The following is a 196,402-nucleotide window of genomic DNA, read 5'->3' on the forward strand; positions in this document are numbered from 1 at the left end:
CGCCACACCCACTCGCCGTGCAGGCTCACGCAGGTGACCTCGACAGGGGTCGCGCCGATACGGCCGGTCATGGTGTGGGACAGCTCGCCAGGACGGCTGGTGGGCCGAGGAGTGCCGAAGTCGGTGACATCGATCGCACGGGCCCACTGCTCGTACACGTCGCCGCCGGGGTGGTACAGGAACACGCGCAGGCCGAGCGGGGCGTCGCCGGTGGCGATGCCGAGGTGGTCAACCTCGATGCCGTCGGCGGCCAAGCCCGGGTAGGTACTGGCCAGGATGGCGCCAGCGATCATCGGCTGCAGGGCCTGGCGCAACGGGCGAGCGGTGGTGGGATGGGGCATGGTCTCTCCAAGACGAGGCGGGGCCCCTGGGCGGGGGCGGGCGGGGCGGTCAGGTGGTGGTGAAATCCAGCTGGAGCTGCTTGGGCTCCTTGGCCTTCTCCGTGTTGCGGCGCGCAGCCATCTCGCGCACGGCCTGGCGACAGGAGGGGCAGGGGCGTTCGCAGTGACGGGTGTGGTCCTTGGCTCCGGCCTCGGTGCCGCAGGAGGCGCGCAACTTCGGCTCGGCCAACTCCTCCTCGACCACGTCGTCGAGGGCACCGATGACCTCGCCGTTGCACCACAGGCGCCCGCCGGCGATGCCGTCGAACTTGGCCTGGGCAGGCTTGACGGTGGCGATGCACACGGCGCGGAACGGGCACGGCCCGCACGTTGGAAGCTGCGGCCCACACAGGCGCTTGAGGTCGTCTCCGTTGGTCCAGTCGTCCTCGTTGGGCGTGAAACCGTCCTGGCCACGGCAGGGCGCGCGAAGGGCCCAGCCGTCTGTCACAGGACCGCCTTGATGCATTCACCGATGTGCCGGGCGACGTTGACCGATACCGCGTTTCCGCCCTGCATCGTCTGCTCGGCCTGGGTGCCCAAGACCACGTACCGACGGAGGAACCGCTGGGCTTCCAACTGCTCGCGGGGCTTGAGCATCCGGAAGAAGCAGTCCTCCACCGCGGGCGCGGAGCGAAGGAGCGCCGCCGAGTCGCGGGTGGACAAGGTGTGAACGGGCTCGGCGACTGTCTTGACTGTGGCCTTGCGGTAGGGGATGACCAGCGTGTTGCGCAGCTCGGCCGGGACCGGCCCGCCAGGGACAACCAGGCCGTGATGGTTGCCCTGAGCGGTGACGGCGGTGACCGGCTCGGTGGCTAGCGCCGGATTGGCGTTCTGCCGGTAGGTGATCACGAACGGCGCCGGGTCGACGGTGACCAGGGCCTCGCTCTCGCGGGTCATCCGGGTGCGCATCGGGTCGGCGACGTCGCTGCAGGCGGTGTTCCAGCTACCGCCGGTCGGCACGAGCAGCGCGTCGCCCTGCTTGATGGTGCGGGTGGAAAACGGTCGCTCCTCCACCGCATAGGCCCGGTCGGTGCCGTCCTTGCCGTGGTTGAGAGTGACCGAGGACGGGGTGTGGGGGAACTTGATCAGGCCCGCGCGGATGCGCTCCATGGTGGTGTCCGCCAGCGGCTTCTTACGGTCCCCGATGCGCTGGCCCAGGTCGTCCCAGTTGATGACGGAGGCGGCCGGACGCACGTACGGCTCGACGATGGCGTGACGGCAGCGCCTGTTGGGACAGCGGTAGTTGTAGTCACGCAAGTACTTGCCGATCCGGCCCCTCGGGTCGAACCACGCCTTCTTCGCGCGAACGTCCTTGCCGCACTCGACGCAGAACGCTTGCGGGCGGGGCTCCAAGTCCGGCTTGGGCATGCCCTTGAGGCGGAAGCAGATGTAGATGCGGTCCCGCCACTGCGGGGCGCGCAGGTTGTCGTCGTCGCCGACATGCGCGGAGGTGACGCACAGGATCTGCGGCGGTTCGTAGCCGAGCTCCGTCATCGCCTTCACCCAGGTCTTGAAGAGGACCCAGGACAGAGCGAATTCGACGACGTTCTCGATGACCACGTACGGGAATCGCTTGGCCTCGCAGGCCCGCACCACGCACCAGGCGGTCGCCCGGGTCCGTTCGAATGCCTCCGGAGTCAGGGCCTTCCACGACTCGGCGTCGTCGTCGTCGCCGAGCTGGTCGAGGACCTCGAACAGATCGAGCTGATCGGTCGGGTGAACGAGGCCGCCGGCCGGGCTGACCTCGGTGCAGATGATCGACGCCCACAGCAGCAGTGCTCGCGGCAGGAACCGCATCGGGTAGCCGGTGACGTCAGCGGTCAGATGCTCGATGGTGGGGTGGTTAGCAGCGTGGGAGTCCATCGCGACCTGCCAGTGGTTCATGGCGAGCTTGCCGCGCCAACCGGCTTCCACCAGGCCGGAGGAGGATCCGCCGGCCCCGGCGAGCAGGTCGTTGAACGTCAGCTCAAGGCTGCGGGGAAGAGTGGTCAACAAGGTGTTCTCCAAGAGGTCGAGCGCCCGGCCCCGCGCGGTGCGGGGCCGGGCCTGATCGGGTGGGGGTCAGAGGAGTGGCTGGCGGCTGACGAAGACGACCTGCAGCACGTCGCGGCGCCGCCAGACCGCCAGGGGCCAGTCGGTGTCGCCCTGTTCGTGGACCATTTGCCAGCCGCCCTCCTCGAGGAGGTGGGTCTGCCAGCCGTACTCCTTGACCGCTTCCGCATGGCTGTCGAAGGGGCCAGCGATGACCCGGCCGCGGCTGGCGTGCTGGGAGTCGACGCCGACGAAGCTGACGGCGAACCTCTGCACGGTCGCCAGCAGCAGCTGGCCGAGCTTGGCCCCGGCTGACTGGGTGTCCGCGTCGATCAGGGACTTCAGGTGCAAGGCGATGGCGGCGTGCATCGTGACGATGTCGGCGCCGTGCTTTTCGTACTCGCCGCCCTCGGTGGAGTCGAAGACCGGACCGTCGTAGGTCGGGTTGTCGTGGTGGCTGCGTCTCACGTGCCAGCCAGTGACCTGCTCCAGGCGGTCGGGCAGCGCGTCGTGGTCGGCGATGACCAGGTGCGTGCCGTCGGGCAGGTCGGCGTAGATGACGGTCTGGCCGCCGCAGGTCTCGATGTCGCAGACGAGTCCGGCCGCGCGCAGCGGCGTGGTGACCGGCTCGTACTGCATCCACAGGGCCTGCCACTCGGGGCGGCCGACACGGCCGTGGTCGGGAAGGGGTGCGAGGTTCAACGCGTTCTCCAAGAGGCGATTCGTACGGTACAGAGTTGTGGCACATTTCGGAATGGGCGGCAGAGTTTCCCCGCCGCCCACACCGGAGGGTCAGACCGCGTGAGCAGGCTTGACCGCCAGCGGGAAGCCGAGCTCGGCGGCGATTCGCTCGGCGCTGTCGATACTGGCCGCGCAACTGCCGTCCTTGTACTCGTGGGCGGGGGTCTTCAGGCCGTGGAACTCACCGTGCGCCTCGGTGACGGCGACCGGCCAGGCCGCATCGAGGAAGCCGACGACACCCTCGGCCTCCACGACCAGGACGTCACCGTCGCGAATGTCGTCGCAGCACTGGGTGGCGTCGTACGCCTCGGCAGTCGTGCCGTCGAAGCGGTGGACCTTGGGCAGGCGCGCGAGCTCCAGCAGCTTCGACACGGCGTGGTCGCGGACAGCCATCGCCCCCGCCTGCTCGGGGTAGTCCCGCACTGCCCGGTCGGCGTTCCCCAGCTCCAGCAGACCTTCCCCCACTTGCAGAGGACTGTCCGCGTAGACGCGGGCCAGGCCGGCGAGGACTGCGGCGACCGCCTCCGTGACGTCCTGCGCGATGATCATCGGTTCCGTCATGCTGCTTACCTTTCAGCCGGTGGGCGGGGAGGGACGTTCCCCCTGCGCCGAGATGTTCGTTCGAGTGGTGTGGCATATCCGATGGCGAGCGGCGGAGCCTTGACCCGCCGCCGGAAGTCAGGCCAGCGCAGCCCTTCTCGCGGTGTCGTGCGATCGGGGAGCGATCCCCCTTCCCCACTCCTCTTATTCTACCCTCCCTCGAAGGGGGGTCAAGATTTTTTCCCGGAGGTACCGGCGTCGCGTCCCTTCTCACGCCCCTGGCGGGCCATCTGACGCGCCAGCAGCCGAGCCGCCTCCACATCCTCGGGCCGCTCCTGCGCGACGCGCCTTGCCCGGTCGAGGTCCGCCTGATAGCCGCGCAGCCAGTCTTGCTGCGCCTGGCGCTCCACTTCCCCTCTGTCCCGTTCACTGGCCGCGCGAGCAGCGCGCGGGTTGGTGCCGCAGGCACGGCAACTCGCAGCCGGGACGGGGTGTCTGGCGCAGCCACCGGGCTCCCCCGTGGCTACGCCAGCCGCGGGGGTAGGGGGGGGAAGGAAGGAAAGAGGAAGAAGAAGGAAAAGAAGGGGTTCCCCGGGGGGAACCCAGTGGGTTCCCCGGGGGCAACCCTGTGGGTTCCCCGGGGGGAACCCTGCCGTCGCTCTCCTCAGGGTTCCCCCGGGGGAACCCTGCCCGCTTCACGCCCGCACCGGCGGCCAGCGCGCGGGCGTCGATGTCTTCGTGCGTCCTCGCGGGCTTGGAGGGGGCTGCCCGAGCGACGCCCGGGCGGGCCAGCCGCGGGTTCTTCGGCGCGGCGTCAGCCTCCTTGAAGCGGGCCTCCAGATCGTCGTTGGATGGGATGGGAGGCACCCCCAGGGGGAACACCCGGTAGACCGCCCGGCGGCCCGCCTTGCCGGTCTCCACGCGCTCTATGAGGCCCTTGGCGACCAACTCGGTGACGATGGTCATGCACCGTTTCTCGCCTACGCCGATCCACGCGCGCAGCCTGCGCAGGCCCGGCTTGGACAGGCGTGTCTCGTCGTCGGCCGAGTCGCAGATCTTCATCATGGCCAGCTTCTGAGACTGAGTCACCACGTCTTCGGGCAGGTACGCGGCGACGACCATCAAGTGAATGGACAACGGAAGTTCCCTCCACGGACGGTCGCTGGCCTCCCCGGCCGGGGAGGCCAGCGACCGTCCGATCAGGCCTTGAAGGGCCGCACGATGATGGTCTTGGGCGTGGTCCGGGCGCTCCGCTTCTCAGGGACGGCCAAGCCCGCATCCTTCAAGGTGTCGACCATCCGCTTCTCGTCGGGCAGCATCGGCACCGGGATGCCGGCGTCTTCGAGCAGGTCGACCATGGCCTCCACATCGATGTCCCAGGTCGGATTCCCGCCGCCCCAGGCCAGCTCGTTGGCGCCGTACACGCCCGCCGGGGAGGTGTCGATCTTCTTGCGGGCGAGGGCCTTGATCCGATTACCCTCGGTCTGCAGCTCATGTCCGCGCACGTAGTCGGCAAGGGTCTGGGTGCGGTCGGCGTCGTTGTGGATGAGGGCGGTCTGCACGGGGGTGCCGGGCTGCTCGGGCAGGCCCCAGCAGGCCGACATGAACGGGCAGTGGTCGCAGATGGCATCCAGGCCGGGCCCGTCGAAGTCGCGGCGCCCCTCCTCGGGGCTGGTCAGTTCCCGCACGCGCTGCACCCACCAGCGGGCGCGGGTGGCCTCCATCGGGTCGAACGCGAACTCCTCGACGTGCTCTTCGCCGTTGTCGCGGTTGACGAAGCGGAAGCGGATCCGGGCCACCTCCAGTGCGCCGAGCCTGGTCAGGTACCGCTGGCCGCGCACATCCTCGAAGCCGGTCGTGCGCAGCAGGTCGGCGTACAGGTACACCTGCCGCAGCTCGGCCTCGGAGGGCCCGTAGCGGCGCACCTTGTCCCACAGGAACGTTGACTTCGTCTTGACGTCCTCCACCGTCACTCCATGCTGGGCCGCCACCTTGGGGCGGTGGCGGGCGGGGACGCGGGCGGCGGTCGCCTCATCGAGCTGCACGACGTCGATGTGACCCTTGATCATGTCGTCGGCGACCGCACGCTCCACCAGCCAGCCGTACTCGCTGCGCGCGGCGCTCAACAGGCCCTCGTGTATGTAGGTGCCAAGGATCGCGGCACGCTTTTCGCTCTCGTTGGTCGGGGCGGTCCCGGCCACGATGTAGGCGGCGCGGCGCTCGCACACCGTGTCCGAGGCGCCGAGCTGTCGCTGCAGGGAGCGCGGCCGTCTGGCGTCGACATCGTGCGCGGCTGTCCACAACGATGGCGTGGATTCCACAGGCTGAGCTGTCATCAGGTACTCCAAAGGTCGTGAGGCAGGCCGGTCCGTAGGAGCCCGGCCCGCGAGGCAGGTCAGCTCTGGGCGGCGGCCGGCTTGGCAGCCGTGCGCTTGGCAGCGGGCGTGCGTTTGGCGGCGGTGGCGCGCTTGGCGGCTGTGCGCTTGGCGGGGGCCTTGCGCACTGGGCGCCGGTCCGGCTCGTCGTCGGGCTCGCCGTCGCCCTCCTCGGCCCTGCGTTCGACGGCAGCCCGCAGCCGGTCGGCGTCGCTGAGCGGGCCCTGCCCCATCTCCGTGGGCGGGTTCTCCAGCTCGGTGACTTTTCGTTCGATCGCGTCGCGGATCGAGACGATCTCGGCGCGGATCAAGCCCGTGTCGTCTTCGGCCGCTTCCCACCACAGCTCGCGCAGCCGCTCGACGTCGCGCAGCTCCGTCACGTCGTGGTCGTCCAGCCACGCCTGCACGCGGTCTCCGACCAGAGCGGGCATCTGGCGAGGCTGGGACTCCACCGAGCAGCCGAGTCTGTTGAAGACCAGGTCCTCGATGGTGAAGTCCGGCAGGTCCAGCGGCTGGCCGTCCTCGATGCGCAGCTGCAGCGAGCGGGCCTTGATGACCTGGGGGGCGCGACCCCGGCGCATCCGCACCCACACGGAGGCGTCGAACGCGAGGTCCTTCTGCGCCTGGACCTTCCACTCCTTCAGGACGCGGCCGCGGTTGTCGGTGATGGGCTTGCCGTTGTCGTCGATGGCGGTGATCTGCTTGCCGCGGGCGGTGATGATGGCGATGCCGGGGAACGTCTGCAGGAGGTGGATGACGTCCTGCCACCGCTCGGTGGCGTCGTTCCACAGGTTCATGCCGACGTCGATCGCGGCGTCCGGGTCGTCCTGCAGCCGCTGCGCGTTGCTCCTGCCGCGCCGGGCCCGCTCGTTGGTCCAGGACTTCAGCATCCGCCACAGCGAGGACCCGGAGTCGACTGACAGCACCATCGGCGCCTCGCCGGCGATGGCGGCCCGGCGGGCCTCGGTGTGTACGGCCCGGATCTGCTCCAGGATGTCCCGGTAGGAGCCGTCGTGGTCGATGATCAGGTAGTCGGCGCCGGGGATCGCTGCATACTCGTCGGCGCTGCCCTCTGCGAGGTCGATCCAGTACATCTGGCCGATCCGCTTCGAGGCGGAGAACTCGGCGGCCGAGTAGGTCTTTCCGGCTCCCTCGTCTCCTTCGATGAGGATGAGTGGCCACGGCACGATGCCGGTTGGCTTGCGGGTTTTCAGCTTGATGCCCATCTGGGCTGCTCCAAGAGGTCGTTGGTCTCATGCGGCGCGCAGGGCCCTCGTCTCGAACAGGTGCGCCCACTCGGGGTGGCGTTCGATCAGGAGCCGCGCGTACCGGCTGCGGAAGTCGTTGTTGAGCCGGAAGGCGTCACCTCGGGTGGCCTGTCCGTAGCGCCAGCGCAGGAGCTCGAAGAGCATCCCGATGCCGATGCGGCGAAAGCCCTTGGCGACGCAGTCGGCGGCCAGGTCCTCTAGATGCCGCAGCACCCACGGGTTGAGGGCGTGGAACGCCTCGAACCGCTGCTGAAGTTGAACGGGCTGGCCGGAGTGAATGGCGGGTTGCTGGACCGGCTGGATGCCGTCGTCCAGGTCGAGCTCTTGCTGCTGATAGATGGGCACGAGACCCCCGAAAGAGTTCACTCCATACGAATGGTGTGGCACATCTTTCACGAAGGGTCCGACGTGATCAACCAGCACGCTGCACCGAAACCCGCATCCGGCGGTCGGCGACCGGGCCCTAACTGCGACGGCGCGCATCATTCCCCCCAAAGACAAGAGCAGCGGCGTCATCCGGCGCCGCTGCTCTTATTCTATCGCAATTGAGGTTTGCGTCGAATTGATTTCCGCAGGTCAAACGGCCTTCGCGGCAAGCCCACGGGGGACTATCACAGAGCCGGGTCCGGTGTAGCGGCCCTGTCGCAGCGCCGCCTCGACCTGCGGCACGATCGCCCACATCACCTTGCGGGACTTCGCCCGAATGTCGGGGGCGGCCTCGATGAGAGTGTCCAGCAGCCACAGCGGGGACCCCGACAGCTGGTAGTCCGCCGGCGCGAACCGGCCCTGCCGCACCACCGCCGACAAGTTCTGCGGGCTGGACAGGCCGAACAGCTGCGTCGCCTCCTGCAGACCGCACAGCGGCGGCACCTCGTCCACCCCGCGCGACCACACACCGGGCTCCTGCGCGTCCACCAACTGCTGCAGTACCAGCTGGTCCAGGTCCTTGGGCCGCGGCTGCGTCTGCCCGTACCCCCGCACGAACGACAGCAGCCAGTACGGCGACCCCGACACGATCACGGCATGCTCGTAGTCCAGCGCACCTCGCCCCAGCCACCCCGTGACCTGGGGCCCCCGCACCCCGTACAGGGCGGCGAACTCCTGCCGGCCCGCCAGGAAAGGCTTCTTCCTCACCACCACCGGCCCCCTCTCTCCTCCTGGACTGCACTTAGATTCTATCTAGGGAAGGTCAGAGAGGCCGTTCCCGCGACTGTTGTCAGCGATCAAGCAATTCCCCAGTTTCAGCCGCTTGAGCGTCACGTAATTCCCCACCCGCACTGTCACGATTCCCCATGGGGACGGCGGTCGGGAGCGTTGCCCCGGGCACTTGGGGATCAGGTGGAACTGGTTTCCCATGGGCATGCCGGAGCCGGGGTGAGGATCCTGACCATCTTGGAGTCGCAGTCGTCTCCCTCGACCTGCGAGCCGAGAGGTCGACGGACGCCCCGCATGGCAAGGAGAACGTGACTTCCTCGGACTGGACGGCCAACGCGTCCGCCGTCTCGGCATACCCGGCGGTTCCGCCTGCCGGGCTGATGCCGCCCCCGGTAAGGGTCGATCGGTCGCTCATGGCCACAGGCGGCTGGCCCGCGACGAATGACCAGACCGACCCGCAGTCTCTCTTACGGACCGTCATGGACGAAGGGAACCCAGAGTGTCGGGTCCGTAGGGTGCCGGGCACGGAGTTCGCCGACGGCGTGGTGCAGTGCCCTGGCCGCATCGGCGGAGTTCGGGCCGTCCGAACCGTCGAGACGGCGGTAGAAGGCGGCGGCCACTTGGAGCGCGGCCTGGTCGCTGATGGACCACAGGGTCGCCACGACGTGCCGGAATCCCGCGATGCGCAGTGCGGCGGCGGTGTGCACGGCTTCGTCCGGGAGCTGCCCGGCGTCCAGACGGGTCTGGCAGGCGGACAGAAACGCGAGGTCGGCCGTGTCGAGTCGCAGGTCCGCGATGTCGAGGAGGTTGAGGTCACCGTCCCGCAGGCACAGGCCCGAGCTGGCCGGTGCCGTCATGTCGAGCCAGCCGTGGCAGGCGAAGTGGGCCCAGGGATGCGCGGGCAGTTGCCTCCGCACCGCTGCCGACGTCGCCTCGTCCTCGGCGAGAACCGTCAGCCTGCGGCGGCCGAGGATCTCGTCGAGTGCCCGGAGTTCCTCCGCCACCCCGGGCAGCACGGCGTGCCCTCGCTCGGTGTCGGTCAGCGCGACGGCCAGCAGCGTGGGATCGACGGCAGCGGCCCGCTGTCGGGCGTCGACGAGGGCGGACAGTGTGGTGGTGTACGAGGACACGGCGGCGTACGGCAGGCCGACCGGTTCGGTGGGGTCGTCGGCGGCGCGCGGGTAGCGGCCGGCGGCGTGCAGCGGCAGAACGGTGAGGGACGCCGTGGGGCACCACCACAGCCGGGGCGGGTCCGTCGACTCGGTCGGCCAGGCCAGCCGGTCGAGGACCGGCCGGGCGATGTGGTCCCACAGCCACTCCAGGGTGTCGTGCACGGTGTGCCGGGCGTCTTCACGTACCAGGAAGGTCGCGCCCGGCTCCGCCGCAGCGGCCAGGGCGTGCAGGTAGGTGTTGGCGACCGTGTCGATGCCCGGTACGTCTACGCCGGGCAGCTTCACGACGTCGGTCTTTCCGCCCGGCAGCACGAGGATCGCGTCGCAGCGAATGGTGCTGATGTTGACGATGACGACGGGTCCCTCCGCCGCGGCCGGAGCGAGTTCATCGAATGCCGGCGGACCGAGGAATCCAGCGAACTCTTCCGACTCCCTTACCTCACGCACGAGTTGCTGCCACCGTCGAGCCAGCCGCAGACGTTCTTCCTCGCCCAGCCGGTCCTTCTCGTTGAGCGTTGCGCGGACCTGTTCCAGTTCGGCGGCGCGAGCGGGGTCGTGAGCGGCGAGGGCGGCGAGGTCCCCGCGCAGGTGCAGGGTCGACGTCCACAGCACCGACCGTCCCTGTTCGAGCAGTTCCACCGCCAGCTCGGGCTGTCCGGTGTCGATCGCCAGGGCCGCTGCCTCGCGCGGCATCGCCTTGCCGTCCTGGATGCTCTGTACCTGGTCGTCCCGGTCCAGGCCCGCCCAGCCGAACTCGCGCAGCAGCGTAACCGCCGCGCGGGCCGCCACCAGGGCGTCGGCACGGTCCCCGGCCTCCATCGCGATCCCGGCCCAGCAGCGCGCGGCGAACAGCCGGTCCTGGACGGAGGAGCCGTCCGCTTCCGCCGCCGCCCGGAGAGCGGCCACCGCCTCCTGCCGGTCCGATGCGTCCTCGCCATGATGGAAACGGTCGAGCAGCGCCACGGCCTGGCCGGTCTTCACCTCGGCGTAGACGTAGTCCGTCTTGGCGCACGCTTCGGCGGCCGTCGTGAAGGCGTCCAGCATCTCGCCCTCGTGGACGACGACGCCGTGCTCGTCGGCCCCCATCAGCAGCTTGCCCAGCACCCGGTTGGCGTCGACGGCCGCTCTGCCGCCGGTCACCAGGGCAGCCGCCTTCCGTACCACCTCAACAGCCTCGCTCCGCTGCCCGGCGTCCGCGAGCGCCTGGGCCAGCCGTGCCGCGACGAACGGCCGCTCCACATGGGCCGGCGGCAGGGCGTCCAGCGCGCGACGGGCCGCCTCCACGCCGGCCTCGCCGTGCGCGACGGCGGCCTCCTGCACTCGCCTGTTCGGGTGACCCGTCGGCGCGCGCCGCAACGTCTCCTTCAGGTACTCCTCGGCTGCCTTGGCGTCCCGTTCGTCTGCGGCCCGTCCGGTCAGCTCGGCCCGCGCGCGCAACGCCGCCATGAGCGTGGTCGCCACCTCGGAGGCGCGCTGGGCGTCGTCCGCCGCCGGCGCCGCGCGCAGCACCTCGATCGCGGAGTTCAGGTCGTCCAGCGAGCCGCGCCGCGTGCCGCGGGCGATCAGTGCGGTTGCCAGGTTATTCCGTGACACCACGTCGGGACCGGCGGCGGTGGTACGTCCGACCGCGTCCCGGCCCAGGTCGACGGCCTCGTCCAGGAGCGGGACCTCGTCCGTGTGCCGGGCGAGGGACGACAGCGCCCCGCAGAGGCTGGACTCCAGCGCCGCCCGATCCCCCGGAGCACCGCCAGACTGTGCCAGGGCCGGTCTGCCGATCCCTTCCACGGCGGTGCGGAGCGAGTCCGCGTCCCCGATGGCCTCGTACCGCGCGCGTTCCAGGGCGATCAGGAGCTGCGTGGCCTTGAGGCGTGCGCAGTGACCGCCCGGCAGGACGTCCAGTGCTTCGTGGGCGACGCCGAGCGCCTCGGTGAGGTCCGTGAGCCGCCCTCGCTGGTCGTACCGGTCTCGCAGCACGTCACGCAGTGAGGCCAGCATGAGGGTACGGGCGGGGAGGCCGGGCGGCGCCGACCGCACGCTCTCCCAGTTGAGGGCGACTGACCGGTCCAGCAGGTCGAGGTCTCCGGTGGCCGTGAACTCCCGGTACGCGCGGGCCGCCGCCGCGTAGAGCGCCACCGGCTCGGTGGTCGGCTGCCAGACGACAAAGGGATCGCCCGGCTCGCCTGCAGTGTGGAGCAGCTGGTAGATCAGGTCGGCCGCCTCCGGATGCCCGGCGGCATGCGCACGGGAGAACCAGTAGAACGCCTCCGCGTACTGCTCCCTCCCCACCGCGCGCACGCCCCTCCGGTAGAAGTCGTCGTACGTGTCCTCGTCGACCGGCATGGCCCCCCTTGCCAGGATAAATAGTTCGATACGACCCCAGCGTAGGACGCCGCTCACTACAGTGACGCCATGTCCGAAGAACCCGCACTCGACTACCTGTTGACCACCGATTTCAAGTGGACCCGACGTGCTTTCGAGCTTCTCCAGGCGAGCCGGCTCACCGTCGACCCGTACGAAGCGGGCGGCGCGCCCTGCTTCGTGGTCTCCGGCCCATGCCCCCGCTGCGAGCACCACATGACGGACCGTCAGGTGACCACCGCGCTCGCCGGCCTGGCCGGGCCCGATCGCGGCGCGGAAGGCAGGCCGTCGACCGAAGTGCTGCTGGACGTGACCTGCGGCTGCGTCGATGGGCACGGCAACTCCCCGGAGGGGAAGGTCGGTTGCGGGGCCAGCTTCCGGATCGCAGTGGTCACCGGATGAGCCTGAGGTTCCGGCTGCCGGACGAGCCTCCCACCGCGGCCGACCTGGCGGAGCGCGACCGGTTCCGGCTGCCGAACGAGCCTCCCACCGCGGCCGACCTGGCGGAGCGCGACCGGTTCCAGGCGATGGTGCGTGAGTCCCTGCCGAGTGTGCGGGCCAGCGCGGAGGCATGGCGCAACGGCCTGGCGGCCTTTGTCACCCTGGCCGGCTCCGCGGTCGTGATCAAGGGCCGGACCACCACGGCTGACCTCTCCGTACCGTGGCGGCTGGCCGTCACCGTTCTGATCGGCGGCGGTCTCGCCCTCGCCGTGGCGGGCCTGTGGCACGCCCTGGCCGCTCAGTCCGGCGCCAGGCCACTAGTGGTCACGCTCGCCGACATCCACGACGAGTACGGCTCGATGGACGCCTTCGAACTCGCCCTCGCGATCGGGGCCGCGCGCCGGCTGACGCTCGCCCGCCGCACCGTCGCGCTGGCGCTGGCCTGCCTGTTCATTGGGACGGCCCTCACCTGGTGGGCACCCGGAACGTAACCGGTGAACCCTCGGGGGACGCATGGCCCAAACACTCCTGCGGCAGCCTGCCGAGGATCTCTGTGGACGGACAGGGCAAGCCGCTGGAGATCCCGCTCGCCGCCGTCACCGGCATCACGATCACCGCCGACCGCAATTCACCCGGCCACCAGGTCGCGGGCGACGAGGTTCGGGCGCGCGGGCTGCTGGACGGCGAGGTCCATGTCATGCGTGAACCGGCGATCTCCGGCAAGGCGAGCTCGCCGAAGCCGAACTTCACACCGCCCGGGCTGCCTCCGTCGCGCACCCGTGTCCCCAGGCGCTGCGGGCCAGCCGTTGGTCGATCTCGACGTCGGCGAACGGCATCTCCTCGTCCACCGGATCCAGCCAGGCGGCGCACGTCGTGTTGCGCTACGGAGCGGCAGCCGATCCTTCGGCGGCCGGACATCGCATGGGCCTCTGGGGAAGGAGCAGAGCAGCGAAACCCGGACACGAGCTCGCTCAACAGGACGGGAACCTGGGGAATTGCGTGACCGCGGGCCCGGAATTGCGTGACCGTCCACAACTGTTACCGTTGATGCTCCAAGAGGTCGAGGCCCCCACCGCACGCGGTGGGGGCCTTGGTCTTTACCGCGCCGGCCAACCGAACTACGCGACGAGGTCGTACTGGTACTGCGGCGGCCGGGCGTAGCCCAGCAGCCACCCGAACTTCGGCGACACGTAGTGCTCGGCCAGGCGGAACACCGCGTAGTAGCAGAACGCGGCCAGCGGGATCAGCACGCCGGACAGAGCCTGGGCGTCCAGGCCCAGGCCGTGGCGGGCAGCCAGCGCCACCAGCCAACCCACCAGCGCCGGGACGCCGGTACGGATCAAGGACAGGTACAGGTTCACGAGGACTCCTTGGGTTGGCGGGCGGTCGCGGCGGTCGCCCAGAACATGACCTCTTCGAGACGGAACATCGCAACCTGCTTCTCCGCGCCGGTGGGCAGCTCCGCGTGCAGCATCAACGCCAACTCCAGGCACCCGGACCGGATGTCCTCGTGGGCCTGGCGGCGCTCGTCGGTGTCGGCCGGGTGGAACGTGAACCGGCGAATGACGTCAGCAGCGTCCACGTGCTCACTTCCGGCCGTAGGCGAGGGTGAACAGGAACGCCCAGCCGTGCGGTCCAATCGCCGCATCGTGCGGTTTGCCCTTGGCGCGGAACTGCGGGTAGGCGTCGAAGAAGCGGCGCACACCGGCCTGTGTGCGTGGCCCGTAAGTGGCGGACAGGTCCGCTTCCTCGATGTTCAGGAACCGGGCGGCGCGCAGTGCTTTCTGCAGCGGCTTCGCCGACGGAGTGCTCTTACCGGGCGCGAGCCTGGCCGGGAACGCCGGCGGAACGTACGCGGGCTTGGAAGGTCTCGGCTTGGGCGTCGGTCCGGTCCCGCTGGACGAGGTCTCGGCCCAGGTGCGGAGCGCGGCCTTGTCCGCGAAGTTGCCGATGTTCGTGTCGATCGGGGTGCTGGTGTACTGGTGGAAACGCCACGACGCCTTGATGCCGGGGTTGCCGGGCTTGCCGTTGTAGTGGGCGATCCACAGGCCGTCACCTGCGAACGAGGTCGTCTCGCGGTTGGTCCAGAAGTCGTAGTTGCAGTAGAGGATCACCCGGTGGCTGGGCGCCTTCTTCTGGACGTACCGGATCCAGGCGTCCTTCTGGGCGCAGCTCACCGCTGGGTCTTCCCAGTCGAGGGCGAGAATGTCCCCGGTTCGAAGTGTGATCTTCGACAGGAAGTAGTCGGCTTGCTTGGTCACATTGCCAGGCCGGATGAAGTGGTAGAAGCCGGTGACCAGGCCGGCATCGCGTGCGGTCTTGCGCTCTGCGACCCACTTCGGATTCGTATAGGTGGTGCCCTCGGTGATCTTGATGAACGCGAAGTCGAGTCCGCGAGTGCTGTAGTCGGTCGCCTGGTACGAGGCGACGTCGACTCCTCTTACTGTCATCGGCGCGTACTGCCTTCTCCCCCGCGCCTGAATCGATGATGCCGTTCTTCGTGCTGCCCGCCTCCTACGGGCTGGCACCGCGCGATGCCTGCCACAGCTGGAGTGCGTAGACCACCAGCGGGGCAACGAACGCGGAGATGATCAGGCGGCGGTTAGTGGTCTGCTGCGCCTGGTCGTCCTCGCGCTGCCGCTGCGCGGCGGTCAGATCGCGCTCCAGGGTCTCCAGACGCTGGAGCACGGTGCGCTGGTCGGCCCGATAGACCTCTTCGGTGACGACCTGGTCCAAGCGTGCTGCCAGCGAGGCGAGGTCGGCACGCAGGTCAACACGGAGCTGGGCAATCCCGCCGCGCTGATCCTCGCGCAACTGCGCGATAGCGCGGTGCAGCTCCCACAGGGTGGGCTCGGCGCTCGGCGGCTGCGTCACCGCGCACTCCTCAAGTCGGCGTGCCCCGCGCCACACCCGATCTTACGGGTAGGAGACGACACCGCGTAGGCAACGCGGCGCCTATCGAGCATCGTCCGTGCACTGGCCTCCGATCAGGGAACGTACGGCGCCAGGTCGGCGATCAGCTGCTTGCACTGACCGCAGATGGCGCGGTACGTCGGCGGCTCAGCGTTGGGGTACATGTCCACGGTGTACGTCACTTCCGCCACCGGGCACCTGGCGGTGTGGCACGTCACCCTCATGATGGCGGGTTCCTCTTCCATCAGGTCTTATCTCCGATGACGAGCCAATAGACCGTGGTGGGAGTGTTGTTGGTGCGTGTGATCCATACCGTCGCCGAGATGCTTGAGACGGACGTGATACCGACGCCGGTCACCTGTGTGCCTGGTGCCGTCGTGCTCGGCGTCGCATGGCCGATGAACGTGTTCCCCCGGACGTGGAGTCCGGTGATCGTGACGGAGGTTGGCGTGTTGGCCACGGGGGTGATGGTGACCTTGCCCCACGCGAAGCTGCGGGGAGAGAGCACGCCTCCGATGTCCACCACCATGTCGGCCGTACCCGTACCCGCGCCGTCCCACTCCAGGGAGATGAACGGCGAGCCGTCTCCGGGCGCAAGCGGGCTGTCTCCGCTCGCGAGGATGATGTGGGCCTGCGAGCCGGACGCGATCATCCCTGACTGAATGTCCAGGGTGCCGCCGGACGCCTTGCCGGAGATGCCGGTGGGGATCACCTGCGCCACGTTCGGAGAACCGAACGTCAGCTCTCCGGACTCCAGTCGTGAGTACGTGGTGCCGTCAGCCGATGCCGTCTGGAAACCCGCTTGCCCGTCGCCGAGATTCGGCGCCATGAGCGCGGCCACCGAGCCGTCGCCACGGACCGCCCGGACGACCGCGCCCGTGATCGTCTGCCCGTCGATGGCCCCGGCCGTGACGTTGCTCGCGGTGATGCCGCCCGCCTCCACAACCTCGATGGCGAACATGTCCACCTCGGCCGTGCCCGAACCGCCCTGGTAGTTCAGGTACAGGACTGGCGTGATGTAGCGGACGCTGGAGTGCAGTTGGGCGGGTGCATTGGCGTTCGGCGTCTCCGCTCTGACGGGGCTGGCTGCGGTGCCCTTGATATAGCCGGTGTACGTCACCCAGCCCGCCCCGACGGTCAGCTCCCTGGAGTCGGCTGCCACATAGAACTGGCTGGAGAGCGAGTTCGCCCCGGAGTTGTTGACGAAGGTGACGCCGTCGGCGGCCAGCCCCGCCACCCCCGCGTACAGCTTCTGATTCGTGCCGGGCGTCGAGTTGGCGACGATCTGCCGCACCCGAACACTGACGCGGTAGGTCACCGACGGGTCGAAGGGGATCTTCGCATCGGGCCGGTAGGCACCCTGTACGAACCCTGCGGCCCGCATCACGTTGCCGCCGGACTGAGCGTCCGCGACCGCGACCGTCGTCATCGTGCCCGACGCCGAGTTCAGCCACTTCGATGCCGAGTCGCCAAAGTCGTACCACTTCTGCCCGACCTGCCCAGCCAGTCCTGCCGTCAGGCGGTCGACGGCGATCGTTCCGGCTTTGATGCTGGCCGCGTCCAGGGTGCCGGTCAGCACCGACGCGCCGTTGATGGTGGTTGTCTGCGGTATCTGACCTGCGCCCATCTGGGTCGGCGGCAGGGGCACCCCGGCACCAATCGAGCCGGTCACCGTACCCGCGCTGCCCGCCGTGGTCGCAGAGGCTACCGTGCCATTGACGTTGGCGGCCGAGATCACCAGGTTCGTCGCATCGATCTGCGTCGCTTTGATCTTCCCGACGGTGATCACGGTGGCGTCGATCGAGGAGATCACACCCGACGCTGCGGTGATCGTCCCGGCTGCCAACTGGTCAGCGGTGACCGTGTTGGCGACGAGCCGGTCACCGGTGACGCTCAGTGCCTTGATCTGGGCGGCGGTGATGCTTGCGGCAACGAGCCGGTCTGCGTTGACCGTCCCGGCGGTGAGCACGAGGCCGTCGATCTCACCCGCGACCAGTTTCGGTGTGGTTACCGCGCCGTCGGCCAGAGCAGTACCGTCCACCGCCCCTGCCTCGATCTTGGCTCGCGTGACTGCCCCGTCGGCCAGGGACAGTTCGGTAACGACGCCGGCCAGCACCTCCTGCGCGACGACCGGGGCCGGACCGGCCGGGCCTGCCGCAGCGGACGGATCGGAGGCCTTACCGGACGTCGACACGCACACGAGGCGCACCCACACCGGCCCGTCGGCGGGCACGGTCATCGTCTGGCCCTGTGCCGAGTAGAACGCGGCGAACAGGGAGCTACTGGGGAAGTCGGCACCGGTGGAGAAGTGGACCTCCACACTGGTGAAGTCGGCCGGGGCCTGGCTGCCGTCGGTGAACTTCCCGTCCCAGGAGACGGCGACACCTCCACGGACGGAGGCGGTGGTGGGGGTGGTGGGGACGGGCGGGGTGGGGCCGTTGACAGCGGCCAACGCCACGGTGCCGTCCGGCTGCATGCCGATGCTGCCTCGCAGCAGGCCGCCGTCGTCGTAGACCACGATGGAGCCGTTCTCGATCGAGGAGTTCGCCAGGCGACTGGTACGCGACAGATCACGCACCAGGCGCTCAAGGTTGGCGATCCTCGCTGCGAGGACGGCGAGCGTGTCAGCCAAAGGGGTTCAGCCTCCGTAGATGAAGGAGTCGACGGGCGCGAGGCTCACCGTCATCCGCTCCTGCTGGTCCCCCTGCGCCGGCGTGAGTGTCCATCCGGTCACCCGCGCCCAGCCGTCGTAGTCGGTCCACTGATCGTGGACCTGCACCCACACGTCGTCGCCCACCTGGAACGAGCCGAAATGGGCGGCGGGGTGGTCAATGATGTCGACCTGCTCGATCGAGCCGCGGTTCTGCCGGGCGATCCGCCCCGCGCGGGCCTTCGCTGCGAGCTGGTCCTGTCCTTTGATGGTGGGCAGGTCCAGCACCTCCTCCAGGCGCAGCCGCCCATCCCGGACGGCATCGGTGGCGCGCCTCCGGGCCCGCCCCTCCCCCGACCCGAGAGCGAGGACGACTTGCGCGTAGGCGTCACCGTCGTAGGTGACCGGCATCAGGTCGGCGATGTTCACGCCGCTGGTGAACGACACGTCCGTGCGGCGCGTGCCCAGGCGGGGCCAGCCCAGACGGATGCGCCGCTCGGGCTGTCCGCCCACCCAGGCCACCTGTTCGGTCCACTCCGGGCCACCGAACACGGCAACCGCGTCGGCGACGATGTCAGCCAGTGCGCGGGACTCCCACCAGGTGGACGCATACGGCTCCTCCGGGGTGCCGATCGTCGCCTTCGAGGCGCTGGAGTCGACGACCACACCCAGGTTGCCGTCCGGCTGCGCCTGGCAGTAGGCCCACACGTCCCTGATCACCTTGCACGGGTCGCCGTACGTGTAGGGGCCGCGGCCGTCGAGGTTGCCGTGCAGGTCGTGGCGCTTGTTCAGGTAGGAGCCGAACCCGGCAGCCTCGATCGGGTACTTGCCGCCCTCCGGTTCAGCCCGCCAGATCAGGCCGCCCCACATCAGCTTGGAATCCCGTTCGGCGAAGATCAGCGTGGTGCCGGGGTCGACCATGCTGCCCAGGACATGCGCCAGATGCGGCTCCAGCGTGGCCTGCAGCCCCCCGGGCCCGTTCAGCTCCGGGCCGTAGGTGACGTCGCTCAGCGGCAGATCCCATGCCAGGACTCTCCCGGTGACCGCATCACACGTCAGGTAGCGGTAGGAGTGCACCGTCAGATCACGCCCTCTTCGAACTCCACGTCCGTGATGAGGGAGGTGCCGCCGTCCACGCCGAGGTTCCCGGTCTCGGCCTTGGACATATAGGTCTGCAGAGACAAGACCTGGGTGGTGCCGCGCATCGCGGCAGAGATAGTCAGGCTGTCGGCGAGCACGACGGTGTTGCGGCGGGTGTTGGCGCCCTGGTCGTCGTCGATGATCGTGTCCTGGCCCTGCGTGGTCCCGAACACCTGCTGCATGTGGGCGAAGACGTCGGCGCTGTCCAGACGCAGTCCGGCGATGGTGGTCACGATCTTCGCGGTGACCGCCCACGGCGGTACGTCTATGGTCCAGCGGGCCGCCGCCGGCCAGGTGTGCCAACGGTTGTCTTGGTACACGAGCCGGTTCAGCGTCGCGCCGGGGAAGGAGGTCTGCAGTTTCCGGGTGCGGCGGGGGTTGGCGATCGTCCGCAGGTCGGTGACCATCGCGTTGGTGACGGTGGCGCAGTTCGGGGGGAGCACGATCCGCGCGAGCGGGATCGCGGTCATCCCCGCCGGTGGCTGCGTCGCCGTCGGCGACACGTTGGAGACGACATAGAAGAAGCCGATGTCGTCTTTGGTCGGGTCCAGGTTGCCCTCGTACTCAGGGTCCAGGACCCGCAGCACCACCAAGTCGGTGCGGCCCTGTGCCCCGGTCGGGGCGATGTTCACCGGCGCCGTGCCCACGTTGTACTGGGTGTAGGAGCCCTGCCCCCACGAGGCGCCGCGCACCACCCCGGAGCCGTCGCCGATCTGTACCCCGGCACCCGGGGTCGTCTGCTGGGTGACCTTCATGTCGTTGTACTCGGTCACGCCCTGCGACCCGCGCGACAGGTCGCGGATCATCATGCGCATGGTGCGGGCGGGGTGCTTGCCGCCGGTGACCATCATCGGGGGCTGAATCAGTGTCATCTCGGTGTCCTCACAGGGCGGTGTAGGCGTCGCGCCACGACAGGGTCAGGCGGCAGGTGTTCGTGTAATCGGTGGCGGTCCACCGGATCTCGCTCGTCTTCGGTGGGATCTGGAACAGGTCCAGACGGGACCCCGAGGTCAGCGCCGGCGCCGCGTTGCCGGACCCGTTGCGCAGCACCCAGCGCGTTCCCGGCCGGGTGTCGATGTCGATCCACTCCCCTGCGGCGAGACTCGTCTGCAGCTGCAGGTAGCGGCCGGTCTCCACCACCCACACCTTCGGATTGGTGACCGGCCCGTCGATACGCAGCTGCGGCCAGGCGGCCACGTCGCCCCCGTTGGTCACCCAGCCGGGCCGCTCCGACGGATCGGAAACCCCGGTGGTGATCGGGGACTCCACAGGGGCCGTGAACCCCTGTGAGTCGTTGGAGATGTCCAGCGGCAGCACGAGGCCCTGCGCAGTGTCGGCATGCCAGCGCGGATCCGTCGCCGCGAGCTCCAGCGTGAGCGGGATCCACCCGTACAGGGCCTGCGACATCGACACGGCCTCCACACGCCGCCACCTGCCGTACAGGCGCTTCACGTTCCGGCCAGGCCACTTGGCTCGCAGCACGGCCAGCGCCCCCGCGGTCTTGCGGATGTTGTCGGCTCCGGTGACCTGCTGCAGCTGGGCGAGGAGATCGAGGGCCGCGCCCGGATCGTCGGGAGTGCGGATACCGGCCTCGATCGACACGGTGCGCGTCCCGAACAAATCCAGGCCCGGGAACCCGCCGTCATCGCTGGGGTTGTCGACGTCTGCGGTGCGCCGGTCGGGAGCGCCGAGGCCAGTGACCTCCCCGACCGGCAGCAGCGTGCCCGTTCCGATCACCAGGCCCCCGACATCGAGCTGGTAATCGCCAAGCGCCGTCACAGCTTTCCTCCTCGCTGCGCGGCCCGAAGACGGCGCATCACCTCTGCGCCCATCTCCTGCGCCACTGCGTGGCCGTCCCCGCCGGTGGTGACCGACACCGGCATGTGCCCAATCAGTGGCCTGTCCGTCTCCTTCACCACCACCACCACCTGCACCCCGCCCGAGGGGTGAGCATCCATGCGGGCAGGACCCGTCACGCCCTGCGCGGTGAGCATGTATCCGAAGCGGTGGGCGACGTCCTCGAGAACCTGCTTCGCCGCCGACCGCTTGGCCTGCCCGAGCGGGATGTACGCCTCCCCGCCAGTGGACGGCTCCGCGAACCTGACCAGTCCGTTGCTCGTCGCGTACAGGCCGGGCGTCAGCACGCCACCTGCCGCGTACGAGAGGCCCTTGTTGGCCCGTCCCAGGTCGGCAAGAAGCTGGCCGGCCCGAGAGCCGAGGGCCTTCTGCAACTGGGACTTGCCCGCGTTGGCGACCTCGATGATGCGGTCCTCGCCGAGCTTGGTGGCGTCAGCGACCTGGTGGATGCCTGTCTTGTTCGTCTTGACCGCGGCAATGATCGTCAGCAGGTCGGCCAGGTCCTCGTCGGACAGCGTCGCCGACGCCTTCTTCGACGCGTCGTTGGCCTTCTTGGCGTTCTTCTTACTCTTGACGGCCTGCGCCGCAAGGTCCTGCGCGGCCTGGTCACCCTGTGCGGCCAGCCTGGACGCCAAGTCTCCGTAGCCCTCGGCCGCCAGCGTCGCGAGGTTCTTCTGGAACTCGGCAGTCTGCTTCGTCGCCCCACCGAGCTGGCTGGTGTAGTCCGACAGGGACGCTTTCGCGGCGTCTGCCAGCTTCTTCAGGTCACCCGCCATGGAATTCAGGTACTTCGAGCTGCCCGTGGCCATCTTGTGGGTCAGATTGATGCCGTCGGCGCCCATCGCCTCCAAAGCGTCCGCGACGTCCTGACCGGCACGGCGGGCCACCGTCGCCAGGTCCTTACGCCACCGCTGCGCCTCCCCCACCGACTTGTGCAGGTTCTTCGCGAACTTACCCAGGTCCAGGGCGGTGCCGTTCTTGTTCATCGAGTTCGACGCGATCGACGACAGCGAGAACAGTCCGTCCATGCCGCCCGCTGGCGTGTACGACCAGTTCGAGAGGCCGCCCTCGGCGTGGTACTGGACGCTCGCCCCGAACCGGTGCGCCACCTCGTCGAGGATCTGCTTGGAGCGGGCCCGCTTGGACGGAGCCAGCGGAATGTATGCCTCGCCCGGGTACGTCTCCGGCTCGGCCCACACCCGCCACGAACCGGCAGGCGCTATCTCGGCGATGTGGTTCTCCCGGCGCCCGCGGCCGCCGGCATGAAGGCCGCCGTCCGCGTAGAACGACAGGATGCCGCCGTCTGCCCACTGCGGTTTGTTCGCAACCAGCCCGGTGCCCCCGATCCGGGGGATCACCTGCACTGACACCGGCGCGGGCGGGTTCACACTGACGCTGATGGTCTTCGTACCGGGGATCTCCCGCACGCTCACGCCGATCGCGTCCAGCTGCGCCTGGACGGCCGCCATGTCCCCTGACAGCAGGGCAGAGGTCAGGGACGAAGCCGCCTCGGTGCCCTTCGACTTGGACACCTGCGTGATCAGGTCCAGCATCCCCGACCACTCGCCCTTGGCCTTCCCACCCGCTGTATGGAACGCAGCAACCACGCTCTGCAGGTCCTCGGAGCTGATCGGCGGATCCGCACCCCAGATCGCCCGGATCTGGTCCATCGCGGTGGTCACATCACCCGACAGCAGGGCCCGCTGCAGAGCCGTCGCTGCATCCGAGCCCTTCTCCGCGGCGACCCGCGCCAACAGGCCCATGCCGCGCGACAGCTGCGTACGGGCGGCCGAGCTGCCAGCACGAACGGCGCGGCTCATGTCGCTGACCGCCATCGCCTGCATGACACGGCCGAACTTGCCGGCGTCGTTGGTCTCGGCGGCCTCCGCGAACTGCTTGGCGATCCTCTTGCCGTAGCGGGCAGCGATCGCGGGCAGCTGCGCCAGACCCGCCCGGAACGCAGGCTGGGCACGGGCCGTCGACTCGGTGATGACCGACCCCAGCTCGTCGGCAACCTTCGTCTTGCCCTTTCTGAGCTGCTTCACCAGCTCGTCCAGGATCGGCGCCGAGGTCACACCGAGTTTGGCAAAGTGGTCGGTGAGGTCGCCGTAGCCAGCCATGGCCAGCTGCGACAGGTTGCCCTGGAAGCTGCGCTGCGCCTTCAACTGACTGCGCAGCTCCCGCAGATAGTCCTCCAAGGTGGCCTTGGCGTTCTTGTTGGACTTGGCCACCTTGTCCTGCGCTGCCTGCCAGGCTTTGGCCGGATCGACGATGGCACCCAGTGCCTGCGCCATGGCCTTCATTTCGTCGGTGTACTGCGGCAGGCCGTCCTTGCCGGTCGGCACCAGCAGGTCCAGGTTCCACGCCTTGGCCGCGCCGACCTTCGCCTGCTGCACCTTGGCGTTGACGATCTCCATCGCGGCAGCGAGTTCGGACTCCTTCTTCACCGCCGATGACCAGATGTGGTGCTGCTTGTCGAGGACGTCCATCGCGGACTGCCCCTCGGCGGTGAGGGTTGAACTGACCTGCCCGGACTGGTCCACCGTGGCGAAGGAGGCGTTGCGCCAGACGTCCTTCTTGAGGTTGGCGAGCTTCGCTCCGCCAGAGGTGATGGCGTCCAGGGCGGACGCCATGTCGATGCCGACCTTCTTCAGCTTGGCCGCGTCATCGGAGTTGGTCAGCGACTCCGTCAGTGCACGTAGTCCCGCGCCCTGGTCTCCTTCCTCTCGTTCGGCGCGCAGAGCCTGCACCAGGTCGTCGGTGGCCGCCTTGGCTTGCTCCTTCGAAGCCGAGTACGCCGCGTAGGCGAGCACACCCACCGTCAGCAGCGCCGTTAGACCAGAGACCGCTAGGCCCGCACCCTTCAGTACCGCCGGCATGACCGAGCCGCCTGCCTGGGCTTCCGCCTGAGCGATCCGGAACGCTTGCCACTGCGCCGTGATCCGCGTGATCGCGGCGAGAGCAAGCGCCCCTGAGGCGGATATCACCAGCAGCCCTGCACCGATGGACTTCAGCGGGCCCGGAGCGTCCGCGATCGACCCCGCGAACACCGACAGGGCGTTGCCGACGCTCTGCAAGACCGGCAACAGGGCCCGCCCCAGGTCGATCCCTAATGCCTTGCTGCGGTTGACGAACATCTCCCACTGGCCGGCGGTGGTGTTCATCTGCATCTGGAACGCCTTGTGGGCAGCCCCGGCCCGCTCCACCTCGCTGGCGATGCCCTGGTAGGTGTCGGCGTAGTTCTTGCCGTCGTTGGCGGCCAGCGCGAGCATCGCGCGGGAAGCCCGCACGTCGTGGAACAGGGTGGTGATCTCCTCGGCGGAGCCGTGCGTGGCCTTGGCCAGCTTGTTCACTACGACGTACAGCCCGTCTTGCTGCACCGCTGATGCAGCCGACTCGTAGCCGAGCTTGCGCATCGTGGCGCTCAGCTCTTGCGTGGGCTGCATCAGCCTGGTCATCAGCATGTTCAGGCCCGTCGCGGACTCCGCAGCGGGAACACCCGCCAGGGTCACCGCGGCGTATGCGGAGGCCAGGTCGTCGAAGCTGATCCCCGCGGCTGCGGCCATCGGCACGATGTCGCCTAGGTGCAGGGCCAGCTCCTCGAAGCTGATGACGCCCTTGTTCACCGTCTGGAACATCACGTCCATCACGTCGGACGCCTTGGAAGCGGGCAGGCCGTACGCCTTGAGCACACCCAGCAGGGCCCGCGAGGCGATCTCCGTCGTCGTCAGGCCCGCGCTGGCACCCTTCGCGGCCACCGCGAGGATCGTCATCGCGTCCGAGCCGTCGAAGCCGGTCGACACGACCTGGTAGAGGCCCTCGGCGAGCTGGTTCGCGGATTGCGTCACCTCCGTCGACAGGGCAACGATCTTGTCGGTGAACCCGCCGACCGTGGCCTGGTTGATCTGCCGGGAGATCGTCATGACGTTCGCCATGCGCTTCTCCAGCGCGACCGCACCCACGACGCCGGCGGCGAGGACCGCCGACAGCACCGCCCCGGTGCGCAGGTAGCCGTCGATACGGGCCTGCGTCGCCACGCGGGTCTCCGCGAGCGCAGCCGCCTGCGCCTGCCGTACGGCGGCGGCGTTGGCTCCGGCACGCGCCGCCGCGGCGGCCTCCGCCTCATTGCGGGCGGTCAGCGTCTGCGTGGCTCGCGCATCAGCTGTCTGCCGGGCCTGCGTCGCCCGAGCCGAGACGCCGGCCGCGCGGGCAGCCGCAGCCTGCGCGGCAGCGGCTCGCTCCTCCTGCACCGTCTGCGCCTGCGCGGCGCGTGTCGCCGCCGCCGCGGCGGCGTTCGAGGTGGCCTGCGCGGCAGCCGCACCCCGGCCCGTCGCCGCCTGCGCGCGGGCCGCCATGGTCTGTGCGAGAGCCTGGGCGCGCAGGGTGCGCTCCCCAGCCGCGGCCGCCACAGCCCGCTCCCTCTCCGCTTTCGCGGCGAGACTCGCCGACAACGCCTGCGCCCGCCCCGAACGTTCGGCTGCTGCTGCGGCAGTCCGCTGCGCGGCCGCAGTGCGTTCCAGGGCTGCGGTGACACGGGCCTGACCAAGGACCGCGTCAGCCGACGCAGATGCCTGCAGGCGGGCCAGCCGCTGCGTGGCTGACCCCGTCTCCAGCAGCGTCCGGTTGACCTGCTGCAGCTGCCCGTCGAACTGGCGCAGCTGCGTCGCGGACTGGCGCAGACCGCCCGTCAGCCCGCCAGTCTGCGCCTGCAGATTGACGTACAGGTTGTAGCCGGTGCTCACCTACCGCTCCCGCCTGGGCTTGAGCCCGATCTTGACCCCGCGCCCGTCCGGACCGTCCGGTACCTGCTCCCGCTCCATGGCCAGCAGCTCGCATCCCGGACAGGTACGGCTGTCAGTGACGTACGCGAACCGGTGACCGCCCAGCTCCGGCTGCCACTCATCCGCCCTGGTGCCGCACCCGGTGCACGTCGCCCGCGTGTACGCCAGCCACGCCAGCGCCTTCGCCCGGTCCAGCGCCGTCCACCGCCCGTCACCGGCCCCCATGAACTGGCTGTGCGGCATTCCATAGGTGTGGCATAGCTCTAGCTCTGCCCGGAACGACGGATCGGAGATCAGCCTTTTCCCAGGTCCGCGCGGAGCGTCTGGTTGATAAGGAGGGCTGCGGTGAACAGAGCTTTGGCCTCGGCATCCGCCCATGTGTCCAGCAACTCCTGGGCGTCGGCGATGCTCATGCCATCCACCACTTCGCCGGCGTCGTCGCGTTCGACGTGGCAGGCGGAGATGAGGGCTGCCGGGAACGTCTCGACGTTGTACTCCATACCCTGGTCGGCCTGCGCCTCGCTCGGCGCGTGCTCGCGCAGCAGCTGCTCCCACACCGGCCGGGGCAGCGCCCGGAATGTCAGAGCCAGCGTCACTGCTGCAAGCGCCTCCTGAGACCCGTTCAGGGCCGCATCAGCGGCCAGGACATGCGGGTTGGACGCAACCCAGGCGTCTCGCTGGTCCTCACGGATGCCCTGGTCGGCGCACTCTGCCAGCGCCGTGGCCCGGGCCTTCGCCAGTGCCAGCGCCGCATCGGTGACAGCCGTCTTGGCGTCTTCGTCATCACAGATCGACAGGGTCCGCTCGGGCAGCTTCCGGGCCCGCAGCCGGTTCATCTTCGCGGCCCAGTGCGCGTCCCTCGCAACAGCAGCGGCCGGCAGTTCGACAGTGGTCATGCGACATCCCCCAGTCAGTTGGCAGCCGGCACGGCGGCGTCGAGCTTCGGCGTACCAGAGATGGCGAAGGTGACGGTGAACTTCGCCGGGTCCGAGCCCGCCGAGTAGGCGGGAGCGCGACCCGCGACGCGCACCGGGAAGACGTCCATGGACTTACTCGACGGAATATCGCCCTTGCGCAGGAGGACGACGAAACCCACGGCGCCCTTCGACAGAAGGGTCTCGATGGTCTCCGCCGTCTGGTCCTCGTAGAAGGTCAGGCTGGAGGCGTCGGCCTTGTCCTCACCCGGGATCGACGTCGTCAGAGTCGACCCCATGTCGGGAGTGTCGACCGGGGAGTTGGCCAGCGACCAGCCCGCAATGTCGGAGACCGCGCCGGACAGGTCAGTGGCGTTGCTTGCCGTCAACTCGGGACGAATCGGCACGTTGCCCGCGTCGGCGATCATCTTCAGGAAGTAGATCTTCGTGACGCCACGGCGCATGAACCGCTGCTGGGTGGTACCCAAGGGGGTTTCTCACTCTCCGGGGACCCCGGCCCCAGATACGCGGAGGCCCGTCCCCAACAGGTCGCAAATGCGAGCCAGGGGGTCAGCCCGTGCCATGTGGCCGGACGTCCGCGAGTGGGCCTCCGCGGTGAGGTGCGCTGCGATCAGCTGTTCGGCGTCGAGACCGTCAGCACGAATCGCTGCACGTAAGTGTAGGTGGAGCTAACGACACTGGTCCCGTCCTCACGGTCCAGCTCCCGGCCGATCACCGTCGCACCCACGACGCTGATCGAGTTGGCGTACTGTCCGCTGCCCGGCACCCGCGCCAAGAACGCCTGACGCACCTTGTCAGCGTGCAGTGACGCCTGCTCGGCGGTGGTGCCCACCGAGGACACCTGCAGCAACACGCGGGCATCCGCATCAGTGTCACCGAACGCCGGCCCGATACCAGAGGTCTGTCCCAGCTCGTACAGCACGCTGTACGGGATGGTGTTCCCCGTCGGCAGCGACGTCGACGTGGGCGCGGTCCCATACCCACAGGAACGGGCGGTGGCCGTCTGCAGCATCGCCTGTACAGCAAGCGTCACTTGGCGCCCCGACACACTCATCTACTCGTCCTCCTCCCCGCCTGCCACCCTGGAAGCGGTGACGAGCAACGCCTCATGCGCGTCCGCTGCAAGCTCACGTCCATCTCCCGTCGGCGACCTGCCCCAGCGCATCAATGAAGAGGGGACGCACCGTTTCCACAGCCGGGCCGACGTGAGGATAGGGAGGCTGGTCATAGATGCGACCCAGACTGTCCGGGCCGATATACCCGTACTCCAAGCGCCGCGCCTGCGGCTTGTTCGTGCCCACGACCCCTGTCACCACGTCGCCGCCCACGAACACCTCGTGCGCCCAAGACCGCCGATAGTCACCCGTGATCACGTTCGGGCCGGGCCTGCCGCTCGCGTTCGCTTTGATCCGGGTCTCCAGCAGCATCGCGTAATGACGCACCACCGACACCGTCTGTGGCAGCACCAGTTCGGCACGACCCTGCAGAGCGGCGGCGACCTGAGCGGCGTTGCTGTAGGCGCCCGCACGGGAAGGCCGGTTACCGGGGGACGACATCGGTCACCTCCTGCGACTGCCACCCGCCAAGCGCCCACTCCGAAAGAAGCCGCAGCATGGACCGGGTCAGCTCGTTGGGGCCGCCGTCCATCAGGTCGTGCCGGGCCAGCGCATGCCGCTCCAGCTCGCCCGCATCGATCGCGGAGAGGAACGCCGCGGCGGCCGGGCCCGGGTCCGGGGGCACCCCGACGACGACGTGGGCCAGGCCCTCGAAGTCGTCCTTGGTCTTTGGGGAAAGGAACAGCACCAGTTCCGCCGGCTGCCCGGCGTGCTGGCGAAGCGAGTAGCCGGAAATGTGCTTGGAGATGTCGCGTCCGTCGAGAGCCAACGAACTGGCGGCCTGGTTGGCTGTGATCCGCACCTCACGCAGCTGATCATCCATGTCGATCAGCCTACGGACCGGCGCGGACAGCCCCAGTCGCCGCAGATCGGCGGCCAACAGCGCCCCATCCCACTACGATGCGGGCACACCGAACCGCAGGGGGCAATGGTGGGGTTCATGGCTGAACGTCGCAGAAGCAGATCTCACGACCGCTTGGCGGCCACGTGGGTCACGTGCGCGGAGGGGGTGGCCAAGCCCGTGCCCAAACGACTCAGTACAGCCTGCGGATTCTTCGAGCAAACCCAGGTGATCATCACCCACGAACTGCTCACCGAGATGTACGTGCCTGACACGGCCGCTCAGGCCGACCGGCTGCGCACGCTCCTTACCGCAGCCGCTGAAGCGACCCAGTTCGCACCGCGGGACTGGACTCCCTTCCTCGCTCCCGAAGAGGCCGGATCCTCGGCATACCTGAAGATTGTCGGCCGCGAGATCCGGGGAGCGAGCTACATCTTCGTTGCCCACATGGATCACTAGGGTGTTTCTTTGGATCTTCGTTCCGAGAGTTCGGGGCGCGCGATACAGTGCGCGCCGTGAACATACCCGGCTGGTCCGTCTGGATCGTTCTCGGTCTGGCAGCCTTGCTGCAGGCCCTCGGCCTCGTTCCCGTCATTCGCCGACTGCGCGGATCCGACTCCGCGATGCGTTTCAAGGCGCGCCTTGACCTGCTGGACGTCATCGGCTCCCTGCTGCTCTTCGGCGGCCTGCTGCTGGGTCTCGTAGTGGCGGAATCCTGGTTCTGGCTCACCTTCGCTGGCTTCGCGCTCATGACCGCCGTCTACGTCGTCAAGGGTGCCTACTGGCTCCGCGCCCGCCGCCCCACGGCCTGATCCAAACGACAGGCCCAAGTCCTGCCAGCCCCACCTCCTGGACGCAGAGCCGCGAGGTCGACGCGGTCAGATCGCAGACGAGGCGAAGGTGATCCGCTCGGTGAGCCGGGTGGTGCGGCAGATTTCCACCGTGGACGCTTCGGTAGCGTCCTCGGCCAGCCAGATGCGGCCCGTCCGGCCGTCCGCACCCTCGGTGATTACCTCTACTAAGTCACCAGGCATGGCGACCGGCGCCGCTGTCGGCGTCACCAGCCGGTACCAGGCCGCGCCCTCCGACAGCCAGTCGAAGCCGAGGATTTGAGCGACCACGATCTGCCCGTGCGAGGACAGCACCGCGCCCGCACCCTCGTACACGACGCTCGTCGGGGTCTCCCCAGGCTCCCCCGTCGCGGGATCCAAGACGGGCTGACCGGCTGTACGGGAGATCCGCACCGTGTCGGTCAGCAGCGCCTCAAGGTCGTTGCGGGCCTGCGCAATATCCACCACTGCTCATGCTCCCGTCGTCTGCGTGGACTCGTCCAGCCACGTCGTACGGACGACCGCGAGGGAGTTCGCGTCGGAGATGTCCAGGACCCGCCATGTCCGGTTGAGCAAGCCAGGGTCCTGCGTGGCGACGGTGACCCGTACATGGTCGTCCCGTGAGCCGAGCGGCGCGCCCAGCGGGGTCAGCAGCCGGTAGCGGTTGCGGGTGTCGTCGGCGTAAGCCTGCCCTTCCAGGGACAGGACCAGGCCGGGCCCGCCTTGGGAGAAGACCGCCCCGGTGCCCTGGTAAAGGACTAGGTCCGGGCCGGGCTCGTAAACGCCAGTGTCCGGGTTCAGGATTTGCGGTCCCGGGCGGAAGATCTCGACAGTGTCCACAAGGATGCGCGTCTCGACGATGGTGGCGACGGCCGCAAGCGTAAGCCCCTCGGAGGGCGGCGGAGTGCTCATACCTCGAGCCTAGAGAGGGTCGCGGACAGCCCCCGTTATGACAGGTTCGGTGCTGGAATCCAGACGCGGGCAGGCAAGCCGGGGCCGTTTCCTGTTGGGACCGTAATCGAGATCATTCGCTCACGTTCTGCCGGATCGTGTGGTCACTGATGCGCAGTGCCTTTGCGAGTTGGCCGTGCAACTCGCTGGGGAGCGAGCCAGCTTCGAGTGCACAGGCGTGGAGGAGACCACGGCAATCCTGCGCTTCTCGGTCTGTGGCGAGGGCGATGAACACGGGGTGCGCCAGGGCCTCTCGGGCGGCGTAGCCATCGGTTGCCTTGACCGCCCGGCGATGCAGCTCCGCGACCAACAGGCGCCCGGTCGGGTCCTCGGGCGAGGCAACCACGTCCAGCATTGTCAGTCCTAGCCGCATATTAAAGACGGTCATGTCGTCCCCATCCGGACGTTCAAGGTAGGTGGTCACCAGGTTCTGCAGGGGGCGCCGCCACTCCAGACCAGCAGTCCGGCGGCACAGGACAGTCAGGCAGTCCGTGACGGCGCATTCCCACGGTTCCCCGGACTCCGTGGTGGTCAACAGGTTGTTGGCGCCGAGGGTGTTCCCCGTGGCGAGGGCGGCAAGGACGGCGACCTGCCGGCCGTCGAACATGCGCTGCCCGACACCGCGGTGTGCCTCGACATGAGCAAGGGCGTCGGCCCAGCGGCCTGCGGTCGTAAGGGCTCGCGTCCCGTCCGCGAGGAGGACCCGCCACAGCCAAGCGCGAACCTTTCGACGGTCCTCGGCAATCGCAGTGATGTCGACAGGTACGGCAATGTCCTCGACCTGGGTTGGGGTGCCGGTGCTGACAGCGTCGAACAGTGCGAGGAGGCTTTGGTGGCCGGCTGCGTGCTGCCCGGCACGGATTTGGAGGCGCGCGAGGTTGACGACGGGTTCGAGAGCCCGGATAGCGGTCCTGCCGGGCAACGGGACGGCGTGCAGGTAAGCGGCAGCGTGCTGGTGGCACATCGTGCGGGCAGTGTTCGGGGCACCGATGTCGGAGGCGATCAGTGCGGCCTGGTTGTAGACCGTGGAGGCCACGCTCGCATCGTCCAGTTTCGCCGCGGTGCTGGCGAGTTCGGCCAGTGCATGCACGCGTTGGACCAGAGGGAGGCAGGCAGGGCGGGGACGGGCGACGAGGGGGAAGCGTTGGGCTACGGCGTCAGGGAGTTTCCACACGGTCCGCGGTACTCCTCTCCGTGGCGGGGTCAGGACCGAAGATGACGGTCTTGGCGGCAACCACGAGGGCGGCCTGTGTGGGGTAGGGCAGGCCGATCCGGTTCCAGGCGAAAAGCACATGGTGGGCCAGGACGTCACGCAGGCCGCGGTGAAGCTGTCCGGAATCGGTGAGACGGGCCAGTTCCTGTCCAGCATCGGTGTAGGCGCGGGCCCATCCGGCGACGTGGGCCAGTGGTCCGCCCGTGCACATCAGGTCTTCCCCGTTGACGGAGATCAGTCGATGCACGGCGGCGGGGAGTCGATCTCGGCTGTCCCGCTCGGTGCCGGGGGGTAGCGGACGATGGGCGCCGACGCGTGCCCAGACGTCGCCCTGCTCGTACCAGTCCAGTCCGGCGGACCGCATCAGGAGGCTGCACAGCATGAGGGACGTCTCGCGCCGGTGTTTGCCGGCGTTGCCTGGGAGGTGATCAATCAGGCTGCGACTGTCACGGTGGAAAAGGCGGTGCGCGGATGCCATGGCTTCGACGCCGCCGAAGGCGTGCACCTCGGGTTCGTAGATGATCTCCGTCCACCCTTTGATGTACCCGTCGGCGATCAGCGCGTCCAGACCCTGGCCGATGCGGTCGTGCGCGCCGGCGGCAGGCAGGTAGCGCACGCGCCAGCACGGGCGTTTGCGGACCAGGAACCAGGCGGTGAGCGCGCCTTCGTCCTCTGCGGTGCGCAGAAGGGGGGCGAGTTGAGCCAGAGCGACTGACTCGGCGCGTTCCCAGTCCGGGAACACGACATTGGTCTGGCACCAGGTGGGCGAGTTCATGAGGCGGTCTCCGTGATGTTCACGCCAGGGCGAGGAAGGTGTCCCAGTGCGGTGCGGGCGCGCCGCCCGTGCTGAGGGTGTGCAGGGCGAGGGCGGCTCCGGCTGCTCCATCGAGGAGTTCCGGGTCGTAGTTGTCTTGGTGGAGCGCGGCGATCAGGCGGCTGGTCAGGCGCGGAAGCTCCGCGGCGATTTCGGCGTTGCCCGTCTCGGTGGCCATCCGCCATGCGGCGTGCAGCAGTCCAGCCATGCCGTGGCACAGCCCGATCTCGGGGAGCTTGCCCAGTTGGAGCGGGTCGCGCAGGGTCGCGAGGATGGCGTTCTCGGCTGCCCGTACCCGTGCCGGGTCGCGGAGGGCGAGTCCAGCCAGCTGCTGGGCGCGGGCGGTGCCACTGACTCCGTAACACCAGGAGGGCCGGGGGCGGAGGTCGGGATGGACGTGCCCGTCGGCCGCCTGCTGTAGCGAGATCAGGCCCGGCCACCAGGGGGCGCTCACGTCGCCTTGGCGCCATCGGTCGGTCCAGGCACAGATCCGTTCAATCGCGTCGACCATGCCAGGCACGGCCAGGTCGCGCAGCAGAGCCAGGGACAGCACGGACAGGGCGGATCCGATGCCGTGGGCGAGCCCGAAGTTCCCGTGGCCATGGGGATAGTCGGCGTGAGGTGCGCCGGTGGGTGCGACGTTCATCCACCACGGCGGCAGCCCGGCCCGATCGGGCATGAGCTCTGTCAGGCGCGCCAGGTAGGACAGGACGTCACGGGTGATCTCGCGGTCGGGATCACGGCTCAGGTGATAGGCGCCCAGCCCGGACAGGCCCTGGATCAAGTCGAACTCTTGCATGGGAGGCCGCTCGGCGCGGTCGATGCGCAGGTGGGCCTCGGCCAGGCGGGCCCGGGTGACGGTGAGGGTCGCCTTGTCCAAGCGTTCCAGGACACGCCGGTAGCGGCTCGACGCGCTCGCCGCGCGGTGTGTGATGTACGCGAGGGCTGGAGCGCCGAAGTACAGGTTCGCGTTGGCCGCTGCGCTCACTTCGCCGTGTACGGCCGTGGCCAGCCAGGTGTGCGCGGTGTCCCAGTCGCCGCGGCCGGTACGGGCGCGCTCTATGTGCAGCAGGGCAATGCCCGAGGCTCCTCCGGCGAGAGACTGCGGCCACGAGCGACCGCCATCCGGCCGGCCACCGGGCCACACCGTGCGCGGTGTGGCCAGCGCGTCGGCCAGTTGGTCGGCGGTCGACAGGGCAGCTGGGGCGGGGGCTGTCGTGGTCACCGTGACCTCCTTGCTCGTGCCGTCCAGCTCAGGGCGGCGGCCCTGGCCAGGTGCAGGTGCGCACGTTCTTGGGGTAGCCCCGGCCCGCACATCCGGACGTGATGGAGGTGCAGCAGGTCCGGCAGCACGTCGTGGGGCTGTGTGGTCGCGTCCTTGAGCGCGCGGCGGTAGGCGGCCAGTGCCACGCGGCGTACGGACCAGGCCGTGGTGACGCGCACGTCCAGGCCCGCAGGGTCGGCGTTCACCAGGTCGGCGTTCACCAAGTCGACGGACTGGCGGTAGACGGCGCGGGGCGGAGCGGCCTGGCCGGTGCGGGTGTGCTCGATGAGCCAGTGCATCGCCGCGGTGGCGTCGCCGAGCAGGCCAGTCACGATGTCCACCATGCTCGCGGCGGTCATCGCGCGGGCATCCGGTGCGTTCTTCCCGGCCTGGGCGGCGAGTTGGGCTACGGCGGCCTCGGAGTCTGCGGCGAAGTACTGCTCGACCGCGTCGATCGCAGCGGGGCCGCCGAACCGCGCGGTCTCTGGGTGGTAGGTCTCCACGCTGGCATGCGTGATCAGGCCGCTGCGCCGGAGATGCCGGGTCCACTCGCCGATCTGCTCGACGGCGGAACCGAGCGTGCCGGGCGCGCAGGACAGACGGAGGCGGAGGTGGTCGCCGGGGTCTTGGTAGCGGACGAACCACCATTGGGGGTCGCCCAGTTCCTCCAGCAGGGTCGGCAGATGCCGGGTCAGGAGCGGGTTCTGCCGGTCTCGGTGTCCGTGGAGCTGGAGGTAGATGCGGTTGCTGCAGCCTGGCAGGTGGCCGTGCTCGCGGCTGACGACGTGGCCCGACGCCCGGACTGGAGCGATGGCCTGGTCTGCGGCAGCCAAGGGGATGACGACTTCGTGGGCGCGTCCGCTGGTCCAGCCCAGGTCCTGCGATTGCGGTGCGGGGTGCAGCGTCACCTTGCCGTCGCGGTCCAGGTGGGTGCGCAGCAGGGCCCGGTGTGAGGGCTCCGCCAGGTCCAAGGCCATGCACTGATCGGCCTCGCTCAGGTATACCCGCTCGGGCAAATGCACGTCGCGCCGCCATTGGGTCAGGGCCTCGTCCCATTGTGGCCACGGTGTCGAGGCACCGGGGATGTCGTCGCTGGTGAGGAGCCAGCGGGCCGGGGACAGGAGCGTGCGTCCGTAGCGCAGCGCGGGCAGGAACGGCAGGCTGGAGGCGGCGGTACCCCACATGAATCCGGTGCACGGGATGGCCAGCGCGACGGGTGCCTCGGCCAGAAACCGGGCCAGCGGATGGGTGTGATACCCCAGGTCTACGGCGTTCAGCAGCAGCGTGTGCACCGGCCGCCGGCGGGAGAGCGAGACGAGGTGCAGCCGTTCGGCGTCGGCGGTCACGGCCAGATCCGTCAGGGGAATGAGGCTGGTGTCCGAGCCCTGGTAGTCGCCGAGCGAGATCAACAGCTCGGTCACCTGCGGGGCACGCGCGACATTCTCAGCGGGTGCGGACAGTGGGGTCGAGCTGATCTGCGCGAGGAGGGCGCCTTGGTGCACCGCCGGCAGCCCGGCGTACACGTTGGCCATACGGCGGCGGACCTCGTCCTCCAGAATGGTCAGGAAGCGGCCGGTGGTCGCTCCGGCCGAGCGGGCCACGCCGACGACGTGCAAGGTGAACTCGCCCTGCTGCAGGGCCGCAAGGCTCGCGGCATCGATGCGGACGGTCATCTCGGTGCTCGGCTGGACACAGTGGCCAGGATCTGTGGTGGCCAGCTCCTCCAGCGCGGCATCGTCGAGCTCGACTTCAATGCGGCGCTGCATACCGGCTCGGTGGGCGAGCTTGATGAGTCGGCTGTCCCGGTCGGGCAGCGGGGAGGGCGGCGACGTGGTGGTGGACCCGAGGTAGCTGGATGGGTACCCGAGCGCGTCAACGGCGTCCACAACGGGGACGACCGCCGTTGGCCCGTACCGCTCAAGGAACCGGCTGTGCCACTCGGGCCATCCGGCCAACGCAGACCTGGGCGCGAGACGCGTGAGTGCCTTGGCTGCCGCTGCCGCCTCCTGGGCCACGCTCTCCGGGACGACCAGGTCCCAGTCCACCCGCAGATCGAACGAGGGTTGGGGCGCCTCGCGTAACTCCGCCGTCTCAGCGGGCGCGAGATACCGCGTGTGCTTGAGGAGCGGGGCAAGCGGGTCGGCGACCGTCATCGCCTGGCGAAGGCTGGTGATCAGGAGTCGTTGCCTGACCAGACCTGCGAGCAGCTTCTCAATCGCACTGATCGGAGCGGTCGGGAAGCCGGCGGAGAGTTTTGCTGCGAGGTCGCTCCACAGGATCGGAGTCCGCGCGCCGTCCAGGGCTTCGCGGACCGGCCCTGTCACACGTATCTGCACGTGCTCCGAAGCGCCGTCGCGCGTGCCACGAGGGCGGTGCTCGATCACCATGTAGCCGTCGCGCTCGGCGACGAGGCTGGACGCGAGCAGCATCAAGCAGGGCTGCAGTCCGCGGTTTTCCTCGAACCGATCGATGAGTGCCGTGGTCCATGCAGCGTCGGGTCTGGCGAATGCCCGGTGCCCGGTGCCCATGCGCAGCGCGGGGGCAGCGCCTATTCGTGCGGCCGCGACCCCAGCGAACAGACCGAACGGGGTGGCGCGCGTGCGGGCCCTCAGCAGGTAGCGCAGCACGGAGAGCACCGTACGGCGTACTGCGGTGTCCGGCAGCGGCTGACCGGCACAGACCCGGTCCACCCGACTGGCGAGGTCCGGGCTCGCGGCTTTGACGGCGGTCGCGAAGTCGGCTGCCTGCCACGCCTGTTGCAGCCAGGCCCGCCACGACGCGGCGTTCGCGGACGGGCCGGTCAAATCCGGCCAAGCCACCGGACGGTCGGAGCTCAACGCAGCCGCTCGGATCACTGCTGCATCAACGTAGCGATACACACACCCTCCTGTGGCCTGCGCGGTGCCCGGCCGCGCCCATGGATCAGGCGCGGCCGGGCACCGCGATAAACGCGGTCTGGTGCTGCTACGGGCAGCTCGTGCACGCAGTCGCGCACGTCGAGTTGCAGCCGTCGTTCGTCAGACGGATGAGGTGGTCCGCGGCGGGGCCGCCTTCGACGATCGTGATGTCCAGCTCGAAGTCGTCCGGTCCGGACGTCTCCTGTCCGGCGACCGGCTGAAGAATCGGACGGTCCATCTGAACGGTCATACATGCCTCCTTGGCAGTGAGTGATGGTGCAAGGCCGGGGCCCGGGAGCGGGCCCCGGAGTCTTAGTGCCAGGACGCCGCGACGGTGCCGTGCCGCTTCAGCACGGTGTCCTGGGGCAGAGGGGACGGGGCAGGACCCGGCACGTACCGGATCGTCGCCGCTCCCCGGCGGCGGTAGTCCTGGGCCCATCGCCGCAGCAGGGCCAGGTACTGGTCCGCGAGAACTTCGGCCTGCGGACCGTGAGCGACCACACCGCTCTCGAAGCCGCCGGTTTCCCCGTTCTCGCGGCGGGTGCGGTACGCGATGCTGTCCTCGCTGACCAGCGCCGGCACACCGAGCACGGCTGCTGCTTCCACGAGCCCGCTCTCGACGACGGCCTTGGACGCGTGCAAGCGGGCCGGGCTCGGCAGACGGAGCGTGAGATACAGCTCCAGCTCGTCAGGCAGGTCATAGGCCGCCCCCGACCAGGACTCCAGCCGGGGAGTGTCCAGGGCGTGATTCAACGCCTCTGCGTTCAGGTGCACCCGCGCGTCGTCCGTCTGCAAGGCGACGCCATCGCGCAGCAGCGCCTTGCGCTCCTTGGCAGCTCCCTCGCCCTGCATGGGCACGAAACGCGCCATCCGGTAGGAGCGGCTGACCAGGCCATCGCCGTCACGGTCGAAGGCGATCGAACGGGTCGTACCGCGCACGGTCAGCGGGACGACGAGCCTGCCCTTCTCAGCAAGCTCACTGATCCACGACGGAGGGATGTCCCACGCGGCCGCGGTAACGATGATCCGGTCGTACGGCGCCTCATCGGGAACACCGGCCTCGCCGTCGGCGAGCACCGTCTTCACCTGGCCGTACCCGGCATCGTCCAGGCACAGACGGGCGCGGTCGACGACGTCACGGTCGATGTCGACCGTGGTGACCGTCCCGTCGCTGCCCACGAGTTCCTGGATGAGCGCGGCGTTGTAGCCGTTCGAGCCGATCTCCAGGACCTTCATGCCCGGCTCGATGTCGGCCTGCTCCAGCATCACCGCCTGGAGGTGGGCGGCGGACATGACGCTGGTGTCCAGGCCGTGCTCGTCCTTCTTGACCGGCACGGTGCTGTGCAGGTCGTACGCGAGTTCCAGGGGCGCGTCCGGCGCGAACCGGTGCCGGGGCACCGCGGCAAAAGCAGCGGCGACAGACTCGGACAGAATCGCGTCCTGGTCACAGAGCGCGCGGACCATGGCCGCGCGCAGCACGCCGGGATCACGAACAGTCGAGCCCTCAATAGCAGTCATCCGATTACCTGTTTCTGTGGGGAGGGTGCTTGCTCTAGCCAGGCCGGGCTGCTGGCAAGCGAGGACGCTAGCCAGCGCACCGTCTCTGGGTTGTGGTCACGCGCCGAAGGAAGGGTGCCTTCGGAGTTCGGCCGAAAAGCACTCAAAACCGAAAGCCGGGGCCTGCCGATCCTCCAGCCGCGAAGGGGGCGAAGTCGTCGACGTCGTAAGCAGCGAGCTGCGCCCACGGGCTCGTGCCCGCGCCAAAGCGGGCGGCTTGCTGCGTCAGATCGAACAGCAGGGCCAGCACGGCCGCCTCGATACGGTCCATGCGGCTGGAGCCCCTGAGACTGACGGGCTCGCTCTGGACCGGGGCGATGGGCGAGCGGACATCAGTCACGCAGGAACCCCCGCTCCAGTTCAACGTCACCGACCTGTCCGCGGTGTGCGTAGACCTCTGCTCTTGCGGCGTGTGCGTAGTGCCGCACCACGGCGCCACCGAACGCTTCCTGCGCGAGCGAGCTCGCGTCAAAGTCCGCCAGGGCTTCGGCGAGGGTGCCCGGCACGGGAAGCGCATCGGAATCCTCGTAGGGCTCGCCCTCGGACGGTGGCGGGGGCTTGAGATGGTTGGTGAGCCCGTGGTGGATGGCCGCCAGCGAGGCCGAGAGCGCGAGATACGGGTTGGCGTTGGCCGGCGGAAGACGGATCTCCAGGTGGGTGCCCTCACCGTGGCCGGTGACGCGGACGGCGCATCCGCGGTTGTCGTGGCCCCAGGAGAATCGGGTGGGGGCGAAGGAATGCGGAAGGTAGCGGTTGTAGGAGTTGACCGTGGGCGCGTACAGCGGGCCCAGGTGCGGCATTGCGGTGACGAGTCCGGCGATGGCCTGCTTCATCGTCTCCGGCAGGTCCTGGCCGGACTGGCAGGCGAAGGCGTTGCGGTCGTCGAACCAGAGGGACAGATGGATATGCAGTCCGCTGCCCACGCCGGTCTCGGGGACTGCCATGAAGGTGGGTGTCATGCGGTGCTGCTCGGCGAGGTGCTTCACGATGTGCTTGTAGGCGGTGTACGCGTCGCAGGCCCGCAGGGCTTCCCCGTACGGGAACGTGACCTCGATCTGGCCTCGGGCACCCTCCGTCTTGACGGCCTCGACCGGGGTACCGGCGGTGCTCAGCGCGTCTTCGAGGTCGAGGAAGAACTGCATCAGCTCCGGCGGGTGGTCCAGGGAGTAGTCCCCGTTGTGCAGCCCTACGGGCGTCAGCCCCCGGTAGCCCGCCGCCTGCGCGCGCCGCTGGCCGCCCCGGTAGAGCACGAACTCGCTCTCAAGGCCCACCCGTACGTTCATTCCCAGCTTCGCGATGCGGGCGAGCTGGGTGCGCAGCATGCGGCGGGGCGCGACGTCGACGAACGTGCCGTCGGCGTGGGCGGCGTCGGCGTGGATGAGGACGGTGCCGGGGTAGGGCAGGCGCCGGATGGTGTCCATGTTGGGCAGGACCCGGATGTCGCCGTATCCGTCTTCCCAGTCGGTCAGTTCGAAGCCCGTCAGGGGGTTCATGTCGACGTCGGTGGCCAGGACGTACGCGCACATCTCCTGGGATTCCATCGTCTCCAGGAATCGGGCCGCCCTCAGGCGCTTGCCCTTCAGTCTGCCCATCATGTCCGGGACGGCGAGCAGCACCGTGGTGATGTCCTCGCGGCTCACAGCGTCCCGGAGGTCGGCGGGAGAGAGGATCCCGGAGCGTGCGGTCTGCGGGACAGGGTGCTGGACGGTCGGGTCGGGCATCACACCACGTCCTGAGACAGGACGGTCTGCTGGCCGGTGCTTCGGGAGGCGGGGAGGCGGTAGTTATGACGGCCACGGGTGAGCCACATCAGCCAGGCCAGGCCCAGGACGACCAGCAGCGTGATTCCGGCGTAGTTCATCGACTGAACGGTGAGCGGCGAGGTCTGGGGAAGGCAGAAGACGACGGTGATGAACGCCGCGTACGTCACGGCGATCCAGCCGATCGGCCGTCGCCACCTGCCCAGGGTCCACGGGCCGGGCTGGTAGCGGTTTCCGGCGCGCAGCGCGAGGAAGACGGGGACGGCGTAGGCGGGCGTCATCCCGACCGCGTTGATCGCGGTGACCGCGCCGTATGCGGCGGGCGAGTACAGGGCCGGAAGGGCCAGGAGGAATGCCACGCCGACGGCCAGCCACACACCGTTGACCGGGGTCTGCGTCCGGCTGCTGACCTGCCGCCAGGTCGCGGAGAACGGCAGTGCCCCGTCGCGGGAGAACGCGTAGACCATGCGGGCGGTCGCGGCGACCTCCGCGTTGCCGCAGAAGAGCATCGCGACGATGACGACGAGCAGCAGGAGTTTGGCTCCCGGAATGCCGAGGACGTCGATGAAGATCTGCGCGGGCGGCACCCCGGTCGCGCTGTTCTGGGTTCCCTTGTAGTCCTGGATGGAGAACAGGAGTCCGGCCAGCAGGACGAATCCGGCGATCCAGGAGACGTAGATGGAGCGGATGATGCCCCGGGGCGCGGCGTACTGCGCCTGCCGGGTCTCCTCGGACAGGTGCGAGGAGGCGTCGTAGCCGCAGAAGGTGTACCCGGCCAGCAGGGAGCCGACGAGGCACACCAGTAGCGGGCTGGAGATCCCGGTGTCGTTGTTGAAGTGGGTGAAGACCCACTCGGGCGACTGATGCGCGGCCGGGGCCAGGAACAACGCGCCGACGATCAGCGTGACGCCGCCCATCTGCCACCACACCGAGATGGAGTTGAGCACGTTGACCACGCGGACCCCGAGCGCGTTCAGGCCGCCGTGGAGCAGCAGGATCACCGCGAAGATGATCATCTTGGTGCTGTCGGTCGGCTCCACGCCCCATTGCAGGCTGGCGAACGCCGCGGTGAACGTGGCGGCTCCGTAGTCGATCCCGGCTATCGCTCCGAGCAGGCCCATCAGGTTGAGCCAGCCCGTGAACCAGCCCGCGAGGGGCCCGCCCAGCCGGTCGGCCATGAAGTACAGGCCGCCGGAGGTGGGATAGGCGGAGGTGACGTCGGCCAGGGACAGACCTAAGAGCAGCACCATCGCGCCGACCGCGACCCAGCTCCACAGCATGACCGCGGGGCCGCCGGCTCCCAGGCCGAAGCCGAACAGGCTCATGCATCCGGCCAGCACGCAGATGACAGAGAAGGAAATGGCGAAGTTGCCGAACGTGCTCATTCTGCGGGCGAGTTCTTGCGGGTAGCCGTGCTGGGCCAGGACTGCATCGTCGTCGAGCACGCGGTGGCGGTGGGACGCTGTTCTCGGGGACATCGAAGGAATCCTCGTGATCGTTGGGGGAAGGTTCGGGGCGGCGCCGAAGCGGTCACCGTGTGGCGGGGGTGCCCGGCTGTTCATCTGCGGTAGGCCTGTTTCAGGGCGTAGTCGCGGGCGTTGGTGAACTCGTGCTCCCACCAGCGCCGCCCCTCGCTCAGCTGGGCCCACGGCGCCGAGGTGGCGTAGGGGCCGATCGCGTTGAACACGGGGCCAGCCCCTGGCTTCCCGCTGGCGGTCAGCACGTAGGCCAGGTAGTTGAGGTCGAGTGCGGAGCAGGACTCGGGGACGGCATCAGTGTCGGGGACGGCGTGCTCGAACCAGCCCTCCAGCGCGCGGTCCGCGTAGTAGCGGACCTGGTCACTGGTCCAGAACCCGAGCGGCCGGACCATCCCACCCTGGCCAAGCTGCTGCCGGTAGGACTCGACGAACGCGTACAACGGCAGGACCAGCAGAGCGGAACCCTCGTGCGACTTCAGCGCCGTCCACCGCGCGAAGTCCAAAGCACCCTGCCCGCGGGCCTGGAAGCACTGGAGCATGCGGTGGTAGCCCTCGCGATTGTCGGGATCGCGGTGGACGACCTCCCACAGCAGCGGCCACGGTCCCGGCGGCAGCAGGGCATCCGGCGAGTCGCCCCAGTGCTCGGGGCGATGCATGTATCTGCGGTCGACGTCCAGTTGAGCCAGAGCCAGACGGCACACCCACGGCACGGGGTCGTTCGGCAGAGTCTGAGCGGCGTTTCGGCATGCCCGGCGGGCGTCGCCGATGCTCTGCAGCAAGACCCTCGCCGTCACCTCGGCGCGGCTTGCGTTGAGGGCGCGCTGCGTCTGCACCCGGGCCCACATCATCAGTGCATCCGAGTTGTCCGGCTCTTCCTTCCACCAGGCTGTGACCGCGTCGCTGTTCGCGGCGCCGACGGCCAGGATCTGGCTGCGGGAAGTACGCAGGGCCCGGTCGGCGCCCGTGGCCCAGAGCAGGTCCCGCATCGAGCGCCACCGGCCGAGCTGCAGGTCCTCCAGGGCGGTGCGCAGCCCGTAGTCGCGACCCGCAGGCTGGACGATCAGAGACATGTCACTGGACATCGGTGTGCCCCTGCATCAGATGGGGGGCTTCAGGCAGGAGAGATGCCCGGCTTGGCATACATAACGGGGCCATGGGACGGAGTCCTCGAAGTGGGGAAGGAGCCGCCGGGCGACAGTTGCTTTCCGGTCCTGGGGGAGCCAGGGTGACTGACTGTTGCCCGACGGCCGATCAGGGGGTCTGGCGTACAACAGGGAAGTTGAAACCAGTCGCGTTCAGGGGCTTGATCAGCGCCTGAACGATCTTTCCGGCCTCTGTTGGGGCGAAGGCGAGCTCGGCGCCGAGTTCACGCGCGATCCACAGGCCCCGTGGCTTCTCGCCCTCGACCGGCTTCCACGTCACGACGTCGCTGAAGTCAGGAAAGTCGCGACGGAAGTCCTGCACTTGAATGACGAGTTCACCCGTAGGCAGGAGCATCCACTGCATGGAGATCTGGGCGTACTCGGGGACACGCGAGTGTGCCACCGCATTGGCCATCAGCACGCCCCCGATACGTGCCGCATCTTCGATATCCACGCAGGTGTTCGCCAGCGTGAGGTACATGCGGGTGTAACTGCGCGCGTTCGCGACCACGTGACGGTTAGCTCGGATTTGTGCGTGACGCGTCCACGTCGGCTCGTCACGTATGAGACCTGGGATGCCAACGGCGCCTTGCCGGTGGCTGCCCAGCACAGAGTGCGGTTTCGGGAAGAGCCTGAAGAGTGGCTCGTCGGACGAAGTCATCGTTCCTTCTCAACAGGGGATGGAGCACCAGGTGGTGGCGCCGGCATCACTGACACCCCACGTTCCGTGGCGCGCATCCACGAGAGATGCGACAAGGGAGAGGCCGCGTCCCGTTTCGGCGTCGCCGTCGACGGAGTGGATCTCCGCGCTCCCCGGCATCCCGTCACGAACGGAGATGCGGAGAGAGCCGTCTCGGACAGTCATCGCAAAGGTGATCTGTGTTCCGCCACTGTGCAGGAGCGCGTTGGTGAACAGCTCTGAGACGATGACCGCCACGTCGTCCGACATCCTCTGAAGGCCGCAGTACTTCAAGCGCGCCCTGGCCAATCGCCGCATTGTGCCGACCCGACTGGCGTCCTCGCGACACAAGCTCTCACTGCCGCTGCGTCGCGCGATCGCGACACAGGTGGTCATCGAATCCTCCTCGCGGACGGAGGTCGCGAGAGGCGGCTGTACCGCTGCCGTCATCATCACGCACCCCTGAGGGCAGGACCCTCTGAGACGAGGGCGTTACCTGTCGTGGTCATGGACACACCGTTTCGCGAGTCCGAGGCCGCTGCCAGGGGAATTCAGAGGGGGAAAAAGTCTGTCAAGGGGGAAACAGACGGGGGAGTTGAAGCCATGATTGGCATCCACTCAAAGACGAGGTCACACTCATGGCAACAGACGAGTTCGCCTTCGCCGAGCTGCTTCTTCAGCTTCGCAAGAAGGCCGGGCGAACACAGGAAGAGCAGGCAGCCGCGATCAACACGGTCTCGGGTCGGGACACGATGACCCGACGTGAGATCAATCGCTACGAGCAGGCCAAGAACATCCCAACGAACCACACGGTTGCGCACATCGCGGTGGCCTGCGGCTTATCCCCTGAACATCTGCAGCGGGAGGCGGCTGCCGCCCGCGCCTGGCGCAGGAAGAGCGCCCGCCGCGCAGGGGAGGACCAGGACGACGTGAAACGCCGGACGCTGCTCGAAGGTGCCGTCGTCGGCGCAGCAGCCGCTGCCGAGCCGTGGGAACGCCTCACCCATGCCCTCAAGAAGGGGATGAGGGTCGACTCCGCCGCGGCCGCCACCCTCGTTGATCGCGCGAGTGCTCTTCACGTGAGCGAGGGGCACCAAACCGCGCTCGAACTGCAGGGTGAGGTCGAGGGCCACCTCGATGCGATCACTGCCGCGCTACCAAGGGCGGGTGAATACGAACGGACCATGACGATCGCCGGCGGAGAGACGGCCGCTTTGGCGGGATGGGTTGCGTGGGACTTGGGGGACCATCGGCGGGCTCACGCCTACTACAAGGTCACCATGGAATGCGCAGAAGCCGCCGGGCACCCGCCATTGCGCGCCCTGGCCTTGGCTTACGCCAGCTACGGAGCAGCAACCCCGGGAAGGGCTGCTGAACTGTTGGCACAAGCCGCGAAGGATGTACGCGGACCCGGCAACGCCGCCGCCTCTGCCTGGGTCTACGGCAGGCTCGCGGAAGAAGCTGCGAGTGTCGGCGATGACACGAATGCCCTCCGGGCCCTGGAGCGCGCTCGCTTCGCTTACGACTTCGCCGATCACACCGCCGAGCAGGCATGGGTGCGTTTCGTGACGCCCTACCGAATGGACTCCCTGGCGCTGTCGGTATACGGGCAACTCGGGAGACATGAACTGGCCGAGACCGCAGACCATGCGGTGGATCGGCTGGGCAGGGACCTACCGGAATCGGGGGTTGTAGTACTGGGCGACCTGGCTTCGGCGCTGTTGCGCGGCGGAGACCTCGACCAAGGCGTTTATGTGTCACGCCAGTTCGCTGCGGCTGTTGAGGCCCGTCCCAACACCATGGGAAGAGCGCGCGCCGCAGCCATTGCCTCTCAGCTTCCGACCACGGAGCGCGAACTCACCCACCACCTTCAACTGTTCGCTGCTTGATGCGTCACCCAGCAGTCTCTGGCGCGGACTCTTCGGCAACCCACGCCAGGTACGCCTCGGACCCTCCAGTCACCAGCAGCGTGATCCACTCAGGAACCTCGTAGCTGTGCTCCTTGGACACCCAAGCTTGAAGCTCCGGAAGCCGCGCCGTGGTCGTCTTGTACGAGATCCGCCACTCTTGGGCGGTCTCGATGGCATTCTTCCATCGGTACACCGCGGTGAACGCGGGGTCGATGTGGGCACAGGCGGCCAACCGATTCTCGACCGCGCCACGAGCGAGGTTCTTCGCCTTCTCCTCGTCGTCGATGGTCGTCTGCGCAATCACGATTTCGCTGGCCATGCAACTACCCTCCCAGGTCGATGTATCCGACGGTACCTAGCAGTCTTCGAGTTCTCGAAACGCGCTGCTCGCACTCCTTGTTCCTGATTGCCGACGGGCCGTCGCCAAGACTGATCAGAGTTGGGTGGTGATGTCGGGGCGCGGCCCGAATGCCCGCAGGCAGCGAGGGTGAGAGATCGGCCAGGCCGCCGCCTCCTCCACTGTGCGCAGAGTGCCGGTGGCCTTGTCGGGATCCTTGTGGCTGGTCCAGCCGCACCCGGCACCGTCGAACACCTCCATCCACTGCACGCCCGCCTCACGGGCTCGGTTCAGGGTGCCGGCGTTGTAAGCCACCGCGCTCTTGGTGAGCGTCGCTGACTCCGCCCACGCCTGCACCGGGTATCGGGCACCGTTGCGGTAGATGACGTACTGGAGTTGGTGCTCGGTGGCGAGTCGATCGGCGAGCGCCTTCGCGGCCTGCATCGCCGTGGTGTTCCCCGCCGCGAGCAGCGGCACCTCTCGCCGCGCGGCGTCCCGTACGGCGCGGTAGAACGCACCCGCCATCCGCTGCTCCTCCTGGGAGCGGCGTAGGACGTCGGCGTAGGAGTCGGCGGCCAGCGACTGCAAGGCATCGGTGTGGATCAGCGTCCATGTGAACCGTCCGCCAAGCGATTCGGCGGCATGCTGCGCGCCCTGCTCATACAGGTGCGGCAGCTGCCGGGCGACGAATGCTCGGGCCTCCGCGTCCACGCGCTGCCGGAAGTCGACGATCGCGGCCTGGAACTGGGCGAGCCGGTCGGCGACCATCCAGGAGCGGTCACCGTCACCGATCGCTGCCAGCACTGCGGTCTGCTGGGCGGCCAGGCGCTGCCAGGCATCGTCCAGCACTGCGGCGACCCGCGCCGCTACCGTGGCCGCGTCGCCGGGCGTCAGCGGCGGGAACTCGTACGCCACTACCGCCGCCAGTGATGGGCGCGCTGCAACGGGGCGATGACGAGAGCGTCCCCGCCCGCTGCCTCATCCGGCGCGGCCGCGGCCTCGACGAAGGCGATCTGCCGCTCCAGGCCGGTGAGGTTGTTGCTCTGGTCCATCGTGACGACACCGTTGACGGTCAGCTGGAGGGGGTCTGCCAACAGCTTCGCCCGCCGCTCCGACAGCACTTCCAGGGCAACGGCGCGGGCCGTGCCGAGCCGTGCGTAGCGGGTCTGCAGGTCGGCGGTGTTGGTGGCCGGGCCGAGCTGCGCCAAGAGCCAGGCGAGGACTGCGGGGTCCACGGGGGGTGTCCCTTCCGGGTGTGCGGCGCGGCCCGGCGCCCCCCGTGTGCTGTGGGGTGCCGGACCGGGCCTGGCTGGGTTACTCGCCGGCTTGCTTGCGGGTCCGGGCTCGGGCTGGCTTCGCTTGCTCCGCCTCCGGCTCGGGCTCCGGGTCGGGGTTGGGCTCGGGATGTGGGTTGGGGCCGGAGTCGGGATCGGGGTTGCTGGCGGGCGTGTCACCGTCCCCGCCGTCCTCTTCGTCCGGCTCCCACGCCCCTGGGTTGGTGATGGCCTCGGCCAGGTCCTCGTCCGGCTCGTCACCGGGCTGCAGGATCAGCCACTCGTTCGTCTTCGGGTGCCGTACGTGCACCGCTGCTGCCAGTCGACGCGCCATGTCACAGCACCTTCGCAGTGATGTGGCAGTCCGGCGAGTACAGCACTGGCATCGCTACCGCGGCGCCCTTGGTCCAGATCTGCACCGGGTCGTCCTTGCCGCCACGGGTGACGATCAGACCGGGCGCGTCCTCGCGAGTGATCTGCGGGTTGGAGCCCCGCGACAGCACCAGCGACTCAGCCGTGGTGCCGTACAGGGTCTGCCCCCACTTCGACCGGTCCGGCGGAAGCATCACCCACCGGTCGTCGGGCAGGCACTTCGTGGAGACGCCGTCCACGCGGACCTGCGCCCGGTAGAGGGTGATCGGCGGCAGCCCGTAGTTGTCACGGACCACGTTGATCTGCTGCGGCGTCAGCGACGCGGTCGGCGTCGTCGACGGGTTCACGCTCCCGTAGTAGGCGGCCCTGTAAGCGTTGTTGCCCGCCAGGTAGGAGAAGACGCGCCGCGAGGTGATGACCATCTCGGGCTGGGGCGCGCTGATGCCGTCGAGGTAGGAGATCCAGCCCAGCTCGTCCGCGATCGCATCCGCGGTCGGGTCGGACCAGAGCTTCGGCGCCGTCGGCATGTTCGCGGCCGGGACAGCGAAGTCGACGTCGAGGGTGAGCCCGTTCTCCGCCGACAGGCTGAACTTGCCGTCGGTGAGGACATCGCCGGCGGCCAGCTCCAGACGTGAGTTGACGGCCTCGACGTGCCGCTCCACATCGTCGTACAGCAGCTGCTCCAGGCGGGACGCGTCCTGGCCACGGGATGCCTCCTGCAGCAGCAGCTCGACCTCGCCGACCATGAGTTTCTGGCCCAGGGCAGGCAGCATGCCCTGGGTGGATGTCTGCCACGCCTGCCGGTCCGCGAACGGCACGCTGGCGTCGAACGACCGGTACTTCGCGGCGTTGACGTAGCGGCCAGTGTTCTTGATCCGCCACATGACGTCCTGGATGGACACCTTCGCGAACACGGTCTGCGTGAGCAGGAAGTCGGCGGGGGTCGGGATGTAGCGGGCGAACGTGGTCAGGTCCGCCGTGTTGATGTCTCTGATGAGGTCCTGAACTGTCATCGACAGGGCTCCCTTACACGAATCGGATCTGGCAGGTGGCGGACGGAGCCACGGCGGCGACAGCGATCGGCAGCTTCGCGGTCTTCACCGAGCCGTGCCACAGCAGCGCCGCCGGGACCTTCGTCTGCGCCGGCGCGAACAGCACCTCGGCGAAGACGAACCCGGCGAGGATCTGGCGGCCGTCGGTGGCGCCCGTGTTGTAGAGCCCGTACAGGCCAGAAGCGGTGATCTTGCCGACGGGGACGCCGGACAGGAACCGGCTGTAGGGGATGGTCGTGTCTGTGGATGGCACGTAGTGGGTGCCGGACACGAACGTGGACATGTCGAGGGTCATCGAGTCGACTTCGCCGGTGCCGTGGAGGCTGGCAAGCCAGGAACGGTCGGCTGTCAGGTTCTGGGTGAAAGTGACCGGCTGAACGGTCATGGGTCCTCCCGTGGACGCGACGAACGGGTCATCGTCCGCTCACCGGCTGGTGGCGTCGTCCACGAGAGGAAGGGGGCGTGGTCCCCGCAGGTCCGGCCTTAACTCGCCGGTGGGAAGTCAGCTGCCCGTCGCGAAGCCGCGCTGGCGGGCCATGTCGGCCCCGTGCTGGCCAGGCTTGGGCATAGTGCCACCGCGCGGCGGCGGGCCGCCCGCAGGGGAGCCTCCAGGTGCGGCAGGCGCCGCCGGGGTGGTGGTGGCGAACAGCTCGGGCCTGCGCGCCTTCAGGGCTTCAGCAGCTTCGGCGATGGTGTCCTCGCTGGCGTCGTCCTCGACGACCAGGAGCCGTTCGGCGTCCTTCAGGTCGTCGCCGGTCGCACCGAACGCCACCAGGGCGGAGCGGCGTACCGCGGCGCGTTCGCGGACAACGGCCTGTGCCTCGCGTGCGGCAGCTGCGGCGGAGGCTTCAGCGGCGGCCTGCTCACGGCGCTCAATCTCGGAGAGCTGCGCAGCTTGCGCGTCGCGCTGCTGCTGCACGAACGCGGTCAGATCATCGGTCTTGGCAAACCCCAACTGCTCGACAAGCCTGCGGATCGCGGTGCGTTCGCCTTGCTGCTTCTCGCGGGCCAGGAGCCGGTTCAGCGCGTCCTGGTCGACCGGCGGCCCGGCCGTCGGCGGCGCGGCCGGATCGGTGCTCGGAGCGGGCGGCAGCAGCTGGTTGGACGGGTCAGTGGGGTCCGCGCCCGCGATCGGGTAGATGGGGCGGCCGTCACGCCGGTAGCCGACGGGCGTACGGGGGTCGGGCAGCAGCCTGTCCATGCGGGATCCAGTCCTCCAGCAGCAGCGCCCCCGCGCCGTCGATCAGTGTAGCCACAGCCCTAGACACGGCAACGGACACGCAGCAGGCCCCGCGGCGCCACAACTCCCCTCCCTCGCCGGCCTAACGCTACGCGCGGCATGCCCCCTGGAGGCTCCCGTGCACACCACCGTTTTCCTGCTGCGGAGCGCGCGGGGCCTTGGGACCGGTCTGGTGATCATGTGGGAACTGAACCGCCAGGCTTCGGGACCGGGCTGGAGGAAGCCACGGGTCTTCACTGCTGCGGCGGCTGGGCTACTTGCTGCGCTGCTGACCGCCTACGCCTAGAGATCGCCAGTCGACGTGCCCCTCCCGTGCCCGTTCGGTCGGGAAACAGTGGGGAGTTACGAGCGCCGGCGGATACCGGGCATGAGAACGGACCCTGACCGATTTACCTGGTCAGGGTCCGTTTCTGCTGGCGGTGGGTGTGGGATTTGAACCCACGGTGACTCGCGCCACGACGGTTTCCAAGACTCTGTGCCGCTTGACCAACCCATTGAGACTCCACCGACCGCGTGGGCCTCAACCGCTGGCGGCCATCGCACCGAGGATGAAGCCGAGCACCATGCCTGCAACTGAGAGGCTCATAGCCAGGGTGGCGTGCGACTCCTTCCGCTTCATCGCGAGGGCTGACAGCACGATCGCGAGAGGCCCAAGAACGATGGGGAAGAAAAGCAGAGATACCGCCGCGCAAGCAAAGGCGCCCCAGACGAAGCTCGCCAACCTACCTCCACCTGGCTCACCGTAGGTGGTGCCGCACTCCGGGCAAAAGCTCTTGACCGTCTGCGTGACGGTTCCACAAGCGGAGCAGAGCTTGGTCGGGGACTGTGCAAACGGTGCCGTGCTCATTCGAAGTTGGCCTTCGCGGTCGCGAGGATCTTCTTGTTCGGGCTGGCAAACAAGGCATAGATGTTGTCGACTGCCGCAGTCGAGCGGAGTGTCAGCTGACTGTGACCTGAGTGCGCACTCGGCACCACGGTGACCGTAAGCTCACCATGAGTCGGGAATTTCCTGTATTTGCCAGTCACTTGACCCAGGACGGTGCTCGTCTGCACGTTCTTGAAGCCAGCGGTTATGAGGCCCTTGGCGCAGCGGGTGAGCCAGTCGTCACGCTCTCCAGCGACGACCAGGGTTTCCTCCACGCTCTTGCGGATTGCCACTTGACTCCTCGATACCCAATCACCCATGGAAAGTATGGAGAGTGTGACGATTGTGGAGCTTCCATGGAAGTGGCGTTGCTCTATCGTGATCTTGAGTAGTGCGACGCGAGACCGCTCTGTGCGAGCTCTGGGTTCGTGGCAGTACAGCACGGAAGTACAGCAACGACGGCGACCGATCACGGCCGACATGGCCCATCAGTGCTCTTGAGACAACCCGTATGACCTTTAATGTCTGATCTTGTTTGAGCTATGGATCAGAAGGCGTCGTGCCCGTCGTTCGTATAGTGGCGCGCTCCACCTTGACGCCCTGAACCACGCCCGCTCCACGGTGTGTGGGTCGACGGCAGACGGGATGGGAGCGGGGGTGGGTGGTGGCCGACCTCACGTCTGCCCTCCTCCAACTCGCCTGCACATCATCTGCTTGAAACGACTGCGATCCTCATTCTGAAATGATCAGCTATGCCCGGTGGGGCATTCTTGTTCGGTCCAGATGGTTTTGCCGCTGTCGCTGAAGCGGACGCCCCAGTTCTGTGCGAGCTCGGCGCAGATGAAAAGGCCGCGGCCACCCTCGTCGCTGGTCTGGGCATGGCGAAGGTGTGGTGAGACGGGGCTGGAGTCGCTGACCTCGAAAGTGAGCGTACGGCCGCCGTTGATCAGGCGGAGGATGATGGGCGGGGTGCCGTAGCGGACGGCGTTGGTGGCCAGTTCACTGACGATGAGCTCCGTGGTGAGCAAGAGTTCGTCGAGGTTCCATTCGGTCAGCTGACGCCGCGTGCGGGCTCGGGCGGTTGCGACGGCCGAGGGATCTACCGGCAGGTCCCAAGTAGCCACGAGGCTGGGTCGGAGTGTCTGGGTCCGCACGAGGAGCAGCACCGCGTCGGCGCCGAGGGAGGAGGCTGGGACGGTGCGCACGACCTCGTCGCGCAGGTCGATGAGGGGGCGTGTGCTTGGGGAGAGGGTCTGCCGCAGACGGTCCCGGGCAGCCTTCTTTCCTACCTCGCTCGTCGGAAGAAGCGTGTTGGTGTAGAGAGCGATGATGCCCCCCTCGGGGAGGCCCAGACGGGTACTGGCGAACGTGCCTTCGCCGCCACCCAGTGGGGGAGCGAGGGGAACGTCGGCCGTCTCCACGGTCCCGTCGGGGTAGGCGAGTACCGGTTGCGGACCACCGGCGAGGGCGATCGTGCAGCTCAGGGTCAGAGGATCGTAGATCCCGTAGAGGCAGTCGGCGGTCAATGCCTGGCTCCGCAGCGGGTCGCTGGTCGGCAGGCCGACGCGTTCGGCGGCAAGTCGGGTCACGGTCCCGTTGAGGCGGGCCAGCAGTTCGTCAGGTTCCAGGTCGAGTGATGCCAGCGTGTGGATGGCGGTGCGCAGCTGACCCATCGCCATGGCGGCGTGGATGCCGGTGCCGGAGACACGGCCGACGGTGAGGGCGATGCGCGCGCCGGACAGCGGAAAGACGTCGAACCAGCCGCCGCCGGCATCGGCGGAGTGGTGGAAATGTGCGCTCTCCACGGCTGCCTGCGGCACCGGGAGCTGGGCCAGGAGGCGGCGCTGGAGCGTGAGAGCGATGGTGTGTTCTCGGGCGTAGCGGCGCGCGTTGTCGATGTGCAGCGAGGTTCGCGCGGCGACGTCCAGCGCGAGGTCGAGGTCCTCGTCCACGAACGGGTCGCGGTCAGGACAACGGTAGAGGCTCAGTATTCCCAGTACGCCGTTCCTCAGCGTCATCGGGGTGACGATGGCAGAGTGCGGGCCCGACGGGCGTGGAGCGCGAGATTCCGGTGGTCGGTGGTCGGTGGTTTCGTCCGACTGGTACGTGATCAGGTGGGGTTGTGCGTCGGTCAGGGCCTGGAGCCACGCTGCAGGAAATCTGAACGGGCCCGTGCCGATGCCCAGTGAGTCCCCTTGACGGTCCGTCGAGGCGAAGGACATCCGCCGCAGGGGTATGTCGGGTTCGACGGGCGCCGACGGCGGGTCTTCCCCTCGGAGTACGGGATCGAACAGGTCTACCTCTGCGGCGTCGGCGAAGGCGGGCACGAGGACGTCGACGAGTTCGCCGCAGGTGGTGTCCAGTTCGAGCGTTTGCCCCATCCGTTCCCGCACCTCGTTGAGGACGCGGGCCCGGGCGAGGGCCCGCTCGCGGACGGTGACGTCCACCGCCGCCGTGGATACGCCCAGCACCCGGCCGTCGGCGTCCTGCAGCCGGAACACGGACGCGGAGTACACATGCTCGTGAGCCGGGTCGTTGGGCGGGCGACCGCGTACGAGCCTGTCCAGCGCGGGTCGGCCGGTGGCGAGCACGTCGTGCATCATCGCCACAACCTCTTCGAGGTCGGACGGCTGGATCACGTCGAAAAGGTGGCGGCCGAGCAGGTCTGCGGGCTCGAATGTGCTCATCCCAGTGGCAGCCGTTGTGTTCACCCGCAGAATGCGCAGATCGGGATCCAGTACCTGTATCCCGATGGGCGACTGGGTGAACAGCGCCTTAAGCAGTGCCTGATCCCGCGAGGTCTCGCCCTCGTCCTCCGGGGGGAGCAGGTAGACGCCCCAGCCCGAGCGGCCATCGCGCAACGCCACGGGCCTCACCACGAGCCCGGGGACCGCCGCCGGCGTGTTCGAACGGTCGTCCGACCCGGCATCGACCCGAGCCCATGCCGCGGACAACAGCTCCACGACGGGAACGCCTACGGCAAGGCCCGTGTCACGCTCGAACACGGACCTGGCCTCCTGGCTCCACCCGACGATGAACCCCGCTGCGTCGATGACGAGCAGTGCGCCATCCCGTGCCATGGCCACCTTCCATGCGTCGCCTGCGTCGCGGGCAGATCGGCTCTGCGGCCGGGCGTCCCCGTTCGGTCGGGTCCCTTCCAGAGTGCCCCCCGTTGAAGGGCGCTGCACGTTGACTGGGTCCGAGCAGAATCGCAGTTCGCGCCAGTCCCACGCGCTGAATGCGGCTTCACCGAGTTCTGCAAGACCTTCGGGCAAGCGATGGAAATCAGTGCAGAGCTACCGCCAGCCGCGGGGACGCCCTCTGGTGACGCGGCAGGCTAGGCAGACAAAAACTGGACGAGGCTTCAGGAACTCCCCCAGGGGGTGCCAGCGCATGCCGCAGTCGTGCCGCATTGTGCGGTCAGCCGCGGCTCGCCGCAGTCGAGATGCGCCGATGAGCTGGGCTGGCGTCACAGCGGAAGTGACCTGCTTGTCCACGCTCCCGATCACGACCGCCCTTACAAGGCGGCGATCTCTGAACGCCTCCACCGGGTCCGCGACTGACGCGACGAACCGACGGGCGCACGTCCAAGGCTGCTTTTCACCTGCACCTGCGCTCGAATCACGGTCGAAATGCGAAAAACCGTTCGTTAATATTGGTGCACCCTACCGCTGCACCACCGACCGATACGTGTTGATATGGAGCGGTAGGCGCCCGCCCCTAAGCAGGCATGGACATGCCCGGTAGTCAGGTCTTGATTCGGTCACTCATCCGCGGAGGATACGCACATGACCTCCGACCCCGACCCGGTCGCGGAATCCGGGCAGGAAGCGGTGGTCATCGCCAGCTTCGATGGACACCGTGACGCCGAACGCATGCTGGCATCGCTCGGCCGGGATTTCCGCAGGAAGGCCCGAAAGGGCGGAACGACTGCTGTCGTCATCAGAGGCAACACCGACGGGTCGCTGAAGCTGACACAGTCCCGCGTGATGACAGCCAACGACCTTACCTACACCCTGATGTCTGTCTCACTCGCATGGACCGTCGGACTCATGGGACTCCGGTCGATGTTCAAAGGGGCCAAGGACGAGGCCCACGCCGCGCACGTGCGTCAAGGACACCTGCGGGCTGATGCACACCAAGCACACGAGATCCTCGCCGAGGCGGGCCAAGACGCGGCAATCACGCTGGTCCGTTGCAAGGACCGAGACACGCGGCAAATGGTCGTCGCGGCCACCGCGGACCGTGCAAGACGAAGCTGGGACGGCTCGCTCACAGATCTCCTCGCCGCACTCGATCCCGGAAGCACCCATGACTGGGTACGCGCCGCCCTCGGAGAGCCCAACAGCACGAACCGCTAAGCCATCCCGCAACGATCTTCAGGGCTGATTAGGATGTGCTCGGTTGCCGAGCGAGCCCGTCACGTCGGCGCACCCCATGATCTGCGGCCCCGAAAACTGCGGCTGTACAGCAGTGAAGTACAGCAACCGGCACGATCCCAGTCGCCCGTCACGGACTCACAGTGACTGACCGATCAGCCCAGCAGATCTCAGCAACCGTCCCGCCCATAGTTCACATCGAGAGGGTCCCGGACTTCGCAGCTTGTCAACCGCGGCCCACTGGCTTGGCTGAGCCATTGAAGCTCCGCCGGCCTCTCGACGACGGGTCCAGGCGTTGAATTGGCTACTTTCTGACTGTGTCAGTGGATGTCCACGCCACAGGGAGCATTCCTTGACGAATGTACAGCGCCCGACTGACCTCCTTGCCGTGCGGCACAGCGAAAATGATGTTTCCGGTGCGGCACGCCCCCGCTGGGAGATCCTCATCATCCGTTGGGTAAAGAGGGTGCGGGAAGCCAGGTAGGTCGTCTTCGAGCGGGCTGACAAGAGTCTCGTCAGAGAGTTCCAGTACCCAAGGCCATACTGAAATGCTGGTGGAGTCCTCTTCACCAGCATCCACTGTTCCACCGTCGTAGCAGATCTTGACCTTGAGCGCCGACCACGAGTAGCGACCCTTGAGGTAGTCGTGCACGGCTTCTGGGGCGCCATCGTCCGAGGTGACGTCGCTCTCGTAACTGAGCACCGTCATGCTGCCGCTTTCGAGCGCGTACGTGGAGTCAATCTTTGAGTCGTGCTCAAAAGCGTAAGGCTTCATGAATTTGAGGGACGCCGCCAGTCGGAGGGTGCCTGCTGCGGCGCTGGGGGGCGCGCTCAGTTCCTTCGTAGTGCGCGCGTCCTCCGTGGTATGCGCGTTGGCGCTCGTCGAGGGGACGGTTTCTGCTCCTGTGGAGTCGACTGTGCCGCCACAGCCCACCGTCACCAGGACTCCTGCTGTCGCCACTATGCGCGCAACCCTAGACATGCCCACCCCTGATTTCATTTGCACTGCCCAATAATAATCAAAGAGGCGGCACCGCATAGGGGAGTCGCATCTTTCTGGTGACGCGGCCAATAAGCCCATCGATCGGCACTCCTGAGGCACCGTTCATTAGCAATGTCTGCATACCCGCAGGTGTCGGATTATTGCAGGCTCACAAACGGAGTGAGTCGTAAGACCGTCGCGCGGGCATCAGTATCTAACGCTAAATGAGATGACAAGCAGGCAGACTCCCGACTGAAAGAAGCCTGCCCGCCGCACCTTCATAGCTGCAGTCCTAGTTCACATCCTGTCGGAGCACGTTTCCGAACTCGTCAAGAGTGAGAATCAGCCGCTTGGGCTTTGCTACGAAGTACATGACAGCCCAGACAATAGCCCAGAAGCCGCATGTAATAAGCGACAGGATCAGGTGGAGAACGTGGTTAGTGCCGCTACCTTTGACCAATACGGCCTGAGAGTCCGTCTGAGACTCGATCCGGTACCCAGCAGCCACCTCACCACCTATGGCATTCGCGAGATTCCGGCGACCATTCACGTCTTCGTTGCTCATTGCATTTCCTTTTCTTGCCCAGTTGACGCAGGGAGAAGCTATCCGGCATGAATGTCTGCACGTAACTCTTTAAAATGTTACGCAAGCCACCCGTTGATGAGTACGGAAAGTTCGAGAAGCCTTCCGTACTTTCCGAGCCGGAAATCTTCAATACCCCTTCAGTCTTATGCGGAATAGTGTTTTCAGGTACGTCAATAGCCGGTCCGCCGGCATGTTCGGCGACCGGAAACGGGAGCAGGCTGGTCTCTTCGTTTCGCTCAGGCGCCAGGACGGCGATGTCGTAACAAGGTGCCTTTACTGAGAGGGGTAAGCCCTTCGGGACGTGCGGTGACGCGGCGCTGGCCAGTTGGCGCGAGGCGCGCGGTCGGTTGTCATGCACTCCCCCGAGCGGTGATCGCAAAGGGAAATTACATGAACGTTCATTGGTGATTTCGTGAAGACGTCGAAGCCTTCGAAGCATCTTCGCAGGTCAGGAGTGGTCTAGCTCTCCTAAGGAAGTTTCATCTGTCCCGAAGTGGTGGGCCAGTGTCCCCTGAGGTCAAGCGTGGATGCCGGACCTGAACCTCTGCTATCGGCTGAGCCTGTCGAGTGATCCCGGCATCTATCTGGCGGTGCGCGTCTGGCCTCGGGTGTCCGGGGGCTTAGCTGGCGGGAACAGCACTTCGGAGCGTGTCCCATGGAACCTCTCATCCGCAGCGCCGCACTGACCGGATTCCCGGAGCTGTGCCACACCCTGGGGCTAGATCCCCATGCGCTGCTGCGTCACGCGGGATTGAACGCGCATGTCCTCGCCGACCAGGATCGTTGGATTCCGGCCTTGGCAGTGGCACACGTCCTCGAACTGTCCGCAGACGCCTGCGGACGCGAGGATTTCGGCCTGCGGCTCGCCGAGCTGCGCCGACTATCGAACCTGGGCCCGGTTAGTCTCCTCGTCCGCGAAGAGCCCAACATCCGCGGCGTGCTCCAAGTTCTGATCAGGTACGAGCGGATGTATAACGAGGCCCTACGTGCCAGCTTGCACGAGGCCGACACCATCGCGACACTCCACATCGCCCTGGAACTCCCCGGAGCCCGGCGGATCCGCCAAGCTGTGGAGCTCGTGGTCGGTGCGTATCACCAGGTCCTGTCCGAATTCCTCGGCCACCGGCTGCGACGCCAGGTCTGCTTCACCCATGCAGCTCCCGCGAATCTGGAAACTCACCACCGTGTGCTGGGAACAGACTTGGCCTTCAGGACGGGCTTCAACGGCATCGTGCTGGCCGCCAGAACGCTTGAGGCAACCAACACGGAAGCTGACCCGATCCTCCGCAGATATGCCCAGCAGTACGTCGAGTCTCTGGCTCACACGTCTGACCCCTCAGACACGGAGCGGGTACGCAAGATTATCGAAGTCCTGCTGCCCACTGGCCGGTGCACGGCGAACGAGGTAGCACGCAGCATGGGCATCGATCGCCGCACGGTGCAACGGCGGCTTGCCCAATCCGGTGAGACGTTCTCATCACTTCGCAATGCCACCCGCCACGACTTGGCCCAGCGATTCGTGGCAAACGACCGACGTCCCCTCACGGAAGTTGCGCAGCTCCTGGGCTTTACCTCACCAGGCGCCTTCTCACGCTGGTTTCGAGACCAGTTCGGGATCAGCCCAAGCCAGTGGCGCGGTGTGGGCCAAGGCCCCTCGGCCTCGTGACCCTCGTTGCTGGTGTCGTGTATCTCGCCCGGCCCGACTATAAGGATGTCGCCGACGCACAGCGGCCTCCACGGCGGCCAGCGTCACCCTCGCAACGTACGCGAGGCTGACGTGGGTGGTCACGTCGCGGGCGGGGTGAACAGCGGCACACTCTGCGCGGGTTCTGCTGGCGCAACGAGCGGCACTGTGGGTATCGAATCGGCCTCAGGCAGGCCCAAATATTTGCGTACAGCCCCGTTGTCGCCGGTCGCATCAGCGAGGCGGGCGGCCTGGTCGAAGGCCCGCTGCTGGATGCGTTCGATCTCCTCGGCGACGTCCTCGATCGGGTACCCCGCTTCCTGCAGCATCCGCACGCCAGTCTCCAGGGAGAACACTCCCCCCTCGTAGCCTGCGGTGACGTCGTTGAGGACGGTGGTGCGGTCGGTGGGGGTGTGCGCACCCCACACCAGGCGTGCGGGCAGCGACTCACCGGCGGGCCACACCTGGCCGGCCTGGTGCAGGCGCTGCACCATGCGCAGCAGCAGTTGGTACTTGTGGTTGCGGGCCAGGCGCATCGCGCTGACGAGGGAGTCGAGCGGGCCCAATGCCAGCTGCAGCGCGTACCCCGACGGCACCTTGGCCACGTCGAGGGTGCCGAGCCCGGCCGTGGTCAGGCGGGTGTTCGAGGCGAGCCGGTCCAGCAGGTGGTCGATGCGCTGACGCAGTTCGGCGAGCTGCGCCGAGGTGTCGAGGGTATCCATGCGTCCGGAGTCGGACAGCTGCCACACAGTCCCTGCCTCCACCCGCACCGGCAGAGGCTGCCCGGTGGAACGGTCGATAGGCAACCGCGCCCCGGCGAGCGCGACGATCGGGGTACCAGTGGTGGCGGAGGCGGAGGCGCTGTCGGTGTCAGTCGCGGCCAGCTCGTCCAGCAGCTGTAGCACCGTCGCCAGCGTCGACTTGCCCCAGTGCTCGCCGACGTCGGGGATCGTGTTCGGGAGGTGCACCACCGGAATGAAGTCGTGCATCAGGTCGAGCCGGTTAAGGACCTGGCCGTCGGAGCGCACCCGGTACGCGGCCTTGTCCGAGGGCAGAGAGAACACGTCGTGGGCGCCGCCCAAGTCCTCCAGCAGCCATTCGGCGTCGGTGAGGTAGCACGTCGTCGACGACGGCTTGCCCGGCGCCCACGGGTAGATGCGGGTCACGGTGCCGGTGAGCGGGTCGAGGGTGTCTCCGACGGTTAGCACCGGGTCGCCGTCGGCGCTGGCCACCTGCTCACGCACCGCTCGCCCGTCGTCGGTGCGTCCGGGCGCGGTGGCGGGACCGATCGGGCCGAGCTCATAGGTGATGCGCCGCACCCGCGCTTTCAGGCCGCGCACCGGGTCGGCGGCCAACTCCCACGCGAAGTGCACCCGCTGCGGGTACTCCTGGGCGTCCTGCTCTCCCTCGGACCACTCCGGGAAGTAGAACCCAGGGTCGTAGGTCCGCAGCAGCGCCCGCTGCTTGGCCGGTTCCCACGCCAGCGTGTACACGCCGTCGCCGCAGCGCACTGTGCCCCGCTCTGCCTGCTGGATACGCAGCGGCAGCAGCTCCTTGTCTGCCCAGGTACGCAGCTTCTCCTGCAGGTCGGCGGCAGCCCGGTCTTGCGGAGTCGGCTCGCCCTGCTCGGCGTGTTCCGCGCCGGGCACCACGATGGTCTGCTTCGCGCCCAGCAGGTAGCCGAGGGTGGTGTCGATCAGCTTGGACGGGTCGCCCAACTCGCGGCGCTCCACGCCGTGGTGATCGCCGGTGACGGCGGCGAGCTGGCCAGCCTGGTTGGAGTCGTAGGCGGCAAGGAACTTGTAGGCGGCCAGCCGGCGCAGGTCCGCAGCGGGCACCCACGAGTTGTTCAGCTCGGGAAACGCGTGGTTCCCCGTCCGGTTCGGATCGGACATGACCTGCTTGTAGTTGAGCCACGACCAGGCGTCGATCAACAGTTCGCGCGGGTGCCTCACGGCTGCCCCTCCAGGCGTGCAAGGCCCCGCGCCCGCGCCACCCAGAATACGCGTGCGCCATTGCGGTTGCTGGTACCGCAGCGCCCGGAAACGGTGGGAGAGTACAGCCCCAACACACTTTCTTCACAGGGACCTCGCGAGGAGATCGCTCGATGAGAACAGGCGTCGTCGCCGTGGCCGTGGCCAGCTGTGCCACGCTCCTCTCGGCCTGCGGATCGGCACCCGCACCTGCTGCCGCGCCGGGCGCCGGTCCGCTCTCTTCGCCGACGTCACACGCGCCCGGTACCGCGGCTACGGACCTGGCCTCTTGCACGATCTATCTGTACGGGCACGCTGCCCGCGCCGAGATCAGTGGCGGTGGGAGTTCCAATCCAGCCGGTGAGTGCCGCAGCCTCGCGGCATCGCTGTCTCAGGGCGGCGACTTCTGGACGACGCAGACGGTCTCCGTCAAGGGAGCACTGCCCGTGGTGTGCGCCACGCAGAAAAACGGCCTCGTGGTGGTGGTCCGGGATAGCAACGCCCAGATATTCGGACAGAGCGTGTGCAGTGAACTGCTGCAAGACGGATGGGTGGAAGACTCCCTGGTCGAGCGGAGCGCACAGCAACTGGATCAGCAGGCGGCACAGGCCAGCGCCCAGGCCACCGCGCGAGCAGCGGACCAGAGCACCGCCAAGAAGGCGCTCGCCGGCCTGCAGAGCTCCAACCGGGCCTTCACCAATGCCAAGTCGGTCCGTGGCGACCTCACAACGGCCCTCAAAGACCTGGCCCAGTTGCGTAAAGACGCCAAGGGCGGCAACGGGGACGACTGCTACAACGTGGAGGCCGTAGTCGGCTACGACGCGGAAGCCGTTGTCGGCTACGACGTCACGAGCACAGCCAGCTACGACGTTGACCAAGAGCAGCAGAGCATCAAGGACCTCCGCTCCAACATCACCGACCTGAAGGACGCCCAAGCGGCCCTCACTGCTGACGGGCTACCCACGCTTCCCGGAGCCAGCGCCGCCATCACAACAGCTGAGGCTTACATCACCACGGCGATCGCCACAACGAACAAGGCAATCGATGACCTCAACGCCACTATGAAGACCGCATACAGCATCGCCAACACGCTCGGCACAGGCAGCTGCGCAAACAGCGGCCCCGGCGAGGCGCCAGAGGGCCTGTCGCACATCTCGTGAAGTGCGGCCGCAGCCTAGTGAGAGGCGTTGACGCAGCCGATCATCCACATCGTTCGCCGTAGCTCGTGCTGTTCCACGTCGAGGAGGTTTTCCCACGCGGCCTGGCACTGCACCTCGTCTGGCGTCTTGCCCACAGCTAGGATGTTCGCCCGCTCGTCGCGCCCCGCCTTCAGCGAGGAGTCCAGCCGGGCCTGCGCGGAGGCCTTGATCTGCTCCGAGGTGGGTTCTGCAGGTGCCTTGTTCGAGGCAGGCCACAGCAGGATTGCGCTGGCAACGACGGCCCCGCATACGAGTGTTGCGGTGGCGACTTTCCCCTGGTCGACATGGGCCAAGAGGGTAACAGCCGTGCCTTCTAGGGCCGTTGGCCTTTATGGGGCCGTTTCCGGGGGGTTATCGGCGTCCGCCGAGGCGGTCGTCGTGGATGTGCCCGGCGACGGCAGCGAGCTGGTCGGGGTCGGCGAGTTCGGTCAGTCCGTGCACGGCGGCGTCCATCCGGTCGGGGGAGTCCATGCCGACGACCCAGGTGACCATCTGGTCCTCCAGGGCGACGTGGGCGCCGACGTGGTGGATGAGGCCCTGCTCGTACAGCTGGGCGATGGGTTCGGCGCGCAGGCGTTTGCCGACCTTGGCCGTGACTTCGAGGACGCGGGGCATGAGAGCGCCGCTGGTGGTGCCTTCTCGGCGTAGCTGCTCCCACGCCTGAGAGAGAACTTGTCTGGCCATGTCTCCGCCGTAGTTGGACTCGACGACGATCGCGTCGGCCTTGAGGGCGAGGGCGAGATGGCAGGCTGCGCGGCCCCAGTCGTTGGCGCCCATGCTGCCGGAGCGATCTTCGAGCACGTACAGGTGGCCGTCGTAGCCGCGGGCGGCGCCGATGATGCCCGTCTCGTCGCCGATGGCCGACTCGCCGCCGGCGGGGTCGACGGCGACGATGACGCGGGCCATGTCCAGCCCGCCGAACTCGACAGTGGTGAGGCGGTGGTTGGTGATCCAGGCCCGCTGCCACACGCCGCCCTCCGGCGGGCGGGGCTTTTGCTGGTAGAGCGCGGCCCACACGCGTTCGCCCACGCGGCGGCGGGTGGTGGCGTGGTGTTCGGCGTCGAAGCGTTCGGGCCACAGCGGCTCGCCGGGCCTGCGGCCGAGTGGGTCGGTGTCGCTGTCGGCGAGGGCGGGCAGGTCGATGATCTTCCACTCGTTGGCCTGCGCGTCGGCGAGGATGCGCCCGGCGAGGTCGTCTTCGTTCCACCGGGTCTGGATGACGCAGATCGCCCCGTCGGGTTCGAGACGGGTCTGCAGGACTGACTGCCACCACTCCCACGTCTTGCGGCGCATGCTGGGCGAGTCGGCGGAGGCCATGTCCTGCACGGGGTCGTCGACGAGGGCGATGGTGGCGCCCTTGCCGGTGAGGCTGCCGCCGATGCCCGCTGCGACGAGGCCGCCCTGGTGGCCAGCGATGTCGAAGCGCATCGCCGCGCGGCTGGAAGGGTTGAGGTGGATGCCGAGTTCGTCGCCCCACGTTTCGATGGCGTCGCGAATCCAGCGGGAGTGTTCCTCGGCGAGGTCACCGGAGTAGGAGGCGATCATGATGCGCCGGTCGGGGTGCTGGCGCAGGTACCACAGGGGTGCCCAGCGGGAGGCCCGGCGGGACTTGCCGTGACGGGGCGGCATCGTGATCATCACGCGGTCGGCACGGCCCTCGGCCATGTCGATCCACGCCTGGTCGATCAGATGGAGGTGGCGGGCCTGCATCTCGCGGCGTTCGGTGAGGACCGCAGCCATCGCGCCCGGGGAGGCGTCCATGGCTATGTGGCGTTCGATGCGGGCCAGTTGGGTGCGCAGTTCGGGGGATGCCTTCGTGGCCATGGCGCGGCGTACTGCGGGCGGCTTGGTGCGGTAGACGGCCAGCAGCTGGGCTTCGCGTTCTCTGCTACTCGTCGGAGCCATGGGCGGCCTCCTCGCTGATACCGATGAGGGCTTCGAGTTCGTCGAGCGCGACGGTGGTCAGCTCGCCGTCTGCCGTCTCCGGGGTGAGGACCTTGGAGGGGGCTTCCTTGTCGAGGCGGTTGAGGCGGGCGCGACGTTCGAGGATGCGCAGCGCGCGGTCGATGGCATTGAGGTTGCCGTCCTTGACGGCCTGCCGGTAAGCGACGAAGAACAGGCGGTCCAAGCGCAGGTTGTCGACCGCTCGCAGCTCCTCGACCTTCGCCTCCAGGTCGGTGCTGCGCTCGTGCAGGGCCAGGCGCACGTCCTTGCACGCGGCATGGATGAGCTGCTTGTCGTCTGGGGGGTCCTGGCCCTTGGTGTACCGCTCGATGCCGTAGCCCTGCGGGTAGGCGATGCGGTCGGAGTTGACGGCGGGGTCGGCGGCGAGTTTGCGGCCTACGGTGAGCCAGTCCACGCCGGCCAGGTGCAGGTCGATGGCGTCGGCTCGCCGCCGTGCGATGGCGGCGCGCGCGGCCTTGTCGGGGCGTCCCACCGGCAGGATTCCTCTCGCTGCTGCGCGCCCCCACGCCGAGAACATGATCGCACCACGGCCCGGCGACCTGCCCTGGCCGCCGGGCCGCCTGTCCTACAGGAAGGTGAGTTGCTCGGGAGCGTCAGGATCGGTGGGCGGTTGCCAGTTGGGGGGCGGTGTGTCGGGTGCGTTCCGGTTGGTTCGCAGCCACCACGCGAACTGCCAGTTGCGGCAGGTGCGGTACTTCCATTGGGTCCGGCGGGTGGCGGTGGCGGGTATCGAGTGCTCGCCCCATCCGGTGATGGGACGAGCGTTTTCGAGGGTCACCTGCAGGCCCCTCACCATGGCGGGGCCTTCCCACCGGTGGCCTTCGGCGTACTCGAAGGCCAGATGAGCGTTGTGCGACCAGTCCCAGGGGTGAGGCAAGGCACACAGGTACCAGGCCAGCGGCGGGTTTTCCGCCGACAGGGTGACGTCTTGGCGGGGCGCCCTCGGATTGAGGGGGTGACGGTCAGACCAGCCGAACGTTTCCAGACAGTGGCGGTCGAGGTTCACGTTGCGAACCCCGGCCAGCCACATGATCAGGTACGGTTCGGCGGCGCCGATACCGACCTTTGCGGGCGGCTGTGACATGCGCGCATTTCCCCTTCTAATTAGGGCCCAGATTAAGGCCCGGCAACATTCCTTTCTTTAACCAATTTTATCAAAATTTCCACGAGTCGCTTATGGCGCCCATGCCGGAAGTCGTTGGGGTAAGGCATATTGAATTCCTCGTCGAGGGCTTTCTCGTAATCGAGGTCGGAAAGCGGCAGGGGGGATTTGCACACGGCCCTGAGCGTGGCGTTGGAGCGGCCGGCGACCGTCACCTGTCCGAAGTACGCCCCCAGCAGCTCGGTCAGTGACTCGGGGGTGTGGTAGCGGATCCGCATCCACTTGCCCTGCATGAACCGCATGTCGACGTTCTCGGAGTCCAGGAACGACAGTCGAGTGGAGTCGTTGGCGCTGGTGCTGTGCTGTTTGGCCTCGAACGCCTGCTCCACCAGCAGGTTGCGAGTGCCGATGCACACCGTGCCGTCCCCGGCGCACAGCGCGTTGACGGCCGTCAGCACCCAGTGCTGGTAGTCCAGCGACGTGGTGGCGTTGATGACGGAGTCGAGGACCACCATCTCGTACAGGCCGTGCTCGGCCAGCCGCTTCTCGATCGTGCGGATCATCGAGACGACGCCTTTGACGTCCACGGCGTACTTGCCGGGGGTCGTGCGGTACGGCTCGTAGTCGTCGATGTTGTAGCCCTCGGGGCGCAGCTTCTTGGCGTAGTCGCCGTGCCCGGCGCCGAAGTCCACCACTCGCGTCTCGGGGCGCTCGCGCAACCGGGGCAGAGCCAGCTTCTCCCACACCTCCGACTTGTAGGCCAGCTTCCCCTTCTTGCGCAGCGAGGTGTACTGGCGCAGCCGCTTGGGCTGCACGATGTGCTGGTTGTAGACGGGCGCCTGCTCCTCCAGACCGGACCAGTCGTACACGCCGTACTCGCCTGTGAGGTCAGCGACCAGCTGTGCCGCGTCCAGGGACGGGCAGGTCCAGGCGAGGACGTCGAAGTGGTTCGCGGCGGCGACCACCGCGTACTCGGCGTTCAGCGCGATCTGGCCCTGGTCGTCGATGACGACGCTGCCCCACGCGCCGTGGCCGCCGGTCATGTGGGAAATGGCCTGCTGGAACGGCTTGTTGCGGGAGACGGCCACATCAATGCTCCGCCACGGGATCCACGACCACTGGCCGATGGGGCCGGGCTGTGCGTACACGACGCTCGCCTCGGTCTCGACGCGGTTGTGCAGGAGGTTGAACTGGATCTCGTCGGTCAGGCGCACGACCTGGCCGAGCATCACTGCCGGAGTGTGCGTCATCCCCAGCGCGGTCATGGCCTTGGTTCTCTGGTGGCCTGCGACCAAGGTTCCGTTGGCGTTGAGAATGACCGGCTTGACGACGCCGTGACGGGCGATGGACGCCTGCAGCCGCTCGAAAGCCTCCTCTGACAGATGCCGCGGGTTGTACTCGGCGGGGCGCAGGTCTTTCAGCGGGTACGCCTCGTAGAAGGTGGTGGTGGGGCCGCTGCTGTTGGGGGTGCTGATACCGGGCTCGCTTCTCATTCGCCCTCCTCCTCGTCGGCGAGCTCGGCCTGGCCGGCGCCGGGGGTGTCCTCGCTACTGCCGGGCACCTCGGCGGTCTCGGCGTGGGCCTCCTGCAGCAGGTGCCAGCCGAAGCCGAGGTCCGTGCGGGACTCGGAGAGGTACCGCTCGTAGATGGCATTCAGGGTCTCCACCTCGGCTGCGGTGATCTGCACGCGGGTGGTGGACCACTGCAGGTATCCCCACTGCAGGTACTCCAGCTTGGCCATGGCCCCGGTGCCTTGCCCGTCGGAGGGCAGGTCGATCGTGTCGGGCAGGGCCCGGCTGTCGAGGAGCTTGTCCAGGGCGGTCTGGTCATAGCCGGTGCCGTCCAGGTCTGGCAGGTCCTCCAGGATGTCGGCCAGCAGCTCGCTGTCGTACCCGGCAAGGTCGGAGGTGCGGTTGTCGACGACGACGATGCGGGCCGCGTCCTCGTCTGAGACGTCGACCCACGTCGCGGCGATCTGTTCCCAGCCGAGCTGCTTGGCAGCGGCCCAGGTGTGGTTACCGGCCAGGATCTCGTTCGGGCGGCCGGTGTGGGTGCCGCGGTTGACGACGATGGCCTTGTACTGGCCGTTGACGCGCAGCGATTCAGCGATGGCGTCGACGTCGCCGGTACGCGGGTTGCGGTAGTAGCCGGTCAGGTCGCCGATCGGCACCGCCAGAGGCAGTAGCGACTCGGGGATGCGGGCGGGCGCAGCACTCACAGCAGGAGCCCTTCGTGTAGGAGCGTGCCCCCGCGCCCTACGCCCGCCCACATTAGAGGATCACGCGCTCGGCAGCTCCAACTGCGCCTGTTCTCGGCGTCGGTGGCCGGCGTTGGCCGCATCAGGTGCTGGTGTCGTCGGACAGGCCCAGCACTGCCGTGTGGGTGCGGATGCGCAGGTACTTCTGGTCGGTGGTGTGCCCGTCGAAGCGGGCACGAGCGTCACCGACGGGAACCCGTCTGACGTGATCGAACAGAGAGAGGTCTGCGGGCGGGATGGGCCAGGTGAACTGCCAGCCCCCGGCGCGCAGGAACAGCCGACGCCAGCCGACGCCGGCGTCGGGCGCGGCCGCCAGCACGCTGGGGTGGAAGGCTGCGAGCCACGCGGCCAGGTGGTTACGCTCCCGCAGAACGCTGCCGAGGGCCGCTTCGTGCTCCTCGGCCAGGCGCCGCATCATCGACTCTGCCAAGCCGAGGACCTCGCGGGGCTGGACGGGCCTGCCCCTGGCATCCATGTCGGCTCGCCGTTCATCGAGGGGGGAGTCGCTCATGGGGTGTTCCTGTCGTCTGCGGGAAGAGCTGCGGAGGCGAGGCGCAAGCTGTGCGGGGCGGAGGTGGGCTGCCCGAAGCGATTGACACACGGGGCGTGGGCGGGGGCCTGGCAGGTGGGGCAGTACACGTCGAGGGCGGGGCGGGAACCGGCTGCGAGCAGGCGGGTGAGCCGGGTGATCTGGGCGGCCTGCCCGGCCTGGCTGGAGATCAGGTGCTCTACGCCGGCGCGGAGCCGTGCTGCCTCGGCCGGGCTGAGGGGCCGACGTTCGGTGTGGCCGATGAGGTACCGCATCTGCTCCACGACGGGCCGGTCCCCGTTGGGGCGGGCCCGGCTCACCGGTCGCGCGCTTTGTCTGCTTCGGTCCAGCGTCGCAGCAGTGAGCGGCGTTGGCCGCGCGTGAGCTGCACGGCCCGCGTGTAGACGGACACGACGCGGGCCTCGGGCACGCACCAGGTGGGGAAGCTGTCCTCTGTGGATGTCTCCAACTCACCGACCGGTTCAACGGTGTAGAGGTCGCCGTACCAGTAGCGGGAGGCGTAGAAGCGCGCATAGTCGCGGTCGCTGGTGATGTAGACCCGGTCAGGGCGTCCGGTCGCCGGATCGACGGCTTTGCCGCCGACCATGGCGGTCAGACCCTGGGCGCGGGCCTCGCAGACCTTGCAGCCGTCGATGACGTGCGGGGGGCTGGGGGTGATGAGGTCCCCGGGGTTGAGCCCGGGGACACCACCGTGGAAGTAGCGCAATGCCCCTCGCCTAACGGTCGTTGCAGCCGCAGATGCCCTGCGGTGTGCACCAGCCTGAGCAGGAATTGCACCAGATCCAGCCGGGGACTGGCGGGGTGCGCTCTGGTGCGGGCAGGTCGGCGGGAGACCGGCTGTTGCCCTCGGCGACGGCGTCTTTGAGCTTGGCGTAGTGCTCGGCCGCGTCGGGGTCGGGGCTGGACTGGTATGCGGGCGCCACCTGGGGTCTCCGGGCAGGGTCAGGGGGGCCGGGTTGATTGCGTTCGGCCATGACCTTTCCCAGCGGCCCATAGCGTTCCCTCATGAGCTGTTCGAACAGTTCTGGGTCGGCGGCATGGTCGGAGCGGTAGGTCGCGGTCACGAGGCTTCTCCTGGGTACGCGGGGACCCGCCCTGCCTGGTGGCGCGGGCGGGTCCATTCGCGGGCGCGTGGGGCGGCGTCCCCGTGTGGCGCCGCGTGGGCGGCGCCAGTGCCTGACGGGTAGGGCGCGGGGGGGTTGCCACCCGCCAGACACCGTTGGGGGATGCCGCATGCCACGGCAGTGCTGACAGGCCGGTTCCGCGGCTGCAGCCGTTCCCGTTCAGCGAGCAGAACGTACCACGATGGAGTGTTGTGGCACATCTATGAGAGACAGTTTCGGCAGGTGACTTTGCGGTCGCCGCCATGCTCCAGCTGGTCAGCTACTGGAGCCGGGTACTCGGCGCACTTCGTGGTGAAGTGGTTTCGATCCTCGGCATACCGGGCCGCATGGACGGTTCCGCCGGGTTCAACTACGCGCCGCGGGTACTCGGCAAGGACGTCCGCGCCGGCTGAGGGGGTGGCGGATTGTTCCGCCCACAGGACGGCGCCGAAACCGTAGCCGTCCAACGTGTCTGTGCCGCAGACGTCGGGTTCCTCAACGAGGAACAGCGCGTCCTGGTTGGTCTTGGGGAGGACGCCGAAGTCTTGGGGCGCCATGCGCTGCCAGTGGGGGCGGCCGTGGGTGTCGCTCACAGGGTTTCCCTTCGGTGGTTGGGACAAGGCCCGGCCCGCCCCGGGGCGGGGCGGGCCGGTTCACGTCAGACAGCAGCGGTGGCGGCGCGCTTGGCCGGGACCTTGCGCCTGGCCGGGGCCTTCGGCTTGGGCGCGACGAGCTCGGCCTCGGGCTCGGCGGGGGCCTGCGGCACGACGGGCTCGGTGACGGCCTCGGCCGGGGTCTCGGTGACGGGCTCGATGGCGGGCTCGATGGCGGGCTCGATGGCGGGCTCGATGGCGGGCTCGGCCGGGGCCTGCGGCCTGGCCTGGGCGACGAGGCTTTCGTGTTCGGCGGCGGGGTTCAGGCGGGCGATCTCACGGGCCTCAGCATGCGCCTTGGCCTGCCGCATGTTGAACCGCGCCTTGGCGACCGCGTCAGCAACACGGTCCATCTGGTCCAGGCGCTTGCCCACCTCGCCCTCCAGGGCCAGGGCCAGCTTCATCGGGTCCGCCTTGGCCAACTCGTCCAGCAGGCCCAGCACCTGCTCGATCCGGTCAATGCTCGAGCGGGTCTTGGTGCGGTCGCGCTGCCGCTCCTCGCGCTCCTCGGTGGTCATCTCCTCCACGATCATGGCGACGACCTGGCCCTGCTGCTGCTTGAGCGCGTACGCGAAGTGCACCAGCTCGTTGTCGCCGGCGAAGGCGCCCTTGGCCCACTTCTTCATGACCGCGGCCTGGTTGCCGGGCGTCAGCGCCGCGATCTGCACGGCGGCCTGGGTGCCGATCACGCCGGAGTTGACGTGCTGCTGCACCTCCTCGGTCAAGTTCAGCAGCGCCAGGCGGAGCATCACATACTGCGGGGACTTGCCGAACTCCTTGGCGACGTCCTTGGGTTCGGCGCCGTCCTGCTCATCGAGGATCCGGCGAAACGCCTTGGCCTCCTCCATCGGCGTCATGTCGGCACGGTTGACGTTCTCGGCGACCGCCCGCTTGAAACGCTCCAGGACGCTCAGGTCGTCTTTGGTGACGATGCACTTGATCTCGGTCAGCTCGGCGAGCTGGTGGGCGCGCCAACGGCGCTCGCCCGCGACGATCTCGTAGGCGTGGACTTCACCGTCCGCTGAGGCCTCGGCGGGCTGCATGGGGCGAACCTCGATGGGCTGCATGAGACCGAACCGCTTGATGGAGTCGGCGAGTTCCTGCAGGGCGCCCGGTTCGAAGAACTCGCGCGGCTGTCGCTCGTTGCGGTGGATCTGGTCAATGGGGAGGGTCGCGATCGTCATGGCTCGCTCCAAGAGGCCGTGGTCGGGGGGCTGTTCCCTCCCCCCGTCCTCTTATTCTAGACGCAATGCCGGTCTAAGGCCAGATTTTCTGGGGCAATTTTCGCAGGTCAGGGCATACATAGGGGCGGGCACCGAGAGATGCCCGCCCCTATGTACATGTGAGGTCGTTCAGCAAGCCCGCCCTAGCGTCGCCGCGGCGCCATCCGGCTGCGAACCCCCCTCATTCACGACGTCTCGTAGATCCTCATCGACCACCACGGCCAGCGCACGCAAGGCCGCCTCCGCCTCCTCGGCACCTAGAACAGGGCGCCTGGACAACTCGGCCTCCAACATGCGACTTCGAATGCGCGCCGGATCAATCGCCACCGGCCTATCCCTCCCCCTGGCGGGCGCCCCGCCGTCGAGCACGGTCACGTTCGGCCATCCACAGGTAGCCCCGGGCGCCCGGCCTACCTCCGGGCACCCCCGGCGGACTACCAGGTGGTGTCGTCGACTCGCTCGACCCCACTGCTCGCACCGCCGGCGTCGTCGGCGGGAACCACCCAAGTGGTGTCCCCGGCCTCGACTCTGCCTGATGTCATATGCCGTGGGCCTATCCCGACGAAGGCGGCCAAAGCGGCGAGCACGACAGCCGAAGCAATCCGGACAGCACGATTAATAAACACAAGTTCCCCTGATATCTACGCATGATGGCGACAGACAGGCGCGGAGTGGCGGCAACAACCAGCCCCTACCGATAACTTGCATGCCCCGTTACCCAACACCTTGTAATGGAACCGGGTGAAGATCAACCCGAAGCGTTACCGTACTTTCACGAGACCCACAATTCAGGGGATGTTAGGTGCCACAAGTACCCGACCTGCCGGATCTGTCCGATCAGACCACCCACGTCTACCAGCAGATACTGGAGGGAAATTGCGTCCCAGCCGAGACCCCCGGACTCGCTGAACTTCTAACCACTGGACTCGTTGTCGCCAGCCCCCACGGCAACAACACCTACACCGCCATTGACCCCCGATATCCGACCGGGGAGATGATTCGGCAACTCAACTCCCTCGTGGAGCAGCTGAGCGCCTTCACGGGTGCGCTGCCGGAATTCCTGACAACCGTGCACGACCAATACATGTCGACGAGGCCGCCGCACGAGTCGGTCCAGCGCCTGCGCGGCCGCCAGTTAGTCAATGAGCACATCTCCCGCGAGCACACCAACGCCCGCACCGAGATCATCTCCGCGCAGCCCGGCAACCGCACTCCCAAGGACCTGGCGTTCTCCTACGAACGTGACCGCGGTGCTCTGCAGCAGGGACTGTCCATGCGGACGCTGTACCACAGCTCGGTGCGCCGCGTCGCCACGGTCGGAGAGTGGGCGAATGCCATGACCACCGCCGGCGGGGAGATCCGCACCTTCAACGGCCGCTTCCCTCGCGCCATCATCTTTGACCGCCGCGTGGCCTTCATACCCGTACACACCGTCCCCGAGACGCCCCCTCACGATGCGGTCATGATTTCCGACCCCCTGGTGGTCGCGTATGCCGTCGCGATATTCGACCTGTTCTGGGAGCGTGCCGACTCGTGGTTCGGCTCCAGCCACGGTGATGACAAAGACTCTGCCACCTCAGCCACCCAGCGGGCGATCCTGCGAGAGCTGTGTCTGGGACGCACACAGTCGCAAGCCGCGAAGAACCTCGGGATCGGCCCCGCCTGGATCAACGAGCAACTGGGACAGCTCCGTAAGAAGCTCGGCGCGCGAACCCTCAACGAGGTCATCTACTGGTGGGCGACTTCGCCCGACCACAACCTGCAGGACTGACGCACCGGGCGCACTCTGGCTATGCAGCGCCAGGGGTGCGCCAGGTCAGCGTGACCCGGTGGGCCACATCGCGCACCCCGCGCGCCCGCGCGGCTCGAACCTGGATCTTGCCCACCAGCAGCACCACCAAGGCCCGTTTCGAGCGGTGCGGTGCGTGTTTCCACCAGCGCGCCAGGTCCTCGACGCCGCCCAGTGGCACCTCCACCACCTGCTCCAGGAACCGCAGCCGCGCCCGGTTCTCCTTCAAGCTCTGCCCGATGGCCCGGTCTGTGGCAACAAACGTGCTTCGCGCCAACTCGCCCTTGGCATAAGGCTCAGCAAGCTCAGTCCGCGACTTCTCCAGTTCGGCGATCCGCGTGCACACCTGGTCGGCGTCAACGCTCATACTCGCGCGGGCCGCCTCCAGCGCGACGATGGCGCCCGGGCGGAGCAGCTCACCCAGAACATGCTCGGCCACAAAATCTTCGAGCAGCGACGCGTTGATGCGGACCTTGCCGCAGCCGCCGCGACCCTCGAAGTTGGTCTGGCAGCGGTAGGACGGCGTCCCAGCGCCGGTACGGGCGCCCGCCATGCGCTGCCCGCACAGTTCGCACTCAACCAGCCCGCCCGCCAGCAGGTACTCATAGTCAGGTGCACGATCCTGATCACTTCGCACGCTGCCCGGCCGGCCGGGACGCTGCTGCAGCCACCGGAACTCATCCGGTGTAATCAGCGCCTCCCGGCCCGTCTCGCGTAGCTCATTGGTCTCGGGGTCCCGCTCCAGTCCGGCGATCGCCGGATTGTCCAGCAGGCGGCCGAGCGTCATGGAAGTCCACTCGCCACCCATGGTGCCCCGATGGCCCTCGGCCGTCATCCAGGCCGCAACCTCAGCCTGTGACTGTCCGGCCCGGATACGGCCGACGGCCTCACGTACAACTTGCCGCTCCTCCGCGCGAACCCGCGTCAGAGCCTGGTTGTCGAAGCCGTAAAAACGCGGCATGCCACCGTTCCCCACTCATCCAGCCGCCCGCCCAGGTCCCTGACGCAGAGAAGCGATCCCGAGCGCCTCCCACAGGGCAGCCGTCGGTATACGGATCGTGCTCCCCATCGTCAGCGTCCGCACAGGGAACTGACCAGCCTTGATCAGGTCGTACGCCTTGTTGTGTCCGATGCCCAGTGCGCGTGCTGCGGTCACCACGTTGACCGTCGCGGGCAGTGCCAGAACCTCATCCAGGCTCATTCCGCGCTGATCGGTGACCGGAGTGCTCGTCGTCATCTCGTTGTCGCGATCTCCCCCGCGCCAACATGTGCCACACCATACACGCGAGGCCTCAGTATCAGGGAGCGCATCCAAGCAACGCTAGGGAAGAATGTGCGCCCACAGTGATAACCCGGGGGTGGGGAAATGTTCGAAGACAAGACGTTCAAAAGGTGCGCCTGTAAGGGGCCGTTAGTGGGCGAGGACGGCAAACCGGTCCTGGACGACAACGGCCAGCAGAAGATCGGCTATCTGGAGCGCGCCTGCACCCGGCTCAAGGAGCGCGTCCACGGCTCGTGGTACTACCAGATCGAACTGGAGCGCGGCGGAGACGGCAAACGCAAGCGAGCCCGCGAGGGCGGCTTCGCCACCCAGGCCGAGGCCGCGGCCACCGCCACCGAAGTATGGCGGGCCTCCAAGGCCGGGGTGAACGTCCTATCGGACGAGACGGTCGCCGAGTTCCTGGCCCGCTGGCTCAAGAAGAAGAAGACCGAGCTGAAGCGGACCACCGCCCACGAGTACAAACGAGACATCGAGCTGTACCTGGTGCCGCACCTCGGGACGCTGAAGATGCGCGACCTTCGCGCCCGTCACGCCCAGGGCCTGTTCGACTGGATCGTCTCCGACAACGAGCGCCGGCTGGAGCACCGAGTCAAGGTCGACGAACTCAAAGCCCGCGCCGAGGCAAGGTCCGGAGCCTGGCGTGCGGCCCCCACCGGCACGAAAGCAGAGAAGGCGGAGCGGGCCCGCCTGCGGGAGTTGTGGACGACGACCCGCGCCGACTACCTGGCCGGCCGCAAGGACCTGCAGCGGACCACCGGCCCGGCGACCATGGTCAGCATCAAGGCCACCCTGTCCTCGGCGCTCAGCGACGCGGTGAAGGAGGAACTGATCGCCAAGAACTACGCGGCGCTCCTGACCCTCCCCAAGGTGACCAAGCCTCGCGCGCTCGCCTGGACCGCCCCGCGCGTCGCCCGCTGGCAGCGCACCGGGGACAAGCCGTCCCCGGTCATGGTGTGGACGCTGCAGCAGACCGCCCAGTTCCTGGACTTCATCGTCGACGACCGCCACTTCCCCGCCTGGCACCTGGTCCTCTTCCACGGCCTGCGCCGTGGCGAACTGGCCGCGCTCGCCTGGCACGAGGTGGACCTGGCCGAAGAGGTCATCCACATCAGCGAGCAACTGGTGTCGATCTCATACGAAGTCCACGAGGACGACCCGAAGGCCGACAGCGTCCGCGACATCAAGCTCAACCGGGACTCGGCGATGCTGCTGCAGGCGTGGCGTAAGAAGCAGACCGCCGAGCGCCGGAAGTGGGCCGAGGCCGGCGCGCCCGCCAAGTTCGGGAACCGAGTCTTCACCAAGGAGGACGGCGTCGCGTACCACCCGCAGTTCTTCACCGACCGCTGGGACCGGCTCGTGGAACTGTCCGGACTGCCGCCGATACGCCTCCACGACGGCCGCCACGAGGCCGCGAGCCTGGCACTCGCGGCCGGCGTCGCCCCGAAGGCCGTGCAGGCGATGCTCGGGCACTCATCCATGCGGATGACGACCGACACCTACCAGACAGTGCTGCCCGAGATGCACGCCGCGACTGCCTCGGCGTCCCTAGACCTCATCACCGCCTACCGGAAGGCGGAGGAGGAGGCGAAGGCGACGCTCGGACACGCCCCGGCGGAGACGACCGCCGACGCCTACCAGACGGCGCTGCCCGAGCAGGTGGAGAAACAGGCCGTGAAGAAGGCGCTGCGGGCGAGGAGGCAGCGCAGGCGCGTGGCCTGACAGACCGTCGGGCCCCACCTCGACCCCGGGCGGGCCCCATCTGGGCCCCATTCAGCCCTCGTACACGCCTCACGGAGCAGTGGTTTGGACCACAGGTGAGCCAAGGAAAAGCAAAAACCCCAGGTCAGAGCCTGACTGACCTGGGGTTTTCTTGAGCCCCCTGTCGGATTCGAACCGACGACCTACGCATTACAAGTGCGTTGCTCTGGCCATCTGAGCTAAGGAGGCCCGACCGCGCGCGGGGCGTGCGTGCACGTGCAGTGTACCCACGTCACAGCGGGGCCCTGTCGAGAGTTTCCGCGAACTTCACCGGTGCCCGGGTACTGACAGAACACATGAACGCCAGGTAGCGTCCTGACCCGGTTCACTCATGTGGACTACACCACTATGGGCGTTTCCATAGTGGATCACCACCTTTACAACGGATCGTCCGGCACGTTCCTGCCGGTGAAGGGGGCCCATCACCATGGCCACTGTCTCGTTCGACAAGGCGACCCGGATCTACCCAGGTTCCGAGAAGCCCGCCGTCGATGCCCTGGAGATCGACATCGAGGACGGCGAGTTCCTCGTCCTCGTCGGTCCCTCCGGCTGCGGCAAGTCCACCTCGCTCCGCATGCTCGCGGGGCTCGAGGACGTGAACGCCGGCACCATCCGCATCGGTGACCGCGACGTCACACACCTGCCGCCCAAGGACCGGGACATCGCGATGGTGTTCCAGAACTACGCGCTGTACCCGCACATGACCGTCGCCGACAACATGGGCTTCGCGCTCAAGATCGCCGGCGTCAACAAGGCCGACATCCGCCAGAAGGTCGAGGACGCGGCGAAGATTCTCGACCTCACCGAGTACCTCGGCCGCAAGCCGAAGGCCCTCTCCGGCGGTCAGCGCCAGCGTGTCGCCATGGGCCGCGCCATCGTGCGTGAGCCCCAGGTCTTCCTCATGGACGAGCCGCTGTCGAACCTCGACGCCAAGCTCCGCGTCTCCACCCGTACGCAGATCGCCTCGCTCCAGCGCCGCCTCGGCATCACCACGGTGTACGTCACCCACGACCAGGTCGAGGCCATGACCATGGGCGACCGTGTGGCCGTGCTGAAGGACGGTCTGCTCCAGCAGGTCGACTCGCCGCGCAACATGTACGACCGCCCGGCCAACCTCTTCGTCGCCGGCTTCATCGGCTCCCCGGCCATGAACCTGGTCGAGGTCCCGATCACCGACGGCGGCGTGAAGTTCGGCAACAGCGTCGTCCCGGTCAACCGCGAGGCCCTGAAGGCCGCCGCCGACAAGGGCGACCGCACGGTCACCGTCGGTGTGCGCCCCGAGCACTTCGACGTCGTCGAGCACAACGGCGAGGCCGCCAAGTCGCTGTCGAAGGACACCGAGGACGCCCCGGCCGGCCTGGCCGTCTCGGTGAACGTCGTCGAGGAGCTCGGCGCCGACGGCTACGTCTACGGCTCCGCCAAGGTCGACGACAAGTCCACGGACCTCGTCGTCCGCGTCAGCGGCCGCTCGGTCCCGGACAAGGGCGCCACGCTCCACGTCGTGCCGCGTCCGGGCGAGATCCACGTGTTCTCCACCTCGACGGGCGAGCGTCTGTCCGACTGACGTCCGCGTCAGCCCGGCGAAAGCGCACACCCCGTAAGGGTTGAATTCACCGAAGTCGACGAAGAGGGCCCCGCAGCAGGCTGCGGGGCCCTCTTCGCTGTCGACAAATACCCCGGCAGACCGGGCATTTCGATATGCGTGCGTCAACCCAGTACCCAGAAAACACCACTTCCCCATCCCTCGAACCGGTGACTAAATGTCGCCAAATCATCACCCCGCGCTACCCTCACTCGCGTGAAGCACTCCACCACTAACCAACGGACCCGGCGTGGCCGTGGCCCCGCCCGCCGGATCGGCCGCACCCTCGCCCTCGTTCTGCCTGTCGTCCTGGTGCTCTCCGGGACTCTCGCGGTCACCCGAGTCAACTGGTCGGGGAATTCCTCGAGCTCGGTGCTCACCGCGTCCTCCGAAGACGTCTCGGCACGAGCCGTCTCCCGTGCCCCGCAGGACGTCCTGCGCGACAAGCTGCTCCTGGAACTCCAGGAGAAGAACCCGGGCGTGGCTCTCACCCACCTCCAGGAGGCGGTGAACGGCCGTCCGACGCTCGCGAAGCACTGCGCCTCCATCGCCCGCGCCCTGGGCCGCGCCGCGGTCCGTGCGTACGGGCCGACGCGCGCCCAGTCCTTCGCCCGGCCCGTCTGCGACACAGCGTTCGCCTCGGGGGTCGCGGCCACCCATTTCTGAGGTCACCGCCCCGTCCCCGGCGCGGCTCCCCTCGGAGACCGAAGCTCCCTCCGAGGGGCACAACCCTTCACGGCCGCCGCCCGCGGCACCACGTGCCACCCGGTCCACAGCGCCGCGAATCAGCCGATTCCGGGCAGCCCGGTAACAGCTGATTAAGGAACGGTTGCCGCAGGAAGCCGCGTGCGGGGCGCCACGTACAGTTCGGGCATGACCGATCCGAACGCCGCGTCGCGCCCCGTTCAAGCCGTTGTCCTGGCCGGCGGCCAGGGTTCCCGGCTGCGTCCCTACACCGACGACCGGCCCAAGCCGATGGTCGAGATCCCCGGCACCGGGACACCGATCATCGGCCACCAGCTGACCTGGCTCGCCGAGGAGGGCGTGACCGACGTCGTCGTCTCCTGCGGTCACCTCGCCGACGTCCTGCAGAAGTGGCTGGACTCGGCCGACCTTCCGCTCAACGTCACGACCGTCGTCGAGACGGAGCCCCTCGGCCGCGGCGGCGGCCTCAAGTACGCCGCGGCACACCTCCCGCACCCCGACCTGCCCTGGTACGCGACGAACGGTGACATCTGGACCCGTTTCTCGCTGCGCGACATGGCGGACTTCCACGCCGAGCGCGACGCGGTCGCGACCCTCGCGCTGGCCCGCCCCCGCATCCCGTGGGGTGCCGTCAAGACGGACGGCTTCGGTCACATCACGGACTTCATCGAGGCCCCGCCCTCCACGTTCGAGATCAACGCGGGCGTCTACGTCTTCTCCCCCGAGTTCACCGACATGCTCCCCGAGCGCGGCGACCACGAGCGCACCACCTTCCCCCGCCTGGCCCGCGAACGCCGGCTGTCCGGCTTCCCGATCCCGCAGGGTGCCTACTGGCGCGCCATCGACACCGCCAAGGACCTCACGGAGGCGGCGAAGGAGCTCGCGGCCCTGGGTCGTTAGAGACGCCCTCCCGGCCCTACGAGAGCCGTCCGGGCGCGGCGACGTGACCACGTACGCAAAGCGACGGCGCGACGGACAAGGCTGCGCACGCGAGCCACGGACAGGGCTGCGCACACAACGCCACAGCACGGCGGACAGAGCTGCGCCCACACCCCCACGGCGGCTTCCGCCACCGCCTCCGAGCTGCTCACGCGCAAGGCGACGACAGGGCCCCGCACGCTTGCGTGCGGGGCCCTGTCGTCGTTGCGGTGGGGCGAGGGCGTCAGCCCAGCAGGCCGCCCACCAGACCCGGCTGGCCGGTGGACGAACTCCCGCCGCCGGTGGAGGTGCCGTTCGCGGAGCCCGTACCGCCGGTGCCGCCGCTGCCCCCGCTGCTGCCGCCGGTCGAGGTACCACCGCTGCCGGTGGGGCCCGCGCTGGTGCTCGGGGCCTGGTCGACCGGCGAGGACTGCTGGGGCGGGGCCTGGCCGCTGCCCTGGGTCTGGCTGGGCTGCCCGCCGCCGGCCCGGCCGGTCTCCTGGGTCGCGCCCGGCGTACCGGCCGCATGCGACGGGGGCGCGGAGCTGCTCCGGCTGGGCGCCACGGAGGCCGACGGGGTGGCCTTCTGGTGCCGCTTGCCGGGCGTCTCGGGGAGCGGGGAGCCGGGCAGTTCGTTGCGCGGGGCCTCGCCGGGTCCGGGGACGACGATCCGGCCGGAGTCTCGGACGGCGCCGCCGAGGAGCGAACCGATGAGCAGGGTCAGTCCGACGACGATGGCCGTGAGGAGCGCGCCGCGGCGCAGCACCCGTGCGCGCAGGTCCCAGATGTCGGCGCGCGGCCCGAGCGTCCGCCAGGCCTCACTGGCCAGCCGCCCGTCGGCGGAGTAGACCGGGGCGCCCGCGATGATCAGCGGGGACCAGGCTGCGAGGTAGATGATGTCGGGCGCGTCGTACGCGGGCACGGTCTTCCAGCTGACCGTGACGATGAGCGCCGCCGACAGCATCGCGCCGACGATCGCGGCCACCCGCTGCCACAACCCGAGGACGGTCAGGACGCCGACGATCACCTGGAAGAAGGCGATGACGAGCCCGGAGCCGACGGGATGCTGGAGCGCGAACTGCCGCAGCGGCTCCGCGACTTCCCACGGGTGCAGGGTGTTGAGCCACTTCGTCATGGAGCCGCGCTTGCCGCCGTCGAAGTAGACGGGGTCGCAGAGCTTGCCCATGCCGGCGTAGACGGAGATGAATCCGAGGAAGACACGCAGCGGGAGCAGCACGACGCCGAGGTTCATCCGGCGGCCCGGGTGATAGGCGTGCCGGACCGGGTCGGAGCTGCGCCGCCTGACGGGGGCGTCGCCCGCCGTCTCGTCGTAGCCGTCGCCCTCGTAGCCGTCGTCCCCGAAGTCGGCGTCCGCGTAGGCCTGTTCGCCGTAGGCCCGTTCGTCGTAGGCGCTGCCCACGCTGCGCATCCGCGGCAGCAGCCGCTGCTCTTCGCCGACGGGAGTGCGCGGGCTGCCGACCAGGGGCGTCTCGACCGTGTCGACGGTCAGATCGCCTGCGTAGCCGGGCTGTTCGCCGATGCGCGGGATGACCTGGGTCGAACCGGCGTCGGCCTTCGGCCCGTTGGAGCCGTGGGTCAGGCCCGCGCTTCGTACGGCCTGGAGCAGGCGGTGGGCGCCGGTGTCGTCCGGTGCGGACTTCCCGCTCCAGACGACGGGCGCACGGCGGCGGGCCCCGTCGGCCGGAGCGGCTCTGCCCGCCCGGCCCGGCGCGACACCGGGGTTCCGCGCGGCGTCGCCGGGAGAGCCCAAGTGCCGTGCGAAGCGCGGGGACTGGCCTCGCGAGGCGCCCGCCAGCTGGACGCGGAAGCTCGCATGATTGACGATGACCTGCGCCGGATCGCTCGGCACCTTCACCATGCTCAGCGCGGGAACGTCGTCGAATCCCGACGAGCGGTCCCCCGTGGGTGTGCGGGGTGTTCTGGTGTCCACACTCATCTAACCGAGTGACGTGTGGTTAGGACACTGCTTTGACCACGCCGAACTGTCCGGACCGCGTCAAGATCGTTCAGAACATCCCGATTGTCCCACGAGGGTGACCGCCTGGACGTTTGTTCAGGCGCGTCGGCGTGCCGCCTCGTACAGCACAACTCCCGCCGCGACACCGGCGTTCAGCGACTCCGCGCCACCGGGCATCGGAATCCGCACCCGGAAGTCGCAGGTCTCGCCGACCAGTCGGGACAGACCCTTGCCCTCACTGCCGACGACGATGACGACGGGGCCGCCCAGCGCCTCCAGGTCACCGACCTCGACCTCGCCGTCCGCGGCGAGTCCGACGACCACGAGACCGGCCTTCTTGTACGACTCCAGGGCGCGCGTCAGGTTGGCGGCGCGCGCGACGGGCGTACGGGCGGCGGCACCGGCCGACGTCTTCCAGGCACCGGCGGTCATGCCGGCCGCACGGCGCTCGGGCACGACCACGCCGTGGCCGCCGAAGGCGGAGGCGGAACGGACGACCGCACCGAGGTTGCGGGGGTCGGTCACACCGTCGAGGGCGACGATCAGCGGGTCCTGGCCCTCGTCGTACGCGGCGGCGGCGAGGTCCTCGGGGTGCGCGTACTCGTACGGCGGGACCTGAAGGACGAGACCCTGGTGGTTGAGCCCGTTGGTCATGCGGTCCAGCTCGGGGCGCGGGGCCTCCATCAGGTGGATGCCGCCGCGCTCGGCGACGAGCTGGAGCGCCTCGCGGACCCGCTCGTCGTTGTCGATGAACTGCTGCACGTAGAGCATCGTGGCCGGGACGCCCTCGCGCAGCGCCTCGACGACGGAGTTGCGCCCGACCACCATCTCGGACGTGCCCTTGCCGCCGCGGCCCTTGGGGTGGGCGGGGCGGCGGACGATCTGCTTCGCCTTGGCGCCCGCGATGCGGTTCTTCTTGTGACCCTTGCGCATCTCGGCGGGCGGGGTCGGACCCTTGCCTTCCAGGCCCCGGCGCCGCTGGCCGCCACTGCCGACCTGCGCGCCCTTCTTGCCGGACATGCGGCGGTTGTTAGCAGCCATGACCTACCTGTCTGTGTGAGACGTGCGTGTGTACGTATATGAAGTGTGCCGCCCGGAGGTCCGGGCGGCACAATCGATCAAGGCCGACGGGGGTCGGCCGGGGCCGCCGGAGCGGGTGCTCAGCGCGGTCCGAGCGTCCAGCGCGGCCCCTGCGGACCGTCCTCGATGACCAGGCCGGACTGGTTGAGCTGGTCGCGGATGGCGTCCGCGGTGGCCCAGTCCTTGCGGGTACGGGCGGCCTCGCGCTGGTCGAGAACCATCCGGACGAGGGTGTCGACGACGCCGTGGAGGTCATCGCCGCGGTCGCTCTCGTCGGCCCACTGCGAGTCCAGCGGGTCGAGTCCGAGGACGCCGAGCATGGCCCGTACCTCGGCGAGGCGGGCGACGGCGGCTTCCTTGTCGTCGGCGGCGAGGGCGGAGTTCCCCTGGCGGACCGTCGTGTGCACGATGGCGAGCGCCTGCGGGACGCCCAAGTCGTCGTCCATCGCCTCGGCGAACGCGGGCGGCACCTCGGCGGACGGCTCGACGACGCCCCCCGCCTTCTCGACCACCCGCTGCACGAAGCCCTCGATACGCGCGAACGCCGACTCGGCCTCGCGCAGGGCCTCTTCGCTGTACTCGATCATCGAGCGGTAGTGCGGGGTGCCGAGGTAGTAGCGCAGCACGATGGGGCGCCACGCCTTGACCATCTCGGAGACGAGCACCGAGTTCCCGAGGGACTTCGACATCTTCTCGCCGCTCATGGTGACCCAGGCGTTGTGCACCCAGTACTTCGCGAACTCGTCGCCGAAGGCCTTGGCCTGCGCGATCTCGTTCTCGTGGTGCGGGAAGATCAGGTCGATCCCGCCGCCGTGGATGTCGAAGGCGCTGCCCAGGTACTTGTGGGCCATGGCCGAGCACTCCAGGTGCCAGCCGGGACGGCCCCGGCCCCAGGGCGTCTCCCAGCTCGGCTCGCCCGGCTTCACGGCCTTCCACATGGCGAAGTCACGCGGGTCGCGCTTGCCGATCTCCCCCTCGCCCGACGGCTGGAGCAGGTTGTCGAGCTCCTGGTTGGAGAGCTGGAGATAGCCGTCGTACGACCGCACGTCGAAGTAGACGTTCCCGTCGGAGGCGTACGCGTGGCCGCGCTCGATGAGCCCGCGCATCATCTCGATCATCTCGGGGATGTGGCCGGTGGCACGCGGTTCGTACGTGGGCGGCAGGCAGCCGAGCGCGTCGTAACCGTCGTTGAAGGCGCGCTCGTTGTCGTAGCCGATGGACCACCAGGGGCGGCCCTGTTCGGCCGACTTGGCGATGATCTTGTCGTCGATGTCCGTGACGTTCCTGATGAACGTCACGTCATAGCCGCGGTACTCGAACCAGCGGCGCATGATGTCGAAGTTGAGGCCCGAGCGGATGTGCCCGATGTGCGGTGCGGCCTGCACGGTCGCGCCACAGAGGTAGATCGAGACGCAACCCGGCATGAGCGGGGTGAAATCACGGATCTGCCGGGCGCTGGTGTCGTACAGGCGAATGGTCACCACTCCAGGGTAGTGGGCCCCGGGTAGTGCCCCGCGACCCTTCCCTCGCAAGGCCACGTATTCGTGACATACGGGGGACCGCCCGTCCGGTTCACCCCGCCCGCCCCGTCCGGCCCAAGAGGACAAGCCTTTCGGGTGAACACCGGGCGGGCCGGGGAACATCGGGGAATTCAGGGAGCGGGGACGACGGGGACCCGATGGCTCCGGAGGGTCCGGAGGGTCCGGAGGGTCCGGAGGGTCCGGAGGGTCCGGAGGGTCGTCCAGGGGTCCCTACGATCCGGAGGGTCCGAGGGGCGGACCCGGGAGTCCGCCCCGGTCTCGGACCTGCCTCGCGGCGGATCTCAGCCCGCCCGGACGACCAGTGCCGTGGCGACCGCCATCAGTCCCTCGTCCCGGCCCGGGAATCCGAGCCCGTCCGTCGTGGCGCCCGACACCGACACCGGTGCCCCCACCGCGTCCGAAAGGATCTTCTGGGCCTCGTCCCGCCGCTTGCCGATCTTCGGGCGGGGCCCGACGACCTGGACCGCGACGTTGCCGACGACGAAGCCTGCCTCGCGGACGATCCGCGCCGCCTCCGTCAGCAGCACGACCCCCGACGCCCCGGACCACTCCGGGCGCCCGGTGCCGAAGTGGGCCCCGAGATCACCGAGGCCCGCCGCCGAGAAGAGCGCGTTGCACGCGGCGTGCGCGACGACGTCCGCGTCGGAGTGCCCGGCGAGTCCGGGCCCCTCCCCCTCCCATTTCAGGCCGGCACACCACAGTTCCCGCCCTTCCTCGAAGGCGTGGATGTCGGTGCCGATCCCGACGAGCGGGAGTACGGGAGCCGGACCGCTCCGGGCCGCGGCATCCTGTCCGGCCGTCCGCTCCGGCGTCTCAGAACCCATCGTTCAGCCTCCGCCGTGCGAGGACCGCCTCCGCCAGCACCAGGTCCAGCGGGCGCGTCACCTTGAACGCCTCCTCGTGGCCGGGCACGACCACGACCCGCACGCCCAACTGCTCGACCATGCTCGCGTCGTCGGTCACGTTGTCGGTGACGGTCTCGTGGGCCCGCACGAGCGTCTCGCGGTCGAAGCCCTGGGGCGTCTGCACGGCACGCAGCCGCGCCCGCTCGGGGGTGGCCACGACCGGCTCGGGCTCCCCGGCGACGGCCGCGGGCTCGACCTCCTTGACGGTGTCGGCGAGCGGCAGCGCCGGTACGACGGCGGGAGCGCCGTCCCGTACGGCCTCGATGACGGCGTCCACGGTGTCGACGGGGACGAGCGGCCGGGCCGCGTCGTGAACGAGGACGATGTCGATGCCGGGCGGCAGCGCGTCGAGCCCGTACTTCACGGACTCCTGGCGGCTGTCACCGCCAGGGACGACCAGGAAGTCGGTGCGGTCGGGCAGCGCGTGCGCGTCGAGCAGCGTCTTCACCTCGGCCGTGCCGTCCGGCGGGGCGACGACGACGACCAGGGACACGGCGCGGGACGCGGCCATCGCGCGGACCGCGTGGATGAGCATGGGCGTGCCGTTCAGCGCGCGGAGCGCCTTGGGGGCGCCCGGACCGAGGCGCACACCTCGTCCGGCGGCCGGAATCACGGCAGCGGTGCGGGCTTCCGGCGGCGAAGGGAGCGAAACGTCAGACATCGGTTCCTGTCAGGTTTGTGTGCTCGACCGGGATGGGTATGGCCTGGGGGTACCCCCTGCTCGGAGAGCTGGGGGAGCGCCGGGCGCGACGCCTTGACCGGACCCTTCCGTGACATCCGGTCGAGTCGAGGGCCCGGGTCGGCACTCCAAGTATCGGATACGCCGGTATACCGCGGGAAAGCCGATGCCGGGTGAACGTCCGGTTTTACCGAATGGGCGCGGGTACGAACATGCCGCAGCGCCCGGCGACAGCAATTGCGTCATCGGGCACCGCGGCATTTCATTGCGCTGCTGCGCAGGCTTGGGCGTACGTCAAGACGACCGGCGTCTCGGCGACTGAGCCGGCGTCAGGACGCGAGAACCTCGTCGAGCAGGGCCTCGGCCTTGTCCTCGTTGGTGTTCTCCGCGAGGGCGAGCTCGCTCACCAGAATCTGGCGCGCCTTGGCGAGCATGCGCTTCTCACCTGCGGAGAGTCCGCGCTCGCGCTCACGACGCCACAGGTCACGCACGACTTCCGCGACCTTGATGACATCGCCGGAGGCGAGCTTCTCCAGATTTGCCTTGTAGCGACGCGACCAGTTCGTGGGCTCCTCGGCGTACGGCGCGCGCAGCACCTCGAAGACCCGGTCCAGCCCGTCCTGACCGACCACATCACGTACGCCGACGAACTCCGCATTGTCCGCTGGCACACGTACCGTCAGGTCACCCTGGGCGACCTTCAGCACCAAGTAGGTCTTGTCCACGCCTTTGATCTGGCGAGTTTCGATGGCCTCGATCAGCGCGGCCCCGTGATGGGGATAGACCACGGTGTCGCCAACCTTGAACGTCATGTGACAGGTACCCCTTCCGTGGCTATCCAGAGTAACACGGAAACGGCGTCTTCTGAATGGCGTTTTCGCAGGTCAGGGCATATCTCGGGGCTTGACAACCGCAACAGGAACGTGCTGCGAGGGGCGAGCGGAAGAGGGTATTCGCAGGTCGGAGCGGCTGTCCATGCGGAGTGAAACGCGTACGTTACAGACACCCGGGACCTGCCACCAGGGTCTGAACATCCTGTTTTGTCCGGCTCCAAGAGCGCGACTTCCGCTACTCCGTTCGATGGGCGGAGCCGAGTACGAGACGAATCCGGAATTGATCAAGGCGCTCGATGATCACCTGCTCATCGACCCTCGATGACCCCCGTGATCCATTTCCCGGAGAACAGGGCATTCATTCCACGAAATGCGCAAGCCTAAGTCGGCGAACTTATGTGAATGGCGGACGAGCGCGCGATCAAAGTAGCCGACGCGCCGCAGGAGCGGAGTGTGAACAGTGGGGCGCACACCCGGCGCAACGGAGCCCGTGGGCGCATGCCCCGCGGACCCCTCCGCCCCGGCGCCGCCCTACCGGGAGCCCGCCCTGCCCGGAACCCGCTCCACCCGGAGGGCGCCCCACCCGGAGCGAGCCCCCGTTTTCCCCTCGGGCAGGCAAAGTCGGCGGCTTGGGGAGGGTCGGGTGCGGTCGCGCGGGAACGGATCGGTAACCTAAGGCCGCTGACAGACCCTTAGGGCGGCTTTAGACAGAGGTCGCCCTGCTTCGCCCACGTTCAAGGAGTTGCCGCCGCCGTGAGCAGCAGCCTTCGACGCGGCACTCTCGCCGCCGCCGTCATCGCGTTCTCGATCGCCTCACTCGCCGCGTGCGGTGCCGGCAGCAACGCCCAGACGTTGGAGGTCAAGCCGGACAACGCGGCCACCTCCGTGGGCGACATCAAGGTCCAGAACGCGCTCGTCATCACCCAGCCCGACGTGAAGGCCACCGGTCCGGCGGTGATCTCCGCGACGCTGTTCAACAACGGCACCAGCGCGCAGACCCTGGACTCCATCAGCGTCGAAGGCGAGGGCACCGCCCAGATCACGCCCGTCGGCGGCAAGGGCAAGCTGACCGTCCCGGCCGGCGGCTCGATCGTCATCGGCGGCAAGGGCAACGCCTCCGCGGCGCTGTCCAGCCCCTCCCGGACCGTCCTGAACGGCAGCGTCCAGAAGGTCACCTTCGCCTTCAGCGAGACCGGTGCCGTGAGCCTGAGCGCCTTTGTCGTCCCGGCCGAGAGCTACTTCTCCAAGTGGGGTCCGAGCGACATCCCGGCGGCGCCCACCGCTTCCGCCGCCCCTGCCTCCCCGGCCGCCCCGCCGTCCGGTTCGGCCACGGGCTCCCCGGCCGCGTCCGCGTCGGGCCAGCCGGGCAACACCGCGTCGTCGAGCGCGTCGGGCACCACCACGGCCACCGCATCGGCGTCCGCCTCCCAGTGAGGTGACGCCCGCCGGCCGCGGGCAGGCTCGCCCACGGCCCGTAACCGGGCCGGTACGCGGCCTGTACGTGGTCCATAGGCGGGCCCGTACGCGCCACAGCAGTCCGTACGACGAAGGGCGGGACCCCTCTCCAGGGGTCCCGCCCTTCGTCGTACTCCCGCGTCGTGCTCTACGCCGTACTCCCGCACGGGCGTGGAGGTGGGGCCGGTTTACGGCTCGAACTTGTAGCCGAGACCGCGCACCGTCACCAGGTACCGGGGCGCGCCCGGGTCCGGCTCGATCTTCGCGCGCAGGCGCTTGACGTGGACGTCGAGGGTCTTGGTGTCACCGACGTAGTCGGCGCCCCAGACCCGGTCGATGAGCTGCATCCGGGTCAGCACGCGGCCCGCGTTGCGCAGCAGCATCTCCAGGAGGTCGAACTCCTTCAGCGGGAGGTCGACCTTGCCGCCGGAGACGGTGACCACGTGTCGGTCGACGTCCATCCGGACAGGACCGGCCTCGAGGGCGGCCGGAGCCACCTCCTCCGGCTCCCCGCGGCGGCGCAGGACGGCCCGGATACGGGCGACCAGCTCCCGGGAGGAGAAGGGCTTGGTGACATAGTCGTCGGCTCCTATTTCGAGCCCGACCACCTTGTCGATCTCGCTGTCCTTGGCGGTGACCATGATCACCGGAACGTTGGAGCGGCCACGCAGCTGGCGGCAGACCTCGGTGCCGGGCAGCCCCGGCAGCATCAGGTCGAGGAGAACGAGGTCGGCGCCGTTGCGCTCGAACTCGTCGAGTCCGTCGGGCCCGGTGGTCGCGATGGCGACCTCGAAGCCCTCCTTGCGGAGCATGTACGACAGGGCGTCGGAGAAGGACTCCTCGTCCTCGACGACGAGCACACGGGTCACGGAAGGACCTCCGGGGCAGGAAGCGGTTCATACGGGGATGTGACGGTGGTCGTCCCGTCGGGCTGCCCGTTCTCGTCCTCTTCGTCGAGTCCGGGCATGTGGTGGTGGTGATCGGTCACGCGCTCGCGGGCCGCGGTCGCCTCCGGCAGCCGCAGGGTGAACGTGGAGCCCTGACCCTCGGAGCTCCACACCGTGACCTCCCCGCCGTGCGAGGCGGCCACGTGCTTGACGATCGCCAGCCCGAGGCCTGTACCGCCGGTGGCGCGGGAGCGGGCCGGATCGACACGGTAGAAGCGCTCGAAGACGCGCTCCTTGTCCTTGTCCGAGATGCCGATGCCCTGGTCGGTCACGGCGATCTCGATGTGTTCCCCGCCGGGTGCCGTCACCCGGCGGGCGGCTATCCCGACGCGGGTGCGGGCGGGCGAGTAGTTGACGGCGTTCTCGACGAGGTTGCCGAGGGCTGCGGCGAGCTGGCCCCGGTTCCCCCACAGGCTCAGGTCGGCGGTGCCGCCCGCGGCCATGGTGATCTGCTTCGTGCCGGCCTGGTGGCGGCAGCGGTCGATCGCCTCGGCGACCAGTTCGTCGACACGGACCGGCTCCGCGTCCTCCAGGGGATCGTCGTTCTGCACCCTCGACAGGTCGATGAGCTCCTGGACGAGGTTGGTGAGCCGGGTGGCCTCTATCTGCATGCGCCCGGCGAAGCGCTCGACGGCCTCCGGGTCGTCCGAGGCGTCCATGACGGCCTCGGAGAGCAGGGAGAGCGCTCCGACGGGAGTCTTGAGCTCATGGCTCACGTTCGCGACGAAGTCCCGCCGTACGGCTTCGATACGGCGTGCCTCCGTCAGGTCCTCCACGAGAAGGAGGACGAGTCGCGATCCGAGGGGAGCCACGCGCGCCGAAACGGCGAGGGCCTCACCCCTCCCCGTGCCCCTTCTCGGCAGGTCCAGCTCCACCTGACGTATCTCCCCGTCACGACGGGTGTCACGCGCCATGTGGAGCATCGGTTCGACGGCCAGTTTGCCGCCGCGCACCAGCCCGAGGGCGTACGCCGCCGAACTGGCCTTGACCACGGCGTCCGCTTCGTCGAGTACGACCGCCGAGGACCTGAGCACCGACAGCACGGTGTCGACACCGGGCGGAAGCACCGCGTCCGTGTGCAGAGAAGTGCGTGTCGGGCGTTTCTGGTCGCGCTCGCTCCAGCGGAACGCCAGCATGGCGATGACACCGGTAAGTACTCCGGCGATCGCTGCCGCTGCGGCGACCGCCGCGTTCACGTCCATGCACCCAGGTTAGGCATGCCGTCGCTCCTGGCCACAGCCATCCGAGTGCGAGCTCGAACACTCGTCGCCCAGAGTTCACCCAGGAGCCAGTGTTGATTCACTTGAGGTGCCGGAAACGGACGCGTACGGGTCCGAACGTGGGAGCGTGGGGTTCTCGGGTCCCTCCGGTGGCCGAGCGGCGACCGGAACAGCGCGGTCCCGGACCCCGGACCCCCAAAGCTGACGTACGAGAGGGACTACCACATGCGTGACGCGTATCACGAGGAACTTGACTCGATCGGCGACGGCCTGGTCGAGATGGCCCGGCTCGTCGGGTCGGCGATCGGGCGCGCCACGACGGCCATCCTCGACTCCGATCTGAAGCTGGCCGAGAGCGTGATCGCCGCCGACCAGAAGGTCGACGATCTTCAGCACGAGCTGGAGGCCCGCGCGATAGCCCTGCTGGCGCGCCAGCAGCCGGTGGCGACGGATCTCCGTATCGTCGTCACCTCGCTGCGGATGTCGGCCGACCTGGAGCGCTCCGGCGACCTGGCCCAGCACGTGGCCAAGCTGGCCCGGCTGCGCTTCCCCGACCGCGCCATCCCGCACGACCTGCACGCCACGATCCTGGAGATGGGCCAGCTCGCCCAGCGCCTGATGGCCAAGGCCGCCGAGGTCATCATCACCAAGGACGTCGACCTGGCGATGCAGCTGGAGCAGGACGACGACGAGATGGACCTCCTGCACCGCACGCTCTTCCAGCACCTGCTGGACGACAAGTGGCAGCACGGCATCGAGACCGCCGTCGACGTCACCCTCCTCGGCCGCTACTACGAGCGCTTCGCCGACCACGCCGTCTCGGTCGCCAAGCGCGTGGTCTACCTGGTCACCGGCGAACACGCCGACGAACTCCAGCCGGACATCCAGCCGGCCACGGGGGTGGAGGGCGCATAGCCCTCTCCGACCGGACCAGTGCTACGAGCCCGACTCTCGCCGGACGGACCGGGGCTACGAGCTTGACTCCCCCGGGCGAAGCCTGGGCCTCCTGACAGGCCCGGCTCCGCCCGGGCGGGACCAGGGCCACGAGCAGCCTGACTCCTCCGGGCGGGGCCAAGGCCTCCCGGCGGACCCGGTCTCCCAGACGGACCAGGGCTACGAGCATGCCTTCCCGGGACGGGCCGAGGCTTCCTGACGGGACCGGCTCTCCCAGACGGGCCAGGGGTTACGGCCGGCCCACCTCTCCCCGGCGGGCGCAGCTCTCTCCGGACACACGGAGCCTGCGGGCCCAGCCGTTCCCGGTCGGGGACGGCTGGGCCCAGCGCTTTCCCCCGCGGGAGCGGCGGGCGCGCCCTGATCCTGGCCCGCCCCGCGTGGGATTCACGCCGCGGGCGCGTGAGACGCCTCAGTGCGCCGTTGATGCGCCCGCCCTACTGGGCATGAGATGGGCGACAGGGGCTGTGCGGCGCGGTGTGCGTCGGACGCCTCCGTGCCTGAAGGAGGGACCCATGGCCGAATCCCCCAGCACGCCCGACCCGACCCAGGACCGCGACACCCAACAGCCCGCCGAGATCAAAAGTCTCCCTTTGTTCGGCGCTTGCGGCTGCGGCTCCGGCTGCGGCTGCGGCTGCCAGTCCGGCAATCCCTGCCAGTGCGGCTGATCGCATACGCACGTCCAGAAGGGCCCCGTCGCCGTGACGGGGCCCTTCGCCCTTGACGGGTGCGGGTCCGGGGCGCGTCCCGGACCCGCATCTAGCCGAGGGCGACGCTGTCGCCCAGGGCGGTCGCGCCGCTGGTGGTGCCGGTGCCGCCGAACGTCCAGCGCCAGGTGCCGGCCGAGTTCGCGGTGACCGTCGTCCTGAGCTTGCCGCTGCTGTCGGTGGTCACGGTCTTGACCGTGGTGTACGTCGAGGAGCCGGACTTCTTGAACCGGAGCGCCACCCGCTGGCCGCCGTACCCCGCGTACACGTTGGTGTCCCAGTTCGCCCGGGTCAGCGTCCCGGTGACGGTGAGGGTGCGGCCTTTGACGACGGGCTCGGGCGAGGCCTGTGTGGTCGCCAACTGGGCGTATCGCCTGATCTTGACCGGAGCACTGGTATTGAGGGTGAAGAAGTCCTGATCCACAGCGGCGGCTTCCGCGGTGAAGTGCCAGGTGCCGGCAGAGCTGCTCTTGAGGTCATAGTTGGTGCCGCGTGGGTTCAGGCTGTACTTGTAGACGCACTTCCTGGTCGTCGACGAGGGCCTCGTGCAGCTGGCGGAGCCGGCGAAGATGACCCGGTTGTCGGGGCTCACCAGCTTGGCGCCGTAGATTTCCTTGATCCCGGACCCGTCCTTGGCGGTGGCCGTGACCGTCAGCGTCTGTGTCGTGCTGACGCCGACGTTGACGGTGGTCTTGCTGAAGGCCACCGAGGTGAAGACGGTGTCGCCCTTCCTCGTGTCCGCGTGCGCCGCGGGTGTCAGGAACGACAGCAGGGCGAACGTGCCGACGGTGGCGGCCGCTGCAGTACGTATGCGCATTTCTCTCCAGAAACAGTCAGCAGAATGAATGGTGCGGTAGCGATAGGGGCGTACCGGACGTCGACGAAGTCCCCGGCGTCCTTGACGCCGGGAGTCGTCGTGATGGAGCGGAGCTCGTGGCGCCGGCACCTGTCCGATGTCGCGGCGACTTCAGACGTCGGCGTCCCCGACGAGCTCGTGGTGGTGGCCCCGAGGGACGGGTGAGCTTGCCGGTGACGGTGAGGGCGCTGCCTAAGGGCTGTCCCGTAATCCCCGGCGGGCGCACGACGACAGCTACGGCACCTCGCCGCGTTGTCGGATCGCCCGAATACGCCCAATATGAGGACGACCCTCCGCCTTGCGATGCACCGCATCTGACGCCGCGCGCCGATCCACCGGGGATTACGGGACAGCCCTTAGTCGGCCGCGAGGAGACCGGTTAAGGCCGCGGCGCCGGCGAACACGGCGCCGGGAGTCGACTTGCGCATGAGATCCCTCGCGGAAGACCCGTCGAAGCCCCCCGACAGGTCACAGACAATTGCGCGCAGTGTACGCACGGTTTCAGGCCTGCCGGACACGGCCGCTGGCTCGGCGACAAGCGCGCCCTTGCGGAGAACTCTCAGGCCGGCGACTTCATCAGAGATCCGTCCGCCCTCAGGCCGCGTCGCCTCGCTCCGGCTGGTTGAACCCGAGCACCGCAGGGGATTCCGAAGGACCGGATGTGCTCGCGACAGGTCGAACTCTGCTCGATTATGGGGCTGTTGTCCGATTGACCGTGGTCTGACCGGCGAACTCTGCTACCTCTGGGGCAGGGGAGGCGGGCCCTGGCCCGCGGCAGCGCGAGGGGCGTTGCCAGGAGGGGACACACGTGAGCACCACACCACGGGACGCGGTCATCGCCATCGAGCAGAAGGCCGTCGACCGCGCCTACGACTGCTACGAGGCCCGGCTCGCGGAGATGACGTCGCCGTCGACGGCCACGGCTTCCGCGAGCGGCAAGGACGGCGTAGCGGTCCGCAGGAAGGCCGAGAGCACGGCGGAGGAGTACGGCGGTCTCGGGGGCGAGGCCCTGGTCATCAGCCGCGTAGACGTCCAGGAACCGGGCGACGCCGAGCCGGAGACGTTCTACGTCGGACGACGCCATGTCTTCGACACCGAGACCCGCGATCAAGTGGTCGTCTCCTGGACGAACCCGATCGCCGTGAGCTGGCACAACGCCCGCCCTGAGACGCCGGGCGAAGTACTCCTGCGGCGCCGGTTACGCTGCGCCGAGCGTACGGTCGAGGACTTCCTGGACGAGATCACCCCGGCAGCGGAACCGCGCACCGGCTCGCTGGAACCCGGTCAAGAGGCCGCCTCATCACCGGCTTTCGAGGACGAACCCGCTCCGCTCGAAGCCTCTGAAGCACCTGGAACGCTTGAAGCCCCTGGGACTCATGAGCCTGAGGAAGCCCAGGAGAAGCCGGAAAGCACCACCGCCCCGCCCACCGGGAACGACGTCGGACGGCCGCGTACCGTCCCGTCTCCGCGACATGCCGTCGGCCGACGGCGTCAAAAGCCGCAACCGGTCGACGAGTTCCTCCTGCGTGAGTTGCGCCGGTCCCGCAGTGGCCGGATGCGCGACATCGTGGAGACGATCAGACGTGACCAGATGGCACTGGTCACCGGTTCGCCCGCGGACATCCTCGTCATTCAGGGCGGACCCGGCACCGGAAAGTCGGCGGTCGGTCTGCACCGAGTGACCTGGCTCGTCAACAACGACCACTTCCGCGCACAGGACATCCTGGTCGTCGGACCGCACCAGAACTTCCTGGAGTACGTGGGGCGCGTACTGCCGACCCTCGGCACCCGCAACGTCACCGCCGTACAACTGGCCCGCCTCTGGGAAGGGGAGATCCAGGGCGCGGACTCCACCGCGGCGCGGCTGGTGAAGTCCGACGAACGGATGGCGGCCGTACTGCGCAGGCGAGTGGAGAGCGAGTGCCGGCCCGAAGCCGTCGACACCGTCGTCTCCGCCCCCTCCCACGCCCAGGACGAAGCGGCCTTCGTCGTTGTCGTGGGCAGCACTTCCCTGCGTCTGCCGCGCTCGGAGGTGCTCGGCCTCCTCCAGGAAGCCCGGGAGGGACCCGAAGGCTACCGGGCGCGCAGGGACCGGTTCCGCACCCTGCTGGTGGACCGGCTGCTGGGTGAACTCGTCCGGATCGCCCCGCGCCGCAGCAGGGACGCGACCGTACGCCGCGATCTGGAGCGCAACCGGCAGGTCACGACCCTCGTCGACCGGGTCTGGCCCGCGCTGAGCCCCGAGGAGGCACTGCGCGGTCTGCTCAACTCGCCCACCAGGCTTGGTGAATGCGCCTCCGGGATCCTCGACGCCGGTGAACAGGCGCTTCTTCAGCGGCCGAAGGCCGAGAGCGCCGCCGAAGAGCCCTGGACCATCGACGACTTGGTATGCCTTGAGGAGCTGCGTTCCCTCATCGCGGGGGAGAGCCCGCAGAGGTACCGGCACATCGTGGTCGACGAGGCACAGGACCTCACCCCGATGCAGGCGAGGTCCCTGCGCAGACGGTGCCCGACCGGCTCGATGACCGTGCTCGGCGATCTGGCCCAGGCCACCGGACCGCATTCCTACACCGGCTGGGGCCAGTTGGGCGGAATTCTGTCAGCCCAAGGCGACTGGCGCGTGGCCGAGCTGAACACCAGTTACCGCGTGCCCGCGGAGATCATGGAGTTCGTGGCGCCGCTGGCCCGGGCCGTCGCGCCCTCTCTGCCCTACCCGACGGCCGTGCGACGGGCCGGCGACGAGGCGGTTCGGCTCGTATCCACAACTCCCTGGGAACTGCTGGACGACGCGGCGGCCCGTACGGCACGACTCGTGGGCACCGATGACGGGCGGTCCCCGAGGTCGATCGCGGTCATCGTTCCCGACGACTCCGACTGGCTGGAGGAGGTCCGCCGCCGCGTCGACCTCGTGGACGGCGTGACCGAGGAGATGCTCCGGACCGTGTCCGTGCTCCCCGCCGCCCAGGCCAAGGGCATGGAGTTCGACCATGTGCTGGTCCTGGAGCCGGCGACCATCGCCGACCGGGGCCCCGCGGGACTGCGCCAGCTGTACGTCGCCCTGACCCGTAGCACCCAGACACTGACGGTCCTCCACACGACACCGCTGCCACTCGAACTCGGCACCACGGTCGACGACGCGGACGGCGAAGTCTCCTCCGCCCTCTCGCACTTGATGCCCACGGCATCACCGTCGAGGAGAACGCCGGGCGCCGGTGGTTCCGCTCCCGACGGCTCCACCCTCGACGACTCCACCCACGATGGTGCTCCGGCCGATGAACTGCCGGTCGGCGCAGCCGTCGAGGTGCGGGTGCTCGGCCCCGGCCCCGGATCGCACTGGAAGGTGAAGGTCCTCGCACCTGCCACGGAGCGAACCGTTCTCCTCGTCCCCCGCCACGGCGAACCCACTCCGACCACGGGCTCCCGGCTGGACGGCTGGGTGACCCGGAACGAAGGCCGCCTGAGCCTGGTCTCGGCCGGCGACTTCGGCCGCAGACCCATCTCGGCCCGGATGGCGCCCCGTTACGAGGCCGCGCTCGGCGTCCTGCGGGACATAGCCGACGGCGACGGCGCGACCACACCGGAGACGACGGCTCTCCTCTCCGAACTGAGGGGCATGGCCAGCCGTTGCCTGCGCCGCGATCGGGTGGACTGGCTGAGCGTATGGCGCCTGTTGGGTTCCGCCGACCGCGACCGCCTGAATGATCTGGCGGACCTCGCCCAGCGCACGCGCCAAGCGGTCGCCTCGGACGCTCCCGGCCTGCGAGCCGCTCTGACGGACGATCCGGCGTTCCGTCACTGGACCGACGCTCTCGACCGGGCTCAGGACGAACTCCGCCATCGAATCGACACCGACCCGGAGTCGAAACCGGAACCGGGGCCGGGGCTGGGGGCGGGGCCGAATCAGAAGCCGAATCCGGAGCCCGTACCGGAACTCGGACCCGAGCTCGGACCCGAGCCCAGCACCGTATCCGCGCCCAACAGGGCGCCCGGGCCCGCCACAGCGCCCGAAGCCGCCACCGCACGACCCGAGGCGATCACGGCTCCACCGACCGAGCCGCGCACGACACACGAGCAGAAGGACACCGACCCCATGAACACTGCCCCTCTCCTGGAAACCGACCACGCCCCGTCCGAGGGACGGGCGGCTTGGAGCGAGGCACTCGCGCGGCAACTGGACGTCGAGGCGCAGACCGACCGGGACTGCAACACCCACGAGGCCGTGCGCTTCGAACTGCGGGCCGCGCTCCTGCGAGCGGGGCTGCGCCCTGCGGACACCCGCGCCTCCGACGCGATCCTGGAGGGCCCGGACGGCTTCTTCCGCTACGAGGTGCTCGGCGCCGGCCGTTGCGGCTACACGCACCTGCGGGCGGGAGCCGTCCGCCTCATGGAACTCGACCGGGTGGAGACCCGCTCCGCGGACACCCGGTACCTGGTCCTGTCCGGGCCGCCCACGGAGGACTGGGCTCCCCACGCGATTCGAGAGGCCTTCGGCGTGCACGTCGTATGGCGGACCGCAGCCGGCTGGCACGGCCCGGACGCACGAACCGCCCTGCACCTGACCGACTGACTCATGGCTCCGGCCGCCCCTGGTGGCCGACCTGGCGAGACGCCGACGTGCCTGATCGGGGATGCCGACTCACCGCCGTCCCCGTCGCGTCCCGGGCCTGCCCTCCGAGAGGGCGGGCGCCGGACGGACACCCGCCCCCGCCCCCGGAGGGCATCCGGCGACTTCCTGCCCCCGTGCTCTGTCCCGGCCGGGACAGACCGGGCGGCGCGGCTCCGCCGTCAGCGGTTGGTCGTGGTGGTGATGTCGACGACGTGGTTGTACCGCTCCAGCAGCACGAAGAGCTTGGTCTTCTGCGTCGTCTCCCCGCTGCCGAAGGTCAGGGTGACGATCACCTCATGGCCCATACCCACGGCGCCGTTGTCGGTCACCGTCCACTGCGCCGGGACGTTCTGGGCACGCAGGACGCCGTCCGTCCCGTTCTTCTCCTCCCAGGCCGCCAGCCGCTTGGCGAAGTCGGGCGTCAGGTAGTGCGTACGGAGCGCCGTGGCCAGCGTGCCGTCCGGGTCCTCGTAGTCGCCCTTCGCGTCGATGTACGCGCCGTAGAAGTCGCCGACCCGGGTCACCGCTTGGCCCTTCGTGCCGCTCACCGACTTCGCTGCGGCGGTGGACACCTTTGCGGGGGCATGGACGGACGCCTGTGCCGACACCTGCGTCGACACACCGAGTCCGACAGCCAGGACGAGGCCGGCGACGACGGCCGCGCGGCGGCCGGGGCGACGGTGTGCGGGGGACTTCCTGTTCATGTGCGTCTTCCTTCTCTGGTTCGTGTGTGGTTGCTCTCGGCCGGTTCCGGCTCCCGTGCCGAAGGCGCCTGCCGACTTGTCGCCGCCTGGTCCGCGTCCGATTCGAGGACAGGACGGCCCGACTGCCCGATCAGGCGGGAGTCGGCCAGGTGTCTTGGCTCCGGGGCGGTCGTTCCGCCTCGGCCGGTGCGACAACCAGAGCTTCGAGGACGCCGGTGATCTCCGGCAACAGCTGCCGCCGCACCTGCAACGGTGGAACCGTCCCACCCCTGTTGAGCTGCGGAAACAGGGAGTGCCTGGGATGCCGTCCCGGGATGCGGAAACGACTCGTGCACCAACGTTCCCCAAGGCCGGTGCCCGCGCCGGACGTTCACGGCTTCGAGCAGCAGCCGAACAACCGGGCCCGGAGGGCCCTCCGGCAGGCTCTCCGACCGCAGGCGCACACAACCTGGGGTTCCAGAGAGGTTCCACGGCATGAAAACGCCCCTGAGCCGCGCCGTATGCGCACGCTCGGACCTGGCCATCGGCAGGAGCCTGGATGGCAGGGCGTCGAGGTGACTCGGCCTCTCAGCGCCATGAGCTCGGGAAGCAGCGACGCTTGTACGGTGACGCGAATTCCGACCTGCGCAGACACCGTCTCCCCGGGGTGCCTGAGGGTCGGATCACACCGCTGTTGACCGTGGTCGTCCGCTCTGAAGGGCACGCTGTGGGCACGGAGGGACGGGGCCCCGGAGCGTATGTGGGTGCGACGGTCACTCCGCAAGGTCTCGGCTGCGCACGCCGTGAACTCGGCGAAGAAGCGGGAGCGATCGCTGAACGATGGCGATCACCCGGCCCGTACGCGATCACCCTGGGCTCCATCGCTCGCGTCCACCTCTACGAAGCCCGTGAACTCACGCGCGGTCTCCAGGAACTCACTCCCGCCGAAGTGGACTACAAGCTCAGTCGGCGGTCCATGACCAGTGCGCTCGACGCCGTCGCCGGGGGCGGTTCCACGGGGAAGTCCGGTCCCCGCAGCGCTCCCGTCGGTCCGCCGGCCGTCAGGTGATCTGGCCGGCCGCCCACTCGGCCCACTCGCGGCGCATGGCGTTGAACCGCAGGCCGTACTCCAGGGCGATCCGGCCGTAGACCGAAAGACCGCCGTCATCCCAGTCGACGGACTCCTCCAGCCGACGCAGACTCTGGTACCCCTGATCGGACAGCTCGATGAGCTCGGCGAGGTAGCCGTGTGCCTGCTCGGGCGTCAGCACCCCGAGAAAGAACACCCGCAGGAGAATGTCGCTGCGGGTGTTCCGCTGCGGCTTGGTCTCGATCAGCCAGTGCCGCAGTTCGGCCAGTCCCTCGTCGGTGAGGGCGTACTCCTTGCGGCCTCGCGGCCCCTCGGCTGCCACCGTGATCAGCCCTGTGCCCGCCAGCTTGGTCAGCTCGGTGTAGATCTGACTCTGGGTCGCCGGCCAAGCGGTGGCCAGCGACGTCTCGAACAGTTTCAGCAGGTCGTAGCCGCTGGCGGGGCGCTCGGAGAGGAGCCCGAGCAGCGCGTGTCGAAGACTCATGCCGTCCAGTCTACATTCCACTCTTGACATGTCATTACTGGACCTTCTACTTTCGACATGCCAGAACAGAAATGCTGAAGCAAGCGGAGATCTCATGTCCTACCTGCGCACCTTCCTCCCGTGGATCGTCTTCGCCGTGCTGCCCTCGGGTAACTGGCAGTGGGCGGCGCTGGCCGCCCTGGTGGTCGCGGTGGCCGTGATCGGCCAGCAGTTACGGTCCGGCGTCGGACCGGACGCGCTGATCATCGAGATCGGCTCCGCGGTCTTCTTCGCCGTGCTGGCCGGCATCGCCTTCGCCAACCCCGACTCGGGCGTGCACGACTACTCAGCGGCGCTGTCGGCGGGCACGCTGGCGGTCATCGCCGGGGTCTCGCTGGCCATCGGCAAGCCGTTCACGTTGGGCATCGCCAAGCGCACCACCCCGCGCGAGGTCTGGGAGCTCAAGCCGTTCATCCGGACCAACGTCATCATCACCGCCGTCTGGACCGCGGCCTTCGCCCTGACCGCTGTCGTGCTCGCCTTTGTGGCGCACGCCGGAAACGCCCACTCGACCCCCGCCACGCTCGTCCAGGTCGCCGGCTTCGCCCTCCCGATGATCTTCACCGTCCGCTACGTCGCCCACGTCCAGGCCAAGGCCGGTGCCCGATGACCTCCGCGCAACAGGGACGGCCCCACCTGGCGGGCAACTACGCCCCGGTCGGCGAAGAACTCACCGCGTACGACCTGCCGGTGACGGGACGGATCCCGGCCGAGCTGGCCGGCTGGTACCTCCGCAACGGGCCGAATCCGGCCGACGCCGCCTCCGGACACTGGTTCTTCGGCGACGGCATGATCCACGGCGTCCGGCTGGAGGGCGGCCGGGCCGTCTCGTACCGCAACCGCTGGGTACGCACCCGTAGTTTCACCGACGGGGCCCGGGCCTACGACGACCAGGGCCACCGCGACCTCACCGTGGGCCCTGCCAACACCCACGTCATCCGGCACGCGGGCCGGACCCTCGCCCTGGTCGAGACGGCCCTGCCCTACGAACTCGCCCGCGACCTGGACACGGTCGGCGCATACGACTTCGGCGGAAAGCTGAGCACCGCGATGACCGCGCACCCGAAGGTGTGCCCGGTCACCGGGGAGCTGCACTTCTTCGGCTACGGGACACTGGAGGCCCCGTATCTCACCTACCACCGGGCGGATGCCTCGGGCGAGCTGATGATCACCAGGCCGGTCGAGGTGCCCGGGCCGACGATGATGCACGACTTCAACCTCACCGCGGAGCACGTCGTCTTCATGGACCTGCCCGTCGTCTTCGACCTGGACCTGGCCATGGCCGGGACCATGCCCTACCACTGGGACGACGCCTACGGCGCCCGGCTGGGGGTGCTGCGCCGCAACGACCCGTACGGCGAGGTGCGCTGGTTCGGCATCGACCCGTGCTACGTCTTCCACCCGCTCAACGCCTACGACGCGCTGGACGGCACCATCGTGCTGCACGTCATGCGCTACCCGGAGCTGTGGCGGCGCACCGGCGACGTCATCGACCGCAGGCAGGAGGCCGTGCTCTGGAAGTGGACGATCGACCCGGCCACCGGGACGGTCCACGAGGAGCAGTGCGACGACCGTCCCGGCGAGTTCCCCCGGGTCGACGACCGGCTGACCGGGCTGGACGCCGCATACGGGCACGTGACCTGCGGCAGCTCACTGGTCCGATACGAGCTGGGCAGTGGCGCGGCGACGGCGCACGACTTCGGGCCCCGCCGCACGCCCGGCGAGGCCGCCTTCGCCCCGGCCGGCGACGCGGCGGGCGGCCCTGGCTGGCTCATGACGTACGTCTACGACGCCGGCGCCGACCGCAGCGACCTGGTCATCCTGGACGCGGGCGACCTCGCCGCCGGCCCGGTCGCAACCATTCACCTGCCGGCCCGCGTGCCGTACGGCTTCCACGGCAACTGGCTTGCGGATTGAGCAACCAAGCCCGGATGGCCGCTGCGACAGCCGACGTCGCGACACCGCGCGAGCGCCGGTCGCTGTTGGCGGGCGGGCTCGCGACCGTCAACGAGCCGGTCCATCTCGCCGGCCTCCTGGCCGGTCCGGGGTCCTCTGCTCGGGCCGCGATACCCGAGTCGGTGGACGCGTTGCCACATCGCCCCGTCCCGATCAGCCGGGCGCTCGCCGCCGTCGCCGACGCAGAGCTCGACCCCAACACGGTCACCGCTCCGCAAGCGAAGGACCCAGAGTGGGCCCCGGACGTGAAAACACCCCCGATCCGCTCCATAAACGCAGTTCGGGGGCGTGATCGCGAAAACTACTTCTTCTTGCCCTGGTTCTTGACCGCCTCGATCGCCGCCGCGGCAGCGTCCGGGTCGAGGTAGGTGCCGCCCGGGTTGAGGGGCTTGAAGTCGGCGTCCAGCTCGTAGGAGAGGGGGATGCCGGTGGGGATGTTCAGGCCCGCGATGTCGGCGTCGGAGATGCCGTCGAGGTGCTTGACCAGAGCGCGGAGCGAGTTGCCGTGGGCCGCGACCAGGACCGTACGACCGGTCAGGAGGTCCGGGACGATGCCGTCGAACCAGTACGGGAGCATGCGGACGACGACGTCCTTGAGGCACTCCGTCTGCGGGCGCAGCTCCGGCGGCAGCGCCGCGTAGCGCGGGTCGTCGAACTGGGAGTACTCGGAGTCGCGGTCGAGCGCCGGCGGCGGGGTGTCGTACGAGCGGCGCCAGAGCATGAACTGCTCCTCGCCGAACTCGGCGAGCGTCTGGGCCTTGTCCTTGCCCTGGAGGGCTCCGTAGTGACGCTCGTTCAGGCGCCAGCTGCGGTGGACCGGGATCCAGAGGCGGTCCGCGGACTCCAGGGCCAGCTGCGCGGTGCGGATCGCGCGCTTCTGGAGCGAGGTGTGGACCACGTCGGGCAGCAGGCCGGCGTCCTTGAGCAGCTCACCGCCGCGGACTGCCTCCTTCTCGCCCTTCTCGTTGAGGTTGACGTCCACCCAACCGGTGAACAGGTTCTTCGCGTTCCATTCGCTCTCGCCGTGGCGGAGGAGGATCAGTTTGTACGGTGCGTCGGCCATGGCTCCGAGCGTAATCGAACCCCGCGACCACTCGCGCCCTAGGCCATCAGTCGGACACGGGAAGCCCCGCCTGGCCGTTCCGGCCCCTCTTCGGCGTCCTTCAGTTGACGGCATCTGTTAATTGAGTGGCCCTGCGGCGCAGCCCGCTCGTAAGTTGTGCTCACCGCCCGAGCCGCTTACATCCGTGGGGGATCCATGCCAGCCGCCGTCATGAGACGTGCCGTCCGCGAGACCGTCTCAGGGCTCCCCCGCGAGTTCTGGTGGCTGTGGACCAGCACACTCATCAACCGGCTCGGGGCCTTCGTCGCCACCTTCATGGCGCTGTATCTGACCCTCGACCGCGGCTACTCCGCCTCGTACGCCGGTCTGGTCGCGTCCCTGCACGGCCTCGGCGGCGTGGTCTCCTCGCTCGCCGCCGGAGTGATGACCGACCGGTTCGGCCGGCGGCCCACCCTGCTCGTCGCGCAGGTGTCGACGGCCGGCTCGGTCGCGCTGCTCGGCTTCATGCACCACCCGGTGGCCATCGCCTCCGTCGCCTTCCTGGTCGGCATGGCCAGCAACGCCTCCCGGCCCGCCGTGCAGGCGATGATGGCCGACATCGTCCGGCCCGAGGACCGCGTCCGCGCCTTCTCCCTCAACTACTGGGCCATCAACCTCGGTTTCGCCGTCTCCTCGATGGGCGCCGGCTTCATCGCCGAGTTCAGCTACCTCGCGGGCTTCCTCATCGAGGCCGGCATGACCCTCGTCTGCGCGCTCGTCGTCTTCGCGAAGCTCCCGGAGTCCAGGCCCGTGCAGGTCGCCAAGGAGACGGAACCCGCGGTCGGGCTCGGGACCGTACTGCGCGACGGACGGTTCATGAGCGTCGTCGGCCTGTCGTTCCTCGTCGCCCTCGTCTTCCAGCAGGGCTCCGTCGGACTGCCGGTGGCCATGGGCAGGGCCGGTTTCACCCCGGCCGACTACGGCACGGCGATCGCCGTCAACGGCGTCATGATCGTCGCGCTCCAGATCCCGGTCACCCGTTTCATCGAGCACCGGGACCCCAAACGGCTGCTCGTGATCTCGTCGCTGCTCGCCGGGTACGGGTTCGGGCTCACCGCCTTCGCCGGGTCGGTCGGGGTCTTCACGCTCACCGTCTGCGTGTGGACCCTCGCCGAGATCGTCAACGCCCCGACGCAGACCGGTCTCGTCGTCCGCCTCTCCCCCGTCCACGGCCGCGGCCGCTACCAGGGCATGTACACCCTCTCGTGGGCCCTCGCCGCGCTCATCGCCCCGGTGATGTCCGGCGTCGTCATCGACCGCTTCGGCGCGGCCTGGCTCTGGGGGCTGTGCGCGGTGGTCGGCACGGCGGCGGGGCTCGGGTACGGGCTGCTCATGCGACGGCTCCCGGCGGAGGAGTCGGTACGGGAGCCCGTACGGGAGTCGGTACGGGCTCCCCTTCAGACGTCCCTCGCGGACGAGGCGGTCGTCGAGGTCGGCCCCGCCGCCGTGGGCTGCGGCCCCGCGGTGGAGGCCGCCCCGGCACCCCGCACGGAGTCCGCACCGGCCTGAGACCCGAGTCCCGGGCCGGGGTGTCCGCGGACCCCCTCGTGAGCCCCCGGCCTCACGGATGCATCCGTGCCCCCTTCACCACCTTGTCCACCGCGTTCCGCGGCCCATGGACCGCGAGACCCACCAGGTCCAGGTCACCGGTCCGTACGGCCCGTACGGCCGCGCGGTTGTCCCGGTCGTTGCCCGTGGCGAACAGGTCGGACGTGAAGAGCGCCCGCGGCAGCGCGCGGGAGAGCGCGCGGCCGTGGGCGGCGGTCAGCGTCTCCTTGGACGCCTCGAAGACCATGACGGGCTGGCGGAACATCGGCAGGTAGACGACCGCGTCGGCGTCCTCGTAGGGCTCACCGATCACCTCGGGGACGGCCGCGCCCAGGCCGCTGACGAGGAAGGCGGTCACGTTGAGCCGCTGCCAGGGCTCCAGGTCGTCGCGCAGCACGACGGCGATCTTCGTGTCGAAGCGGACGGGTGCGTCGTCGGAGACGTTCATGCTGTTCACGCTGCTCATGCACCGAGAATGCCGACCGGCGCCCGCCGTCGTCTTGTACGTTCTTTGCATGGCCCCTCAGCGCGAAATATCCGCGTGGCGCCCGAGCGTCCCGGGCATCGTCGAGGTCTTCCACGCGCACTACACCGAGTACGCGTACCCGATGCACGTGCACGAGGCCTGGACCCTGCTGATCGTCGACGACGGCGCCGTCCGCTACGACCTCGACCGGCATGAGCACGGCACTCCGCACGACACGGTGTCGCTGCTGCCGCCGCACATCCCGCACAACGGCGCTCCCGCCACCGAGCACGGCTTCCGCAAGCGGGTCCTCTACCTCGACAGCTCGCGCCTTGCCGACGATCTCATCGGGCCGGCGGTGGACGGCCCCGACCTGGCGGATCCCGTACTGCGGCGCCGGGTCGGTCAGTTGCACACGGCGCTCGCGGACCCCGGGGACGAGCTGGAGGCCGACAGCAGGCTGACGCTGATCGCGGACCGGCTGCGCGGGCTGTTGCGCCCCCGGTCCGCCGCGGAGCCCTCGCCCGCCGACCGGCCACTCGCCCACCGGCTGCGCGAGCTCCTCGACGAACGGCTCGTCGAGGGGATCACCCTCGACGAGGCCGCACTGCTCGTGCACGCCCACCCCGCGCACCTGGTCCGGGCGTTCAGCGGCGCGTTCGGCATCGCCCCGCACCAGTACCTGATGTCCCGCCGGGTGGACCGCGCCCGCCACCTGCTCCTCGGCGGACGGCCACCGGGCGAGGTGGCCACCGCGACCGGCTTCTACGACCAGTCCCATCTCACCCGCCATTTCCGGCGGTTGGTGGGGGTGACCCCGGGACGGTACGCACGATCGTGACCCCGGGACGGTACCCACGGGTGTGAACCGGGCGCGGACCGCTCGGCGGTCCCGGGCGGGGTCTAGAGGTCGCGCTGGGCCTCGTACAGATTGCGCGGCCGTACGACGTCCGTCGTCCCGTACAGCTCCAGTCGGGAATGCAGGTCCCCGGTGAAGTCGGGTACGTCGGTCTGGTCGAACTCGGTGACCTCGTTGACGCCGACGGTGGCGCTGTAGGGGGCGAGGCCGTCGATCTTCATCAAGCCGGCCCGGCCGTTGGTGACCCGGACGTTCCAGTGGGTGAAGCGCGCGCCGAACAGGGGTCCGGCGGAGGCGTCGCCGCCGTGCCGGCCGTCGTTGTCGACGGTGATGTCGGTGCGGACGTTCGCGAAGGGCAGTCCTCGGTGGGAGTCGAAGGTGCCCATCCGCATGTCGCCGCGCGACCAGACGTTGTACGAGGACAGGCCTTCGACGTTGATGCCGTGCAGCTGGGTTCCGGCCGGCGCGGGGACGGTGCGCTCCTCGACGGTGAAGTCCTCGATCAGGTTGTCGTGCGAGCCCTCACGGCAGAAGTACGGGTGGTGCGAACCGCGTCCCGCGACGGTCGTACGGCGCAGGGTGCACGCGGAGGCGGCGACGAGACCGAATCCGTTGTCGACGTGGCGGACCGTGACGTCGTCCACCCAGCAGTCGTAGGCGCACTGGAGGACGACACCGTTGTAGCCCTTGTCCAGGAGGTGCGGGGACTGCGGTGTCTCCACCGCCTCCAGGGTCAGCCCCTCCACCCCCGAGCCTGTCAACTCCTCGACGTGCGTGGTCAGCCGCGGATCCCACTCCGGGCGTACGTCGAGCGGGAGGGGGCGTTCGAGGGTCACCCTGCGGCCGCGCACGCGCGCGACGCGTACGGGCCACTCGTAGGGGACGTACGAGGTCAGTTTCGTCTTGTCGTCCCAGTAGTACGCCTCCGGGCCTGGTCCGCCGCCCGACATGTGCTCCAGGAGGGTGTGGTCCGCGTCGTCGGCGAGGCGGAGGAGGACGAGCGTGCCGGGGCGCAGTCCCGACGCGTCCGCGACGGTCACCGTCCAGGATCCCTGGCGTGCGGGCTCGACGGTCGTGAGGGTCCGCCAGGCGTCGCGTCCGTTGCCGGTCCAGCCCTCGAAGGGCCACGCCTTCGCCCTGATGGCGGCGACGAGGGAGTCCCAACGGGCCGTGGGGGCGAGCCAGATGAGGCCGCCGGCCCAGGACCAGGACGACTTGTCGCCGCCGTAGCGGGAGCCGTAGACACCGATGAGCTCGGTGAGGTTCTTGGTCGCGTACAGCGTCGTACGGCCGCTGCCGGCGCCCCGGAGGACCACGTTCGAGTGACCGATGTGGATCAGGTCGTCGATGCGGAACGTCCCGGGAGGGATGGTGACCGTGCCACCGCCGGCCCTTCCGGCAGCGGCGATGGCACGGTTGATCGCGGGAGCGCAGTCCGTCGTTCCGTCGTCGGCGACGGCGCCGTGGTCACGGATGTCGGCCACGACGGGGCGGCGGGGGAAGCGCGCCGCCCCACGGTGCGAGCCGGACCGGCCGACGTACGGGATCTGCGGGTGGGTGAACGGGGAGCGGGTGAACTCCCGCCAGAGTGCCGGGACTTCACCCTGCCGGGCGAGCGTGCCCGGTGTGCCGCCGGATGCCGCGACGGCCGCCCCCCGCACGAGTGACGGCGCCGCCGTGGGCCCGGGCGATGCGGCCGCCGTCGTGGCCACCGTGCCCGTCACGGCGCCGGCCGCCACGGCCGTGGCGCTGCCCAGCAGGGCCCGTCTGGTGATCCCCGGGTACCCGTTCCTGTCGGTCATGCCCGTCCGCCCTTCCATGTGGCTCTCGTGCGGCCCTCATGCGGCCTTCATGCGATTTTTCATGGATGTGAACGTTGTTCAGATCTGCGTCGGCGGCGAGCATGCCACGAGGACCCCCGGCGCGGAAGGGGTCGCGCAATAGCTAATTGCAATACCTAATTGCTGGGCGGCAAGGTCAGTTGGCGGGGCGCTTGGTCAGATGTGTGAACGCGTCCAGATTGCGCGTCGACTCGCCGCGGGACACCCGCCAGGCGTACTCCTTGCGGATCGCGGAGGCGAAACCGAGCTCCAGGAGCGTGTTGAAGGAGCCGTCGGCCGCTTCGAGGACGGACCCGAGGACACGGTCCACCTCCTCCGGGGTGACGGCCGTCAGCGGCAGTTTGCCGACCAGGTAGACGTCGCCGAGGGAGTCGACCGCGTAGGCGACCCCGTAGAGCTTGAGATTGCGCTCCAGGAGCCAGCGATGGACCGCTTCGTGGTTCTCGTCGGGGTGGCGGATCACGAACGCGTTCAGCGACAGCGAGTGCTTGCCGACGATCAACGAGAGCGTCGTCGAGAGCTTGCGGGTGCCGGGCAGTTTCACGACGTACGAGCCCGCCCCGGGGCTCTCCCACTCCAGCTCCGCCTCGGTGAGGACCCGCTCGATGATCGACGCTGCGTCAGCCATGAGGCGAGCGTACGTGACCCGTGTCGGGGGTGACGCGCCGGTCGGACGGGGGCGGCCGTCAAGGGTGGGACGAGCCCGACAGGCACGGCGCACCGGCGACAGGCGACCGCACGGGGCGGGCGTGGCACACCGGAGACGGGCGACCGCACGGGGCGGGCGGAGGGGCGGCCGTCAGGCGACCGCACGAGCCAGGCGCGGGGGCGTCCGTCCGGCGTGACACGCCGGACGGACGTGGTGCACACCCGCGTCACGCGTGGCGCATGGGTCGGACGTGGGGCGATCGCCGGGCACGGGGCGGCCGTCAGGCGTGGTGCGCCCGTACCCGGCGTCGGTGGTCCTGCGTCGCTGCCGTGTACACGTCCGCCGTCGCCGCCGCCGCGGTGTCCCAGCCGAAGCGCTCCGCGTGCCGCGCCGCGGCGGCACCCATGCGGGCCACGAGCGTCTCGTCGTCGGCGAATTCGCGCAGCACGCGCGCGTAGTCGGCGGGATGATGGCCGGGGACGAGGAAGCCGGTCTCCTGGTGGCGCACGGCCACCGGCAGGCCGCCGACCTCCGCCGCGAGCACCGGCGTACCGGCCGCCTGCGCCTCGATGGCGACCAGCCCGAACGACTCGTTGTACGAAGGCATGACCAGCACCGAAGCCGCCCGGAACCAGTCCGCGAGCTGGTCCTGCCCGACGGGCGGCCGGAACCGCACGACATCGGCGATGCCCAGCCGCGCGGCCAGCTTCTGGAGACCTTCGGGCTTGGCGAGCCCGCTGCCGCTCGGACCGCCCACCACGGGGACGACGATCCTGGCGCGCAGCTCCGGCCGCTCGTCGAGGAGCACGGCGACCGCGCGCAGCAGCACGTCGGGGGCCTTCAGGGGCTGTATACGGCCCGCGAAGAGAGGGATCAGGGCGTCCTGCGGGAGGCCGAGCCGGGCGCGGGCGGCGGCGCGGCCGTCGGCGGGCCGGAAGCGGTCGAGGTTGACGCCCGGATGGACGACGGCGACCTTGTCGGCCTGCGCCCCGTAGTGGCGTACGAGCTCGTCGGCCTCTTCCGCGGTGTTCGCGATGAGACGGTCGGCGGCGCGCACGATCTGGGTCTCGCCGATGACCCGGGCGGCGGGCTCGGGAGTGTCGCCCTCGGCCAGCGCCGCGTTCTTGACCTTGGCCATGGTGTGCATCGCGTGCACCAGGGGTGCGCCCCAGCGCTCGGCGGCCAGCCAGCCGACGTGGCCGGAGAGCCAGTAGTGCGAGTGCACGAGGTCGTAGTAACCGGGGCGGTGACCGGCCCAGGCCTGCATGACGCCATGGGTGAACGCGCACAGCTGGGCGGGAAGGTCTTCCTTGGCGAGGCCTTCGTAGGGGCCCGCGTCGACGTGCCGGACGAGGACACCGGGAGCCAGCTCGACGCTCGGCGGCAGTGCCGCGGTGGTGGCCCGCGTGAAGATCTCGACCTCGATGTTGATCGCGGCGAGCCGCTGGGCGAGTTCGACGATGTATACGTTCATCCCGCCCGCGTCGCCCGTGCCGGGCTGGTGCAGGGGCGAGGTGTGCACGGAGAGCATCGCGACGCGACGGGGCCTACGGTGCAGCCTGAGCCGTGAGGGTGCCGCCGGAGAGCGACGCCCGAGCCTGCTGACGTACTGGCTCACGTAGCGTTCCTCCTCGCTGCGGGCATGCCGGTCGGAGGACGTGTCACGCCCTCCAGGAGGTGGAACGCCGGAGGTCTCCGCTCCATTTCCTCTTTGCCGAATCATTACCGCCGGTCGCTCAACCGTTCGATCCAGGCGTGCGTCTGCCTCCCTGCCCGCCGGGGATCCGCCGGGGATCCACGCGGGTTTCCGCAGGGGATCCACGCGGGTTTCCGCAGGGGATCCACCGGGGTTTTCCACAGCGGACCGGGGCCGGCCGCGGGTTGTCCACAGGGTCACCCGGCCTCCGCCGGGGCCGCCTACTCTCGTACGCATGACAACCCGCGCAGCGTCCCTCCCCCACTCTCGGCTTCGCTCGAGCGGGGGCACCCCCATCGTGGGTACGGTGACGCGCGGGACGACGAATCCCAACCGCCTGCGCCGCATGGACCGCTGGATCACGGCGGTGCACGGCGCCGAACTCCGCAGGACGCCGGACCCGGTGGCCGTCGACCTCGGCTATGGCGCCGCGCCCTGGACCGCGGTCGAACTGCTGAGCCGCCTGCGCACCACCGCACCCCGCACGCACGTCTTCGGCATCGAGATCGAACCGGCCCGGGTCGCCGCCGCCCGCCCGTACGAACGCGAGGGCCTCGCCTTCCGGCACGGTGGCTTCGAGGTCCCCGTGCCGGGCCGACCGCACCTCATCCGGGCGGCGAACGTGCTGCGCCAGTACGACGAGGAGCAGGTCGCCGAGGTCTGGCGGCGGCTCCGCGCGCGGCTCGCACCGGTGGACCACTACTCCCGGGGCGGACTGCTCGTCGAGGGCACCTGCGACGAGATCGGCCGTCGGCACGTCTGGGTCGCCCTCGGCCCGGAAGGCCCACGCACGGTCACGTTCGCCACCCGGCTCGGCTCGCTCGACCGCCCGTCCGACCTGGCCGAGCGGCTGCCGAAGGCGCTCATCCACCGCAATGTGCCGGGCGAGCCCGTGCACACCTTCCTCCGTGACTTCGACCGCGCCTGGGCGGCCGCCGCGCCGTACGCCGCGTACGGCGCGAGGCAGCGCTGGGTACGCACGGTCCGCGACCTGACGGCCGACTGGCCGGTCACCGACGGGATCACCCGCTGGCGCCAGGGCGAAGTGACGGTGCGCTGGGAGGCGTTGGCGCCCCGCACCTGACGGGCGCCGCGCATCCGACAGGCCACGACAGCGGCCGGCACGGTGGTGGACGGGGACGGACCCGGACCGGCCCGGGGGTGGACCGGGGCCGGCCTGGGGGTGGACCGGGGCCCCCGGAAGCACACGAGCCGAACGACCCGGGCGCACCGAACCGGTCAGACCCGGGCGCGCCGAACCGATCGGGCCCTGGTACGCCGAACCGATCGGGCCCGGGCGCGCCGAACCGATCGGCCCAGGCGGCCGGGAGGCGACCAGTGCGTGATCTGCGGGGAACGATCTCGGTGAGTCACACGTCACACACGCCGGGGGATGAGATCGTCATGCCGAAGCGGGCCCTGGGGAAGGGAGTTCCTGCCCCCTCGCATGCGAGGGGAAGGGAGTTTCCTGCCCGGCTCTGTCGCATTGCGCGCCGACATGGCACGATCCCCCGGGCATTCCGTATGTTACTGACGGTAAATCAGTTTGGGGGCGGAGTAATGGGATCCGGCAAGCGGAGCCTGACCACGGCGGCCATGGCCCTGGCCTGCGCATGTGCCTGCGTGGTACTGGCATCACCAGGGACGGCCTACGCGAGCCCGGCACCGAAACCGGCGCCGACGAGAACCCCCACGGCGACCCAGACTCCCGTGAGCAGCAAGGACCTTGAAGCGGTCCGCAAGAAACTCGACAAGCTGTACCACGACGCGGCGGTCGCCACGGACGCGTACAACGCCGCCGAGGAGAAGGCCGCGAAGCAGTCCGCCGAGATCGTCGGCCTGGCGCAGGAGATCGTCAAGGGCCAGGCGAAGCTCGACGAGTTGAAGGACCGCGCGGGCGCCGCAGCCCGTGCGCAGTACCGGGGCGGCGGGCTGCCGCCCGAGGCGCGGCTGTGGCTGAGCGACGACCCGCAGGAATTCCTCGACGGCGCCGGACGGGTGCGGCAGGGCGAGCACGCCACCAAGGGGCTGCTGGACGAGATGGCGCGCACCCAGCAGGACTTGCAGCAGTACGCCGAGGACGCCTCCGCGCAGTGGCGGAAGCTGGAGGCCGACCGCGAGACCAGGGCCGAGGCCAAGAAGAAGATCAAGCAGCGGATCTCCGAAGCCGAGAAGCTGGAGTCCCGGCTGGAGAAGAAGGAGAAGGAGCGGCTGGCGAAGCTGGAGGAGGAGGCCGCGTACCAGGCGCAGTCGACCTGGCTGAGCTCCGGTGTTCTCGCGGACATCAGCAGCGAGGCGTCCGAGCAGGGCAAGAAGGCCGTGAAGTACGCGACCGACCAGATCGGCAAGCCGTACGAATGGGGCGCCGAAGGTCCGAAGACGTTCGACTGCTCGGGGCTCACCTCGCAGGCCTGGGCCGCCGCCGGTCACCCCATCCCCCGCACCTCGCAGGAGCAGTGGAAGCAGCTCGAGCACGTCGACATCAAGGACATGCGCCCCGGCGACCTGATCATCTACTTCGACGACGCCAGCCATGTCGGGATGTACATAGGGGACGGCGCGGTCGTGCACGCCCCGCGCCCCGGACGCACGGTGACGATCACAGGGGCGGGCTCGATGCAGATTCTGGGCGTCGTACGGCCGGACGCGTAGGCCGCCGCAGAAAGCGCCGCACAAGGCGCCCGGCACCGCGGACCACATGAGGCGTCAAGCGCGACGGGGGCACGAGTGACGCACCGCACGTGACGCACCGCACGGTTGCCCCGCCCCCGCAACCGCAAGGACGTGACCTTCGTCATCCCTGGCGAAACCGCGTCCTGTCCAAATGCGTTACGGGATGCGGCATATGACGGTGGCCCTTTGCCGGGTGCCGCGCCGTCCGCCATTCCGTTGCGGCACCGGCGGGCGCTATGGTCCCCGTCGGTGGGTCGAGGTCCTTCGCCCACCACGCCCTCGGGGGGAGGGAAGGAACCCAGACGATGCCCGTACCCGTACCGCGGCAGAGAGCGATCCCGGCCGTGGAGAGTGGTCAGGCTCAAGCCGTGTTCTCACCCGGCGGCCCATCCGGAGACACAACCGGCGGCCCTGCCGGGACAGCACCGGAAGCCCGCACCACGACCCCGATCGCCGGCACCACCCAGCTGACCCTCCTGGTCATCGAAGACGACCCGGCGGGTTCGCTCGGCGTGCCCGAAATGCTCGACGCGGCCGGAAAGCCGATCCGGATCCGTACCGCCCGCAACCTCACCGAGGCCGAGCGGCTGCTCACCGACGACGTCCACTGCATCCTGCTCGACCTCGCGCTGCCCGCGCCGGGCCGGGCGGCGGACAGCGCCGACGAGCTGGCGACGCTCAAGCACGTACTGCGGCTCGCGCCCGGCCACGCCGTCCTCGCGCTCACCGCGTCCGGCGACGCCGAGCGCGGCACCGAGGCGGTGCGCGTCGGCGCCCAGGACTACCTCTTCCGCGACGAGCTGGACAGCCGGCTGCTGAGCCGGGCGATCCGCTACGCGGTCGAGAGGAAACGTTCCGACAAGGCCGAGCGACGGCTCACCGAGTCCAAGCTGCGGGCCCAGGAGAACGCCCGTCTGGAACGCGGTCTGCTGCCGACCCCGCTGCTGGAGGGCTCCCAGCTGCGCTTCGCCGCGCGCTACCGTCCGGGCCGCTCCCGCGCGCTGCTCGGCGGCGACTTCTACGACACCGTGCGCACGGCCGACGGCACGGTGCACGCGATGATCGGCGACGTGTGCGGGCACGGGCCCGACGAGGCGGCGCTCGGTGTGGAACTGCGCATCGCCTGGCGCGCGCTGACGTTCGCGGGCCTGTGCGGCGACGAACTCCTGTCCACGCTGCAGCAGGTCCTGGAGCACGAGCGCGAGAACGACGAGATCTTCGCGACGCTGTGCACCGTGGACATCGCGCCGGACGGCCGCCGCGCCGGGCTCTGCCTCGCCGGTCACCCGTCGCCCCTGATCGCCCGCCCGGGCCGGCCCGCCGAACTGCTGCCGTACGAGAACAACGGTCCCGCGCTCGGCCTGCTCCCGAACGCCCGCTGGCCGCGCATGCAGGTGGAACTGGGTGCCGCGTGGAGCCTGATGCTCTACACCGACGGTCTGATCGAGGGCCACACCGGCGTAGGCAACGAACGCCTGGGCCTGGACGGCATGGTGGAGATGGTCCGCCGCCAGCTCGCCCAGGGACTCCAGGGCGAGGAGCTGCTGCGCGCGGCGGTGAACGAGGCGCGCGAACTCAACGGCGGGGAGCTGGCGGACGACGTGGCGGTACTGCTCCTGGACAGGACGCCGTAGGGTCCGACGCCGCGCCGCGGGGTATCTCCCGCCGACCGCTGACTGCTGACACCTGGCTGCCGACCACTGGCTGCTGGCTGCCACATGCCGCCGGATCGCGGAGTGCGACCAACCGGCCGCCGCTTCTCGGGCGGTACGCCTCGGGCAGTACGCCTCGGGCAGTACGCCTCGGGCAGTACGCCTCGGGCAGTACGCCTCAAGCAGTGTGTCCCGGGATGTGCGCCTCGGGAGGTGCGCTCCCGCCGGTCGCCGCGTCCGTCACCGGAGGGATGCCCATGCCCCACCGGCTGCCGCGTACCGCCAGGCCGCTGGGCCGCTGGGCCTGGAAACTGCGGTCCACCGGCCGCCGTGTCTCGGGCGGTGTGTTCTACCGGCCGCCGTTGTAGGGGCCGTAAGGACCGTCGCTGCTGCTTCCGCCGCGGCGGCCTCGGCCGCCGCCGGATACCTGGCGCAGCGCGGGGCGGACGTCGACGAAGAAGACGATCGTGGCGATCAGGCCCGCGATCTGCAGGAAGAGCATCGGCACCAGCAGGTTCACGGCCACGGTGATGCCGAGGATGATCAGCCAGAACATCTTGTTCTGCTTGTCGGCGGCTCGGTAGGCGTCCTCGCGGGCGATCGCGGCCATCACCAGCGCCACCACGGCGAGCACGAGCATGGCTGTGAAGATCAGCCACATCAGACCGCCGAATGCCGTCATCAGCACAATGCCCACCGCCCGTTCGAGTCGTCTCTACGGCCACCGTACCCGGAGAACGGGCCGGGAACTCAGAGAGTGCCCGGCCCGTCCGCGTAAGGCGGAGTCGTGTTGCCCCCGCTCGCCTACTTCGCGGGCGGAGTCGTCTTCTTGGCGACCGGCTTGCGCACCGGGACCTTCTTCGCCGGGCTCTTCTTGGAGGGAGCGTCGTCGGCGACGGCCGCCGGCTTCTCCTCTTCCTTGACCTCGACCGGCTCGGCGTTCGGCTCGACGGCGATGGCGAGGTCCTCGATCTCCTCGGCGGCCTCGCCGCGCCAGGTCCGCACGGTCTGCTCACCGTGCTCGGCGACCTTCTCGTACGTCTCCCGGGCCTTGACGGCGTACTCGGCGGCGACGCCGACACCGCGCAGGGCGAAGTCCTGGGCGGACTCACCGAGCTTCTTCAGGTCGGTGTCGAGGGTGCTGAGGATCTCCGTCACCTTGGCCTGCAGGTTCTCCTGCGCCACCTTGGCGCGGGCGGTGGCCTTCTCCTGCACGGCGTTCGGGTCGATGTTCTTCACGGTGTCGATGCGCGCCGGGGCCTCGGCGCGGATCTGCTCCACGATGCCGGGGACCTTCTTCGCCTGCTGAACGGCCAGGTCGGCGGTGCCGGCGAGGAAGTAGAGCGGGGTCGGGTCCGTGGCGGCCTTGCGGATGTCGTCGGTGATGGCCATGACGATGGTCCTCCCGTAATCGCTTTCAGCTGAGGGTTTTGGTGATCCGCATGCGGTCAACTCGCGGTCTGCTGCGGATCGGCATCGCTGCCGTCGGCCGTACGGGGGCCGCGGACGGCGGTGTCCGGTGAAGGCTGGGCGTCCGGTATGTCCTGAGCCTCGGGTACGTCGGCGCCGCGGCCTTCGCCGGTGCCGGGCACCTCGACGCCGCGAGCGGTCTCGTCCGCCGGCGCGATCTCGAATCCGTTCTCCTTGCGGAAGGACTCGTAGATCTGGAGCAGCACCTGCTTCTGCCGCTCGTTCAGCGTGGGATCGGCGAGGATGACTGCACGCGTCTCCACCTCGTCCCGGTCCCGCTCGGCGTCGAGAATGCCGGCCCGCACATACAGCGTCTCGGCGGAGATCCGCAGCGCCTTGGCGACCTGCTGGAGCACCTCCGCGCTCGGCTTGCGCAGCCCGCGCTCGATCTGGCTCAGATACGGATTGGACACCCCGGCGGCGTCGGCGAGCTGCCGCAGCGACAGCTGCGCGGTGCGCCGCTGTTCCCGCAGATACTCACCAAGATTGCCGACGTTGAGCGATGCCATGGCTCCAGCTTGCCGCATCCTCGCTAACTATTGCAAGCACCTGCTTGCAAAAGTGTGCCACGCCACTTGTAGTACGACATGAGCCTGAGCACGATAGGTGTCGTATTTGCACGACAACCGTCGTCATCCGCGTCCGGCCTCCTGGTGCAGGTGCTCTCGGGACGCCCTCCACGGGTCGCAGAGAAGCGGCGTTGTCAGTGAGCTCTGCCAGGGTGTGCGTCGTGGACGAACTGGTGGAGCGTGTCGACGATCAAGATCGTGTGCTGGGGGTGGTGGTCAGCCGCCGGCAGGCCATCCGGGAGGGTTGGCTGCACCGGGTCGCCGTGACGGTGTGTCGTGATGAGCGTGGCCGGATCCTCGTCCACCAGCGGTCGGAGCAGTTGTCGCGCTTCCCCGGGCTCTACGAGGTCATGGTCGGTGGCGCCGTGGATGTCGGCGAATCCTATGAACAGGCCGCCGCGCGGGAGCTGGCCGAAGAGTTGGGCATCCGTGTGCTGCCGCGCTTGCTGTTCACGTTCATCAACCGCAGCGGTTTGAGCCCTCACTGGCTCGGCGTGCACGAAGCCGTGGTGCCGGATGCCGTGGTCCCCGATCCCGATGAGGTCGCCTGGCATGGCCGGCTGACCGAGCCGGAGCTGCGGTCGGCCCTGCTGGAGTGGCGCTTCACCCCCGACAGCCACGAAGCCTTCAGCCGGTATCTCGCGTTTCGGACCGCGCAGTCCTGACCTTGCCCGCCTCGCGGGCTGGGACACCCGCTTGCAGCCAAACCTCCTTGTGAAAGCGGCTGTCCGTAATAGGGAATACGGATGCTTGATCGACTCCCGCTCGATGGCTGGCGGTCCGTGCTCTCCCACAACGGGTCCTGACCGACGTATCGGCACCTTCGTGCGCCGAGTCGCCCGATACTCCGCGCCTCCATGGCTGTCAGACCCCTGATGTTGGATGCAGACGTGACCATTCACGATGTTGCTCGGCAACTGCCCGAGATTTCCGCGCTTCGCGATCACTGCCGCTCGATGGCGATGCTGGAAGCGATACTCGGCCCGGAATGGGCCGATCGGCACTACTCCTTCGACGCGCACTGGTCCGCCGGGGAAGAGGTGGCCTCGATGCGCGACGGATCGGGCGACGAGTTTTCTATCGTCTTCTCGGCCGTCGGTGCCTACATCCGTGGCTTCGCACACGAGTCACACATGAGTCCCTATGCCAACGACGGGCCGTGGCCGGGCGTGCTGGACGACGTCCCGGAACCCTTCCGCTCCTGCGTCGAAGAGCCCGCGTTCGCCGACGAGGACGGAATGCCCGTCGTGACCGCCTGCGCATGGCGGGAGGTGGGCGATGAAGCTTGGAATACGGGGACGATCGAGTTTCCTGACGACGGTGCCAGCGATCCGGATGGCTCCGAGCACTTGTTCCGGTTGCTGGCCGACCGGTCTGCGGAAGCGTTCCAGCACTTCGCCGAGGACTACTACGAAATCCCGCTCCCCCTCGCAGCCATTCAGCACGTGTTTGCACTGCATCCCCTGACGAGCGAGGTGGTTGCCGCTTTGAACCCTGAGGCCGCGATGGGCGCCCTGGCAAAGGACATTGCTGAGATCGGCTACCCACTGGGCAACGAAACCACCTGATGCCGGAGAGCAACTGCCTACGGTTGAGTGGGACGCCAGCCGTCGACTCGTCCCGAACAACCGTAGGCACCGCAGGTCAGGACCTGGCCCCGCCCACACTTAGCTGGGACAGGACACGGATCGCCCCTCCCCCTGCCTGCTGTCGCCCCTCAGGCCTGCCCGCCGTGGAGGCGGAGCGCGATCGGGGCGCACACGGGGGCGATGACGTACATGGTGATGACGGCGATGCTCATGCTGAGCACGCCGGGCGGCAGGTCGACAATTCTGTGGCACCCACCGGGTCTTGCCGCGAGCCCCCCTGTGCGCTACACGTCGAGAGAGGCAAGGAGCGGCGAAGCTCCTTGCCTTCGCCATGTGACGTGCGCGGTGGAGTATCCGCGGTGGAGTGCGGCCCGGGTCAGGCCAGCGTTTCCGCGAAACCCCGGCGCCACGACGGATGGCGCGGCAACCAGCCGAGGTCCCGTTTGGCCTTGGCGTTGGAGAAACCGCGCCCCTCGGTCATCATCACCACCGCCTGGTCCCCGGCCACCAGTCGTGCCAGCCACACGGGAATCCGCACCGGCCGTTTCGCCCCCGCACACGAGGCCAGGTGGGGCAGCCACTCGGAGGCCGGGGCCGGATCGTCGTCGACGATGTTGAACACGCCCGTCGCCTTCTGCTCCACGGCCAGGACGGTGGCACTCGCCGCGTCGTCGAGATGGATCCACGAGCTGTGGCCGGTGGCCCGCCCGACCAGTGGGAACTGCCGCTTGCGCACCAACTCGACCTGGTCGTCGGTGGCGCCGGGGCCGTAGAACGCGCCGTAACGCAGGACCGCTCCGCCGGCCTTGAGGGTCACCTCCTCGACATGGCGCATCGCCAGCATGCCCGCGTGCGCCGCCGTCCCCTCCATCAGGTCCAGCGGGTCCTCCTCCGTCTTCACCCAGCCGCCCTCGCGGATGCCGTTCCAACTGGCGTAGCCCTGAGCGACGAAATGGGGGACGCCGGTCGCCTCCGCCGCAGCCAGCAGATGGTCCGTCCCCTCGGTGCGCAGCCGGTTGGTGGTGGCGAACCAGCGGTCCGGGTGCTTGATGTCGGGCTTGCCCGCGTGCGCCATGGAGATCGCGGTCATCTGGTGGACGATCGTGTCCGGCCGGGCGCCCGCCACCGCCTCGCCGACCGACCCCGCGTCCAGCCCGTCCATCACGACGCCGTCGGCGCCGAGCCGCCGCAACAGTCCCAGTTTGGCCGCGCTCGTCGTCGTCGCCGTCACCTGGTGACCACGGGCCACGAGCTGCGGCACCAGCCGCTGCCCCAGGACCCCGGTCCCGCCTGCCACGAACACCCGCATGACCATCACCTTCCCGATTCGCCCGGTCCCGCCGGATCCACCGGATCCCGCGGGATGCCGCCTGAGGCCACGACCGGCTCTCACCTCATGGACGAACCAGACCGGGGCATGTGTGACATGCGGACGGCACTCCGGGGCGCAGGCGTGGGAAAGGGAGGCGGATCCCGGCTGCCGCGTACGCTCCGAGGTGGACCGCCTCACGAGCGGCCTCAAGGCCCGTCCGACGTATGAGGAAGAGCAGTTGATCCCACTCCTGGACTCTGCCGGAGCGACCCCGTGATCGCGCTCGTCACCGGTGCCAACCGCGGTATCGGCCGTGAGACCGTTCGCCGGCTGGCCTCCGACGGCCACACCGTCTATCTGACGGCCCGGTCCGCCGAGGCCGCCGCCGGCGCGGCAGAGGCCATCGGACTGTCCGGTGTCCGCCCGCTGCGCCTCGACGTCACCTCGGAGGCGGACATCGCCGCGGCGGCCCGGAACATCGACGCCCTCGACGTACTGATCAACAACGCGGCGATCACGTACGACACCTGGCAGCGCGCCACGACCGCCGACCTGGATGTCGTACGTGAGGCGGCCGAGACCAATCTGTACGGGCCCTGGCGGCTGACCCAGGCGTTGCTCCCGCTGCTGCGCCTGAGCCGGCACCCGCGGGTCGTGAATGTCTCCAGCGAGGCCGCGTCTCTGGCGGGCATGGGCGGCGGGACCCCGGCGTACTCGGCGTCGAAGGCCGCTCTCAACGCCCTGACCAGGATGTTCGCCGCCGAACTGCGGTCCGACGGGATTCTGGTGAACGCGGTCTGTCCGGGCTGGGTCGCCACCGACATGGGCGGGCCCGGCGGCCGGCCCGTCCAGGAGGGCGCCGCGAGCGTCGTCTGGGCGGCCACCCTCGAGGACGACGGCCCCACCGGCGGCTTCTTCCGCGACGGCCGGCCCCTGCCCTGGTGAACCGGCGGGATCACGAGCGCAGGGATCACGAGCGCAAGGGTCACATGGGCAGCCGTCGCATGGGCAGCCGTCACGAAAGCAGGGGCCACCAAGACAGGGGCCACCTGGGCAGGAACGCCGGAGCAGAGACACAAGGGCAGAGGCTCAAGGCAGAGGTCACCCGGGCGGCGGTCACCAGGGCAGGGGGCGCGCGTGGATCACGTCCAGGCGCGACACCGCCCGGGTCAGCACCACGTAGAGCCGGTGTAGCCCGCGCGCCTCGGCCTCCGCTATCGCGGCCGGTTCCACGGCCACGACATGGTCGTACTCCAGTCCTTTGGCAAGACTCGCGGGCAGCACCGCGATCCGGGCGCCCAGTTCATCGACTCCGGCGGCGCTGATCCCCGCGGCGCCGAGCGCCTCCCGTACCCCGGCGACGTCCGCGTCGGCGGCGATGACTCCGATGGACCCCTCGTGCGCGAGCGCCTCCCGCACGGCCGCGACGGTCTCGGCCGACGGGTCGGAGGTCGGCCGGATCCTCAACTCGCCGTCCCTGCGCAGGGATCGAGCCGGAGGTACGCCCACACCGAGGCGGTCCAGCACCCGGTTGGCGAGTTCGACGATGACCTCGGGAACCCGGAATCCGATCGTCAGCGGGACGACTGCGGCGTCCGGCTTGCCGAGATGGACGAGGAGTTCGTCCCATTCCCGTGCCGCCCAGGGAGTCGTGCCCTGCGCGAGGTCCCCGAGCACGGTCAGCGATCCGAAGGAGGCCCGCCGCGCGATGGCCCGGCATTCCATCGGCGACAGATCCTGTGCCTCGTCGATCACCAAGTGGCCGTATCCCTCGGGGTGTTCGATGAGCCCGGCGATCTCGTCGAGGAGGACGTGATCGGCGGCCGACCACCGCGCCGACTTCCACGAACGCGGCGGCTTCGCCCACAGGACCGCCTTCTGCTCGTCGGCGTCGAGGATCCCGTCCGCCGCCCGCTCCAACGCCTCGGCGTCGGTGAGGAGTCGAGTGAGCAGCTCCGCGGGGCGCACCCGGGGCCACACCGCGTCGACGTACTCGCCGACCGGCCGGGCCCGCGAGATCCGCTGCGCCCAGGCGTTCGTCTGCGGCCCGGCCCGCCACTCGGCCCGCTCCCGCACATACCGCACGACCCTCGTCCGCACCCGCTCCCGCCCGACGGCGTACGGCGGTTCCTCGGCGCGTACGTCGTCCACGACGCGGCGCAGTACGGCGACGGGGACGCGCCAGCGGTACGTGCCGTCCGGCACGGCGAGGGCATCGGCCGGCAGGCCGACGTTCCCGTACAGCGCCCGGCGCAGCACCTCGGCCATCCGGGCGTCGTGCTTGACGACGGCGGCCCGTTCGTCGTCCTCTCCTGTCACCGGGTGACCGGCGATCTCCTCCCCGATCGTCGACTGGCGTACGCCGGTCTCCCCGAGGGCGGGCAGGACCTCCGCGATGTACGACAGGAACGTGCGGTTGGGGCCGAGGATCAGCAGGCCGCCGCGGCGGATGCGCTGCGGATGCGTGTAGAGGAGGTAGGCGGCCCGGTGCAGACCGACGGCCGTCTTGCCGGTGCCCGGGGCGCCCTGCACACAGACCGAGGCCGCCAGATCACCTCGTACGAGATCGTCCTGCTCGGGCTGGATGGTGGCGGCGATGTCCCTCATGGGGCCGACGCGGGGGCGCTCGATCTCCCCGGCGAGAATCGAACTGCCGTGACCGGCCGCGCTCCCGACGGAGCCGTTCGCAACGGTCCCGCTCCCGCTCCCAGCAGCCCGGCTCCCGACTGTCCGGTTCTCCGGTGGCTCCGCCGCGACGCGCTCCGCCCCGATGTGTTCGTCCTCCAGTCCCGTGAGGTCTGTGGAGTCGCCGCGGCTGCCGGGGGCCCACCCGAAGCGGCGGCGGACGGCGACACCCTGGGGGTCACGGGCGCTCGCCTGGTAGAAGGCGCGCGAGACGGGGGCGCGCCAGTCGACGACGAGGGGTGGGGCTGCGGGGTGTTCCCTGATCCGCAGCCGCCCGATGTGATAGCTCTGCCCGGCATGGTCGGCGGCCTCCGTGCCCGAGCCCTGGAAGTCCAACCGCCCGAAGAACAAGGGACCTTGGGGCAGCTCGCGCAGTTCCTTCGCCTGGCTGCGCAGCTGGTAACCGAGCACCTCGGCGTCGGCCCCGGAAGCGGAGACGTCCTCACCGGTGACGACCTGTTCCTCGGCACCGTCGACCATCGCGGCGAGGGCGGCGCGGCAGGTGTCGTGAAAGGCGCGTTCGCGGGAGAGGGAGCGGGCGAGCGGCAGGTCCGGGGCATGCCGTCGGACGGGGTCGGGTGGCGTCATTCCATCCAGAGTACCGGAATAACGTAACCGAGTAACATTCTTTACTTGGTAACGCTCTTGTTCAGGTGAGCCCGGGGAACCCCGCCGCGAGCTGCGCGAAGGCCCGCTCGGCCGCCGCCACGGCGTCCGAACGGACGTCCTTCACCCGCTCCCCCTCAGCGATCCGCCGCAGGTTCTCCTCGGCGAGGATGCGGCGCACGGCCGTGATCTGCCCCGCGGCGAGCCGCGCGTCGAGCCCGGCGCCCAGCGGCTCGGAGAGGGCCTCGGCGAGCGCGGCCTCGGACCGCTCCAGGTACCCGTACATCCGCGCCACCAGTGACGGCGTCCCGTAGAGCAGCCCGTGGAAGGCGAGGATGCCGGGATGTTCGTTGAGCCCGGTGACGGGGTCCTCGCGGCGCAGCCCGTCCAGGAAGTGCTCGCGGAGCGCGTCGATCGCGGACCGCCCGGCCGCCCGGCCCTCCTCGACGACCCGCGCGGCCTCCGTCTCGTGGTCCGCGAACCGGTGCAGGACGAGGTCCTCCTTGGCCGGGAAGTACCGGAAGAGCGTCGGCTTGGAGATCTCGGCGGCGGCCGCGACCTCGGCGACGGACACGGCGTCGAACCCCTTCTCCAGGAAGAGACCGATGGCGGTGTCGGAGACGGCCTGGTACATCCGTTGCTTCTTGCGTTCACGCAGTCCGGTGCCACTCATGGTCACGAGCCTACGCACAGCCCGGGACCCCGCCCCGGCACGGAATCACGTGCCCGCCGCCCCCGACCCCTCCCGCCGCGCCCGCCTGTCCCGCCTTGTCGCACCGCCGTCGCTCGGCGCGCGTCACGGCCGGCGCTTGCTGCCGATCGGGGCATAGCGCATGTAGTACCACTTTTCGAGCGAGGCGGTGACGTCCTCCACGGTCGGCACCTCGATCTCCAGCGGTTCCGTCGCGGCGCTCAGCACCTTCTGGATCTTGCCGCCCGCGTGCACGAAGAGACCCCCGTCGACCGTCGGCTCCTCGACCAGCAACAGAGCCGTCCGGATGACGTCGGTGAAGACGGACTGGGCCCTCTTGAAGGCGAGGAGCTTGGGAAGGTCCTCCTCCCAGCCGGCCGAACCACCGGGGACGACGCTCTCGACGGCCGCCACTGCTCGATCATCCGGTCTTCCTGGTCCCACGGGTACCGCATCAGGTAGAGGTGGGTGGCCAGGTCGTAGAGCGGGTCTCCGAACGTCGCCAGTTCCCAGTCGATCGTCCAGAGCCGTTCCTCTCCGTCGACCACGAAATTCTCACGGTGGAGATCGGCGTGCAGCAGACAGAAAGGGCGACCGGTCAGTCCCGACACATGCTCACGGAGCTTTCCGAAGGAGGCGCCTTCCAGTCCGAGATCGTAGAACAGGCCTTTGAAGTCGGGCATATTCCGCTGGTACACCACCTCTTCCGTGAACAGGATCAGCCGCTCCAAAAAGCCGTCAGTGTCGCCCTCGGCCGCCCGGTCCACGGATTTGCAGGTCCGTTCCGCGGTGAGGGAATCGGGCCTTACACGGGCCAACTGCCCGAAGAGGGAAACGATTTGACCGAGGAGGGACGAGGGGATCCCGCCGCCGGATCCGTACAGGGTCCCCAGCGTCTCGCCCTCGATGAACCGCTGAAGACCGACGGAGCCCGCCTGGATCAGTTCGGGGATGTACTCGATGCGCCCCTGCAACGCGCGGAGCAGCTCCTCTTCGGAAGAGAAACAGCGCCGGTCGAACCACAGCAGCCCAGGACGCGGCTCCCGGCATTTCCAGCGGACCGGTTCGGCTTCTCCCGTCCAGCCCGGCAGCGGAACGACATACGTCTCGTGGTGGTAGCCATGAAAAGGCCCTTCCACTACGGACGCGTCCCCAGAGACTTCTACAGCGCGCCGGACGGCGAGGCTGGCTGATTCAGGTATCGCGTCCTCCCCCTCTCATCAAGGAGGCGAGCATACGAGCCGAGCACGACCATGGCGCCGGCATCGCACAATTCGGACTCCTTGGCCAATACCCACCCTACCGGGTCCGGCAGGGTAACGGCCTGCTCTCGCAGCCATATCCGGCGAGCGGTCTCGACGCCACGGGTCAGCGGACGTGCCGGCGCCCCTTCACCTCGACGTGGCGACGCCCTTCGCCTCACCCGTGACACGACCGGCCGGGCCATCGGCACCGCCGCCTCGCGCCTCTTCGAGCAACGGAGCGTACGACCCGATCACGATCTTGGCGCCCGCGTCCCTCAGCCGGGCCCGCTTCTCGGGGTTGCGGCCGTAGCCGATGAACCGGACTCCCGCCCGTTCCGCGGCCACGAAGTCCGTCGGCGTGTCCCCGATCATCACCGCGTCCTCCGGCTGCAGGCCCATGCCCGCCAGCGCCCGGTGCAGAACGTCGGGATGCGGCTTCATCAGATCGGGGTCGGCACTGCGGCCGTGGACGGCCTCGAAGAATCCGCGCAGATGGTGGTTCCGGAGATAGCGGTCCGCCGCGCGCGGGGCGTTGTTGGTGACCACAGCCAGCCGCAGCCTCCTTCCGGCCAGCCGCGCGATCAGCGCGTCCGCGTCCGGTGTGGGCCACGCGGTCAGCGCCGCTTCCCACTCACCCCGCGTCACGCACTTGTCCAGTTCACCGACCAGAGCCGCGGGGTCCGGCGCCTCCACGCCCAGGTCCTTCGGGTCCGACTCCCACAGGACACGGTGGACAGCACGCAGGACCACGTGAGGATCCTTGTCGGCGCGTTCCTCCTCGGTCAGCGCGTCGGCGAGACCCAGGTTCGTCACCAGGCCACGGACTGTGTCGGCCACGCGCATCGACGAACCCTCGGGAAACAGCCGGCAGACCGGACCGTCGAAGTCGAACAGAACGCAACGCGTTGCCGGACCGCCCTCATCGCACCAGAGAAGCTCCCGCGCATCACTCGCTTCACTGCCACCGTCAACAACAACCATGCCGCTCCTCTCAACAACCATGCTGCTCCCACTGATCCGCCGCCCGCGCGGCTCCCAGGATTCCTACCCGCGAGAATCCGCTCCCGCGAATGTTTCGGACCAGAATGCCCTTTTGCCGTCCGCACGCCGGTCGCGACGGAGTGGCCTTCCGACTCGTACCAACGCCGTAGCGCACCTTCGGTCACCACCTCGTTCAGGGCCTCGTCGTCCAGACCCAGCGCCTCCCGCGCCTTTCTCACGGCCTCGCAGACCTCTTCGGCGGTCGTCCTGAAGTCGTGGGCTTCCGGCTTCTTCTCCAGCAGGCCCACGGCGGCCCGCATGACGTCGGCGAACACCGACTGGACGTGTTCGAAAGCGACGTACCGGCCCAGTTCGCCGTCCAGGCCGGCCGTCGCGTCCCCGTGCCCGGCCCGGCGCATCGCGTCGGCCCACAGCTCGATCATCGACTCCCGTTCCGCCTTGTCGTAGTCCATCCGCACGAGATGGGTCGCCAGGTCGTGCAACGGGTCGCCGAACAGGGCCAGCTCCCAGTCGATGACGACGAGGTTCCCGTCACCGCCCGAGACACGTGACAGCACCACGTTGGCCCTGTGAACGTCGGTGTGGAGCAGCGCGAACGGCCGCCGGGTCAGCACGGGGACCGTGCGCCGGAACCGCTCCATGACGTCACGCGGAATGCCCACCTCGTCGAACAACGCCCCGAAGCGCGGCCGGTTGCACTGGTGCACCCGGTTCTCGGTGAAATCGATCAGCCAGTTCAGGAAACCCGTGCTGTCACCGTCGACGGGCCAGTGGACGGGCAGCACCGGGAGCTCGCGCACGGGGACACCGGCCAGAGCCGCGAAGAAACCGGCCAGTGCCTCCAGCCTGTCCCGGCCGATGGTGCCCCGCGGAATCGCGTCGGACAGCACCCGCCCGGGAACGTATTCGTACAAGGACCAGCTCCCGAAGTCGCGCAGGCAGCGCGGCGCTTCCGGGAGCTGAGTCCGCACGGCACGCAACACGTCCGATTCCCTCGTCCACAGCCTGGGAACGACCTCGATCGTCACCTTCGGGGTACGGAACTTGGCGAGGATCTTGCCCGAACCCACCCCGAGCAGGACGGCCAGAGGCTGCCCCAGGGGCAGGATGTGATTGCTGTTGTGGTGACCCACGACCGCGTCCCCGGCGAGTTTGCGGAGCCGGAGCCGTGCGAGGACGTGGACCGCTACCCGATGTGCCCTGCGAGGCAGTTGATGCGCCATGGCGGGGCAGGTTAGCGCTTCCCCGGACCCGGGTGCCGACATGTCACCATCTGGACACCCGACCCCTCACTCATCATCGCCGAGCATGTCCCAGTTCGAGTCGAACCAGCCCTTGGCACTGGCGAAGAAGCTGGAATCCCGCGACTCGCCCTCCTCCCGCCGGTAGTGATGGAGGGACAGCCCCAGCCCGAGGACGTCCAGCGCCGGAACCATCACGCCGTCACCGACATCGATGGACTTCGGGACCAGTTCGTAGAAGCCGTGCAACATCTCGGAGTCGTTGAACACGTACAGCTTGAACTGGGGGGTGGCCGCCGTCCTGCGGATGTCCAGACGGACATCGACGGACAGCTTCAGCTCCTCCACTTTGGACCGGAGCTGAACCACCATGTCCCGCAACGCCTCCTCGCGCTGCTGGGCGATTCCCCGGAAGCGCTCCCAGACCCTGACGTCGGCGGGGTCCACGGCCCGGGGATAGGCGAGCGGCTTGTCCGTCGACGGGAGCAGGATCCGCATCCTCACCTCGCGTGGGGCGATCTCCCCCGCGACGATCCGCTCGACCTGTACGCGGATGTGGCCGCCCAGCGTCTCCGAAGTGAGGTTGTAGGCGTCTAGCGAGACCTGAGGCTCCTCGAAGGCCCTGCGGATCGCCGTGTCAAGGGTCACCCGTCCCCGTTGGTCCTGGCGCGGAATCGACGCCGCACCACCCGGCACCCGCAGCACCGTGCTGCCGCTGCCCTGACGGGAACTTATGAAGCCGTCCTCCCTCATCCGCGCGAGGACCTTCTGCACGGTGTCACGGGAGACGCCGTACTCGGCGGCCAGCTCCCGCTGCGTGGGGAGTATGTCGCCCGGCCGGTAGGTCCCGTTGGTCAGCAAGTTGTGCAGGGCGTTCTCGACTCTCAGAAACGCCCTGCGTCCGCTGTCTTCGTCCCCTGCACCACGCGAGTTGACCACATGCCGAACCTACCGCCATCCCACGGTCAACACACCACTTCTAGCCAAATAAGCCCACCGATTGGGCTACTTGTTAGTCGATCAGCCAGGCAGGGAAAAGCCAATCTAAGTCAACCAGTCCAATTGGACGGATCAAGTCGCCAACGGTCGACGATTGAGCGGTTGACGCCGGTACGACACAAGACGGGGTGGGGGCATGGTCGCGGTCGAGATCCTGTTGAACTTGCTGGCCCTCTGGGCGAACTATCTGATGGACAAGGACTTCGGGCCACTCGGCGCAGTGGCCGTCTGCCTGCTGGCAATTGGCCTGAAGGTGCGCAACTCAACCTGCATATTGGTTGCCATCGGACTGCTGTGCCTGCTGATGATGCAGGGATCTCATACGTGAGGTCATGGGTGTCCGGCGGGATCCGCAGGACACCCTCCACCGAGTGCGACCACCCTCGTTCGACCGCACGAGCCACCGTGTGCGGCGGGCACGGTACCCCCGGGCGCCGCTAGGACAGCTTGAGGTCCGTGGTGATGGTTTCCCAGAGGGCGTCGAACCACTTCTGGGACTCGTCCACGAACGCGGCGTCCCGGCCGCCCGCCCGCTTCTCGAAGGAGAAGAGCAGAGACGCGGAGCCGAGGGCGTCGTACATGTCCAGCTTCTCGCCGTCCGAGATCTCCTCTTCCCGCCTGGTGATCGTGTAGTACGCCAGCAGCGCCGCCGACCCGTTGAGCAGGTACAGCTTCACCGGCGGGGTGAAGGGCAGGGCCCGGAAGGTCACATGGACATCGATGCCGTGGGAGGAGCGCAGGGACTGGAGGTTGTGGCGCAGCACATACCCCTGGGCGTTGCGCTGCATCAGCCAGCGTTTGTGGACCGCGTCGTCGCCCTGGTCGTCGACGGAGACGGGGAACGCCAGGTTGATCTCCCGGCTGGGCAGCAGGATCCGCACGTCGATGCGCTCCGGACGGATCCTGCCGTCGTGGATCTGACGGACCGGCCCGTCGAGCGCCAGCGTCAGCGTCTCCGCGGTGAGACAGACCACGTCGATCCGCACATGGGGGACGGAGAACGCCTCGGTGATACGCGGGGACAGGCCCACCATGGTCGGCTGGGGTCCGTTCCGGGTGGGAGTGACTTCCGCGATCCGCGGCGGACTGCCCTTGCTGACGTTGCTGAGCAGGCCGCCTTCCTGGAGCTCGCGCAGGGCCAGCCGGACCGTGCCGCGCTCGACGCCGAACTCGTCGGCCAGTTCCGCCTGGGTGGGCAGACGGTCGCCGGCCTTCAGCTCACCGGCGCGGATGCGCTCCCGCAGGACATCGGCGATCTCCTGGGACGAAAGCCTTCTGCTGCTGCCACTCACCACAACGTTCTCCCGAGTCACAACCAAACGGTACAACTCTCCCCTGTTTACGAGGAGTTACTCGAAAGTTATTCACCAACCAGGGAAAAGATAGTCAGGGTTGGCAGCCAACTCGGCCAATGCGGAGGAAGTTTCCCTCTCTCCCGATCCTCCGTGACAGCAAGCGGATCACGACAAACCCAACCCGCCGTGCAGCCGCATCGGCCCCGTGCTCTGGCTCTGCTGGTCATCTCGCATCATCAGAGCTGACCCTGCAGGGCTTGCAGCACCGTCTTCAGTGACGCCACCACGTGCTCGGCTCCGGCATCCCGGAGCAGTTTCTCCTTGTCGGGGTGACGCGCGTAGCCGAGGAACGGAACCCCGGCGCGCCGGGCGGCGTGCAGATCCGAGGGGGCGTCACCGATCATGAGCGCCTTCGACGGATCCGCGCCGAGTGCGTTCAGGGCCCGGTTGAGGCAGTCCGGATCCGGCTTGAGGTGGGCGAGGTTCTGGGTACGGCCGTAGACGTGGGGCGCGAAGCATTCGGCCAGACCGCGGCCCTCCAGGTAATGGGAAGCCGTGCGAGGCGAGTTGTTGGTGACGATCGCCAGCCGGGCGCCGACGGCCCTCCAGGTCCGTATCACCGCGTCGGCGTACTCGGTGGGCCAGGCCTTGGCCACCGCCTTGAGCTCCTGCTGGGTGAATCGTTCCTCCAGCTCGGCCGCCAGGTCGCTGCGCGGACCCCGCCGGTTGACCGCGTGCAGGACTTCCAACGGATCGGCGTGCTCACGTTCCTCCGGGGTCAACAGCCTGCGCATCCCCTGCTGTTCGAGCCACGCGACCAGATCCCTGGCCACCTTCTCGGCAGCGTGCCCCGCGTACAGTCGGCAGACCGGCCCGTCGAAGTCGAAGAGCACGAAGCGCGCGCCAGCGATCGTGTCCCGCAGGTTCTCCGTCTGTGTCGCCACCGCATCAGTCTGCGTCGTATCGGAAGTCACTACGAGAGTCTGAGGTCCGTGGTGATGGTTTCCCAGAGGGCGTTGAACCACTTCTGGGATTCGTCCACGAACGCGGCGTCCCGGCCGCCCGCCCGCTTCTCGAAGGAGAAGAGCAGAGACGCGGAGCCGAGGGTGTCGAACATGTCCAGGACTCCGTCGTCCGCGGTCGCCTCCTCACGCCTGGCGATCATGTAGTACGCCAGCAGCGCCTCCGACTGGTTGAGCAGGTAGAGCTTCACCGGTGGCGTGAACGGGAGTGCCCGGAAGGTCACGTGGACGTCGATGCCGTGGGAGGAGCGCAGGGACTGGAGGTTGTGGCGCAGGACATGCCCCTGGGCGTTGCGCTGCTGCAGCCAGCGTTTGTGGACCGGGTCGTCGTCGCCACGGCCCGCGACGGAGATGGGGAACGCCAGGTTGATCTCCCGGCTGGGCAGCAGGATCCGCACGTCGATGCGCTCCGGGCGGATCCTGCCGTCGTGGATCTGGCGGACCGGCTCGCCGAGCGCCAGCGTCAGCGTCTCCGCGGTGAGGCAGGCCGCGTCGATCCGCACATGGGGGACGGAGAACGCCTCGGTGATACGCGGGGGGAGGCCCACCATGGTCGGCTGGGGTCCGTTCCGGGTGGGAGTGACTTCCGCGATCCGCGGCGGACTGCCCTTGCTGACGTTGCTGAGCAGGCCGCCTTCCTGGAGCTCGCGCAGGGCCAGCCGGACGGTGCCGCGCTCGACGCCGAACTCGTCGGCCAGTTCCGCCTGGGTGGGCAGACGGTCGCCGGCCTTCAGCTCACCGGCGCGGATGCGCTCCCGCAGGACATCGGCGATCTCCTGGGACGAAAGCCTTCTGCTGCTGCCACTCACCACAACGTTCTCCCGAGTCACGACCAAACGGTACAACTCTCCCCCATCTTTGGGGAGTTACTCGAAAGTTGTTTATCGATACTTGCCAAGTGGGGACAACCTAACCAGAGTTGGTTGCCAACTTGGCCAAGATGGCGGAAGTTTCGTCTCCCCCTCGCCCATCCGTGGCACCGAGCACCCCGAGCAGGTCACCGAAGAGAAACAGGAGGAACCACCATGCCCGCCATCGCCCTCCTCTCCGCCGTCTTCGTCGTCGGCTTCGAGCAACTCGTCCAGTGGCGGTACGGGCCGACGGGCATCGTCGGACTGCTGCTGCTCACCATCGGGATCAAGGCGAAGAACCCCACGTGCAGCACCATCGGGGCCGTCGTCCTGGCCCTGCTGATGGCGGGGCCGGCCGTCAGTTCGTGATCAGCAGTTCCGAACTGATCGTCTCCCACAGCGCGTTGAACCAGAGGTGGGTCTGTTCCACGAACGTGGTGTCCCGCAGTCCCGCCCCCTGACCGAAGGGGAACAGCATCGACTGCGTGCCTTCGGCGTCGTACATCTCCAGGTGTTCGTGGTCGATCTCCTCGCCCCGCCGCGCGAGCGTGTAGTACGCGAAGAGCGCTTCGGCCTCGTTGAGCAGGTACAGCTTCACGGGCGGGGTGAAGGGCAGCGCGCGGAAGGAGACCCGCACGTCGATGGCGTGCGTGGCGCGCAGCGCCATCAGGTTGTGCCGCAGCACCTGCACCTGGGCGTTGCGCTGGGCCAGCCAGCGGCGCCGCGGACGGTCGTCCGTCATGTCATCGACCGGCGCGGGGAACGCGAGGTCGATGTCCCGGCTGGGAAGCAGCACCCGGACGTCGACCTTGGCCGGTTTTATGCGTCCCGCGTGAATCTCGCGCAACGGCTCGCCCATGGCGAGGGTGAGCGACACGGCGGTCAGACACAGCGCGTCGATCTCCACGTGCGGGACCTCGAAGGCCGCCCTGATCCGCGGGGCGAGCGCCACCACGGTGGACTGCGGCTTGTCCTGCGGCCCGGTCAGAGCCCGCTCGGGATGGTCCGCGACCGTCGCCGGGCTCCCCTTGGACACGTTGACGAGCAGGTGCTCCGACTGAAGGATGCGCAGCGCCTGGCGCACCGTGCCGCGTTCGACGCCGAACTCGTCGGCCAGTCTGGCCTGGGTCGGCATGCGCTGGCCGGCCCGCAGCTGACCGGACCTGATCCGGCTGCGCAGCTCGTCGGCCACCTCTCGGTGCGACTTTGGCGGCCGTGGTGACCTGTTCCGTCCGTTGACGACGGCCTGCTCCGGCTCCACAACCAGAACACTACAACTTCCCGCCATCTTGCGGCAGTTGCCCGATGGGTGGTTATGAGTCGTCCCAACATGGAGATAACCAAGAGTGAGTTGGTCGCCAACTTGCTCAACATGGTCAAACTTCTGGAGGGTTGGCCGCCGAAGTTCCGCCTGGACGCCGGGTGGTCGGGGCGGACGGTCCTCAGCGGGGGTCCGCCTCCCCGTCCCCAAGGAGGGACCGTCATGCCGCTCGTCGCCCTCGCCGTCGCCGCCCTGGCCATCGGATTCGAGAATCTCATCCAGTGGGAGTACGGGCCGATGGGCATCCTCGCCTTCGTCGCGCTCACCGTCGGGCTCAAGGCCCGGAACACCACCGTCAGCGGCATCGGGGCCGTGATCCTCGTGATGCTGCTCGCCCAGTCCGGCTGACCGGACGCCACCGTCCGCCAGTCCGGCTGACCGTGCTCCCCTCCGGAGGGGAGCCGGGAGCTCGGTCAGTCCGCACCACCGCACCAACCCGCACCACCACAACCACAACTGAATCGCTACGGATCAGCAGTCGGCATCGGCACACGTGTGGAAGGAGAACCTCACCAACTGGCAGCAGCAGTTCAGAAGATGTCCGGGCACCACGGTCGCCTGGACGTCCGCAGCAGGGCGTCGGCCACGGAGGCAGCGCCCTCTTGCCGTTCCCGGACCCGGCCCAGCGCCACCAGTCGCACCGCGGACTCGTCCCCGAGCCACAGCGTCGCCAAGTCGGCGATGGAGAGGGACAGGTGGGCATCCTCGGTGGTCGGTGCGCAGGTCGCCGTACCGTCCGACGCGGCCTGGAGCCGATATCGGCCGCCGTCCGGCCCGCTCTCGTCCGTCACGTCCAGCACGAGCGTCCCGGCAGTCCCGTACGTCCGCGCCTCCAGAGCCCGTACGACATCCAGGATCCGCACCCAGAGCCAGTCCGACTGCGTGGTGATCCGGGCGGCGCGCGGGTCCGGCAGGAAGTGCGGCAGCAGGTCGTCGGGGGCGCGCCGGCCGGTCTTGACCCGGGTGATCCAGTCGATCGAGCAGAGGTACTGCCACAGGGCACGCTCGGCCGCCGGTGTCACCGCGAGCAGCCAGTTCACCTCCGCCGTGTTCTGGGGCTGGTTGGCGTCGCCCCAGTTGTCGTCCGACGTGTAGGAGACCAGTCCCTCGATCTCGCCGGACGCCGAGCGGTACGCGGCGTAGAACGGTTCCTTCCAGGGGTCGTCGCCGAGGTGCAGCAGGCCGGTGTCCACCTGCCACCAGCGTTCGTCGCGGCTCACCGCGCCGGGCCGGCCGCGCCGGAACCGTTCGTGCAGTTCGGGGCCCGCCTTGCGGACGTCCTCGGCGTCCACGAGGTCGATGCGGCCGCCGTCGGCCGGGCCCGCCCAGCGAGGATCCAGGCCGGTGCGCGGTACGTCGACGGTCCACTCGGCGGTGGTGGTGACGGGGCCGAAGCCGTAGCGGCCGTAGATCGGGTACTCGGCGGCGATGAGCGTCGCGACGACATCGCCCCGCTTCCTCGCCTCCGCCAGGTCGGCCTTCATCATGCTGGTGAGGAGGCCCCGGCGGCGGTGCGTGGGCGAGACGGTCACGTTGGAGATGGCGTCCGCGGGGACGACGGCGCCGCCGACCGCGGTGAGCTCCTGCGGGAACGACCTGAACGTCGCGACACAGCGGGAGCCGTCGAACGCGCCCAGTGTCCTCGGCGGGATGAGCACCGGCGCCCGCGCCTCGGCCTCCTGCTCCGAGACGGCCGGCGGCCGCAGGAACCCCGTGTTCAGCGCGCGCAGCCAGTCCGGGATGTCCGAGGCGGTGATCGGTCGTACGTCGATGGAGCCGATGGCATCGATGGTGTCGTGCGGGGTCATGTGGCCACGCTAGGCGGACCTCGACGGAGTGTCGCCCGGATTTCCGCGCGCTCTCCCCCGGCCGTCCCCGCCCCCTCCTCACCCGGGACACCACCCGGAATCCTCGGCACCCGGGGCACCACCCGGAACGCTCGGCACCCGGGAGCACCCGGGGCGGGCGGTGCGGCCGGTGCGGCGCGGTGCCGGCCGGTGCGGCGCGGTGCAATCCGACGGAGGCCCACTGCGGGGCTGTGGGACGGGTGCAGGCCCGGGCGAGCCGACTGCGGGGCGGGCGCGGTCCCCTTCAGGGCGGGTGCAGGCCCGGGCGGGGCGGGTGCGGGACCGTCCCGGACGGGTGCGGGGCACGGTTCAGGACGGGTACAGGACCGTCCGGGACGGGTGCAGGCCCGTCCGGGACGGTTCGTTCGGGCGGGTGCGGCTTGTGCGGGCCGGGGTCGGGGTGGGTGCGTAGTTCCCTGTGCCCTGGCAGGACACAGGGTGCGTAGTCCCCTGTGTCCCGGCAAGGCGCACCGCGCCGTCGGCAGGGCGTGTCCCCGGCCCGTCACGTCCTCTTCTCAGAAAGCCGCGCGGATCTCCCCCACCTCGCGGCCACCGCCCAGCAGGGGTGCGGCACCGATCCGCGTGACCGCCGGCGCGTCCACGCCCAGCAGGCCCAGCGCGCGGGCCAGGACGGGGCCCAGCGCCCGGCCCCCGCCGTCGTCGATCTTGAAGGCGAGGGCGCGGCCGTCGGGCAGCGCGACCGCCTGAACGGCTTCGGCGCCCATCTTGGAGAGGGCGCCCGGGATCTCGCGCATCAGCCAGGTGTCGGGGCGCCGGGTGCCGGCGACGTACTCGGGGTGGGTGCGCATGGCGTCGGCGACGCGGCGCTCGGCGGAACCGGGGGTCGCGAGAACGAAGGAGCGGAAGGCACGGGCGAGACCCGTGAGGGTGATGGCCATCAGGGGCGCCCCACAGCCGTCCGTGCCGACCGCGGCGACGGTCTCCCCGGCGTTCTCCTCGACCACGGAGTGGATCAGCTGCTGAAGGGGGTGCCCGGGATCGAGGTACGACTCGGTGGGCCAGCCGCGCTGTGCGCACACCGCGAGCATCGCCGTGTGCTTGCCGGAGCAGTTCATGGTGATCCGGTCGCGAACGGCACCGGAGGCGAGGTAGGTCTCGGCCTCGACGGGGTCCAGCGGCAGGTCCGCCGGGCACTGGAGCTGCCCCGCGGTCAGTCCGTGCTCGACGAGCATCTTCTGGACCAGATCGCGGTGGAAGATCTCGCCGGAGTGGCTCGCGGCGGCGAGGGCGAGGCGCTCCCCGGCCAGGTCCAGGCCCGCGCGCAGGACCCCCGCGGCCTGCATGGGCTTGTTCGACGAGCGGGGGAAGACCGGCGCCGTCACCTCGCCGAGCGCCAGCTCGACCGTCCCGTCCGCGGCCAGCAGCACCAGGCTGCCGCGGTGGTGCCCCTCGGTGAAGCCGGAACGCACGACCTCGGCGAGGACCGGGTGCACGCCGGGTGCACCGGGAACAGGAGCGACGCCGGACGTACGAGTCGTGCCGGACGCACCGGCTGCGCTGGGGGTACTGAAGGTGGCCGGGTTGCCGGAGATACCGGGGGTGGCGGGAGTACCGGGGGTGGCGGGACTGCCGGAGGTACCGGAGGCGCCGGGAGTACCGGAGGCCGCGGGAGTACCGGAGGCGGCGGGACTGCCGGAGGTACTGGACGCGGCGTGAGTACCGGAGGTGCCGGGGCTGTCGGGGTTGCCGGAGGTGCTGGATATACCGGTTGCACCCGGTATATCCGGTGTGGCGTCGGGTACGGGCGAGCCTTCGGGCGTGCTGGGAGCTACGGACATCGGCGGTGGCCTTCCGGAACGGGGACCCGCTCGGAAGGCATCGGCCGGGTCGTGTCCCGGACCGCGCCCCCGCCTGCGCGGAGCGGAAACGCGCCCCTGGATTCCGGCGCACCCCTCGGCCCCGGGATCGCCGGGGCCGCCACGTCACATGAGCAGGTCGTCTACTTGTGCTTCGCCTTCACGGTACCTGCGGGCGATCTCGGCGCTGCAATCGTCGGCCGTGCGCTGAAGCTGCTGGCGCTGCCGGGAGACCTGCTGCTCATAGCGGACGAGGCGGCCGAGCCCCGCGACCAGCTCTTCGTCCGTCCGGGCGTCCAGGTCCGACAGCTCCACCTCGGCGAGCATGTCGGCGGCCAGCGCCCGGTACTGCTCGCCGTGCGGCGTGCCCACCGTCACGTGACGGGCCGAGGAGCGGTACCGGGCCGGCGCGTCCGTCAGGATCTCCGAGAGCCGCTCGACGACGGACGGCCTCCCCCGGTCCACGTTCGACCGGTGCCCGGAGGCCGCGCCGGGCAGCCGGCGCTCCCCGCGGCGCGCGAGCTCCGCGCGCAGGATGTCGATACGCCCCTGGAGCAGCCGCCGGACATAGCTGAGGTCGGCCTCGTCCCGCTGGGCGTCCCGGCGCAGCGTCCGCAGTTCGGGCAGCCGGAGCACGGCGACGCCGGGCCGGGCCGGATCGGCCGCCGACGGACCGCTGTCGGTGCGCTGCACCGGCGGCCGGGCCGTCAACCCTTCCGCCCGTGCGCTCGTGCGGGTCAATGACACGGCGCCGGGCTGCTGCCCGGTCCTCGATGTGCTCATGTGCCTCTACCGTCCCCTCGAACAGCGGTCCACCCAACGGGTGCACCGCAACACCCCGCATGGTGCCACCCCCGATGGTCGCTATGTGACCGAGTGACCCGATCAGCCCCAGATGGCGGGTTGGTTACCCTGGAAATCACGCGAAGGGCCCTCAGCGCGCGGCGGCGCCGTGACACGGCATCATGGTCCGCATGCGTGCGGTGGTGCAGAGGGTGGACGGCGCGAGCGTCGTCGTGGACGGCGAGACGGTCGGCGAGATCAGCGGCGAGGGACTGTGCGTCCTCGTCGGGGTCACCCATGAGGACACCAAGGAGAAGGCGGCCCAACTCGCGCGCAAACTCTGGTCCGTTCGGATGCTGGCCGACGAGCGGTCCTGCTCCGACATCGACGCGCCCCTGCTCGTCATCAGCCAGTTCACGCTGTACGGCGACGCCCGCAAGGGCCGCCGCCCCACCTGGAACGCCGCCGCCCCTGGCGATGTGGCCGAGCCGCTCGTCGACGAGGTCGTCGCCCAACTCCGCGCTCTGGGCGCCACGGTGGCCACGGGCCGTTTCGGCGCCCGGATGCGCGTCTCCCTGACGAACGACGGCCCGTTCACCGTCCTCCTGGAGATGTGAGCCCTCCTGAAGGTGCGAGCACTCCCGAAGTGTGAGCCCTCCTGGAGAACGCGAGCCCTCCGGCAGACCTGAGCCCTACGGCTCGACCACGACCTCCTGCGCCGCAGCCGTCGTGTCCGCCATCAACGGGGCGTCCAGCGGCACGTTGCGCTTCACGAGTGCCAGGGCGATCGGGCCCAGTTCGTAGTGGCGTACGGATGTGGTGATGAAGCCGATCTTGCGGCCGTCGGGGGCCTCGTCCGCGAGGCGCAGCTCGGTGCCGTGCGGAGGCAGAAGGACCTCGCTGCCGTCGAGGTGGAGGAAGACCAGGCGGCGCGGGGGCTTGCCCAGGTTCTGCACGCGGGCGACCGTCTCCTGGCCTCGGTAGCAGCCCTTCTGGAGGTGCACCGCGGTACCGATCCAGCCCAGCTCGTGCGGGATGGTGCGGTGGTCGGTCTCGAAACCGAGGCGGGGCCGGTGCTGCTCGACGCGCAGGGCCTCGTGGGCGAGCAGTCCGGCCGCGGGGCCCGCCTTCTCGGCGTACGACTCCAGGTCCGCGCGCGGGAGGAAGAGATCACGGCCGTACGGCGTCTCGCGGACGACGACTCCCTCGGGGACCTCGGCGATCGAACCGGCCGGGAGCTCGACGACCGCGAAGTCGGCGGTGCGGTCGGCGACTTCGACACGGTAGAAGAACTTCATCGACTCCAGGTAGGCGATCAGCGCGTCCTGGGTGTCGGGTTCAGTGTGCATCCACACCGTCGTGCCGTCGTCCACGAGGTACAGCGCGTGCTCGATGTGGCCGTTCGCGGAGAGGATCAGCGCCTCGGTGGCGCGGCCTGCCGGCAGGTCGGTGACGTGCTGGGTGAGCAGCAGGTGCAGCCAGGTCAGCCGGTCGTCGCCGGTGACGGTGACGACTCCGCGGTGCGAGAGGTCCACGAAGCCGATGCCGTCGGCAAGGGCGCGCTGCTCACGGAACAGGTCGCCGTAGTGGGCGGCGACGCCTTCGTCCACGCCCTCGGCGGGAACGGCACCGGGCAGGGACAGGAGGGAGCTCTTCATGGACATACACACTACGACCGCGCGGTCGCCGATTTTATTTCTGCGCCGACGACAACATGATCGCCGCAGGTGACCCCGGACGACTACCTGGACGACCAGCTGGATGACCATCGGTGTTCATCCAGGGTCATTCCGAGATCACTTCTGCCGGGCCTGGCAGTCCTTGCAGCGTCCGAAGATGGCGAAGTGCTTCATGTCCGTCTCGAAGCCGAAGGTGTCCCGGAGCTTCGCGGTGAACTCGGCGGCGACGGAGACATCGGCCTCGATGACGTTCGTGCAGTCGCGGCAGACGAGGTGGATGTGATGGTGCCGGTCGGCCAGGTGGTACGTCGGTGCGCCGTGCCCCAGATGGGCATGGCTGACCAGCCCGAGCTCCTCCAGGAGCTCCAGGGTCCGGTAGACGGTGGAAATGTTGACCCCCGACGCCGTCTTCCTCACTTCCACGAGGATGTCGTCGGGGGTCGCGTGCTCCAGGGTGTCCACTGCTTCGAGGACAAGCTGGCGCTGCGGCGTCAGCCGGTAGCCGCGCTGCCTGAGGTCGCTCTTCCAGTCGATGCTCACCACACTGGAAGTCTAGGACCATTCCCCTCCGAGCCGACCTGATGAACTGCACGGCGGCTCACGAACGGCACGGCCTCACGAACGGGCACGGCGGCTCACGAACCGCGCGGCAGCCCGCGAACAGCACGGCGGTCTACTTGAAGAAGGCGATCCCGTCGTCCGGCATGTCGTCGGGCAGGTCCTTGGCCCAGCGCTCGACGTCCTCCGGGGTGACGACCTTCTTCAGGTGCCCGGACATGTAGGGGCGCAGCTCGACCTCGGGGGTCTGCTTCTCGCCGACCCACATGAGGTCGCTGTTCACATAGCCGTAGAGGCGCTTGCCACCGCTGTAGGGACCGGACGCGGCCGTACGGGCCACGGCGTCGGTGACCAGGTCGATCTGCGGCTTCTTGTCGGCCAGCTCGCCGTACCAGATCTCGACGACGCCGTCGTCGCGGGTCATCACGACCTCGACCTTGCGGTCGGCGTCGACGCGCCAGAAACCGGCCTCCGACTCCAGCGGCCGGAGCTTCTCGCCGTCCGCGTCGAGCACCCAGCTGTGCGAGCGGTACTCCAGGAAGTCCCGCCCGTCGTGCGTGAAGCTGACCTCCTGCCCGAAGTTGCACTTCTCGGAGCCGGGGAAGTCGTACACACCGACTCCGGCCCAGTTGCCGAGCAGGAAGACAAGGGGGACCAGGTCCTTGTGGAGGTCCGACGGGATCTCGATCATGAGCTGAGCAGTTCCTTGATGGGGGTCAGCGCTGGCCCTGGTACAGCTTCTTCACGGTCAGTCCGGCGAAGGCGAGCACGCCGACGCAGACCAAGGCCAGCAGGGTTTCGAAGAAGATCTCCACGGGGTGCTCCTCGGTGAGCGGAACGGGTCCCCGCCCGGACGCAGCCGGGACTGGGGAGGTACACAAAAGCCGGGCCCCAGCTTACGCGGCTGGGGCCCGACGCTCTCTTTCAGGTAGGCCCTGGCGGGCCGCGGCCCTCAGCCGAGGAGCTGGCTCTGCAGAACGACCGTCTGCTGGAAGGGAACCGCCGGCGCGGAGCCCTTGCGGGACTGCACGACGAGGGCGATGGTGTCACCGGCCGACAGGTATGCCTCACGGACCTGTTCGGCACCGTACGGCTTGCTCTCCGTGTACGCGTACCGGGTGATCTGGTCGACCGCCGAACGCTCCGGGAACGCCTCGTCCCGCTCGGTCAGTTCGGCCCCGCGCCAGGCGTACTGCGGGGAGTCGTAGTACGCCACCTTGTTGGTGACCAGGTCCTCCGCGACGGCGGCGGTGTCGAACTGGAGCAGATAGATCTGCGTGTGCGTGCCGTCGGCGGTGGTCCAGCCGCGTGCGGCGATGTGCCGCAGGGCGTAATCGGTCAGCAGCTGGCCGACGGTGTCCCGGTCCGTCTTCTCCGCGTACTTCGCCACGAAGGACTTCTTCGCCAGCCAGCCGTCCTCGCCGCGCAGCGCCGGGTCCGCCTTGGCGCCCTTCGGGGCGGGGAGCAGGAGCTTGCGCAGGTCGGCGGAGTGGACTCCGGCCTTGTTGGACTCGGCGAACGGCCCCGGGCTGCCGGACGGCAGCGGTGGCTTGACGATGGCCGGGTAGTCCCAGCGCCCGTCGGCCTTCGTCGCCAGACCGGGTACGTCGGTGCGCTCCATCCCGGTGATGCCGTACGCGACGGACGAGCCGACCGCCGCGAAGACCACGGTGGCGGCGGTCCAGCGCAGGACGGCGCGCAGCACCCGACGGTCCTTCTTGACCTTGACCAGCGGCACCTCGGGCTCGTCGGCCATGGGCGGCACGACCGGCGACGGCGGCACCGCGGCCTCGGCCCCGGTCTCCGTCCCGGCTTCCGTCCCGATGTCCGTCCCGATGTCCGTCCCGGCTTCCGCCACAACGGCCGGCTGCTCCGGCTGCGGTACGGGGGCCTGCGGCTCGGCGGCGCGCGGTTCGTCCCGCTCGGCGGGCGCACCCTGCTCGACCTGTGTCGTGTCCTCGGCCGATGTCGTGTCCTCGGCCGGTGTCGTGTCCTCGGCCGGTGTCGTCTGCTCGGTCATACCGCCTCTCCCGGCTCCTGGATACGGTCGAGCTGCTCACGGAGCAGGTTCGCGACCCCCTTGGTGTTCATCGGCTTGGCCGCGTACGCGATGGCGCTGACCAGCACGTCACCCTGATAGGCGGAGCAGATCATCATGTCGAGCTTCTCCTCCTTCTTCTTGGGCGACAGGAAGCACTTGGCGTTCTTGTGGCCCTCGATCTTCGGTCCGGAGCGGAAGATCTTGAGGGCGTCGAACAGCCCGTTCTGGAACGTCGACATGTTCCGCACGGCCCGCTTGTCCTCGATCTGCGCCAGCTGGATGCTGACGGTGAAGACGCCGTCGCCGGTTGAGCCGCTGTAGAGGTAGCTGCGCATGGCCATGCCCTTGGTGCGCTGCTTGTCGATCCCCTTCTCTATCTGCCGCCGCTGGGAGCGGGGCAGGCCGCGGACCGCCTCCTTGCGCAGGGCGGTGGCCTCGCCCCCGCTGAGCGCGGCGTCGGAGCCGAACCGGGCGATGTCCGGACCCTGGCTCAGGCTGTCGTCGTACGGCACGAGCATGGCGGCGAGCGAGGACGCCGCCTTCGTCTTCTTGGCCTCGCCGCTCGTGGCCTTCGGGAACTTCCAGGCCGGCGCGCCCGCGTCCCGGTCGGCGTCCTGGACGGTCACCACGGTGTAGGCGCTGCCCGCGACGACGGCACCGACGAGCAGCACGGAACCGGCGATGGCGGCGATACGGCCCCGCCGGACGGGCTTCTTGCCAGAAGCGGGTTCGGCGGCGACCGCCTGCGGTACGACGGACTCCGGCAGGGTCGGTTCCGGCGTCTCAGGTTCCGCCGTCTCAGGTCCCGCCGTCTCAGGTTCCGCGGCCGCGGGAACCGTCGGCTCCGACGCGGCCGACGCCGAAACGGGCTCCCCGGGCTTCACGGCTTCCGCGTTCTCCGGGTTCGGGGATTGCTCGTTCACAGCCGCTCCAACTGCCGCTTGGCCAGGTCCATGATCTTCGACTTCGGGATCGGCTTGGAGTCGAAGATCCAGATCTCCATGGCGATGTCACCGCGCGAGGCCGTCGCCTGAGCCTTGTAGAGCGGCAGGTAGCCGGCCTTCCTTTCCGGCTTGAAGAGGTAGACCATGCCGTCGCTCGCACCCGGGAACGACGAGTCGCTTGCGCCCTCCACGTTCCAGTCGCTCGCCTGAACCGCGGCGCTGAGGTTCTCCTCCTGGCGGTACTGCACCAGCCGGATCTCGGTGCTGTAGGTACTGCCCACCGTCCAGCTGACCCCGGCGCCCCGGCGGAACTCCGCCTTGATCAGATCCTCGAACTCGCGGTCCGAGTGGTCCAGCGAGTGTGCGTAGCCGGCCAGGTCCAGCCAGCCGTCCTGCTCCGGTGCCCAGTCGGGCACCTTCGTGCCCTTCGGCCGAGGAAGCAGCAGCTTGCGCAGGTCGCCGTCCGTCTTTACCCGGTGGTCCTGGGCGGCGGACAGCGGCTCGGGGCCTTCGCCCTTGGCCTGGGCCACCACCGGCTGCGACAGCGGGGGCAGCTTGGTGGGCTCACGGTCGGCCTGGACCAGGAAGCCGGTGCAGGTCCCGGCGACGAGGCCGAGCACGGCGGCCGTGGCGATGAGCAGAGTCGTACGACCGCGCCGACGGGCCCGCGGAACTGGCGGAGCGTCATCCGACTCGACGGAGGATTCCGCCTCAGCGGACTCGGACATCACAGGAGCCAACTGCTCGGCGGACGCCGCGGATTGCTCCGGCTCCGCCGCTGCCGACGCCTGGCTCGACGCCGATGCCGGGGATTCCTCGACCGGCACGGGCTCCGCGGGTTGTACGGCATCGCGAGGCGCCGTACCGGACTCAGCGATCGGCGCAACCTCGGGCACGCCTGGTCTTTCCGGTGTTTCGGATCCTTCGGGTACTACCAAGACGTCCCCCCACGAACGTGAAGCGTGGATTCCGTATCCGCGCGCACAGGAGACCCACGGCCCGCACATGGGGTTGCACGAACGTTGATCACGATTCGGAATACCATGGCGGCCATGGCGAACAAGCTCGTGATCAAGGTGACGGCGGGGGCCGATGCCCCGGAGCGCTGCTCACAGGCGTTCACCGTCGCGGCGGTGGCCGTGGCCAGTGGCGTGGAGGTCTCCCTCTGGCTGACCGGCGAGTCCGCGTGGTTCGCGCTGCCGGGCCGCGCCGCCGAGTTCGAGCTGCCGCACGCGGCGCCGCTGCCCGATCTCATCGACTCGATCCTGGCGGCCGGGCGCATCACCCTGTGCACCCAGTGCGCGGCCCGGCGCGACATCACGGAGAAGGACGTCCTGGAGGGCGTACGGATCGCGGGTGCGCAGGTGTTCGTGCAGGAGGCGATGGCGGACGGGACGCAGGCGCTGGTCTACTGACCGCTGGTCCGCTGACGGGGGCGCCGGCGGGGTCCGCGCGCCTCTACTGACCGCGTCTGCGCCGCCCGCGCGTGTCCACCCAGAGGCAGAAGGGGTGGCCCGCCGGGTCGAACAGCACCCGTACGTCCTCCTGCGGCTGATGGCCGGCGAGCCGGGCGCCCTGCTCGACGGCGTGGGCGGTCTCCTCGGCCAGGTCGTCGACCTCGATGTCGAGATGGAGCATCATCCGCTGGTCACCGGGGCCCGCGGGCCATACCGGCGGTGTGTAGAGCGGCTCGGTCTCGAAGGCGAGCGCGATCCCGCCGAACGGCGGGCCGATGAGCACCCAGTCGGGCTCCTCGGCGCGCACCTCGTATCCGAGCAGCCTCCGGTAGAAGGAGGCCAGTTCATGGGCGTCGGGCGCGTCGAGCACCACGGTGGACAACCTCGTACGCGACATGGACGCTCTTCCGCTCCCACCTCTGCCGCCGCTCGGCCGCTGCCGCTCGACCGCCGCTGCCGTATCCCGCTACTGCTGCCGCCGTTTCTTGCCGTCCAGCTCGTCCCACCACTCGTCGGACTTCGGGTCCCCGGACGGGTCGTCCCACCATCGGTCCTCGGGCCCCCGCCGGTTGGCCACCATCGCGGCCACCGGCGGAATCAGCATGGCCACCACACACATCCCGACGGCCACGGGAACCGACCACAGCCGTACGACTGCCCAGGCGAGGACGAACAGCACGATGCACGTCCCCATCATGGCGAAGTACAGATGACGCCTGCGCGCGTACATACCACCAGCGTAGGCCCGGACAACCCGTCCGGCTCAGTGTCGGCGGCCCCGGCAGGGGGTGGGGCAGCGGCGGGCGAAGAGGGCAAGCCGAAGGGCCGCACCCCGATCCGGTAAGCGTCCAACCCCCGGGGGTGCGGCCCTTCGGCCGTTCAGTCGACTGCCGTCAGGGACGGCGGTCCGCCGTTCAGACGGCGATCGCGACCTCGGAGAGGCCGCCCGTCTGGGCGACGACCGTGCGGTCGGCGGTGCCACCGGGGACCAGCGCGCGGACGGTCCAGGTGCCCTCGGCCGCGTAGAAGCGGAACTGACCCGTCGCGGAGGTGGGGACCTCCGCCGTGAACTCGCCGGTCGAGTCCAGGAGACGGACGTAGCCCGTCACCGGCTCGCCGTCGCGGGTCACCTGACCCTGGATCGTGGTCTCACCGGGCTTGATCGTCGAGGCGTCGGGGCCGCCGGCCTTCGCTCCACACATATTTCGATTCCGTCCTTCAGGCCTTGAGGGTTACTTGTTGGCGCCGAGCTCGATCGGCACGCCGACGAGGGAGCCGTACTCGGTCCAGGAGCCGTCGTAGTTCTTGACGTTCTGCACACCGAGGAGCTCGTGCAGGACGAACCAGGTGAGCGCGGAACGCTCACCGATGCGGCAGTAGGCGATCGTGTCCTTGGCGAGGTCGACCTGCTCGGCGGCGTAGAGCTCCTTGAGCTCGTCGTCCGACTTGAAGGTGCCGTCGTCGTTGGCGTTCTTCGACCACGGGATGTTGCGGGCGCTCGGGACGTGGCCCGGACGCTGCGACTGCTCCTGCGGCAGGTGCGCCGGGGCGAGCAGCTTGCCGCTGAACTCGTCGGGCGACCGGACGTCGACCAGGTTCTGCGAACCGATCGCGGCGACGACGTCGTCACGGAAGGCGCGGATCGAGGTGTTCTGGGCCTTGGCCTTGTAGGCGGTGGCGGCGCGCCCGGGGATCTGCGAGCCGTCGACCAGGTCGCGGGAGTCGAGCTCCCACTTCTTGCGGCCGCCGTCGAGCAGCTTCACGTTCTCGTGGCCGTAGAGCTTGAAGTACCAGTAGGCGTAGGACGCGAACCAGTTGTTGTTGCCGCCGTAGAGGACGACCAGCGTGTCGTTGCCGATGCCCTTCGACGAGAGGAGCTTCTCGAAGCCCTCCTGGTCGATGAAGTCACGGCGGACCGGGTCCTGGAGGTCCTTGGTCCAGTCGATCCGGATGGCGTTCTTGATGTGGTTCTTCTCGTACGCCGACGTGTCCTCGTCGACCTCGACGACGGCCACGTTCGGGTCGTCCAGGTGGTCCTGGACCCAATCGGCGTCTACCAGGACGTCGCTGCGGCTCATGCTCGTTCTCCTCCGGGGCAGTTGCGGCGGGGTGGTGCGTTGGAGAGGCTGCGCGGTGCTGCATGCCGGTGAGGGCTGCGCGGCGCAATGGTGGCCCGGACAAGAGAGGTCCAGGGGCCCGGCTCGCGGAAGGCGGGAACGCTTCCGCTCAGAAGGTGCGACAGAGCATGGCGGCGACGCGGCACAGGTCTACTGCCCGCCGCTTCGTGAGGTCCGCCTGTCGCTTCATGGGTCCGATCGTAGGGACGGACAGGCGGGCATGTCACCGGCGTGTCGGATACTGAGACGCGATCGTCCGCACTGTGATACGCGAAGGCCGTCGAAGCCCGGCCCGCACGGATTCCGGGGGGCCGTATCGGTCATCACTTCGACGGCGTATCTGCGGTGCGGACAGGGCCGTCTCGCCTTTCGGACAGCCACCCCTCCGGCAGGGGCTTCCCACCGGACCGTTGCCGCAGGATCTTTCCCCCGGACGGGCCCGGACCGGTCCGGCAGGACTTCCAGGGGCCGGCCTGGCAGGACTCTCTATGGACCTGACCCGGCAGGACTTCTACGAACCCGGCCTGGCAGGACTTCTACGAGCCCGGTCCGGCAGGACTTCTACGAGCCCGGTCCGGCGGACTGCCTCTTACCCGACCAGCCTGACGTTCGAACCCTTCACCGTGATCTCGACACCGCCCGGAGCCGCCTGGACGTTGTCGAGCTTGATGCCGCCCGGCAGCTGCTCGATCTTCTGCTGGAAGTCGGTGATCGAGCGGATCCGGCCCTCTGCGAGCTGGACGCCCAGCTTGGGCAGCGAGTCGGCGTGCACCTTCACGGTGTCGCCGGAGACGGTGACGGAGCTGAGCACCGAGACCGGGGGCACCTTGACGGGGCCGGTCACCGAGACCGTGACCTTGATCTTGCCGTTGCCGCCGTCGGAGAGGCTGACGACCTCGGCGGTGAAGCCGGGTGCGACCCGCGCGGGCTCGGACTTGGCGGCCTTGAGCAGTTCGGCGTACGAGATCGACGCGCTGCCGGTGGCGCTGCCGGCCGTGGCGGAGCTGTAGCCACCGTTGAAGGCGACGCCGCGCATCTCGGCGCTGAGGTCGTCGATGCGGATGGTGCCGGCGGAGGAGCCCGTGCCGCCCGTCGACGCCTCGTAGTTCTTGATGCCGATCTTCACGTCGTCGAGCTCGCCGCCGACGACCTGGGTGAGGAACGGAAAGCCCCCGATGGACACGTCGGGGGTGGTCGCGAGGCCCTCGGTGCTCTTGATCCGGCCGGCCGCCTCGTCCTCCGCGAACCCGACCGCAACCCGGTCGGCGAGCACGAACAGACCGCCGAGAATGACGAAGAGAATCAGGGTTATTCGCAGTGCGCGCATGCTCGATGTTCCCCCACCTGGGACGGCCCCGTCTGAACGGCCGAGTGGCCGCCGAGCGCGAGCCTAACCCCGAAGGGCCCCCAAATCGGGGGCCCTTGAAGGTAGTTGTCGATCACCTGTGACGATTCGGCGCGTCCCTACGACCGGATCCGGCCGACGGGATCGGCGGTCAGCCCAGCGCGCGGCCCAGCAGGTAGACCGCCGGGGCGGCTGCGGCCAGCGGCAGCGCCACGCCCGCGGTGAAGTGGACGAACCGGGAGGGGTAGTCGTAGCTCGCCACCCGGTGACCGATCAGAGCGCAGGCACCCGCGCCGAGGCCCAGGAAGGCGCCCTGCGTACCCAGGTCCGTCATCCCGCCGACCGCGATACCGGCGCCCGCGGCGGCCAGCAGCGCGACGACCACGGAGGCCGCCGTGGGCAGCGGCAGCGCACGGGCCAGGATCGCCACGGCGACCGCGGCGGCGCCCACCGTCACGGCGTCCGGCGCGGCCGCCGGATAACCGGCCGCGATGATCGACAGAGCCGCGGAGACGACGGTCGCCATCAGGCCGTACATCCGGGTGTCCGGGTCGGCGTGGCTGCGCAGCTGCAGCACAAGGGTCAGCAGGACCCACACGCCGAGGGTGCCGAGGATCGCGGCGGGCGCGTTCTCCCGGCCGGCCGCGAGCAGTGCCACGTCGGCGGTCACCGCGCCCAGGAACGCCAGCGCGATGCCCTGCCGGGCGGGCCACATCCCGTTCAGCCGGAACCAGCCCGCCGCCGTGACGGCCTGGAGCAGGACGAGGGGGACGACGAGCGCGTACTCCCCGATCACCGCCGCCCCGGAGAGCAGCAGCGCGAGCAGCGCCGTCAGCGCGGCCGGCTGCATCCCCGGCTCGATGATCGGCGACCGTCCCTCGGCGCGGGCGCGCTGGGCGTCGGTGATCCGGCTCTGGCCGATGACGGTCGCGGGCCCGTACGCGGAGTCGGCCCCGCCCGCGCTCTCGGGAAGCGTCCCGCCGGGGCGGGACGGGTCGGCCGGACCGACGGCGCCGGGCGCCTCGCCTGCGGCCGGCGCGTGCGCCGGAGTCCACGGCTGCGCCGGAGCCTCGGGCGGCAGGGGCGCCCCCACCGCACCGCCGTACCCCTGGGGCTCGCCATAGGTCTGGTACCCCTGCGGAGGCGGATACGAGGCGTCGGCCGCGGGGACCGGCGTCTGCGCCTGCGTCTCCCAGGTCCGCCCCTCCCACTGCTGGGTGTGCTGCGGCCAGTCCGGCTGCTGCTGGGGCTCCTGCGGCTGGGGCTGCTGCGGTTGCTGATACGGGTCGTACCCCTCGCGGCGACCCTCGTACGGCTGGTTGCTCATCGTCTCGCTCACCCTCCTGCGAACGGCGGGAGCACCTCGACCGTGCCGCCCTCGGCCAGCCGTACCGTCTCATGCCCGCGGGTCCCCACGGGATCACCGTCGATCAGGAACGAGCATCGCCGCAGGACGCGGACGAGTTCGCCGGGGTGTCGTTCGCGGGCCGCGTCGAGTGCCTCGGCGAGCGTGCCCGCGTCGTACGGCTCATCGTCGACGCCTGCCGCGGCCTTGGCGGCGGCCCAGTAACGCACCGTGCCCTTTGCCATCTCGTTCCTCAATCAGCGATCTGGTGTGTGGTGTCCGCGCGTCTGTTTGCGTGAACCCCGTCAGGCTAGCCCGCGTGGGTGACGGCCCAGTCCCCGATACGGGTGAGCAGGTCGTCGGCGGCGGCGTTCTCGGCGTGCCCCATGCCGTGCTCCAGCCACAGTTCGGCGTGGCCGCCGGAGGCCTCGGCCAGCATGCGCGGGTGGTCGAGGGGAAAATAGCCGTCCCGGTCGCCGTGGACGATGAGGAGCGGTGTCGGCGCGATGTGCGGAACGCACTCGACCGGGGACGCCGGCACCGGGTCCCAGTCGCGATGGTGGATCCGGGTCCGCAGGCCGAACCGGCCCACGATCCGGCCCTCCGGGCGGGTTACCAGCCAGTGCACCCGCCGCATAGGGGCCGTACCCCGGTAGTACCAACGGGCCGGTGCGCTCACCGAAACCACCGCGTCCGTACGCGCCCCTGTGCGCCCCTCGTGCTCCCGGCCGGGCACCGGCTCACCACCGGGCCCCGGGCCCTTCTCCCCGTACAACGCCGCGTGCCGCAGCACCACCGAGCCGCCCATCGAGAAACCGACCGTCACGATCCGGGTGTGCCCGAGTTCACGCGCCCAGGCCACCGCGGCCGCCAGATCGTGGACCTCGCGGTCGCCGACCGTCGAACGGCCGCCCGATCCGCCGTGACCACGGAAGGAGAAGGTGACCACCGCTCCGCTGCGGGCGAGGACGCCGACCGCGCGACGGACATGCGGACGGTCCAGATCACCCGTGAATCCGTGTGCGACGATGAACGCAAGGTCACCGGACGACTCCGTTCCGGGGTCGTAGGCCGCATCGATCGTCACCCCGTCGACCGTGCACAGAAACCTCCGCAAAGGGATGTGTGACGTTGTCTCAAGGCGTGGACTCTTGAAAGATCGCGTCACTTGACCTGCCGGACCTGAGCTCATGTGGGCTATTCTGCTGGGCATGAGGACTCGGGCAGAGTAGCCCCCGGGTCCTTTTGTGCTTTCGGAAGCGTTGTATACGAAGCGGGAAACCGCAGGTGTACGGGCCCCGGACGCACAGCGGATCCCAGGGGCGCGGGAGCCGCACGTACAGAGCAGTGCCGCAAACGTCCTCGCAGGGACCGAGGAGGAACCAGACGTTATGGGCGAGCGAACCGTGCACGAAGGCAGGACGACCCAGGTGGGTGAGGCCCGATGAGTTCTCTGTTGCTCCTCACGAACGCCCTTCAGCCGTCGACGGAGGTGCTTCCCGCTCTCGGCCTGCTGCTGCACAACGTGCGCGTGGCTCCGGCGGAAGGCCCAGCTCTCGTCGACACCCCAGGTGCCGACGTCATCCTGATCGACGGACGACGTGATCTCCCGCAGGTCCGCAGCCTGTGCCAGCTGCTGCGCTCCACGGGACCCGGCTGTCCGCTCATCCTCGTCGTGACGGAGGGCGGCCTCGCAGCCGTCACCGCCGACTGGGGCATCGACGACGTTCTCCTCGACACGGCCGGTCCGGCCGAGGTCGAGGCACGCCTGCGGCTCGCGATGGGCCGTCAGCAGATCGTCAACGACGACTCCCCGATGGAGATCCGCAACGGCGACCTCTCCGTGGACGAGGCGACGTACAGCGCCAAGCTCAAGGGCCGGGTCCTCGACCTCACCTTCAAGGAGTTCGAGCTCCTGAAGTACCTCGCGCAGCACCCGGGCCGAGTCTTCACCCGCGCCCAGCTGCTCCAGGAGGTGTGGGGCTACGACTACTTCGGCGGTACGCGGACGGTCGACGTCCACGTACGGCGACTGCGCGCGAAGCTCGGACCCGAGCACGAGTCGCTGATCGGAACCGTCCGGAACGTCGGTTATCGATTCGTTACCCCCGAGAAGGTGGACCGCGCCGCGGACGGGGCGAAGGCCAAAGCGGCCCAGCCAAAGCCGGAGGATGCGGACGAGACGGCGCACCTGGACAGCGCCGCTCCGGCGGAGGCCGCCGGGGAGCCACAGGAAGCCGCCGTACGCCCTGCCCAGAGGTAGGTCAATCCGCGTAGACTCCGCGCGTGGCCAAGGTGACTAGGGATGATGTAGCGCGACTGGCGGGTACGTCCACCGCCGTCGTCAGCTATGTCATCAACAACGGACCCCGGCCGGTCGCCCCGGCCACGCGCGAGCGCGTTCTCGCCGCGATCAAGGAGCTGGGGTACCGGCCCGACCGGGTCGCCCAGGCCATGGCCTCGCGGAAGACGGAGCTCATAGGACTGATCGTGCCGGACGCGCGCCAGCCCTTCTTCGGGGAGATGGCGCACGCGGTCGAACAGGCCGCCGCCGAGCGCGGAAAAATGGTCCTGGTCGGCAACTCCGACTACATCGCCGAGCGCGAGGTCCACTATCTGCGCGCCTTCCTCGGCATGCGGGTCTCCGGACTGATCCTCGTCAGCCACGCGCTGAACGACCACGCGGCCGCCGAGATCGACGCGTGGGACGCCCGGGTGGTGCTCCTCCACGAGCGCCCCGAGGCGATCGACGACGTCGCCGTCGTCACCGACGACATAGGGGGCGCGCAGCTCGCCACCCGGCACCTTCTCGAGCACGGGTACGAGTACGTGGCCTGTCTCGGCGGTACGGCCGAGACGCCCGCCGTCGGCGACCCCGTCTCCGACCACGTCGAAGGCTGGCGGCGCGCCATGCAGGAGGCCGGCAAGCCGACCGAGGGCCGCGTCTTCGAGGCCCCCTACAACCGGTACGACGCCTACCAGGTCGGCCTGGAGCTGCTCGCCGGGCCGCACCGGCCGCCGGCGATCTTCTGCTCCACGGACGACCAGGCCATCGGTGTCCTGCGTGCCGCGCGCGAGCTGCGCATCGACGTGCCGGGCCAGCTGGCGGTCGCCGGGTTCGACGACGTCAAGGAAGCGGCCCTGACCGACCCTCCTCTGACAACGATCGCATCGGACCGCTCGGCGATGGCCCGCGCGGCCGTGGACCTCGTACTGGACGACGGGCTGCGGGTGCCCGGGTCCCGCCGCGAGCGACTGAAGCTGTTCCCCTCGCGCCTGGTGGTACGCCACTCCTGCGGCTGCGAGTAGTCCTCGGCGACCCGCCACCACGCACCGCACCTCACGCACAGCGCCGGCGCACAGCGCTTACGGGCAACACGCACGGCATAAGGACAGCGGAGATCCCCGCGCCCCTCGACGGGACGCGGGGATCTCTGTTTGCAGACATAGGCCGGACAGGAACCGGAACAGCAGGCTGCCCTGGTCGAACCGCGGAGTTCACCGTGTCTTCGGGCACACCGGGGACGCACCGGGAACGCACAGAGAGCTCGCAGGGGGCTCGCAGGAGGCGTCTTTATATCGGGCATACGAGGTTCTGTCGGGCTTCTCAGGGACCACTCAGGGAGCTCTCATGATCGAGGGACAGTCTTTTTTCATGACCGACAGCTTCCGCCGCAGCGGCGAGTACCCCCAGGGCGACGACCACGGGTCCGCGTACCCCGAGCAGCAGTCGCATCCCTCCTCCCCCGCGAACCCCGAGTGGCCTCCACCGCCGGCGTACGACCCGGCCGCGCCGGTCCACGTCGAGCCGGGCACCACCGTGTGGCCGGGCTCCGGTCACGGTGGCGGCGGGAACGGCGGCCACGGCGCCGGCCCGTACGCCGGTTACCCCGAGCCCGACCCCGTCGGCTCCACCGCGGTGTTCGCCACCGCGGCCCCCGGCCATCCGGAACCCCCCGCGACCCCCACCACCAGGCGGCGCGCCAAGGGTCCGTTCGCCCTGCTCGCCGCCGTGGCCATCGTCGCCGCGGCGATCGGCGGCGGCACCGCGTACGCCTTCCAGGAGCTGACCGGCAACGACACCGTCGCCTCCAGCAGCACCAGCACCAACGTGGTGCCCACCAGCCAGCGAGGCACGGTCTCCGGCGTCGCCAAAGCGGTCAGCCCGAGCATCGTCGAGATCGGCGCGACCTCGAACGCGGGCTCGTCCACCGGCTCGGGCGTGATCATCACGACCGGCGGCGAGATCGTCACCAACAACCACGTCGTCTCGGGAGCCTCCGAGATCAAGGTCCAGCTGAACGACGGCAAGTCGTACGCCGCGAAGGTCGTTGGCACCGACAGCAAGAAGGACCTCGCGCTGATCAAGCTGGAGAACGCGCCGTCCGGTCTGAAGCCGGCCACGCTCGGCGACTCCGCCGGCGTCCAGGTCGGTGACCAGGTCGTCGCGATCGGCTCCCCCGAGGGTCTGACCGGCACCGTCACCAGCGGCATCGTCTCCGCCCTCGACCGTGACGTGACCGTCTCCACCGACGAGAGCCAGGGCCAGCAGCAACAGCAGGGCGGCGGCAGCGGCCAGTGGCCGTTCGAGTTCGGCGGCCGCCAGTTCAACGGCGACACCGGCTCCTCCACCACGACGTACAAGGCCCTGCAGACCGACGCCTCGCTCAACCCGGGCAACTCCGGCGGCGCCCTCATCGACATGAACGGCAACATCGTCGGCATCAACTCCGCGATGTACTCGGCCGCTTCGGACTCCTCCTCGTCCTCGTCGAGCGCGGGCAGCGTCGGCCTCGGCTTCGCCATCCCGATCAACACCGTCAAGTCCGACCTGGCCGCACTGCGGGCCGGCGGCTCCGACAGCTGACCCGGAGGTCGCCATGACGATCAAGCGCGTCCCGCACACCGCAGCCGCCGACGACCCGGCCGAACTCGGCCTCGCCCTGGCGGTCGCCCGCGAGCTGCACCCGCCCGCCCAGCGCGCCCCGGAACTGGCCCCCGCCGTCTCGCGGCCCGCACCGCACCGGACCTCCGGCCACCGCCGTACCGTACGAAGCTGATCCATTCCGGGACAGCCAGGAACGTGCGAGGCTGAAAGCACCCGATCACGACCCAACCCACCCGAGGAACCCGACGCCCATGAGCTCCGCCGAAGGCGACCGTGACACCCAGCGCATCCTGATCGTCGACGACGAGCCGGCCGTGCGCGACGCACTCAAGCGCAGCCTCGCCTTCGAGGGGTACGACACCGAGGTCGCGGTCGACGGCGCGGACGCCCTGGAGAAGGCGACGGCCTACCAGCCCGACCTGGTCGTCCTCGACATCCAGATGCCCCGCATGGACGGCCTCACCGCGGCACGCCGGATGCGCGGCGCGGGCACGACCACGCCGATCCTCATGCTGACGGCCCGTGACACGGTCGGTGACCGTGTCACGGGGCTGGACGCCGGGGCGGACGACTACCTCGTCAAGCCCTTCGAGCTCGACGAACTCTTCGCCCGGATCCGGGCGTTGCTGCGCCGCAGCTCGTACGCGGCGTCGGCGGGCGCCGACGTCGAGGACGACGCGCTCACCTTCGGCGACCTGCGCATGGACCTGTCGACGCGCGAGGTCACCCGGGCGGGGCGCCCGGTGGAGCTCACCCGCACCGAGTTCACCCTGCTGGAGATGTTCCTGGCCCACCCGCGCCAGGTCCTCACCCGCGAGCAGATCCTGAAGGCCGTCTGGGGCTTCGACTTCGAGCCTTCGTCGAACTCCCTCGACGTCTACGTCATGTACCTGCGCCGCAAGACGGAAGCGGGCGGCGAGCCGCGCCTGGTCCACACGGTGCGGGGCGTGGGGTACGTACTGCGGTCCGGTGGCGCGGAGTGATGCGCAGATTCAGGTCGCTGCCCATCCGGGCCCGGCTGTCCCTCCTGGTCGCCGCGGCCGTGGCGTTCGGCGTGGCAACGGTCTCGGTCACCTGCTGGTTCATCGTGCAGGGGAAGCTGTACGAGCAGGTCGACAACGATCTGCAGAGGGGCATGAGAGCCCCGCCGGGCGCGATCGTCAACGCCCTCAACTACTGCTCCGCGACCCCGGACAACACTGTTCCCCCCTTCCGGAACAACTACGTCCAGGTGGTCAAGGAGAACGGAACCGCCTGCGTCGTCGACAACTCCATCGGCAAGGTCAAGGTGACCCTGTCCGACAGGACGGCTATCAAGAACGGCGAACTCAACAAGTCCTACTTCCGTGACGGCACCGACGAAGACGGCAACGCGGTGCGTGTGATGCTTCGGCCGCTGACCACCACCACCGATGGACAGCCCGGCCCCAACGTGGGCCTCATGATCGCCGCCTCGCTGAAGAGCACCCAGTCCACGCTGAACGACCTGGCCCTGGTCCTGCTTCTCGTCTCCGGCATCGGAGTGGTCGGCGCCGGAGCCGTGGGCCTCTGGGTCGCCCGCGCCGGGCTTCGCCCGGTCGACGAGCTCACCGAAGCCGTGGAGCACGTCGCCCGTACCGAGGACCTCACCATCCGCATCCCCGTGGACGAGGAGAGCGACGACGAGATCGCCCGGCTCTCCCGTTCCTTCAACTCGATGACCGCCTCCCTCGCGAGCTCCCGCGAGCTGCAGCAGCAGCTCATCGCCGACGCCGGGCACGAGCTGCGGACGCCGCTCACCTCCCTGCGTACGAACATCGAGCTCCTCACCCGCAGCGAGGAGATCGGCCGTCCGATCCCCCCGGCGGACCGCAAGGCGCTGCTCGCCTCGGTGACGGCGCAGATGACCGAGCTGGCGGCGTTGATCGGCGACCTGCAGACGCTGTCGCGGTCGGACGCGGGACACCCGGCCGACCGGGTGGAGGTCGTGGCACTCCAGGACACCGTGGAAGCGGCCCTGCGCAGGGCCCGGCTGCGCGGACCGGAGCTGACGATCACGGCCGATCTGGAACCCTGGTTCGTCCGGGCGGAGCCCTCCGCGCTGGAGCGGGCGATCGTGAACATCCTCGACAACGCGGTGAAGTTCAGCCCCGAAGGCGGCACGGTCGACGTCCGGCTGAAGGACGGCGAACTGACCGTGCGCGACCACGGCCCCGGCATCCCCACCGACGAACTCCCGCACGTCTTCGACCGCTTCTGGCGTTCCCCTGACGCGCGGGCCCTGCCGGGCTCGGGCCTCGGCCTGTCCATCGTGGCCCGCACGGTCCAGCAGGCCGGCGGCGAGGTGTCGCTGCACCCCGCAAAGGGCGGCGGCACGATCGCGGCCGTACGGCTTCCGGGGGCTCCGACGGCCCCGCCCGACATGCCCTGACCCGCTCTCCGGCGCGAGCGAGCCCCCACCCGGCAGCGGGTGAGGGCTCGCTCGTCATCGGCGTTCCGACCGGGCCGCTCCGGCCCGGCGGACGAGCGCCGGACCGGTCGACGGTTCCGGCTACTTCACGATCGTGATCCGGTCCGCCGCCGGGACCGGGTACGGCGTCGCGGCCGAGGAGTTGGCCGTCAGGTAGGCGCCCAGGGCCGCCAGGTCGTCGCCGCCGACACGGACGTTCGTTCCCTTGCCGAGTTCCGCGAAGCCGTCGCCGCCGCCCGCGAGGAAGGAGTTCATCGCGACACGGTAGGTGGCCGCCGGGTCGATCGCCGTGCCGTTGAGCCTGACCGAATCGGCGACGACACGCGCCGCGCCGGTCTTGGTCAGGTCGAGCGTGTAGGTGAGGCCCTTGGAGATCTGGAGGATCTTCGGAGCGGCCTCGTTGGCGCCGCTGACCTGCTGCTGAAGCGCGGTGATCACCTGGGCGCCGGTGAGGTCGACCAGGTTGACGGTGTTGGCGAACGGCTGGACCGTGTACGCCTCGCCGTAGGTCACCACCCCGTCGCCCTCACCGCTGGTCGCCGCGTAGGTGAGTCCGGCGCGGATGCCGCCCGGGTTCATCACCGCGAGGTCGGCTTCCTGGTCGACCGACTTGGCGTACGCGAGCTGTGCGTCGGCGATCAGGTCGCCGGCCGGGGACTCGGTGCCGGCGTTGCCGATGTCGCCCGCGATGTAGCCGATGGAGCGCGAGGCGACCGGCGCGGAGAGCGCCTTCCACCTGGTGATCAGCGCCGTCATGTCGGCGGCCTTCGCGACATCACGCGTGACCACGTGGTTCGCGGACTTCACCGCCGTACGGGCGATGTCGCCGGTCCAACGGTCGTACGTCAGCGTCGTGTCCGTGTAGAGCCGGCCGAAGGAGGAGGCCGAGGTGACCATGCGGGGCTTGCCCGCCGGGTCCGGGATGGTACACGCGTACGCCTGGTGGGTGTGGCCGGTGACCAGCGCGTCCACGGCCGGCGTGACGTTCTTGGCGATGTCGACGATCGGCCCGGAGATGCCGTCACCGGCGCCGGGGCTGTCGCAGTCGTAGTTGTACGCCGTCGACGCGGGCGCCCCTCCTTCGTGGATCAGCGCGACGATCGACTTCACTCCCTGGCGCTGGAGCTCCTTGGCGTACTTGTTGATCGTCTCGACCTCGTCGCCGAACTTCAGGCCCTTGACGCCCTCGGCGGAGACGATGTTCGGCGTGCCCTCCAGCGTGACGCCGATGAAGCCGATCTTGACGCCGTTCTTCTTCCACACCCAGTAGGGCTTGAGGATCGGCTTCCCGGTCTTCTCGTCGGTGACGTTCGCCGCGAGGTAGGGGAAGTCGGCGCCGGTGAACTTCTTGCCGCCGTTGCAGCCGTCGGTCGGGTGGCAGCCGCCCTTCTGGAGCCGGGCCAGCTCCTTGGCACCCTCGTCGAACTCGTGGTTGCCGACCGAAGTGACATCGAGGTCGAGGCCGTTGAGCGCCTCGATCGTCGGCTCGTCGTGGAAGAGGCCGGAGATCAGCGGGGAGGCGCCGACCATGTCACCGGCGGCCGCCGTGATCGAGTACTTGTTGCCCTTGCGGGCGTTGCGCAGATGCGTGGCCAGGTATTCGACACCACCCGCGTCGATGGTCTTCGTGGTGCCGTCCGCCTCCAGCTCCGTGACCCGGCCCGAGGAACCGGTCGGCGGCTCCAGATTGCCGTGCAGGTCGTTGAAGGACAGCAGCTGGACGTCCTGGTAGCGGCCGCTGCCGTGGTGGTGCAGCGGTGTCGCCTTGTCCTGGTGCGCGCTCGCGGGCATCGCCGCGGCCAGCGCACCGACGGTGGCGAGACCGGCGGCGGCCGCGAGGAGGCGATGAGTGCGTCTGTACCGGATCGTGGGCGGCATGGTTCCCCCTGGAGAACGGTGAGATGCGAAAGCGGTGTGCCGTACGTGTGCCGAGCGGGCGGTGCGTTCTGTCCAAGCTGCCGGGACCCCGCCGCCGGCGTGCGCCTTGCGGGAACCGCGGGTGGTGCGTGCTGTGCTGACTGCCGGGCCCGGCACGTGATGCGAGCCGTGCGGGCCCCTCCGGTCCTACGTACTGTGCAAACCGTGCGCGAGCTGAGTGACAGCCGCTGCTTTGCACGCACTTTAGAATCAACGCGCGTAGCGCAAAAGGGGGTTCATGGTTACGGACTGATTGCCATCACCTCACCGGGAACTGACATCCATGTCACCACCACCCCCTCGGGCATCCCGTCCTGGCCTCCGCCACGATCCATGTCCACGTCGCTCAACTCCTTGTCCCCCACCACCGAGCCGTACCCTCGTATCCATGACCAGCGACGACGTGGCACCCTTCGCCCTCTCCCGCTCCATCGAGACCTACTCCGTGCTCTCCGAGGATCAGGCCGAGGACGTGCTCCGGCTGCTCTCGGAGGCCGCTCGGGCCGATGGTCAGCAGGCGGTGTCCGAGCAGGGGCGGCTTCAGCTGAAGGGCGGGAACCGCGAGGGCGTCCGGCATCTGCTGCTGACCCTCGGCGACGAACTGATCGGCTACGCACAGCTGGAGGACACCGACCCGGTCGAGGCTCCGGCCGCCGAGCTGGTCGTCCACCCCGCGCACCGGGGGCACGGGCACGGACGGGCGCTCGGCTCGGCCATGCTCAATGAGTCCGGGAAACGGCTGCGGGTGTGGGCGCACGGCGGGCACTCCGCCGCCCGGCATCTCGCACAGGTCCTCGGCCTCACCCTCTTCCGCGAACTGCGCCAGATGCGCCGCCCGTTGGAGAACCTCGACCTGCCCGAGCCGAAGCTCCCGGAAGGAGTGACCGTCCGGACCTTCGTACCGGGCCAGGACGACGCCGCCTGGCTCGCCGTGAACGCCGCCGCCTTCGCCCACCACCCCGAGCAGGGCTCCCTCACCCAGCGCGACCTGGACGACCGGACCGCCGAGCCGTGGTTCGACCCGGCCGGCTTCTTCCTCGCCTTCCGCGGCGACGAACTCGTCGGCTTCCACTGGACCAAGGTCCACGCCGAGGAGGGGCTGGGCGAGGTGTACGTCCTCGGTGTGCGCCCCGGCGCCCAGGGCGGCGGTCTCGGCAAGGCGCTGACCACGATCGGACTGCGCCACCTCGCCGCGCAGGCCCTGCCCACCGCGATGCTCTACGTCGACGCCGACAACAAGGCGGCGGTCACGGTCTACGAGCGTCTCGGCTTCGTCACCCACGAGACGGACCTGATGTACCGAACGGAGTCCTGACCGCCCGGTGCGCCAGCGCCATTCCAGGGGCTGAAGTCAGCGCTGGGCCAGGAGGGTTGTCCTGCGCCGCCGCAGGGGTTCGGCCAGGGAGAGGGCTCCCACCAGCGCGGCCACGACCAGGACACCCGCCCATCGCCGGTGCGCGTCGTCCCAGTGCGGGTCGGACGGTCCGACGAAGAGCTCCCAGCGTTCGGGGAGCAGCAGCGCGGCGCCGAAGAACGCGCCCAGGATTCCGGCGGATATCGCGATCCCCGGCTCGCCGGCGTCCGAGTGCCGCACGGCGACGAGCGCGGAGGCCAGCGCGACCACCATGACGGCGGCTGCCTCCAGGGTGATCGCGCCCACCGGGGGCCGACCCTTGGCGGGTTCGAGGAACAGCGCGGCCGTCCAGCACGCCGCCATGGACGGCACGACGAGCGCCAGCCGCAGCCCGGTCCGCACCGGGCGCCTGACCGGCACCGTGGCCGTGGTGTGCCGGGCCGGATCGTCTAGCAGGAACGCCAGCCCCAGGGCGAAGGCGAGGGCGGAGGCCCGCAACAGGTTCAGATACAGCCATGGGTCCGGTGGACCGGAGACCGTCCGAGAGGCGGCGGCCGGCAGCAGTCCGAGGACGACGCCTGTCATCAGGGCCCATCGCGGCAGACTGCGCCAGACAGGGCGGAGCAGGGCGCGGGCCACGATGTGCGTGGGAGGGGGCCCGTCGGCTTCCGCGGACGGGCTCGCAGAAGTCTCTCCCAGCGTCTTCGCTACTCCTCGCATGAGCCACTCCCCGAGTCCGCCGCCGTCGCCTTGCCGTCGGCCGGCACGCCGAGCAGCTCGGCCACCCGTGCCGTGGACGTCTTCGCGGACGTCAGCTCCGTCCAGTGGGCCTTCACCTTGGCGGCGACGCTGTAGTGCGGCTTCTGAAGCAACTCGCGCACCACGGTGGTCTGTTGAGCGGACATGGAGACGGGGTTCGTGGGGGCCAGCGCGATGGCGGAGCCCTCGATGCTGTCGTCGAGCCGGACGTCGCGGAGGGACTTGATCGGGTCCGGCTGGGTGCTCAGTGCCAGCCACATCGTGGTCACCACGCGGGCGTCGCACCTCTTGCCTGCGGCGTCCTCGTTGCCCGTGACCAGGACCGAGGCGACGCCGACGGCGAACTCGGGAAGGCGGTTGCCGCCCCAGCGCGTGCCGACCGTCACGGTGCCCGGCGTGGTGGAGGGGGCGATGGCGGCATCGCTCTGAAGGCCGTAGCGGGCGTCGATCCGCTGGCGCACGGTCAGCCGCTCGCCCCCGGCCGAACCGCCCGCGCGGGACTGGACGCGGTCGACGGCGTCGGCCCAGTCGGCGATGCGGCCCGTCCACTCCGGGAAGGCGCAGTACGTGGACCGTCCGTGCTGGACGCAGGTCTGCACCTTCTCCGGGGTCACGGACGCCTTGGTGCGGGCCGCGATCAGCGAGGCTGGCTCGCCGGGGGACTGTCCGGCCACGCCGACGGCCGTCGCGGCGAGGGCGACCGCGGCCACCGACTTGACCAGCCAGGTCCGGCCCCCGCTGATCAGCACGGCAAGGCAGAGCAGCAGGACCGCGAGGCCCATCAGATAGAGCGCGTGCCAGGCGGCCGGGCGGCCCAGCAGTTCGGAGGGGAAGGGGTCGGCGCCCTCTTCCACGACGACCGGTCCGAGCCAGCTCACCCAGTGCTTTCCCTGGGTGGCCGCGGAGACCAGGGTGGTGAGGACGAACGCGCCGATCACGAAGGGCGGGGCGACGAACCCGACTGGTATCACCCGGGCGAGCAGGACGCCGAGGACACCGGCCAGCAGGACCATCAGCGGGCCCACGACCAGTTCGGCGGGTGAGCCGTGACCGACGGCGCCCGGCTTCAGTGCCGCCCAGGTGTACTGGAAGCCGACGACGAGCGCCGTGATCGCGCCGAGGGGCAGGACGGACAGCGCGTGCGCCACCGTACGCCGCCAGTGCTCCATGGGCAGGATGTCGAAGTGCTGGTCGGTGGACTGCCTGCGGGACCGCAGCACGGCGCGGTTGACGCAGATGAACACGGCGACGGCCAGCAGCATGGGGGTCGGCTGGGTGGCCCTGTCGGCGTCCTGGAGGACCGGGAAGTCGTCCATGCCGTCGCCCCCGATGAACAACCTCCAGCCCGCGTATCCGACGTACACCGCGAGGAAGACCAGGACCGGGATCTGGAGCAGCAGTTCGCGTGCTTCGAAGCGGGCGAGGGCCAGGATCGCGGCGGCCCGGGATTCCGTGCCCCGGGCAGGCGGCTCCACCCCCGTGGGAGCCGCCTGCGGGATCGTGCCCGTGATGGCGCTCATGCCGCCACCTCCGCGGTCTCACCGTCGAGAGTGAGCAAGTAGCCGTCCTCCAGTGTTGGTTCGAGAAGGTCGGCGCCCTCGGGCGGGTCGCCGACATTGCGGAAGGCGCCCGTGCCCGTACGCCATCCGGCTCGGGCGGCCGGATCGCGCTCCGTGCTGCTCCACACCCGGCCCGCCGCTCGATCGGTCAGCTCGGCCGGGGTGCCCTCGAAGCGGATACGGCCGCCGGCCATGACGATCACCCGATGGCAGAGCATCGCGACGTCCTCGGTCTGGTGAGTGGAGAGCAGGACGGTGCGTCCTTCTCCCGCTTGGGCGATCAGCTCCCGGAAGCGCATGCGCTGTTCGGGGTCGAGGCCGACGGTAGGCTCGTCGAGGACGAGGAAGCCGGGGTCGCCGACGAGTGCGGCGGCCAGCGCGACCCGCTGGCGCATACCGCCCGACAGCCGCTTGATGCGCTTGCCGCGCACGTCGGACAGGTCGACGGCCTCCAGCACCCGGCGCACCTCGCGATGGCGGGCGGTGCGGTCCGTCAGCTCCTTGAGGATCGCCACGTAGTCGACGAACTCGAAGGCCGAGAAGTCCTGGTGGAACCCGGGGGTCTGCGGCAGGTAGCCCAGCGCGCGCCGCACGTCCAGGCGTCCGGCGGTGGTGCCCGGGTCGTGCCCGAGGACCGTGAAGGAGCCCCGGTCGGCGGGCACGGCGGTGGCGAGCACCCGCAACAGGGTGGTCTTTCCTGCGCCGTTGGGCCCGAGGAGTCCGGTGACTCCCTCTGCCAGGCGGACGGAGACGTCGTCGAGCGCGCGCGTCCCGCCGAAGCGGAGGGTCAGGCCTGAGGCGGAGACGGTGGGGATCATGCGGCATTCCTGTCGGTGAAGTCGGTGAGCGGGAGGTGTGACACGTCGAACCGGTCCCGCGCGAGATAGAGGAGTCCGGCGGCCAGTACCGCGACGGCCCCGGAGACGCCCTGCCCGGCCGCCGTGAACGGGGCGAGCGTGGCGTCGGACTCCGTGGTCGCCCGTGCCACGGTCAGCAGGGCGATCCAGCCGCCGCCGACCAGGGAGGGAGCGAGGACGGGACCGAGCCGGGAGGTGAGCGCGAGTCCGGTCGCGGTGAGGGCGAGGGCGGGCAGCAGCCAGGCCAGGGCACGCAGTCCGTAGGAAGGCAGGGCGAGGGTCGCGAGGCCGTTGACCCCCAGGCCCACGGTGAGTACCGCGACGGTGCGGATCATCAGGAGCCGGAAGCCGTGCAGGGGGGAGACGACCGCCATCTCGTACGTCGGGTCGAGCGCCGGACCGTAGGACACGGCGACCCCGGCGAGCGGGAGCAACGGCGCGAGGGCCAGGAAGAGGGTGGGCATGGCCCCGGCCCGCACCGCGTTGGCCGCGGCCACGGTCATGACCAGGAGGGCGACGATCGCGCCCAGCCAGGAGCGGCGCAGGGCGGGGGCGGCGGTCAGCAGCCGTGCCGTGTGGTCGGCGACGCCCAGCCGGACGAGCAGCCACTCGACCGGGCCCGGCCGCGGGGCGTCGAGCTCGGCGTCGAGCCGCTCCCACCCGGCGTCGAGTGCGACCGGGTCACTGAGCGCGGCCAGCGTCTCCCGGCACCTCGCGCACGCGGCGAGGTGGGTGTCGGCGGACCACAAGCGGGGCGGTGTCAACTCGCCCTGCGTATAGGCCAGAAGGTCCTCCTGCGGAACATGCCAGGTCGTACGGCTGCCACCGCTCATGTCGTTGCCATCGCTTGTGCGACGGTCGTCGCTCATGCCAACGCCTCCCGCAACTGCTTGCGCGCACGAAGTGCCCGCGTCTTGACCGTGCCCGGCGGAATACCGAGCAGGACGGCCGCTTCCCTGGTGCTGAGCCCGTCGATCACCGTGGCCTGGAGAACCGCCCGGAGTTCGGGCGAGAGTCTGGTCAGCGCGCCCGCCAGGTCGCCGTGTTCGACGCCTGCCAGCACGCGCTCCTCCGCCGAGGCCTCGTCGCGGTGTCTGAGCCGGGCCAGCGCGTGCCGGAGCCGGCCGCGCGCGCCGTCGCCGCGCATCGTGTCGACGAGGCGCCGCGAGCCGATGCGCCAGAGCCAGCCGGCCGGGTCGCCCTCCTCGCGGTAGCGGGCGGTGCCGCGCCAGACCGCGAGGAAGGTCTCCTGGACTACGTCGTCGACGATCCCGGCGTCGGCGCACCGGCCGCGCAGCCGCGCGGTCAGCCATGGCGCGTACCGCCGGTACAGCTCTTCGAAGGCGCGACGGTCCCCGTCCGCTGCGATGGCCCGCAGCAGCTCTCCGTCGCTTCTCGTTTCCCTCACATCCCCTCATCGGACGAGCCCCGCCGATCGGTTCACACATCGGCCAAAGAATTTCCGAACACCCTTGCGTGCCTGGCGGGCGGCCTGATCCCGGCCGGATCCACCGCTCGCTCAACACCGCCCGCACGTCCCGAACTTGACGACGACCCCTCTCTTGCACCACCCTTTCACTACTCAATTAGTGAAAGGGTGGTTGTCCGAGTGGTCGCGTACCGCATCGACCGGCGCAGCGGCGTCGCCACCTACGTCCAGATCGTCCAGCAGACGAAGCAGGCACTGCGCCTCGGCCTCCTCGAACCGGGCGACAAGCTCCCCACGGCCCGCGAGGTCGTGGAAGCCACCGCCATCAATCCGAACACCGTCCTGAAGGCCTACCGCGAGCTGGAGCGCGAGGGCCTGGTCGAGGCCAGGCGCGGTCTCGGCACGTTCGTCCGCAGAACGCTCGGCGCCGCCCCGGCGGACTCGCCCCTGCGCGAAGAGCTCGACGTCTGGGTGCGAAACGCCCGTACGGCGGGCCTCGACCGCGAGGACGTGGCCGCTCTGTTCGGCTCCGTACTGGACGCACACTTCCCGAAGGGGGACCAGTGAGTTCCACCAGCACCACCCGATCCACCGTCGCCGTCGAGGCGCACGGTCTCACCGTGCGCTACGGCCGACGCTCCACCGCGGCTCTGGACGACTGCTCCTTCCGCCTCACGGCCGGCCGGGTCAGCGCCCTCGTCGGCCCCAACGGCGCGGGCAAGTCGACGCTGCTGGCGACGGTGGCCGGACTGCTGCGGCCCACGGCCGGCACACTCACCGTGCTCGGCACCAGCCCGGCCGAGGCACGCGAGCGCATCGCCTACCTCTCCCAGAACAAGCCCTTGCACCCCCAGCTCACGATCGCCGAGACACTGCGTCTGGGCGCCGAACTCAACCCGGCCCGCTGGGACGCCGCGTACGCTGCCGCGATCGTGGAGCAGGGCTCGCTCGACCCCGGGACCCGGGTCAGGGGGCTGTCCGGCGGCCAGCGGACCCGCGTGGCACTCGCCCTGGCGCTGGGCAAGCGGCCCGACCTGATGCTGCTGGACGAGCCGATGGCCGACCTGGACCCACTGGCCCGCCACGAACTACTGGGCACGCTGATGGCGGACGCCGCCGAACGCGGGACCACGGTGCTGATGTCCTCGCACATCGTCGCCGAACTCGCCGACGCCTGCGACCATCTGCTGCTCCTGGGCGGCGGACGCATCCGGCTCGGCGGCGGCCTGGACGACCTGCTCCTCGCGCACACCCTGGTGACCGGCCGCGGCACCCCCGCCGACCTCGCCCCGCACCTGGTCGTCGAGTCCCGCGCCGCCGGCCGCGGTCTCACCGCCCTGATACGCAACGACGGTCCGGTGGACGACCGTTGGCAGGCCGAGCGGCCGTCCCTGGAGGAACTGGTCCTCGCCCATCTGCGCTCCCCCTCCGCCCCGGCGCTGCTCGCGCCCGGCACGACCGCGACCCCCGAGACGGTGACCCGATGAGCGCCAGCACCCTGACGTCCCCCCTGCGCCGCGCCCTGCCCGGCCCCCGCGGCCTGGTCTGGACGGTCCTGCGGCTGCACCGCACCGCCCTGTGGATCTGGACCGGTTTCGTGGTGCTCGCCGCCGGTCTGCTGCTGTGGCTGTACGGCCCCGGAGCAGCCCACACGCAGCATCTGCTCGACACCTTCGGCTACGCGGGCGTGCAGGAGGACGCCTGGACCGCCGGTACCATCGGCTCCCCCTTTTCCGGCGCCTACAACGACCTCTTCTACGACCCGGCCTCCCTGCTGAACATCGCCTCGTTCGCCGTCGCCGTCTTCGCCGGCGGCTCGCTGATCGCCCGTGAGCTGGAGAACGGCACCGCCCGGCTGGCCTGGACCCAGTCCGTCACCCCGGCCCGCTGGCTCGCCGCCAAACTGGCGGTGCCCGCGCTGTTCATCACCGTGGGCACAGGTCTGCTGGTCGCGCTGTACCGGATGCTGTGGTCCGCCCACAGCAACCTCCTGCTGGCCGGTATCGGACCGCGCGCGCTGTACTTCTCCGTCGGCCCGGCCACCGTCGCGGCACCACTCCTCGGTCTGGCGGTCGGTGTTCTCGCCGGTCTCGTGCTGCGCCGCACCCTGCCCGCCCTCGCCGTCGCCGGTATCGCGCAGAGCGCGGTCATCGCGTTCCGCGCCAACTCCTGGCCTTTCCAGGGCAGTTACCAACAGCCCGAGCTGTCCGTCCGAAGCCGGGCAATCACCTCCACGGGCGCGCGGATCCCCGACCCGGGCTGCTACGAGAGCCGCGCGTGTCTCGCCCGGCACGATGTCGTCGGCTTCACCCGCGAGTACCTCCCCTCCCCCGACTACTGGCCCCGCCAGCTCCTGGAGACCGGCGTCCTGCTGGCCGCCGCCGCGATCCTCGTCGCCGTCGCCTTCGGCGTCCTGAGGAGGACGTCCACCTCATGAGCGCCCCGACCACCCCGCACCGCGCGTCCGGTCTGACCTGGAGCGTGCTGCGGCTGCACCGCACGGCCCTGTACGCCTGGGGTGCCGCCCTGCTCACCGCCGCGGCGGTCCTGACCTGGATGCACGTCATCGGCCCCGACGCCCGCGCGGCCGTCGGCAACTGCGGCTCGCCGGGCGCCGTTGCGGCGGACTGCGCGCGCCTCCAGGCGGCCACCGTGGACGAGATCCACACGCATGGCCTCGACCTGGCCGCCATCGGCGTCACGTACCTGCTGTACCCGGTCGCGGCCTGGGCTGCTGCCGCCCTGATCGGCCGCGAACTGGAGAGCGGCACCGCGCAGCTGGCCTGGACCCAGTCCGTCACCCCGGTGCGCTGGCTGGCCGCCAAGCTCGCCGTACCGGCGGTCCTGCTCGCCGCGGGCACCACCCTGGCGGTCCTGCTCGGCGTCTGGGCACGCCGCGACGAGGACGGGAGCCTGATCGGCGGCTGGTTCAACACCAACGTCTTCATCTCCACCGGCCCGGTCGCCGTCGCGTACGCCCTCGCCGGTCTCGCCCTCGGCGCGCTCGCGGGCCTGGCCCTGCGCAGGGCCCTGCCCGCCGCCGGAGCCGCCGTCGCCGCGGCATTCGTCCTGCACAGCGTGCTGGACCAGTTCCGGATGAGCCTGTGGCCCGCCGTGACGGTCACCGGGCAGGCGGCCCGCCATCTCCCGAGCGGCGCCCTGGCACTCGCACACGGTGCGGAGCCGAGTGCCGACGGCCGGTCCGGCCTCTGGGCCACCTATCAGCCCGAGTCGCACTTCTGGCCCCTCCAGCTGGTGGAGAGCGGCCTGCTGCTGGCCGTCGCGGGGCTCGCGACCGCCGCCGCCTTCGCCCTGCTGCGCCGCCGCACTCCGTAACCCGCGGTATCCCCAGCGGGCAGGCACCTCCCGAGGGCGGGTGTGTACACGGCTCCCGGACGTGCAGACGTCCGGGAGCCTCCCCCAGATAGCCCGCACGTCATGTCGCCGTAACCATCGATTCAGGTGACCTTGCGACGCTCAGGGAATGCAGCCTGCCGTGCCCGAGCCTTCTCCCCCGCCGGAGAACGAGTCCTCACCGTCTACGGGGAGTGAGCGTACGCCAGCCATGCGGAACGGGAATTTCCGCATCGGCGCTCTGGTGCCCGCCCTCTCCGACGCGCCGGTCTCGCCCTCGGCACGGAAGAATGGGTCCATGAACCAGCGAAGCGCCCAGGCACCCGTGCAGCACCCGCAGCCCTCCGTCGGCTCCATCGCCGCGCATCGTCCGCACACCGTCGCGGCCAACGTCTCCGACCTGGAGCCAGACCTCGACGCCGACCTCGACGAGTACGAGGACACGGTGCAGGACGGGATCACGCTGCCGCAAGGCCGGTTCCTGGACCGTGAGCGCAGCTGGCTGGCGTTCAACGAGCGCGTTCTGGAACTCGCGGAGGACCCGAACACGCCCCTTCTGGAGCGCGCGAACTTCCTGGCGATCTTCGCCAGCAACCTGGACGAGTTCTTCATGGTCCGGGTGGCCGGCCTGAAGCGCCGCATCGCCACCGGGGTCGCCACCAAGTCCGCGTCGGGCCTGCAGCCCCGCGAGGTCCTGGAGATGATCTGGGCCCGCTCCCGGGAACTCATGGCCCGGCACGCCGCCTGCTACCAGGAGGACGTCGCCCCCGCGCTCGCGGAGGAGGGCATCCACCTGGTCCGCTGGAGCGAGCTGACCGAGAAGGAACAGGCCCGCCTGTTCACTCTCTTCCGGCACCAGATCTTCCCGGTCCTGACCCCGCTGGCGGTCGACCCCGCGCACCCCTTCCCGTACATCTCCGGCCTGTCCCTGAACCTCGCCGTGGTCGTACGGAACCCGGTCAGCGGCCACCGCCACTTCGCGCGTGTCAAGGTCCCGCCGCTGCTCTCCCGCTTCCTGGAGGCCTCCCCGAACCGCTACGTCCCCATCGAGGATGTGATCGCGGCTCATCTGGAGGAGCTCTTCCCTGGCATGGAGGTGTTGGAGCACCACACCTTCCGGCTCACCCGGAACGAGGACCTGGAGGTCGAGGAGGACGACGCCGAGAACCTGCTCCAGGCTCTGGAGAAGGAGCTCATGCGGCGCCGCTTCGGGCCGCCGGTGCGCCTGGAGGTCGAGGAGTCCATCGACCGCTACGTCCTCGATCTCCTCGTACGCGAACTGAAGATCTCCGAGGCCGAGGTGTACCCGCTGCCGGGCCCCCTGGACCTCACCGGCCTCTTCGGCATCGGCGCGCTGGACCGGCCCGAGCTGAAGTACGCCAAGTTCATCGCGGGCACCCACCGCGATCTCGCGGAGGTCGAGTCGGCGTCCCCGCCCGACATCTTCGCCGCCCTGCGCGAGCGCGACGTCCTGCTGCACCACCCGTACGACTCGTTCTCCACCTCGGTGCAGGCCTTCCTGGAACAGGCCGCGGCCGACCCGGACGTGCTCGCCATCAAGCAGACGCTCTACCGGACCTCCGGCGACTCGCCGATCGTCGACGCGCTGATAGACGCGGCCGAGTCCGGCAAGCAGGTCCTCGTCCTGGTCGAGATCAAGGCCCGCTTCGACGAGCAGGCGAACATCAAGTGGGCCCGCAAGCTGGAGGAGTCCGGCTGCCACGTGGTGTACGGCCTCGTCGGGCTGAAGACCCACTGCAAGCTGTCGCTCGTGGTCCGGCAGGAGGGCGACACCCTGCGCCGCTACTCCCACGTCGGCACCGGCAACTACCACCCGAAGACCGCCCGGCTGTACGAGGACCTCGGACTGCTCACCGCCGACCCGCAGGTCGGCGCGGACCTCTCCGACCTCTTCAACCGGCTCTCGGGCTACTCGCGCCGCGAGACCTACCGCCGTCTGCTCGTCGCACCCAAGTCCCTGCGCGACGGCCTGATCGCGCGGATCAACAAGGAAGTCCAGCACCACAACGCCGGGCGTCCGGCCTTCGTCCGCATCAAGGTCAACTCGATGGTGGACGAGGCGCTCATCGACTCGCTGTACCGCGCGTCCCAGGCCGGCGTGCCGGTCGACATATGGGTGCGCGGAATCTGCGCCGTCCGCCCCGGCGTCACGGGCCTGTCCGACAACATACGGGTCCGCTCCGTCCTCGGCCGCTTCCTGGAACACTCCCGGGTCTTCACCTTCGGCAACGGCGGCGAACCCGAGGTGTGGATCGGCAGCGCCGACATGATGCACCGCAACCTCGACCGACGGATCGAGGCCCTGGTCAGGGTCACCGACCCGGCTCACCGGGCAGCCCTGAACCGGCTGCTGGAGACCGGCATGTCCGACACCACGGCCTCCTGGCACCTCGGCCCCGACGGCGAGTGGATCCGCCACGCGACCGACGCGGAGGGCCAGCCCCTGCGGAACGTCCAGGAGATGCTCATAGACGCCCGGAGGCGCCGGCGTGGCACAGCAGCACCTTGATCCCCCCACCAGCTCCGTGGCCGGGACGGCCCCCAGGGCCCCGGCCCCCCTCGACGAGGGAGGTGCCCCGATCGGTGACGCCCTCGCGGGCTATCTGCGGGCCCAGGCCACGGAGTTCCTCCGCTCGCTGCGCCAGCACCGGGAGACCGGTGCCGCGGCGAGCGGTGCCGGGGAGTCCGGCGACGCGGCGCGTTCCCTGCGCCGCTCCGCCCGCCGCATCAGCGGCAGCCTGCACACCTTCCGGCCGCTGCTCGACGCGGACTGGTCGGAGGGGATGCGCCCCGAACTGGCCTGGCTGTCGGGCACCTTGGCGCGCGAGCACGCCTATGCCGCACGCCTGGAGCGACTGCTCGGCGCGCTGAACCGGCTGTCGGGCACGGCCGTGGTGCCCGCCCAGGCCGGACGGGCACCGGCCGCGGCCCCCAGGACGGGCAATCTGACGGTCGGCGCCGCGAAGGCGGGGGCCCTCCTCGACCGCCAGCTGACGCTCGCCCGGACCCGCGCCCACTCGGCGGCCCTCCAGGCGCTCGGTTCCTCCCGCTTCCACGCGGTCGCCGACAGCGTCGCCGTCCTCGCCAGCGAGGTCCCGCTGGCCCCGGCCGCGAACACGACCGACCTGCGCCCGCTGGCCGCCGCCGCCCAGGACCGGCTGACCGACGCCGTCACCGCGCTGCCGCTGGTCGTGGCGGGCCTCCCCTACAACGCGGAGGCCCTCGTGCACGGCCTCTCCGCCGACACCGCTCCCCAGCCGCAGGACGCGCCATGGCACCAGGTCCGGCTGCTGCTGCGGCTGCACCGCTACGCCAGTGAGGCGCTGCACCAGGGGGAGTGCCCCGTCGACGTACGCCTGCTCGGCGCGGGCAAGGCGCTCAACCGGCACCGGGACGCGGCGGAGGCGGCGTCCGCCGCGGCGTCGGCGGCACGCACCCCGCGCATCGCCCCGGCCACGGCGTACGCGCTCGGTGTGCTGCACGCCGACCAGCGGCACGAGGTGGAGGCGGCGCGGTTCGCCTTCCAGCAGGCCTGGCAGAAGGAAGCCGTACGCACCCCTTGAGGGAGGCCCCATGGCCGACGACACCATCCAAGCGGCGGGCTGCGTCCTGTGGCGCCGCTCCCCGGTCGACTCCGCACTGGAGATCTGCCTCGTCCACCGGCCCAAGTACGACGACTGGTCGCACCCGAAGGGCAAGCTGAAGCGCGGCGAGGGATTCCTGACCGGCGCGCTGCGCGAGGTGGAGGAGGAGACGGGTTACGACGCCGTCCCCGGCGCCGTCCTCCCCACGCTCCGCTATCTCGTCGCCGACCGCGTCAAAGAGGTCCGCTACTGGGCGGCCGAGGCGGCCGACGGCCGCTTCGCCCCGAACGACGAGGTCGACCGCGTCCTGTGGCTCTCCCCCACCGCCGCCCGCCACCGCCTCACCCAGCCCCGCGACCGCGATCTGGTGGACGCGCTGCTGGACGCGCTGCGGCTCGCCTGACGTGTTCCCCTGAGGAGGAGGGCGCCGCCCCGGCATCCGGAGCGGCGCCTCGCCCGTACGGGACGACCTGGTGGAGCGGGTGCCCGCCGCCCGGAGAGGGCCGGGAGCCCCGCGCCGGGCACTCACCGTAACGAGCGCGACCTTCGCTGGTGCTCATGAGGAAATCGAGGCGAATGAGGTATGACGGGAACATGGGTACCGCGCAACACCTACGCACCGTCCGATTACCTGGAGTTTCCCTTTTGGCCCCCTCGGCCGGGACACGGCCGTGTCCTCGACGTGAGCGTTCCGTGACCTCACCGCACCGCCGTCAGGGGTTCACCCTCCGTTCACTTACGGCCTTCGGCGCCTTCACCTGATCTGCCTAATTTCGGCCTTACACGGTGCGAAGGACGCCCCAGGGCGAACCCTTCCCATCGCTACGGACCGCATTACGCAGACATCGCACGCCGCCACTCAGACGGCGGCTCCTGGAAGGAACTCCCGAAGTGAAGCTTCAGCGCATGAACCGGCGTGCCCTCACCCTCGGTGCTCTCGCCGTCTCCGGCGCCCTGGCCCTCACGGCGTGCGGCTCTGACGACACCGGCACCAAGTCCAACGGTGGCGGCAGCTCGGCCTCGGCCAGCAACACCGGCTCCATCAAGTGCGACAACGCCAAGGGACAGCTGCAGGCCTCCGGCTCCTCCGCGCAGAAGAACGCGATCGACGCCTGGGTGAAGGCCTACACGGCCGCCTGCAAGGACGTTCAGATCAACTACAACCCGACGGGTTCGGGCGCCGGCGTCACGGCGTTCACCCAGGGTCAGACCGCTTTCGCCGGTTCGGACTCCGCCCTCAAGCCCGAAGACGCCGCGGCCGCCAAGAAGGCCTGTGGCGGCAACGCCGCGATCGACCTGCCCATGGTCGGTGGCCCCATCGCGGTCGGCTTCAACGTCCCCGGTGTCGACAACCTGGTCCTGGACGCCTCGACGATCGCCAAGATCTTCGACGGCAAGATCAAGACGTGGGACGACGCGGCCATCAAGAAGCTGAACCCCTCCGCGACGCTCCCCAGCACCAAGATCCAGGCGTTCCACCGCTCGGACGAGTCCGGCACCACGGACAACTTCACCAAGTACCTCATTGCCACCGCCCCGGCGGACTGGAAGTACTCCGGCGGCAAGGCGTGGCAGGCGCAGGGCGGCCAGTCCGCCCAGGGCTCGGCCGGCCTCGCCCAGCAGGTGAAGCAGACCCCCGGCGCGATCTCGTACTTCGAGCTCTCCTACGCCGCTGACGGCATCAAGGCCGTCGACCTCAAGACGGACGCCGCCACCCCGGTCAAGGCCACCGTCGAGAACGCCACCAAGGCGATCTCCACCGCCAAGGTCGTCGGCACCGGCAACGACCTGGCCCTGAAGCTCAACTACAAGCCGACCGCCGAGGGCGCCTACCCGCTCACGCTGGTCACCTACGAGATCCTCTGCGAGAAGGGCAACAAGGCCGACACCCTGGCCGCCACCAAGTCCTTCCTGACCTACATCGCGAGCGAGGACGGCCAGAACCAGCTGACCGCCGCCCAGTACGCCCCGATCCCCGCCGAGATCATCACCAAGGTTCGTTCCACCATCTCGAACCTGGGCTGATCCGAGTGTGCGGCCCGCCTCGCCGAGGCGGGCCGCACCGTCCGGTGCACCGCCGCCTGGAGCCGCCACTCGATCCGGCTCCGCAGACCGGAGACTCATGATGGACATATCGACACAGAGCACTGAAGCCCCTCCCCCCGCCCCACGATCTTCGGGTGCCTCGCAAAAGCGCGCCACCCGCGGCGCCACCCGCCCCGGCGACCGCGTGTTCCTCGCGCTGTCCCGCGGTTCCGGCATCCTCCTCCTGGTGATCATGGCCGCCATCGCGGTCTTCCTCACCTACCGCGCCTCCCTCGCGCTCAGCAAGAACGAGGGCAACTTCCTCACCACCTTCGAGTGGAACACCAACGTCCTGCCGCCGGTCTTCGGTATCGCGGTCCTGGCCTTCGGCACGGTGGTATCCGCGGTCATCGCCATGGCCCTCGCGGTCCCGGTCGCGGTCGGAATCGCACTGTTCATCACGCACTACGCGCCGCGCAGGCTCGGCGGACCCATCGCGTACGTGATCGACCTGCTCGCCGCCGTCCCGTCCATCGTGTACGGCCTCTGGGGCGCCATCGTCCTCGTACCGCACCTGAACGGCCTGTTCGGCTGGCTCGACCACTACTTCGGCTGGACCGGCATCTTCACGTGGCAGGGCGGAGCGCCCCGCTCGATGCTCACCGTCGGCATCCTGCTCGCGGTCATGATCCTTCCGATCATCACCAACGTGAGCCGTGAGGTCTTCCGCCAGGCGCCGCAGATGCACCAGGAAGCCGCACTGGCCCTCGGCGCCACGCGCTGGGAGGTCATCCGCATGTCGGTGCTGCCCTTCGGCCGCTCCGGCGTGATCTCCGCCTCGATGCTCGGTCTCGGCCGCGCGCTCGGCGAGACGATGGCCGTCGCCACCGTGCTCTCCCCGAGCTTCGACATCCAGGCCAGTCTGCTCGACCCGGGCGGCGGCACGTTCGCGCAGAACATCGCGAGCAAGTTCAACGAGGCCACCGTGTTCGGCCAGGACGCCCTGATCGCCTCGGGTCTCGTCCTGTTCATCATCACGCTGCTGGTCAACGGTGCGGCGCGCTACATCATCAACCGCCGCAAGGAGTACTCGGGGGCCAACGCATGAGCAACGCACCCGTCACCCGAAAGCACGCCAGCTCGCTGCGCGGCGGCAACCTCCCCAAGTGGGCCCCCTGGGCCATCGCCGCGGGAGCCGTGGCTGTGGCCGTGGGCATCGGCCTGGGCGCCGGCCTGGACAGCAAGGTCCAGTGGGGCCTGATCGCCGCGATCCTCTTCGTCCTCGGTACGTACGTCATCGCCGCGCGCGTCGAGGGCCGCCGCCAGGCCAAGGACCGCGTCGCCACCAACCTGGTGTGGGGCTGCTTCATCGTCGCCGTCATCCCGCTGGCCTCCCTGATCTGGGAGACCGTCAAGCGTGGCGCGAAGGCCTTCGACATGTACTTCCTGACCCACTCCATGGGTGTCGTCGCCGACAACGAGCCCGGTGGCGGTATCTACCACGCGCTCCTCGGCACCCTGGAGCAGGTGGGCATCGCGACCCTGATCGCCGTGCCGATCGGCGTGCTCACCGCGATCTACCTCGTCGAGTACGGACGCGGCAAGCTCGCCGGCGCGGTCACCTTCTTCGTCGACGTCATGACGGGCATCCCGTCGATCGTCGCCGGCCTGTTCGTTCTCAGCTTCTGGATCCTGATCCTGGGTATGGGCTACTCCGGCTTCGCCGGCGCGATGGCCCTGGCGATCCTGATGATGCCCGTGGTGGTCCGCTCCACCGAGGAGATGCTCAAGCTCGTCCCGAACGAGCTGCGCGAGGCCTCCCTCGCGCTCGGCATCCCGAAGTGGCGCACCATCATCAAGGTGGTCCTGCCGACGTCCATCGGCGGCATCACCACGGGTGTGATGCTCGCGGTCGCGCGCATCGCCGGCGAGACCGCTCCTGTGCTGCTGTTGGTGTGGGGTACGAACTTCATCAACAACAACCCGTTCGACGGCCCGCAGGCCTCGCTCCCGCTGTACATCTACCGGCAGTACTCCGCGGGAACCGACGTGGCCACCGACCGGGCCTGGGCAGCGGCACTGGTGCTCATCCTCTTCGTCATGATTCTCAACATGGGAGCCCGCGCCATCGCGCGCTGGAAGGCACCCAAGACGGGCCGCTGACGCGGCCGATCAGCGACCCGATCCTTTGCGAAAGAAGCAGTGACTGACATGGCCAAGCGAATCGACGTAAGCGGTCTCACCGCCTACTACAGCGCCCACAAGGCGATCGAAGACATCTCCATGACGGTCGAGCCCCGCTCCGTGACGGCCTTCATCGGCCCCTCCGGCTGCGGCAAGTCGACCTTCCTGCGCACCCTGAACCGCATGCACGAGGTCACCCCCGGTGGGCGTGTGGAGGGCAAGGTGCTCCTTGACGACGAGGACCTGTACGGGAACGGGATCGACCCCGTCGCCGTGCGCCGCACCATCGGCATGGTCTTCCAGCGCCCCAACCCGTTCCCCACGATGTCGATCTTCGACAACGTGGCGGCGGGCCTGAAGCTGAACGGCTCCTACAAGAAGTCCGAGCTCAGCGACGTCGTCGAGCGGTCCCTCAAGGGCGCGAACCTCTGGAACGAGGTCAAGGACCGGCTGAACAAGCCCGGGTCCGGCCTGTCCGGCGGTCAGCAGCAGCGTCTGTGCATCGCGCGGGCGATCGCGGTGGAGCCGCAGGTCCTCCTCATGGACGAGCCCTGCTCGGCCCTGGACCCGATCTCCACCCTCGCCATCGAGGACCTGATCGGTGAGCTGAAGGAGCGCTTCACGATCGTCATCGTGACGCACAACATGCAGCAGGCCGCCCGCGTCTCCGACCGCACCGCGTTCTTCAACCTCTCCGCGGTCGGCCAGCCCGGCCGCCTCATCGAGATAGACGACACGGAGCGCATCTTCTCCAACCCGTCCGTCCAGGCCACGGAGGACTACATCTCCGGCCGCTTCGGCTGACCGGACCGCCTCCCGAAACCCCTCGCGGTGCTGCATGGCGGTGCCACCGCGAGGACGAGAAGGGCCCGCCCCTGGCTCCCGGGGGCGGGCCCGTTCGTTTCCCCCACCCCTGACTTCCAGCACCAGGCCCGTTCGGTTTTCCCCGCCCCCGGAAGTCGGGGCAGCCCCCCGAAGCCATCCGCCCAGGGGCTGCCCCACTCGCTGCCCGTCCCACCCCCGTGATCTCACGCACCCGGCACCAGCCGGCCCGTCCGGCGCTTGAGGGCGAGGCCGTTCAGGCCGAAGGGGGGTCTGGGGGCGCAGCCCCGGGATCGGGGAGGGAAGGGGCGGAGGGGGCGAAAACCCTCGGGCCCCGAGCCGGCCCCGAGCTCCCCCAAGGGGTCTGCCCTGCCCACTGAAGGCCGGCGGCCCTGCCCGCGAAGGACGGATACAGCCGGCGCCCGCCGCCCCGCGGAGGGAAACGCCAAGGGCCGGCCCTCTCGGAGGACCGGCCCGACAAACCAGGTGCCGCGGAAGCGATCACGCTCCTACAGGAACGCCAGGTTCACGACCCAGAAGCTGCACGCCGCCACGATCGCCGCCGCCGGCATGGTGATGAACCAGCCCAGAACGATGTTCTTGGCCACGCCCCACCGCACCGCGTTCACCCGCTTCGTCGCGCCGACGCCCATGATCGCCGAGGTGATGACATGGGTCGTGGAGATCGGCGCCTTGAAGATGTAGGCCGTGGTGAACATGATCGACGCACCGGTCGTCTCCGCGGCGAAGCCCTGCGGCGGATCGAGCTCGATGATCTTCCGTCCGAGGGTCCGCATGATGCGCCAGCCGCCCGCGTACGTCCCCAGCGACAGCATCGCCGCACAGGTGATCTTCACCCAGACCGGGATCGCGTCGTTCGGACCCTGGACGCCTGCGATGACCAGCGCCATCACCACGACACCCATCGTCTTCTGGGCGTCCTGGAGACCGTGCCCGAGCGCCATGCCGGCCGCGGACACCGTCTGCGCGATACGGAATCCGCGCTTGGTCTTGTGCGGGTTGGACCGCCGGAACATCCACATGATCGCGGTCATCACGAGATAGCCGACGAGCAGGCCGACGATCGGCGAGAGGAACATCGGGATGATGACCTTGTCGAGCAGGCCGCTCCAGTAGACCGTCGTGCCGCCGGCCAGCGCCGCGCCGACCATGCCACCGAACAGGGCGTGCGAGGACGAGGACGGCAGACCGAAGTACCAGGTGATCAGGTTCCAGGTGATCGCGCCGACGAGCGCCGCGAAGAGGATGCCCATCCCCTTCGAGCCCTCGGGCGTCTGGATCAGCCCCTCACTGACGGTCTTGGCGACCCCGCTGCCGAGGAAGGCGCCGGCGAGGTTCATCACCGCGGCCATGGCGAGCGCGGCCCGCGGCGTCAGGGCCCGCGTGGACACGGAGGTGGCGATGGCGTTCGCCGAGTCGTGGAAACCGTTCGTGTACGTGAAACCGAGCGCGACCCCAATGGTCACGATCAAAGCAAAGGTGTCCATGAACGGGTCAGGACTCCTTGACGGCGATGGTCTCCACCGTGTTCGCCACGTGCTCGAACGCGTCGGCCGCTTCCTCCAGCACATCCACGATCTGCTTGAGCTTCAGCACCTCGATGGCGTCGTACTTGCCACTGAAGAGGTGGGCCAACAGCTTGCGGTGGATCTGGTCGGCCTGGTTCTCCAGACGGTTGACCTCGATCCAGTACTCCGTGAGGTTGTCCATGGTCCGCAGGTTGGGCATGGCCTCGGCGGTCAGCTCCGCGGCCCGCGACAGCACCTCGATCTGCTGCTCGACGCCCTTGGGCAGCTCCTCGACGTTGTAGAGGACGACCAGGTCGACGGCCTCCTCCATGAAGTCCATGATGTCGTCGAGGGAGGAGGCGAGGTTGTAGATGTCCTCGCGGTCGAAGGGCGTGATGAAGGAGGAATTCAGCTGGTGGAAGATCGCGTGTGTCGCATCGTCACCAGCGTGTTCCGCGGCCCTCATACGCTCTGCGATCTCGGCCCGAGCGGAAGCGTCCGCCCCGAGCAGTTCCATCAGGAGTTTCGAGCCCGTGACGATGTTGTCCGCGGATGCGGAGAACATGTCGTAGAAGCTCGTCTCCCTGGGGGTCAGACGAAAGCGCACGTTGGGGTCCTCGGGATGCTTCGGTTTCGGTTTCGCTGATGCTAGGCGCATCATCCGGCCACGGCTAATGGGCCGTCCCCCAGTGTCGCCCATCGGGCACAGTGATCAGCACGGGGTCCGGTACCGCCGCCGGGCAAGGGCCCTATACCCAGCAAAGTTCGATACCATATACCCACCAGGGGTATATGTAAGTGGCGTTTCAGACAGGATCGCCGATCGGATCCAGCAGGAGGACGCGATGACGACCACCGAGGCCGGCGCGACGGCGCCCTCCGGCGACGCGCAGGAGATCGTGACCGACCACGACCGCGGCATCCACGGCTACCACCAGCAGAAGGACGAGCACCTGAAGCGGCTGCGCCGCATCGAGGGGCAGATCCGCGGCCTCCAGCGGATGGTCGACGAGGACGTCTACTGCATCGACATACTCACCCAGGTGTCCGCCTCCACGAAGGCCCTCCAGTCCTTCGCCCTGCAGCTCCTGGAGGAGCACCTGCGCCACTGCGTCGCGGACGCGGCCCTCAAGGGCGGCGACGAGATCGACGCGAAGGTCGAGGAAGCGACGAAGGCGATCGGCCGCCTGCTCCGCACCTGAGAGGCGCAGGGCCGAGAGCGAGTCACGAGGACCGCGAGACAGGTCCTCCCGGAGGGACTGATCCTCCACGGCCTCCCGGAGGGGCTGGTCCTCCACGGCCTTCCCCAGGAACTAGTCCTCCGCACCCCGCTGGTCAGGGGCACGTTCTTCGGCCACTCTCAGCACCGCGTCGATGCTCTCCAGGCTGAGCCGGTCCTCGTGGGCCGCCGAGGCCGCGATGATCAGCTCGCCGCACAGCTCGATCTCGGCGAGGGCCACGTGGTCCTGAACTGCCGCACCGCCGACCGGAGCCACGCGCGTCACCTCTTCCTGCCGTCACCGACTTCCTAGAGTAGGGAGCGGCCTACGCACCGCGCATGGCACGGAAGGGCCATTTCCGGCCCTCCTGTGAAGCTACGGCTCCGGATGCTCTTGCCCATTTCCCCGTAACCCACTACTCCGCGATCTTCCCGGTGTAGATGTCCGAGGAATCCGGCAGCCGTACGGCGGCGGGACTGCCGAAGTCGTACAGCAGGATCGTCGAGGCGACGGCGACGGTGCCCTTCCGCTGACCGTTGACGAAGCTGAACCGGTGCCGGACCTTGCGCAGTCGCCCCTGGTCGTCGAGGTAGGCGTCGAAGGGCACCTCGGCGGTCGCGAACCCTTTCGCTGCCGCCCTCAGTGCCGGCCGCTGCCCCTCCGAGGCGTCCCGCGCGGCGATGTCGAGGTCGGCGGTCCCGCGATAGTGCCGTACCGGGATCCCGGCGAGTTCGGTCTTCCCCACGTAGGTCACCGCCCGCGCGCCGCGCAGCAGTTCGGCCGCGGCGTACGGGTCGGTGGCGCCGCCCGTGACCAGGTTCCCGTCCGTGAGACCGGCCGTCGCCACGCGAACCCATTTGTCGGCGGGCACTCCGGCGCCCCTGTTCTTCATGAACAGGGCGCCCGGGGCGAGGAGTTCGGTGATCGGCCGGTGCTCGGCAGCCCCCGCGGGGTCCTGCGGCAGCAGCACCTTCAGCCGCCCCGTCTGCTTGCTGAAGTCGTACACGCCCTGCCCGCGGATGGTGACCCGGGTCCCGCCGGTGGCCATCTCCATCGACGTACTGGCCTTCGAGCTGCCGGCGCGCTCCAGCACGGCCACGGCCCGACGCAGCGTCTCGACGGTGCCGGACCCGGCGCGGACGTCGTCCGCGGCCGCCCCGCCGCCCGAGCATCCGGTGCCACAGACCACGAGCCCCGCCGCGACGAACGCGGCCACGACCACCGCCCGTCCCTGCTGCTGCGCCACCATCGTCCACCGACCCCCAGCCGGTCCGTCCCGGGCCTTCCCGTCGATCCGGTTAACGACGGGTAGGGGCGCCCGTCACGCGACAGGCTTCCGTTCACTTGGCTTGGGTAACGTTGCGGGTGTGGAGCACCTGGACGAGACGGACCCTCTCCCCGGCCACCGGACGACCACGGTCGAGCAAGGCCCCTTCTGCCTGGCCCGCTGCACCTGCGGCTGGCGAGGCCCGGCCCGCCGCGCCAGAAGCCAGGCCCGCACGGACGCGACCACCCACACCCTGGCAGTGACCGTCTAGCCCCGCGGCGCGGCGCGCCCGCCTCCCGCGCCTTCACGCCGCCCAAGGGCTGTCCCACCCCGTCCGCACCGGAGCGGACGGCTGGGATGCGGAACGCTTTGACGCCCTCACCTACCCGAGGGCAGGTGATTCCGGTCCGTACTGCTCCGCAGTACCACCACGGGTTCCTGTTTCACGGGCCTCCGCCGACCAGTGAGAGTCGGTCTTGCACGGCCTCCGCAGGCCTGACTTCCCGCCCGCCCGGCGGTAGGCCGGACAACTCTGTTGCCCGGCAAGGCGATTTTGGCCAGGCCGCTGCGGCTCTCCGGGCCACCGCTGACAGAATGCCCTTCACTCCCCCCGAAGGGTGAGGCACTGGCCAAATGTTCAGTAGCGGTTCTGCAACATAGGTACGCGGAACCCCTGGGCCCGGGAGCTCGTCTCGTTCCACGGAACCCACGGGAGGCGCACATGCAACGGCGTTCGTTCATCGGCGGAGCCACCGCCGTCCTCGCGGCGGCGGCGACGTCCGCCTGCAACGGCAGTGACAGCGGCGACGGCAAGGCCGCCGGCACGGCCAGGAGCACGGGCGCCGCGAGCACCGCGACGGAGACCACCGGCATACGCACGGCGACCGCGAGCAGTCGTGCGGCCGCCAACTGGCTGGCGCTGTCCCACCAGCTGGACGGCGCCCTGATCCGCCCCGGCGACCACAGCTGGCCGGGCGCCCACCAGCTGTACAACACGCGCTTCGACAACCTGAAGCCCGCCGCCGTCGCCTATGTCGCGCACGCCGACGACATCCGCACGACCATGGACTACGCCCGCGCCCACGGCGTGAAGGTGTCGATCCGCAACGGCGGCCACTCCTACGCGGGTTGGTCCTCCGGTGACGGCCGCCTGGTCATCGACGTCTCCAAGCTGAACAAGATCCGCGCCTCGGCCAATGAAGCGGTCATCGGCGCCGGTTCCAAGCTGATCGACGTCTACCGCGCCTTGGCGGCGAAGGGCGTGACCATCCCCGCGGGTTCCTGCCCCACCGTGGGCGTCTCCGGCCTGACCCTGGGCGGCGGCCACGGCGTCGTGTCACGGGCGTACGGACTGACCTGCGACAGCCTCACCCAGGCGACGCTGATCACCGCCGACGGCAAGCAGCTCACCGCGAACGCGACCGAGAACAAGGACCTCTTCTGGGCCCTGCGCGGCGCCGGCAACGGCAACTTCGGCGTCGTCACCGAGCTCCGCTTCAAAACCCACCCGGCACCGCAGGGTGTCTCGGCGTACATGACCTGGCCGTGGACCAAGGCCGCCGCCGTGGTGAAGGCCTGGCAGGAGTGGGGCCCGAGCCAGCCGGACGAGATCTGGTCGTCCTGCCATCTGGCCGACGCGGCCGGCGGCACGCCCACCGTCTCCATAGCCGCCTTCTCCCTCGGCACCTACGGCGAGCTCCAGAACGCCGTGGACCGACTGGCGGAGCGGATCGGCTCCCCCGCGCGCAGCGTCTCCCTCAAGAGGCGCTCGTACGAGGAGTCGATGGAGGTGTACGCGGGCTGCTCGTCGTTCTCCGCCGACGCCCAGTGCCACCTGCCGGGTTCGACGCCGGGCCGCAGCCCGCAGGGCGCCCTCGGCCGCGAGACGTACGCGGCCCGCTCGGACTTCTTCGACCGCTCGATCTCGGCGGCCGGCGTCCAGACGCTCCTGAACCAGATCTCCGCGGTCCGCGGCGGCGCGGGCAGCATCGCGCTCACCGCGCTCGGCGGCGCCGTCAACCGTGTCGCGCCCACGTCCACGGCGTTCGTGCACCGCCGCTCGCGCATGCTCGCGCAGTACATCGTCTCCTGGCGGGCGGGCACCTCCGGCACCACCGCCCAGTCCTGGCTGACCGGCGCCCACAACGCGATGGCCCGGCACGCCTCGGGCGCGGCCTACCAGAACTACACGGACTCGACGCTGACCGACTGGCGCAAGGCCTACTACGGCGACGCGGCCACCCGCCTCACGGCCCTGAAGCACCAGTACGACCCGAACCGCTTCTTCTCGTTCCCGCAGGCGCTGTAGCCGCGGGCCCCGCGGCCCAAAAGGCGCCCTGACCGCACGCGGGCGGGGCGCCGGGGGTGCGGAGCTACGCGGCGAGGTCCCGTTCCTCCGTGTGCTCGGCGCGCGCCCCCGGGATCAGGTTCTCCTGCCCGGCGGGTGCGGCGGACCGCGCGCGGATCAGCCGGCCCGCGCGCGGAGCCGTCTCCACGGCCTTCATGACCGGGGTCAACAGGGCCATGGCGAGCGGCGACAGCAGCAGGACGACGGCCGTGCCGAGGGCGAACCCGCCGATGACGTCCGTCGGGTAGTGCACGCCCATGTAGACCCGGCAGAACCCTTCGAGCAGCGCGAGCCCTATCCCGGCGAGTCCGAACCTCCGGTTGGCGACGAAGAGTCCGACGCCCATCGCCATGGTGATCGTCGCGTGGTCGCTGACGAAGGAGAAGTCGGTCTTGCCGCCGACGAGGACGTCGATACCCGGGTGGTCGACGAAGGGGCGCGGCCGTTCCACGAAGCCCCTTATCGGAACGTTCACGAGGAGCGCGACACCGGCCGCGAGCGGCGCCCAGACGAGTCCGGCCACGGAAGACGCCGCGTCGGCTCCGCCCCGCCGCCGCACGGTCGACCAGCACCACAGGACCAGCAGGACCATCGCGAGCAGCAGACCCCACTCGCCGACGAACTCCATGATCCGGTCGAACCAGTGCGGCGCGTGCTTGGCCAGGCCATTGATGTCGTAGAGCAGGTCGACGTCGGGGTTCGAACCGGATTCGGCGAGTCCAGCCATGGCGCTGCGGCCCCTTCGTCGTCTTTCCCGCGGCCGCGCCCATTCGCGCGCCGCTCGATCCACCCCCGTGGTTGTAGATCAGTTCTCTACGTCAAAAGGAACGCACGGTCCCCTCCATTACGTTCCACCCTCCACGGAATGATCACGCATACGTTATCGAAGAGAGATGCATCGCCGCAGATCAGAGGGTGGTTTCATACCGAAGTGGGCAACGCTTTCGCGCCATCCGCGGTCACCCGGGTGGCCCCGAAGTAGTCGGGCGTGTCGACGGGGTCGAAGCGGATGACGGCACCCGGCCGGGGGGCGTCGATCATGTATCCGCCGCCCACATAGATGCCCACGTGCCGGATGGCCCGGGAGTTGGTGAGGTCGTCCGAGAAGAAGACCAGGTCTCCGGGCAGGAGTTCCTCCCGCCCGGGGTGCGGCCCCGCGTTGTACTGGTCGTTGGCGACCCGTGGCAGGGTCACCCCGACACTGTCGTACGAGGCTTTGGTCAGGCCCGAGCAGTCGAATCGTCCGCCCTGGTCAGCGGTGCCGTTGCCGCCCCACAGATAGGGCGTGCCGAGCTTCTTCTGTGCGTACGTGATGGCCGCCGCGGCCTGCTTCGAGGGGTCCATGCGGGTCACCGGCGCGGCGAAGCTCTTCGCCAGGGTGGTGATCGTCTTCACGTAGTTCCGGGTCTCCGCGTACGGCGGCACGCCCCCGTACTTGATGACCGCGTACGCGCCCGCGTTGTAGGCGGCGAGCATGTTGTCGGTGACGTTTCCCGGAGCGTTCTTCACATAGGAGGCCAGCTCGCAGTCGTACGAGGCGGCCGACGGAATCGCGTCATTCGGGTTCCACACGTCACGGACGCCGTCCCCGTCGCCGTCGACTCCGTGCGTGGCCCACGTCCCCGGAATGAATTGCGCTATCCCTTCCGCTGCCGCCGGACTCTTCGCGTTCGGATTGAATCCGCTCTCCTGATACAACTGGGCGGCGAGCAGCGCGGGATTGATCGCGCCGCAGAGATTGCCCCACTTCTGTACGAGGGGCTGGTACGCGGCGGGTACGGCACCCTTGGCGAGTCCGACCGAACCGCCGCCGATCCCGTTGGCGAGGTTCCCGGCGACCACGTAGACGCCGACGACGAGCAGCATCACGAAGCCGGTCCCCGCGCCGGCGACAGCGGTCACCGCGATCCACGTCTTACGCACCGTCAACCGCCCCTCACCGCACAGGAGTCCGCCGACGTCAGTGTAGAGGCGGGCTTCGCGCGAGAGGGCTGTCGCGCACAACGGCGGAGAACATGTTCGGCCGGACAGGCACTAACCGGCTCGGCCGGCCTCCTGGTAGAGCTCGTCGGCCTCGGTCCCGAACACGGCGCTGTACGAGACGTCGTCGGTGTCCCCGCCCTGCTCGTGGCCACCGATGACGCCGACGACCGCTCCGTCCCCGTTCACCCAGGGACTGCCGCTGGTTCCGCCGGCGAAGGCGGGGCACTCGACGCGCTGCTGCGTACGGCTCAGCGAGGTGGGCTTGTCGGTGCAGGTGATGGGGGTGTCGACGGTGCCGGGGTATCCGGTGACGGTGACGGCGGTGGCCCCGGTGGCGCGGTGCGCGGCGAAGGCGTTCCCGCCTCCGACGGCGTCCTCGACCTCCTTGCCGTCGCGGGTGCCGAGGACGGCGAAGGCGACGTCGCTGTCCTCGTCCTGGTCGTTCGTCCATCCCTCCGGGAGGAAGACGCCCTGGACGTCCCAGAACCCGTACGGCGCTCTGCCGTCCCGGTAGCCGGGTGCGAAGGAGAGTTCCGTTTCGCCGTCGAGGCAGTGGGCGGCGGTGAGGACGAGGTCCCGCCCCGCGCTGTGCACGACAGAAGCGGTGCAGAAGTGCCCGCCTCTGCCGCCGCTCGCGGCGCTCCCGTGGAACAGGGCGCCCACGCGGGCGTTCCGGCCGTTCTCGGCAGCCCGCACCGTGACACCGAACGGCCCGGGACCGTCGTCGGCCGCCGCGACGGACGAGGACGTCACCGCCAGCAGCACGAGGGCCGCACCGAGCAGTGCGGGCCGCCGGGTGTCTGGGAGACGGGTGATGCGGATGCTCTTCATCGCCCCTCACCTTGCCGCAAGCGGGTGAGAAAAACCTCGGACCAGTCCGAGTATCACCTGTGCAGGCCAACCCCGCCCGGCCACTCCCGCCCCGCGGGTCACCACGCTCCGGGTCGGCCCCGCGCCCGCCCGGCAGCACGGCACTCCGCCCGGAGCAGCTTCCCGCCCCGCGACGCCCCCGGCTCGCGCAGAACGGACACCCCCCACGCGTCGGCGCAGGCCCGTACGAGGTGCAGCCCCCGTCCGCGCTCGGCTTCCTGCGGGGGCAGACCCGCGGGGGCGTCCTCCCGGAATCCGGGCGGGACGGTCGGATCCGAGTCCCGCCCGGCGACCCGCAGCCGTCCGGGTTCCGCCGACAGGACACGGAGGGCGCAGGGACCGGGTGCGTGCAGATGGGCGTCGGTGAGGAGTTCGGACGCCAACAGCTCCGCCGTGGGCGTGAGTTCGGAGAGCTGGTGCGCGGCGAGAACGGCCCGGACGCTGACGCGGGCGATGCCCGGGGCACGTGGATCGTGCGGGAGTTGGAGGGTGTACGACCAGGGCGGGGATACGGTGGCCGTGGAAGTCTCCGGTCACGAGGCCCGGCTGGACAAGTACCGCGTGCTGCTCGACCGCATGGAGGCGGCCGCCCTCACCCCCGAGCGGTCGCAGACCTTCGTCCACAACATCCTCAAGGACCTGTGAAGGAGTCCGTGATGCCCACGCTCACGTGGCAGAAGTCGTCGTACTGCCCCGAAGACAACTCCTGCGTCCACATGGCCGGAGAGCCCGGTGCGGTCCGCCTGACAGAATCCGGTGCCCCCCGCGGAGCGATACTCACCGCCGCCCCCGCGGCCTTCCGCTCGCTCCTCCGCACCCTCGAGAAGGAACAGGACCGTGACTGACATCCCCTCGGATCTCGACTGGGTGCGGGCCGCGCCGGACGACGCGACGGGGCCGGGCCCCTGGATCGAACTCGCCTTCGGTGAAGACGACTTGGTCTACATCCGGGAGACCGGCGACCCGGAGAACGTCGTCACCACCACCCGCAGGAAGTGGGACGCGTTCGTCCTCGGCGTCCAGGCGGGCGAGTTCGACCACTTCGTCGAGGGTCTTGAGGACGAGCAGCCCCCCGCTCCCGCCGAGGGCCGCTCATGACGTGAGCGCGGGCGGCCTCACTCGGGCGGTTCCGCGCCCGTGTACGCCGCCGTGGTCCGGTCCGCCGCGCCCCGGGCGCCGTCCTCCGGCTCACCGGCGGCGACATTCGCCTCGTACCAGCTCTCACTGCTCAGCGTGATGAAGCTGCGGCCCTCGTCGGAGGCCAGCCAGGCCATGCTCTCCTTCGGGTCCAGGGTGCCGCCCGGGGACCCGAGGTGGCCGGCCAGGCCCATCAGGCCGAGGTCCCAGCCGACGCCGACCGCGCCGGGCCCGAACTGCGCCCAGCGTTCGTCGTCGACGTGGGCGATGTGTTCGAGCTCGAACCGGGTGCGGTCCCCCTCCGGGGTCACGCGCACCTCGATCCAGCTGACCTCGCCGCCGTACTCCCAGGTCGCGGCGAAGCTCTCCGGCGGCTCGCACCGCTCGACCGTGCCGCCCGCGTTGCCTTCCAGCTGATAGGTCCCGCCGAGGCGGAGGTCACCGGAGACGGGCAGGAACCAGCGGGGGATGCGCTCGGCGCTGGTGCAGGCGTCCCAGACGTCCTCGACCGTCGCGTCGTAGGTCTGGCTCAGGGTCACCACGCGGGCTTCGCCCGCCTTGAACTCGCGCGTGCCGACGGTGCGGCGCACGGCGTTGATCTGATAGGTCACGTCGATCACGGTTGCTCCTCCGGAGGTCTTCCCTCGGCGTCGCCGGACTCCCTCAGGCGACGCTCCCGCTTTCCCCGCGCCAGCTCGGTCCCCAGGGCGTCCAGATGCGGCGTCCAGAAACGACGGAACCGGTCCAGCCACACGTCGATGTCCCGCAGCGGTTCCGAGTTCACCGCGTACAGCCGCCGGGCCCCCTCCGGCCGTACGGTCGCGAAACCGTTCTCCCGCAGCACCTTCAGATGCTGGGAGACAGCGGGCTGCGATATCCCGAACTCTTCCCTGATGACCTCGCAGACCGCGCCGGAGCTCAGCTCACCGTCGGCGAGCAGCTCCAGAATCCTGCGGCGCACGGGGTCACCGAGTACGTCGAATACGTGCACGCGCCGAGCGTATCAATAACCGCTTATATAAGCGACCGCTGATATCGTAGCCATCGCCGCCATCACCGCCATCACGGCCACCGCCGACACGGATGACCGGCTGATGACCACGGCACCACCACCAGTGCAATTCCCCTGAATCGGCTGTGAGTTGGGTCAAGCGCCCGCCAGCCTCCCGCCATCCGGGAGCCATGGGGAGGTCACGCGCCTGCCGCGTTCAGTAAGGCGGAAGTAAGGCTTCCATAAGTCTCTTGTTGTCGCGTACTCAACAAGAGATGGTCGTCTGCGGGCCCCTCGGCCCACCGCCGGGGACACACCGGCGGCGCACCCGCACTGCCCCTGTCAATCACTTCCAGGAGGCTGTACGTTGCGCACCACACTCCCCCAGAGACCTTCCGCCGGCCCCGCGCGCAGCCGTTGGCGCCGAACCGGCGCGGCCGTCCTCGGCGTCGCCGCCCTCGTCCTCGCGGGCCTCGGCGCCGCCGGGACCGCGGACGCCCGCGACGGCACCCCCAAGGTCACCCCCCACGTCAGCTGGACCAGGGCGTGCGCGACGCCCACCAAGGCCGACGTCGCCGCCTGCAACGCCGTGCGGGTCACCGGCGGCGTCACCGAGTACATGGCGGAGAACGGCTACGCCGAGGGCGTCACCCCCGAGGCCGCCGACGCCTCCACGCCGTCCGGCTTCGGGCCGACGGACCTCCAGGCCGCGTACGGTCTGACCTCCGCGGCCGCCGCCAACGGCACCGGTGAGACCATCGCCATCGTCGACGCCTACAACGACCCCAACGCCGAGGCCGACCTCGCGACCTACCGCTCGTACTACGGCCTTCCGGCGTGCACCACCGCCAACGGCTGCTTCAAGAAGGTCAGCCAGACCGGCTCGACCACTTCGCTGCCGTCGAACGACACCGGCTGGGCCGAGGAGATCTCCCTCGACCTCGACATGGCGAGCGCCATCTGCCCGAAGTGCAACATCCTCCTCGTCGAGGCCAAGTCCGCCACCATGGCCAACCTCGGCACCGCGGTGAACGAGGCGGTCGCCCTGGGAGCGAAGTACGTCTCGAACAGCTACGGCGGTTCCGAGTCGTCCTCCGACACCTCGTACGACACCGCGTACTTCAACCACCCCGGCGTCGCCATCACCGTCAGCGCGGGCGACTCGGGCTACGGCGCCGAGTACCCGGCCGCCTCGCAGTACGTCACCTCCGTCGGCGGCACCGCGCTGACCAAGGCGGCCTCCACCACACGCGGCTGGACCGAGTCGGTCTGGAAGACCAGCAGCACCGAGGCCACCGGCTCCGGCTGCTCCGCGTACGACCCCAAGCCGGCCTGGCAGACCGACACGGGCTGCTCCAAGCGCACCATCTCCGACGTCTCGGCGGTCGCCGACCCGGCCACCGGCGTCGCGGTGTACGACTCGTACGGCATCACGGCGGGCTGGTACACGTTCGGCGGCACCAGCGTCTCGTCGCCCATCATCGCGGGCGTCTACGCCCTCGCCGGCACCCCCTCCACCGGCTCCTACCCGGCGAAGTTCCCGTACACGGCGGCCGGCACCTCGGCGCTCAACGACGTGACCTCGGGCAACAACGGCACCTGCACCACCAGCTACCTCTGCACCGCGGCCACGGGCTACGACGGCCCGACCGGCTGGGGCACCCCGGAGGGTGTCACCGCCTTCACCGGCTGACCTCCGGAGTGCGGGCGGCCGCCGCGGGAGACGTGGGGTTCCCCGGCGGCACCCGGCGAACGGGCCGCGGCAACCAGCCGCGGCCCGTTCCTCGTGCCGGATACCCTTTGGACCGTCGGCTCGGCGCACGGCGTCCACCCCGCACAGACGCGGCGACCCGGGGAACACCGGCTCGACGGACCGTCAGAAGCGGTCCGGCGGGGCCGCGTCCGTTCGAATTCACCCTCGCTCGAACCGCGGAGCGAGCCGTAAAAGGGCACAACGACGGAACCACACGCCAGGTTCCGCTTCCGCTTCATTGCCCGGCGTTACCGGCCGTGATACACAGAGTGACGATACGACTCTTCGTATACCGCCGCACGCCTCCCGAGAGGGTCCCGCGTACGCCGGTGACAAGGAATTCGTACGAATCCCGCCAACCAATGACGTCAAGTCGACATACGACGGCGTCATTGTCGGCGAGAATGGGCCCGACCTCTGCGCGCAGTGGCAGGGGGTGCAGAACTACCCACTAGGGGCGGTGACTTACATGCTTTTCGCAGCCGACAAGGGCGACATCAACACAATCATCGGTGGAATCGCCCCGGACTGGGGTCCCTTCGGCAGCCTGGGCAACGAAGCGAAGGTGATGGTCGAGGTGGTGATGGCGGTCGCCATCCTGCTCTGCCTCGGCATCGCGATCTGGGGCGCGGCCAAACAGCGCATCGGCGCGACCGCCCTCCGCGACACCTTCAGCGCCGAACAGGGCAAGGGCCTCATCATCGCCGGGCTCACGGGAGTGTTCATCATCGGTTCCCTCGGCACGCTCTTCACCATCGTGTACGGCATGGCCGTGTAGCCCGGCCGGGCCGCGCCGCACGCGGCGCACCATCAGGCCCCGGCCGGGCGCTCCCGGAATCCCTCTCCATCGATCCACCCGTCCGTCGTGCCCACCGGCTGAGGTTGCGTTTCCCTGATGTCGAGTCACCACACCGCGCCCGCGCGGGAACCAGCACGGCTACCGTCGTACTACTTGGTTCAGCGAGAGGTTGAGGGGGCGTACGCGGCATGAGTCTCGGTGACGAACCCGGGTACGGCGACGGCCCGCGCGGCGAGGACGGGGGGTACGGCGGCTCCGGCCAGACCCGCACCCGCCTGCCCGACCGCCCGGGCGACGTCTACGGCGGCGCGCGGCGCGGACGCGGATCCTCCTCACGGAGCCTGATCACGGTCGTCGGCGTGGTCGTCCTCCTCATCGCCGCGATCGCCTTCGCGAACCGCGGCGACAACTCGGCCTCCCCGGACGCCGGCAGCGGCGACAAGGCGAAGACGTCCCCCACGGCGGCCTCCGGAGCGAACCCGGTGGCCTCGAAGGCCGCAGGCATCCCAACCGGCTTCGCCCACAACCCCCAGGGCGCGCAGAGCGCGGCGGCGAACTACGCGGTGGCTTTGGGTTCGGCCGACATGTTCGACAAGGCCAGGCGGGACCAGATCCTCGCGACCGTGATCACCCCTTCCAAGGTGACCGACTTCGAGGCGACGCTGGACGAGGCGTACACGCCGCAGTTCAACAAGAACGTGGGTCTGAACGAGGACGGCTCAGCTCCTCAGGGCTACACGTTCGTCTCGCGCACGAGTCCCATCGGGACCAAGGCGACCGAGTCCTCGAACAACACGGCGACCGTGGAGGTCTGGTGCGGCGGTCTGCTCGGCCTCGCCGGCGAGAACTCCACCAACCCGGTCACCAGCAGCTGGTTCACCATCACCATGAAGTTGGAGTGGACCGGTGGGGACTGGAAGATCGTCTCGCACTCCCAGAAGGACGGCCCCGCGCCCGTTCCGGGCGATGACCGGGCCTCCAGCGCCGACGACATCGCGAAGGCTGTCGAGGAGTACGGAGGGTTCACGTATGCCCGCTAACCGCCGCGTACTCAAACTGACCGCAGCAGTCGGGGCCGTACAGGCCGCGGCGGTGCTGCTGGCCACGAGAGCGGTCGCCGCGCCCACGCCGTCGCCCTCTCCCTCGTCGGGCAGCAACCGCTGCAGTCTTATCCACGGGCCCGCCAGAAACTACTGCGAGAGCGGCACCAAGGGATCCGGCAAGTCCGGACTCGGTGGGGACTCCGGGGTCGACTCGACCCTGGACCCCCTCTCCTCCCTGGCGAAGGGCTGTGCCGACGCCGCCTCCTGGACCGTCGACAAACTCTCCGCCGCCGTGAACGAGACCGCCAACGTCGACTTCACGAACGCCAAATTCCTCCAGCAGTACGCCGTCGTCTTCGCGGCGTCCTCCATCCTGACGCTGCTGCTGTGGCTGCTGGCCGTGACGAAGCGGGCGGTGCGGGGTGTCCCCCTCAGCACGGCCATCTCCGAGGCGATCGGGTTCCTCTGGCTGACCGTGCTGGCCTCGGCCTTCACCCCGCTGATCCTCTACACGGTCGTGTCGGCGACGGACGGCGTGACGGAGGTGCTCGCCAAGACGACCGGCAACCAGACGGACGCGTTCTTCGGCACCTTCTCCGGCGCGCTGAACAAGGGCGACAACATCGGCGGCGGCCCCATCATGCTGATCGTCGTCTCGATGGTCTCGATCCTCGCCGCCGGAATCCTCTGGCTGGAGCTGGTCATCCGGGCCGCCCTGCTCTACGTCGGCGCCCTCCTCGGCACCGTCGTCTACGCGGGCCTCGTCGACAAGAACCTGTGGGGCCATGTCCGCCGCTGGGCGGGCATCATGATCGCGGTCATCCTGGTGAAACCGGTCATTGTGATCGTGCTCGGCCTCGCCGGTGCGCTCAGCTCCGACAACGGACCCGACGCGTTCTCCGCCGTCGTCTCCGGGCTCGCCATCATCCTGCTCGCCATCTTCGCCAGCGCGATGATCTACCGCTTCGTGCCGGGCTTCGGCGACGAGATCGCCGGCTCCCGCAACAACCGCATCATGCAGGGCGCCGAAGGCAAGGCCGCCGCCGTCATCAGCTCGCCGGCCACCCTGGTCGCCCAGGGCATCAAGACGCACAGCACGCGCGCCGACAACAACGGTGGCGGAGGGGGAGGCGGCAACAGCCAGCCCCGCCCCGCCAACCCCGCGTCCGGCGGTGTGGCCGCGCACAGCACGCGTACGCCGAACGGAGGCGGCGGATCTGTCCCCTCCGCCGCACCGCCGCCGCGTACCAGCCCGGTCAACACCCCGCACGCGAGCAACACCCGCAACAGCAGTACCAACCGCACGGGAGGTGAAGGGCGTTGACGACCGAGGCCCACCTGTCCCATCCGGTCACGCCCCGCCGTACATATCTGATCGGCCGCGCCCGGCCGAACGCGATCGTCGGCCGGAACCGTGAGTCCGGCGAGATCGCGCTCATCATCGGGGGCGCGTTCCTGGGCATGATGTGCGGTCTGCTCGTCCCGGTCCTGTCCCTGCGGATCGTGCTGCTGATGGGCTTCCCGCTGCTCGCGCTCGCCGCGGTCTACATCCCGTACAAGCGCCGCACGTTCTACAAGTGGTTCGAGATCAACCGCAGCTACAAGCGGAACCTGCGCCAGGGAACGGCGTACCGCAGTCAGGTGATGGAGGCCGGCACCCGGCTCGAGGGCAAGGAGGTCGAGATCGGACCGCCGCCCGGCATCGGGCGGATCTCCTGGCTCGCCGCCCCGTTCGGGCCCGACGAGATCGCCGTGCTGCTGCACGCCGACCGGCGGACGGTGACGGCCGCGATCGAGATCGAGGGGCCGGGCGTCGGTCTGCGCGACAGCGAGGACCAGGAGGCCCTCGTCGACCGTTTCGGCACACTGCTCAAGCACGTGGCGAACGGCGACGGCTTCGTCACCCGCCTCCAGATGCTCGCCCGTACCCTCCCCGCCGACCCGGACGCCCACGCCAAGGACGTCTCCGTACGCGGGGACGAGCGGGCTCCCGGCTGGCTCCAGCAGTCGTACGACCAGCTCCAGTCGATGGTGTCCACGAGCAGTGAGCAGCACCGGGCCTATCTCGTCGCCTGCATGCACTACTCGCGCGAGCTGGCCGCCGAGGCGCAGGCCATGGCGCGGGCGGCGCGACCGCAGGGCGGGCGCAAGGTCGACCGGGACGCCGGGCTCGCCGTCGTCATGGCACGCGAGCTGACCGACATCTGCTCCCGGCTCCAGGAAGCCGACATCCGCGTACGGCAGCCTCTCGGCCAGGGGCGCCTCGCCTCCCTCGTGCACTCGATGTACGACCCCGACCACCCGATCGACCACATCCAGGCAATGACCAAGCGCAACGCCTGGCCGGCCGAGCTGGACGCCATGGAGCCCACGTACCTCCAGGCGAAGACCCGCGAGTCCTCCACCCGCGCGCCCTGGTGCCATGCCACGGCCTGGGTGAAGGAGTGGCCGATGACCCCGGTGGGCGTCAACTTCCTCGCCCCCCTCCTCGTCCACACCCCCGACGTCATCCGCACGGTCGCCGTGACCATGGACCTCGAACCCACCGAGGTCGCCATCGAACGCATGCTGACCGAGAAGACGAACGACGAGGCCGAGGCCAGCCGCGCCGCCAAGATGAACCGGACCGTCGACCCCCGCGACATCGCCTCGCACAACCGCCTCGACCAGCGCGGCGAGGACCTCGCGAGCGGCGCCGCCGGCGTCAACCTCGTCGGCTACATCACCGTGTCCTCCCGCAACCCCGAGGCCCTCGCGCGCGACAAGCGCACCATCCGCGCCTCGGCCGGAAAGTCGTACCTGAAGCTGGAGTGGTGCGATCGCGAGCACCACCGGGCCTTCGTCAACACACTGCCGTTCGCCACCGGAATCCGCAGGTAGGGGCTGATGCACTGATGCGGGATCCGCTGTCCGCCGCGACGGACGCCTTCACGTCCTTCCTCTTCGGCAAGGTCGAGACGACCCGCCTGCCCGTGCGCACGTCCACGGGCCAGGCGCAGGCGGTCTACCTGCCCACCGCCGCACCGGGCCTCGGCGACTCGGGCGTCATCATCGGCCGCGAGGTGTACTCCGGCAAGGGGTACATCTACGACCCCTTCCAGCTCTACGGGCAGCAGCTCCCGGCCCCGCACTGGCTGGTCCTCGGAGAGTCCGGCAACGGCAAGTCGGCCCTGGAGAAGACGTACGTCCTACGGCAGTTGCGTTTCCGCGACCGCCAGGTCGTCGTCCTCGACGCCCAAGGCGAGGACGGTGCCGGTGAATGGAACCTCATCGCGCAGGAGCTGGGAATCACTCCCATCCGGCTCGACCCGACGGCCGCCCTGGACATGGGAATCCGGCTCAACCCGCTCGACCCCGCGATCACGACGACGGGCCAGCTGGCACTGCTGCGCACCATCATCGAGGTCGCGATGGGACACGGCCTCGACGAGCGGTCCGGCTTCGCGCTGAAGGTCGCGCACGCCTACGTCAACGAGACGATCGTGGAGCGCCAGCCCGTGCTCACCGACATCGTGGAGCAACTGCGCCACCCCGAACCGGAGTCGGCCGAGGCGATGAACGTCGCCATAGACGACGTACGGGCCTGGGGCCTGGACGTGGCACTGGTCCTGGACCGGCTGGTCGACGGTGACCTGCGGGGCATGTTCGACGGCCCGACGACGGTCGGCATCGACCTGGACGCCCCCCTCACCGTCTTCGACCTGTCGCACATCGACCGGAACTCCATCGCCATGCCGATCCTCATGGCGATCGTGGGTGTGTGGCTGGAGCACACCTGGATCCGGCCCGACCGCAAGAAGCGCATCTTCCTGGTGGAGGAGGCGTGGCACATCATCAACAGCCCCTTCGTGGCCCAGCTGTTCCAACGGCTGCTGAAGTTCGGGCGGCGCCTCGGGCTGTCCTTCGTGGCGGTGGTCCACCATCTGTCGGACGTGGTCGACGGAGCGGCGGCCAAGGAGGCCGCCGCGATCCTGAAGATGGCGTCGACGAGGACCATCTACGCGCAGAAGGCGGACGAGGCACGGTCGACCGGCCGGGTACTCGGCCTGCCCCGCTGGGCGGTCGAGATCATCCCGACGCTGACCCCGGGCATCGCGGTCTGGGACGTCAACGGCAACGTCCAGGTGGTCAAGCACCTCATCACCGAAACGGAACGCCCGCTGGTCTTCACCGACCGGGCGATGACGGAGTCGTCCGCCGACCTCCTCCTCTCCGACGACGCGATGCGCGCCGCCGAGCTGGAGGCCGAGGAACGGGCAGCGGCCTTCATGGAACAACATCTCAGCGATCTCGACGACTCCACCGAGTCCACGGTCGCGTGAGATGAGCCAGTACCCCGACCGGCACGACGACCGCCACGCCCCCCGGCCCGAGGGGGCGGGCGGCATCCCGGACGGCCTGCTGATCGGGGTGCTGGGCTTCCTCCTCGGCATGACCCTGATGGTGTGGTCGGCGACAGGCCTCGCGGGATGGTTCTCCCGCGGCGCCTGGCCTGACGCGATCACCTTCACCCGTACACCGCTGGCCATGCGGCACCTGATCGGCGCGCCGCACGACATCCCCGGCGCCTGGCCCGACACCCCCGCCGCCCAACTGTCCGGCTACGGCCTCTTCTGGGGCCTGTTCATCGGCCAGTTGATGGTGCTGCTGGTACTCGCGGTGTTCGTGATGGGGGCGGTGGCACGGTGGCGGGCGGGACGGGCGCGAAGACGCTCGAAGACCGCGGCGAGCGCCGCTTCAACGGACGTCCCCGATCCGGTGGTGCCGACGGCCAGGACGGAACAGCAGCCGCTGCCGGCGCAACCGCTGCCCGCGCAGCCCCTGGAGACGGCCCGCAGAGCGGCCGAGGACGAGCGAGCGGGCGCCCGGACCCGCGAACGTACGGGCGAACAGGCGCACGAACCGGTACGCGGGCATGCGGGCTCACAGGCCCGCGACCACGCGGGCGCCCGGGACACCGTCTCCTTCGAAGCCACGCCCTCCCGGGCCGCCACGGCGCCCCTGCCGAAACCCACATGGACATCCACCCGCGCGGTCGTCCTCGCCCCCATGGAAACCCGCCACCCCACCGCGGCCCAGGCGGTACGCGACGCGGAGGGTCCGGCCCTCGTCATCACCTCCGACCCCCGCACCTGGTCGGAGACGAAGGACGCCCGCGCCAAGCTGGGTCCCGTCCTCCTCTACGACCCGGCCCACCTCTGCGACACCCCGGCCCGGCTCCACTGGTCCCCCGTAGGGGGCTGCGAGGACAAGGAGACGGCGGCGGCCAGGGCGACCGCTCTCCTCGCCCCGATACGCCCCAGCGCCAAGGCGGACCAGGCGATGGCCGATGTCGCGGAAACGCTCATGCGCAGCTATCTGCACGCCGCCGCGGTGGAGGGCAAGACCTTCCGCCATGTCCACCGCTGGGCCCAGGGCTCACAGGTGCAGGACGCCGTACGGGCCCTGCGGACGAACCCCAAGGCCGCGTCCGGCGCCGCAGGCGAGCTGGAGGCCGCGCTCATCTCTCACCCCGAACGCCGGGACATCGCACAGGAACTGACAGCACGTGCTCTTTCGTCGTTCGGCACGGTCAACATCCGCGAATCCTGCGCTCCGAACCGAAATGACAGCCTCTCCTTGGATTCCTTCGTCAATGAAGGGGGCACGCTTTATCTGGTCGGTGAACCCATCGAGGACCCCAGGGCGAACCCCGGCGCCATGCCGCTCCTGACGGCCCTCGCCTCAAGCGTGGTCGAGCGTGGCCGGCGCATGGCCGAACGGTCATCCTCCGGTCGGCTCGACCCACCACTCACGCTCGTCCTCGACGACATCGCGGCCGTGGCCCCGCTCCCCCAGCTCCCGGATCTCCTGACCACGGGCCCGGCCCGCGGCCTGCCGACCCTGGCCCTCCTCCGCTCCCGCGAACAACTCCGGTCGCGCTGGCCGCAGTACGAGCTTCCGGTCTGACGCGGCGACCGGCCGCCCGACGCGGCATTCGGTCCGCCGCCGCAGATGGTCCGCTGCAGATGGTCCGCTGCCGCTGATGAACTGACGCGGCCTACCGTCTGCTGCCGCTGTGGGTCTGACGCGGAGGCCGGTCTGACGCAACATTCGGTCTGCTGCAGATGTGGGTCCGGCACCTATGCCGATGTCGACCTGGCGCCTGCCGACCGCCCTACCCCCGAGTGATCACGAACTCCAGCTCCAACTCCCCGGTGTCCCCCGGCATCGGCACCGTCTCTCCGGTGGGCAGGAAACCCGCCTTCCGGTAGAACGCCTCGGCGCGGCCGTTCCTCTCGTGGACGAAGAGCCGCACACGCTCGAGCCCGATCTCCCAGGACCACGCGAGAGCGGCGTCGAAGAGCGCCCGGGTCACCCCGGCCTCGCTCCCTCGGTACTCGGGCCGCACGAAGACCCCGACCAGATGCCCTTGGGTCCGCTCGACCATGTTCCCGAGCCAATCCCGCACCCCGGCCTCCTCGACCAGCACGGTCACGGACCCGGCCCACACCCCGTCCTCGCCCACGGCCACGAGCTGCTGCCGCTCGACGACGCCGGCGGCGGCCCCGGCCGTCCGGTCCTGCCAGAAGGCATCCGGCTCGGCGGCCGCGTCCTCGTAGGTCTCCAGGAACGCGAGGTGCGCGACGGGGTCCCTCAGGGCGTCGAGTCTGAGCTCCTTCACCTGCCGCCACTCGTCGGGACGTATGGAACGGAACACGTGGGTCGTGGGGGTCATGGCGGTCACCGTAGTACGCGCGTACGACAACGATCACCTGAATTCCACCCTGCCGATCGCCTCCGCCCGAACCCCCGTCATGCTCTTCCCTGTACGACATTTCCAGCCGACCGATCCAGTGCCAGCTCGCCAGGGAGAACGCCGCATGCCCAAAGTCCAACTAGAGGAACTCCGCAACGTCATTCACCCTGCGGGCAAGCTGGACAGCAGGGCGGAGCACTGGGCCGGCCGCCTCTACATGAGGTCTCTCTCCCTGCGCGTGACCCGCCACCTCGTCGACGCCCGTATCTCCCCGAACCAGATCACCGTGATCATGGTCTTCGCGGGGATGCTCTCCGGAGTCGCCCTGATCCTGCCGGGTCTCGGCGGCGCCGTGCTCTCCGTCCTCTTCATGCAGCTGTATCTGCTGCTCGACTGTGTCGACGGCGAAGTGGCCCGCTGGCGACGCCAGTTCAGCCCGCTCGGCGTCTATCTGGACCGGCTCGGCGCCTACCTCGCCGACGCCGCCGTGATGGTCGGTATGGGCATCCGCGCCTCCCAACTCGGCCTCGACCCCTATCTGGTGGCCGGTCTGGCCGCGGCCATCGGCGTCCTGCTCCTGAAGTCGTCCTCCGACCTCGTCCACGTGGCCCGCTCCGACAGTGGCATGGAGAAGGCGACCGACCAGTCCGTCGTCCCGCGTTCCAGTGGTCTCGCCCAGATCCGCCGGCTGGCCTCGGCCGTGGGTCTCCACCGCCTGGTCAACGGCATCGAGTGCACCATCCTGTTGCTCGTCGCCGCGGTCGTCGACCTGGCGCTCGGCGACCTGACGGCCACGCGGATCGTGACAGTCGCAGTGACGGCGATCGTGTGGCTGCTCGTGCCCGCGCACATCGTCTCGATCGTCGCCTCGTCCCGCCTGAAGTAACCGCACCACGAGAACCTTAAGTAAGCGCACCACGAGAAAGGGGGCGGTCTCCACGAGGAGACCGCCCCCTTTCTCGTCCCCCGCCCGCCATCCACAACAACGCCCAGCCACACCACCACACGCCGGCCTCGGCCCTATGGCATACGGGCATACGGGCATACGGGCATACGGGATATGGGGTCCGGGGCATACCGGCTACGTGGCACGGAATGGGGGGCCGGGGCATACAGGGTCTGGAACAGGGGGTCCGGGAAAGGCCTCTGGACATACCCTGAACGCAGAAAATCCCCGT

At 69.4% G+C, this 196,402-nt stretch carries 199 protein-coding genes, 1 tRNA gene and 1 pseudogene (1 of these 201 running past the window's edge); 67 read left to right on the plus strand and 134 right to left on the minus strand.

Going from position 1 to position 196,402, the window contains the following annotated elements; translation table 11 throughout:
• The 12 genes from N4G66_RS01030 to N4G66_RS01085 all read right to left on the minus strand — a co-directional run.
• Positions 1 to 341 carry the 5' portion of a hypothetical protein gene (locus N4G66_RS01030; protein ID WP_261701949.1) on the minus strand. It extends 169 nt beyond the left edge of the window, so 341 of the gene's 510 nt are visible here — the first part of the coding sequence; it begins with the start codon at positions 339 to 341; its stop codon lies off the left edge, out of view.
• Between the two features lie 49 nt (positions 342 to 390).
• On the minus strand, positions 391 to 684 hold the full coding sequence (locus N4G66_RS01035) for a hypothetical protein (protein ID WP_261701950.1): 294 nt from the start codon (positions 682 to 684) through the stop codon (positions 391 to 393).
• A 140-nt stretch (positions 685 to 824) separates the two neighbouring features.
• Entirely contained in the window at positions 825 to 2,372 is a 1,548-nt protein-coding gene (locus tag N4G66_RS01040) for a DNA cytosine methyltransferase (protein ID WP_261701951.1), read from the minus strand.
• 69 nt (positions 2,373 to 2,441) lie between these two features.
• On the minus strand, positions 2,442 to 3,125 hold the full coding sequence (locus N4G66_RS01045) for a hypothetical protein (RefSeq protein WP_261701952.1): 684 nt from the start codon (positions 3,123 to 3,125) through the stop codon (positions 2,442 to 2,444).
• Between the two features lie 78 nt (positions 3,126 to 3,203).
• Positions 3,204 to 3,713: a hypothetical protein gene (locus N4G66_RS01050; RefSeq protein WP_261701953.1), complete on the minus strand. Its 510-nt coding sequence runs from the start codon at positions 3,711 to 3,713 to the stop codon at positions 3,204 to 3,206.
• Between the two features lie 209 nt (positions 3,714 to 3,922).
• Complete coding sequence (locus N4G66_RS01055; protein WP_261701954.1) at positions 3,923 to 4,102, minus strand: hypothetical protein; 180 nt, start codon at positions 4,100 to 4,102, stop codon at positions 3,923 to 3,925.
• A 16-nt stretch (positions 4,103 to 4,118) separates the two neighbouring features.
• Complete coding sequence (locus N4G66_RS01060; RefSeq protein WP_261701955.1) at positions 4,119 to 4,829, minus strand: helix-turn-helix domain-containing protein; 711 nt, start codon at positions 4,827 to 4,829, stop codon at positions 4,119 to 4,121.
• 62 nt (positions 4,830 to 4,891) lie between these two features.
• Positions 4,892 to 6,028, minus strand: a complete 1,137-nt coding sequence (locus N4G66_RS01065) for a PD-(D/E)XK nuclease family protein (RefSeq protein ID WP_261701956.1) — start codon at positions 6,026 to 6,028, stop codon at positions 4,892 to 4,894.
• A 59-nt stretch (positions 6,029 to 6,087) separates the two neighbouring features.
• Positions 6,088 to 7,293, minus strand: coding sequence for an ATP-binding protein (locus N4G66_RS01070; RefSeq protein ID WP_261701957.1), 1,206 nt, complete (start codon positions 7,291 to 7,293; stop codon positions 6,088 to 6,090).
• A 27-nt stretch (positions 7,294 to 7,320) separates the two neighbouring features.
• On the minus strand, positions 7,321 to 7,701 hold the full coding sequence (locus N4G66_RS01075; protein ID WP_261701958.1) for a hypothetical protein: 381 nt from the start codon (positions 7,699 to 7,701) through the stop codon (positions 7,321 to 7,323).
• A gap of 210 nt (positions 7,702 to 7,911) precedes the next feature.
• Positions 7,912 to 8,469, minus strand: coding sequence for a hypothetical protein (locus N4G66_RS01080; RefSeq protein WP_261701959.1), 558 nt, complete (start codon positions 8,467 to 8,469; stop codon positions 7,912 to 7,914).
• A 488-nt stretch (positions 8,470 to 8,957) separates the two neighbouring features.
• Positions 8,958 to 12,002: a CHAT domain-containing protein gene (locus tag N4G66_RS01085; protein WP_261701960.1), complete on the minus strand. Its 3,045-nt coding sequence runs from the start codon at positions 12,000 to 12,002 to the stop codon at positions 8,958 to 8,960.
• A 69-nt stretch (positions 12,003 to 12,071) separates the two neighbouring features.
• Here N4G66_RS01085 and N4G66_RS01090 point away from each other — a divergent pair, with 69 nt between their 5' ends.
• Together N4G66_RS01090 and N4G66_RS01095 are read left to right on the plus strand one after the other, a co-directional pair.
• Entirely contained in the window at positions 12,072 to 12,422 is a 351-nt protein-coding gene (locus N4G66_RS01090; RefSeq protein ID WP_261701961.1) for a hypothetical protein, read from the plus strand.
• Entirely contained in the window at positions 12,419 to 12,952 is a 534-nt protein-coding gene (locus N4G66_RS01095) for a hypothetical protein (protein WP_261701962.1), read from the plus strand. The genes N4G66_RS01090 and N4G66_RS01095 overlap by 4 nt, the downstream gene beginning before the upstream one ends.
• 627 nt (positions 12,953 to 13,579) lie before the next feature.
• On the opposite strand, the gene N4G66_RS01105 is transcribed toward N4G66_RS01095, so the two are convergent.
• The 5 genes from N4G66_RS01105 to N4G66_RS01125 form a co-directional block, all read right to left on the minus strand.
• Positions 13,580 to 13,822, minus strand: a complete 243-nt coding sequence (locus N4G66_RS01105; RefSeq protein WP_261701963.1) for a hypothetical protein — start codon at positions 13,820 to 13,822, stop codon at positions 13,580 to 13,582.
• Positions 13,819 to 14,043: an Acb2/Tad1 domain-containing protein gene (locus N4G66_RS01110; RefSeq protein WP_261701964.1), complete on the minus strand. Its 225-nt coding sequence runs from the start codon at positions 14,041 to 14,043 to the stop codon at positions 13,819 to 13,821. Before N4G66_RS01110 ends, N4G66_RS01105 begins: the two co-directional genes overlap by 4 nt.
• Before the next feature lie 4 nt (positions 14,044 to 14,047).
• Positions 14,048 to 14,911: a glycoside hydrolase family 25 protein gene (locus tag N4G66_RS01115; RefSeq protein ID WP_261701965.1), complete on the minus strand. Its 864-nt coding sequence runs from the start codon at positions 14,909 to 14,911 to the stop codon at positions 14,048 to 14,050.
• Between the two features lie 64 nt (positions 14,912 to 14,975).
• Positions 14,976 to 15,335: a hypothetical protein gene (locus tag N4G66_RS01120; RefSeq protein WP_261701966.1), complete on the minus strand. Its 360-nt coding sequence runs from the start codon at positions 15,333 to 15,335 to the stop codon at positions 14,976 to 14,978.
• 283 nt (positions 15,336 to 15,618) lie between these two features.
• Positions 15,619 to 17,613 (minus strand): hypothetical protein, encoded by a 1,995-nt coding sequence (locus N4G66_RS01125; RefSeq protein WP_261701967.1) that lies wholly within the window; start codon positions 17,611 to 17,613, stop codon positions 15,619 to 15,621.
• Between the two features lie 61 nt (positions 17,614 to 17,674).
• On the opposite strand from N4G66_RS01125, the gene N4G66_RS01130 reads away from it, so the two are divergent.
• Complete coding sequence (locus N4G66_RS01130) at positions 17,675 to 17,887, plus strand: hypothetical protein (protein WP_261701968.1); 213 nt, start codon at positions 17,675 to 17,677, stop codon at positions 17,885 to 17,887.
• A 125-nt stretch (positions 17,888 to 18,012) separates the two neighbouring features.
• On the opposite strand, the gene N4G66_RS01135 is transcribed toward N4G66_RS01130, so the two are convergent.
• From N4G66_RS01135 to N4G66_RS01180, 10 genes are all read right to left on the minus strand, one after another.
• The gene (locus tag N4G66_RS01135) at positions 18,013 to 19,101 is read right to left on the minus strand and encodes a hypothetical protein (RefSeq protein ID WP_261701969.1); all 1,089 of its coding nucleotides are present in this window, start codon (positions 19,099 to 19,101) and stop codon (positions 18,013 to 18,015) included.
• 2 nt (positions 19,102 to 19,103) lie between these two features.
• Positions 19,104 to 20,036, minus strand: a complete 933-nt coding sequence (locus N4G66_RS01140) for a hypothetical protein (RefSeq protein WP_261701970.1) — start codon at positions 20,034 to 20,036, stop codon at positions 19,104 to 19,106.
• Positions 20,037 to 20,046: 10 nt separating this feature from the next.
• Positions 20,047 to 20,943 (minus strand): phage tail family protein, encoded by an 897-nt coding sequence (locus N4G66_RS01145; protein WP_261701971.1) that lies wholly within the window; start codon positions 20,941 to 20,943, stop codon positions 20,047 to 20,049.
• On the minus strand, positions 20,940 to 25,763 hold the full coding sequence (locus N4G66_RS01150; protein WP_261701972.1) for a phage tail tape measure protein: 4,824 nt from the start codon (positions 25,761 to 25,763) through the stop codon (positions 20,940 to 20,942). The genes N4G66_RS01145 and N4G66_RS01150 overlap by 4 nt, the downstream gene beginning before the upstream one ends.
• Positions 25,764 to 26,045 carry a hypothetical protein gene (locus N4G66_RS01155; RefSeq protein ID WP_261701973.1) on the minus strand — a complete coding sequence of 94 codons (282 nt, stop codon included), beginning with the start codon at positions 26,043 to 26,045 and terminating at the stop codon, positions 25,764 to 25,766. It abuts the gene before it with no gap.
• 50 nt (positions 26,046 to 26,095) lie between these two features.
• Positions 26,096 to 26,698: a hypothetical protein gene (locus N4G66_RS01160; RefSeq protein ID WP_261701974.1), complete on the minus strand. Its 603-nt coding sequence runs from the start codon at positions 26,696 to 26,698 to the stop codon at positions 26,096 to 26,098.
• A 14-nt stretch (positions 26,699 to 26,712) separates the two neighbouring features.
• Complete coding sequence (locus N4G66_RS01165) at positions 26,713 to 27,204, minus strand: phage tail tube protein (RefSeq protein ID WP_261701975.1); 492 nt, start codon at positions 27,202 to 27,204, stop codon at positions 26,713 to 26,715.
• Positions 27,205 to 27,347: 143 nt separating this feature from the next.
• Positions 27,348 to 27,791: a hypothetical protein gene (locus N4G66_RS01170; RefSeq protein ID WP_261701976.1), complete on the minus strand. Its 444-nt coding sequence runs from the start codon at positions 27,789 to 27,791 to the stop codon at positions 27,348 to 27,350.
• 73 nt (positions 27,792 to 27,864) lie between these two features.
• On the minus strand, positions 27,865 to 28,293 hold the full coding sequence (locus N4G66_RS01175) for an HK97 gp10 family phage protein (protein WP_261701977.1): 429 nt from the start codon (positions 28,291 to 28,293) through the stop codon (positions 27,865 to 27,867).
• Complete coding sequence (locus N4G66_RS01180) at positions 28,277 to 28,675, minus strand: hypothetical protein (RefSeq protein WP_261701978.1); 399 nt, start codon at positions 28,673 to 28,675, stop codon at positions 28,277 to 28,279. Before N4G66_RS01180 ends, N4G66_RS01175 begins: the two co-directional genes overlap by 17 nt.
• Before the next feature lie 186 nt (positions 28,676 to 28,861).
• On the opposite strand from N4G66_RS01180, the gene N4G66_RS01185 reads away from it, so the two are divergent.
• Together N4G66_RS01185 and N4G66_RS01190 are read left to right on the plus strand one after the other, a co-directional pair.
• Positions 28,862 to 29,152 carry a hypothetical protein gene (locus N4G66_RS01185; protein ID WP_261701979.1) on the plus strand — a complete coding sequence of 97 codons (291 nt, stop codon included), beginning with the start codon at positions 28,862 to 28,864 and terminating at the stop codon, positions 29,150 to 29,152.
• A gap of 56 nt (positions 29,153 to 29,208) precedes the next feature.
• Positions 29,209 to 29,505, plus strand: a complete 297-nt coding sequence (locus N4G66_RS01190; protein WP_261701980.1) for a hypothetical protein — start codon at positions 29,209 to 29,211, stop codon at positions 29,503 to 29,505.
• Between the two features lie 66 nt (positions 29,506 to 29,571).
• Here the strand turns inward: N4G66_RS01190 and N4G66_RS01195 are convergent, their stop codons facing one another.
• The 14 genes from N4G66_RS01195 to N4G66_RS01260 form a co-directional block, all read right to left on the minus strand.
• Positions 29,572 to 29,988, minus strand: a complete 417-nt coding sequence (locus tag N4G66_RS01195) for a DUF6093 family protein (protein ID WP_261701981.1) — start codon at positions 29,986 to 29,988, stop codon at positions 29,572 to 29,574.
• A 6-nt stretch (positions 29,989 to 29,994) separates the two neighbouring features.
• Positions 29,995 to 30,435 carry a DUF6093 family protein gene (locus N4G66_RS01200; protein ID WP_261701982.1) on the minus strand — a complete coding sequence of 147 codons (441 nt, stop codon included), beginning with the start codon at positions 30,433 to 30,435 and terminating at the stop codon, positions 29,995 to 29,997.
• A 112-nt stretch (positions 30,436 to 30,547) separates the two neighbouring features.
• Complete coding sequence (locus tag N4G66_RS01205; protein WP_261701983.1) at positions 30,548 to 31,648, minus strand: hypothetical protein; 1,101 nt, start codon at positions 31,646 to 31,648, stop codon at positions 30,548 to 30,550.
• Positions 31,632 to 32,462, minus strand: a complete 831-nt coding sequence (locus tag N4G66_RS01210) for a thiopeptide-type bacteriocin biosynthesis protein (protein ID WP_261701984.1) — start codon at positions 32,460 to 32,462, stop codon at positions 31,632 to 31,634. Before N4G66_RS01210 ends, N4G66_RS01205 begins: the two co-directional genes overlap by 17 nt.
• A 19-nt stretch (positions 32,463 to 32,481) precedes the next feature.
• Positions 32,482 to 33,726 carry a lanthionine synthetase C family protein gene (locus N4G66_RS01215; protein WP_261701985.1) on the minus strand — a complete coding sequence of 415 codons (1,245 nt, stop codon included), beginning with the start codon at positions 33,724 to 33,726 and terminating at the stop codon, positions 32,482 to 32,484.
• Positions 33,723 to 36,569, minus strand: a complete 2,847-nt coding sequence (locus tag N4G66_RS01220) for a lantibiotic dehydratase (RefSeq protein ID WP_261701986.1) — start codon at positions 36,567 to 36,569, stop codon at positions 33,723 to 33,725. The genes N4G66_RS01215 and N4G66_RS01220 overlap by 4 nt, the downstream gene beginning before the upstream one ends.
• Positions 36,570 to 36,729: 160 nt before the next feature.
• A complete protein-coding gene (locus N4G66_RS01225) occupies positions 36,730 to 36,912 on the minus strand; it encodes an FxLD family lanthipeptide (RefSeq protein ID WP_261701987.1) in 183 nt (60 codons plus the stop codon).
• Between the two features lie 62 nt (positions 36,913 to 36,974).
• Positions 36,975 to 38,180, minus strand: a complete 1,206-nt coding sequence (gene fxlM, locus N4G66_RS01230; protein WP_261701988.1) for a methyltransferase, FxLD system — start codon at positions 38,178 to 38,180, stop codon at positions 36,975 to 36,977.
• 142 nt (positions 38,181 to 38,322) lie between these two features.
• Positions 38,323 to 38,490 carry a hypothetical protein gene (locus tag N4G66_RS01235; protein ID WP_261701989.1) on the minus strand — a complete coding sequence of 56 codons (168 nt, stop codon included), beginning with the start codon at positions 38,488 to 38,490 and terminating at the stop codon, positions 38,323 to 38,325.
• A 61-nt stretch (positions 38,491 to 38,551) separates the two neighbouring features.
• Entirely contained in the window at positions 38,552 to 39,940 is a 1,389-nt protein-coding gene (locus tag N4G66_RS01240; RefSeq protein WP_261701990.1) for a glutamine synthetase family protein, read from the minus strand.
• A complete protein-coding gene (locus tag N4G66_RS01245) occupies positions 39,940 to 41,457 on the minus strand; it encodes an amino acid permease (RefSeq protein WP_261701991.1) in 1,518 nt (505 codons plus the stop codon). The genes N4G66_RS01240 and N4G66_RS01245 overlap by 1 nt, the downstream gene beginning before the upstream one ends.
• 80 nt (positions 41,458 to 41,537) lie before the next feature.
• Positions 41,538 to 42,539: a hypothetical protein gene (locus N4G66_RS01250; RefSeq protein ID WP_261701992.1), complete on the minus strand. Its 1,002-nt coding sequence runs from the start codon at positions 42,537 to 42,539 to the stop codon at positions 41,538 to 41,540.
• A gap of 169 nt (positions 42,540 to 42,708) precedes the next feature.
• Positions 42,709 to 43,260: a hypothetical protein gene (locus N4G66_RS01255; RefSeq protein WP_261701993.1), complete on the minus strand. Its 552-nt coding sequence runs from the start codon at positions 43,258 to 43,260 to the stop codon at positions 42,709 to 42,711.
• A 9-nt stretch (positions 43,261 to 43,269) separates the two neighbouring features.
• Positions 43,270 to 43,674 carry an ATP-binding protein gene (locus N4G66_RS01260; RefSeq protein ID WP_261701994.1) on the minus strand — a complete coding sequence of 135 codons (405 nt, stop codon included), beginning with the start codon at positions 43,672 to 43,674 and terminating at the stop codon, positions 43,270 to 43,272.
• A gap of 242 nt (positions 43,675 to 43,916) precedes the next feature.
• Between N4G66_RS01260 and N4G66_RS01265 the strand changes: the two genes are divergently transcribed.
• Positions 43,917 to 45,167: a helix-turn-helix domain-containing protein gene (locus N4G66_RS01265; protein ID WP_261701995.1), complete on the plus strand. Its 1,251-nt coding sequence runs from the start codon at positions 43,917 to 43,919 to the stop codon at positions 45,165 to 45,167.
• 4 nt (positions 45,168 to 45,171) lie between these two features.
• Here the strand turns inward: N4G66_RS01265 and cutA are convergent, their stop codons facing one another.
• From cutA to N4G66_RS01315, 10 genes are all read right to left on the minus strand, one after another.
• Positions 45,172 to 45,507, minus strand: coding sequence for a divalent-cation tolerance protein CutA (cutA, locus tag N4G66_RS01270; RefSeq protein WP_261701996.1), 336 nt, complete (start codon positions 45,505 to 45,507; stop codon positions 45,172 to 45,174).
• A 114-nt stretch (positions 45,508 to 45,621) separates the two neighbouring features.
• A complete protein-coding gene (locus tag N4G66_RS01275; protein WP_261701997.1) occupies positions 45,622 to 46,440 on the minus strand; it encodes a hypothetical protein in 819 nt (272 codons plus the stop codon).
• Positions 46,440 to 46,760: a hypothetical protein gene (locus N4G66_RS01280; RefSeq protein ID WP_261701998.1), complete on the minus strand. Its 321-nt coding sequence runs from the start codon at positions 46,758 to 46,760 to the stop codon at positions 46,440 to 46,442. The genes N4G66_RS01275 and N4G66_RS01280 overlap by 1 nt, the downstream gene beginning before the upstream one ends.
• Positions 46,761 to 46,839: 79 nt before the next feature.
• Positions 46,840 to 47,133 (minus strand): hypothetical protein, encoded by a 294-nt coding sequence (locus tag N4G66_RS01285; RefSeq protein WP_261701999.1) that lies wholly within the window; start codon positions 47,131 to 47,133, stop codon positions 46,840 to 46,842.
• A gap of 1 nt (position 47,134) precedes the next feature.
• Positions 47,135 to 48,184, minus strand: coding sequence for a major capsid protein (locus N4G66_RS01290; RefSeq protein ID WP_261702000.1), 1,050 nt, complete (start codon positions 48,182 to 48,184; stop codon positions 47,135 to 47,137).
• 13 nt (positions 48,185 to 48,197) lie between these two features.
• Positions 48,198 to 48,608 carry a head decoration protein gene (locus N4G66_RS01295; RefSeq protein ID WP_261702001.1) on the minus strand — a complete coding sequence of 137 codons (411 nt, stop codon included), beginning with the start codon at positions 48,606 to 48,608 and terminating at the stop codon, positions 48,198 to 48,200.
• Positions 48,609 to 48,725: 117 nt separating this feature from the next.
• A complete protein-coding gene (locus N4G66_RS01300; protein WP_261702002.1) occupies positions 48,726 to 49,424 on the minus strand; it encodes a hypothetical protein in 699 nt (232 codons plus the stop codon).
• A gap of 559 nt (positions 49,425 to 49,983) precedes the next feature.
• Positions 49,984 to 50,184 carry a hypothetical protein gene (locus N4G66_RS01305; protein ID WP_261702003.1) on the minus strand — a complete coding sequence of 67 codons (201 nt, stop codon included), beginning with the start codon at positions 50,182 to 50,184 and terminating at the stop codon, positions 49,984 to 49,986.
• Positions 50,185 to 50,306: 122 nt separating this feature from the next.
• Positions 50,307 to 50,621 carry a hypothetical protein gene (locus N4G66_RS01310; RefSeq protein WP_261702004.1) on the minus strand — a complete coding sequence of 105 codons (315 nt, stop codon included), beginning with the start codon at positions 50,619 to 50,621 and terminating at the stop codon, positions 50,307 to 50,309.
• Positions 50,622 to 51,074: 453 nt separating this feature from the next.
• Positions 51,075 to 53,408 (minus strand): SpoIIE family protein phosphatase, encoded by a 2,334-nt coding sequence (locus tag N4G66_RS01315; RefSeq protein ID WP_261702005.1) that lies wholly within the window; start codon positions 53,406 to 53,408, stop codon positions 51,075 to 51,077.
• Positions 53,409 to 54,116: 708 nt separating this feature from the next.
• On the opposite strand from N4G66_RS01315, the gene N4G66_RS01320 reads away from it, so the two are divergent.
• On the plus strand, positions 54,117 to 54,689 hold the full coding sequence (locus N4G66_RS01320) for a hypothetical protein (RefSeq protein ID WP_261702006.1): 573 nt from the start codon (positions 54,117 to 54,119) through the stop codon (positions 54,687 to 54,689).
• A 322-nt stretch (positions 54,690 to 55,011) separates the two neighbouring features.
• Here the strand turns inward: N4G66_RS01320 and N4G66_RS01325 are convergent, their stop codons facing one another.
• Together N4G66_RS01325 and N4G66_RS01330 are read right to left on the minus strand one after the other, a co-directional pair.
• The gene (locus N4G66_RS01325; protein ID WP_261702007.1) at positions 55,012 to 55,713 is read right to left on the minus strand and encodes a hypothetical protein; all 702 of its coding nucleotides are present in this window, start codon (positions 55,711 to 55,713) and stop codon (positions 55,012 to 55,014) included.
• 268 nt (positions 55,714 to 55,981) lie between these two features.
• The gene (locus N4G66_RS01330) at positions 55,982 to 56,254 is read right to left on the minus strand and encodes a DUF4234 domain-containing protein (protein ID WP_261702008.1); all 273 of its coding nucleotides are present in this window, start codon (positions 56,252 to 56,254) and stop codon (positions 55,982 to 55,984) included.
• A 676-nt stretch (positions 56,255 to 56,930) separates the two neighbouring features.
• Between N4G66_RS01330 and N4G66_RS01335 the strand changes: the two genes are divergently transcribed.
• Complete coding sequence (locus N4G66_RS01335; RefSeq protein ID WP_261702009.1) at positions 56,931 to 57,941, plus strand: AraC family transcriptional regulator; 1,011 nt, start codon at positions 56,931 to 56,933, stop codon at positions 57,939 to 57,941.
• 119 nt (positions 57,942 to 58,060) lie between these two features.
• Here N4G66_RS01335 and N4G66_RS01340 read toward each other — a convergent pair whose 3' ends face one another.
• Entirely contained in the window at positions 58,061 to 59,914 is a 1,854-nt protein-coding gene (locus N4G66_RS01340) for a hypothetical protein (protein ID WP_261702010.1), read from the minus strand.
• A 152-nt stretch (positions 59,915 to 60,066) separates the two neighbouring features.
• Between N4G66_RS01340 and N4G66_RS01345 the strand changes: the two genes are divergently transcribed.
• Positions 60,067 to 61,092: a hypothetical protein gene (locus N4G66_RS01345; RefSeq protein WP_261702011.1), complete on the plus strand. Its 1,026-nt coding sequence runs from the start codon at positions 60,067 to 60,069 to the stop codon at positions 61,090 to 61,092.
• A gap of 14 nt (positions 61,093 to 61,106) precedes the next feature.
• On the opposite strand, the gene N4G66_RS01350 is transcribed toward N4G66_RS01345, so the two are convergent.
• The 10 genes from N4G66_RS01350 to N4G66_RS01395 all read right to left on the minus strand — a co-directional run bounded on the left by N4G66_RS01350 (position 61,107) and on the right by N4G66_RS01395 (position 68,069).
• A complete protein-coding gene (locus N4G66_RS01350; RefSeq protein WP_261702012.1) occupies positions 61,107 to 61,424 on the minus strand; it encodes a hypothetical protein in 318 nt (105 codons plus the stop codon).
• 58 nt (positions 61,425 to 61,482) lie between these two features.
• Entirely contained in the window at positions 61,483 to 63,036 is a 1,554-nt protein-coding gene (locus N4G66_RS01355) for a terminase large subunit domain-containing protein (protein ID WP_261702013.1), read from the minus strand.
• Positions 63,020 to 63,568 carry a hypothetical protein gene (locus N4G66_RS01360; protein ID WP_261702014.1) on the minus strand — a complete coding sequence of 183 codons (549 nt, stop codon included), beginning with the start codon at positions 63,566 to 63,568 and terminating at the stop codon, positions 63,020 to 63,022. Before N4G66_RS01360 ends, N4G66_RS01355 begins: the two co-directional genes overlap by 17 nt.
• Positions 63,569 to 63,661: 93 nt before the next feature.
• Complete coding sequence (locus N4G66_RS01365) at positions 63,662 to 64,180, minus strand: hypothetical protein (RefSeq protein ID WP_261702015.1); 519 nt, start codon at positions 64,178 to 64,180, stop codon at positions 63,662 to 63,664.
• A gap of 32 nt (positions 64,181 to 64,212) precedes the next feature.
• Positions 64,213 to 65,691 (minus strand): ParB N-terminal domain-containing protein, encoded by a 1,479-nt coding sequence (locus N4G66_RS01370; protein WP_261702016.1) that lies wholly within the window; start codon positions 65,689 to 65,691, stop codon positions 64,213 to 64,215.
• Positions 65,688 to 66,416, minus strand: a complete 729-nt coding sequence (locus N4G66_RS01375) for a ParB/RepB/Spo0J family partition protein (RefSeq protein WP_261702017.1) — start codon at positions 66,414 to 66,416, stop codon at positions 65,688 to 65,690. The genes N4G66_RS01370 and N4G66_RS01375 overlap by 4 nt, the downstream gene beginning before the upstream one ends.
• A 121-nt stretch (positions 66,417 to 66,537) precedes the next feature.
• Complete coding sequence (locus tag N4G66_RS01380; RefSeq protein ID WP_261702018.1) at positions 66,538 to 66,966, minus strand: hypothetical protein; 429 nt, start codon at positions 66,964 to 66,966, stop codon at positions 66,538 to 66,540.
• Positions 66,963 to 67,259, minus strand: a complete 297-nt coding sequence (locus tag N4G66_RS01385; RefSeq protein WP_449343307.1) for a zinc finger domain-containing protein — start codon at positions 67,257 to 67,259, stop codon at positions 66,963 to 66,965. The genes N4G66_RS01380 and N4G66_RS01385 overlap by 4 nt, the downstream gene beginning before the upstream one ends.
• Before the next feature lie 41 nt (positions 67,260 to 67,300).
• Positions 67,301 to 67,711, minus strand: a complete 411-nt coding sequence (locus tag N4G66_RS01390) for a hypothetical protein (protein ID WP_261702020.1) — start codon at positions 67,709 to 67,711, stop codon at positions 67,301 to 67,303.
• A 10-nt stretch (positions 67,712 to 67,721) separates the two neighbouring features.
• Positions 67,722 to 68,069, minus strand: a complete 348-nt coding sequence (locus tag N4G66_RS01395) for a hypothetical protein (RefSeq protein ID WP_261702021.1) — start codon at positions 68,067 to 68,069, stop codon at positions 67,722 to 67,724.
• Between the two features lie 302 nt (positions 68,070 to 68,371).
• Between N4G66_RS01395 and N4G66_RS01400 the strand changes: the two genes are divergently transcribed.
• Positions 68,372 to 68,521 carry a hypothetical protein gene (locus N4G66_RS01400; protein WP_261702022.1) on the plus strand — a complete coding sequence of 50 codons (150 nt, stop codon included), beginning with the start codon at positions 68,372 to 68,374 and terminating at the stop codon, positions 68,519 to 68,521.
• A 245-nt stretch (positions 68,522 to 68,766) separates the two neighbouring features.
• Here the strand turns inward: N4G66_RS01400 and N4G66_RS01405 are convergent, their stop codons facing one another.
• Positions 68,767 to 69,945, minus strand: a complete 1,179-nt coding sequence (locus tag N4G66_RS01405; protein WP_261702023.1) for a ParB/RepB/Spo0J family partition protein — start codon at positions 69,943 to 69,945, stop codon at positions 68,767 to 68,769.
• 841 nt (positions 69,946 to 70,786) lie between these two features.
• Between N4G66_RS01405 and N4G66_RS01410 the strand changes: the two genes are divergently transcribed.
• On the plus strand, positions 70,787 to 71,755 hold the full coding sequence (locus N4G66_RS01410; RefSeq protein ID WP_261702024.1) for a hypothetical protein: 969 nt from the start codon (positions 70,787 to 70,789) through the stop codon (positions 71,753 to 71,755).
• 19 nt (positions 71,756 to 71,774) lie between these two features.
• Here the strand turns inward: N4G66_RS01410 and N4G66_RS01415 are convergent, their stop codons facing one another.
• Both N4G66_RS01415 and N4G66_RS01420 read right to left on the minus strand, forming a co-directional pair.
• The gene (locus tag N4G66_RS01415; RefSeq protein ID WP_261702025.1) at positions 71,775 to 72,734 is read right to left on the minus strand and encodes a recombinase family protein; all 960 of its coding nucleotides are present in this window, start codon (positions 72,732 to 72,734) and stop codon (positions 71,775 to 71,777) included.
• A 15-nt stretch (positions 72,735 to 72,749) separates the two neighbouring features.
• Entirely contained in the window at positions 72,750 to 73,010 is a 261-nt protein-coding gene (locus N4G66_RS01420) for a helix-turn-helix domain-containing protein (RefSeq protein ID WP_261702026.1), read from the minus strand.
• Positions 73,011 to 73,187: 177 nt separating this feature from the next.
• Between N4G66_RS01420 and N4G66_RS01425 the strand changes: the two genes are divergently transcribed.
• Positions 73,188 to 74,774, plus strand: coding sequence for a site-specific integrase (locus tag N4G66_RS01425; RefSeq protein ID WP_261702027.1), 1,587 nt, complete (start codon positions 73,188 to 73,190; stop codon positions 74,772 to 74,774).
• Positions 74,775 to 74,928: 154 nt separating this feature from the next.
• On the opposite strand, the gene N4G66_RS01430 is transcribed toward N4G66_RS01425, so the two are convergent.
• Positions 74,929 to 75,002, minus strand: a tRNA-Thr gene (locus tag N4G66_RS01430).
• A gap of 238 nt (positions 75,003 to 75,240) precedes the next feature.
• Between N4G66_RS01430 and N4G66_RS01435 the strand changes: the two genes are divergently transcribed.
• The 3 genes from N4G66_RS01435 (at position 75,241) to N4G66_RS01445 (ending at position 78,000) form a co-directional block, all read left to right on the plus strand.
• Positions 75,241 to 76,377, plus strand: coding sequence for an ABC transporter ATP-binding protein (locus N4G66_RS01435; protein ID WP_261702028.1), 1,137 nt, complete (start codon positions 75,241 to 75,243; stop codon positions 76,375 to 76,377).
• A gap of 234 nt (positions 76,378 to 76,611) precedes the next feature.
• Complete coding sequence (locus N4G66_RS01440) at positions 76,612 to 77,061, plus strand: hypothetical protein (protein WP_261702029.1); 450 nt, start codon at positions 76,612 to 76,614, stop codon at positions 77,059 to 77,061.
• A gap of 207 nt (positions 77,062 to 77,268) precedes the next feature.
• A complete protein-coding gene (locus N4G66_RS01445; protein WP_261702030.1) occupies positions 77,269 to 78,000 on the plus strand; it encodes a nucleotidyltransferase family protein in 732 nt (243 codons plus the stop codon).
• 262 nt (positions 78,001 to 78,262) lie between these two features.
• On the opposite strand, the gene N4G66_RS01450 is transcribed toward N4G66_RS01445, so the two are convergent.
• From N4G66_RS01450 to N4G66_RS01475, 6 genes are all read right to left on the minus strand, one after another.
• Positions 78,263 to 79,969: a DoxX family protein gene (locus N4G66_RS01450; protein ID WP_261702142.1), complete on the minus strand. Its 1,707-nt coding sequence runs from the start codon at positions 79,967 to 79,969 to the stop codon at positions 78,263 to 78,265.
• A 123-nt stretch (positions 79,970 to 80,092) separates the two neighbouring features.
• On the minus strand, positions 80,093 to 81,037 hold the full coding sequence (gene rlmB / locus N4G66_RS01455) for a 23S rRNA (guanosine(2251)-2'-O)-methyltransferase RlmB (protein WP_261702031.1): 945 nt from the start codon (positions 81,035 to 81,037) through the stop codon (positions 80,093 to 80,095).
• Positions 81,038 to 81,156: 119 nt separating this feature from the next.
• Positions 81,157 to 82,557, minus strand: a complete 1,401-nt coding sequence (gene cysS, locus N4G66_RS01460; protein WP_261702032.1) for a cysteine--tRNA ligase — start codon at positions 82,555 to 82,557, stop codon at positions 81,157 to 81,159.
• A 341-nt stretch (positions 82,558 to 82,898) separates the two neighbouring features.
• Positions 82,899 to 83,441: a 2-C-methyl-D-erythritol 2,4-cyclodiphosphate synthase gene (ispF, locus tag N4G66_RS01465; RefSeq protein WP_261702033.1), complete on the minus strand. Its 543-nt coding sequence runs from the start codon at positions 83,439 to 83,441 to the stop codon at positions 82,899 to 82,901.
• Complete coding sequence (gene ispD, locus N4G66_RS01470; protein ID WP_261702034.1) at positions 83,431 to 84,183, minus strand: 2-C-methyl-D-erythritol 4-phosphate cytidylyltransferase; 753 nt, start codon at positions 84,181 to 84,183, stop codon at positions 83,431 to 83,433. Before ispD ends, ispF begins: the two co-directional genes overlap by 11 nt.
• Before the next feature lie 347 nt (positions 84,184 to 84,530).
• Complete coding sequence (locus tag N4G66_RS01475; RefSeq protein WP_003953493.1) at positions 84,531 to 85,013, minus strand: CarD family transcriptional regulator; 483 nt, start codon at positions 85,011 to 85,013, stop codon at positions 84,531 to 84,533.
• A 774-nt stretch (positions 85,014 to 85,787) separates the two neighbouring features.
• Here N4G66_RS01475 and N4G66_RS01480 point away from each other — a divergent pair.
• Positions 85,788 to 86,468 carry a DUF461 domain-containing protein gene (locus N4G66_RS01480; RefSeq protein WP_261702035.1) on the plus strand — a complete coding sequence of 227 codons (681 nt, stop codon included), beginning with the start codon at positions 85,788 to 85,790 and terminating at the stop codon, positions 86,466 to 86,468.
• A gap of 209 nt (positions 86,469 to 86,677) precedes the next feature.
• Here N4G66_RS01480 and N4G66_RS01485 read toward each other — a convergent pair whose 3' ends face one another.
• Both N4G66_RS01485 and N4G66_RS01490 read right to left on the minus strand, forming a co-directional pair.
• Positions 86,678 to 87,358 carry a response regulator transcription factor gene (locus N4G66_RS01485; protein WP_037622332.1) on the minus strand — a complete coding sequence of 227 codons (681 nt, stop codon included), beginning with the start codon at positions 87,356 to 87,358 and terminating at the stop codon, positions 86,678 to 86,680.
• The gene (locus N4G66_RS01490; RefSeq protein ID WP_261702036.1) at positions 87,355 to 88,638 is read right to left on the minus strand and encodes a sensor histidine kinase; all 1,284 of its coding nucleotides are present in this window, start codon (positions 88,636 to 88,638) and stop codon (positions 87,355 to 87,357) included. The genes N4G66_RS01485 and N4G66_RS01490 overlap by 4 nt, the downstream gene beginning before the upstream one ends.
• Before the next feature lie 243 nt (positions 88,639 to 88,881).
• Between N4G66_RS01490 and phoU the strand changes: the two genes are divergently transcribed.
• Entirely contained in the window at positions 88,882 to 89,571 is a 690-nt protein-coding gene (gene phoU, locus N4G66_RS01495; RefSeq protein WP_261702037.1) for a phosphate signaling complex protein PhoU, read from the plus strand.
• A gap of 795 nt (positions 89,572 to 90,366) precedes the next feature.
• On the opposite strand, the gene N4G66_RS01500 is transcribed toward phoU, so the two are convergent.
• Positions 90,367 to 91,131 (minus strand): calcium-binding protein, encoded by a 765-nt coding sequence (locus N4G66_RS01500; protein WP_261702038.1) that lies wholly within the window; start codon positions 91,129 to 91,131, stop codon positions 90,367 to 90,369.
• An 847-nt stretch (positions 91,132 to 91,978) separates the two neighbouring features.
• Here N4G66_RS01500 and N4G66_RS01505 point away from each other — a divergent pair.
• Positions 91,979 to 95,737, plus strand: coding sequence for an ATP-binding domain-containing protein (locus N4G66_RS01505; protein ID WP_261702039.1), 3,759 nt, complete (start codon positions 91,979 to 91,981; stop codon positions 95,735 to 95,737).
• 218 nt (positions 95,738 to 95,955) lie between these two features.
• Here N4G66_RS01505 and N4G66_RS01510 read toward each other — a convergent pair whose 3' ends face one another.
• Positions 95,956 to 96,480: a hypothetical protein gene (locus N4G66_RS01510; RefSeq protein ID WP_261702040.1), complete on the minus strand. Its 525-nt coding sequence runs from the start codon at positions 96,478 to 96,480 to the stop codon at positions 95,956 to 95,958.
• A gap of 739 nt (positions 96,481 to 97,219) precedes the next feature.
• Here N4G66_RS01510 and N4G66_RS01515 point away from each other — a divergent pair.
• The gene (locus N4G66_RS01515) at positions 97,220 to 97,528 is read left to right on the plus strand and encodes a hypothetical protein (RefSeq protein WP_261702041.1); all 309 of its coding nucleotides are present in this window, start codon (positions 97,220 to 97,222) and stop codon (positions 97,526 to 97,528) included.
• Here the strand turns inward: N4G66_RS01515 and N4G66_RS01520 are convergent.
• Positions 97,521 to 98,033 carry a PadR family transcriptional regulator gene (locus tag N4G66_RS01520; protein ID WP_261702042.1) on the minus strand — a complete coding sequence of 171 codons (513 nt, stop codon included), beginning with the start codon at positions 98,031 to 98,033 and terminating at the stop codon, positions 97,521 to 97,523. The two genes, N4G66_RS01515 and N4G66_RS01520, sit on opposite strands and share 8 nt — an antisense overlap.
• Positions 98,034 to 98,127: 94 nt before the next feature.
• Between N4G66_RS01520 and N4G66_RS01525 the strand changes: the two genes are divergently transcribed.
• Together N4G66_RS01525 and N4G66_RS01530 are read left to right on the plus strand one after the other, a co-directional pair.
• On the plus strand, positions 98,128 to 98,682 hold the full coding sequence (locus N4G66_RS01525) for a hypothetical protein (RefSeq protein ID WP_261702043.1): 555 nt from the start codon (positions 98,128 to 98,130) through the stop codon (positions 98,680 to 98,682).
• Entirely contained in the window at positions 98,679 to 99,989 is a 1,311-nt protein-coding gene (locus N4G66_RS01530) for a carotenoid oxygenase family protein (RefSeq protein ID WP_261702044.1), read from the plus strand. Before N4G66_RS01525 ends, N4G66_RS01530 begins: the two co-directional genes overlap by 4 nt.
• Before the next feature lie 340 nt (positions 99,990 to 100,329).
• On the opposite strand, the gene N4G66_RS01535 is transcribed toward N4G66_RS01530, so the two are convergent.
• On the minus strand, positions 100,330 to 101,091 hold the full coding sequence (locus tag N4G66_RS01535) for a phosphoglyceromutase (RefSeq protein WP_261702045.1): 762 nt from the start codon (positions 101,089 to 101,091) through the stop codon (positions 100,330 to 100,332).
• Positions 101,092 to 101,286: 195 nt separating this feature from the next.
• Between N4G66_RS01535 and N4G66_RS01540 the strand changes: the two genes are divergently transcribed.
• Positions 101,287 to 102,639, plus strand: coding sequence for an MDR family MFS transporter (locus tag N4G66_RS01540; RefSeq protein WP_261702046.1), 1,353 nt, complete (start codon positions 101,287 to 101,289; stop codon positions 102,637 to 102,639).
• Between the two features lie 52 nt (positions 102,640 to 102,691).
• Here N4G66_RS01540 and N4G66_RS01545 read toward each other — a convergent pair whose 3' ends face one another.
• Positions 102,692 to 103,144, minus strand: a complete 453-nt coding sequence (locus N4G66_RS01545) for a DUF2000 domain-containing protein (RefSeq protein ID WP_261702047.1) — start codon at positions 103,142 to 103,144, stop codon at positions 102,692 to 102,694.
• Positions 103,145 to 103,193: 49 nt separating this feature from the next.
• On the opposite strand from N4G66_RS01545, the gene N4G66_RS01550 reads away from it, so the two are divergent.
• Positions 103,194 to 103,985: a helix-turn-helix transcriptional regulator gene (locus N4G66_RS01550; protein WP_261702048.1), complete on the plus strand. Its 792-nt coding sequence runs from the start codon at positions 103,194 to 103,196 to the stop codon at positions 103,983 to 103,985.
• A 62-nt stretch (positions 103,986 to 104,047) separates the two neighbouring features.
• Here N4G66_RS01550 and N4G66_RS01555 read toward each other — a convergent pair whose 3' ends face one another.
• The 3 genes from N4G66_RS01555 to mshA form a co-directional block, all read right to left on the minus strand.
• Complete coding sequence (locus N4G66_RS01555; protein ID WP_261702049.1) at positions 104,048 to 105,805, minus strand: glycosyl hydrolase family 28-related protein; 1,758 nt, start codon at positions 105,803 to 105,805, stop codon at positions 104,048 to 104,050.
• A 175-nt stretch (positions 105,806 to 105,980) separates the two neighbouring features.
• Complete coding sequence (locus N4G66_RS01560; protein ID WP_261702050.1) at positions 105,981 to 106,472, minus strand: type III secretion system chaperone family protein; 492 nt, start codon at positions 106,470 to 106,472, stop codon at positions 105,981 to 105,983.
• A 301-nt stretch (positions 106,473 to 106,773) separates the two neighbouring features.
• Complete coding sequence (gene mshA, locus N4G66_RS01565; protein ID WP_261702051.1) at positions 106,774 to 108,111, minus strand: D-inositol-3-phosphate glycosyltransferase; 1,338 nt, start codon at positions 108,109 to 108,111, stop codon at positions 106,774 to 106,776.
• Between the two features lie 313 nt (positions 108,112 to 108,424).
• Here mshA and N4G66_RS01570 point away from each other — a divergent pair, with 313 nt between their 5' ends.
• From N4G66_RS01570 to N4G66_RS01580, 3 genes are all read left to right on the plus strand, one after another.
• Positions 108,425 to 109,273: a class I SAM-dependent methyltransferase gene (locus N4G66_RS01570; RefSeq protein WP_391858729.1), complete on the plus strand. Its 849-nt coding sequence runs from the start codon at positions 108,425 to 108,427 to the stop codon at positions 109,271 to 109,273.
• A gap of 476 nt (positions 109,274 to 109,749) precedes the next feature.
• A complete protein-coding gene (locus N4G66_RS01575) occupies positions 109,750 to 110,841 on the plus strand; it encodes a C40 family peptidase (RefSeq protein WP_261702053.1) in 1,092 nt (363 codons plus the stop codon).
• Between the two features lie 326 nt (positions 110,842 to 111,167).
• Positions 111,168 to 112,496, plus strand: coding sequence for a PP2C family protein-serine/threonine phosphatase (locus N4G66_RS01580; protein WP_261702054.1), 1,329 nt, complete (start codon positions 111,168 to 111,170; stop codon positions 112,494 to 112,496).
• A gap of 367 nt (positions 112,497 to 112,863) precedes the next feature.
• Here the strand turns inward: N4G66_RS01580 and N4G66_RS01585 are convergent, their stop codons facing one another.
• From N4G66_RS01585 to N4G66_RS01595, 3 genes are all read right to left on the minus strand, one after another.
• Positions 112,864 to 113,202 (minus strand): DUF2516 family protein, encoded by a 339-nt coding sequence (locus N4G66_RS01585; RefSeq protein ID WP_261702143.1) that lies wholly within the window; start codon positions 113,200 to 113,202, stop codon positions 112,864 to 112,866.
• A 116-nt stretch (positions 113,203 to 113,318) separates the two neighbouring features.
• Entirely contained in the window at positions 113,319 to 113,906 is a 588-nt protein-coding gene (locus tag N4G66_RS01590; protein ID WP_261702055.1) for a hypothetical protein, read from the minus strand.
• A 56-nt stretch (positions 113,907 to 113,962) separates the two neighbouring features.
• On the minus strand, positions 113,963 to 114,493 hold the full coding sequence (locus N4G66_RS01595; RefSeq protein ID WP_261702056.1) for a helix-turn-helix domain-containing protein: 531 nt from the start codon (positions 114,491 to 114,493) through the stop codon (positions 113,963 to 113,965).
• Positions 114,494 to 114,714: 221 nt separating this feature from the next.
• Here N4G66_RS01595 and N4G66_RS01600 point away from each other — a divergent pair, with 221 nt between their 5' ends.
• Both N4G66_RS01600 and N4G66_RS01605 read left to right on the plus strand, forming a co-directional pair.
• Positions 114,715 to 115,218, plus strand: a complete 504-nt coding sequence (locus N4G66_RS01600) for an NUDIX hydrolase (protein WP_391858730.1) — start codon at positions 114,715 to 114,717, stop codon at positions 115,216 to 115,218.
• Positions 115,219 to 115,443: 225 nt separating this feature from the next.
• Positions 115,444 to 116,121: a hypothetical protein gene (locus N4G66_RS01605; protein WP_391858731.1), complete on the plus strand. Its 678-nt coding sequence runs from the start codon at positions 115,444 to 115,446 to the stop codon at positions 116,119 to 116,121.
• Positions 116,122 to 116,518: 397 nt separating this feature from the next.
• On the opposite strand, the gene N4G66_RS01610 is transcribed toward N4G66_RS01605, so the two are convergent.
• Entirely contained in the window at positions 116,519 to 117,457 is a 939-nt protein-coding gene (locus tag N4G66_RS01610; protein WP_261702058.1) for an NAD-dependent epimerase/dehydratase family protein, read from the minus strand.
• A 270-nt stretch (positions 117,458 to 117,727) separates the two neighbouring features.
• Between N4G66_RS01610 and N4G66_RS01615 the strand changes: the two genes are divergently transcribed.
• On the plus strand, positions 117,728 to 118,399 hold the full coding sequence (locus N4G66_RS01615) for an SDR family oxidoreductase (protein WP_261702059.1): 672 nt from the start codon (positions 117,728 to 117,730) through the stop codon (positions 118,397 to 118,399).
• A gap of 171 nt (positions 118,400 to 118,570) precedes the next feature.
• On the opposite strand, the gene N4G66_RS01620 is transcribed toward N4G66_RS01615, so the two are convergent.
• The 7 genes and pseudogenes from N4G66_RS01620 to N4G66_RS01645 all read right to left on the minus strand — a co-directional run bounded on the left by N4G66_RS01620 (position 118,571) and on the right by N4G66_RS01645 (position 125,862).
• Entirely contained in the window at positions 118,571 to 120,727 is a 2,157-nt protein-coding gene (locus N4G66_RS01620) for a HelD family protein (RefSeq protein WP_261702060.1), read from the minus strand.
• A 61-nt stretch (positions 120,728 to 120,788) separates the two neighbouring features.
• A complete protein-coding gene (locus N4G66_RS01625; RefSeq protein WP_261702061.1) occupies positions 120,789 to 121,418 on the minus strand; it encodes a TetR/AcrR family transcriptional regulator in 630 nt (209 codons plus the stop codon).
• A 123-nt stretch (positions 121,419 to 121,541) separates the two neighbouring features.
• The gene (locus N4G66_RS45600; protein WP_315903601.1) at positions 121,542 to 121,850 is read right to left on the minus strand and encodes a hypothetical protein; all 309 of its coding nucleotides are present in this window, start codon (positions 121,848 to 121,850) and stop codon (positions 121,542 to 121,544) included.
• A gap of 77 nt (positions 121,851 to 121,927) precedes the next feature.
• Positions 121,928 to 122,575 (minus strand): annotated as a pseudogene (locus N4G66_RS45605) (phosphotransferase); the annotation flags it as partial.
• 252 nt (positions 122,576 to 122,827) lie between these two features.
• Complete coding sequence (locus tag N4G66_RS01635; RefSeq protein ID WP_261702145.1) at positions 122,828 to 123,574, minus strand: HAD family hydrolase; 747 nt, start codon at positions 123,572 to 123,574, stop codon at positions 122,828 to 122,830.
• Positions 123,490 to 124,905, minus strand: coding sequence for an aminoglycoside phosphotransferase family protein (locus N4G66_RS01640; protein ID WP_261702062.1), 1,416 nt, complete (start codon positions 124,903 to 124,905; stop codon positions 123,490 to 123,492). The genes N4G66_RS01635 and N4G66_RS01640 overlap by 85 nt, the downstream gene beginning before the upstream one ends.
• 66 nt (positions 124,906 to 124,971) lie before the next feature.
• Positions 124,972 to 125,862: a GntR family transcriptional regulator gene (locus tag N4G66_RS01645; protein ID WP_261702063.1), complete on the minus strand. Its 891-nt coding sequence runs from the start codon at positions 125,860 to 125,862 to the stop codon at positions 124,972 to 124,974.
• Positions 125,863 to 126,058: 196 nt separating this feature from the next.
• Between N4G66_RS01645 and N4G66_RS01650 the strand changes: the two genes are divergently transcribed.
• The gene (locus N4G66_RS01650) at positions 126,059 to 126,250 is read left to right on the plus strand and encodes a hypothetical protein (RefSeq protein WP_261702064.1); all 192 of its coding nucleotides are present in this window, start codon (positions 126,059 to 126,061) and stop codon (positions 126,248 to 126,250) included.
• 109 nt (positions 126,251 to 126,359) lie between these two features.
• Here the strand turns inward: N4G66_RS01650 and N4G66_RS01655 are convergent, their stop codons facing one another.
• From N4G66_RS01655 to N4G66_RS01665, 3 genes are all read right to left on the minus strand, one after another.
• Positions 126,360 to 127,241: a GntR family transcriptional regulator gene (locus N4G66_RS01655; RefSeq protein WP_261702065.1), complete on the minus strand. Its 882-nt coding sequence runs from the start codon at positions 127,239 to 127,241 to the stop codon at positions 126,360 to 126,362.
• Positions 127,242 to 127,453: 212 nt separating this feature from the next.
• Positions 127,454 to 128,191 (minus strand): HAD family hydrolase, encoded by a 738-nt coding sequence (locus N4G66_RS01660; RefSeq protein WP_261702066.1) that lies wholly within the window; start codon positions 128,189 to 128,191, stop codon positions 127,454 to 127,456.
• Positions 128,191 to 129,075, minus strand: a complete 885-nt coding sequence (locus N4G66_RS01665; protein WP_261702067.1) for a GntR family transcriptional regulator — start codon at positions 129,073 to 129,075, stop codon at positions 128,191 to 128,193. The genes N4G66_RS01660 and N4G66_RS01665 overlap by 1 nt, the downstream gene beginning before the upstream one ends.
• A 189-nt stretch (positions 129,076 to 129,264) precedes the next feature.
• Here N4G66_RS01665 and N4G66_RS01670 point away from each other — a divergent pair, with 189 nt between their 5' ends.
• Positions 129,265 to 129,459, plus strand: coding sequence for a hypothetical protein (locus tag N4G66_RS01670; protein ID WP_261702068.1), 195 nt, complete (start codon positions 129,265 to 129,267; stop codon positions 129,457 to 129,459).
• Here N4G66_RS01670 and N4G66_RS01675 read toward each other — a convergent pair.
• Positions 129,449 to 130,357 carry a GntR family transcriptional regulator gene (locus N4G66_RS01675; protein ID WP_261702146.1) on the minus strand — a complete coding sequence of 303 codons (909 nt, stop codon included), beginning with the start codon at positions 130,355 to 130,357 and terminating at the stop codon, positions 129,449 to 129,451. The two genes, N4G66_RS01670 and N4G66_RS01675, sit on opposite strands and share 11 nt — an antisense overlap.
• A gap of 216 nt (positions 130,358 to 130,573) precedes the next feature.
• Here N4G66_RS01675 and N4G66_RS01680 point away from each other — a divergent pair, with 216 nt between their 5' ends.
• Positions 130,574 to 130,759, plus strand: coding sequence for a hypothetical protein (locus N4G66_RS01680; RefSeq protein ID WP_261702069.1), 186 nt, complete (start codon positions 130,574 to 130,576; stop codon positions 130,757 to 130,759).
• A 182-nt stretch (positions 130,760 to 130,941) separates the two neighbouring features.
• Here the strand turns inward: N4G66_RS01680 and N4G66_RS01685 are convergent, their stop codons facing one another.
• Together N4G66_RS01685 and N4G66_RS01690 are read right to left on the minus strand one after the other, a co-directional pair.
• Positions 130,942 to 132,219, minus strand: coding sequence for a GNAT family N-acetyltransferase (locus N4G66_RS01685; protein ID WP_261702070.1), 1,278 nt, complete (start codon positions 132,217 to 132,219; stop codon positions 130,942 to 130,944).
• A 554-nt stretch (positions 132,220 to 132,773) separates the two neighbouring features.
• Positions 132,774 to 133,712, minus strand: a complete 939-nt coding sequence (locus tag N4G66_RS01690) for an asparaginase (protein ID WP_261702071.1) — start codon at positions 133,710 to 133,712, stop codon at positions 132,774 to 132,776.
• Between the two features lie 88 nt (positions 133,713 to 133,800).
• Here N4G66_RS01690 and N4G66_RS01695 point away from each other — a divergent pair, with 88 nt between their 5' ends.
• Positions 133,801 to 133,935, plus strand: coding sequence for a hypothetical protein (locus tag N4G66_RS01695; protein ID WP_261702072.1), 135 nt, complete (start codon positions 133,801 to 133,803; stop codon positions 133,933 to 133,935).
• A 266-nt stretch (positions 133,936 to 134,201) separates the two neighbouring features.
• Here the strand turns inward: N4G66_RS01695 and N4G66_RS01700 are convergent, their stop codons facing one another.
• Entirely contained in the window at positions 134,202 to 134,858 is a 657-nt protein-coding gene (locus N4G66_RS01700) for an RsiG family protein (protein WP_261702073.1), read from the minus strand.
• A gap of 191 nt (positions 134,859 to 135,049) precedes the next feature.
• Here N4G66_RS01700 and dtd point away from each other — a divergent pair, with 191 nt between their 5' ends.
• A complete protein-coding gene (gene dtd, locus N4G66_RS01705; RefSeq protein ID WP_261702074.1) occupies positions 135,050 to 135,475 on the plus strand; it encodes a D-aminoacyl-tRNA deacylase in 426 nt (141 codons plus the stop codon).
• 75 nt (positions 135,476 to 135,550) lie between these two features.
• Here the strand turns inward: dtd and ygfZ are convergent, their stop codons facing one another.
• The 6 genes from ygfZ to N4G66_RS01735 all read right to left on the minus strand — a co-directional run bounded on the left by ygfZ (position 135,551) and on the right by N4G66_RS01735 (position 140,808).
• On the minus strand, positions 135,551 to 136,516 hold the full coding sequence (ygfZ, locus tag N4G66_RS01710; RefSeq protein WP_261702075.1) for a CAF17-like 4Fe-4S cluster assembly/insertion protein YgfZ: 966 nt from the start codon (positions 136,514 to 136,516) through the stop codon (positions 135,551 to 135,553).
• A 138-nt stretch (positions 136,517 to 136,654) separates the two neighbouring features.
• Positions 136,655 to 137,080, minus strand: a complete 426-nt coding sequence (locus tag N4G66_RS01715) for a Fur family transcriptional regulator (RefSeq protein ID WP_261702076.1) — start codon at positions 137,078 to 137,080, stop codon at positions 136,655 to 136,657.
• Between the two features lie 130 nt (positions 137,081 to 137,210).
• A complete protein-coding gene (locus tag N4G66_RS01720; protein WP_261702077.1) occupies positions 137,211 to 137,786 on the minus strand; it encodes an FABP family protein in 576 nt (191 codons plus the stop codon).
• A 261-nt stretch (positions 137,787 to 138,047) separates the two neighbouring features.
• Entirely contained in the window at positions 138,048 to 139,115 is a 1,068-nt protein-coding gene (locus tag N4G66_RS01725; protein WP_391858732.1) for a hypothetical protein, read from the minus strand.
• The gene (locus N4G66_RS01730; RefSeq protein WP_261702078.1) at positions 139,112 to 140,059 is read right to left on the minus strand and encodes a hypothetical protein; all 948 of its coding nucleotides are present in this window, start codon (positions 140,057 to 140,059) and stop codon (positions 139,112 to 139,114) included. Before N4G66_RS01730 ends, N4G66_RS01725 begins: the two co-directional genes overlap by 4 nt.
• Complete coding sequence (locus tag N4G66_RS01735; protein WP_261702079.1) at positions 140,056 to 140,808, minus strand: hypothetical protein; 753 nt, start codon at positions 140,806 to 140,808, stop codon at positions 140,056 to 140,058. Before N4G66_RS01735 ends, N4G66_RS01730 begins: the two co-directional genes overlap by 4 nt.
• 324 nt (positions 140,809 to 141,132) lie before the next feature.
• Between N4G66_RS01735 and N4G66_RS01740 the strand changes: the two genes are divergently transcribed.
• Positions 141,133 to 141,495, plus strand: coding sequence for a DsrE family protein (locus N4G66_RS01740; protein ID WP_261702080.1), 363 nt, complete (start codon positions 141,133 to 141,135; stop codon positions 141,493 to 141,495).
• 43 nt (positions 141,496 to 141,538) lie between these two features.
• On the opposite strand, the gene N4G66_RS01745 is transcribed toward N4G66_RS01740, so the two are convergent.
• From N4G66_RS01745 to N4G66_RS01780, 9 genes are all read right to left on the minus strand, one after another.
• Positions 141,539 to 141,934 carry a VOC family protein gene (locus N4G66_RS01745; protein WP_261702081.1) on the minus strand — a complete coding sequence of 132 codons (396 nt, stop codon included), beginning with the start codon at positions 141,932 to 141,934 and terminating at the stop codon, positions 141,539 to 141,541.
• A gap of 69 nt (positions 141,935 to 142,003) precedes the next feature.
• Positions 142,004 to 142,267: a DUF3099 domain-containing protein gene (locus tag N4G66_RS01750; RefSeq protein WP_261702082.1), complete on the minus strand. Its 264-nt coding sequence runs from the start codon at positions 142,265 to 142,267 to the stop codon at positions 142,004 to 142,006.
• Between the two features lie 184 nt (positions 142,268 to 142,451).
• Positions 142,452 to 142,739 (minus strand): DUF1416 domain-containing protein, encoded by a 288-nt coding sequence (locus tag N4G66_RS01755; protein WP_003953525.1) that lies wholly within the window; start codon positions 142,737 to 142,739, stop codon positions 142,452 to 142,454.
• 30 nt (positions 142,740 to 142,769) lie between these two features.
• Positions 142,770 to 143,615: a sulfurtransferase gene (locus tag N4G66_RS01760; RefSeq protein WP_261702083.1), complete on the minus strand. Its 846-nt coding sequence runs from the start codon at positions 143,613 to 143,615 to the stop codon at positions 142,770 to 142,772.
• A 148-nt stretch (positions 143,616 to 143,763) separates the two neighbouring features.
• Positions 143,764 to 143,844, minus strand: a complete 81-nt coding sequence (locus N4G66_RS45830; RefSeq protein WP_350310325.1) for a putative leader peptide — start codon at positions 143,842 to 143,844, stop codon at positions 143,764 to 143,766.
• A gap of 399 nt (positions 143,845 to 144,243) precedes the next feature.
• Positions 144,244 to 144,981: an LmeA family phospholipid-binding protein gene (locus N4G66_RS01765; RefSeq protein WP_261702084.1), complete on the minus strand. Its 738-nt coding sequence runs from the start codon at positions 144,979 to 144,981 to the stop codon at positions 144,244 to 144,246.
• 169 nt (positions 144,982 to 145,150) lie between these two features.
• On the minus strand, positions 145,151 to 146,326 hold the full coding sequence (locus N4G66_RS01770) for a hypothetical protein (RefSeq protein WP_261702085.1): 1,176 nt from the start codon (positions 146,324 to 146,326) through the stop codon (positions 145,151 to 145,153).
• A gap of 8 nt (positions 146,327 to 146,334) precedes the next feature.
• The gene (locus N4G66_RS01775) at positions 146,335 to 146,589 is read right to left on the minus strand and encodes a MoaD/ThiS family protein (RefSeq protein ID WP_261702086.1); all 255 of its coding nucleotides are present in this window, start codon (positions 146,587 to 146,589) and stop codon (positions 146,335 to 146,337) included.
• A gap of 65 nt (positions 146,590 to 146,654) precedes the next feature.
• Positions 146,655 to 147,536, minus strand: a complete 882-nt coding sequence (locus tag N4G66_RS01780) for an alpha/beta hydrolase family protein (RefSeq protein ID WP_261702087.1) — start codon at positions 147,534 to 147,536, stop codon at positions 146,655 to 146,657.
• A gap of 252 nt (positions 147,537 to 147,788) precedes the next feature.
• On the opposite strand from N4G66_RS01780, the gene N4G66_RS01785 reads away from it, so the two are divergent.
• From N4G66_RS01785 to N4G66_RS01810, 6 genes are all read left to right on the plus strand, one after another.
• Entirely contained in the window at positions 147,789 to 148,607 is an 819-nt protein-coding gene (locus N4G66_RS01785) for a response regulator transcription factor (protein WP_261702088.1), read from the plus strand.
• Positions 148,608 to 148,630: 23 nt separating this feature from the next.
• Positions 148,631 to 149,653 (plus strand): LacI family DNA-binding transcriptional regulator, encoded by a 1,023-nt coding sequence (locus tag N4G66_RS01790; RefSeq protein ID WP_261702089.1) that lies wholly within the window; start codon positions 148,631 to 148,633, stop codon positions 149,651 to 149,653.
• A 346-nt stretch (positions 149,654 to 149,999) separates the two neighbouring features.
• Entirely contained in the window at positions 150,000 to 151,211 is a 1,212-nt protein-coding gene (locus N4G66_RS01795; RefSeq protein WP_261702090.1) for a S1C family serine protease, read from the plus strand.
• A 13-nt stretch (positions 151,212 to 151,224) separates the two neighbouring features.
• A complete protein-coding gene (locus N4G66_RS01800; RefSeq protein ID WP_261702091.1) occupies positions 151,225 to 151,404 on the plus strand; it encodes a hypothetical protein in 180 nt (59 codons plus the stop codon).
• A 79-nt stretch (positions 151,405 to 151,483) separates the two neighbouring features.
• A complete protein-coding gene (locus tag N4G66_RS01805; protein WP_261702092.1) occupies positions 151,484 to 152,215 on the plus strand; it encodes a response regulator transcription factor in 732 nt (243 codons plus the stop codon).
• Positions 152,215 to 153,642 (plus strand): HAMP domain-containing sensor histidine kinase, encoded by a 1,428-nt coding sequence (locus N4G66_RS01810; protein WP_261702093.1) that lies wholly within the window; start codon positions 152,215 to 152,217, stop codon positions 153,640 to 153,642. The genes N4G66_RS01805 and N4G66_RS01810 overlap by 1 nt, the downstream gene beginning before the upstream one ends.
• 120 nt (positions 153,643 to 153,762) lie before the next feature.
• On the opposite strand, the gene N4G66_RS01815 is transcribed toward N4G66_RS01810, so the two are convergent.
• A complete protein-coding gene (locus N4G66_RS01815) occupies positions 153,763 to 155,559 on the minus strand; it encodes a bifunctional metallophosphatase/5'-nucleotidase (protein WP_261702094.1) in 1,797 nt (598 codons plus the stop codon).
• Positions 155,560 to 155,986: 427 nt separating this feature from the next.
• Between N4G66_RS01815 and mshD the strand changes: the two genes are divergently transcribed.
• The gene (mshD, locus tag N4G66_RS01820) at positions 155,987 to 156,913 is read left to right on the plus strand and encodes a mycothiol synthase (protein ID WP_261702095.1); all 927 of its coding nucleotides are present in this window, start codon (positions 155,987 to 155,989) and stop codon (positions 156,911 to 156,913) included.
• A 36-nt stretch (positions 156,914 to 156,949) separates the two neighbouring features.
• Here the strand turns inward: mshD and N4G66_RS01825 are convergent, their stop codons facing one another.
• Genes N4G66_RS01825 through N4G66_RS01845 form a run of 5 tightly spaced genes read right to left on the minus strand, consistent with a single transcriptional unit; the run spans position 156,950 to position 161,535 of the window.
• Entirely contained in the window at positions 156,950 to 157,672 is a 723-nt protein-coding gene (locus N4G66_RS01825; protein WP_261702096.1) for an ABC transporter, read from the minus strand.
• Positions 157,660 to 159,231 (minus strand): ABC transporter permease, encoded by a 1,572-nt coding sequence (locus N4G66_RS01830; protein ID WP_261702097.1) that lies wholly within the window; start codon positions 159,229 to 159,231, stop codon positions 157,660 to 157,662. Before N4G66_RS01830 ends, N4G66_RS01825 begins: the two co-directional genes overlap by 13 nt.
• On the minus strand, positions 159,228 to 160,088 hold the full coding sequence (locus tag N4G66_RS01835; RefSeq protein ID WP_261702098.1) for an ABC transporter ATP-binding protein: 861 nt from the start codon (positions 160,086 to 160,088) through the stop codon (positions 159,228 to 159,230). Before N4G66_RS01835 ends, N4G66_RS01830 begins: the two co-directional genes overlap by 4 nt.
• Complete coding sequence (locus tag N4G66_RS01840; RefSeq protein ID WP_261702148.1) at positions 160,085 to 160,960, minus strand: zf-HC2 domain-containing protein; 876 nt, start codon at positions 160,958 to 160,960, stop codon at positions 160,085 to 160,087. Before N4G66_RS01840 ends, N4G66_RS01835 begins: the two co-directional genes overlap by 4 nt.
• Positions 160,961 to 160,992: 32 nt before the next feature.
• Positions 160,993 to 161,535, minus strand: a complete 543-nt coding sequence (locus tag N4G66_RS01845) for an RNA polymerase sigma factor (protein ID WP_261702099.1) — start codon at positions 161,533 to 161,535, stop codon at positions 160,993 to 160,995.
• Positions 161,536 to 161,736: 201 nt separating this feature from the next.
• Here N4G66_RS01845 and N4G66_RS01850 point away from each other — a divergent pair, with 201 nt between their 5' ends.
• The 11 genes from N4G66_RS01850 (at position 161,737) to pstB (ending at position 173,528) form a co-directional block, all read left to right on the plus strand.
• Entirely contained in the window at positions 161,737 to 162,123 is a 387-nt protein-coding gene (locus N4G66_RS01850; protein WP_261702149.1) for a GntR family transcriptional regulator, read from the plus strand.
• Positions 162,120 to 163,043, plus strand: a complete 924-nt coding sequence (locus N4G66_RS01855; RefSeq protein ID WP_261702100.1) for an ABC transporter ATP-binding protein — start codon at positions 162,120 to 162,122, stop codon at positions 163,041 to 163,043. Before N4G66_RS01850 ends, N4G66_RS01855 begins: the two co-directional genes overlap by 4 nt.
• Positions 163,040 to 163,993: a hypothetical protein gene (locus tag N4G66_RS01860; RefSeq protein WP_261702101.1), complete on the plus strand. Its 954-nt coding sequence runs from the start codon at positions 163,040 to 163,042 to the stop codon at positions 163,991 to 163,993. Before N4G66_RS01855 ends, N4G66_RS01860 begins: the two co-directional genes overlap by 4 nt.
• Positions 163,990 to 164,892, plus strand: a complete 903-nt coding sequence (locus N4G66_RS01865; RefSeq protein ID WP_261702102.1) for a hypothetical protein — start codon at positions 163,990 to 163,992, stop codon at positions 164,890 to 164,892. Before N4G66_RS01860 ends, N4G66_RS01865 begins: the two co-directional genes overlap by 4 nt.
• A gap of 316 nt (positions 164,893 to 165,208) precedes the next feature.
• On the plus strand, positions 165,209 to 167,440 hold the full coding sequence (locus tag N4G66_RS01870; RefSeq protein WP_261702103.1) for an RNA degradosome polyphosphate kinase: 2,232 nt from the start codon (positions 165,209 to 165,211) through the stop codon (positions 167,438 to 167,440).
• Positions 167,421 to 168,494 carry a CHAD domain-containing protein gene (locus N4G66_RS01875; RefSeq protein WP_391858733.1) on the plus strand — a complete coding sequence of 358 codons (1,074 nt, stop codon included), beginning with the start codon at positions 167,421 to 167,423 and terminating at the stop codon, positions 168,492 to 168,494. The genes N4G66_RS01870 and N4G66_RS01875 overlap by 20 nt, the downstream gene beginning before the upstream one ends.
• A gap of 10 nt (positions 168,495 to 168,504) precedes the next feature.
• Complete coding sequence (locus N4G66_RS01880) at positions 168,505 to 168,918, plus strand: NUDIX hydrolase (protein ID WP_261702104.1); 414 nt, start codon at positions 168,505 to 168,507, stop codon at positions 168,916 to 168,918.
• Between the two features lie 488 nt (positions 168,919 to 169,406).
• A complete protein-coding gene (gene pstS / locus N4G66_RS01885) occupies positions 169,407 to 170,540 on the plus strand; it encodes a phosphate ABC transporter substrate-binding protein PstS (RefSeq protein ID WP_261702105.1) in 1,134 nt (377 codons plus the stop codon).
• 100 nt (positions 170,541 to 170,640) lie between these two features.
• Positions 170,641 to 171,648, plus strand: a complete 1,008-nt coding sequence (pstC, locus tag N4G66_RS01890; RefSeq protein WP_261702106.1) for a phosphate ABC transporter permease subunit PstC — start codon at positions 170,641 to 170,643, stop codon at positions 171,646 to 171,648.
• Entirely contained in the window at positions 171,645 to 172,703 is a 1,059-nt protein-coding gene (gene pstA, locus N4G66_RS01895; protein WP_261702107.1) for a phosphate ABC transporter permease PstA, read from the plus strand. Before pstC ends, pstA begins: the two co-directional genes overlap by 4 nt.
• Before the next feature lie 48 nt (positions 172,704 to 172,751).
• Positions 172,752 to 173,528, plus strand: coding sequence for a phosphate ABC transporter ATP-binding protein PstB (gene pstB / locus N4G66_RS01900; protein ID WP_261702108.1), 777 nt, complete (start codon positions 172,752 to 172,754; stop codon positions 173,526 to 173,528).
• A gap of 527 nt (positions 173,529 to 174,055) precedes the next feature.
• On the opposite strand, the gene N4G66_RS01905 is transcribed toward pstB, so the two are convergent.
• Positions 174,056 to 175,054, minus strand: a complete 999-nt coding sequence (locus N4G66_RS01905) for an inorganic phosphate transporter (protein WP_261702109.1) — start codon at positions 175,052 to 175,054, stop codon at positions 174,056 to 174,058.
• Between the two features lie 7 nt (positions 175,055 to 175,061).
• Positions 175,062 to 175,682 (minus strand): DUF47 domain-containing protein, encoded by a 621-nt coding sequence (locus N4G66_RS01910; protein WP_261702110.1) that lies wholly within the window; start codon positions 175,680 to 175,682, stop codon positions 175,062 to 175,064.
• A gap of 238 nt (positions 175,683 to 175,920) precedes the next feature.
• Between N4G66_RS01910 and N4G66_RS01915 the strand changes: the two genes are divergently transcribed.
• The gene (locus N4G66_RS01915; protein ID WP_261702111.1) at positions 175,921 to 176,277 is read left to right on the plus strand and encodes a metal-sensitive transcriptional regulator; all 357 of its coding nucleotides are present in this window, start codon (positions 175,921 to 175,923) and stop codon (positions 176,275 to 176,277) included.
• A gap of 111 nt (positions 176,278 to 176,388) precedes the next feature.
• Here N4G66_RS01915 and N4G66_RS01920 read toward each other — a convergent pair whose 3' ends face one another.
• Together N4G66_RS01920 and N4G66_RS01925 are read right to left on the minus strand one after the other, a co-directional pair.
• Positions 176,389 to 176,580 (minus strand): hypothetical protein, encoded by a 192-nt coding sequence (locus tag N4G66_RS01920; protein WP_261702112.1) that lies wholly within the window; start codon positions 176,578 to 176,580, stop codon positions 176,389 to 176,391.
• A gap of 130 nt (positions 176,581 to 176,710) precedes the next feature.
• Entirely contained in the window at positions 176,711 to 177,544 is an 834-nt protein-coding gene (locus N4G66_RS01925; protein ID WP_261702113.1) for a hypothetical protein, read from the minus strand.
• A gap of 118 nt (positions 177,545 to 177,662) precedes the next feature.
• Here N4G66_RS01925 and N4G66_RS01930 point away from each other — a divergent pair, with 118 nt between their 5' ends.
• Both N4G66_RS01930 and N4G66_RS01935 read left to right on the plus strand, forming a co-directional pair.
• On the plus strand, positions 177,663 to 177,833 hold the full coding sequence (locus N4G66_RS01930; protein WP_261702114.1) for a hypothetical protein: 171 nt from the start codon (positions 177,663 to 177,665) through the stop codon (positions 177,831 to 177,833).
• 450 nt (positions 177,834 to 178,283) lie between these two features.
• Positions 178,284 to 179,870: an FAD-binding oxidoreductase gene (locus N4G66_RS01935; RefSeq protein WP_261702115.1), complete on the plus strand. Its 1,587-nt coding sequence runs from the start codon at positions 178,284 to 178,286 to the stop codon at positions 179,868 to 179,870.
• A 64-nt stretch (positions 179,871 to 179,934) separates the two neighbouring features.
• Here N4G66_RS01935 and N4G66_RS01940 read toward each other — a convergent pair whose 3' ends face one another.
• From N4G66_RS01940 to N4G66_RS01955, 4 genes are all read right to left on the minus strand, one after another.
• A complete protein-coding gene (locus tag N4G66_RS01940; protein WP_261702116.1) occupies positions 179,935 to 180,636 on the minus strand; it encodes a phosphatase PAP2 family protein in 702 nt (233 codons plus the stop codon).
• Between the two features lie 194 nt (positions 180,637 to 180,830).
• Complete coding sequence (locus N4G66_RS01945) at positions 180,831 to 181,838, minus strand: C40 family peptidase (protein ID WP_315903597.1); 1,008 nt, start codon at positions 181,836 to 181,838, stop codon at positions 180,831 to 180,833.
• 105 nt (positions 181,839 to 181,943) lie between these two features.
• Complete coding sequence (locus N4G66_RS01950) at positions 181,944 to 182,723, minus strand: trypsin-like serine peptidase (protein WP_261702117.1); 780 nt, start codon at positions 182,721 to 182,723, stop codon at positions 181,944 to 181,946.
• A gap of 98 nt (positions 182,724 to 182,821) precedes the next feature.
• Entirely contained in the window at positions 182,822 to 183,145 is a 324-nt protein-coding gene (locus N4G66_RS01955; RefSeq protein ID WP_261702118.1) for an ATP-binding protein, read from the minus strand.
• Positions 183,146 to 183,251: 106 nt separating this feature from the next.
• Here N4G66_RS01955 and N4G66_RS01960 point away from each other — a divergent pair, with 106 nt between their 5' ends.
• Genes N4G66_RS01960 through N4G66_RS01970 form a run of 3 tightly spaced genes read left to right on the plus strand, consistent with a single transcriptional unit; the run spans position 183,252 to position 183,860 of the window.
• Positions 183,252 to 183,407 (plus strand): hypothetical protein, encoded by a 156-nt coding sequence (locus N4G66_RS01960; protein ID WP_261702119.1) that lies wholly within the window; start codon positions 183,252 to 183,254, stop codon positions 183,405 to 183,407.
• A gap of 11 nt (positions 183,408 to 183,418) precedes the next feature.
• Positions 183,419 to 183,607: a DUF397 domain-containing protein gene (locus N4G66_RS01965; protein ID WP_261702120.1), complete on the plus strand. Its 189-nt coding sequence runs from the start codon at positions 183,419 to 183,421 to the stop codon at positions 183,605 to 183,607.
• On the plus strand, positions 183,600 to 183,860 hold the full coding sequence (locus tag N4G66_RS01970; protein WP_261702121.1) for a DUF397 domain-containing protein: 261 nt from the start codon (positions 183,600 to 183,602) through the stop codon (positions 183,858 to 183,860). The genes N4G66_RS01965 and N4G66_RS01970 overlap by 8 nt, the downstream gene beginning before the upstream one ends.
• 17 nt (positions 183,861 to 183,877) lie before the next feature.
• On the opposite strand, the gene N4G66_RS01975 is transcribed toward N4G66_RS01970, so the two are convergent.
• Both N4G66_RS01975 and N4G66_RS01980 read right to left on the minus strand, forming a co-directional pair.
• Positions 183,878 to 184,519 (minus strand): SRPBCC family protein, encoded by a 642-nt coding sequence (locus tag N4G66_RS01975; protein ID WP_261702122.1) that lies wholly within the window; start codon positions 184,517 to 184,519, stop codon positions 183,878 to 183,880.
• Positions 184,516 to 184,890 (minus strand): ArsR/SmtB family transcription factor, encoded by a 375-nt coding sequence (locus N4G66_RS01980; protein ID WP_261702123.1) that lies wholly within the window; start codon positions 184,888 to 184,890, stop codon positions 184,516 to 184,518. The genes N4G66_RS01975 and N4G66_RS01980 overlap by 4 nt, the downstream gene beginning before the upstream one ends.
• A gap of 367 nt (positions 184,891 to 185,257) precedes the next feature.
• Here N4G66_RS01980 and N4G66_RS01985 point away from each other — a divergent pair, with 367 nt between their 5' ends.
• The 7 genes from N4G66_RS01985 (at position 185,258) to N4G66_RS02015 (ending at position 194,434) form a co-directional block, all read left to right on the plus strand.
• Positions 185,258 to 186,583 (plus strand): S53 family peptidase, encoded by a 1,326-nt coding sequence (locus N4G66_RS01985; protein ID WP_261702124.1) that lies wholly within the window; start codon positions 185,258 to 185,260, stop codon positions 186,581 to 186,583.
• Positions 186,584 to 187,112: 529 nt separating this feature from the next.
• Complete coding sequence (locus N4G66_RS01990) at positions 187,113 to 187,421, plus strand: hypothetical protein (RefSeq protein ID WP_037622434.1); 309 nt, start codon at positions 187,113 to 187,115, stop codon at positions 187,419 to 187,421.
• Between the two features lie 209 nt (positions 187,422 to 187,630).
• The gene (locus tag N4G66_RS01995; protein ID WP_261702125.1) at positions 187,631 to 188,482 is read left to right on the plus strand and encodes a hypothetical protein; all 852 of its coding nucleotides are present in this window, start codon (positions 187,631 to 187,633) and stop codon (positions 188,480 to 188,482) included.
• Positions 188,472 to 189,809 (plus strand): hypothetical protein, encoded by a 1,338-nt coding sequence (locus N4G66_RS02000; RefSeq protein WP_261702126.1) that lies wholly within the window; start codon positions 188,472 to 188,474, stop codon positions 189,807 to 189,809. The genes N4G66_RS01995 and N4G66_RS02000 overlap by 11 nt, the downstream gene beginning before the upstream one ends.
• A complete protein-coding gene (locus tag N4G66_RS02005) occupies positions 189,806 to 191,365 on the plus strand; it encodes an SCO6880 family protein (protein WP_261702127.1) in 1,560 nt (519 codons plus the stop codon). Before N4G66_RS02000 ends, N4G66_RS02005 begins: the two co-directional genes overlap by 4 nt.
• Positions 191,366 to 191,379: 14 nt before the next feature.
• Positions 191,380 to 192,807 carry an ATP-binding protein gene (locus N4G66_RS02010; RefSeq protein ID WP_261702128.1) on the plus strand — a complete coding sequence of 476 codons (1,428 nt, stop codon included), beginning with the start codon at positions 191,380 to 191,382 and terminating at the stop codon, positions 192,805 to 192,807.
• Position 192,808: 1 nt separating this feature from the next.
• Entirely contained in the window at positions 192,809 to 194,434 is a 1,626-nt protein-coding gene (locus N4G66_RS02015; RefSeq protein WP_261702129.1) for a type VI secretion protein, read from the plus strand.
• A 208-nt stretch (positions 194,435 to 194,642) separates the two neighbouring features.
• Here the strand turns inward: N4G66_RS02015 and N4G66_RS02020 are convergent, their stop codons facing one another.
• Positions 194,643 to 195,203, minus strand: a complete 561-nt coding sequence (locus N4G66_RS02020) for a GNAT family N-acetyltransferase (RefSeq protein ID WP_261702130.1) — start codon at positions 195,201 to 195,203, stop codon at positions 194,643 to 194,645.
• 145 nt (positions 195,204 to 195,348) lie between these two features.
• Between N4G66_RS02020 and N4G66_RS02025 the strand changes: the two genes are divergently transcribed.
• A complete protein-coding gene (locus tag N4G66_RS02025) occupies positions 195,349 to 196,110 on the plus strand; it encodes a CDP-alcohol phosphatidyltransferase family protein (protein ID WP_261702131.1) in 762 nt (253 codons plus the stop codon).
• Positions 196,111 to 196,402: the final 292 nt, after the last annotated feature.

The organism is Streptomyces rhizosphaerihabitans (assembly GCF_025399795.1).
GTDB lineage: Bacteria > Actinomycetota > Actinomycetes > Streptomycetales > Streptomycetaceae > Streptomyces > Streptomyces rhizosphaerihabitans.

Bases quoted from the DNA above. Each gene is read 5' to 3' on its own strand.
- N4G66_RS01050 (WP_261701953.1), bottom strand. From the start codon at position 3,713: ATGACGGAACCGATGATCATCGCGCAGGACGTCACGGAGGCGGTCGCC.
- N4G66_RS01065 (WP_261701956.1), bottom strand. From the start codon at position 6,028: ATGACAGCTCAGCCTGTGGAATCCACGCCATCGTTGTGGACAGCCGCG.
- N4G66_RS01070 (WP_261701957.1), bottom strand. From the start codon at position 7,293: ATGGGCATCAAGCTGAAAACCCGCAAGCCAACCGGCATCGTGCCGTGG.
- N4G66_RS01085 (WP_261701960.1), bottom strand. From the start codon at position 12,002: ATGCCGGTCGACGAGGACACGTACGACGACTTCTACCGGAGGGGCGTG.
- N4G66_RS01090 (WP_261701961.1), top strand. From the start codon at position 12,072: ATGTCCGAAGAACCCGCACTCGACTACCTGTTGACCACCGATTTCAAG.
- N4G66_RS01095 (WP_261701962.1), top strand. From the start codon at position 12,419: ATGAGCCTGAGGTTCCGGCTGCCGGACGAGCCTCCCACCGCGGCCGAC.
- N4G66_RS01115 (WP_261701965.1), bottom strand. From the start codon at position 14,911: ATGACAGTAAGAGGAGTCGACGTCGCCTCGTACCAGGCGACCGACTAC.
- N4G66_RS01125 (WP_261701967.1), bottom strand. From the start codon at position 17,613: ATGACCGTGCCCGCCGACGGGCCGGTGTGGGTGCGCCTCGTGTGCGTG.
- N4G66_RS01140 (WP_261701970.1), bottom strand. From the start codon at position 20,036: ATGACACTGATTCAGCCCCCGATGATGGTCACCGGCGGCAAGCACCCC.
- N4G66_RS01155 (WP_261701973.1), bottom strand. From the start codon at position 26,045: ATGCCGCACAGCCAGTTCATGGGGGCCGGTGACGGGCGGTGGACGGCG.
- N4G66_RS01160 (WP_261701974.1), bottom strand. From the start codon at position 26,698: ATGACCACTGTCGAACTGCCGGCCGCTGCTGTTGCGAGGGACGCGCAC.
- N4G66_RS01170 (WP_261701976.1), bottom strand. From the start codon at position 27,791: ATGAGTGTGTCGGGGCGCCAAGTGACGCTTGCTGTACAGGCGATGCTG.
- N4G66_RS01175 (WP_261701977.1), bottom strand. From the start codon at position 28,293: ATGTCGTCCCCCGGTAACCGGCCTTCCCGTGCGGGCGCCTACAGCAAC.
- N4G66_RS01180 (WP_261701978.1), bottom strand. From the start codon at position 28,675: ATGGATGATCAGCTGCGTGAGGTGCGGATCACAGCCAACCAGGCCGCC.
- N4G66_RS01200 (WP_261701982.1), bottom strand. From the start codon at position 30,435: ATGAGCACTCCGCCGCCCTCCGAGGGGCTTACGCTTGCGGCCGTCGCC.
- N4G66_RS01210 (WP_261701984.1), bottom strand. From the start codon at position 32,462: ATGAACTCGCCCACCTGGTGCCAGACCAATGTCGTGTTCCCGGACTGG.
- N4G66_RS01225 (WP_261701987.1), bottom strand. From the start codon at position 36,912: ATGACCGTTCAGATGGACCGTCCGATTCTTCAGCCGGTCGCCGGACAG.
- fxlM (WP_261701988.1), bottom strand. From the start codon at position 38,180: ATGACTGCTATTGAGGGCTCGACTGTTCGTGATCCCGGCGTGCTGCGC.
- N4G66_RS01235 (WP_261701989.1), bottom strand. From the start codon at position 38,490: ATGGACCGTATCGAGGCGGCCGTGCTGGCCCTGCTGTTCGATCTGACG.
- N4G66_RS01240 (WP_261701990.1), bottom strand. From the start codon at position 39,940: ATGCCCGACCCGACCGTCCAGCACCCTGTCCCGCAGACCGCACGCTCC.
- N4G66_RS01245 (WP_261701991.1), bottom strand. From the start codon at position 41,457: ATGTCCCCGAGAACAGCGTCCCACCGCCACCGCGTGCTCGACGACGAT.
- N4G66_RS01250 (WP_261701992.1), bottom strand. From the start codon at position 42,539: ATGTCCAGTGACATGTCTCTGATCGTCCAGCCTGCGGGTCGCGACTAC.
- N4G66_RS01255 (WP_261701993.1), bottom strand. From the start codon at position 43,260: ATGACTTCGTCCGACGAGCCACTCTTCAGGCTCTTCCCGAAACCGCAC.
- N4G66_RS01260 (WP_261701994.1), bottom strand. From the start codon at position 43,674: ATGACCACCTGTGTCGCGATCGCGCGACGCAGCGGCAGTGAGAGCTTG.
- N4G66_RS01265 (WP_261701995.1), top strand. From the start codon at position 43,917: ATGGCAACAGACGAGTTCGCCTTCGCCGAGCTGCTTCTTCAGCTTCGC.
- cutA (WP_261701996.1), bottom strand. From the start codon at position 45,507: ATGGCCAGCGAAATCGTGATTGCGCAGACGACCATCGACGACGAGGAG.
- N4G66_RS01285 (WP_261701999.1), bottom strand. From the start codon at position 47,133: ATGGCGCGTCGACTGGCAGCAGCGGTGCACGTACGGCACCCGAAGACG.
- N4G66_RS01290 (WP_261702000.1), bottom strand. From the start codon at position 48,184: ATGACAGTTCAGGACCTCATCAGAGACATCAACACGGCGGACCTGACC.
- N4G66_RS01295 (WP_261702001.1), bottom strand. From the start codon at position 48,608: ATGACCGTTCAGCCGGTCACTTTCACCCAGAACCTGACAGCCGACCGT.
- N4G66_RS01300 (WP_261702002.1), bottom strand. From the start codon at position 49,424: ATGGACAGGCTGCTGCCCGACCCCCGTACGCCCGTCGGCTACCGGCGT.
- N4G66_RS01315 (WP_261702005.1), bottom strand. From the start codon at position 53,408: ATGGCACGGGATGGCGCACTGCTCGTCATCGACGCAGCGGGGTTCATC.
- N4G66_RS01320 (WP_261702006.1), top strand. From the start codon at position 54,117: ATGACCTCCGACCCCGACCCGGTCGCGGAATCCGGGCAGGAAGCGGTG.
- N4G66_RS01330 (WP_261702008.1), bottom strand. From the start codon at position 56,254: ATGAGCAACGAAGACGTGAATGGTCGCCGGAATCTCGCGAATGCCATA.
- N4G66_RS01335 (WP_261702009.1), top strand. From the start codon at position 56,931: ATGGAACCTCTCATCCGCAGCGCCGCACTGACCGGATTCCCGGAGCTG.
- N4G66_RS01345 (WP_261702011.1), top strand. From the start codon at position 60,067: ATGAGAACAGGCGTCGTCGCCGTGGCCGTGGCCAGCTGTGCCACGCTC.
- N4G66_RS01355 (WP_261702013.1), bottom strand. From the start codon at position 63,036: ATGGCTCCGACGAGTAGCAGAGAACGCGAAGCCCAGCTGCTGGCCGTC.
- N4G66_RS01365 (WP_261702015.1), bottom strand. From the start codon at position 64,180: ATGTCACAGCCGCCCGCAAAGGTCGGTATCGGCGCCGCCGAACCGTAC.
- N4G66_RS01370 (WP_261702016.1), bottom strand. From the start codon at position 65,691: ATGAGAAGCGAGCCCGGTATCAGCACCCCCAACAGCAGCGGCCCCACC.
- N4G66_RS01380 (WP_261702018.1), bottom strand. From the start codon at position 66,966: ATGAGCGACTCCCCCCTCGATGAACGGCGAGCCGACATGGATGCCAGG.
- N4G66_RS01385 (WP_449343307.1), bottom strand. From the start codon at position 67,259: ATGCGGTACCTCATCGGCCACACCGAACGTCGGCCCCTCAGCCCGGCC.
- N4G66_RS01400 (WP_261702022.1), top strand. From the start codon at position 68,372: ATGCTCCAGCTGGTCAGCTACTGGAGCCGGGTACTCGGCGCACTTCGT.
- N4G66_RS01405 (WP_261702023.1), bottom strand. From the start codon at position 69,945: ATGACGATCGCGACCCTCCCCATTGACCAGATCCACCGCAACGAGCGA.
- N4G66_RS01415 (WP_261702025.1), bottom strand. From the start codon at position 72,734: ATGCCGCGTTTTTACGGCTTCGACAACCAGGCTCTGACGCGGGTTCGC.
- N4G66_RS01420 (WP_261702026.1), bottom strand. From the start codon at position 73,010: ATGACGACGAGCACTCCGGTCACCGATCAGCGCGGAATGAGCCTGGAT.
- N4G66_RS01435 (WP_261702028.1), top strand. From the start codon at position 75,241: ATGGCCACTGTCTCGTTCGACAAGGCGACCCGGATCTACCCAGGTTCC.
- N4G66_RS01445 (WP_261702030.1), top strand. From the start codon at position 77,269: ATGACCGATCCGAACGCCGCGTCGCGCCCCGTTCAAGCCGTTGTCCTG.
- rlmB (WP_261702031.1), bottom strand. From the start codon at position 81,037: ATGGCTGCTAACAACCGCCGCATGTCCGGCAAGAAGGGCGCGCAGGTC.
- ispF (WP_261702033.1), bottom strand. From the start codon at position 83,441: ATGGGTTCTGAGACGCCGGAGCGGACGGCCGGACAGGATGCCGCGGCC.
- ispD (WP_261702034.1), bottom strand. From the start codon at position 84,183: ATGTCTGACGTTTCGCTCCCTTCGCCGCCGGAAGCCCGCACCGCTGCC.
- N4G66_RS01475 (WP_003953493.1), bottom strand. From the start codon at position 85,013: ATGACGTTCAAGGTTGGCGACACCGTGGTCTATCCCCATCACGGGGCC.
- N4G66_RS01490 (WP_261702036.1), bottom strand. From the start codon at position 88,638: ATGGACGTGAACGCGGCGGTCGCCGCAGCGGCAGCGATCGCCGGAGTA.
- phoU (WP_261702037.1), top strand. From the start codon at position 88,882: ATGCGTGACGCGTATCACGAGGAACTTGACTCGATCGGCGACGGCCTG.
- N4G66_RS01500 (WP_261702038.1), bottom strand. From the start codon at position 91,131: ATGCGCATACGTACTGCAGCGGCCGCCACCGTCGGCACGTTCGCCCTG.
- N4G66_RS01510 (WP_261702040.1), bottom strand. From the start codon at position 96,480: ATGAACAGGAAGTCCCCCGCACACCGTCGCCCCGGCCGCCGCGCGGCC.
- N4G66_RS01520 (WP_261702042.1), bottom strand. From the start codon at position 98,033: ATGAGTCTTCGACACGCGCTGCTCGGGCTCCTCTCCGAGCGCCCCGCC.
- N4G66_RS01525 (WP_261702043.1), top strand. From the start codon at position 98,128: ATGTCCTACCTGCGCACCTTCCTCCCGTGGATCGTCTTCGCCGTGCTG.
- N4G66_RS01530 (WP_261702044.1), top strand. From the start codon at position 98,679: ATGACCTCCGCGCAACAGGGACGGCCCCACCTGGCGGGCAACTACGCC.
- N4G66_RS01535 (WP_261702045.1), bottom strand. From the start codon at position 101,091: ATGGCCGACGCACCGTACAAACTGATCCTCCTCCGCCACGGCGAGAGC.
- N4G66_RS01540 (WP_261702046.1), top strand. From the start codon at position 101,287: ATGCCAGCCGCCGTCATGAGACGTGCCGTCCGCGAGACCGTCTCAGGG.
- N4G66_RS01545 (WP_261702047.1), bottom strand. From the start codon at position 103,144: ATGAGCAGCGTGAACAGCATGAACGTCTCCGACGACGCACCCGTCCGC.
- N4G66_RS01550 (WP_261702048.1), top strand. From the start codon at position 103,194: ATGGCCCCTCAGCGCGAAATATCCGCGTGGCGCCCGAGCGTCCCGGGC.
- N4G66_RS01555 (WP_261702049.1), bottom strand. From the start codon at position 105,805: ATGACCGACAGGAACGGGTACCCGGGGATCACCAGACGGGCCCTGCTG.
- N4G66_RS01560 (WP_261702050.1), bottom strand. From the start codon at position 106,472: ATGGCTGACGCAGCGTCGATCATCGAGCGGGTCCTCACCGAGGCGGAG.
- N4G66_RS01570 (WP_391858729.1), top strand. From the start codon at position 108,425: ATGACAACCCGCGCAGCGTCCCTCCCCCACTCTCGGCTTCGCTCGAGC.
- N4G66_RS01575 (WP_261702053.1), top strand. From the start codon at position 109,750: ATGGGATCCGGCAAGCGGAGCCTGACCACGGCGGCCATGGCCCTGGCC.
- N4G66_RS01580 (WP_261702054.1), top strand. From the start codon at position 111,168: ATGCCCGTACCCGTACCGCGGCAGAGAGCGATCCCGGCCGTGGAGAGT.
- N4G66_RS01590 (WP_261702055.1), bottom strand. From the start codon at position 113,906: ATGGCCATCACCGACGACATCCGCAAGGCCGCCACGGACCCGACCCCG.
- N4G66_RS01595 (WP_261702056.1), bottom strand. From the start codon at position 114,493: ATGGCATCGCTCAACGTCGGCAATCTTGGTGAGTATCTGCGGGAACAG.
- N4G66_RS01610 (WP_261702058.1), bottom strand. From the start codon at position 117,457: ATGGTCATGCGGGTGTTCGTGGCAGGCGGGACCGGGGTCCTGGGGCAG.
- N4G66_RS01620 (WP_261702060.1), bottom strand. From the start codon at position 120,727: ATGACGCCACCCGACCCCGTCCGACGGCATGCCCCGGACCTGCCGCTC.
- N4G66_RS01625 (WP_261702061.1), bottom strand. From the start codon at position 121,418: ATGAGTGGCACCGGACTGCGTGAACGCAAGAAGCAACGGATGTACCAG.
- N4G66_RS01640 (WP_261702062.1), bottom strand. From the start codon at position 124,905: ATGGCGCATCAACTGCCTCGCAGGGCACATCGGGTAGCGGTCCACGTC.
- N4G66_RS01650 (WP_261702064.1), top strand. From the start codon at position 126,059: ATGGTCGCGGTCGAGATCCTGTTGAACTTGCTGGCCCTCTGGGCGAAC.
- N4G66_RS01670 (WP_261702068.1), top strand. From the start codon at position 129,265: ATGCCCGCCATCGCCCTCCTCTCCGCCGTCTTCGTCGTCGGCTTCGAG.
- N4G66_RS01680 (WP_261702069.1), top strand. From the start codon at position 130,574: ATGCCGCTCGTCGCCCTCGCCGTCGCCGCCCTGGCCATCGGATTCGAG.
- N4G66_RS01685 (WP_261702070.1), bottom strand. From the start codon at position 132,219: ATGACCCCGCACGACACCATCGATGCCATCGGCTCCATCGACGTACGA.
- N4G66_RS01700 (WP_261702073.1), bottom strand. From the start codon at position 134,858: ATGAGCACATCGAGGACCGGGCAGCAGCCCGGCGCCGTGTCATTGACC.
- dtd (WP_261702074.1), top strand. From the start codon at position 135,050: ATGCGTGCGGTGGTGCAGAGGGTGGACGGCGCGAGCGTCGTCGTGGAC.
- ygfZ (WP_261702075.1), bottom strand. From the start codon at position 136,516: ATGAAGAGCTCCCTCCTGTCCCTGCCCGGTGCCGTTCCCGCCGAGGGC.
- N4G66_RS01720 (WP_261702077.1), bottom strand. From the start codon at position 137,786: ATGATCGAGATCCCGTCGGACCTCCACAAGGACCTGGTCCCCCTTGTC.
- N4G66_RS01725 (WP_391858732.1), bottom strand. From the start codon at position 139,115: ATGACCGAGCAGACGACACCGGCCGAGGACACGACACCGGCCGAGGAC.
- N4G66_RS01735 (WP_261702079.1), bottom strand. From the start codon at position 140,808: ATGTCCGAGTCCGCTGAGGCGGAATCCTCCGTCGAGTCGGATGACGCT.
- N4G66_RS01740 (WP_261702080.1), top strand. From the start codon at position 141,133: ATGGCGAACAAGCTCGTGATCAAGGTGACGGCGGGGGCCGATGCCCCG.
- N4G66_RS01745 (WP_261702081.1), bottom strand. From the start codon at position 141,934: ATGTCGCGTACGAGGTTGTCCACCGTGGTGCTCGACGCGCCCGACGCC.
- N4G66_RS01750 (WP_261702082.1), bottom strand. From the start codon at position 142,267: ATGTACGCGCGCAGGCGTCATCTGTACTTCGCCATGATGGGGACGTGC.
- N4G66_RS01755 (WP_003953525.1), bottom strand. From the start codon at position 142,739: ATGTGTGGAGCGAAGGCCGGCGGCCCCGACGCCTCGACGATCAAGCCC.
- N4G66_RS01760 (WP_261702083.1), bottom strand. From the start codon at position 143,615: ATGAGCCGCAGCGACGTCCTGGTAGACGCCGATTGGGTCCAGGACCAC.
- N4G66_RS45830 (WP_350310325.1), bottom strand. From the start codon at position 143,844: ATGAAGCGACAGGCGGACCTCACGAAGCGGCGGGCAGTAGACCTGTGC.
- N4G66_RS01765 (WP_261702084.1), bottom strand. From the start codon at position 144,981: ATGCGCGCACTGCGAATAACCCTGATTCTCTTCGTCATTCTCGGCGGT.
- N4G66_RS01770 (WP_261702085.1), bottom strand. From the start codon at position 146,326: ATGAGCAACCAGCCGTACGAGGGTCGCCGCGAGGGGTACGACCCGTAT.
- N4G66_RS01775 (WP_261702086.1), bottom strand. From the start codon at position 146,589: ATGGCAAAGGGCACGGTGCGTTACTGGGCCGCCGCCAAGGCCGCGGCA.
- N4G66_RS01780 (WP_261702087.1), bottom strand. From the start codon at position 147,536: ATGAGCTCAGGTCCGGCAGGTCAAGTGACGCGATCTTTCAAGAGTCCA.
- N4G66_RS01785 (WP_261702088.1), top strand. From the start codon at position 147,789: ATGAGTTCTCTGTTGCTCCTCACGAACGCCCTTCAGCCGTCGACGGAG.
- N4G66_RS01795 (WP_261702090.1), top strand. From the start codon at position 150,000: ATGACCGACAGCTTCCGCCGCAGCGGCGAGTACCCCCAGGGCGACGAC.
- N4G66_RS01800 (WP_261702091.1), top strand. From the start codon at position 151,225: ATGACGATCAAGCGCGTCCCGCACACCGCAGCCGCCGACGACCCGGCC.
- N4G66_RS01805 (WP_261702092.1), top strand. From the start codon at position 151,484: ATGAGCTCCGCCGAAGGCGACCGTGACACCCAGCGCATCCTGATCGTC.
- N4G66_RS01810 (WP_261702093.1), top strand. From the start codon at position 152,215: ATGCGCAGATTCAGGTCGCTGCCCATCCGGGCCCGGCTGTCCCTCCTG.
- N4G66_RS01815 (WP_261702094.1), bottom strand. From the start codon at position 155,559: ATGCCGCCCACGATCCGGTACAGACGCACTCATCGCCTCCTCGCGGCC.
- mshD (WP_261702095.1), top strand. From the start codon at position 155,987: ATGACCAGCGACGACGTGGCACCCTTCGCCCTCTCCCGCTCCATCGAG.
- N4G66_RS01825 (WP_261702096.1), bottom strand. From the start codon at position 157,672: ATGCGAGGAGTAGCGAAGACGCTGGGAGAGACTTCTGCGAGCCCGTCC.
- N4G66_RS01830 (WP_261702097.1), bottom strand. From the start codon at position 159,231: ATGAGCGCCATCACGGGCACGATCCCGCAGGCGGCTCCCACGGGGGTG.
- N4G66_RS01835 (WP_261702098.1), bottom strand. From the start codon at position 160,088: ATGATCCCCACCGTCTCCGCCTCAGGCCTGACCCTCCGCTTCGGCGGG.
- N4G66_RS01840 (WP_261702148.1), bottom strand. From the start codon at position 160,960: ATGAGCGGTGGCAGCCGTACGACCTGGCATGTTCCGCAGGAGGACCTT.
- N4G66_RS01860 (WP_261702101.1), top strand. From the start codon at position 163,040: ATGAGCGCCAGCACCCTGACGTCCCCCCTGCGCCGCGCCCTGCCCGGC.
- N4G66_RS01865 (WP_261702102.1), top strand. From the start codon at position 163,990: ATGAGCGCCCCGACCACCCCGCACCGCGCGTCCGGTCTGACCTGGAGC.
- N4G66_RS01870 (WP_261702103.1), top strand. From the start codon at position 165,209: ATGAACCAGCGAAGCGCCCAGGCACCCGTGCAGCACCCGCAGCCCTCC.
- N4G66_RS01880 (WP_261702104.1), top strand. From the start codon at position 168,505: ATGGCCGACGACACCATCCAAGCGGCGGGCTGCGTCCTGTGGCGCCGC.
- pstC (WP_261702106.1), top strand. From the start codon at position 170,641: ATGGACATATCGACACAGAGCACTGAAGCCCCTCCCCCCGCCCCACGA.
- pstA (WP_261702107.1), top strand. From the start codon at position 171,645: ATGAGCAACGCACCCGTCACCCGAAAGCACGCCAGCTCGCTGCGCGGC.
- pstB (WP_261702108.1), top strand. From the start codon at position 172,752: ATGGCCAAGCGAATCGACGTAAGCGGTCTCACCGCCTACTACAGCGCC.
- N4G66_RS01905 (WP_261702109.1), bottom strand. From the start codon at position 175,054: ATGGACACCTTTGCTTTGATCGTGACCATTGGGGTCGCGCTCGGTTTC.
- N4G66_RS01915 (WP_261702111.1), top strand. From the start codon at position 175,921: ATGACGACCACCGAGGCCGGCGCGACGGCGCCCTCCGGCGACGCGCAG.
- N4G66_RS01925 (WP_261702113.1), bottom strand. From the start codon at position 177,544: ATGGTGGCGCAGCAGCAGGGACGGGCGGTGGTCGTGGCCGCGTTCGTC.
- N4G66_RS01935 (WP_261702115.1), top strand. From the start codon at position 178,284: ATGCAACGGCGTTCGTTCATCGGCGGAGCCACCGCCGTCCTCGCGGCG.
- N4G66_RS01940 (WP_261702116.1), bottom strand. From the start codon at position 180,636: ATGGCTGGACTCGCCGAATCCGGTTCGAACCCCGACGTCGACCTGCTC.
- N4G66_RS01950 (WP_261702117.1), bottom strand. From the start codon at position 182,723: ATGAAGAGCATCCGCATCACCCGTCTCCCAGACACCCGGCGGCCCGCA.
- N4G66_RS01965 (WP_261702120.1), top strand. From the start codon at position 183,419: ATGCCCACGCTCACGTGGCAGAAGTCGTCGTACTGCCCCGAAGACAAC.
- N4G66_RS01990 (WP_037622434.1), top strand. From the start codon at position 187,113: ATGCTTTTCGCAGCCGACAAGGGCGACATCAACACAATCATCGGTGGA.
- N4G66_RS01995 (WP_261702125.1), top strand. From the start codon at position 187,631: ATGAGTCTCGGTGACGAACCCGGGTACGGCGACGGCCCGCGCGGCGAG.
- N4G66_RS02000 (WP_261702126.1), top strand. From the start codon at position 188,472: ATGCCCGCTAACCGCCGCGTACTCAAACTGACCGCAGCAGTCGGGGCC.
- N4G66_RS02010 (WP_261702128.1), top strand. From the start codon at position 191,380: ATGCGGGATCCGCTGTCCGCCGCGACGGACGCCTTCACGTCCTTCCTC.
- N4G66_RS02015 (WP_261702129.1), top strand. From the start codon at position 192,809: ATGAGCCAGTACCCCGACCGGCACGACGACCGCCACGCCCCCCGGCCC.
- N4G66_RS02020 (WP_261702130.1), bottom strand. From the start codon at position 195,203: ATGACCCCCACGACCCACGTGTTCCGTTCCATACGTCCCGACGAGTGG.
- N4G66_RS02025 (WP_261702131.1), top strand. From the start codon at position 195,349: ATGCCCAAAGTCCAACTAGAGGAACTCCGCAACGTCATTCACCCTGCG.